The 225,931-nt window shown below is 65.5% G+C and carries 227 protein-coding genes, 2 tRNA genes, 1 pseudogene and 1 riboswitch (1 of these 231 running past the window's edge); of the genes and pseudogenes, 127 read left to right on the top strand and 103 right to left on the bottom strand.

Annotated features, from left to right (window positions below):
* The 4 genes from NV382_RS16855 to NV382_RS16840 form a co-directional block, all read right to left on the bottom strand.
* A protein-coding gene (locus NV382_RS16855; protein ID WP_260597877.1) for a peptidoglycan recognition protein family protein crosses the window boundary here: on the bottom strand, positions 1-346 show its 5' end (the start). Its footprint begins 452 nt before the window's first position; 346 of the gene's 798 nt are visible here — the first part of the coding sequence; its start codon is at positions 344-346; its stop codon lies off the left edge, out of view.
* Positions 343-1,479, bottom strand: coding sequence for a hypothetical protein (locus tag NV382_RS16850; RefSeq protein ID WP_260597876.1), 1,137 nt, complete (start codon positions 1,477-1,479; stop codon positions 343-345). The genes NV382_RS16855 and NV382_RS16850 overlap by 4 nt, the downstream gene beginning before the upstream one ends.
* A gap of 21 nt (positions 1,480-1,500) precedes the next feature.
* Complete coding sequence (locus NV382_RS16845) at positions 1,501-1,887, bottom strand: hypothetical protein (protein WP_260597875.1); 387 nt, start codon at positions 1,885-1,887, stop codon at positions 1,501-1,503.
* 244 nt (positions 1,888-2,131) lie between these two features.
* Positions 2,132-2,208: transfer RNA gene (locus NV382_RS16840), tRNA-Pro, on the bottom strand.
* A 214-nt stretch (positions 2,209-2,422) separates the two neighbouring features.
* Between NV382_RS16840 and yajC the strand changes: the two genes are divergently transcribed.
* From yajC to NV382_RS16820, 4 genes are read left to right on the top strand one after another with little or no spacing between them, the layout of a single operon-like run.
* Positions 2,423-2,761: a preprotein translocase subunit YajC gene (gene yajC / locus NV382_RS16835; protein WP_260597874.1), complete on the top strand. Its 339-nt coding sequence runs from the start codon at positions 2,423-2,425 to the stop codon at positions 2,759-2,761.
* A gap of 8 nt (positions 2,762-2,769) precedes the next feature.
* Positions 2,770-4,365: a protein translocase subunit SecD gene (gene secD / locus NV382_RS16830; protein WP_260597873.1), complete on the top strand. Its 1,596-nt coding sequence runs from the start codon at positions 2,770-2,772 to the stop codon at positions 4,363-4,365.
* A 13-nt stretch (positions 4,366-4,378) separates the two neighbouring features.
* Positions 4,379-5,350: a protein translocase subunit SecF gene (gene secF, locus NV382_RS16825; protein ID WP_260597872.1), complete on the top strand. Its 972-nt coding sequence runs from the start codon at positions 4,379-4,381 to the stop codon at positions 5,348-5,350.
* Between the two features lie 4 nt (positions 5,351-5,354).
* Positions 5,355-5,726 (top strand): Mth938-like domain-containing protein, encoded by a 372-nt coding sequence (locus NV382_RS16820; protein ID WP_260597870.1) that lies wholly within the window; start codon positions 5,355-5,357, stop codon positions 5,724-5,726.
* Between the two features lie 355 nt (positions 5,727-6,081).
* On the opposite strand, the gene NV382_RS16815 is transcribed toward NV382_RS16820, so the two are convergent.
* Positions 6,082-7,254, bottom strand: a complete 1,173-nt coding sequence (locus NV382_RS16815; RefSeq protein WP_260597869.1) for a glycosyltransferase — start codon at positions 7,252-7,254, stop codon at positions 6,082-6,084.
* A 149-nt stretch (positions 7,255-7,403) separates the two neighbouring features.
* The gene (locus NV382_RS16810; protein ID WP_260597868.1) at positions 7,404-8,225 is read right to left on the bottom strand and encodes a class I mannose-6-phosphate isomerase; all 822 of its coding nucleotides are present in this window, start codon (positions 8,223-8,225) and stop codon (positions 7,404-7,406) included.
* A 125-nt stretch (positions 8,226-8,350) separates the two neighbouring features.
* Here NV382_RS16810 and NV382_RS16805 point away from each other — a divergent pair, with 125 nt between their 5' ends.
* From NV382_RS16805 to NV382_RS16780, 6 genes are all read left to right on the top strand, one after another.
* Positions 8,351-9,307 (top strand): outer membrane protein assembly factor BamD, encoded by a 957-nt coding sequence (locus NV382_RS16805; RefSeq protein WP_260597867.1) that lies wholly within the window; start codon positions 8,351-8,353, stop codon positions 9,305-9,307.
* 70 nt (positions 9,308-9,377) lie between these two features.
* A complete protein-coding gene (recN, locus tag NV382_RS16800; protein ID WP_260597866.1) occupies positions 9,378-11,042 on the top strand; it encodes a DNA repair protein RecN in 1,665 nt (554 codons plus the stop codon).
* A 288-nt stretch (positions 11,043-11,330) separates the two neighbouring features.
* The gene (locus tag NV382_RS16795; RefSeq protein WP_034159288.1) at positions 11,331-11,537 is read left to right on the top strand and encodes a cold-shock protein; all 207 of its coding nucleotides are present in this window, start codon (positions 11,331-11,333) and stop codon (positions 11,535-11,537) included.
* A gap of 82 nt (positions 11,538-11,619) precedes the next feature.
* On the top strand, positions 11,620-11,802 hold the full coding sequence (locus NV382_RS16790; protein ID WP_260597862.1) for a hypothetical protein: 183 nt from the start codon (positions 11,620-11,622) through the stop codon (positions 11,800-11,802).
* A 54-nt stretch (positions 11,803-11,856) separates the two neighbouring features.
* Complete coding sequence (ligA, locus tag NV382_RS16785; protein ID WP_260597861.1) at positions 11,857-13,992, top strand: NAD-dependent DNA ligase LigA; 2,136 nt, start codon at positions 11,857-11,859, stop codon at positions 13,990-13,992.
* A gap of 173 nt (positions 13,993-14,165) precedes the next feature.
* Positions 14,166-16,799, top strand: a complete 2,634-nt coding sequence (locus tag NV382_RS16780; protein WP_260597860.1) for a TonB-dependent receptor — start codon at positions 14,166-14,168, stop codon at positions 16,797-16,799.
* A 148-nt stretch (positions 16,800-16,947) separates the two neighbouring features.
* Here the strand turns inward: NV382_RS16780 and gorA are convergent, their stop codons facing one another.
* Together gorA and pgi are read right to left on the bottom strand one after the other, a co-directional pair.
* On the bottom strand, positions 16,948-18,294 hold the full coding sequence (gorA, locus tag NV382_RS16775; protein ID WP_260597859.1) for a glutathione-disulfide reductase: 1,347 nt from the start codon (positions 18,292-18,294) through the stop codon (positions 16,948-16,950).
* 124 nt (positions 18,295-18,418) lie between these two features.
* Positions 18,419-19,912 carry a glucose-6-phosphate isomerase gene (pgi, locus tag NV382_RS16770; protein ID WP_260597857.1) on the bottom strand — a complete coding sequence of 498 codons (1,494 nt, stop codon included), beginning with the start codon at positions 19,910-19,912 and terminating at the stop codon, positions 18,419-18,421.
* 102 nt (positions 19,913-20,014) lie between these two features.
* Here pgi and lepB point away from each other — a divergent pair, with 102 nt between their 5' ends.
* Positions 20,015-20,851, top strand: coding sequence for a signal peptidase I (gene lepB / locus NV382_RS16765; RefSeq protein ID WP_260597856.1), 837 nt, complete (start codon positions 20,015-20,017; stop codon positions 20,849-20,851).
* 8 nt (positions 20,852-20,859) lie between these two features.
* On the top strand, positions 20,860-21,531 hold the full coding sequence (rnc, locus tag NV382_RS16760) for a ribonuclease III (protein ID WP_260597854.1): 672 nt from the start codon (positions 20,860-20,862) through the stop codon (positions 21,529-21,531).
* 469 nt (positions 21,532-22,000) lie between these two features.
* Here rnc and NV382_RS16755 read toward each other — a convergent pair whose 3' ends face one another.
* Complete coding sequence (locus NV382_RS16755; protein ID WP_260597853.1) at positions 22,001-23,095, bottom strand: CaiB/BaiF CoA transferase family protein; 1,095 nt, start codon at positions 23,093-23,095, stop codon at positions 22,001-22,003.
* Positions 23,096-23,220: 125 nt separating this feature from the next.
* On the opposite strand from NV382_RS16755, the gene NV382_RS16750 reads away from it, so the two are divergent.
* The gene (locus tag NV382_RS16750) at positions 23,221-24,486 is read left to right on the top strand and encodes a DUF445 domain-containing protein (RefSeq protein WP_260597852.1); all 1,266 of its coding nucleotides are present in this window, start codon (positions 23,221-23,223) and stop codon (positions 24,484-24,486) included.
* Between the two features lie 4 nt (positions 24,487-24,490).
* On the opposite strand, the gene NV382_RS16745 is transcribed toward NV382_RS16750, so the two are convergent.
* Positions 24,491-25,174 carry an HAD family hydrolase gene (locus NV382_RS16745; RefSeq protein ID WP_260597851.1) on the bottom strand — a complete coding sequence of 228 codons (684 nt, stop codon included), beginning with the start codon at positions 25,172-25,174 and terminating at the stop codon, positions 24,491-24,493.
* A 62-nt stretch (positions 25,175-25,236) separates the two neighbouring features.
* On the opposite strand from NV382_RS16745, the gene NV382_RS16740 reads away from it, so the two are divergent.
* The 4 genes from NV382_RS16740 to NV382_RS16725 are packed head-to-tail and all read left to right on the top strand — an operon-like array spanning position 25,237 to position 28,728.
* Positions 25,237-26,346: an ABC transporter permease gene (locus NV382_RS16740; RefSeq protein WP_260597850.1), complete on the top strand. Its 1,110-nt coding sequence runs from the start codon at positions 25,237-25,239 to the stop codon at positions 26,344-26,346.
* Positions 26,346-27,173: an ABC transporter ATP-binding protein gene (locus tag NV382_RS16735; RefSeq protein WP_260597849.1), complete on the top strand. Its 828-nt coding sequence runs from the start codon at positions 26,346-26,348 to the stop codon at positions 27,171-27,173. Before NV382_RS16740 ends, NV382_RS16735 begins: the two co-directional genes overlap by 1 nt.
* The gene (locus NV382_RS16730; protein WP_260597848.1) at positions 27,173-28,138 is read left to right on the top strand and encodes an MlaD family protein; all 966 of its coding nucleotides are present in this window, start codon (positions 27,173-27,175) and stop codon (positions 28,136-28,138) included. Before NV382_RS16735 ends, NV382_RS16730 begins: the two co-directional genes overlap by 1 nt.
* Positions 28,139-28,149: 11 nt before the next feature.
* The gene (locus NV382_RS16725) at positions 28,150-28,728 is read left to right on the top strand and encodes an ABC-type transport auxiliary lipoprotein family protein (protein ID WP_260597847.1); all 579 of its coding nucleotides are present in this window, start codon (positions 28,150-28,152) and stop codon (positions 28,726-28,728) included.
* Between the two features lie 208 nt (positions 28,729-28,936).
* Here the strand turns inward: NV382_RS16725 and NV382_RS16720 are convergent, their stop codons facing one another.
* Positions 28,937-29,800: a peptidylprolyl isomerase gene (locus NV382_RS16720; RefSeq protein WP_260597845.1), complete on the bottom strand. Its 864-nt coding sequence runs from the start codon at positions 29,798-29,800 to the stop codon at positions 28,937-28,939.
* 99 nt (positions 29,801-29,899) lie between these two features.
* Here NV382_RS16720 and NV382_RS16715 point away from each other — a divergent pair.
* From NV382_RS16715 to NV382_RS16700, 4 genes are all read left to right on the top strand, one after another.
* A tRNA-Ser gene (locus NV382_RS16715) sits at positions 29,900-29,990 on the top strand.
* A 165-nt stretch (positions 29,991-30,155) separates the two neighbouring features.
* Positions 30,156-31,505, top strand: coding sequence for a tyrosine-type recombinase/integrase (locus NV382_RS16710; protein WP_260597844.1), 1,350 nt, complete (start codon positions 30,156-30,158; stop codon positions 31,503-31,505).
* 79 nt (positions 31,506-31,584) lie between these two features.
* Positions 31,585-32,775 (top strand): ImmA/IrrE family metallo-endopeptidase, encoded by a 1,191-nt coding sequence (locus NV382_RS16705; RefSeq protein ID WP_260597843.1) that lies wholly within the window; start codon positions 31,585-31,587, stop codon positions 32,773-32,775.
* Positions 32,775-33,269 (top strand): DUF4411 family protein, encoded by a 495-nt coding sequence (locus NV382_RS16700; protein ID WP_260597842.1) that lies wholly within the window; start codon positions 32,775-32,777, stop codon positions 33,267-33,269. Before NV382_RS16705 ends, NV382_RS16700 begins: the two co-directional genes overlap by 1 nt.
* Before the next feature lie 19 nt (positions 33,270-33,288).
* Here NV382_RS16700 and NV382_RS16695 read toward each other — a convergent pair whose 3' ends face one another.
* Positions 33,289-33,561: a helix-turn-helix transcriptional regulator gene (locus NV382_RS16695; RefSeq protein WP_260600456.1), complete on the bottom strand. Its 273-nt coding sequence runs from the start codon at positions 33,559-33,561 to the stop codon at positions 33,289-33,291.
* Entirely contained in the window at positions 33,558-33,932 is a 375-nt protein-coding gene (locus tag NV382_RS16690) for a thermonuclease family protein (RefSeq protein WP_260600455.1), read from the bottom strand. Before NV382_RS16690 ends, NV382_RS16695 begins: the two co-directional genes overlap by 4 nt.
* A gap of 120 nt (positions 33,933-34,052) precedes the next feature.
* On the opposite strand from NV382_RS16690, the gene NV382_RS16685 reads away from it, so the two are divergent.
* Positions 34,053-34,313: a hypothetical protein gene (locus tag NV382_RS16685; RefSeq protein WP_260597841.1), complete on the top strand. Its 261-nt coding sequence runs from the start codon at positions 34,053-34,055 to the stop codon at positions 34,311-34,313.
* A 190-nt stretch (positions 34,314-34,503) separates the two neighbouring features.
* Here the strand turns inward: NV382_RS16685 and NV382_RS16680 are convergent, their stop codons facing one another.
* The 4 genes from NV382_RS16680 to NV382_RS16665 all read right to left on the bottom strand — a co-directional run bounded on the left by NV382_RS16680 (position 34,504) and on the right by NV382_RS16665 (position 37,391).
* Complete coding sequence (locus NV382_RS16680; RefSeq protein WP_260597840.1) at positions 34,504-34,773, bottom strand: hypothetical protein; 270 nt, start codon at positions 34,771-34,773, stop codon at positions 34,504-34,506.
* A 92-nt stretch (positions 34,774-34,865) separates the two neighbouring features.
* Complete coding sequence (locus tag NV382_RS16675) at positions 34,866-35,153, bottom strand: hypothetical protein (RefSeq protein ID WP_260597839.1); 288 nt, start codon at positions 35,151-35,153, stop codon at positions 34,866-34,868.
* Complete coding sequence (locus NV382_RS16670; RefSeq protein ID WP_260597838.1) at positions 35,153-36,487, bottom strand: hypothetical protein; 1,335 nt, start codon at positions 36,485-36,487, stop codon at positions 35,153-35,155. Before NV382_RS16670 ends, NV382_RS16675 begins: the two co-directional genes overlap by 1 nt.
* 157 nt (positions 36,488-36,644) lie before the next feature.
* Positions 36,645-37,391, bottom strand: coding sequence for a hypothetical protein (locus NV382_RS16665; RefSeq protein WP_260597837.1), 747 nt, complete (start codon positions 37,389-37,391; stop codon positions 36,645-36,647).
* Positions 37,392-37,463: 72 nt separating this feature from the next.
* Here NV382_RS16665 and NV382_RS19735 point away from each other — a divergent pair, with 72 nt between their 5' ends.
* On the top strand, positions 37,464-37,676 hold the full coding sequence (locus NV382_RS19735) for a carph-isopro domain-containing protein (protein WP_418066704.1): 213 nt from the start codon (positions 37,464-37,466) through the stop codon (positions 37,674-37,676).
* A gap of 11 nt (positions 37,677-37,687) precedes the next feature.
* Here NV382_RS19735 and NV382_RS16660 read toward each other — a convergent pair whose 3' ends face one another.
* Positions 37,688-37,921: a hypothetical protein gene (locus NV382_RS16660; protein WP_260597836.1), complete on the bottom strand. Its 234-nt coding sequence runs from the start codon at positions 37,919-37,921 to the stop codon at positions 37,688-37,690.
* A 17-nt stretch (positions 37,922-37,938) separates the two neighbouring features.
* On the opposite strand from NV382_RS16660, the gene NV382_RS16655 reads away from it, so the two are divergent.
* The 5 genes from NV382_RS16655 (at position 37,939) to NV382_RS16635 (ending at position 42,004) form a co-directional block, all read left to right on the top strand.
* A complete protein-coding gene (locus NV382_RS16655; RefSeq protein WP_260597835.1) occupies positions 37,939-38,406 on the top strand; it encodes a hypothetical protein in 468 nt (155 codons plus the stop codon).
* Positions 38,403-39,296, top strand: a complete 894-nt coding sequence (locus NV382_RS16650; protein ID WP_260597833.1) for a YdaU family protein — start codon at positions 38,403-38,405, stop codon at positions 39,294-39,296. Before NV382_RS16655 ends, NV382_RS16650 begins: the two co-directional genes overlap by 4 nt.
* Positions 39,297-39,485: 189 nt before the next feature.
* Positions 39,486-40,964: a DnaB-like helicase C-terminal domain-containing protein gene (locus tag NV382_RS16645; RefSeq protein ID WP_260597832.1), complete on the top strand. Its 1,479-nt coding sequence runs from the start codon at positions 39,486-39,488 to the stop codon at positions 40,962-40,964.
* Entirely contained in the window at positions 40,961-41,539 is a 579-nt protein-coding gene (locus NV382_RS16640) for a hypothetical protein (protein ID WP_260597831.1), read from the top strand. Before NV382_RS16645 ends, NV382_RS16640 begins: the two co-directional genes overlap by 4 nt.
* Before the next feature lie 99 nt (positions 41,540-41,638).
* On the top strand, positions 41,639-42,004 hold the full coding sequence (locus NV382_RS16635; RefSeq protein ID WP_260597829.1) for a hypothetical protein: 366 nt from the start codon (positions 41,639-41,641) through the stop codon (positions 42,002-42,004).
* Between the two features lie 304 nt (positions 42,005-42,308).
* On the opposite strand, the gene NV382_RS16630 is transcribed toward NV382_RS16635, so the two are convergent.
* On the bottom strand, positions 42,309-42,542 hold the full coding sequence (locus NV382_RS16630; RefSeq protein ID WP_260597828.1) for a hypothetical protein: 234 nt from the start codon (positions 42,540-42,542) through the stop codon (positions 42,309-42,311).
* 80 nt (positions 42,543-42,622) lie between these two features.
* Between NV382_RS16630 and NV382_RS16625 the strand changes: the two genes are divergently transcribed.
* The 29 genes and pseudogenes from NV382_RS16625 (at position 42,623) to NV382_RS16485 (ending at position 68,590) form a co-directional block, all read left to right on the top strand.
* Positions 42,623-42,802, top strand: coding sequence for a hypothetical protein (locus NV382_RS16625; RefSeq protein ID WP_260597827.1), 180 nt, complete (start codon positions 42,623-42,625; stop codon positions 42,800-42,802).
* Positions 42,802-43,119, top strand: a complete 318-nt coding sequence (locus NV382_RS16620) for an HNH endonuclease (RefSeq protein ID WP_260597826.1) — start codon at positions 42,802-42,804, stop codon at positions 43,117-43,119. The genes NV382_RS16625 and NV382_RS16620 overlap by 1 nt, the downstream gene beginning before the upstream one ends.
* 323 nt (positions 43,120-43,442) lie before the next feature.
* Complete coding sequence (locus NV382_RS16615) at positions 43,443-43,928, top strand: hypothetical protein (protein ID WP_260597825.1); 486 nt, start codon at positions 43,443-43,445, stop codon at positions 43,926-43,928.
* Positions 43,925-45,508 carry a terminase large subunit gene (locus NV382_RS16610; protein ID WP_260597824.1) on the top strand — a complete coding sequence of 528 codons (1,584 nt, stop codon included), beginning with the start codon at positions 43,925-43,927 and terminating at the stop codon, positions 45,506-45,508. The genes NV382_RS16615 and NV382_RS16610 overlap by 4 nt, the downstream gene beginning before the upstream one ends.
* Positions 45,509-45,534: 26 nt before the next feature.
* Positions 45,535-46,857, top strand: a pseudogene (locus NV382_RS16605) (phage portal protein).
* Positions 46,854-47,486 carry an HK97 family phage prohead protease gene (locus NV382_RS16600; protein ID WP_260597823.1) on the top strand — a complete coding sequence of 211 codons (633 nt, stop codon included), beginning with the start codon at positions 46,854-46,856 and terminating at the stop codon, positions 47,484-47,486. Before NV382_RS16605 ends, NV382_RS16600 begins: the two are co-directional and overlap by 4 nt.
* A gap of 29 nt (positions 47,487-47,515) precedes the next feature.
* A complete protein-coding gene (locus NV382_RS16595; protein WP_260597822.1) occupies positions 47,516-48,829 on the top strand; it encodes a phage major capsid protein in 1,314 nt (437 codons plus the stop codon).
* A gap of 52 nt (positions 48,830-48,881) precedes the next feature.
* On the top strand, positions 48,882-49,199 hold the full coding sequence (locus NV382_RS16590) for a hypothetical protein (protein WP_260597821.1): 318 nt from the start codon (positions 48,882-48,884) through the stop codon (positions 49,197-49,199).
* Positions 49,200-49,202: 3 nt separating this feature from the next.
* On the top strand, positions 49,203-49,769 hold the full coding sequence (locus NV382_RS16585; protein WP_260597820.1) for a head-tail connector protein: 567 nt from the start codon (positions 49,203-49,205) through the stop codon (positions 49,767-49,769).
* Positions 49,769-50,119, top strand: a complete 351-nt coding sequence (locus NV382_RS16580) for a head-tail adaptor protein (protein ID WP_260597818.1) — start codon at positions 49,769-49,771, stop codon at positions 50,117-50,119. Before NV382_RS16585 ends, NV382_RS16580 begins: the two co-directional genes overlap by 1 nt.
* On the top strand, positions 50,119-50,649 hold the full coding sequence (locus NV382_RS16575) for an HK97 gp10 family phage protein (RefSeq protein ID WP_260597817.1): 531 nt from the start codon (positions 50,119-50,121) through the stop codon (positions 50,647-50,649). The genes NV382_RS16580 and NV382_RS16575 overlap by 1 nt, the downstream gene beginning before the upstream one ends.
* On the top strand, positions 50,646-51,086 hold the full coding sequence (locus NV382_RS16570) for a hypothetical protein (RefSeq protein ID WP_260597815.1): 441 nt from the start codon (positions 50,646-50,648) through the stop codon (positions 51,084-51,086). Before NV382_RS16575 ends, NV382_RS16570 begins: the two co-directional genes overlap by 4 nt.
* Positions 51,086-51,355: a hypothetical protein gene (locus tag NV382_RS16565; protein ID WP_260597814.1), complete on the top strand. Its 270-nt coding sequence runs from the start codon at positions 51,086-51,088 to the stop codon at positions 51,353-51,355. The genes NV382_RS16570 and NV382_RS16565 overlap by 1 nt, the downstream gene beginning before the upstream one ends.
* 68 nt (positions 51,356-51,423) lie before the next feature.
* Entirely contained in the window at positions 51,424-51,876 is a 453-nt protein-coding gene (locus NV382_RS16560; RefSeq protein WP_260597813.1) for a hypothetical protein, read from the top strand.
* Between the two features lie 101 nt (positions 51,877-51,977).
* Positions 51,978-52,385 carry a hypothetical protein gene (locus tag NV382_RS16555; RefSeq protein WP_260597812.1) on the top strand — a complete coding sequence of 136 codons (408 nt, stop codon included), beginning with the start codon at positions 51,978-51,980 and terminating at the stop codon, positions 52,383-52,385.
* A gap of 137 nt (positions 52,386-52,522) precedes the next feature.
* Positions 52,523-52,816, top strand: a complete 294-nt coding sequence (locus NV382_RS16550; protein WP_260597811.1) for a phage tail assembly chaperone — start codon at positions 52,523-52,525, stop codon at positions 52,814-52,816.
* A 51-nt stretch (positions 52,817-52,867) separates the two neighbouring features.
* A complete protein-coding gene (locus tag NV382_RS16545; protein ID WP_260597810.1) occupies positions 52,868-53,515 on the top strand; it encodes a hypothetical protein in 648 nt (215 codons plus the stop codon).
* Between the two features lie 83 nt (positions 53,516-53,598).
* The gene (locus NV382_RS16540) at positions 53,599-58,500 is read left to right on the top strand and encodes a phage tail length tape measure family protein (protein ID WP_260597809.1); all 4,902 of its coding nucleotides are present in this window, start codon (positions 53,599-53,601) and stop codon (positions 58,498-58,500) included.
* Positions 58,497-62,339 carry a hypothetical protein gene (locus tag NV382_RS16535; protein ID WP_260597807.1) on the top strand — a complete coding sequence of 1,281 codons (3,843 nt, stop codon included), beginning with the start codon at positions 58,497-58,499 and terminating at the stop codon, positions 62,337-62,339. Before NV382_RS16540 ends, NV382_RS16535 begins: the two co-directional genes overlap by 4 nt.
* Complete coding sequence (locus tag NV382_RS16530; RefSeq protein ID WP_260597806.1) at positions 62,336-62,914, top strand: hypothetical protein; 579 nt, start codon at positions 62,336-62,338, stop codon at positions 62,912-62,914. The genes NV382_RS16535 and NV382_RS16530 overlap by 4 nt, the downstream gene beginning before the upstream one ends.
* 19 nt (positions 62,915-62,933) lie before the next feature.
* Complete coding sequence (locus NV382_RS16525) at positions 62,934-63,071, top strand: hypothetical protein (protein ID WP_260597805.1); 138 nt, start codon at positions 62,934-62,936, stop codon at positions 63,069-63,071.
* A gap of 52 nt (positions 63,072-63,123) precedes the next feature.
* Positions 63,124-63,441: a hypothetical protein gene (locus NV382_RS16520; RefSeq protein ID WP_260597804.1), complete on the top strand. Its 318-nt coding sequence runs from the start codon at positions 63,124-63,126 to the stop codon at positions 63,439-63,441.
* On the top strand, positions 63,438-63,812 hold the full coding sequence (locus NV382_RS16515; RefSeq protein ID WP_260597802.1) for a hypothetical protein: 375 nt from the start codon (positions 63,438-63,440) through the stop codon (positions 63,810-63,812). Before NV382_RS16520 ends, NV382_RS16515 begins: the two co-directional genes overlap by 4 nt.
* Before the next feature lie 154 nt (positions 63,813-63,966).
* Positions 63,967-64,485: a TIGR02594 family protein gene (locus NV382_RS16510; protein WP_260597800.1), complete on the top strand. Its 519-nt coding sequence runs from the start codon at positions 63,967-63,969 to the stop codon at positions 64,483-64,485.
* Positions 64,482-64,949, top strand: a complete 468-nt coding sequence (locus NV382_RS16505) for a hypothetical protein (protein WP_260597799.1) — start codon at positions 64,482-64,484, stop codon at positions 64,947-64,949. The genes NV382_RS16510 and NV382_RS16505 overlap by 4 nt, the downstream gene beginning before the upstream one ends.
* A 121-nt stretch (positions 64,950-65,070) precedes the next feature.
* Entirely contained in the window at positions 65,071-65,385 is a 315-nt protein-coding gene (locus tag NV382_RS16500; RefSeq protein ID WP_260597798.1) for a hypothetical protein, read from the top strand.
* 121 nt (positions 65,386-65,506) lie between these two features.
* The gene (locus NV382_RS16495; protein WP_260597796.1) at positions 65,507-65,986 is read left to right on the top strand and encodes a hypothetical protein; all 480 of its coding nucleotides are present in this window, start codon (positions 65,507-65,509) and stop codon (positions 65,984-65,986) included.
* A complete protein-coding gene (locus NV382_RS16490; RefSeq protein WP_260597795.1) occupies positions 65,986-67,374 on the top strand; it encodes an SGNH/GDSL hydrolase family protein in 1,389 nt (462 codons plus the stop codon). Before NV382_RS16495 ends, NV382_RS16490 begins: the two co-directional genes overlap by 1 nt.
* A gap of 22 nt (positions 67,375-67,396) precedes the next feature.
* On the top strand, positions 67,397-68,590 hold the full coding sequence (locus tag NV382_RS16485; RefSeq protein ID WP_260597794.1) for a DUF1996 domain-containing protein: 1,194 nt from the start codon (positions 67,397-67,399) through the stop codon (positions 68,588-68,590).
* Positions 68,591-68,645: 55 nt separating this feature from the next.
* Here the strand turns inward: NV382_RS16485 and NV382_RS16480 are convergent, their stop codons facing one another.
* The 7 genes from NV382_RS16480 to NV382_RS16450 all read right to left on the bottom strand — a co-directional run bounded on the left by NV382_RS16480 (position 68,646) and on the right by NV382_RS16450 (position 72,973).
* Complete coding sequence (locus tag NV382_RS16480; RefSeq protein ID WP_260597793.1) at positions 68,646-68,798, bottom strand: hypothetical protein; 153 nt, start codon at positions 68,796-68,798, stop codon at positions 68,646-68,648.
* Between the two features lie 77 nt (positions 68,799-68,875).
* On the bottom strand, positions 68,876-69,076 hold the full coding sequence (locus tag NV382_RS16475; RefSeq protein WP_260597792.1) for a hypothetical protein: 201 nt from the start codon (positions 69,074-69,076) through the stop codon (positions 68,876-68,878).
* A 172-nt stretch (positions 69,077-69,248) separates the two neighbouring features.
* On the bottom strand, positions 69,249-69,866 hold the full coding sequence (locus NV382_RS16470) for a PEPxxWA-CTERM sorting domain-containing protein (RefSeq protein ID WP_260597791.1): 618 nt from the start codon (positions 69,864-69,866) through the stop codon (positions 69,249-69,251).
* A 370-nt stretch (positions 69,867-70,236) separates the two neighbouring features.
* The gene (locus NV382_RS16465; protein WP_260597790.1) at positions 70,237-70,914 is read right to left on the bottom strand and encodes a PEPxxWA-CTERM sorting domain-containing protein; all 678 of its coding nucleotides are present in this window, start codon (positions 70,912-70,914) and stop codon (positions 70,237-70,239) included.
* A gap of 388 nt (positions 70,915-71,302) precedes the next feature.
* Positions 71,303-71,545, bottom strand: a complete 243-nt coding sequence (locus NV382_RS16460) for a DUF6894 family protein (protein ID WP_260597789.1) — start codon at positions 71,543-71,545, stop codon at positions 71,303-71,305.
* A 235-nt stretch (positions 71,546-71,780) separates the two neighbouring features.
* Positions 71,781-72,032: a DUF6894 family protein gene (locus tag NV382_RS16455; RefSeq protein WP_260597788.1), complete on the bottom strand. Its 252-nt coding sequence runs from the start codon at positions 72,030-72,032 to the stop codon at positions 71,781-71,783.
* 245 nt (positions 72,033-72,277) lie between these two features.
* Positions 72,278-72,973, bottom strand: coding sequence for a Crp/Fnr family transcriptional regulator (locus NV382_RS16450; protein WP_260597787.1), 696 nt, complete (start codon positions 72,971-72,973; stop codon positions 72,278-72,280).
* A gap of 444 nt (positions 72,974-73,417) precedes the next feature.
* On the opposite strand from NV382_RS16450, the gene NV382_RS16445 reads away from it, so the two are divergent.
* Positions 73,418-73,645, top strand: a complete 228-nt coding sequence (locus NV382_RS16445) for a DUF6894 family protein (protein WP_260597786.1) — start codon at positions 73,418-73,420, stop codon at positions 73,643-73,645.
* A 527-nt stretch (positions 73,646-74,172) separates the two neighbouring features.
* Here NV382_RS16445 and NV382_RS16440 read toward each other — a convergent pair.
* Positions 74,173-74,364, bottom strand: a complete 192-nt coding sequence (locus NV382_RS16440) for a hypothetical protein (RefSeq protein WP_260597785.1) — start codon at positions 74,362-74,364, stop codon at positions 74,173-74,175.
* A gap of 399 nt (positions 74,365-74,763) precedes the next feature.
* Positions 74,764-75,786: an NADP-dependent oxidoreductase gene (locus NV382_RS16435; RefSeq protein ID WP_260597784.1), complete on the bottom strand. Its 1,023-nt coding sequence runs from the start codon at positions 75,784-75,786 to the stop codon at positions 74,764-74,766.
* A 117-nt stretch (positions 75,787-75,903) separates the two neighbouring features.
* Between NV382_RS16435 and NV382_RS16430 the strand changes: the two genes are divergently transcribed.
* Positions 75,904-76,485, top strand: coding sequence for a TetR/AcrR family transcriptional regulator (locus tag NV382_RS16430; protein ID WP_260597783.1), 582 nt, complete (start codon positions 75,904-75,906; stop codon positions 76,483-76,485).
* A 72-nt stretch (positions 76,486-76,557) separates the two neighbouring features.
* On the opposite strand, the gene NV382_RS16425 is transcribed toward NV382_RS16430, so the two are convergent.
* Positions 76,558-76,794: a hypothetical protein gene (locus NV382_RS16425; protein WP_260597782.1), complete on the bottom strand. Its 237-nt coding sequence runs from the start codon at positions 76,792-76,794 to the stop codon at positions 76,558-76,560.
* Positions 76,791-77,852, bottom strand: a complete 1,062-nt coding sequence (locus NV382_RS16420) for a Glu/Leu/Phe/Val family dehydrogenase (protein WP_260597781.1) — start codon at positions 77,850-77,852, stop codon at positions 76,791-76,793. The genes NV382_RS16425 and NV382_RS16420 overlap by 4 nt, the downstream gene beginning before the upstream one ends.
* 127 nt (positions 77,853-77,979) lie before the next feature.
* Here NV382_RS16420 and NV382_RS16415 point away from each other — a divergent pair, with 127 nt between their 5' ends.
* Positions 77,980-78,441, top strand: coding sequence for an Lrp/AsnC family transcriptional regulator (locus NV382_RS16415; protein ID WP_260597780.1), 462 nt, complete (start codon positions 77,980-77,982; stop codon positions 78,439-78,441).
* 180 nt (positions 78,442-78,621) lie between these two features.
* On the opposite strand, the gene NV382_RS16410 is transcribed toward NV382_RS16415, so the two are convergent.
* Positions 78,622-79,869, bottom strand: coding sequence for a dipeptidase (locus NV382_RS16410; RefSeq protein WP_260597779.1), 1,248 nt, complete (start codon positions 79,867-79,869; stop codon positions 78,622-78,624).
* On the bottom strand, positions 79,866-80,609 hold the full coding sequence (locus NV382_RS16405; protein ID WP_418066703.1) for a helix-turn-helix domain-containing protein: 744 nt from the start codon (positions 80,607-80,609) through the stop codon (positions 79,866-79,868). The genes NV382_RS16410 and NV382_RS16405 overlap by 4 nt, the downstream gene beginning before the upstream one ends.
* Positions 80,610-80,680: 71 nt before the next feature.
* Between NV382_RS16405 and NV382_RS16400 the strand changes: the two genes are divergently transcribed.
* From NV382_RS16400 to NV382_RS16360, 9 genes are all read left to right on the top strand, one after another.
* A complete protein-coding gene (locus tag NV382_RS16400) occupies positions 80,681-82,681 on the top strand; it encodes a serine hydrolase domain-containing protein (RefSeq protein ID WP_260597778.1) in 2,001 nt (666 codons plus the stop codon).
* Positions 82,681-83,694, top strand: a complete 1,014-nt coding sequence (locus NV382_RS16395; RefSeq protein WP_260597777.1) for a dipeptide epimerase — start codon at positions 82,681-82,683, stop codon at positions 83,692-83,694. The genes NV382_RS16400 and NV382_RS16395 overlap by 1 nt, the downstream gene beginning before the upstream one ends.
* Positions 83,691-84,980: a peptide MFS transporter gene (locus tag NV382_RS16390; RefSeq protein ID WP_260597776.1), complete on the top strand. Its 1,290-nt coding sequence runs from the start codon at positions 83,691-83,693 to the stop codon at positions 84,978-84,980. The genes NV382_RS16395 and NV382_RS16390 overlap by 4 nt, the downstream gene beginning before the upstream one ends.
* Positions 84,981-85,035: 55 nt before the next feature.
* Positions 85,036-87,294 carry a TonB-dependent receptor gene (locus NV382_RS16385; RefSeq protein WP_260597775.1) on the top strand — a complete coding sequence of 753 codons (2,259 nt, stop codon included), beginning with the start codon at positions 85,036-85,038 and terminating at the stop codon, positions 87,292-87,294.
* A gap of 4 nt (positions 87,295-87,298) precedes the next feature.
* Complete coding sequence (locus NV382_RS16380; RefSeq protein WP_260597774.1) at positions 87,299-88,348, top strand: N-acetyltransferase DgcN family protein; 1,050 nt, start codon at positions 87,299-87,301, stop codon at positions 88,346-88,348.
* Positions 88,345-89,445, top strand: a complete 1,101-nt coding sequence (locus NV382_RS16375; protein ID WP_260597773.1) for a YkvI family membrane protein — start codon at positions 88,345-88,347, stop codon at positions 89,443-89,445. The genes NV382_RS16380 and NV382_RS16375 overlap by 4 nt, the downstream gene beginning before the upstream one ends.
* On the top strand, positions 89,442-91,013 hold the full coding sequence (locus NV382_RS16370) for a serine hydrolase (protein ID WP_260597772.1): 1,572 nt from the start codon (positions 89,442-89,444) through the stop codon (positions 91,011-91,013). Before NV382_RS16375 ends, NV382_RS16370 begins: the two co-directional genes overlap by 4 nt.
* Before the next feature lie 76 nt (positions 91,014-91,089).
* Positions 91,090-93,069 carry a serine hydrolase domain-containing protein gene (locus tag NV382_RS16365; protein WP_260597771.1) on the top strand — a complete coding sequence of 660 codons (1,980 nt, stop codon included), beginning with the start codon at positions 91,090-91,092 and terminating at the stop codon, positions 93,067-93,069.
* Positions 93,070-93,242: 173 nt separating this feature from the next.
* Complete coding sequence (locus NV382_RS16360) at positions 93,243-94,541, top strand: lipopolysaccharide biosynthesis protein (protein WP_260597770.1); 1,299 nt, start codon at positions 93,243-93,245, stop codon at positions 94,539-94,541.
* Here NV382_RS16360 and NV382_RS16355 read toward each other — a convergent pair.
* The gene (locus tag NV382_RS16355; protein ID WP_260597769.1) at positions 94,471-95,607 is read right to left on the bottom strand and encodes a glycosyltransferase; all 1,137 of its coding nucleotides are present in this window, start codon (positions 95,605-95,607) and stop codon (positions 94,471-94,473) included. The genes NV382_RS16360 and NV382_RS16355 overlap by 71 nt on opposite strands.
* Positions 95,608-95,662: 55 nt before the next feature.
* Here NV382_RS16355 and NV382_RS16350 point away from each other — a divergent pair, with 55 nt between their 5' ends.
* The 3 genes from NV382_RS16350 to NV382_RS16340 all read left to right on the top strand — a co-directional run bounded on the left by NV382_RS16350 (position 95,663) and on the right by NV382_RS16340 (position 98,802).
* Positions 95,663-96,811 (top strand): sugar-transfer associated ATP-grasp domain-containing protein, encoded by a 1,149-nt coding sequence (locus NV382_RS16350; RefSeq protein ID WP_260597768.1) that lies wholly within the window; start codon positions 95,663-95,665, stop codon positions 96,809-96,811.
* Positions 96,812-96,880: 69 nt separating this feature from the next.
* Complete coding sequence (locus tag NV382_RS16345) at positions 96,881-97,960, top strand: D-alanine--D-alanine ligase family protein (RefSeq protein WP_260597767.1); 1,080 nt, start codon at positions 96,881-96,883, stop codon at positions 97,958-97,960.
* Positions 97,960-98,802: an NTP transferase domain-containing protein gene (locus NV382_RS16340; RefSeq protein ID WP_260597766.1), complete on the top strand. Its 843-nt coding sequence runs from the start codon at positions 97,960-97,962 to the stop codon at positions 98,800-98,802. Before NV382_RS16345 ends, NV382_RS16340 begins: the two co-directional genes overlap by 1 nt.
* Before the next feature lie 13 nt (positions 98,803-98,815).
* Here the strand turns inward: NV382_RS16340 and NV382_RS16335 are convergent, their stop codons facing one another.
* The 5 genes from NV382_RS16335 to NV382_RS16315 all read right to left on the bottom strand — a co-directional run bounded on the left by NV382_RS16335 (position 98,816) and on the right by NV382_RS16315 (position 104,009).
* The gene (locus NV382_RS16335; protein ID WP_260597765.1) at positions 98,816-100,099 is read right to left on the bottom strand and encodes a sensor domain-containing diguanylate cyclase; all 1,284 of its coding nucleotides are present in this window, start codon (positions 100,097-100,099) and stop codon (positions 98,816-98,818) included.
* 5 nt (positions 100,100-100,104) lie between these two features.
* Positions 100,105-100,419, bottom strand: coding sequence for a phosphonate transporter (locus tag NV382_RS16330; protein ID WP_260597764.1), 315 nt, complete (start codon positions 100,417-100,419; stop codon positions 100,105-100,107).
* Positions 100,420-100,522: 103 nt separating this feature from the next.
* Positions 100,523-102,190, bottom strand: a complete 1,668-nt coding sequence (locus tag NV382_RS16325; RefSeq protein ID WP_260597763.1) for an FAD-dependent oxidoreductase — start codon at positions 102,188-102,190, stop codon at positions 100,523-100,525.
* Complete coding sequence (locus NV382_RS16320; RefSeq protein WP_260597762.1) at positions 102,187-103,557, bottom strand: FAD-containing oxidoreductase; 1,371 nt, start codon at positions 103,555-103,557, stop codon at positions 102,187-102,189. Before NV382_RS16320 ends, NV382_RS16325 begins: the two co-directional genes overlap by 4 nt.
* Positions 103,554-104,009 (bottom strand): DUF4126 domain-containing protein, encoded by a 456-nt coding sequence (locus NV382_RS16315; RefSeq protein ID WP_260597761.1) that lies wholly within the window; start codon positions 104,007-104,009, stop codon positions 103,554-103,556. The genes NV382_RS16320 and NV382_RS16315 overlap by 4 nt, the downstream gene beginning before the upstream one ends.
* A gap of 126 nt (positions 104,010-104,135) precedes the next feature.
* Between NV382_RS16315 and NV382_RS16310 the strand changes: the two genes are divergently transcribed.
* Positions 104,136-104,981: a hypothetical protein gene (locus tag NV382_RS16310; protein ID WP_260597760.1), complete on the top strand. Its 846-nt coding sequence runs from the start codon at positions 104,136-104,138 to the stop codon at positions 104,979-104,981.
* 6 nt (positions 104,982-104,987) lie between these two features.
* Here NV382_RS16310 and NV382_RS16305 read toward each other — a convergent pair whose 3' ends face one another.
* A complete protein-coding gene (locus NV382_RS16305) occupies positions 104,988-105,773 on the bottom strand; it encodes a CatB-related O-acetyltransferase (RefSeq protein WP_260597759.1) in 786 nt (261 codons plus the stop codon).
* A gap of 6 nt (positions 105,774-105,779) precedes the next feature.
* Positions 105,780-106,877, bottom strand: coding sequence for a hypothetical protein (locus NV382_RS16300; RefSeq protein ID WP_260597758.1), 1,098 nt, complete (start codon positions 106,875-106,877; stop codon positions 105,780-105,782).
* 202 nt (positions 106,878-107,079) lie between these two features.
* Here NV382_RS16300 and NV382_RS16295 point away from each other — a divergent pair, with 202 nt between their 5' ends.
* From NV382_RS16295 to arsH, 5 genes are read left to right on the top strand one after another with little or no spacing between them, the layout of a single operon-like run.
* A complete protein-coding gene (locus tag NV382_RS16295; protein ID WP_260597757.1) occupies positions 107,080-108,330 on the top strand; it encodes a YihY/virulence factor BrkB family protein in 1,251 nt (416 codons plus the stop codon).
* Between the two features lie 50 nt (positions 108,331-108,380).
* Positions 108,381-108,713 (top strand): ArsR/SmtB family transcription factor, encoded by a 333-nt coding sequence (locus NV382_RS16290; protein ID WP_260597756.1) that lies wholly within the window; start codon positions 108,381-108,383, stop codon positions 108,711-108,713.
* 11 nt (positions 108,714-108,724) lie between these two features.
* Complete coding sequence (gene arsC, locus NV382_RS16285; RefSeq protein WP_260597755.1) at positions 108,725-109,153, top strand: arsenate reductase (glutaredoxin); 429 nt, start codon at positions 108,725-108,727, stop codon at positions 109,151-109,153.
* A complete protein-coding gene (locus NV382_RS16280) occupies positions 109,153-110,439 on the top strand; it encodes an arsenic transporter (protein ID WP_260597754.1) in 1,287 nt (428 codons plus the stop codon). Before arsC ends, NV382_RS16280 begins: the two co-directional genes overlap by 1 nt.
* Before the next feature lie 28 nt (positions 110,440-110,467).
* The gene (gene arsH, locus NV382_RS16275; RefSeq protein WP_260600453.1) at positions 110,468-111,220 is read left to right on the top strand and encodes an arsenical resistance protein ArsH; all 753 of its coding nucleotides are present in this window, start codon (positions 110,468-110,470) and stop codon (positions 111,218-111,220) included.
* A gap of 46 nt (positions 111,221-111,266) precedes the next feature.
* Here arsH and NV382_RS16270 read toward each other — a convergent pair whose 3' ends face one another.
* Positions 111,267-112,355 carry an SPL family radical SAM protein gene (locus tag NV382_RS16270; RefSeq protein WP_260597753.1) on the bottom strand — a complete coding sequence of 363 codons (1,089 nt, stop codon included), beginning with the start codon at positions 112,353-112,355 and terminating at the stop codon, positions 111,267-111,269.
* Positions 112,356-112,483: 128 nt separating this feature from the next.
* On the opposite strand from NV382_RS16270, the gene NV382_RS16265 reads away from it, so the two are divergent.
* The 9 genes from NV382_RS16265 (at position 112,484) to NV382_RS16225 (ending at position 123,617) form a co-directional block, all read left to right on the top strand.
* Positions 112,484-112,975, top strand: a complete 492-nt coding sequence (locus tag NV382_RS16265) for a DUF2141 domain-containing protein (RefSeq protein ID WP_260597752.1) — start codon at positions 112,484-112,486, stop codon at positions 112,973-112,975.
* 160 nt (positions 112,976-113,135) lie between these two features.
* Positions 113,136-114,497 carry a lipopolysaccharide biosynthesis protein gene (locus NV382_RS16260; RefSeq protein ID WP_260597751.1) on the top strand — a complete coding sequence of 454 codons (1,362 nt, stop codon included), beginning with the start codon at positions 113,136-113,138 and terminating at the stop codon, positions 114,495-114,497.
* Between the two features lie 196 nt (positions 114,498-114,693).
* The gene (locus tag NV382_RS16255; protein ID WP_260597750.1) at positions 114,694-115,743 is read left to right on the top strand and encodes a diacylglycerol/lipid kinase family protein; all 1,050 of its coding nucleotides are present in this window, start codon (positions 114,694-114,696) and stop codon (positions 115,741-115,743) included.
* Entirely contained in the window at positions 115,740-116,651 is a 912-nt protein-coding gene (locus NV382_RS16250) for a hypothetical protein (protein WP_260597749.1), read from the top strand. Before NV382_RS16255 ends, NV382_RS16250 begins: the two co-directional genes overlap by 4 nt.
* The gene (locus NV382_RS16245) at positions 116,648-117,388 is read left to right on the top strand and encodes a nucleotidyltransferase family protein (protein ID WP_260597748.1); all 741 of its coding nucleotides are present in this window, start codon (positions 116,648-116,650) and stop codon (positions 117,386-117,388) included. The genes NV382_RS16250 and NV382_RS16245 overlap by 4 nt, the downstream gene beginning before the upstream one ends.
* A gap of 595 nt (positions 117,389-117,983) precedes the next feature.
* Positions 117,984-119,321, top strand: coding sequence for a phospholipase D-like domain-containing protein (locus NV382_RS16240; protein WP_260600452.1), 1,338 nt, complete (start codon positions 117,984-117,986; stop codon positions 119,319-119,321).
* Between the two features lie 77 nt (positions 119,322-119,398).
* Positions 119,399-121,060: an MFS transporter gene (locus tag NV382_RS16235; protein ID WP_260597747.1), complete on the top strand. Its 1,662-nt coding sequence runs from the start codon at positions 119,399-119,401 to the stop codon at positions 121,058-121,060.
* A complete protein-coding gene (locus NV382_RS16230; protein ID WP_260597746.1) occupies positions 121,057-122,226 on the top strand; it encodes an HlyD family secretion protein in 1,170 nt (389 codons plus the stop codon). The genes NV382_RS16235 and NV382_RS16230 overlap by 4 nt, the downstream gene beginning before the upstream one ends.
* Before the next feature lie 26 nt (positions 122,227-122,252).
* Complete coding sequence (locus NV382_RS16225; RefSeq protein WP_260597745.1) at positions 122,253-123,617, top strand: efflux transporter outer membrane subunit; 1,365 nt, start codon at positions 122,253-122,255, stop codon at positions 123,615-123,617.
* A gap of 147 nt (positions 123,618-123,764) precedes the next feature.
* Here NV382_RS16225 and NV382_RS16220 read toward each other — a convergent pair whose 3' ends face one another.
* The 6 genes from NV382_RS16220 to NV382_RS16195 form a co-directional block, all read right to left on the bottom strand.
* Positions 123,765-124,580, bottom strand: coding sequence for a Cof-type HAD-IIB family hydrolase (locus NV382_RS16220; protein WP_260597744.1), 816 nt, complete (start codon positions 124,578-124,580; stop codon positions 123,765-123,767).
* Positions 124,577-125,563, bottom strand: coding sequence for a phosphogluconate dehydrogenase (NAD(+)-dependent, decarboxylating) (gene gnd / locus NV382_RS16215; protein ID WP_260597743.1), 987 nt, complete (start codon positions 125,561-125,563; stop codon positions 124,577-124,579). Before gnd ends, NV382_RS16220 begins: the two co-directional genes overlap by 4 nt.
* 131 nt (positions 125,564-125,694) lie before the next feature.
* Positions 125,695-126,813, bottom strand: coding sequence for a transaldolase (gene tal / locus NV382_RS16210; RefSeq protein WP_260597742.1), 1,119 nt, complete (start codon positions 126,811-126,813; stop codon positions 125,695-125,697).
* A 3-nt stretch (positions 126,814-126,816) separates the two neighbouring features.
* Positions 126,817-128,898 (bottom strand): transketolase, encoded by a 2,082-nt coding sequence (tkt, locus tag NV382_RS16205; protein ID WP_260597741.1) that lies wholly within the window; start codon positions 128,896-128,898, stop codon positions 126,817-126,819.
* 67 nt (positions 128,899-128,965) lie between these two features.
* Entirely contained in the window at positions 128,966-129,646 is a 681-nt protein-coding gene (gene rpiA / locus NV382_RS16200) for a ribose-5-phosphate isomerase RpiA (protein ID WP_260597740.1), read from the bottom strand.
* Positions 129,643-130,224, bottom strand: coding sequence for a glutathione S-transferase (locus tag NV382_RS16195; protein ID WP_260597739.1), 582 nt, complete (start codon positions 130,222-130,224; stop codon positions 129,643-129,645). Before NV382_RS16195 ends, rpiA begins: the two co-directional genes overlap by 4 nt.
* Before the next feature lie 123 nt (positions 130,225-130,347).
* Here NV382_RS16195 and NV382_RS16190 point away from each other — a divergent pair, with 123 nt between their 5' ends.
* Positions 130,348-131,640, top strand: a complete 1,293-nt coding sequence (locus tag NV382_RS16190; RefSeq protein ID WP_260597738.1) for an Hsp70 family protein — start codon at positions 130,348-130,350, stop codon at positions 131,638-131,640.
* 180 nt (positions 131,641-131,820) lie between these two features.
* Here the strand turns inward: NV382_RS16190 and NV382_RS16185 are convergent, their stop codons facing one another.
* Both NV382_RS16185 and NV382_RS16180 read right to left on the bottom strand, forming a co-directional pair.
* Complete coding sequence (locus tag NV382_RS16185; RefSeq protein WP_260597737.1) at positions 131,821-135,039, bottom strand: efflux RND transporter permease subunit; 3,219 nt, start codon at positions 135,037-135,039, stop codon at positions 131,821-131,823.
* Positions 135,040-135,043: 4 nt separating this feature from the next.
* Complete coding sequence (locus NV382_RS16180) at positions 135,044-136,234, bottom strand: efflux RND transporter periplasmic adaptor subunit (RefSeq protein WP_260597736.1); 1,191 nt, start codon at positions 136,232-136,234, stop codon at positions 135,044-135,046.
* A gap of 279 nt (positions 136,235-136,513) precedes the next feature.
* Between NV382_RS16180 and NV382_RS16175 the strand changes: the two genes are divergently transcribed.
* Both NV382_RS16175 and NV382_RS16170 read left to right on the top strand, forming a co-directional pair.
* On the top strand, positions 136,514-136,777 hold the full coding sequence (locus tag NV382_RS16175) for a GlsB/YeaQ/YmgE family stress response membrane protein (RefSeq protein ID WP_260597735.1): 264 nt from the start codon (positions 136,514-136,516) through the stop codon (positions 136,775-136,777).
* A 79-nt stretch (positions 136,778-136,856) separates the two neighbouring features.
* Complete coding sequence (locus tag NV382_RS16170; protein WP_260597734.1) at positions 136,857-137,594, top strand: SIMPL domain-containing protein; 738 nt, start codon at positions 136,857-136,859, stop codon at positions 137,592-137,594.
* Positions 137,595-137,691: 97 nt separating this feature from the next.
* On the opposite strand, the gene NV382_RS16165 is transcribed toward NV382_RS16170, so the two are convergent.
* The 3 genes from NV382_RS16165 to NV382_RS16155 all read right to left on the bottom strand — a co-directional run bounded on the left by NV382_RS16165 (position 137,692) and on the right by NV382_RS16155 (position 138,724).
* Positions 137,692-137,943 carry a GlsB/YeaQ/YmgE family stress response membrane protein gene (locus NV382_RS16165; RefSeq protein ID WP_260597733.1) on the bottom strand — a complete coding sequence of 84 codons (252 nt, stop codon included), beginning with the start codon at positions 137,941-137,943 and terminating at the stop codon, positions 137,692-137,694.
* Positions 137,944-138,097: 154 nt separating this feature from the next.
* Positions 138,098-138,397: a CtrA inhibitor SciP gene (gene sciP / locus NV382_RS16160; protein ID WP_260597732.1), complete on the bottom strand. Its 300-nt coding sequence runs from the start codon at positions 138,395-138,397 to the stop codon at positions 138,098-138,100.
* Positions 138,398-138,499: 102 nt separating this feature from the next.
* On the bottom strand, positions 138,500-138,724 hold the full coding sequence (locus tag NV382_RS16155; RefSeq protein WP_260597731.1) for a hypothetical protein: 225 nt from the start codon (positions 138,722-138,724) through the stop codon (positions 138,500-138,502).
* A 130-nt stretch (positions 138,725-138,854) separates the two neighbouring features.
* Between NV382_RS16155 and mnmA the strand changes: the two genes are divergently transcribed.
* On the top strand, positions 138,855-139,964 hold the full coding sequence (gene mnmA / locus NV382_RS16150) for a tRNA 2-thiouridine(34) synthase MnmA (RefSeq protein WP_260597730.1): 1,110 nt from the start codon (positions 138,855-138,857) through the stop codon (positions 139,962-139,964).
* Here mnmA and NV382_RS16145 read toward each other — a convergent pair.
* The gene (locus NV382_RS16145) at positions 139,961-140,299 is read right to left on the bottom strand and encodes a hypothetical protein (protein ID WP_260597729.1); all 339 of its coding nucleotides are present in this window, start codon (positions 140,297-140,299) and stop codon (positions 139,961-139,963) included. The two genes, mnmA and NV382_RS16145, sit on opposite strands and share 4 nt — an antisense overlap.
* 28 nt (positions 140,300-140,327) lie before the next feature.
* Between NV382_RS16145 and NV382_RS16140 the strand changes: the two genes are divergently transcribed.
* A complete protein-coding gene (locus NV382_RS16140) occupies positions 140,328-141,425 on the top strand; it encodes a serine hydrolase domain-containing protein (RefSeq protein WP_260597728.1) in 1,098 nt (365 codons plus the stop codon).
* A 234-nt stretch (positions 141,426-141,659) separates the two neighbouring features.
* Here the strand turns inward: NV382_RS16140 and NV382_RS16135 are convergent, their stop codons facing one another.
* Genes NV382_RS16135 through pdxH form a run of 3 tightly spaced genes read right to left on the bottom strand, consistent with a single transcriptional unit; the run spans position 141,660 to position 143,994 of the window.
* Positions 141,660-142,454 carry a PhzF family phenazine biosynthesis protein gene (locus NV382_RS16135; protein ID WP_260597727.1) on the bottom strand — a complete coding sequence of 265 codons (795 nt, stop codon included), beginning with the start codon at positions 142,452-142,454 and terminating at the stop codon, positions 141,660-141,662.
* Between the two features lie 20 nt (positions 142,455-142,474).
* The gene (locus tag NV382_RS16130; protein ID WP_260597726.1) at positions 142,475-143,419 is read right to left on the bottom strand and encodes a cation diffusion facilitator family transporter; all 945 of its coding nucleotides are present in this window, start codon (positions 143,417-143,419) and stop codon (positions 142,475-142,477) included.
* A complete protein-coding gene (pdxH, locus tag NV382_RS16125; RefSeq protein ID WP_260597725.1) occupies positions 143,416-143,994 on the bottom strand; it encodes a pyridoxamine 5'-phosphate oxidase in 579 nt (192 codons plus the stop codon). Before pdxH ends, NV382_RS16130 begins: the two co-directional genes overlap by 4 nt.
* A gap of 197 nt (positions 143,995-144,191) precedes the next feature.
* Between pdxH and ku the strand changes: the two genes are divergently transcribed.
* The 10 genes from ku to NV382_RS16075 all read left to right on the top strand — a co-directional run bounded on the left by ku (position 144,192) and on the right by NV382_RS16075 (position 155,999).
* Positions 144,192-145,085, top strand: coding sequence for a non-homologous end joining protein Ku (gene ku, locus NV382_RS16120; RefSeq protein ID WP_260597724.1), 894 nt, complete (start codon positions 144,192-144,194; stop codon positions 145,083-145,085).
* 37 nt (positions 145,086-145,122) lie between these two features.
* Positions 145,123-147,585, top strand: a complete 2,463-nt coding sequence (gene ligD / locus NV382_RS16115; RefSeq protein ID WP_260597723.1) for a DNA ligase D — start codon at positions 145,123-145,125, stop codon at positions 147,583-147,585.
* Between the two features lie 165 nt (positions 147,586-147,750).
* Complete coding sequence (locus tag NV382_RS16110) at positions 147,751-150,234, top strand: circularly permuted type 2 ATP-grasp protein (protein ID WP_260600451.1); 2,484 nt, start codon at positions 147,751-147,753, stop codon at positions 150,232-150,234.
* The gene (locus tag NV382_RS16105) at positions 150,231-151,115 is read left to right on the top strand and encodes a transglutaminase family protein (protein WP_260597722.1); all 885 of its coding nucleotides are present in this window, start codon (positions 150,231-150,233) and stop codon (positions 151,113-151,115) included. Before NV382_RS16110 ends, NV382_RS16105 begins: the two co-directional genes overlap by 4 nt.
* Before the next feature lie 240 nt (positions 151,116-151,355).
* The gene (locus NV382_RS16100; protein ID WP_260597721.1) at positions 151,356-152,285 is read left to right on the top strand and encodes a J domain-containing protein; all 930 of its coding nucleotides are present in this window, start codon (positions 151,356-151,358) and stop codon (positions 152,283-152,285) included.
* Between the two features lie 5 nt (positions 152,286-152,290).
* On the top strand, positions 152,291-153,250 hold the full coding sequence (locus NV382_RS16095) for a YihY/virulence factor BrkB family protein (protein ID WP_260597720.1): 960 nt from the start codon (positions 152,291-152,293) through the stop codon (positions 153,248-153,250).
* The gene (fabI, locus tag NV382_RS16090) at positions 153,247-154,050 is read left to right on the top strand and encodes an enoyl-ACP reductase FabI (protein WP_312026757.1); all 804 of its coding nucleotides are present in this window, start codon (positions 153,247-153,249) and stop codon (positions 154,048-154,050) included. Before NV382_RS16095 ends, fabI begins: the two co-directional genes overlap by 4 nt.
* Before the next feature lie 68 nt (positions 154,051-154,118).
* Positions 154,119-154,541, top strand: coding sequence for an endonuclease domain-containing protein (locus NV382_RS16085; RefSeq protein WP_260597719.1), 423 nt, complete (start codon positions 154,119-154,121; stop codon positions 154,539-154,541).
* The gene (gene aroC, locus NV382_RS16080; RefSeq protein ID WP_260597718.1) at positions 154,538-155,608 is read left to right on the top strand and encodes a chorismate synthase; all 1,071 of its coding nucleotides are present in this window, start codon (positions 154,538-154,540) and stop codon (positions 155,606-155,608) included. The genes NV382_RS16085 and aroC overlap by 4 nt, the downstream gene beginning before the upstream one ends.
* Before the next feature lie 106 nt (positions 155,609-155,714).
* The gene (locus NV382_RS16075; RefSeq protein ID WP_260597717.1) at positions 155,715-155,999 is read left to right on the top strand and encodes a hypothetical protein; all 285 of its coding nucleotides are present in this window, start codon (positions 155,715-155,717) and stop codon (positions 155,997-155,999) included.
* 36 nt (positions 156,000-156,035) lie between these two features.
* On the opposite strand, the gene NV382_RS16070 is transcribed toward NV382_RS16075, so the two are convergent.
* On the bottom strand, positions 156,036-157,325 hold the full coding sequence (locus NV382_RS16070; RefSeq protein ID WP_260597716.1) for an adenylosuccinate synthase: 1,290 nt from the start codon (positions 157,323-157,325) through the stop codon (positions 156,036-156,038).
* A gap of 38 nt (positions 157,326-157,363) precedes the next feature.
* Between NV382_RS16070 and NV382_RS16065 the strand changes: the two genes are divergently transcribed.
* Entirely contained in the window at positions 157,364-158,056 is a 693-nt protein-coding gene (locus NV382_RS16065; protein ID WP_260597715.1) for a hypothetical protein, read from the top strand.
* Here NV382_RS16065 and NV382_RS16060 read toward each other — a convergent pair.
* From NV382_RS16060 to NV382_RS16045, 4 genes are all read right to left on the bottom strand, one after another.
* Complete coding sequence (locus NV382_RS16060) at positions 158,053-159,156, bottom strand: ATP phosphoribosyltransferase regulatory subunit (protein WP_260597714.1); 1,104 nt, start codon at positions 159,154-159,156, stop codon at positions 158,053-158,055. The genes NV382_RS16065 and NV382_RS16060 overlap by 4 nt on opposite strands.
* Positions 159,153-159,509, bottom strand: coding sequence for an endonuclease domain-containing protein (locus NV382_RS16055; protein WP_260597713.1), 357 nt, complete (start codon positions 159,507-159,509; stop codon positions 159,153-159,155). The genes NV382_RS16060 and NV382_RS16055 overlap by 4 nt, the downstream gene beginning before the upstream one ends.
* A 102-nt stretch (positions 159,510-159,611) precedes the next feature.
* Positions 159,612-161,189, bottom strand: coding sequence for a phosphoglycerate dehydrogenase (serA, locus tag NV382_RS16050; RefSeq protein ID WP_260597712.1), 1,578 nt, complete (start codon positions 161,187-161,189; stop codon positions 159,612-159,614).
* A gap of 102 nt (positions 161,190-161,291) precedes the next feature.
* Positions 161,292-162,434, bottom strand: a complete 1,143-nt coding sequence (locus tag NV382_RS16045) for a phosphoserine transaminase (protein ID WP_260597711.1) — start codon at positions 162,432-162,434, stop codon at positions 161,292-161,294.
* A 131-nt stretch (positions 162,435-162,565) separates the two neighbouring features.
* Between NV382_RS16045 and NV382_RS16040 the strand changes: the two genes are divergently transcribed.
* The 4 genes from NV382_RS16040 to NV382_RS16025 all read left to right on the top strand — a co-directional run bounded on the left by NV382_RS16040 (position 162,566) and on the right by NV382_RS16025 (position 165,241).
* Positions 162,566-162,901 (top strand): PadR family transcriptional regulator, encoded by a 336-nt coding sequence (locus NV382_RS16040; RefSeq protein WP_260597710.1) that lies wholly within the window; start codon positions 162,566-162,568, stop codon positions 162,899-162,901.
* Positions 162,898-163,458, top strand: coding sequence for an HAAS signaling domain-containing protein (locus NV382_RS16035; protein ID WP_260597709.1), 561 nt, complete (start codon positions 162,898-162,900; stop codon positions 163,456-163,458). The genes NV382_RS16040 and NV382_RS16035 overlap by 4 nt, the downstream gene beginning before the upstream one ends.
* Before the next feature lie 45 nt (positions 163,459-163,503).
* Positions 163,504-164,172 carry an extensin family protein gene (locus NV382_RS16030; protein ID WP_260597708.1) on the top strand — a complete coding sequence of 223 codons (669 nt, stop codon included), beginning with the start codon at positions 163,504-163,506 and terminating at the stop codon, positions 164,170-164,172.
* A gap of 175 nt (positions 164,173-164,347) precedes the next feature.
* On the top strand, positions 164,348-165,241 hold the full coding sequence (locus tag NV382_RS16025) for an LOG family protein (protein WP_260597707.1): 894 nt from the start codon (positions 164,348-164,350) through the stop codon (positions 165,239-165,241).
* A gap of 349 nt (positions 165,242-165,590) precedes the next feature.
* Here NV382_RS16025 and NV382_RS16020 read toward each other — a convergent pair whose 3' ends face one another.
* The gene (locus NV382_RS16020) at positions 165,591-166,295 is read right to left on the bottom strand and encodes a c-type cytochrome (RefSeq protein WP_260597706.1); all 705 of its coding nucleotides are present in this window, start codon (positions 166,293-166,295) and stop codon (positions 165,591-165,593) included.
* Between the two features lie 86 nt (positions 166,296-166,381).
* On the opposite strand from NV382_RS16020, the gene NV382_RS16015 reads away from it, so the two are divergent.
* Positions 166,382-167,272 (top strand): prephenate dehydratase, encoded by an 891-nt coding sequence (locus NV382_RS16015; RefSeq protein ID WP_260600449.1) that lies wholly within the window; start codon positions 166,382-166,384, stop codon positions 167,270-167,272.
* Between the two features lie 91 nt (positions 167,273-167,363).
* Here NV382_RS16015 and NV382_RS16010 read toward each other — a convergent pair whose 3' ends face one another.
* Both NV382_RS16010 and NV382_RS16005 read right to left on the bottom strand, forming a co-directional pair.
* The gene (locus tag NV382_RS16010; RefSeq protein ID WP_260597705.1) at positions 167,364-168,653 is read right to left on the bottom strand and encodes an OmpP1/FadL family transporter; all 1,290 of its coding nucleotides are present in this window, start codon (positions 168,651-168,653) and stop codon (positions 167,364-167,366) included.
* A 50-nt stretch (positions 168,654-168,703) separates the two neighbouring features.
* Positions 168,704-169,114 (bottom strand): DUF2147 domain-containing protein, encoded by a 411-nt coding sequence (locus NV382_RS16005; protein ID WP_260597704.1) that lies wholly within the window; start codon positions 169,112-169,114, stop codon positions 168,704-168,706.
* Positions 169,115-169,457: 343 nt separating this feature from the next.
* Here NV382_RS16005 and NV382_RS16000 point away from each other — a divergent pair, with 343 nt between their 5' ends.
* Complete coding sequence (locus tag NV382_RS16000; protein ID WP_260597703.1) at positions 169,458-169,898, top strand: MerR family transcriptional regulator; 441 nt, start codon at positions 169,458-169,460, stop codon at positions 169,896-169,898.
* 72 nt (positions 169,899-169,970) lie between these two features.
* Here the strand turns inward: NV382_RS16000 and nudC are convergent, their stop codons facing one another.
* Genes nudC through NV382_RS15985 form a run of 3 tightly spaced genes read right to left on the bottom strand, consistent with a single transcriptional unit; the run spans position 169,971 to position 173,279 of the window.
* Complete coding sequence (nudC, locus tag NV382_RS15995; RefSeq protein WP_260597702.1) at positions 169,971-170,840, bottom strand: NAD(+) diphosphatase; 870 nt, start codon at positions 170,838-170,840, stop codon at positions 169,971-169,973.
* Positions 170,837-172,261 (bottom strand): serine hydrolase domain-containing protein, encoded by a 1,425-nt coding sequence (locus NV382_RS15990; RefSeq protein ID WP_260597701.1) that lies wholly within the window; start codon positions 172,259-172,261, stop codon positions 170,837-170,839. Before NV382_RS15990 ends, nudC begins: the two co-directional genes overlap by 4 nt.
* Before the next feature lies 1 nt (position 172,262).
* On the bottom strand, positions 172,263-173,279 hold the full coding sequence (locus NV382_RS15985; RefSeq protein ID WP_260600448.1) for an A/G-specific adenine glycosylase: 1,017 nt from the start codon (positions 173,277-173,279) through the stop codon (positions 172,263-172,265).
* A 47-nt stretch (positions 173,280-173,326) separates the two neighbouring features.
* Here NV382_RS15985 and NV382_RS15980 point away from each other — a divergent pair, with 47 nt between their 5' ends.
* Genes NV382_RS15980 through smc form a run of 4 tightly spaced genes read left to right on the top strand, consistent with a single transcriptional unit; the run spans position 173,327 to position 178,738 of the window.
* Positions 173,327-173,881, top strand: coding sequence for a DUF721 domain-containing protein (locus tag NV382_RS15980; RefSeq protein WP_418066800.1), 555 nt, complete (start codon positions 173,327-173,329; stop codon positions 173,879-173,881).
* Positions 173,878-174,573 (top strand): DsbA family protein, encoded by a 696-nt coding sequence (locus NV382_RS15975; RefSeq protein WP_260597699.1) that lies wholly within the window; start codon positions 173,878-173,880, stop codon positions 174,571-174,573. The genes NV382_RS15980 and NV382_RS15975 overlap by 4 nt, the downstream gene beginning before the upstream one ends.
* Positions 174,574-174,594: 21 nt before the next feature.
* A complete protein-coding gene (locus NV382_RS15970; protein ID WP_260597698.1) occupies positions 174,595-175,329 on the top strand; it encodes a DsbA family protein in 735 nt (244 codons plus the stop codon).
* 10 nt (positions 175,330-175,339) lie between these two features.
* The gene (smc, locus tag NV382_RS15965; protein ID WP_260597697.1) at positions 175,340-178,738 is read left to right on the top strand and encodes a chromosome segregation protein SMC; all 3,399 of its coding nucleotides are present in this window, start codon (positions 175,340-175,342) and stop codon (positions 178,736-178,738) included.
* A gap of 233 nt (positions 178,739-178,971) precedes the next feature.
* Here smc and NV382_RS15960 read toward each other — a convergent pair whose 3' ends face one another.
* Positions 178,972-180,165 carry a hypothetical protein gene (locus NV382_RS15960; protein ID WP_260597696.1) on the bottom strand — a complete coding sequence of 398 codons (1,194 nt, stop codon included), beginning with the start codon at positions 180,163-180,165 and terminating at the stop codon, positions 178,972-178,974.
* A 195-nt stretch (positions 180,166-180,360) separates the two neighbouring features.
* On the opposite strand from NV382_RS15960, the gene NV382_RS15955 reads away from it, so the two are divergent.
* From NV382_RS15955 to NV382_RS15940, 4 genes are all read left to right on the top strand, one after another.
* Positions 180,361-180,495, top strand: coding sequence for a hypothetical protein (locus tag NV382_RS15955; protein WP_260597695.1), 135 nt, complete (start codon positions 180,361-180,363; stop codon positions 180,493-180,495).
* A gap of 112 nt (positions 180,496-180,607) precedes the next feature.
* Entirely contained in the window at positions 180,608-181,855 is a 1,248-nt protein-coding gene (locus tag NV382_RS15950) for a putative DNA modification/repair radical SAM protein (protein WP_260597694.1), read from the top strand.
* A 90-nt stretch (positions 181,856-181,945) separates the two neighbouring features.
* Positions 181,946-182,431 (top strand): hemerythrin domain-containing protein, encoded by a 486-nt coding sequence (locus NV382_RS15945; RefSeq protein WP_260597693.1) that lies wholly within the window; start codon positions 181,946-181,948, stop codon positions 182,429-182,431.
* Positions 182,432-182,532: 101 nt separating this feature from the next.
* Positions 182,533-183,936 (top strand): UdgX family uracil-DNA binding protein, encoded by a 1,404-nt coding sequence (locus NV382_RS15940; protein WP_260597692.1) that lies wholly within the window; start codon positions 182,533-182,535, stop codon positions 183,934-183,936.
* Between the two features lie 15 nt (positions 183,937-183,951).
* Here NV382_RS15940 and NV382_RS15935 read toward each other — a convergent pair whose 3' ends face one another.
* Complete coding sequence (locus NV382_RS15935; RefSeq protein ID WP_260597691.1) at positions 183,952-184,710, bottom strand: energy transducer TonB; 759 nt, start codon at positions 184,708-184,710, stop codon at positions 183,952-183,954.
* 106 nt (positions 184,711-184,816) lie between these two features.
* Here NV382_RS15935 and NV382_RS15930 point away from each other — a divergent pair, with 106 nt between their 5' ends.
* Positions 184,817-185,449, top strand: coding sequence for a DedA family protein (locus NV382_RS15930; RefSeq protein ID WP_260597690.1), 633 nt, complete (start codon positions 184,817-184,819; stop codon positions 185,447-185,449).
* Here the strand turns inward: NV382_RS15930 and NV382_RS15925 are convergent.
* The 11 genes from NV382_RS15925 to NV382_RS15875 form a co-directional block, all read right to left on the bottom strand.
* Positions 185,446-186,138 carry a DJ-1/PfpI family protein gene (locus NV382_RS15925; RefSeq protein ID WP_260597689.1) on the bottom strand — a complete coding sequence of 231 codons (693 nt, stop codon included), beginning with the start codon at positions 186,136-186,138 and terminating at the stop codon, positions 185,446-185,448. The two genes, NV382_RS15930 and NV382_RS15925, sit on opposite strands and share 4 nt — an antisense overlap.
* Positions 186,139-186,158: 20 nt before the next feature.
* Positions 186,159-186,239: riboswitch (ZMP/ZTP riboswitch) on the bottom strand.
* The gene (locus NV382_RS15920; RefSeq protein ID WP_260597688.1) at positions 186,226-187,695 is read right to left on the bottom strand and encodes a hypothetical protein; all 1,470 of its coding nucleotides are present in this window, start codon (positions 187,693-187,695) and stop codon (positions 186,226-186,228) included. Its footprint overlaps the riboswitch before it by 14 nt.
* Before the next feature lie 36 nt (positions 187,696-187,731).
* Entirely contained in the window at positions 187,732-188,139 is a 408-nt protein-coding gene (locus NV382_RS15915) for a hypothetical protein (protein WP_260597687.1), read from the bottom strand.
* A 58-nt stretch (positions 188,140-188,197) separates the two neighbouring features.
* A complete protein-coding gene (locus tag NV382_RS15910) occupies positions 188,198-188,734 on the bottom strand; it encodes a demethoxyubiquinone hydroxylase family protein (protein WP_260597686.1) in 537 nt (178 codons plus the stop codon).
* On the bottom strand, positions 188,731-189,213 hold the full coding sequence (locus NV382_RS15905) for a disulfide bond formation protein B (protein WP_260597685.1): 483 nt from the start codon (positions 189,211-189,213) through the stop codon (positions 188,731-188,733). Before NV382_RS15905 ends, NV382_RS15910 begins: the two co-directional genes overlap by 4 nt.
* A 148-nt stretch (positions 189,214-189,361) precedes the next feature.
* Complete coding sequence (locus NV382_RS15900; protein WP_260597684.1) at positions 189,362-190,678, bottom strand: S41 family peptidase; 1,317 nt, start codon at positions 190,676-190,678, stop codon at positions 189,362-189,364.
* Between the two features lie 110 nt (positions 190,679-190,788).
* Complete coding sequence (locus NV382_RS15895) at positions 190,789-191,976, bottom strand: murein hydrolase activator EnvC family protein (protein ID WP_260597683.1); 1,188 nt, start codon at positions 191,974-191,976, stop codon at positions 190,789-190,791.
* 4 nt (positions 191,977-191,980) lie between these two features.
* Complete coding sequence (locus tag NV382_RS15890; protein WP_260597682.1) at positions 191,981-192,403, bottom strand: 23S rRNA (pseudouridine(1915)-N(3))-methyltransferase RlmH; 423 nt, start codon at positions 192,401-192,403, stop codon at positions 191,981-191,983.
* A 3-nt stretch (positions 192,404-192,406) separates the two neighbouring features.
* Positions 192,407-192,838, bottom strand: coding sequence for a ribosome silencing factor (gene rsfS / locus NV382_RS15885; RefSeq protein ID WP_260597681.1), 432 nt, complete (start codon positions 192,836-192,838; stop codon positions 192,407-192,409).
* A gap of 8 nt (positions 192,839-192,846) precedes the next feature.
* Positions 192,847-193,488 carry a nicotinate-nucleotide adenylyltransferase gene (locus tag NV382_RS15880; protein ID WP_260597680.1) on the bottom strand — a complete coding sequence of 214 codons (642 nt, stop codon included), beginning with the start codon at positions 193,486-193,488 and terminating at the stop codon, positions 192,847-192,849.
* Positions 193,452-194,714: a glutamate-5-semialdehyde dehydrogenase gene (locus NV382_RS15875; RefSeq protein ID WP_260597679.1), complete on the bottom strand. Its 1,263-nt coding sequence runs from the start codon at positions 194,712-194,714 to the stop codon at positions 193,452-193,454. Before NV382_RS15875 ends, NV382_RS15880 begins: the two co-directional genes overlap by 37 nt.
* Positions 194,715-194,775: 61 nt before the next feature.
* On the opposite strand from NV382_RS15875, the gene NV382_RS15870 reads away from it, so the two are divergent.
* Positions 194,776-195,870 (top strand): DUF3667 domain-containing protein, encoded by a 1,095-nt coding sequence (locus NV382_RS15870; protein ID WP_312026756.1) that lies wholly within the window; start codon positions 194,776-194,778, stop codon positions 195,868-195,870.
* 12 nt (positions 195,871-195,882) lie between these two features.
* Here NV382_RS15870 and NV382_RS15865 read toward each other — a convergent pair whose 3' ends face one another.
* The 16 genes from NV382_RS15865 to NV382_RS15790 all read right to left on the bottom strand — a co-directional run bounded on the left by NV382_RS15865 (position 195,883) and on the right by NV382_RS15790 (position 210,633).
* A complete protein-coding gene (locus NV382_RS15865; protein WP_260597678.1) occupies positions 195,883-196,248 on the bottom strand; it encodes a hypothetical protein in 366 nt (121 codons plus the stop codon).
* Between the two features lie 89 nt (positions 196,249-196,337).
* Entirely contained in the window at positions 196,338-198,296 is a 1,959-nt protein-coding gene (gene ftsH, locus NV382_RS15860; RefSeq protein ID WP_312026755.1) for an ATP-dependent zinc metalloprotease FtsH, read from the bottom strand.
* 81 nt (positions 198,297-198,377) lie between these two features.
* Positions 198,378-199,313: a tRNA lysidine(34) synthetase TilS gene (gene tilS, locus NV382_RS15855; protein WP_260597677.1), complete on the bottom strand. Its 936-nt coding sequence runs from the start codon at positions 199,311-199,313 to the stop codon at positions 198,378-198,380.
* Positions 199,314-199,440: 127 nt separating this feature from the next.
* On the bottom strand, positions 199,441-200,421 hold the full coding sequence (locus NV382_RS15850; RefSeq protein ID WP_260597676.1) for a tol-pal system YbgF family protein: 981 nt from the start codon (positions 200,419-200,421) through the stop codon (positions 199,441-199,443).
* A gap of 62 nt (positions 200,422-200,483) precedes the next feature.
* Positions 200,484-201,485, bottom strand: a complete 1,002-nt coding sequence (locus NV382_RS15845; protein WP_260597675.1) for a helix-turn-helix domain-containing protein — start codon at positions 201,483-201,485, stop codon at positions 200,484-200,486.
* Positions 201,486-201,594: 109 nt separating this feature from the next.
* Positions 201,595-203,868 carry a phosphoenolpyruvate--protein phosphotransferase gene (ptsP, locus tag NV382_RS15840; protein ID WP_260597674.1) on the bottom strand — a complete coding sequence of 758 codons (2,274 nt, stop codon included), beginning with the start codon at positions 203,866-203,868 and terminating at the stop codon, positions 201,595-201,597.
* Between the two features lie 85 nt (positions 203,869-203,953).
* Positions 203,954-204,979 (bottom strand): Holliday junction branch migration DNA helicase RuvB, encoded by a 1,026-nt coding sequence (gene ruvB / locus NV382_RS15835; protein WP_260597673.1) that lies wholly within the window; start codon positions 204,977-204,979, stop codon positions 203,954-203,956.
* Positions 204,972-205,277, bottom strand: coding sequence for a type II toxin-antitoxin system RelE/ParE family toxin (locus tag NV382_RS15830; protein WP_260597672.1), 306 nt, complete (start codon positions 205,275-205,277; stop codon positions 204,972-204,974). Before NV382_RS15830 ends, ruvB begins: the two co-directional genes overlap by 8 nt.
* A complete protein-coding gene (locus tag NV382_RS15825) occupies positions 205,270-205,521 on the bottom strand; it encodes a ribbon-helix-helix domain-containing protein (RefSeq protein ID WP_260597671.1) in 252 nt (83 codons plus the stop codon). The genes NV382_RS15830 and NV382_RS15825 overlap by 8 nt, the downstream gene beginning before the upstream one ends.
* Before the next feature lie 55 nt (positions 205,522-205,576).
* Positions 205,577-206,167 carry a Holliday junction branch migration protein RuvA gene (ruvA, locus tag NV382_RS15820; RefSeq protein ID WP_260597670.1) on the bottom strand — a complete coding sequence of 197 codons (591 nt, stop codon included), beginning with the start codon at positions 206,165-206,167 and terminating at the stop codon, positions 205,577-205,579.
* 374 nt (positions 206,168-206,541) lie between these two features.
* Positions 206,542-207,027 (bottom strand): crossover junction endodeoxyribonuclease RuvC, encoded by a 486-nt coding sequence (gene ruvC, locus NV382_RS15815; protein WP_260597669.1) that lies wholly within the window; start codon positions 207,025-207,027, stop codon positions 206,542-206,544.
* A 154-nt stretch (positions 207,028-207,181) separates the two neighbouring features.
* Positions 207,182-207,925, bottom strand: coding sequence for a YebC/PmpR family DNA-binding transcriptional regulator (locus NV382_RS15810; protein ID WP_260597668.1), 744 nt, complete (start codon positions 207,923-207,925; stop codon positions 207,182-207,184).
* A gap of 35 nt (positions 207,926-207,960) precedes the next feature.
* Positions 207,961-208,497: a DUF1003 domain-containing protein gene (locus NV382_RS15805; protein ID WP_260597667.1), complete on the bottom strand. Its 537-nt coding sequence runs from the start codon at positions 208,495-208,497 to the stop codon at positions 207,961-207,963.
* Between the two features lie 17 nt (positions 208,498-208,514).
* On the bottom strand, positions 208,515-208,754 hold the full coding sequence (locus NV382_RS15800) for a DUF2312 domain-containing protein (RefSeq protein ID WP_260597666.1): 240 nt from the start codon (positions 208,752-208,754) through the stop codon (positions 208,515-208,517).
* 73 nt (positions 208,755-208,827) lie between these two features.
* The gene (locus NV382_RS15795; protein ID WP_260597665.1) at positions 208,828-210,135 is read right to left on the bottom strand and encodes a metal-dependent hydrolase family protein; all 1,308 of its coding nucleotides are present in this window, start codon (positions 210,133-210,135) and stop codon (positions 208,828-208,830) included.
* Between the two features lie 201 nt (positions 210,136-210,336).
* The gene (locus NV382_RS15790; protein WP_260597664.1) at positions 210,337-210,633 is read right to left on the bottom strand and encodes a DUF1244 domain-containing protein; all 297 of its coding nucleotides are present in this window, start codon (positions 210,631-210,633) and stop codon (positions 210,337-210,339) included.
* A gap of 81 nt (positions 210,634-210,714) precedes the next feature.
* On the opposite strand from NV382_RS15790, the gene pyk reads away from it, so the two are divergent.
* Positions 210,715-212,172, top strand: coding sequence for a pyruvate kinase (gene pyk, locus NV382_RS15785; protein ID WP_260597663.1), 1,458 nt, complete (start codon positions 210,715-210,717; stop codon positions 212,170-212,172).
* Here the strand turns inward: pyk and NV382_RS15780 are convergent.
* Genes NV382_RS15780 through ykgO form a run of 4 tightly spaced genes read right to left on the bottom strand, consistent with a single transcriptional unit; the run spans position 212,169 to position 213,649 of the window.
* On the bottom strand, positions 212,169-212,561 hold the full coding sequence (locus NV382_RS15780) for a type II toxin-antitoxin system VapC family toxin (protein WP_260597662.1): 393 nt from the start codon (positions 212,559-212,561) through the stop codon (positions 212,169-212,171). The genes pyk and NV382_RS15780 overlap by 4 nt on opposite strands.
* Entirely contained in the window at positions 212,558-212,854 is a 297-nt protein-coding gene (locus NV382_RS15775) for a type II toxin-antitoxin system Phd/YefM family antitoxin (RefSeq protein ID WP_260597661.1), read from the bottom strand. The genes NV382_RS15780 and NV382_RS15775 overlap by 4 nt, the downstream gene beginning before the upstream one ends.
* A 52-nt stretch (positions 212,855-212,906) precedes the next feature.
* Positions 212,907-213,521, bottom strand: coding sequence for an HAD family hydrolase (locus NV382_RS15770; RefSeq protein ID WP_260597660.1), 615 nt, complete (start codon positions 213,519-213,521; stop codon positions 212,907-212,909).
* 2 nt (positions 213,522-213,523) lie between these two features.
* Positions 213,524-213,649, bottom strand: coding sequence for a type B 50S ribosomal protein L36 (gene ykgO / locus NV382_RS15765; RefSeq protein WP_003046794.1), 126 nt, complete (start codon positions 213,647-213,649; stop codon positions 213,524-213,526).
* Positions 213,650-213,808: 159 nt separating this feature from the next.
* Here ykgO and NV382_RS15760 point away from each other — a divergent pair, with 159 nt between their 5' ends.
* The 6 genes from NV382_RS15760 (at position 213,809) to NV382_RS15735 (ending at position 218,307) form a co-directional block, all read left to right on the top strand.
* Entirely contained in the window at positions 213,809-214,438 is a 630-nt protein-coding gene (locus NV382_RS15760; RefSeq protein ID WP_260597659.1) for a DUF4136 domain-containing protein, read from the top strand.
* Positions 214,435-215,553, top strand: a complete 1,119-nt coding sequence (locus NV382_RS15755; RefSeq protein ID WP_260597658.1) for a M14 family metallopeptidase — start codon at positions 214,435-214,437, stop codon at positions 215,551-215,553. The genes NV382_RS15760 and NV382_RS15755 overlap by 4 nt, the downstream gene beginning before the upstream one ends.
* 85 nt (positions 215,554-215,638) lie before the next feature.
* Positions 215,639-216,325, top strand: coding sequence for a 2,3-diphosphoglycerate-dependent phosphoglycerate mutase (gene gpmA / locus NV382_RS15750; RefSeq protein WP_260597657.1), 687 nt, complete (start codon positions 215,639-215,641; stop codon positions 216,323-216,325).
* Positions 216,326-216,387: 62 nt separating this feature from the next.
* On the top strand, positions 216,388-216,600 hold the full coding sequence (locus NV382_RS15745; protein ID WP_312026754.1) for a GIY-YIG nuclease family protein: 213 nt from the start codon (positions 216,388-216,390) through the stop codon (positions 216,598-216,600).
* A 163-nt stretch (positions 216,601-216,763) separates the two neighbouring features.
* A complete protein-coding gene (purE, locus tag NV382_RS15740) occupies positions 216,764-217,246 on the top strand; it encodes a 5-(carboxyamino)imidazole ribonucleotide mutase (protein ID WP_260597656.1) in 483 nt (160 codons plus the stop codon).
* Positions 217,243-218,307, top strand: a complete 1,065-nt coding sequence (locus NV382_RS15735) for a 5-(carboxyamino)imidazole ribonucleotide synthase (RefSeq protein WP_260597655.1) — start codon at positions 217,243-217,245, stop codon at positions 218,305-218,307. Before purE ends, NV382_RS15735 begins: the two co-directional genes overlap by 4 nt.
* 192 nt (positions 218,308-218,499) lie before the next feature.
* Here the strand turns inward: NV382_RS15735 and NV382_RS15730 are convergent, their stop codons facing one another.
* Together NV382_RS15730 and NV382_RS15725 are read right to left on the bottom strand one after the other, a co-directional pair.
* Positions 218,500-218,802 (bottom strand): hypothetical protein, encoded by a 303-nt coding sequence (locus NV382_RS15730; RefSeq protein WP_260597654.1) that lies wholly within the window; start codon positions 218,800-218,802, stop codon positions 218,500-218,502.
* Positions 218,802-221,642, bottom strand: a complete 2,841-nt coding sequence (locus NV382_RS15725; RefSeq protein WP_260597653.1) for a M16 family metallopeptidase — start codon at positions 221,640-221,642, stop codon at positions 218,802-218,804. Before NV382_RS15725 ends, NV382_RS15730 begins: the two co-directional genes overlap by 1 nt.
* A 479-nt stretch (positions 221,643-222,121) precedes the next feature.
* On the opposite strand from NV382_RS15725, the gene NV382_RS15720 reads away from it, so the two are divergent.
* Complete coding sequence (locus NV382_RS15720) at positions 222,122-223,579, top strand: hypothetical protein (RefSeq protein ID WP_260597652.1); 1,458 nt, start codon at positions 222,122-222,124, stop codon at positions 223,577-223,579.
* 23 nt (positions 223,580-223,602) lie between these two features.
* Here NV382_RS15720 and NV382_RS15715 read toward each other — a convergent pair whose 3' ends face one another.
* Positions 223,603-225,759, bottom strand: a complete 2,157-nt coding sequence (locus tag NV382_RS15715; RefSeq protein ID WP_260597651.1) for a penicillin acylase family protein — start codon at positions 225,757-225,759, stop codon at positions 223,603-223,605.
* Between the last annotated feature and the right edge of the window lie 172 nt (positions 225,760-225,931).

Genomic DNA, 225,931 nt, shown 5'->3' with positions numbered 1-225,931 from the left:
CCTCGATCCCGATGAAGCTGCCATTGCCGTCGGTAACCCCCTGCCACTCCCCCTTCCCCGCGTGATTGGCTCGCCCCGATGCAATGACGTAGAAAGTACCGTCACGGCCCAGTCCCAGTTGGGCCAACGGCCCCGGCAACGCCCCTGCCCCGGGTCCGGCTGCACGCCCTTCAATCAACAGCCGCAGCGTCGGCATGTTGCCCGCCGTCGCGGTGGCGGTGTGGTGGCACATCACGCCGATCGGACCGACCGTCGGCTTGCCGCGAGTGCGCCAATCAACCGCTTCCGCCACCTTCAATCCGGCGTCGCGCAGTGTGTCGGCGAGCCACAGCAGTCGGCCAGTCATGCTCGCACCGCTGTCAGCGTCGCAACCCCGCCATCGGCGGCCGGCAGTTCGACATCGCGGGTCGCGACAAGGTCGGTCACATCCATGTCGCAGGCGCATCCGTCCGCATCGTCGTGATGATCCCGCGCTGGTTCGGTGGCGTCCCCAGCCATGGCGATTGGCGCGACCGCCCCCGGCAACGGCGCAGCCGCGCTCGCCTCGGCGGGTGCATGCGGTTTGGCATCGGCCGCCGGACTCTGTTCGGCAGGCAAGTGGATCGCGGGCATTCCCGGCGAGGCCTCGGCCTTGGCCAGCAGATCGGGCACGAAGCGCTCCGAAAAACCTGCGACGAAGCCCACGATCAGCACGAACAACCAGCCGTTTTCAGGGGCGCTAAGTCGCGAAGTGTTGCCCAAGCTGATGTCGATCGCATCCGTCGCCACGAAAGCCATGGCCACCGCCGCGGCGATGATGCCGATCATCAGCGGCAACACCGCGTCCATCATGTTGGCGGTGCGCTGCAGATTGGGCAGTACGGTGCGACCGCGAATGGCGAGCGAAATAGAGAAGAACGCGCCGAACCCGCCAGCGATGGAGGCAAAGCACAGGTCCCGCCCGTGCGCGGGAAACGACACCAGCCCCATGATCGCGATGATCAGACCCATCGCTATCAACCCGGCAAGCAACGCGGCGGCCAGGTACTCGAACCGCGCGCGAGCGACCCGCTCGTCGAGGATATCGGCCTTGATGCGGCGCAGAAGCTGTTCCGCATCGCCCGCATACCCTTCGAACGCCAGGATCAGCGCATCGGCCACACGGTGATCGTAGCGGACCGCACGCCGCCACGCGACGCTCTCCTCCGCCGCCAGTCGCCAGCCAGCGATCATGCCGTTGATCTCACCACGCAAGGGGTTAAGCCCGGCCAGAAGCTTCCGTTGTTCGGCGGCCGTCGTCGCATCGTCCGCAAACTGAATACTGACCCGCTCGGGCGTGCGGTAGATCGCGTAATCGGGGCGCTTGCGGCCGTAGATGCCCTGTACGGGCACATCGAGCCCGTCGTTTTGGCCGACGCGAAGATCGGCGATGCAGAACAGGCTCACGCTTATTCCCCTCTGACATCTAATGCTAGGAGAACGAAGCGTCCATGTACCCAAGACAGGTGGTACACATGCCGATCATCGCGTTCGCGAGCGTACGATCCGTCGCACCCAACCCTGATAGTTCTTCCGCTTCAGGTGTATCCAGGATTCACCCCTGATGATCAGCGATGCATCGCTCACCGTCTTCGCACCCTTCTTTGAGCCAACCACCTTCATCGACTCGATGGAGGAGGCGGCTTTCAGGATCGTGGCCATGGCAACGCGCCACCGCTCTTCTTTAAAGCCGATACCTCTGCAATCGACCGCTTCGACCCAGGGGTTCTTCACCTCAGAACAGCGATAGGGAATTTCTCTTGCGGCCAGGGTAGTCTTACGTGGACCATCGGCAGCGAAGGAATGCGTAGTCGGCGCCACCACAGTAAGTAGTGCCGCGACAAATGCCCTATCAATAAACTTGGTCATCTTCTGTGTCGCTTGCCATTTGACATAGCGAAGAAGCACGCTGCACGTTCTTTGTGTCAACAAACGTCCCGTCCATTTTGGCGACGACCGTTAGCGGCGGGCACAAGCTGACAAGCCTCGCCACGCGACTGCGCGGCCGTTCCTTGGGGAACCCACGCGGAGGCTTGAGATGCGGCACAGCACGAAGCAACCAGCCCTGCCAGCTGGCTGAACACGCATAATTAGCTGTAAGGTGCAGAACTCTTGGTCGGGGCGACAGGATTCGAACCTGCGACCCCCACACCCCCAGTGTGATGCGCTACCAGGCTGCGCTACGCCCCGACCGAGGCCGGGCGTGTATGCGCCTGACGCCGACGATGCAAGCTTTGCGCATCGCGTAATCGGCATGTCGTGCAAACGAACGGATTGGACGGTCGGGAAATGCACCCCCTTGTTGCGCCACCGGCAGCTTAATGATAGCGCGCGGCGCTTGTAGCGTGGGGTGTGTCCCGCCCCGCCGTTCCACACATTCGGGCCCGTTTTGTCAATTATGTCGATGATCATCCCCCAAGCTTATGCTCAGACGGCCGGCACCGCGACCAGTGCGGGTTTCGCCCAGTTCATGGGTATCGCGCCGTTGCTGCTCGTCTTCGTGGTCTTCTATTTCCTGATGATCCGCCCGCAGCAGCGCCGCATGAAGATGCTTCAAGCGTCGGTCGCTGCAGTGAAGAAGGGTGATAACGTCGTGACGTCGGGCGGGATCATGGGGAAGGTGACCAAGGTCGAGGACAATGTCGTCGAGGTCGAGATCGCGCCGAACGTCCGGGTGCGCGTGGTGAAGGCCACGCTGACCGACGTGGCCGGCACCGGCACCGCCAAGCCCGCGAACGACTGAGCCACAAGATGCTCGATTTCCCGCGCTGGAAGGTCCTGTCGATCCTCGGCTTCCTGGCAGCATTGATGCTGCTGGCCGTGCCCAGTTTCCTGCCCGAGGCGACCACCGCCAAATGGGGTGCCATTCCGCACCCGCGCATCAACCTGGGGCTCGATCTCGCCGGCGGCTCGTATCTGCTGCTCGAGGCCGACACCAAGGACGTCGCCGCGACACGCCTCGAATCGATGCGCGAGCGCGTCGTCACCGAATTGCGCCGCGGCACGCCGAAGATCGAAACCGGCGACGTATCCGTGCGCGACGGCAAGCTCAGCTTCCTGCTGCGCGACGTGAGCCAAGTCGATGCCGCACGGCAGAAGCTGCTCGAGATCACCGGTGGCGGCGTAGGCCTGACCGGGCAGCGCGAGTGGGACATCCAGGTGGTGGACAGTTCGCGCTTCGTCCTGACGCCGAGTGAGGCCGGACTGAAGGCGGCGATCAAGACCGCCGTCGATGACGCGACCGAAGTCGTCCGCACGCGCATCGATCAACTCGGCACGCGCGAGCCGACCATCGTCCGCCAGGGCGACACGCGCATCGTCGTGCAGGTGCCGGGGCTGCAGAATCCGCAAGCGCTGAAGGACCTGCTCGGCAAGACCGCCAAGCTGGAATTCAAGCTGGTCGACCAGACGGCCGATCCTGCACTGCTCGCCAAAGGACAGGCGCCGATCGGCAGCCAGGTGCTCGCCTATCAGAATGGCGGGCCGCCGATCGCGGTGAAGCGCTCGACGATCATCAGCGGCGATCAGCTGACCGATGCGCGACAGGGCTTCGCACCGCAGACCAACGAGCCGCAGGTGCTGATCACCTTCAACAGCGAAGGCGGGCGCCGTTTCGCGCGCGTGACGCAGGAGAATACCGGCAAGCCGTTCGCGATCATCCTCGACAACAAGGTGATTTCAGCGCCCAATATCAACGAGCCGATCCTGGGCGGCACGGCGAGCATCTCGGGCAGCTTCACGGTCGATTCGGCTAACCAGCTGGCAATCGCGCTACGCTCGGGCAAGCTGCCGGTGCCCTTGAAGGTGATCGAGGAATCGACCGTCGGGCCGGATCTCGGGGCGGATTCGATCCGCGCCGGCATCCTGGCGTCGGTCATCGCTGTCACAGCGGTCGTGATCTTCATGCTGCTGACCTATGGCCGCTTTGGCCTGTATGCGAACCTCGCGGTGGTCATCAACGTGCTGGTCATCATCGGCGTGCTGGCGCTGCTCAACGGTACGCTGACGCTGCCGGGTATCGCCGGCTTCGTGCTGACCATCGGTACTGCGGTCGACGCCAACGTGCTGATCAACGAGCGCATCCGCGAGGAACGTCGGCGCGGTCGCAACGTCGTGCAGGCGGTCGAGCTCGGCTACAAGGAAGCGAGCCGGACGATCTTCGAGGCGAACGTGACCCACGCCATTTCGGGCGTGATCATGCTCGTGCTGGGATCGGGGCCGGTCAAGGGCTTCGCGGTCGTGCTGCTGATCGGCATCGCCACCTCGGTGTTCACCGCCGTCACCTTCACCCGGATGATGGTCGCGCTGTGGCTGCGCAAGAACCGTCCTACCGACATCAACATTTGATCGGCGAAGCACAATGCGCCTGCTGAAACTCGTTCCCGACAACACCAACCTGCCGTTCGTGTCGCTGCGCAAATGGGCGTTCGCGCTCACGATCGCGCTGAGCCTCGCATCGATCGGCCTGGTCTGGGCCAAGGGCCTCAACTTCGGCGTCGATTTCGTCGGCGGCCTGATGATCGAGGAGAAGTTCGTCACGCCCCCGAACGTCGACCTACTGCGCCAGAAGATCGATCAATTGGGCGTCGGCGATGCGCAATTGCAGCCGTTCGGCGATGGCCGCACGATGACGATCCGCCTGCCGGTGGTCGAAAGCGCCGACGAAGGCGCCACCAACGCCGTGGTCAAGCGCGTCGAGACGGCAGTCGCACAGGCATTCCCCGGTGCGACCTTCTCGCGGTATTCGACCGTCTCGGGCAAGGTATCGGACGAGCTGATCCGCAACGGCGTGCTCGCCGTCGTGCTGGCAGTGCTCGGCATCGGGCTGTTCGCGATCTTCCGTTTCGAATGGCAGTTCGGCGTCTCGACCGTGGTGGCGATCGTCCACGATCTGCTGATGACGCTCGGCTTCTTTGCCCTGACTCAGTTCGAATTCGACCTCAACATCGTCGCCGCGGTGCTGACGATCATCGGTTATTCGATCAACGACAAGATCGTCATCGATGACCGTATCCGTGAGAACATGCGCCGCTATCGCAAGATGGACATGGCCGGCATCGTCGATCTGTCGGTCAACGAGACGCTGCCGCGTACGGTGATGACCTCGCTGACCATCCTGCTGGCGCTGTTCGCGTTGCTGTTCCTGGGTGGCCATGTGCTGCGCGGGTTCACCGCGGCGATGATCCTGGGCATCTTCGTCGGCACCTATTCGTCGATCTACGTGTCGTCGTCGCTGCTGATCACCCTGGGCCTGCGCGCCAATCCGGATGCGCCGGACAAGGTGGTGGCGACGCCGAATGCGGAGCGTGTCGCGCCAAAGTCGCGCGGCTGACCGGATGCGGATGGACAAGCCGCGGACCGACGGCCCGATCATCTCGGGCTTTTCCAGCGGTGGGTTCAAGGTCGATGACGGCGTCTATCACGCGCTGCTGATCACGCCGGAGCGCGCCGACGGCTGGTCGCCGCCGCCGCTCGCCGATCTGTCAGCCGACGATCTGGCGCCGCTCTGGGTGCTCGATCCGCCGCCCGAATTCGTGCTGATCGGCACCGGCGCGGCCTTGGTCCGCCCTGCCCCTGCCTTGGTGCGGGCGGTCGAAGCGCGGGGGTACGGCGTCGAGGCAATGGACAGCCGCGCCGCGGCGCGCGCCTGGGCCGTGTTGCGCGGCGAAGGCCGCTGGATCGCCGCTGCGTTGTACCCGTTCGATTGAGCGCCGCCGCGGGGGTGCCGCCTTTATGGGTGCGCCCGCATCGCTAGCCGTCACCCCGGACTAGTTCCGGCGTCCACCAAGCCACTTGCTGTGCGGATAGTGGTTCGATGGCAGAGCGTGCGGCGCGGTGGACCCCGGAACTAGTCGGCGTTGTACCCTTCGAACAAGTAATTCGCCGTCATCCCCGCGTAGGCGGGGATCCATATAGTCGAACGTCTGCATTTCAGCCGCCAAGCCCGCCACTATGGTTCCCCGCCTTCGCGGGGATGACCAACCATGTCTCAAAGGGATAGTTGCCGAACGAGTCCGGGGTGACGGTGCGCGGTGGATGTCGCGTTTCGACCGAAGCGCCGCGTTAGCTGGAAGAAGCGGCGACCAGTCCCGACAAGTGATGGTGGAGCGCTGCGGTATTCGCCTCCCACGTGAAATTCGCCGCGGCCTTGTGCGTCTCGTCGCGGGGGGGCGGCGTGGCGAGCAATTCGCCGATCGCGCGCGCAAATGCCGCCGACTCCCGCGCGACGATTCGGCCGGCGGCCGGGGTGCGGACCACCTCTGCCGCGCCGCCGGCGTCGGTGATGACGATCGGCGTGCCGCAGGCGAGCGCCTCGACCCAGGCATTGGCCAGCCCCTCCGATGACGAGGCGAGCGCCATTATGTCGGCCGCCGCCAGCAGGTCGGGCAGCGCGTCGTGCGGGACCGGGCCGAGTAAGCGGATGCGGTCCGCTACGCCGAGCCTGACGATCTCCGCCTCCAGTGCGGCTCGCTGCGGCCCTTCGCCTGCGATCAGCAGCGATACGCCCGGCAGCGAAGCCACCGCGCGGATGACGATGTCGTGGCCCTTGCGCGGGATCAGCGCGCCGAGCGACATCACCAGCGGCCCCTGCACGCCGAACCTGCGCCGTCCGGCGGGGTTGCCCGGCGTGAACCGTGCGAGATCGACGCCGGTATGGTGCACCCGGATCGAAGCGACCGCCAAGCCGATCGCCGCCATGTCGGCCTTCATCGCCGCGCTCACCGCGAGCAGGCCATCCGCCTTCTGCCCTGCCGCGACGACCTGTCGCGCGGTCGCCTGGGCGCGGCCCCAATGGTGGATGTCGGCCCCGCGTGCCTTGATCGACACCGGCACGCCGAAGTGGCGCCCGAGTGCGACCGCCGCGGGCCCATCGGGGAAGAAGAATTCGGCATCGATGACATCGAACGCGAAGTCGCGGCGGATTTCGGTCAGCAGCGGCTTCAGCTGGCGCACCAATGCCGCGACATGCCAGCGACCCTGCGTGCCGGGCAATGTCGTGAAGCGGGGTCGGTGGGTGTCGAGCCCCTTCCATCGCTCGCGTGTCGGCAGCCCGTTCAGCGCGCGGTAGGGCGACAGCGCGGATAGTGGCCATGGTGGCAGCCCGATCGGCGCGACGAGCCGCAGCTCGACCTCGGCGTGCGCGGCCAACCCCAGGGTCTGCCGCTCGACGAACACGCCGAAATTGGGCCGCGTCGCATCGGGGAACAGGGTGGCGAGGGTGAGGACGCGGAGCATATGCGTCAGCCTAGCGCGGGAAGGTTAAGGGCGGGCGATCATTGGCCGACGGCACCCTAGGCTCCTGCGGACGCAGGAGCCTAGGGTGCGAAGCGCAGCGCTCGTGGTCCTGGACCCCTGCTTTCGCAGGGGCACATCAGAGGTTGAGGTTAAATCCGCGTATCGCCAGGATAGGCCAGCAGCAGGTCGCTGCCGGCGGACGCGCTGATATGCGCCGTGCCTGTCAGTTGCAGGCATTCGCCTGCGCGCCACGCCACGCCGTCTACCACGCCTTCGCCGGTGATCGGCACGAACCAGCCGGGGCGGCCTTCGGGCAGCGTCACCGTGCGCTGGCCGCCCGGCCAGCGTTCCAGCACGAACTTGGGCCCTTCGACCAGGATGATGCGGTCTTCCGCAACGCGCCCCGGTGCCGACGGCGCGACATAGGGGACGGCCTGTGCCACCGCGACGCCGTCATCCAGATGCAGTTCGCGGTTGCTGCCATAATCGTACAGGCGGTAGGTGGTGTCCGAATTCTGCTGCGTCTCGATCACGGTTATGCCCGCGCCGATCGCGTGGATCGTGCCGCTGGGCGAATAATAGAAATCGCCGGCCTTGACCGGCTTCCAGTCGAGCTTGTGCTCGATCGATCCGTCTTCCGAGGCGGTACGCAGTTCCTCGGGCGTCATCGGCGCCAGCGTGCCGATCGCGATCGACGCGCCCGGCTCCGCTGCCAGCACCACCCAGCATTCGTCCTTGCCGCGCGGCAGGCCGCGCGCATGCGCCTCGTCGTCGCCCGGATGCACCTGCACCGACAGCTTTTCCGACGTGAACAGATATTTGATCAGCAGGTCGGCGGCACCGGGATCGACCGTCTGGAACCACACTTCGCCGATCTTTGTGCCGGGCGCCGGATCGGCGAAACCCTGCCAGAGATGATCGCGGCCCCAGGGCTTTTCCACCCGGCGCGTCGTCAGCAAAGTTGCAGTCATCGGATTCCTCACTCGGGCTTCGGCAGTGGTGGCTGCAACGCACCATAAACGGCCCGCGATCCGGGCGCCACGACCTCTTCGAAAAACATTGTTCGCATTCGCTCGGCTGGGCTAAGGACGTGGCCATGCGTACCCCCCCTCTCCGCTTCAATGCGTCCCGCCCGATCGCGCTTGCGGTGCTTGCCGCCCTCGCCTCCACCACCGCCGGCTGCGCGCGGAACACGGGCAAGAACGACGTCCCCTATGTCGCGCGCGATGTGGGCACGTTGTATTCGGCAGCGAAGAAGCGGCTTGACCAGGGCCGGTACAAGGAATCGGCGGCGTTGTTCGATGAGGTCGAGCGCCAGCATCCCTATTCGGTCTGGGCCCGCCGCGCGCAGTTGATGAGCGCGTACAGCAATTATCTCGGGCGCGATTATACCAGCTCGATCGCTTCGGCGCAGCGCTTCCTGCAGGTCCATCCGGGCAACCGCGACGCGCCTTATGCCTATTACCTGATCGCGCTTGGCTATTACGAACAGATCAGCGACGTGACGCGCGACCAGAAGATCACACAGCAGTCGCTGGACGCGCTGGGCGAACTGACGCGCCGCTACCCGAACACGCGCTATGCGTCCGATGCACGGCTGAAGATCGATCTTGTGCGCGATCACCTTGCCGGCAAGGAGATGGAGATCGGCCGCTGGTACGAGACGCGTGGGCAATGGCTGGCCGCAACGATGCGCTTCCGCAAGGTCGTCGACGATTACCAGACGACAACGCACGCGCCCGAGGCCTTGATGCGCCTGACCGAGACGTATTTGGCCCTCGGCGTGCCGGACGAGGCGCGCAAGAGCGCCGCGGTGCTCGGCGCCAATTACCCAAGCAGCGACTGGTACGAACGGTCGTACAAGCTGATCAACGATCACCCCGCCAAAGCGCTGGCCAGCATCGCCCCCGGCGAGCAGATCGTGCCGGTGAACACCGCGCCCAACGCCACGCCGACGCTGCCCGGCACCGATGCCGTCGCGCCGAAGGACGATCGCAGCGCCTCCCCCACCCCGGGCAACCCGGCCAATCCCACTGGCCCGGGCGGCAACTGACGCGCACCGGCCGGCTGCTACGGAAAGAACGATACCAGAACGACGCGAAACCCTCTAAGGGCGTGTCCGCATGCTGACCGCGCTTTCCATCCGGGACGTCGTCCTGATCGAGGCACTCGACCTCGATTTCTCCGCCGGGCTCGGCGTGCTCACCGGCGAGACGGGCGCGGGTAAATCGATCCTGCTCGATGCGCTGGGTCTGACGCTCGGCGCGCGCGGCGACAGCGCGCTGGTGCGGCATGGCCGTCCCCAGGCATTGGTCACCGCGAGCTTCGATACGCCGCATGCCGACGGGCCGATCGCCGCCCTGCTGGCCGATAACGGGCTGGAGGTGGAGCCGGGCGAGCCGCTGATCGTACGCCGCATCGTCAAGGCCGATGGCGGCAGCCGCGCCTTCGTCAATGATCAGCCCGCCTCGGCCGGCCTGTTGCGCGAACTCGGCACGCACCTGGTCGAGATCCACGGCCAGCATGACGATCGCGGCCTGCTCAATGCGCGCGGCCACCGTGCCTTGCTCGACGCCTTCGGCCGGATCGACACCGCAAGCGCGCAGACCGCGTACCGTGCCTGGCGCGCGGCGGAAGACGCGCTCGCGAGCGCGCAGACCGAACTCGACACGCAGGCGCGCGACCAAGAATGGCTCGAACATGCCGTCGCCGAATTGCGCGCGTTCGGCCCGGAGGAAGGCGAGGAGGAGATCCTCGCCACGCGTCGCGCCGGTATGCAGCGCGGCGAGAAGATCGCCGGCGACCTGCAGGCGATCGCCGATCTGCTCGAAGGATCGGATGGCGGTCTCGCCCGCTTGCGCCAGGCGGCGCGCGTGCTGGAGCGGGTAAGCGAGGATCACGAGGCGCTGGGGCAGGCGCTGGAAGCGATCGATCGCGCGATCATCGAGGGGGCGGAGGCGCAGGAGAAGGTCGACGAGGCCGCCGCCGCGCTCGCCTTCGATCCGTCGCAGCTGGAAGCGGACGAGACACGGCTGTTCGATCTGCGCGCGCTCGCCCGCAAGCACCGCGTCCAGCCCGACGGGCTTGCCGCGCTGGCGCAGGAACTCGGCGAGCGGCTGGAGCGACTCGAGAGCGGCGGGGCCGGCATCGCCGCGCTGGAACGGGCGCAGGCCGCCGCCGCCAAGGCCTATGAGACGGCGGCCGACGCGTTGACCAAGGCGCGCACCGCCGCTGCCACCCGACTCGACGCGGCGGTGAAGACCGAGCTTGCGCCATTGAAGCTGGATGCCGCCCGCTTCCGCACGGCGATCGCGCCGCTCGCGCGCGATGCCTGGGGGCCGAGCGGCCGGGACCGGGTCGAGTTCGAGATCTCGACCAACCCCGGCGCACCGTTCGCCGCGCTGACCAAGATCGCCTCGGGCGGTGAGCTTTCGCGCTTCATCCTCGCGTTGAAGGTGGCGTTGGCGGAGGAAGGCGGCGCGGCGACGATGATCTTCGACGAGATCGACCGCGGCGTCGGCGGCGCGGTGGCGAGCGCGATCGGCGAGCGCCTGTCGCGGCTGGCGGGCGGCACGCAATTGCTCGTCGTCACGCACAGCCCGCAAGTGGCCGCGCGCGGGCGGCATCACCTGCTGATCGCCAAGAGCCATGACGGGACCGTTACGCGGACCGGCGTCCACGCGCTGGGCGAAGCCGAACGCCGCGAGGAAATCGCGCGGATGCTGTCGGGTGCCACGGTGACGGACGAGGCGCGCGCGCAGGCGGAGCGGCTGCTCGAAGCGACGTAGCCCCGTGTTATCGTGCCAAACATCGCCCGATTCAAACCATGCGACAAACCCGAAACCACGTGCTATACGGTCGTCATCGCGCGAGATTGCCCACAAGCATCGCACGGCTGAGAGACCTCCGCGCTCCCGCTTGTCAAAGCCCGGAGCCAGCGTTTCACACCGCTCATCCAGCAAAAATTCCCGTCGTCGGCACGCGCCGATGTACGAGTTCGTCATCGAGAGCATCGGCCGGGGTCGGACGATGTTTTCGCTCTTTCTTCTCGGCCCCGTCTACCCAAGGAAATATCTATGCCTATCGGCACCGTAAAGTTTTTCAACGCGGACAAGGGTTATGGCTTCATCGCGCCTGAGGGCGGCGGGAACGACGCCTTTGTGCACATCAGCGCGGTAGAAGCCGCCGGCATGCGCACGCTCGACAAGGAACAGCGCGTTTCTTACGAGCTCGAGCAGGATCGCCGCGGCAAGATGTCGGCAGTGAACCTCGCTTCTGCGTGATTGATGTTGGCGGGCGCCGGTTTCCGGCGCCCGCCACTCTTTCGTTCAGGCCCCGAGGAGACGGATCACGAATACCACCGCAATGTTCTATCGCGATCGTGCCCGTCAGGCCCAGACCGACGCCGATTCCGCGACCCTCGATAACGTCCGCGATCGCTGGACACGTGCCGCCAAGGCATGGGACGAGATGGCCACGCGCGCCGAAAAGACCGCCGACCGCCGCTCCGTCAGCGAAGACGCCAAGGACCCGGACGAGGAAGATTAGTCTCCGTCCGATCAACGCTTGATCGTACCCCTGCCGCTCCGGTAGCGCTGGCGCATGACAGCCCCGCTCCCCGCGACAGACGATGAAGCCGCCGCAGAGCTGGCGCAGCTCGCCGCCGAGATAGCGCGCCATAATGCGCTTTACCACACCGACGACTCGCCCGAGCTGTCAGACGCCGACTATGACGCGCTCGTCCGCCGCAACGCCGCGATCGAGGCCGCCTTCCCGCACCTGATCCGCGCCGATTCGGCCAGCCGCCAGATCGGCGCAGCGCCCGCCGCGCATCTCGCCAAGGTCGCGCATGCCCGGCCGATGTTCAGCCTCGACAATGCGTTCGACGCGCAGGAAGTCGGCGAGTTCGTCGGCCGCGTGCGCCGCTACCTCAGCCTGGGCGACGCCGATGTCGTGGCGCTGACGGCCGAACCCAAGATCGACGGCCTGTCCTGCTCGCTGCGTTACGAAAAGAACCGGTTGGTCCAGGCGCTGACCCGCGGCGACGGGCAGGTCGGCGAGGACGTCACGGCCAACGTCCGGACCATTGCCGACATTCCCGCCGGCTTGCCGGATGGTGCCCCCGACGTGTTCGAGGTGCGCGGCGAGGTCTATATGGCCAAGGCCGATTTCGCGGCGCTCAATGCGCGCCTGCTCGCCGAGGGCGAAGCGACCGGCAAGGAAGCGCGCCAATTCGCCAACCCGCGCAACGCCGCCGCCGGATCGCTGCGTCAGAAGGACTCCGCCGTCACGGCGCAACGCCCCTTGCGCTTCTTCGCCTGGGGCTGGGGCGACGCCAGCGCGCTGCCGGGCGAAACGCAGTCCGCGGTGATCGCCACGATCCGTGATTGGGGCTTTCCCGTCACCCCGCAATTTCAGCCCGCCGGCACGCTCGATCAGGCGCTCGCCACCTATGCGGCGATCGAGCGCGAGCGCGCCGACCTGCCGTTCGACATCGATGGCGTGGTCTACAAGCTCGACCGGCTCGACTGGCAGCAACGTCTGGGTTTCGTCGGCCGCGCGCCACGCTGGGCGTTGGCGCACAAATTCCCGGCCGAACGCGCCGAGACGACGCTCAACGACATCGAGATCCAGGTCGGTCGCACGGGCAAGCTGACGCCGGTCGCCAAGCTCGAGCCGGTGACGGTGGGCGGCGTGGTGGTGCGCAATGCGACGTTGCATAATGCGGACGAGATCGCGCGCCTCGGCGTCCGCCCCGGCGACCGCGTGCGGCTGCAGCGCGCCGGCGACGTCATTCCCCAGATCGTCGAGAACCTGACGCCCGACGCAGACCGGGCCGCCTGGGCCTTCCCGACCCATTGCCCGCGCTGCGGATCGGAGGCTGTGGCGGAGGAAGGCGAGGTCGACGTGCGCTGCACCGGCGGCCTGATCTGCCCCGCGCAACGCCTGGAACGTCTCAAGCATTTTGTCAGCCGTAGCGCGTTGGATATCGACGGGTTGGGCGAGAAGACGCTGGTCGAGCTGCTGGAGCTCGGCTGGATCACCGAACCGGTCGACATATTCGGCCTGTCCGCGCACCGCGACGCGCTGCTCGGGCGCGAAGGGTGGCAGGCCAAGTCGGTCGATGCCCTGCTCGCCGCGATCGAGACCAAGCGCCGCCCCGACGCCGCGCGCTTGCTGTTTGGCCTGGGCATCCGCCACGTCGGCGCGATCACCGCGCGCGACCTGCTCAAGCGCTATGTCACGTTGCCCCAGGTCCGGCAGCTTGCCGAAGAGATTATCGCACTGCGCGACGCGGCCATCCCCACGCCGGGTGAGACCGACCAGAAAGTACGCAACCGGCTCGACAAGGCGATCGCCGACCATATCGGCGTCGAGAATGTCGGCAGCGCCGTCGGCCACGCGCTGGCCGACTTCTTCCACGAGCCGCATAATCGCGCGGTGTGGGACGACCTGCTCGCGCAAGTCTCGCCGCCGGCGTTCGAGGTGAAGGCGCGCGACTCGGCCGTCAACGGCAAGACCATCGTGTTCACCGGCAGCCTGGAAACGCTCAGCCGCGACGAAGCCAAGGCACAGGCCGAATCGCTCGGCGCGCGCGTGGCGGGTTCGGTCTCGGCCAAGACGGATCTGGTCGTGGCCGGGCCGGGCGCCGGTTCGAAGGCCAGCAAGGCCGCGGCGCTTGGGATCGAGGTGATCGACGAGGCGGCTTGGGGGGCGATCGTGGCATCCGCTGGATAGAACCATCGCGGGTCGAAGTGATGCTATTTTGCAACGCAGCAAAACCGACTGCGTTGCTTGCCTGCCGCAGCGGAACTTTGTCATCGAATAGAAACACAAATCGCGCAGGGGCGCTGCGTGGCGTTGGCCACCTAAGTGTTTGAGCCGCCTCGGCTCGCAAGGGGAAAATTTTCATGCGTTCGAGATTTTACGCCGGCGTAGCATTCGCCGCGCTGATCATGCCTGCGGCAGCATTCGCCCAGTCGACCGGCACCTTGGAAGCGGAAGGCGAAGGCGAAGACGTCGTTGTCACCGGCAGCCGTGGTCCGACTACGATCAGCGGCGTCCAAATCCCTGACTCGCCGAAGGCTCGTGCGGTGATCACGCAGGAGTTGATCGAACGCCGCGCTCCCGGTCAAACCATTCTCGACACGATCAATCTGATACCGGGTGTCAGCTTCACCAACAGTGACGCTTACGGTTCGTCGGGTGGCCAGATCCGCATTCGCGGCTTCGACGGCAATCGCATTGCACTGACGTTTGACGGTATCCCGCTCAACGACTCTGGCAACTATGCAATCTATTCCAACCAGCAGCTGGATCCCGAGCTGATCGAGCAGGTCAACGTGAACTTCGGCTCGGCTGATGTCGATTCGCCGACTGCAGCGGCTTCTGGCGGCACGATCAACTATCGCTCGCTGATGCCGACCGACAACCTTGGTGCGATGGTCGTCTATTCGCATGGCACCAACGACATGAACCGCGTACTTGGCATGCTCAACACCGGCGTGTTCACCTCATTTGGCACGAAGGCTTGGCTCTCGGCCTCTTCGCAGCGGTACAACCAGTTCCGTGGCCCTGGCGAGATCTACAAGCAGCAGTATAACGGCAAAATCTATCAGCCGATTGGATCGAACGGCGATTTTGTTTCCCTTGCGGCGCACTACAATCAGAACCGCGCCAATTTCTATTCAAACCCGACATATGCGAACATCCGGACCCGCCTTGGCACACAAGCCGGCGGCACCGATCTGCCGAACACTGCGGCACCCACCACCGGTTCGGCGGCGAACCCGTTCACGCTGGACCTGAACAAGGGCCAGTATGACTATGTCTTCGGCGACACCTCGTCGACATACCTGTACGACGCCACGTGTGATCAGCAGTCGAACCCGGGCGGTCCTGGCTCGCAGACCGACCGCAACACTTGCAACAACGTCTACTCGACTGCCTTCAATCCGTCGAACACCGGCAATGTCCGCCTGAACTCGCGCTTTGGCATCACCGACAAGTTGCTGTTCACCTTGGACGGCGCATATTCGTTCACGCGTGCAAATGGCGGTGGCTCTTCGCTGCTCGCAGAGACAGATAACAACGCTACCAGCGCCAGCGGCGCCTACGCGCAGCAATATCAGCAGGTTCTCGGTCGCCTCGGCGCGGGCATCGCCCCTGGCGTCGATCTCAACAAGGATGGCGACCTCGCCGACTTCGTACGCGTATACTCGCCGTCGAATACGCGGACCCAGCGCTTCACGGCGATCGCTGGCCTGCGTTACCAGCTTGACGAGAATAACCTGGTGCGCATCGCCTATACTTGGGATCGGGCGCGTCATCGCCAGACCGGCGAAGCGCAGTTGCTGAGCAATAACGGCATGCCGCTGACACCATTCAGCGCGCTCGACGGCAAAGGTGAGTCGCCGGTGCTGGATGCCGCCGGCAACGTGTTCAACAAGCGTGACCGCTTATCTTACGCGATCCTGCACCAGATCTCGGGTGAATATCGTGGCCAGTTCTTCGGTGATGCTTTGAAGATTGCCCTCGGCGTTCGCGCACCGTTCTTCCGCCGCAACCTGACCAATAACTGCTACACGATCGGCGGCCAGTCGAGCGACGCATACTGCACCTCGCAAACCGCAGCACAGGTTGCTGCGCTTGATCTGGCCAACACGTCGATCACGCTCGGTGCACCGTACAAGAATCGTATCAAGACCTATAACGCGGTCCTGCCGAACGTCGGCGCTACGTATAACCTGACTTCGGCAATCAGCGCCTTTGCCAGCTACTCGAAAGGCATTTCGGTGCCGCGCACGGACAATCTGTATGGCTTCGACGATGTGACGATCTCGCCGGTCGCCGCACTTAAGCCCGAGAAGACCGATTCCTACGATCTTGGCCTGCGTTATACCTCGGGCATGATCCAGGCACAGATTGCTGCCTGGAAGATCGACTACAAGAACCGTATCATCTCGACGACGACGATCCTCGAGGGCGGCGGCACGATCAGCACCGACCGCAACGTCGGTTCGGTCAAGAGCAAGGGTATCGATGCCAGCTTGGGCATCCGGCCGGATCGCCACGTCTCGCTGTACAGCTTTGCGTCGTACACGAAGGCCGAGTTGCAGAACGATGCGACGAATACGCTGACTGGCGCTGTGATCGTGCCGACCGCAGGCAAGTTCGTTGTCGAAACGCCGAAGTGGCAGTACGGTGGACGGGCGCAGTTCGATCTTCAGCCGGTTTCCGTTGGCATCCAGGCCAAGCATACCGGATCGCGCTGGGTTACCGACATCAACGATCTAAAGGCTGCCGGTTACACGCTGGTGGATCTCGATGCGCGGCTTGACCTAGGCTTTGCCGGCCTCGACCGCACGTTCTTCCAGCTCAACGTGTCGAATTTGCTGAAGGAGCGTTATTTCAGCAACCTGTCGACGGCGAGCAACGCCTTCCCGTACCAGGTAGGAACGGCGACACCTGTTAGCGCGGGTGCGCCGCGCCTCACCTTCGGGGCACCGCGCACGTTCATCGGCTCGATCCACTTCGAGTTCTGATCGCAGCGATCTAACGAGAGCCGCCGTCCCCACCGGGACGGCGGTTTTTCTTTGCCCGACCTTCGATTGGGCATGACACGCAAGACAAAGGCCGCTGCTCCCCCCGGAGCAGCGGCCTTTGTCGTACTGGGACTATCGCGCCGGACGCTTAGCGCATCAGCACCAGTTCCTCCGCCATGGACGGGTGCAGTGCGACCGTCTGGTCGAAGGCGTCCTTGGTTAGGCCGGCTTTCACCGCGATCGCCGCCGCCTGCAGGATTTCGGGTGCATCGGGCCCGATCATGTGCAGCCCGAGCACCTTGCCCGTCTCGCTGTCGCAGACCATCTTGTAGAGCGCGCGCTCGTTGCGGCCGGCGAGTACGTTCTTCATCGGGCGGAAGTCCGACGTGTAGACCTTGCACGAGCCGAGCTTGTTCTTCGCCTCGCTCTCCGTCATGCCGACGCCGGCCATCGGCGGGTGGCTGAACACCGCGGACGGGATGTTGTGGTAATCCACGCGTGTCGGCTTGCCGCCGAACACGCTGTCGGCAAAGGCCTGCCCCTCGCGGATCGCGACGGGGGTTAGCTGCACGCGGTTGGTCACGTCGCCGACCGCGTAGATGCTGGGGCAGGTCGAGCGATTGTCGTCATCGACCATGATCGCGCCCTTCTGCAGCTCGACGCCGGCGCTTTCCAGCCCGAGATCGTCGGTGTTCGGCTCGCGTCCGGTGGCGAACATCACCGCGTCGACGGTCATCGGCTCGTGCCCCGACATGCTGACGGTCAGGCTGCCATCCTCGTTCTTCTCGATCCGCTCGAACGCGGCGTGGAAGCGGAATTCGATCCCCTTCATCAGCGAGATCTGCAGCAGGCGATCGCGGATCGATTCGTCATAGCCGCGCAGGATCACGTCGGTGCGGTTGATCAGCGTGACGTGCGCGCCGAGCTGGTGGAAGATGCCGGCGAATTCGTTGGCGATATAGCCTGCGCCAGCGATCAGCATGCGCTTGGGCACGGCATCCAGGTGGAACGCCTCGTTCGAGGTGATGCCATATTCGTGGCCGGGGCATTGCGGCACGGCCGGCTTCGCGCCTGTCGCGATCAGGATGTACTTCGCCGTTACCTCGCGGCCGCCGGCCAGGCGTACGCCGTGCGGGCCGGTGATCGTGGCGTGTTCGTGGATGATCTCCACGTCATGGCTTTCCAGCGTGCTGGTGTAGGCGCCGTTGATCCGATCGACTTCGGCCATCACGTTGTCGCGCAGCACCTTCCAGTCGAAATCGTAGGTATCCGGCACGTTCCACCCGAAACGCTTGGCGTCCTTCAGATCTTCGGCGAAGTGCGCGCCGTAGATCAGCAGCTTCTTGGGCACGCAGCCGCGGATCACGCAGGTGCCGCCGACGCGGTATTCCTCGGCGACGGCCACCTTGGCGCCATGCGCCGCCGACACGCGTGCGGCGCGGACGCCGCCCGAACCGGCACCGATGACGAACAGGTCGTAGTCGTAGTCGCTCATTACATGTTCCTAGTGCCGTCACCCCGACCAAGGTCAGGATCCATTGCACCCCACGGGCGATCGCCGATGAGGCACGCTGGATCCTGACGTTCGTCAGGATGACGGGTTGTGAAGACTGGTTGGCTCAGCCGAACGCGCGCTTGATCAGGTCGTCGGTCGAGGCATCGAAGCTCTGGCCGCCTTCGACTGCCGCCTTGGCCATTTCCTTGCCGAGCTCGACGCCGAACTGGTCGAAGGAATTGATCCCCAGCAGGACGCCGTTCACGAACACGCGGTGTTCGTAGAAGGCGATCAGGGCGCCGAGCGAGCGTGCATCGAGATCGTCGAGCAGGATCGTCGAGCTCGGCCGGTCGCCCGAATAGCTGCGGGCGGGATCGTCGGTCTGCTTGCCCTTCATCAAGGCGGCGCCTTGCGCGAAGGCGTTCATCAGCAGCTGCCGGTGATGATCCTCAGCCAGCGTATCGCCCGGTTCGATGCAGGCGACGAATTCGACCGGCACCAGGTGCGTGCCCTGGTGCAGCAGCTGAAACACCGCATGCTGCGCCTCGGTGCCGACTCCGCCCCAGGCGATCGCCGCGCTCGGCCGGCCGAGCGGCTCGCCGTCGGTGGTCACGCCCTTGCCGTTCGACTCCATCTCCAATTGCTGCAGATAGGGCGGCAACAGCTTAAGCCGCTGGTCATAGGCGAAGATCGCGCGCGTCTCGGCATGACGCACCTGCGTGTAGTACAGGTCGGCAAAGGCCGCGATCACCGGCGCGTTCTCGTGCAGCGCGGTCAGCCGGAAATGGCGGTCCATCTCGGCTGCACCTTCCAGCAATTCCTGGAAGCAGTCCCAGCCGAGTGCGAGCGCCGCCGGGAAGCCGATCGACGACCACAGCGAATAACGCCCGCCCACGCCTTCGTTGAACGGCAGGATGCGCGTCTCGTCCACGCCCCATTCCAGCGCCTTGTCCGGATCGGCGGTCAGCGCGACGACCTTGCCGTACACGTCCGACACGCCGTGCTCGGTCATCCATTGCAACACGCTCTGCGCATTGGTCATCGTCTCGGTGGTAGTGAAGGTCTTGGAGGCGATCACCAGCAACGTCGCCTCGGGATCGAAGCGGCGGAAGACGTCTTCAAGCGCCACGCCGTCGATATTGGCGACGATCGCGACATCATAGCGGTCGGCATCGCGGCCGAGCGCGTCGATCAGCAGATCGGGGCCAAGCGCCGATCCGCCGATGCCGACGTGCAGCACATGCCGGATCGGGCCCAGCGCCTCGGCCTCGATCGCGTCGATCAGCGCGCGCATCCGGGCATGCAGCGCGCGTGCTTTCGCCACGCTCTCCTCGGCACCTTCGCCACGTTCCGCGGTATGCTCGACCGCGCGGCCTTCGGTGACGTTGACCTTCTCGCCTGCGAACAGCGCCTCGCGCTTCGCGGCCAGCCCCTGACGCTGTGCCAGCGCCTCGAACGCCGCCATCGCATCCTTGGTCAGGTGCGTCTTGGACCAGTCGAAATGGATGCCGGCGACATCCAGCGAAAACGTTTCCAGTCGCTCCCCATCCTGGGCGAACAGGTCGGTCAGCTTCTTCTCGGGCAGCGCCTCGATCGCGGTCCAATCAGCAGTCGGCATGGGTCACCTCGTTAAAATCTGTCGCAGCGTAGATCGCCCTAAAGGCGCCTGGTTACAACCGCCAGCTTGACGCCTCGGTCGCATCGCCCCAAACCAAATTCGATGTCCGACACCAACACGCACCCCGGCAACGCTCCTGCGGATCCCGTGCACGCAAAGCCCAGATCCGAGACGCGTGAGACGCTCGCCTTCCTGCTGAAGCTGGCGATCGTGGTGCTGATCTTCCGCAGCTTCATCTTCTCGCCGTTCAGCATCCCCTCCGAATCGATGCTGCCGCGCCTGCTGATCGGGGATTACCTGTTCATCTCGAAGTGGAATTATGGCTATTCGCGCCATTCCCTGCCGTTCAGCGTGCCGCTGATCCCCGGCCGGATCCTCGCCCATCTGCCCGCGCGCGGCGACGTGGTGGTGTTCAAGGCGCCGCCGACCGACGCACAGGATTACATCAAGCGCGTGATCGGCCTGCCCGGCGACACGATCCAGATGAAGGCGGGCCAGGTGTTCCTGAACGGGGTCGCCATCCCCAAGGAACGCATCGCCGACTTCACCGTGCCGGTGTCCCCCAATTACAATTGCGAGGCGGCCTATCAGGACGTGAATGCCGCCGGCAAACCGATCTGCCGGTACCTGCGCTATCGCGAGACTCTGCCCGGCGGGGTGAGCTACGACGTGCTCGACCGCGGGCAGACCGTTGCCGACGATACCGGCGTGTTCGCGGTGCCGACCGGCCATGTCTTCATGATGGGCGACAATCGCGACGATAGCGCCGACAGCCGCTTCCCGCAGGCCAAGGGTCAGGGCATCGGCATGGTCCCGCTCGAGAATCTCGAGGGCAAAGCCGTGATCGGCTTCTTCTCGACCGACGGCAGTGCCTCCTGGCTGCTGCCCTGGACCTGGTTCACTGCCGCGCGGTGGAGCCGGATCGGGGAAGGCTTTTGAGTTCTCGCGTGGCGACTGCCGGGCTGGAGGACTGGATCGTGACGATCTTCGGGTATCGCCCCGACGATCTGGTGCCGTTCGAGCGCGCCCTGACGCATGGCAGCCAGGCGGCAGCGAACTACGAGCGGCTCGAGTTTCTGGGCGATCGCGTGCTCGGGCTGGTCACGGCGGAGTGGCTGTTCACCTTGTTCCCCAACGAGCCCGAAGGCGCCTTGTCCAAGCGGCTGAACGCGTTGGTGACGGGCGCGGTCTGTGCCGATGTCGCACGCGATCTGGGTGTGCCCGCGCATCTGAAGCTCGGCAAGCAGGCGCGCGACGACGGCGCGACCGATAGCGACAATGTGTTGGGCGATGTGATGGAAGCGCTGATCGGCGCGCTCTACCTGGACGGCGGGCTGGATGTGGCGCGTACCGCCATCCGGTCCGCCTGGGGCGACCGCGTGAAGCGGCAGAGCGCGGCGCCGCAGCATCCCAAATCGGCGTTGCAGGAATGGGCCGCGGCGCACAACCGCCGCACCCCGGCTTACGACATCGTCGATCGTTCCGGCCCTCATCACGCGCCGCGCTTCACCGTCAAGGCGTCGATCGGTTCGCTCGCGGAAGCCACGGCGGAGGGCAGTTCGAAACAGGAAGCGGAGACTGCGGCGGCCACGGCGTTGCTGGCGAAGCTGACGGGTTAGGGTTGGCGGATCGGGGGAGATTCATCCTCCTCTCCGTTCGTGTCGAGCGCAGTCGAGACGCCGGCGCTTGGGAAGGTGTCTCGACTTCGCTCGACACGAACGGGGTAAGGTGAAGTCGTCGTGCTCTAGGGTTGCCTGGTTGGGCTGGGGCGGTTTGCCACAAAGTCACCGTCATCACCCCGGATTTGTTCGGCGGTTGTACCCTTCGAACAAGTAATTCGCCGTCATCCCCGCGTAGGCGGGGATCCATATACTCGAACGTCTGCATTTCAGCCGCTAAGCCCGCCACTATGGATCCCCGCCTTCGCGGGGATGACGAACCATGTCTCAAAGGGATAGTTGCCGACTTGTTCCGGGGTCCACTGTGCAACATAGTCGTGGGCCGCCGATCTGCGGCCCGGTGACCCCCGGAACAAGTTCGGGGTGACGGGATAGGGGCGCTGCACCGGAACAGTACTCCCCTACCCGCTTAGCCCCAGCGGGCCAGCACCGTTGCCACGTCTGTTCCGCCTTCCCTGCTATGATCGACCCCTGCTGGCGTGCGCGAGAAGCGCGGTGCGGGTGCCGGCTGGGCTACCCCGCTTTGGGTGACGAACGTGCCCCGCGCGAAGTTGTGCGGATCGCCCAGCGCCTCGGCGAAGGACAGAACGGGCGTGACGCACGCATCCGTGTCCGCGAACAGCATTGCCCAATCGTCCCGGCTGCGCGCGGCGAACGTTGCGGCGAACAGCGCGCCCATCTCCGTCCAGCACGACCGATCATGCTGCACGAACCGATCCTGCGCGATGCCGAGCCCCGCCAGCAACGCGGCAAAGAATTGCGGCTCCAGCGCGCCGACCGCAAGGAACTTGCCGTCGGCGCAGGCATAGCAACGATAGAATGGCGCGTGCCCGTCGAGCAGGTTCGCCTCGCGTCGATCCTGCCAGAAGCCATCGGCCAGGAAGCCGTGGAACATCGCGCTCAGCACCGCGGTGCCGTCGGTCATCGCCGCATCCACCACCTGCCCCTGCCCCGTCGCCTTGGCGGAGAGCAAGGCCGCCAGCATGCCGGTCACCAGGAACATCGTCCCGCCGCCATAATCGCCGATCAGGTTGAGCGGCGGCGGCGGCGGCGCGTCCCGGCCGCCCATCGCATGGAGCGCGCCGGTGATGGCGATATAGTTGATGTCGTGCCCGGCGCGTTGTGCGCGTGGCCCGCTTTGCCCCCAGCCGGTCATCCGCCCATAAACCAGCCGCGGATTGCGCGCGAGGCAAGTGTCGGGCCCAAGCTTGAGACGCTCCATCACGCCGGGCCGCAGGCCTTCGATCAGGCCGTCGGCCTGCGCGATCAGGTCGAGTGCCGCTTCGCGTTCCGCCGGAATCTTCAGGTCCAGCGCAACATGCGATCGTCCGCGCTGCAGCACGCCGCCGCCGATCATGCGCCCGTCGCCGCGGCCGACGCGCACCACGTCGCAGCCGAGATCGGAGAGGATCATGCCCGCCAACGGCACGGGGCCGATCGCATCGAGTTCGACGATCCGGATACCGGCAAGCGGCCCCCGTGGCGTTCCGTCTCTTGCCGTCATGCCCTCTCCCCGTCGGTCGTCTTGCGCAAACCTGGGGCCATATTCCGCCACGCGGGCGCCCTGCGCAATCGCCTTTGGGCGTTTCCCCCCTTGAACATTCGCCGCTTTCAGGGATTGTCCCGCGCATGAAGCTGTTTGTCCGCGCCCCGCGCCTGTCGGAGGCACCCCCTGAGGGCCTGAGGCGCATGCGCATCATCGCCACCGGGCTGCTCGTGTTCATGGCAGCGACCTTCATTGCAACGCGTGCGCTGGACAATGGGCACCCCGCCTTCGGTTTCGTCCAGGCCTTTGCCGAGGCGGCGATGGTCGGCGGGCTGGCGGACTGGTTCGCGGTGACGGCGCTGTTCCGTCATCCCTTGGGCGTGCCGATCCCGCATACCGCGATCATCCCGCGCAACAAGGATCGCATCGGCGACACGCTCGCCATCTTCCTGCGCGACAATTTCCTCACCCCCGTCGTCATTTCGCGGCGGATGCGGCGGATGGACGTGGCGAGCATCGCCGGCGAGTGGCTGGCCAATCCGGGCACGTCGAGCAAGCGGCTGACGCGCGGCTGCTCGCGGTTGGCGATCGAGATCCTGCAGGCGCTCGACCAGGAGCGGCTGGGCGGCATGGTTCGCGGCGCGATGGTGCAGCAGGTGCGCAACCTGCAACTGGCGCCGTTGCTCGGCCAGGCGCTGGGCGCGGCGATGGCCGACGACCGGCACCTGCCGATCCTCAACGGCATCGTCCGCGCCGCCGGGCAGATCCTGGAGACCAACGAGCATCTAGTCCGTGCGATGGTGCACGAACGCGCGGGCGCGGTGATGCGCTGGACTGGCTTGGACGAGACGCTGTCGAACAAGATCATCGACGGGCTGAAGAAACTCGTGCGCGACATGGCCGAGGATCCCGACCACCCGTTGCGCGGCAAGGCGGAAGAAGCGCTCGCCACGCTCGCCCACGACCTGCAGCACGCGCCGGAGATGGCCGCGCGGGTCGATGCGCTGAAGCTGGCGATGCTGGAGAATCCGGCGATGCAGGGCTGGATCAACGGCCTGTGGGAACAGGCGCGGACCGCGATGCTGCGCGTCGCGCAGAATCCCGAGAAGCTGTTGGCGGGCAAGTTCGGCGACGCGCTGAAGCAATTGGGCGAAACGCTGCAGCGCGATTCGCGACTGCGCGCGACGATCAACCGCTTCGTGCGCCGCGCGGTGGTCGGCACGGCGGCGGATTATGGCGACGGGATCGTGCGGCTGGTGTCGGAGACCGTGCGCGGCTGGGATGCCGAGACGATCACCGGACGGCTGGAAAATGCGGTCGGCAAGGACCTGCAATACATCCGGGTCAACGGCACGCTGGTGGGCGGGCTGGTCGGGCTGGTGATCCACACCATCGATACGTGGCTTTGAGGCGTCAGTTCTCCCAGTCGAGGATCGTCCAGCCCTTCAGGGCAGCCAGAGCGCGCAGCGGCGGGTGCGGGTTGACGGCAAACGGCTCGTCCGCCCAGGCGAGCGTCGGGGCATCCGACACATGATCCGAATAGAAGCGGACATGCGCCTGTTCCCGCGCGATCCCCTGCTCCGCCATCCAGGCCTCGATCATCGCCAGCTTGGCCGGGCCGTAGCAATTCTCGCCGTCGATGCCGGCACGCACGCCGCCGTCGCGCCCTGCGCGCGACTGGGTGGCAATCACCGCGTCGAAGCCCAGTCGGCCGGCGATCGCGCTGACATAAAAGCGGTACGAGGCCGTGGCCATGACCAGCCGGTACCCTGCCGCACGATCCGCCACGATCCGCGCCTGCGCACCCTCGAACAGCACGACGTGCTCGGCGAAGCGCTCGGCAGCGGCGGCAATGGCGGCGGCGCTCATCGTTCGGCCAAGCAGCAGGTTCTGCGTCACCACCTTCAGGCGCCCGCGGCTGATCAGCTTCGTGCCGTAAGCAGCGGTCGCCAGGCCGACCAGCGGCAGCAACGCCAGCCGCCACGGCGCCTGGCGCCCCGCCGACCTGATGACGAAACCGGTCCAGGTCGCCTGGACCGTGATCGTCTTGTCCATGTCGTAGATTGCCAACTTGATCGGCGGGGTAACGTCGTCCATCGCTTCGCCTTACGACGCAACCCGCTTGCCGATCCAGCGCGATTGCAGCATTGGTCGAATCGATGAGCCAGGCCGCCGCCTTTTCCCCCGACAAAACCGGCGACGGCAATGTCATCCGCTTCACCGGCAGCCTGACGCTGCCGCGCATCGGCGATCTTGCCGAACGCCTGCGCGCCTATGACGGGCCGGTCGGGCGAATCGACCTTGCCGGGATCGAGCGGATCGATACCGTCGGCGCGTGGATCGTGCAGCGCTTCGCCGCCGCGAACAATGCCGAGATCGAAGGGTTGGACGAAGACGGGCAGCACCTGCTCACCCAGGTCAAGAATGCCGACCAGGTGGTGGAGATGCGCCCGGCGCATGTCGGCGGTTTCTCGCGGGTGGTCGGCGAGATCGGCGATGCAACCATGGTCGCGCTGCACACGATGTACGGCCTGCTCGGCTTTCTGGGTGCGACCGTGCTGGCGTTCGGCACGCTGATCCGTCATCCGAGCCGCTTCCGCTTCAATGCCACGATCATGCGGTTCGAGGTCGTCGGCGTCTCGGCACTCGGCATCATCGGCCTGATGAGCTTCCTGATCGGCATCGTCATCGCGCAGCAAGGCGCGGTGCAGTTGCGCCAGTTTGGCGCCGAAGTGTTTACGATCAACCTGGTCGGCCGCCTCACCCTGCGCGAACTGGGCGTGCTGATGACCGCGATCATGGTCGCGGGGCGCTCGGGCTCCGCCTTTGCGGCGCAGATCGGCACGATGAAGCTGACCGAAGAGGTCGATGCGATGCGCACGATCGGCGTCTCGCCGATGGAAGCGCTCGTTGTGCCGCGTACGCTGGCGGTGGTGCTGATGATGCCGCTGCTGGCCTTCTATTCCTCGCTGATCGCGATTTGCGGTGGTGCCTTCCTTGCTTGGATCTCGCTCGATATTCCGTTGGTGACCTTCATCCAACGCATCCGCGAAGTCGTGCCGATCACCGATCTGTTCGTCTGCCTGGTCAAGGCGCCGGTGTTCGGGGCGATCATCGCCATTGCCGGCTGCTTCCAGGGCATGATGGTCGAATCGGATTCGGAGCAGGTCGGCATTCGCACCACGGCGGCGGTGGTGCAGGCGATCTTCCTGGTCATCGTGCTCGACGCCTTCTTTGCCGTGTTCTTCACCTGGGTGGGATGGATCTGATGGATCGCAAAAGCGAAAACATCATCACCGTCCGCGGGCTGAAGACCGGTTTCGGCGAGCAGATCGTGCATGACGGGCTCGATCTCGACGTGAAGCGCGGCGAGATCTTTGGCGTGGTCGGCGGTTCGGGCACCGGCAAGTCGGTGCTGATGCGCTCGATCATCGGGCTGCAGACACCGATCGCCGGCGACATCACCGTCTTCGGCGAGGACACGATCGGGCGCGAAGAGACCGACGCGATCGACGTGCGCAAGCGCTGGGGCGTGTTGTTCCAGGGCGGTGCCTTGTTCTCGACGCTGACCGTCGCCGAGAACGTGCAGGTGCCGCTCCGCGAATTCTATCCGGAACTCGATCCGGCGCTGCTCGACGAAATCGCCTCCTACAAGGTGGTGATGTCCGGTCTTCCCGCCGATGCCGGCCCCAAATTCCCGTCCGAACTGTCGGGCGGCATGAAGAAGCGCGCCGGGCTCGCCCGCGCGCTGGCGATGGACCCGGACCTGCTGTTCCTCGACGAACCCACGGCTGGGCTCGATCCGATCGGCGCCGCGGCGTTCGACGAGCTGACCAAGGCGCTGCAGAAGACGCTGGGGCTGACCGTCTTCCTGATCACGCACGATCTGGATACACTCTATGCGATCTGCGACCGGGTCGCGGTGCTCGCCGACAAGAAGGTGATTGCGGTGGGCACGATCCCGGAACTGCTGGCCACGGATCATCCGTGGATCCAGGATTATTTCAATGGCCCGCGCGGCCGCGCGGCCACGGCGTCGATCGAGCGCTATGAAGAACGTACGCACGCGCGGGAAGAAACGAGGGCTGAAGGCTGATGGAAACCCGTTCGAACCATGTCCTGGTCGGTGCCGTGGTACTGATCCTGCTCGCCGTGCTGGCGCTGTTCACGGTGTGGATCGCGCGCCTTAATGGCACGTCGGAGAAGGAATATGACATCTTCTTCAAGCAATCGGTCGACGGCCTCAACAAGGGCTCGCAGGTCGCCTATTCGGGCGTGCCACTGGGCCAGGTGAAGGAGATCGCGCTGTGGAAGAAGGATCCGCAGTTCGTCCGCGTGCGCATCACCGTCAAGGACGAGACGCCGGTGCTAGAAGGCACCACGGCAACCGTCCAGGGCAGCTTCACCGGTACCAGCACGGTCCAGTTGGACGGCGCGCAAAAGGGCGCGGCACCGATCGTCTGCCCCGACCAGAATGCACAGAATCGCTGCCCGTTCGGCGTGCCCGTGATCCCGACCAAGCCTGGCGGCCTGGGCGCCCTGCTCAGTTCCGCGCCGCAATTGCTCGAGCGCATCTCGACTCTGACGGAACGGCTGAGCGACCTGCTGTCGGATCGTAACCAGAATTCGATCGCCGGCATCCTCGCCAATACCAACCGGCTGACCAATGCGCTGGCCGACCGCGGCCCCGAGATCGCGGCGACGCTCGCCGAAACGCGGGTCGCGATCCAGAAGGCGGGCATCGCCTCCGAACAGATTGGTCAGCTGGCTGGCACGACCAACCTGCTGATCGCCGAGGACATCCGCCCCGCCGCCGCCAAGCTCACCCGCGCGGTGGATGCGGCGCAAAGCAGCATGGAGGCGTTCAATGGCGCCATCGGTGACGCGCGGCCAGGCCTGCAGGCGTTCAGCAAGCAGACGGTGCCTGAGGTTGGGCAGTTGGTGCACGATCTCCGCGTGATGTCGGCGGCGCTCACCTCGGTCGCCGAGAAGATCGATCAGGGTGGGGCGGGCGCGTTGGTCGGATCGCCGAAGCTTCCCGACTATAAAGGCAAGAAATGAGGCGCCCGCAGATGAAGAAATTCGCCCTGATCGCATTCCTGCCGCTTGCGGGCTGCATCAGCTTCGGCGCGGAACCCCCGCCCTCGCTGCTGACGCTGACTGCCGCACAGGCCCTGCCCGCGGGTGAGACGCAGAGCTCCGCCCGCACCGCGACGATCACCATCGCCGTGCCCGCCGTACCGCAAGCGCTCGCCACGACGCGCGTGCCGGTGCAATCGAGCGACACCGACGTCGCCTATATTGCCAAGGCGCAGTGGGTGGAGCAGCCCGCCCGCCTATTCGCTCGCCTGATGTCCGACACGGTCGCCGCGCGCACCGGCCGGGTCGTGCTCAGCACGGCGCAGTCGTTGTCAGATCCCGGTGCACGGCTGAGTGGTGAATTGCGCAATTTCGGTGTCGATGCGACGCGTAGCGAAGCGGTCGTCACGTTCGAGGGCTCGCTGATCCGCGTCAATGGCACGATCGTCGAAAAGCGCCGCTTCGAGGCGCGCGTGCCGCTGGCGACGATCGAGCCGAATGCCGCCGGCATCGCGATCAACCAGGCGGCTAACCAGGTGGCGGTCGAAGTGGCGGACTGGGTGGGCCGCTAGAGTGCGCTGACCTTACGTCCCGCCGTTCGTGTCGAGCGGATGGTGGGATGATGCCAACGTCGTCAGATGTCTCGGCGCGGTGACTTCGGATTGGCTCATCCCCTTCCGTTCGTGTCGTGCGAAGTCGAGACACCTGCGCTAGGGAAGGTGTCTCGACTTCGCTCGACACGAACGGGTGAAATCGGGTGAATTGCACCGTCTTTGCCGTCTAAGGGCGCGTGGCTACCCGGCGGGTGGCCAAGGGCACGTCACAGACCGTCAAGCCGGTAGGCACGGTCGGCGGTGCCGGATTGGCCTTTGAAGCGATCAGTGCGGCGAAACGCGATGTATCCGCCGCGCGATATTCGAAACGTGGACGCTCGCCGCTGGGCATATCGCTCGCCAGCCTTGCCGAGACGATCGCCGTTCGCTCGGCTTCGGTCGCGTACATGCCGAGCGGCGCGTCGCTGCGCGGCATAGCGGAGAGATACTGCATCCCCTCGATGATCCGCCCGACCACGGTATAATTGCGGTCGAGCCGCCGCGCCGACTGTCCGATCGGGGTGAACAGTTCCGCGCCGCTGCCCGTGCTCGGCAAGGCATCCCGCGCCACGCCGACCATGCCGTAGCAATGCGTCAGCCACGCCGCCTTGCCGTCTCCCGCGATCGGCCAGCCATCGGCGGTGATGCCGGCGCGGAGCGCGTAGCCGTCCGGGCGCGGCAGCATCTGCGCCGGCGCGAAACCACCGATCTCGAACTCGGCCGGCGGCACGTCGACCACACCCGATGGCAGCGGCTTCCGTTCGGTGGCATCGCCCCATTGCGCCACCCAATTCTCCTGCACCCGGTACACGCTCGCCGCATCCCACCAATGCGCCCGGGCCAGCGTGCGGATATTGGCCACATGCGCCGGCGCAAAGCGGGCCGCCAGCCGGATCACCACCGCCCGATTGCCGCTCAGCGTCATGACCAACAATTCGTCGTCGGGGATCGCTCGCCAATCACCGGCGACGGCGTCGGAGGGCAAAGGTGCGGCAGGCTGCGCGGCCGGCGCTGCCTGTATGGCGAGCAAGGCGAGGAGAAGAGCGATCATGGCAGCGATGTGCCACAGTCGCGCGGCGGCGTGCAAATCCTTCCCCGCTTGCGCAAGGGCCCGACACCCTCTAGGCAGCCGCTTCCGTCCAGGACATGCGGAGCGGTGGCCGAGTGGTCGAAGGCGCTCGCCTGGAAAGTGAGTATACGTCAAAAGCGTATCGTGGGTTCGAATCCCACCCGCTCCGCCAATATACCATGCGCCACAGTTCCCACACGTGCACCAACCCTTGCAAAACTGCCGTTTTTGGCCTTTGATGTGAGGGACGGTGTTCACATCTGTTCTCACGCGTTCACCGATCGACATGGTACATCGCATGGTATGCGATCGCAAAAACATGGTATCGGAGACGGACGTGCTGACCGACGCGCAATGCAAGGCCGCCAAGCCCAGGGAGGCTGCATACAAGCTGGTCGATTCTGCCCAGCTGTTCCTCCACGTCACGCCCGCTGGCGGGCGCCACTGGCGGATGAATTACACCTTCGGGAAGAACGCGGCCGGCAAGCCTGCGCAGAAGACGCTGACGTTCGGCCCCTACCCCGCCCTGACGCTGCTCGCCGCCCGGGCGAAGCGAGATGAGGCCAAGGCGATGATCCGCGACGGCCGCGATCCCGCCGTCGAGAAGAAGATCACCGCAAAGACGCGCGCGATCGAGGGTGGCAACACGTTCGAAATCATCGCGCGCCGGTGGTTCGAGCTCCGCTCACCAACCTGGTCGACGGTACACGCCGCGGACGTGCTGCGCAGCCTGGAGACGGATGTCTTCTCTTCGATCGGTGATCTGCCGCTGGGCAAGATCGAGTCTCCCAAGGTGCTTGAGCTGCTGAATGCGATCGAGCAGCGCGGCGCGATCGAAACCGCGCACCGTGTTCGCCAGCGGATCTCCGACATCTTCGTCTATGCGATCTCGATCGGCGTGGCGAAGACCGACCCGGCCGCCAGTCTCGGCAAGGCGCTGCGCAAGAAGCCTCGTGCGAAGAAGCAGCCGTCGGTGATCGACCGCATCCGTGACTACGACGACCAGGTAAAGGCCGTGCAGACCATGCTGGCGAACTGTGAGGCCGAGCGCTGCCGGGCCGCAACCAAGTTCGCGCTCCGATTGCTGGCGCTTACCGCTGTGCGTCCCAACGAGATCCAGAACGCAGCATGGGTTGAGCTGGAAGGCCTGGACGGGCCTGAGCCGGTCTGGCGCATCCCTGCGACCCGTATGAAGGGCAATCAGGACAAGAAGGCCGAGGAGGACGGTGATCACGTCGTGCCGCTCTCCACGCATGCCGTGGAGGTCATTCAGGCGCTGCGGCCGCTCACGGGTAGCTTCAAGCTGATGTTCCCGAGCGAGCGGCATGTGCACCGCCCGATCTCCGAGAACACGCTACGCGCGTTGTTGATCCGCGCCGGCTACTATCAGCGCCACGTGCCGCACGGCTTTCGCGCTGCCTTCTCGACGATCATGAACCAGCATCCCGATCGGGAGGAAGGTGACCGGGCCGTGATCGATCTAATGTTGGCGCACGTTCCCGGCAACAAGGTGGAGGGAGCCTACAACCGCGCTGCCTACATGCCGCGCCGCCGGGAGATCGCCCAGGCTTGGGGTGACCTCGTTGCTGCCGATCTGCCGGATCCGGTGACGCACATCGGGCAGCCGATCCGGTGGGCGGACACGTCACCGAAGGGGCCGAGGAACGAAATCGAGACGACGGCCTAGCGGGCGCGCCGTAGCGCATATTATTTAAGGTACGCTGCTACCGCGACTGGCGCGTTAACCGGAGGCGGTGCATTACGACATGGTGGCTGGCCTGAATCCAGAGATCCTGACCTGGGCACGAGAGACTGCCGGTCTCGACTTGGAGACGGCTGCCCGCAAAATCGGCCTCAATGCCGCCCGGGGGGTGAGTGGTGCGGACCGCCTAGCAGCGCTTGAGGCTGGAGATGGCACGCCCACAATGGCTCAATTGCGGAATATGAGCCAGAACTACCATCGACCGCTGCTTACATTCTACATGACGAAGGTGCCTGTTCCGGCAGAGCTCGGCCAGGATTTCCGTAGTCTGCCGGACCAAGGCGATCCATCGAATGTGCTGCTTGCGACATTGCTTCGAGACGTGAAGGCAAGGCAGTCCCTCGTACGTGACGCGCTAGAAGATGACGAAGATGTTTCTGAGGTAGCTTTAGTGGGGTCTCAGGCCGGCGTTCGCGATGCAGCTAGACTGTCCAACGCGCTCGTTGAGGCCATTGGCTTTAGCCGCGCTGAATTTCGAGCTAGAGCGTCGGCGGAAGAAGCGTTTGGCTATTTGCGCGCGCTGGCCGAGGCCAGGGGCGTGTTCGTGCTGCTTGCGGGGGATTGCGGCCATTGGTCGACCGCAATCGATGTTGGGATCTTCCGGGGTTTTGCCATTGCGGACGAGGTGGCTCCCTTTATCGTAGTCAACGATCAGGACGCGAAAGCAGCTTGGTCTTTCACCTTGTTGCATGAATTGGCCCACCTGTTGATTGGGGAAAGCGGAGTGAGCGGGGGGCCGCCTCAAGGTGACGTTGAGCAGCTCTGCAACGACACAGCAGCCGCATCCCTGATCACTCAGGCTGAAGTTGCTTCTGTGCCTCTTGTCGGGGGAGCGCGGGACGTCATCCAGATCGACGCGCTCGCGCAACGCGCTCGAGTTAGTCGTTCGATGATCGCGTACCAGCTATTTCGCGCTGGACGATTGACCCGCGGAAGATGGGAAGAACTACGGGACCAGTTTCGCACCGAATGGCTCGCCTTGAAGGCCCGGACTAAGGAGAAGAACCGCGGTAGTACCGGCGGCCCTGACTGGTATGTAGTCCGCCGTCATCGTCTTGGTGCCGCTCTCTTGTCTATCGCCCGGCAGGGTATGGCGGACGGCTCGCTGACGCCGACACGTGCCGCGCGGATGTTGGGTGTCAAGCCGATGGCTGTATATCCCCTGCTGGCTGAGCCCCGGCGAGCGACGGCCTGATGCTGTACCTCTTGGACGCCAACGCGTTGATCAACGCGCACAATGGCTGGTATGCGCTAAATCGGGTTCCCGAATTTTGGCGCTGGTTGCTCCATCACGCGGAGGCGGGCACGGTTATGATGCCCGCCGAGACCTATGGTGAAGTTGAGACTGGCAATGATGATTTGGCCGGCTGGATGAAGCAGGCCGACACCAAGAGGCTACTTCGTTTGACCGAAGAGGCGGACCCAGCCAAGGTTCAGGCGGTGCTGACGAAGTACGGTGACAACCTCACTGAGGACGAGCTGATCACAATCGGACAAGACCCGTTTCTTATAGCCGCCGTCTTTGGCCATGCCGATCGGATCGTTGTCACAGGCGAAGTCTCTCGGTCCAGCAAGACGCGCGCAAAACGAAAAGTGCCAGACATTTGCAACGACCTTGGTGTGCCGTGGAGATCGCCGGTCGAACTAATACGAGAGCTGGACTTTACCACAGGTTGGGATCAGCCCTGACGAGCCACCGCACGGCTCCTCACGCCGCCGGGCGCGCCGCCAATAAGTCATCTCGCCACGTCTTCACCTCGCGCTCGCTCCACCTAGTCGAGCAGCCGCCCGGCTTGCACGGCACAGGGAACGTCCCCTCCCTCACCTTCCGGTAGATCATCGTCTTTCCGATTCCCGCGAGCTGGATCACGGCATCAATCGGCAGCAGGCGATCGTCCAGACCATAGTCGACCTCGCGCTTGGCAATGCGATCAGCCGCGCGGCCAACAGGCACAACGCGGCGCTTCCTGGTGGCCGTCATCGACACTCCCCCATCTTGTACCGACGCCAGTAGCTGTCCCACTTCGTCGCTGCGCCGGCTGCGATCGCAGCGCACGACAGGCTCCGGCCATCCGGCAGCGTGCAGCGCGCCACCACACGGGCGTACGACTTGCCGACAGGCTGGCAGCTAAGCGTCTTCCGAAGCACAAGCCGTTCGACGATCGCGCGGCTACGCTCGGCCTGCGCATCGGAACAGACATAGGCTGCCTTTCCGCGGCGGCAGGGCTCGGCGCTCTCGAAGTCAGGCGCCTGTATGCCGGCAACGCGGACCTTCACCCCATTGGCGCACCAGAGAGGACCGTCACCGTCGTGAACTTGCGTGACGAGGCAGAGGAATGCGGCGGCGATCATCAAATTCTATCTCCAACGGGGAGTGCCCGGGCAAGTTGCAGCCAGCCAATCGGCTCATAGCTTGCAACCCTCGGGCGAAGAGCGCACCATCGCCCCGGGAAATCTGGCGGGACCATCGTCATGAGCAACGCATCCTGGGACAAGAGCGCACGCCTCTTTCGTTTTGACGGCCCGCCCGGGAGCGGGCTGCCCCAGCAGCGACAGGAACCCATCATAGTTTCGACCTTGGGCAACGTGCTGAGGGTTCTGCTCGCAACTTCGAAGGACGATTGGTGGCGGTTTGCCATTGCCGTAGATGACGAGCCCGACATCTCTGACGCAGCGTTGCGCGAGATGCTCTCTCGCGATGACATCCCCGCTGCGGACTTCGGCGAACGCTGACGTACCTCTACTGCACTCCGTTCATCTTGCCACACGTCCGCAAACGCGCACTCGGGTGCCTCGCCAAGATCATCGGCGCTGATGTCGTGCTCTGGCTCAGCGTCGGGATCGCCGTCGAGCTCGTCGAGCAGATCGATCAGCGCCTCTACTGCCCGCTCGATCGTTGCCCGGGCCGGTGTCCCCTGCCCCGTCATCGCGGTGGCTCCCCAACGATCCGGTACAAGCGGATGTTGTTCGCACCGGTCGGCGCCTGGTTGCGCCACCACGCGTCGGGGTACGATCCGGCATAGTCTGACAGGTGGTCGCCGATCACCTCGCCGCTGGCGAGCATCACCTCCACCAGCATCTTCGGAGAAAAGGGGAACGGGCTCGGTACGTGCCTGATCCAGCCGTCGGCGCGAATGCGGACGCGGGGCTTGATGCGGCGAGCTGTCAGCCCTTGGCGGGTCGCGCCGGACATAAGGTGCCGCCCAACCCGGTGCACCCAAGCCACCACCGGGCGCAGCGCTGATCCCACTGCGCCACGCCCTGGCGCTGTTGGATACAAGCCGGTCAGCATATCGGCGGCTCCCCGCGTAAATGGTTGAACTCGCCGCACCAGGACTTCTCATGCGTCACCGGGAAGGCGCTGGCGGCGTAGATGGTCAGCGGCTCGATCGCTTCGTCCAGCTCCACCTGCATGCCGAACGATGGCACGATCATGGAGCGAGAGAGCACGGTCTCGATGATGAGCGGCGGGCGGCGTCGGCAGTCGCCAACCCGACGCTGGCTGTCGAGCAGACCAGCGTCGGTGTAGCGATCCCAAAACCGGCAATCCGCGCAGGTTTCAGGGGCGGGCATCAGGCGCCCTGCTCTGCGAGGTTCAGGCCGGCGATGCGTGCGAGGTCTTCAATCGCAGCCCAGAGCATCTGATGAGACATGTCGCCCATGCGCAGGCCCTCCACGAACTCCGGTGAGGACGGATTGAGCAGCGCCAGATCACCGTACGAGCTTTCCACCGCATGCTGGAAGCCGATCCGCAGCTTCGCCACAACACCTTCGATGGTTTTGCATCGAGCGTCATAGATGACCTTCTCGAGAGCATCGACACGCGCATCAGCCTTGTCATCCTCGATCCGCGGATCTTCGACCGCCGGGCGCGTCTGGTAGTCGATCATCTCGCGCCGCAACCCAGCGAATGCCTTGTTCAGCGCCTCGTCACCGATCGGATGCGAGCCCAACCGTCCGAACCGGCGCGCATCGTGCATCATGTGCTGGGCGACTTCGCCGGCGCGACCGAGATCATGATCGTCGTTTTCTACAAAGAGCTTCATCTTTACGCCCAGCTCAGTGGCGCTAGGCGCGGGGCAGCGATAAAGCTCTAGCCGTGCATCGTAGCATTCGCGCCAGTTGGCATCGCTGATCGCTTCGATCTCATCATAGGAGACGTCGTCGAGCTCTTTCCTCGCGGCAGGATCGCGAGAGAAGTCGTATCTAGTAGGCCACTTGTCTCGAACGAGGTTAAAGGCGGCGTCAGCTGGCGTCAGCACTTCGGCGTAATACGTCTGCGCCTTACGAAGGGCCTCTTGATACCGAGCATAGCCCTTCTGCCACCGGATCAGCGGCCCGCGCATCCAAGGGTTGTGCTCGATGGCAGTGTCCAGCAGCGCCCTGGCGTCGGCATCGATCGCCTCAACCAACGGCGTGTTGTCGGCCGTGTTGAGGTGGAATTCGTCTGCAGCCAATGCGCGGATCTTGTACGCCAGCCCTATAGCCGTGAATGCAGGTGTTAGAGCAAGAGCGTCAGTGGCTGCCGATACGGCACCTACCAGCTCGTCGAACTTGGCGTATTGCTGCCTATAATAAGCATTCAGCGCGGAAGTATCGTGCCCTGCGTCAGCTACCGACTTTAGCATGCCGTCTAGAGGCGTGAGGACATTTTCGTTGAACTCGTCACGGGCCTGGATCGCGTCTTCGAGCGCCTCGCATGCCTTGTCCCACGCTAGCAGTTCGCCGCCGGGCGCCTGCGCTAGATCGTCCAGCGTCGCGCCCTGCGTTTCCTGCGGCAGCTGCGCGGTGGCGGCGGCGACTGCAGCGACCGAGGGGCCCGCGATATAGGCAATCCTGACGTTAAGCTTGGGCGCCGGCGCAATCGGGAACAAGCGAGGCGTAATATCTGCGAACTGAGTAGCCATGACGTATCTCCCACGAGGTGACGCAGGAGTGCGGCGGAGGCTGCTATATGCGAGCGCGCTTTACGGACCTGCGGACAACGTCTTCGGCCCGGAGGCGATCAGCTGACCCACGGATTGATACGGGGTGTATCGGAGCGCGTCAATACAATCTGTATCGCTAAAGAGTTTGGCTTATCCACACGACCTTGCCCACTACCTGGAGGTGAGCCAGATCGTTTGCGCTTTCGACGATGCCTCCCTCCGTGTCGGGGATCAAAAGCGTATCGCCAGCTGTGGTGCGCTGCGCAATTTGCAAGAAAGGACTGTCCTGATCACGAAAGAGATAGAGGTGAGGCTGACGGCCAACCTGGTCAACCGAGCTATCGATCAGGAGCAAATTCCCAATCTCTAGCCGTGAATGAGGAAATCGGCGGCCAACTCGGTATGCAAAGATAAAGCCATCAGCAATGTTTTCGGTCATTACGGAAAGTTCTGAGGGATTGATAAAATGCATCGGCGGCAACCCATCTCCGCCCACGATCCACTCAAAATCATCGACATAAACGTTTAGCTCCGGAAACATGACGAGACCGAGCTTAGAATACATCTGGTTTATCAGCTCGTATAGCTCGCTGCCTTCCCCCAACCTTTGCGCATACACCTCAGTGTAAAAGCGGGCGACAGGAACCCGGTTGTTATCGCGCCTTCCGACCAAAGCTAGAAGCCAACTAGCAGAGACGCGATATGCGGCGGCGTATTGCATTGCTTGCTCTGCACCGAACGCACGCGTGCCGTTCTCATGGTGCCGATAGGCCGCTTCGCCCCATTTAAAATGACGAGCGGCGGCTGCAGCAGAGGCAAATCCGGCTTTTGAACGTGCGGAGCGCAATCGCTCGGCTGCGGTACTATCGTTTTCCTGTTCCATCTTACAGCCCCTTATCAACTCGTCGATACAATTGGTATTGCGAATTTCCGATACGCAACGTATCAGGTGAGGATGGCAACCCAGTCAGACATATTCTCCGCGTTTGCATCCGCCGAAGCCTTGGGAAGAGCGATCGGCGTTCCCGGGGTGACAGTCCGCCAATGGCGAAATCGCGGCGGCAATATCCCAACCAAGTACTGGTCCGCGATCCGTGACGCCGCTGAGAAGCAGGGCCATGTCCTGTCGTTCGAGGCTTTCTTGCCTCTCGATGCGCTCCGTCCGTGAGCAGCCCTGCCTCAATCATTGCACGCGACCGAGCGTCGCAGCACGTTCACTACCAGTTCCATGAACTCCAGGGACTCGCCCCAGAGCTGCATCTGGTTGAGATCGTCCAGCCGGCTCAGGAATCGGTGGATCACCGACGGCGGCAGTTCCGCGTCGCCCATAGCGTCCACAATCGCCGCCAGCAGGTTCGCCAATGCGCAGGCCGTCAGCCGGTTCTGCTCTCGAGCATGTTTGTCTTTTGCCATGACACGGCTTCTGCATCATGACCGCACCGCACATCCACGGGCGCAGACGTACGCTTACCGCGTCAGGCGCGGTCGATGCCCAGAACGCCATCCTCACGTCGAACAAGAACGAGGACGGCGCCACCTGGATCGATATCGGTCGAGTGCTGGGCAAGTCGGACGATCGCGCCGCCGCGTACGCCAACACATCAGCGGCGATCGACCTGCCGACGTTCCTGGCAGCCTGTCACGAGTGGGGCGGACGGTTTGCCGATCCGCTGCTGGCTCTCGTGGGCGGCCGCTGGGCTGACGCGGGCGCCGTCTGCACCGGCGATGACAAGGCTGCCCTGACGCTCGCCACGCTGCTGCCGGCGATCATGGCGATCGAGGCTGACGGCATAACGGAGGCGGACGAACTCGCGCCGCATGAAGTGCTTATCCGCCGCGTTCACTCGCTGACCGCGGTCTGGCTCGAAATGATCGCGGCCGAGCGAGGTGCCAGATGACCGATGCATCCCCTCCCCTCACACCGCCTGAAGCCGATCTGCAGGACTTCCCGTTCATGCCGCTGCATGTCGCCCGACTCCGCGACAGCGACCTGGCAGCCGAGGCTCACCCGGAGGCATGCTGGTATGCCGTACTGCTGTGGTCCGCAGCCTGGCATCAGCTGCCTGCAGGATCGCTGCCGGCGAACGATGCGGTGCTTGCGCGGCTTTGCGGCCTGGGACGCGACACCAAGACGTTCCGGAAACACCGCGCCGATGCCCTGCGCGGCTGGATCGAGTGCGATGATGGCCGCCTGTACCATCCCGTTGTTGCCGAGCAGGTGATCAGCGGATGGCAGAGCAAGCTCAAGCAGCGCCATCGTACATTCTGCGCGACGGTGCGGAAGCACAACGAGCGCAAGCCTGATGACAAGCGTGACAGCCCCGACTTCGAAGCATGGCTGTCGCTCGAACGTCCCTGTGACGTGGCTTCCCTAGTCACGCCGGTGTCACGCGTGACAGACCATGATGTCACGCGTGAAACAGCATCCAAGAGAGAGGGAGAGGGACAGGGAGATTATAGTACCGTAGCTAAAGCTACGGGCACGGCGAGCGTGCCGGGTGCCGATCCACTCGATGTCGAGAAGGCAGCGGAATCCCACCTGTGGGCCGCCGGCAAGCGCTTCCTGCAATCCCGCGGCGTGCCCAAGGCGCAATCCGGCAGCGTCATCGGCAAGTGGAAGGGCACGTACGGCACAGCGCCCGTCATCGAGGCGCTCGGCGTGGCGCAGCGCGAGCCCGACCTGGTCGACCCGATCCCGTTCATCGAGAAGATCCTCAGGCGGCGCTCCGGCACCGACGACCACGGCGCGAACACGATCGGCGGCGTCCGGATGAGCTCGCCGTGCTGACCGCTCGCGATATCCTGGCCGAGTTCCGCATCGTCCTGCGGGATGTCGGGCGTGGCAACCACAAGACGCTTTGCCCGGAATGCTCGCACACCCGGAAGCACAAGCGCGACCCCTGCCTCTCCGTCACGATCGACGACGATGGCGTCCTCTTCAACTGTCACAATTGCCCATGGGCAGGCGGAAAACGATATGAGCAATCTTCACCCCAAGCACGCAGAATGGCTGGCCGGCCGATCGCTGGATCCACTTCTGGCGGAGAAATTCGGCCTGACGTCCACGCAGCAAGGCGGCAACGGGTTCTGGCTGACCGTGCCGTACATCGAGAACGGCCAGGTGGTGAACCACAAGCTCCGGCAGACCGCGGAAAAGCGGCACCGGATGGACGCGGGGGCGCCCCTCACCCTGTGGAACCACGACGCGCTGCTATCGGAGCCGGTGCGCAGCGGACAGGTGCCAGTGGTGATCACGGAGGGCGAGTGGGACGCGCTGGCAGCGATCCAATCCGGGTTTCAGCACACAGTCTCGGTCCCAAACGGCGGCCCGAATGAGCCCAGCCGCGGCGAGCTGACCGAGGAAGGCGACGCCGAGCGGTACCGTTTCCTGTGGCGTGCCAAGGCACATCTTGACGCCGTGAGCAGCTTCATCCTTGCGGTCGACGGCGATCCGGTCGGGCGCATTCTCGCGTCAGAACTCGCGCGACGCTTGGGCCCGGAGCGATGCCGCTTCGTCACCTACCCGGCCGGCTGCAAGGATCTGAACGAGGTGCTCGACGTCTACGGATCGGGTGGTGTCGCGCTCGTGCTCAACGATGCGAAGCCCTACCCGGTGAAGGGGCTCTACCGCTTCTCGGATTTCCCCGATCCTGCCGACACACCCTCGATCCCGCTCTACCTGCCAGGCGCAGTCGACGGCCCTCACCTGCTGCCCGGGACGCTGATGGTGTGGACGGGGTTCGCCGGCTCGGGGAAGACATCGCTGATGGTTTTCATCATCGCGGACCTGCTCCGCCGCGGCATCAACGTGGCGATGGGCAGCTTCGAAACGGCGGTGAAGCCGATCCTGCAACGCAAGCTCCGGGCGGCGATCATGCAGTGCTCGGACAACGACGTGGGCAACGAGAAATACGTCTCGACTGAGCGGGTGGCAGAGGCCGACGAGCTGCTGGAGCAGCGCTTCTCGATCATCTGCCAGGACTTCACCGACGAAGAGCACGAGATGACGCTGGAAGAGATGCTGGAGCTCGCACGCATCGCCGTGCTGCGCGACGGCGCCCGCCTGCTGATCTTCGATCCGTGGAACGAGCTGGAGCACAAGCGCCGACCCGACGAGACCGAGACGGACTACACCGGCCGCGCCATCCGGGCGATCAAGGCCTTTGCCCGCCAGTACATGGTCGCGGTGTGGATCGTCGCGCATCCGAAGAAGCCGATGCAGTGGGGCCAGAAGCCCGACGCGCCGGGGCTCTACGACATCTCCGGCTCGTCGCACTGGGCAAACAAAGCCGATTACGGCGCTGTGATCTACCGCCCGAACAAGGAGAACAACGAGACGCAGTTGATCATCTGCAAGGTCCGCATGGGCCTGCCCGGGAGAGAGCAGACGGTGAAGATGGAATGGCAGTGGACGAACAGCACGTACGTGTCTCGCGAGATCGCGGAGGCGGCGTGAGCAACAACGGAACGACGAACTTCATGCAGTGGGTGATGACGATGGCACGGAAGACAAAGGCAGCGAAGAAGGTGGGGCCACTGGCAGCGCTGCTACAGCGGGAGAGGGCCGAGCAGGCACGCGCGCCGCTGGTAAATGAATTCGCAACCCAGCACGGTGACTATGACCGCAACTTACGCAAGGTGGTGAACCGTGGCGGCACGCCGATCGCACGCTGGCGCACGGCCGGGCACCTGTCGACCAGCCAGGATGCCGCGATCGCTCACTGCATCGCGCTGTGGGACATCATCAGCTCGTCTGGCGGGCTCGTGGCGAACCTGGACCGGACGGTGTTCGGCACCCCAGGCGACGGTCACCCGCGCGAGGTTGAGGCGAGGTCCGACCTGCTCCGGATGAAGAACCATGTCGGCGCGAAGTACTGGGACGTGTTTGAGAACGTCGTGCGGTTTGATGAGCCGGCCGGTCTGGCTGGGTCCAGGCTTGCGGCGCCCGAGGCCAGCAAGGAGTATGCGGCTCGGCTGACGGTGCAGTTTGTGGCGGACATCGTGACGATGAAGGAGCGGCTGAGCTATTGATCGGCTTCAGTGGGCTCGAGCAGGCGCCGATTGACGCGGACACAATTATATCGGCACAACGTGGACCAAAGAAGCGGCAGCTTAGCATGAGGAACGCTGATGAGTTTGCGCGGCTGGTGGAAAGATCAACGAGAACGGGCGCGGCTCACCCGGCAATCTCTTGCTTGGAACAGCGATCAAGCTTTGATCGCCGCTCAGGTGCCAGAGCTTACAGGGATGAGCGACGTTGAAGGAATGGCGTACACTCTCCAGCAGGTTGAATTGTGGAAGGCGACCTGCAGGCCCGAAGAGGCGATCGAGTTTTCACGTCGCGGGAAAGCCTCGATAGAGTCGTTCGAATTCGACGGCCTGACGATGCCCTATTGGGCCACGCTCTGGATCTTGCGCACCTATCAGAGATCGATCGGCCTCAATGTTCCTGATGTCGCGCCCGCGTTCAAGTTGAGCCGGGACGCAAACGCTTGACCATGCGGCAACCCGCATGCTACCTGCGGTCGCAATCATTATAACTCCGCCTAAAGCCCGCTCTCACCGGCGGGCTTTGTTGTTTCGGCAGCCGGCGTTGATAATCGTTAACCGTTCGTAAGCACGTTGGCTGTAGCGCGGCCGCGCAGTGCCGATTTCCCATGGACACTTGCAGCGGACGGGCGCCAATCCACCTCGGACAGCAAATGGCGCCCGTCTGCCATCATCCCTCCGCCTGCGCCGCATCTTCCGAACAGCCGCTGAATAACCGAACCTCCTACCGAGTTGCCCGAAAGCGACGCCTCTACTTTCGTGCTGTGCGGTTTTTGGCCGCGCCATGTTCCTTCTCCGACACTCCCGCATATGGTGCTGCAGGCTGATATCCCATGATGATCGGGCCCGGCCGGTAAATGACCTTGGCAAGGCAGTTGAGCCTTGTTGCACGAGCGCGCAAAGCCTCCGCCTCGTCACTGTCCGGCATCTCTTCGGCGAGGAAGATGCATCGCAGGGTTTCCGTATCCAGGTCGTCTATGTTCATGAATTTGCAATAAATCTGAAATGGTTAAGCGTCCGTTAGCCGTGATCTGATAATTACCCATCGGCACAGAAAGGCATGCGATGGCGCTGCCCGCTCCTCACATCACCAAGGCTCGCCGCATCGAGCAGCTGGCCAGCGACCTGCACAACCTGGCCTTCGACGTTGCCGAACCATCGCGCTGCATCGCTCGATCGGATCGGCTGACCGCCGAGGGGGAGCGCATCGCCGCTGCGGTGCGTGCTGAGTTTCGCGGGCACTGATGGCGTGGCCCACTACCAGCCGCCACGAGCGCGGCTATGGCACCGAGCACGACAAGATGCGGGCACACCTGCTTGCGACCGTGATCCTGTGCGAGGAGTGCACCCGGCACGGCCGCGTCACCGCCGGCACGATCGCCGACCACATCATACCGCTAGCCAAGAACGGCACCTCGGAGCGGTCTAACTACCAGCTGCTGTGCAAGCCCTGCTCCGACGCGAAGTCGCTCGCCGACAAAGGGCAGACTGCCCGCCCACGGGGTTGCGATGCGAACGGCATGCCGACCGATCCGGCCCACCCTTGGAATAGGAGAGCATGATGGCTTCCGACGCGACGGTCAAAATCCCCATGTCGAGCGCCATGCGCGGCATCACGCTCAGCGCAGTGGTGACCGGCATGCGGCTTGCCTCCCTGCGCACGCGCGCTGGTATCCGCCTGATCAGGTTGGCTGCAAGGTCATCGGATGCGACGTCGAGTTCCAGATCAAGCTGGACGGTACGACGCACATCACTGGCGATCTCGACCTCCGGCGCGTCCCCGGCTGACCCTGCCCCCAGGGAGGGGGCGGGTCGAAAGTCAGGGGGGTGCCGCCACCGGTACCGACCCCGTCCCCAACTTGATTGCTAATACAGGATTTGCTTGATGGCCGCTCGACGCCCCCGCGTCGACAGCGCTGCAGGGGCGGTAGCGGTCATGGCTGCCGCGGCCCGCGACCTGTCGCCGCCCGCCCACATCCAGTTGCGCCCCGGTGACATGCCATTTTGGGATGCCGTTATCGCCGAGCGAGCGAAGAGCGAGTGGACCGATGCCGACATGGCGGTTGCTGCTGGGCTGGCGCGTGCAATGGCAGACTCGGAGATGATCTCCGGCATGTCGGTCGGGCAGCGCGGCACGGTGAAGGGAAAGATCAAGCCGAAGTTCGTGATCGCGAGCATCGGAGCCGTCGACAAGCTCGCTAGGCGCATCGTGACGCTCCGTCGGGCGCTAGGGCTCGACAACCGGGCCAAGAATGGCGAGCAACGAGACGTAGAACGTCGCCGCGAGATAGCGAAAGAGACCGAATCCGGTCACAATCCGCTCGCTGACGATGGGGACGATCTCCTCGCGAGGCCGTCTACACTGCAGTGAACACCCCGGCCGGCGGCATTGCGCCGCCGATGTTCGGGCCTAATCGTCGACCAAAGACCCGCGGCGAGCGCGTTATCGCGTTCATTGAGCGCTATTGCGTCGTGCCGGAGGGCAAACTTGTCCGCCAGCCGGTCCGGCTGGAGGCGTTTCAAACCAAATTCCTCCTGGATGTCTACGACAACCCCGAAGGCACGTCCGAAGGCATCCTTTCGATCGCGCGTAAGAACGGCAAGTCGGCGCTGATCGCTTGCGTGCTGCTGGCCCACCTGGTCGGGCCGGAGGCGCGGCTCAATAGCCAAATAGTTTCAGGCGCACGGTCCCGCGACCAAGCCGCGCTCGTGTTCAAGCTTGCCTCCAAGATGGTCAAGCTCAGTCCGGCGCTCGACAAGCTGGTGCGGATCATCCCGTCAGGCAAAACGCTGATTGGGCTCGCGCTGAACGTCGAATTTCGGGCGCTTGCGGCCGATGGACAGACCGCGCACGGCCTTTCGCCTGTTCTGGCAATCCTAGATGAGCTGGGGCAGGTTCGCGGGCCGCAAGACGACTTCGTAGAGGCAATCGAGTCCGCTTCTGGCGCCTACGATGACGCCCTTCGCTTAGTCATTTCCACGCAGGCGCCGACCGACGCCGACATGCTGTCGATCAAGATCGACGACGCGGTGCGGTCGAACGATAAGAAGATTGTCGTTCACGTCTACGAGGCCGCGAAAGGCTGTGAGGTACTCGACCCGGTTGCACATCGAGCGGCCAACCCGGCGCTTGGCAGCTTCCGATCGCAAATCGAACTGCAGGCGGCGGCCGAAAAGGCCGATCGCATGCCATCGGCAGAGAACGGCTTCCGCAACCTCTACCTCAACCAGAGGGTCAACCGCTTCTCGCCGTTCATTTCGCCCTCCGTTTGGGGGGCGACCGCTGGCGAGACGAGCGAGGAAGCCTTTGAGCAAGGCCGTGTCTACGGCGGGCTCGATTTGGCGGAAACGACCGACCTTTGCGCCTTCGTGCTGGGCGCCGACTGGCAGAACGTCTGGCACTACCGAGCGTGGTTCTGGAAGCCGGCAAACACGCTGGTCGATCACCGCAAGCGCGACAAGGTGCCCTATGATGACTGGGCAACAGCCGGGCTCATCAAGACGCCGCCCGGTGTGGCGGTCGATTACGAGTATGTCGCGCACGACCTGGCCGAGATCTGCAAGCCGTATGATGTCGAGCGCATCGGATATGACCGGCACAGATTCAAAACACTCGAAGCGCAGATGCAGAAGATCGGCGTCGAGCTGCCTTTCGAGCCATTTGGGCAAGGCTTTCTCTCAATGGCTCCGGCCATGGACGTCGCCGAGATCGACTTCCTCAACGGCAATGTGCGCCACGGTAACAACCCGGTCCTGACGATGTGCGCCGCGAATGCCGTGGTGAAGAAGGACCCGGCCGGCAACCGGAAGCTCGACAAGTCGAAATCGACAGGCCGCATCGACGGCATGGTGGCGCTGGTCATGGCGAGAGGAGTGGCGGCTATGCACAGCGAGACCGACAACAGCGCAGCGCTGGACGACTTCCTCGCTGCCGGAACGATGCACGCGTGACGGTCACTTCGGTCATCACCGGGTGGATGCAGTCCGTGTTGGGTGCCGCTCCAGCTAAGCTGGACGGCACGCACCCGGACATCCAGCACAATATCGCATTCGGCGGTGGCGGCACCTACGCCAACAAGCGGGTGACGGCGGACACCACGCTGTCGCTGTCGACCGCATGGGCATCCGTCCGTCTTAATGCCCGGACGATCGCCTCCTGCGGCCGCAAGGTTTACCGGCGCACCTCGGCACTACAGCGCGAGGCGGCGGAAGATCACCCTCTCCACCGGGTGCTGGCGATCAGCCCGAACCCCGACCAGACGCCTATGGAGTTCTGGGAGGGGCAAGTCACAGCACTGAACCTGCGCGGGAACGCGTACGCCCGCATCGGTCGCCGCGGTGACAAGCAGGTCGTGGCATTGTGGCCGCTCTCGCCCGACATCGTGAACGTCTACCGCACACCCACGGGGGAACGTCGCTACACCGTGGGCAAGGATGACCTCGGCGCCGATGAGGTGTTCCATTTGCGCGGCTTCGGTGCCGGTGGCGACCTCGGGCTATCTCCGATCGCCTACGGCCGTCAGACAATCGCCACGGCCCTTGCCGCGGAGCAGGTCGCCGGCTCGACTTTCTCCAACGGGCTCCAGCTTTCCGGCTTCGTGGAAGATCAGCCTGGGGCAAAGACGACCAGCGAACAGCGGGAGAGCCTGGTAGCGCTGTTTTAAAAGTTCGCGGGATCTTCCCAGGCAGGCAAGATAATGCCGCTGCCACCCGGCTTTTCGTTCAAGGCGCTCGGCCTCAGCCCTGAAGATGCGCAGCTGCTCGAAACGCGGCGTTTTTCTGTCGAAGAAATCTGCCGGTGGTTCGGCGTGTTCCCGATCCTGATCGGCCACTCTGCTCAAGGCCAGACAATGTGGGGCTCGGGTATCGAGCAGATCGTGCTCGCGTGGCTTACCCTTGGTCTGGGCACCGAGTTCGAGCGCATCGAGCAGGCGATTGAAAAGCAGCTGATACAGCCGGCTGAGCAGGGCCGGCTTTACGTCCAGCACAACGCCGAGAGCTTGCTCCGCGCGGACAGCGCATCGCGCGCCGCGCTGTACGGCGCGCTCGGCCAGAACGGCGTCGCCAGCCGCAACTACATGCGGGCGAAAGAGAACATGGAGCCGTATGCCGGCGAGGGCGGCGACGTGCTGACGGTGCAGTCGAACCTCATCCCGCTGGATCAGCTCGGCAAGGTGCCGCCTACCGCTACCCCGACAGGACCAACCAGCCAGGCCGACATCGAGGCGCTGGTCGATGCGCGCGTGAAGGCGGCGATGATGGGGCACAATGGCGCCCCGCGACTGGAGAGCGGACAATGAGTGAACTTGGTTGGGGCTTCGAGATCAAGACGATCGACGAGGCCGGATACATCGCGGGCATCGCCGCCGGTTATGGCAACATCGACCACGGTGGTGATGTCATCATGCCTGGCGCTCTGACCAAGGCCATCGCAGGCCGTGCCAGCGTTCCGATGCTGCTGTTCCATGACCACAAGCGGCCGGTCGGGTCGTGGTCGAAGTTCGATGAGGCCGAAGCCGGCCTCCATGTCGAGGGCAGGATCGCTATCAAGTCTGAGGGCGGCCGGGAGGCACACGCCTTGGCCGAGGCGCGCGCGCTCAGCGGCCTGTCGATCGGCTACAAGACGCTCCGGCACAAGTTCGAGGGTAAGACCCGCCAGCTGCACGAGCTCGCGCTGCACGAGGTTTCGCTCGTGCCGGTCGGTATGAACGACCGGGCGGTCATCACCCAGCTCAAGTCTCTTGTGGAGGACGGCGGGATACCGTCCGTCCGCGAGTTCGAGGAGTTCCTGCGGGATGCAGGCGGCTTCTCCAAGTCCTTGGCGGCGGCAATCGCAGGCAAGGCAACGCCGCATCTTCGGGGGGAGCCCGAGGTCAAAGCGACCACCGACGACTTCTGGTCCGCGCTCGGCGCGGCGCTGAAGTCCTGACCTTAGAACCCTCCATAGAGAGAACCCCAATGCGAGATCTGATCAAAATCAACGCCGCAACCGCGGCGCTCCTGGGCGTGTCTTCGCTCGGCGCAATGTCCGCTGCCGAGCGCAGCAAGGGCCGTTACATGCGCGACGGCACCGGCCACCCGAACGGCGGTGGAACCATGACGCCCGAGCAGCTCGGCAAGTACGTCAAGGACGCGCTCGACGAGGTGAAGAAGATCGCCGACGGCGCCGAGACCGAGGTCAAGCGCTTCGGCGACCTGACGCAGGAGACGAAGGGCAAGGCCGACCAGGCACTGCTGAAGTTCAACGTCCTCGACGAGCTGAAGGGCCGCGTCGATGACATGGAGCAGCGGATGACGCGGCCGGGCGGCGCCGGCCTTGGTGAAGAGACCAAGAGCTTCGGCCAGCAGGTTGCCGAAGACGACGGCATCAAGGCTCTCGCCAGCAAGGAGCGCCCGTCGGCGCGCATCGAACTGAAGGCGATCACCACCGCCAACAACTCGGCTGGCGGCTTCATCGTTTCGCATCGCGAGACCGAGGCTGTCAGCATGCCGCGCCGTCCCGACATCATCATGCGCGACCTGCTCACGGTGATGCCGATCGATACTGGTTCGGTCGATTATCCGAAGCAGTCGGTTCGCACGAACAACGCGGCGCCCGTCGCGGAAGGCACGGCCAAGCCTTACAGCAACTACGGCTGGACGCGTGCAACCGCGCCGGTGCGTACGATCGCGCATCTCGCCAAGCTGACGCGGCAGGCGCTTGATGACGCTCCGCGGCTCCAGGCAGAGGTCGATAGCGAAATGCGCTATGGTCTGGCACTCGCCGAAGACGGGCAGATCATCCTTGGCGATGGCACCGGCGAGAACCTGCTCGGCCTGTATCCGCAGGCAACCGCTTACGTCGCGCCGGCTGGCATCTCCATCACTGCCCCGAACAAGATGGACAAGCTGCGCCTGGCGATGCTGCAGGCCTCGCTCGGCTTGTACCCGGCCGATGCGATCGTGCTGCACGAAACCGACTGGACGGACATCGAACTGACCAAGGACAGCAACGGTCGTTACATCTTCGCGAACCCGACCGGCGTTGTCGGCCCGATCCTCTGGGGCAAGCGCGTGATGCCGACCGTGTCGATGGCGCAGGGCACGTTCCTGGTAGGCGCGTTCAAGGTCGCGGTGACCCTGTACGATCGGCTCAAGCCGGAGGTGCTCATCTCCAGCGAGAACGCCGACGACTTCGAGAAGAACCTCCTGACCATGCGCTGCGAAGAGCGCCTCGCGCTCGCCGTGAAGCGCCCTGCGGCGCTGATCAAGGGGCCGTTCGCGAACACCTGATCCATCGTGGGGCGGCATGTCGTCGCCCCACAACCTCCAGTGGAGAACAGCCATGACGACCTTCTATGCCCATGAGCCGCATCTTGACGGAACCACGCTCTATCAAACGGGCGACAAGCGCGAAGCCGATGAAAATGACGTGAAGCACCTCGTCGACCTCAAGGTGCTTGGCGACAAGCCGCCCAAGGGCGTGAAGCCGACGAAGGTGCTCGACTATAAGGCGGACAAGCTCGGCGCAAAGCCGCTGACCGAAGCGTCCAAGGACGAATTGCTGGTGATCGCCGCCTACGAGAAGGCGGACGTGCCGCAGGGCGACGCGGCAACCGAAGCCGAGCTGATCGCCGCGATCGAAACGAAGCGGAAGGGCTGATCGATGCGCGTCAGCGTCGTCGTCTCACCCGAGCCGCTAGTGACATGGGAAGACGCTGACGCGCACCTGAAGCTGGATGGCGACACCAGCGAGAAGACGATCGTCGAGGGCATGATAGCTGCCGCGACCGAGCATATAGACGGCCCCAACGGCTGGCTCGGCCGCGCGATCGGCGTCCAGACCTTGGAAGCGTATTTCGACACTTTCGAGACGATGGGCCACGGCTTAGTGCTACCGTATCCGCCTCACATCGAGCTTGTGGGCATCACGTGGCGAGACAGCAACCGTTCTAAGGTCGTCGGTGACCCGCTCGATTACGAGCTTATTGGCGACACGATCTACTCGCTCGGCGAGGCGGCATGGTCCGGGCTGCACATCGGCCGCGAGGCACTGACGGTAAAGTACCGCGCTGGATACGAGACCCTTCCTGCGGCGATCCGCGCTGCCATCCTGCTGATGGTCGGCGATCTGTTCCGCAATCGCACTACCGTGCTGACCGGCCTCACTGCCAGTCCGGTTCCTATGTCGACGACCGTAGAGAACCTTCTCTCCCCGTTTCGGGTGTTCTGATGTCGATCATAGACCCCGGCACGCTCACTCGGCGCTTGCGGATTGAGCAGCCGGTCGCTGACGACAGCCTCGACGGCGCTGGTTCGGGTTCCTGGCAGCTGCTGCGTATGACGTGGGCCAGCGTGCAAGATATGCTTCCCAGTAAGGGCGAGCGCATCGCCGACGGCATCAACGTTCATTCACGCCCCGCGCGCGTCCGGATGTATTTTCGCCCCGATGTCACTTCCGAGATGCGTTTCGTGCTCGGCGATCGGATCATGCAGATCGTCGCGGGTCCGGCTGAGTTGGGCTGGCGCGAAGGCATGGAATTTATGGTCGAGGATTACACCTCGCCCGGGAACCCGGCCTGATGCCGACCGTCCGCGGCAAATCGGAAGTCCGCAGCTTCATCGCCGGCATTCCGGGCGAAATGAAGAAGGTGCTGCGCGGCGCCGGTCGAGCCGGTGCCAAGGTCGTCGCTGACGAGATGAAGGTCCGTTCGATATCGCAGGATGTCGATGACGCGATCGTCACGAAGACCAAGGGCGACGACACCCGCGTGGTGGTGAAGATCTCGATCAAGCCCGGCTGGGCGCGGTCGGTTGCCACCTGGTTGGAATACGGCACCGACCCCCACTTTATCAGCGTGTCCGACGGCGAGCGCCAAGGCATGAGCGTCAAGCGCGTCAATGAGCAGACGAAGACCGGCTCGATGGTGATCGGCGGCAAGTTCGTAGGCGAGACGGTGTTTCACCCCGGCGCGCGGGCGCATCCATTCATGCGCGTCTCGTTGGACGTAAAGGGCGCCGAGGCCGTGGCTGCCGCGCGCAGCTACATCAACTCGCGTGTGAGCCGCTCGGGCATTCTCCCGTCGAACGAGCCGGAAAGTGACGAGGCATGAGCGGCGTGACCATCATCGGCGAGCTGCTGCGCTCCAATGCGCCGATCGCCGCGTTCTTGCTTGAGCGCGACCACCCGCTGCTCGCTGCTGATCAGATCAAGGCCGGCCGCCTGCCTGACGGCGTTGCCCTGCCGGCGCTCCTAGTTCGCACGGTCAGTGTCATCGAACGCCAGTATCTGAAGCGCACCGGCATGGTTCACACGATTGAGCGCGTCTCGGTTGCCGTTCGGGCGGCCAGCTATCGCGACCAGCGCAAAGCCATCCTGCTCGCCCGTCCCGCCTGCACGGGCAAGGTGGGCGCGGTCGCCGGCTTCACCAACGTGTCGATCCTGACCGCGGGCACCGGCCCCGACGTGGCTGGCCCCGGCGACAGCTACGAACAGACCCAGGACTTCCGCGTCACCTTCGACGCGCAAGCGCAACCAGGAGACGATTGATGAGCGACGATAAAAAGAAGCGGGCGCTGATCCTCAGCACCTTCACCGATGCCGGCACCCTGGAGCGTTTCACCGAAGGTGACACGCCTCTGCTTGATGCCGGCGTTTTTGCCAATTACGAGGCGGCTGGCCTCGTCGGTGCCCCAACCCCTACGCCAGCGGCCAAGCCGCGCCGCGCCGCGCCGAAGAACACCAAGCGCCCTACGCCGAAGACGCCGGCCGCCCCCGCGCCGGCCGTCGATCCGGCCCCTGAGGTTCCGACCGCTTAATCCGCTTCGCCCGCACCAACGGGCGCTGAACCGCCGGCGTCGCCGGCTCGCCACCAGAAGGAAAAACCATGACTTCCATGACAGCGGCGGGCTCTGCGCTCGCCATCTCCGCAGCCACCCCGGCCACTGACGACATCGCCGGTCATGCCGCCCTCACTCATACCGAGATCGGCGGCATCGAGAAGCTCGGTGCTTTTGGCGCCAGCTTCGCCAAGGTCGAGTTCCAGCCGCTCAAGGGCGCGAAGCAGAAGTATAAGGGCTCGGCCGACTATGGCGCGCTGCAGCCTTCGATTGCGCTGGACAGCGCGGACGCCGGACAGACCCTGCTTCAGACGTCGGCCGACGACGAGACCCAGAAGCTCTACTCGTTCAAGGTCACCCGGCAGGACGGTACGCTGCGCTACTTCCAGGGCCGCACCTTCGGCATGCCCGAGACGATCGACGGCGCCGACACAGTCGTCACGGCCAATCCTTCGATCGAGATCTGCACGAAGATCATCAAGGCCCCCAAGCCCGTCTAACCCTCTCCCGGCTGAGCAGGCCGGTTCCCTTGCATCGCCCGCCCCGCTCTTCGCGGGTGTCTGGGCGGGCGGTGCACCAACACCCGCGAAGGATAATCAACATGGACGCATCTTCACTGAAAGCCGCACCGACGGCCACCATCCACGTCAAGAACGCCGCTGGCGAGCCGCTGTATGACGGCGAGAACCCGGTGCAGATCGTGCTGCACGGCCCGGGCACCCGCCCCTATGCCACTGTCGAAGCGCGCCAGACTGCGCGCGCCCTCAAGCGCCTCAACGACAACGAAGGCAAGATGACCGCGCCGACGGCAGAAGAGCGCCGCGCCGAGACCGCCCAGGATCTGGCCGAGATCACCGTCGGCTTCAACCACCTGACCTACGGCGACAAGACCGGCAACGAACTGTTCCAGGCTGTCTACGAGGATGCCGAGCTCGGCTATATCACCGCCCAGGTGACCAAGTCGGTCAAGGACTGGGGCAATTTTTTGCCCAAGTCGGTAGCCGCCTAACCCTGGTGGTCCGGCAGATGGCGTGGCTTCATGCCACACCAAAGCCGGACCCTCGATCGAAGCGCGCGGCGGCGGAGCATCAGCCGCCAGCGATCAGTCGCCTCGAGTGGTATAAGAAGAAGAAGATTCCGCCGCCGATGCCGCCAAACCCCATGCCGCACATCATCGCGCGGCTGGTCGAGATCGGGCTGACCGAGTCCAACGGGATGGGGTCGTCGCCGCTCAGCTGGCAGGAGATCAATGCCTGGTGCGATCGCACCTTGATTGATCTCTGCCCTTGGGAGGCGCGATTGATCCGCGCGCTGTCGGTCGCGTACGTTGCCGAGAAGGCTAAATCGGAGAGCGAGACGCACCCGGCGCCTTGGCATTCTGCGGTGACACAGCGTGAGATCGACGCTGACGAGGCCGAGCTGGACACGGTGTTGGGCTGATCTTGGCAGACTGCCAATTGCGCGTGTATCGTGCCCGCGAAGGGGATTGATATGCGCGCGCTAGTTTTGGCTCTTGGGTTGCTCGCCACACCGGCTTTGGCCGTCGAAGCGAACACCCCTCGCGTAGCATCTGCCGGCGACCCTATCTGGAGCTCTGACCCGGCGCCAACTGTCCAGAACGAACTCGTCCTCGTCGACGCCGCAAGGGGGGGCGGCTTCTTCTCGACAGCTGGGACTGTAGAGGTGCTACCCGGAACGATCCTTGATTACATCGAAACCAAAACAGGTCCCCGAGCATGTTCTCGCGATACCAACTATGTGATGGTGTGGCACACGCGAGCCTGCCTAATCGACAGCGATCAGGACGGGCAATTTGATCAATTTTCCTACAACGAAAATGGGAAAATTGCAGCACTTAAGAAGCCGGCTAAGTACACGAAGAGGCCGCGGCTAGTCAGCGACAATCCTTCGTTCGAATCCCGTATCATATATCTGGGCACGACGGGTTCGACGCTGAACTTGTCGTACCGCGAGTTTAAGAATGATCTTGCTCGATCAGCCTTCACCGAAGAGCTCACCATTCCTCTTACGTCTGCATATCCTCAGCGCGTGCGCTTCAAGGGTTTGGAGATGGTGATATTTGGGATCGACGGCCTTGGCCTGCGCTATTCAATAAGCCCGGTTTCTCCGGCGCCTTAAAGGCCGTTCTGTAAGGCGCGAACTGTTTTAAGCATCGAAGAAGGGCGGTCCATTTGGGCCGCCCTTTTGCATGGGAGGCGCACATGGACGAAGGCTCTCCCACGCTCGAAGTCGGCTTCGCGATCGACAGCGGGGGTTCGTTCGACGAACTCCTACGCCTGCAAAGCATGTCGGATTCGACCGAGGCAAAGCTCGTCCGAGATTTTGCCAATATCGAACGCGCCTCGGGCGGCATGGTAAAAACAGCGCCTGCAGTCGCCAGCATCCAAGCCTTCGCTAACGCCGCGACCCGCGCCGAACAGGATGTGCGCCGCGAAAAGGCGCTTACCGAACGGTCGATTGAGGGGCTAATCAAGCAGATGGATCGTGAAACGGCAGCGGTAGGCCGTACCCGGCAAGAGCAGCGTGCCGCCAAGGCCGAAGAACTAGCCATCGCGGCTGCTCGGCAGGGCAATACCGACGCTGCCGATCGCTTGCTCGCCAGCACGCGCCAGCTGAGCGCGGCGCAGGATGCTCTTGCCCAAGACAAGCTCGCCGCGGAAACCAGGGCCGCCGCCGAAGCCCTGCGCGAGCGGGAGCGCGCCGAAGTGGCTCTCATCTCCCAACTGCGCGAACGGTCGCGGCTCGATGAAGCGCTCTCGCGCACGAACGGGACGGACCGCCCCCGTGCGACAGATGCGGGCGCTACCTACAGCGCGCTCGCCGCGAAAGCAGCGGACGACGAAACGCGCGCCAACAACGCAGCCGCCGCAAGTGCGCAGCGCTTGGCGCGAGAGCACGCCGAACTGGTCGCAATGGTGCGCGGTTCGCAGGCGGCGATGGAGGCTGATGCCGCCGCCGCTGAGCGGCTGCGGATGTCGACCGACCCGCTATATGCCGCGACCAAGCGCCTCAATGACGAGATCGCAGAGAGCACCAGGCTGTATCGCACCGGTGCGACTGCGCCGGCTGAATATGCGCGCCAGCAGGAGGTGTTGACCGGGCGCCTTGCCGCTGCTGGCAAGCAGCACGATGCGCTGGCGGGATCGTCGCGTCGCAGCGGCTTTGCCATGCAACAGTTCGCGCTGCAGCTGCCCGATATCATTCAAGGCCTGCTCACCGGGCAGAAGCCCATGACCATCGCCATACAGCAAGGCGGCCAGCTTGCTCAGGTCGCACAGATGGCTGAGGGTGGGATGAAGGGGTTTGCCCGTCAACTGCTCGCTGGCGCGGCAGCATTCGCGCCGTTCATTGCGGTCGCCGCAGTGGCCGTGGCAGGCTTCGCGCTATTCGATCGCGCAGTCTCCAAGGGCATCGACACCAAGGAGATGGTTGCCGGCCTCGGGCTGACCCGCGCCGAGATCAAGCGTCTGAAGGATACCACCGTCGACACCGGCGATGTGGTGAAGGCCACTTTTCAAGTGATGGCGAAACGCGTCGGGTTCGAACTGGGCAACGTCAAAGGCTGGTTTGGCGACGCTATGGACTTCATGACGAAGCTTGGCCGCCTGACGCTGGCTGGCATTTATGCCGAGTTTGTGGGCACGTTCCGGGCAGTGGGCGCTATCGTGAAGGCTGGCTTCGCCGGCAAGGGCATCGACGGGATGCTCGCGGCGGCAGGCGGCGCGTACAAAGGGGCATTCGACGAAGCCAACGGCGCCATGAAGCGGTTCGGTGCCGACGTCAGCAAGCAGATCGGATCGAACAAGCTCAAGGAACTGCAAAAGCAGGCCAAGGAGATCAAGCTTGATCGTCCAGACACGAAGGACAAGCCCGATCGCCATGCAGAGATGCTGGCGCGAAACGCGGAGGCCGTGGAGGCCCAAATCAAGAACCTCTACGCGCTCGCCGAGGCCTACGACATCTCTGGTGCCGCGGCACTGATCGCCGAGGCGCGCGTCAAAGCGGAAACGCAGGCGATAAAGCAGCGCGCCGATATCGAAGCTGCGGTCGATCGTCAGATCAGGCTGTCAATCGCCGAACGCGTATCAAACGCGTCGAAGGGCTCTGCCGCCATGCGTGACCAAGCTGCCGTGCAGGCGGAGGTCAATGGCATGGTTGCGGCCGGTACCGTCACTTCGGAACGTGCCGCCGAGCTGGTGCAGCAGCGGATTGCCGAACTTCCATTGCTGGCGGCGATCGAGGTGGCGCAGCAGCGCGGGCTGAAAGCCGAGGCCGAGGCTGCAACGAAGGCGCTGGAGGGGCAGCGCGACGCGCAGGCCCGGATTGATGCAGCTGCGATCGGGCAGCGATTCACGGCTTCTGATGCTGCGGCCGATCGTCGCTTGGCAGAGCTACGCGAAGAGCTTCGGCTGGTGGGCGCTACCGAGATGGAAAGGGTTCGCGGCCTGGCAACCATCCGTGCGCAAAACCAAGCTCTTGCCATGGGATTCACTGCCGGTACGCCGTTCTTTGACGAGACTGTCCGCAAGCTAATCCAGATTGAGATCGCTACCAAGGAGGTCGCCGACGCCAATCGGGAGCTCAGCGAACAGCTTAGCAATACTGCCAATATCTTCGATGCGATCGATCAGCAGGCGCAGACGGCTGCGCGAAGCATGGCAGATGCGTTCGGCGGCGTCGGCTCGGCAATTGGCGACACGTTGACGATCATGACTGGCTACTATGCCGATCAGGCCCGTCTGCAAGCGATCCACGACGAAGCTCTTAGGAATGCTCAGGGCAGCCAGCGCAGAATTGATCGCGAGAACGCCCTCTACGCCGCCAGGACGTCAGGCCAACAGGTAGCGTTGTACGCTAACATTGCCGGCGCCGCGAAAGGCCTCTTTAAGGAGCACTCGGCTGGCTACAGGGCGATGGCTGCGGCCGAGAAGGCGCTTGCCGCCATGCAGTTGGCGTTGGCGTTGAAGAGCGTGGCGGTTCAGATCGGCCTCATCGGCACGCACGTCGCTGCCAAGGTCACCGGCGACGCCCTAATGGCGACGTCGGACACGGCGCGCGCGGGCGTTGAGCAGAGCAACAGCTTGGCTACCACGGCGGTGAAGGCCGTGGAGGCGGTGATCAACGCTATCCGCAGCCTGCCCTTCCCGGCGAACCTTGCGGCCGGAGCGGCGACCGCGGCGGCGATCGTCGCTATGGGCGTCGGGCTGACTGGCGGATTTGGCGGCGGCAAGAACAATCTACCCAAGGCAAACGACGGCACCGGTACCGTGCTCGGCGATCGCGACGCCAAGTCGGAGTCGATCAAGAACGCGATCGACGCCTTAGCGGACGTCGACACCCTGACGAACACCTATGCGCGCAACATGGCAGCGTCGCTCCGGTCGATCGACAGCCAGATCGGCGGCGTTGCGGCACTGGTCGTACGCGCCGGCAACGTCGACGCCTCGGCCGGCGTGAAGGAAGGCTTCAAGCCCAACGCGATCGGCTCGGTTCTCAGCAAGATCCCGTTGATCGGCGGCATCCTCGGCGGGCTGTTTGGCAGCAAGACGAAGGTGATCGGCAGCGGCCTGTACGGCGGCGCTCAGACCGTCGGCAGCATCGTGAACAACGGCTTCGACGCGTCTTACTATTCGGACGTGGAAAAGAAGAAGAAGTTCCTTGGCCTGACCACCAGCACCAAGTATTCGACGAACTACACCGGGGCCGATGCAGGACTGGAAAGCCAGTTCACGCTGATCCTGCGCGAGTTCAACAGCGCGATCGCCGCGGCGGCTGGGCCGCTAGGCGTCGCCACGGGCGAGGTGCAGTCCCGGCTCAACAGCTTCGTCGTCAACATCGGCAAGATCGACCTGCAGGGGCTGACCGGCGCCGAGATCGAGGAGAAGCTGAACGCGGTGTTCGGTGCGGCCGCGGATGGCATGGCAAATGCCGCCTTCCCAGGGCTCGACCGCCTGCAGAAGGTGGGCGAGGGCGCGTTCGAGACGCTGGTGCGTGTCGCGTCGACCGTAGAAGCGGTGACCAATGCACTCGACGCTCTGGGCGGCGGCGCGCGCGCGCTTGGCATCGAGGCGAAGGTTGGCCTGGCCGATCAGTTCGATAGCATCGGCGACTTCACCAGTGCGACGGAAGGCTATTTCGAGGCCTTCTACACGCAACAGGAGCAGGCCGCGGCGAAGACGGCCCAGCTGACGCGGGTGTTCGGCAGTCTCAACCTGACCATGCCCACGTCGCTCGCCGGGTACCGCCAGCTGGTCGACGCGCAGGATCTGAACACGGCAGCCGGCCGCGAGGTTTACGCCACGCTGCTGAAGCTCGCGCCGGCCTTTGCCGATCTGCAATCGTCGATGGATGGAGCGCGGAGTGCCGCCGACATCCTCAGCGAACGGCAGGATCTGGAACGCCGGCTGCTGGAGCTTCGGGGCGACACCGCAGCGATCCGGGCGCTCGACCTTGCCAAGCTAGATGCGAGCAACCGCGCGCTGCAGGAGCAGATCTATGCGGTGCAGGATGCGCAGGACGCCGCAAAAGCAGCGGCCGATCTGGCAAGCGCATGGTCGTCGGTCGGCGACAGCATCACAGCCGAAATCAACCGCATCCGCGGGCTAAGCGGGACGGACACGGGGGGCGGGTTCGCAACCCTGCTGGGTCGGTTCAATGCCGCCAACACTGCGGCCCGCGGGGGCGACATGGACGCAGCCAAGAACCTGCCCGGTCTATCGCAGGCGCTGCTGACTGCCGCCGCCCAGGCGGCAACCAGCCGGCAGGAGCTCGACCGTATTCAGGGGCAGACGGCGGCCAGCCTGGAAGCGACCAACGCGGCCATCGCCAAGCTGTCCGGCGCGGGTGCCCCGACGGCGGCGAGCACCGCGGCAATGCTCTCCGCTGCAGCCACGGCATCGCAGGCAACAGCGGCTCCGAAGGCCGCCAACGATGACCTTGCCGACGAGATCAGGGGGCTGCGTGAGGACAACGAAACCATGCGCCGCGACCTGACGGCCGCTCTGGTCACGATCGCCAGCAACACCGGGCGCACGGCCCGCAAGCTTGATGACGTGACGGCGGCGAGCGGCGGCGATGCGATCAGCACGGCGAATGCCGCGTGAAGGTTGAGACCGACGCCGGTGAGGTAATCGAGCTCGGCACAACCGAGACCGCGCCGACGATCGGTATCACCGATTTTAGCAGGCGTGTAACCGACGACTTCGGCGTGACCACTGTCGTCGAGCGTGGCTTTGCGCGGCGCATGTCGGTCCGCCTCGCCGTGCCGTTCGATGATGTCGACGAGCTTCAACGGCGACTTGCCGCCCTGCGCGCTACATCGGCGCTGTGGGTAGCCGATGATCGGTACGATAGCCTACAGGTTCGCGGCTTCTATAAGGATTTTCAGGTCGATCTGGCGACCTCGCCTCTCAGTTCCTGCACCCTGACGATCGAAGGGCTGGTGGCGTCTGAAACAACCGCCGAAGTGCCCGGCGATCCCGCCCCGCTCGACAGTCGCTCGACGCTACAGCTGCTCCAGCCGGTGATTGTCACGCCCGCCATGTTGGTGGCAAGCAATGTTGCTGAGGCCGATTATGCGGAATGGTCTGCCAGCACCGCCTATCCCGTAGGTGCGCGCGTCATCAAGGCGGCAACGCACCGGATCTACGAGAGCGCTGGGGGTAGCAACTTCGGCAATGATCCAGCAGGCGTCGCGGGCAAGTGGATCGATGTCGGCCCCACCAAGCGATGGGCGATGTTCGATCAAGCGCTTGGGTCGGCGACGACATCGAGCACGGCTATCGAGGTGACCCTGCAGGCGGGCTCGGCGGTGACGTCGCTGGCGATCCTTGACACCAACGCCGCAACGGTGCGCGTCCGCGCACCGGGCTATGACCGAACGCAGGCATTCGATGAGGCGGGCTCAGCGCTCTTCCTCGACCTGGTCGCAGCAGCAGGAACGAGCGTCACTGTCACCCTCACGCCGGCCGGCGCGACACCTGTCGCGCGTCCATGGGATGATGGCACTATCTGGAGCGACGCCCCCAGCTGGCGCGACGTCATTCCTGCCGGCGACGGGACGGTGTCGGTCGGCACGCTGCTGATCGGCAGCCTGAAAGCGCTGGGCGTCACCGAGGCCGCGCCGACGGCGGGGATCACGGACTACAGCCGCAAGGAAGCCGATGACTTTGGCGCGGTCACGATCGTCGAACGCGCCTGGGCCAAGCGCATGACGACGAAGTCGCTGATCCGCACGGACGCGATCGATGCCGTTTCGCAGCGCATTGCTGCCGTGCGGGCCACGCCCTCGCTGTGGATCGGGCAAGCCGGGCTCGACATCCTGACGATCTACGGGTTTTTCAAGGATTACTCGATCGAGGTCGGCGAGACGCTCAGCAAGCTGTCGCTGTCGATCGAGGGCTTGAGCAAGGCGGCGCCAATCCCGCGTGCGCCGGTCGTGTTAGTGCCTCGCGGCCCGTACGACGCGGCAACGATCTATGGCGAGGGCGATGTCGTCCAGTACCAGGGATCAAGCTGGACTTATATTGCGACAACAGCAAGCAGCGGCAACGCACCGCCGGCGCTTCCGACCGAAGAGAACGAATACTGGCGTGTGTTCGCACGCGCTGGGCTCGATGGCGTGGATGGCCGAGACGGGCTTAATGGCTCGAACGGAACGCCCGGCCAGTCCTCCTACCTGCACATCGCGTATGCCAATTCGGCCAATGGTCAGGTCGACTTTACGACGGGCGCGCCCGGAAGCCGGACCTATCTTGGCACCCTAGTCGATCAAGCCTCTGCCGACAGCACCAACCCCAACGCCTATACATGGTCGCTCATCAAGGGCGCGGACGGCCTGAATGGCGCGAACGGTTCGCCAGGAGCGAATGGCGCCGACGGCCAGCCAACCTACGTGCACATCGCATATTCCAACGCTGCAAACGGCTCGGTCGATTTCAGTGTCGATAACCCGGCGAATCGATCCTATGTCGGCTTCTACGTCGACCAGACGCTTGCCGACAGCACCAACCTCGCGGCGTATACCTGGTCGCTGGTGAAGGGTGCGGACGGGCTCAATGGCACAAACGGCGCACCGGGCGCGCCGGGCGCCAACGGGCAGACCAGCTATTTCCACACCGCATACGCCAACAGCCCGACCGGCTCGATCGACTTCACGACCGGGTCGCCAGCAGGGCGCGCCTTCATTGGAACCTATTCCGACTTCACAGCGGCCGACAGTGCGAACCCGGCGACATACGACTGGACTGCGTATAAGGGTCCTGCGTCGTTCGGATTGACCGCGAGAGGCGACGTAGCCGTCGCGAGTAGCTCGCTGGTGAAGACCGCGACATCGACCTGGGGCGGCGGCGGTGGTTTCTCAACCGAGGGTTGGGGTGGCGGCGCACAGACCTCGTTTAAGCTGTCAACGACTGAGACGTTCGCTGGGCTTAACGCGGACCCGTCGGCGGATGATGGCTATACGACGATCGATTATGCCTTCCACGCCTCGATAGACGGCTTGACCTTTATCTTCGAAAGCGGGGTCGGCACGCTGATCGGACCAACCGATTTCAGCAGCACCTTCCAGATCGTCTACGACAATGCGCAGGTGCGGTACTACATCAATGGCAGCTTGGTCCGCCAGGTCAGCGCGCCTGCGGACAAGGTGTTGTATTTCGACGCAGCGATCGCCGGCCCTGTCGGCAACAGGATCAGCGACATCAATTTCTCTGGCGCTGGCCGGGCTGGCGTTGATGGTCCCGATGGGCTGAATGGCACGAACGGCGCGCCTGGTGGCTCTGGGAGCAACGGTCAGACGAGCTATGTTCACGTCGCCTACGCGGACAGTACTAATGGGGCGACCAGCTTCACGACCGGCGCGCCCGGCACGCGCAAGTATATCGGCATCCTGACGAACTTCACCGCCGCCGATAGCGAGAATTATGCCGATTACACATGGTCAAAGTTGACCGGTGACAACGGCTTGAACGGCGCGGACGGCACTCGCGGTGCTGACGGCGCGGATGGCCAGCCGTCCTACGTCCATTTTGCCTATGCCAATTCACCCAATGGAGGCGTTGACTTCCACGTCTCTGACCCAACCGGCCGGGCCTATGTCGGAATTTACACCGACCAGACGCTCGCTGACAGTACGAACCCGGCCGCGTACACCTGGTCTTTGGTTAAGGGGGCGGACGGCACCAACGGTGCAAACGGCGTCGACGGCTTCACCGTGGACGCTATCGCGCCGTTCATCATTCCGGTCTTCTCGTCCGGAGCCGCCAAGCCCAGCTGGACAGGGGGCAGCGGAGCGATCCGGCTTCGCAAGGGTGCGAACGAGATCACCAGCGGCGTCACCTATACGATCGAGAGCGCGACCGACATGGCGGGCATGGCGATCAGCGGCCAGACGTTCAGCTTCGCTGGCGTTACGGCAGAGAAGGGAAGCTTCGTCGCTGTCGCTACCTATGGCGGCGTTGCTTACCGCACCACGGTCGCGGTCAAGAAGGTCTTCGACGGCTCAGCGGCCTTTCGCGGCTCGGTTGCTTTGGCGGGCGCGAACACCTTCAATGGCGGTTCTGGCGTCGGCGCAGGGCAAACACCGATACCGGGCGGGTCCACTGTGCTGTTGAGCGCGAGCGTGAACTACTCAGCCCCCAACAGCGGCAACACGACATCGTCGTTCACCGGCCGGGTGTACCTTTATTATCAGAACATCACCGACAACGGGCCGCGTACCCTGCTCGGCTCCGTCGTCGGGTCCGCCAGCCTGCGGCGTAACAGGGGCACTGCGCAGGAGCCGGACATGGAAACGCAGAGCGGCACGGTGTCGGCGAGCTTCGCTTTCGCCTCAGCGGCAACTGACAAGATCTATTCCTACGACGCGGTTCTCGCGAGCGAGTTCGGCGGATCGTACAATGTCACCGCGTCGGGAACCTTGAAGATGGAGGTGACAGGGTGATCGATCTTCCGCTCTCCGTCCCCACGATCGCCGTGTACGACGACACGGGCGGCCTCTTGTTCGTCGGCCCCGACGGTACTCAAGGCGCAGGCGCTGGCTGGTCGCTTCTGCCCCCTGGATACGACGATGCTACGCACGCATGGTCTACCGAAGCGAAGGCGATGGTAGAGGATGCAGCCAAGGTCGAAGGGCTGCTCGTCGCGGAGGTGAAGGCCGAGGCTGAGCGTCAGCGGGCGCTTAGCACCAGCCCGGGTGAGTTCAAGCAGGCCGAGTATGCGGCCAAGCGTGCCGAGGTGGTGGCTTGGGACATGCTCGGCACGACGGCAGCGGCCATCCTCACCGCGTTCAACGGGCTCAGTGCTGTGCGACGTGAAACCCGGTTCGCCTACGCCATCGCAGATGCAGCGGCATTTGGCGACAACCCGGCCGCCGCAATTACGCGCTTCCGCGCCGGCATAACGGCCGCCGCCGCAAAGGTTGGCGCGATCGAGGCGCGGGCGTGCGCTCTGATCCGAGCCGCTGACACCGCCGAGGCCAAGCGCGCAGCAGCTGCATCGGCAGCCTGGCCCACTTAACCACAGAAGGAGAATGACCATGAAGACCGCGGCCTTGATGATCGCAGCGCTGCTGCTTGTCTCGTGTGAGAAGAGCGATCCGAAGCCTGCCCCAAGCGACACGTCGGCGAACTACGTCGAGCACGATCGCCGGTACAGCGATGGGAAGCCGATGTAGGTCTGGTGAAGACCGATCCGACGCCTGCGCTGCCCCAATTAGGATGAAGTATATGGGCGATACGCTACTCTACCTCTGCGGCGGCGCGGGAGCGCTGATCTACGGTTTCCCGGTGTTCCTCGCTGCGATCCAGACGGACCCGCCTACCCGCTTCGCCCTGGTCGTGCTGATCTTCTCGGTGTTCGTCGGGATGATAATCGCGCCCGTGCTGGTGCCGATGCTTGGCCACCAGTGGTCGTTTTTGGTCAGTCCGGAGCCGTACCCGCTGGCTGTGGCCATGGGGCTGGCCGCCAACCCGCTGGTGCCAATCTTCGTCCGCAAGATGACCGGGTGGGCGGACGCCTATCAACTCGGAGGCAAGAAGCCATGAACCCCTTGACGAACTCGCTTTGGGCCGGAGGCCTTTACCTGATCGCCGGCCTTTGCGGGCTGGTGAGGCACTTCCTGCTAGAGCCGAACGTGCCGAATTATCCGCAGGCGCCGCGCTGGCTGCTCAACGTCTACTTCATGTTCGCCGCCGTCCTGATCTTTGCCGGCCTGCGCTTCCTGGCCGTCTGGCTCAGCGGTGATGCGGCAACGATCCCGCCCGGCGCGACCGGCATGGGCGTGCTGCTGGCGCTGGCGACGTTCACCTACAAGGTCTCGATGCTCTACAACGTCGCGCGGCAGCGATATTCCGCAGAGACATGGGTGCGGCTTAATCGCATCTCTGAACTCGCACGCTGCTCGCGGCGTAAATAGCCGAGACCTACAGACGGCCCGCCCGGAGAGTCGACACCCGGACGAGCCGTCCCCGTAGTCAGCCGGCCGCTGGCCAGCGGCAGGGTGGATGCGCCCGGCTGATTTGCCTCCTTAGCATTCGCGGACCGACACCGCTTTAACCTGGAGAAACAACATGACGACGGCATCAGAGCCGGCGTGGCTTGGCCATGCCCGGTCGCTTCTTGGCACCCGCGAGGCAGCGGGCGCGGCAAATAGTCCCACGATCCTCGGCTGGGCAAAGCTGCTCGGCACCAAGGTGCTCGGCATGGTCTATAATGCCGACAGCGTGCCGTGGTGCGGCCTGTTCGTGGCCAATTGCCTGCGTGCGGCTGGGATCGATCTTTCGGGCATGAAGGTGGCGGTGCGCGCCAAGGAATGGGCGACTTGGGGCAGTAACCTCAGCCCGCTGGTGCTGGCCCCGGGCGCCATCCTGGTGTTCGATCGCGAGGGCGGCGGGCACGTCGCCTTCTACGTCGGCGAAGATCGCTCGTACTATCATGTGCTCGGCGGCAACCAGGGCGATAAGGTCAGCATCATGCGGCTGGAGAAGTCGCGGTGCATCGCGCGGCGCTGGCCCAGAGGCGTGCCGGTGATCGGCAAGCCGGTGAAGCTCACCGCGGGTGGCGTGCCCGTGTCGAGCAACGAAGCGTGACCTGGGCGGCGGCGCTCGCGCTGCTCAAGCGGTTCTGGTGGTCGGCGCCTATCGCGCTGCTGACCGTGGGGCTGATCGTCACGCGCGGCACGCTGGCCGATGCGCGCTCAGACCTGAAACTCGAACGGGCCGAACGCGCGACGGACAAGGCGATCGGCGAGCGCGACGTGGCCAAGGCCGAGGCCGGGTTCAAGGGCCAGCTGGCCAATGCCGCCACCTCTTACGCCGAACGCCTCGCCACCCGCGAGCCGATCATCCTGCGATCAACCGACACCGTGAGGACTTATGCTGAAACACCTGCTGGCCGCGTGCTGTGCCTTGCCCCTGACCGCGTGTCTGGGATCGACGCATTCGACCGTGAGCTCTTTACCGACCATCCCGCGGCCACCCGCGGCGGCAATGGAGCCGTGCCTCCCGACGCCGACCAGGCGTCAGGCGGACGGGTCGGCCGACAGCGCCGATAGCGAGGGCACGATCCGCGACGGTCGGGCGGATCTGAAGGCCTGCGACGACAAACGGCGGCTGGCGATCGACGCCTGGCCGACGAACACGAAGCCCTAATTCCCTCGCGCTCGGAGAGCATCAATGGCCACAGTCCACGTCACGCTATCGAAGATCGACGATCGCGCCGACACTGGCGGGACGATGCCGGTGATCACCTCGGTGCCGGAGGCGGCTCAGACGCTCACCAGCTCGGACGCCTCGACGGCATCAACCGTCGCATCCACCCCCGACTATGGCCTGTTCTGGACCGTCACCGCGAGGGACGGCGACGTCTATGTCGCGTTCGGTGCGGCGCCTGTTGCTGGCGCGAACGAAGGCCACCTCGTCCTAGCGGGTCAGACGCGAGATTTCGGGATCAGCGCTGACGGCGAAAAGATCGCCGTCAAGGACGCCTGATGCTCGGCCTTGGCCTGTCGATCCTCGGCCTCTCCCTCCGCGGCGCGCGGCCCTCACGAATCCTACGCCGATGGCTCGACACCGACACCTGGCGTGACATCGACAACTGGAGCGAACGCCCATGACCGTGCTTACCACGATCCAGAACGGAGCGTCCTTCAAGGACATCCGAGACACCATAAACAGCTTGCTGACGCGCATCGCTGCGCTGGAAGGCGGCACCGCAACACCGACACCAACACCCACCCCAACCCCAGCCCCCACCTTCACCACGCAGCCCTCGATCACCAGCGACGGCACGCCACAAGTAGGCGAAACCCTCACCGGCAACGATGGCACAATCACCAACGGCACCGTCTCCACGCGGCAATGGCTGCTGGCGGGCTCGGCGATCAGCGGGGCAACGGGGGCGACCTACGTCCCGACGCAGGCTGGCGACCATAGCTACCGTGTGACGGCTACGGACGCTGGCGGCAGCACGCCTGCTACGTCTGCGGCGGTGACTGTGGCGGCTGCTACGCCTGCGCCTACACCCGCAACCTTCGGCTCGACATCCGCCCAATGGGGCGACCCCTCGCTTACCTTCGGAAAGGCAGCATAATGGCTCGCGCACTCATCGATACGACCTCTGGCGCCGGCGACACGCTGAAGGCTGGCGGCGACAAGCTCAACGCCATGACGCGGGAGCTATTCGCCAAGGTCGATAGCCTCCTGGGCGGACGCAAGGCACGCATCGCCACGCTGGGCGAAAGCCACTCCACAAGGCAGGGCATCGTCAGCGCTATCATGTACTCGCTGTGGCGGTATTTTCCGGCTGACGTTTATTTCGACTATCGCACGCAACAGGATCAAGCCGCATTCGATCCGACCCGCGGTGACATCTTCGGAATCGGCGGCACCAACACGACCCATCTGATCAACGTGCAGGTGCCGAAATTCGAGGCGGCAGCAGCAGCGGGACAGATCTACGATCTCGCCTTCATCGCGGCCGGCTACAACGATCAGGTTAATACGTTTCCGAAGGCTGAAACGGCAGCCAACAACATCATCGCCGCGGCCACTCGTTGTCGCGACGCAGGTACCCGGCTGGTGGTGATCTGCGGCCTGTTCCCGAACGGCACCCCAAGCGACACGGACAATTGCAACACGCGCTTGCGAGTGTTCGCTGCGGCCACGCCGGGCATCACGTTCTGCGACCTAACCCGCGTCATGGCGGACCCGACCGCAGCCGCGGGCAATTTCAGGTACAAAGGCACGACGAACACGTATCTCGGCTACACGACTGACGGCACTCACGCGTCGGGGTATGCGCGCCGGATGATCGCCAAGGAATTTGAGCCCTACCTGCGGGCCGTCGCTCGCCGCCGCGTGCCTCGCCGGGGCTTCAACAGCGGGGCGTTCGATCAGGTGGACTCGCCCGGTTCTGACATCACCGGCGACGCCGGCAACATCATGCCTGGCACGGGCGGCCTGCTTAACGAAAGCTCGTGGAATACCAATATTGCGGGCAATCAGCAGAACGGCAGCCTTGGGCTAAAAACCGGCACTGTGACCTGCACGCCCACTATCATAACCGGAACTGATGGCTTCAACCGGCAACGGCTGACGTTTGGCGGCACCAGCGGTGGGGTGGTTGAGCTGAAGTTCGTTCGCAACAGCATCACCAACCTGAACAATGGCGTCCTGACGCGCGCTTACGATTATGAGCTCATGCTCGAAATGACGAACGTCAGCGGCTTGTCGGAGATGTTCCTGCAGCCGAATGGGAGCGCCTCCAACACGCCGTATTTCGGCACGGGCAACTCTGATCTTGCGGACGCATGGCCCGACAATACGACCGAGACGCTGTTCATGTATTCGACGGTGCCGGAGACGTTCCCCGTCAACCAGGGCAACCCGGAGCCCAAGCTGGTCATGATCTTCAACAATCGCCCGCCGACCGGCACGATCGATATCTCGCGGATCTCGAACAAGATGATGGCAGCATAAGACCAAAGACAGGAGAAGCACGATGAAACGAGCCTTACTCGCCGCCGCGCTGATGCTACTCGCCGGCCCTGCCGTGTCGCAGTCTTTGACCCTCACCAACCTGCGGCAGCCGATCGCCAAGGCCGCGGGCAAAGCGCCTGCCAAGACGATCGCCGAACTATGGACGCAGATCGCCAGCCTGCAACCCGCCGCCGCGCCGTCGCTTCCGACCACGCAGCCCATGACGGTCACGCCGATCGCCAGCACCTTCGACACCAAGCCGCTGATCGTGCCGGGGTACGGCATTCCGAAGAGCATGGCTCCGGACGTGGTTGGTGCGTTCCGCTTCATCTGTTCGCCGGGGCAGCTGAACTATGACGATCCAATCCTCTACCCTGGCGTGAAGGGCGGTTCGCCGCACGCGCACCAGTGGTACGGCAACACAGGCGGCAATTGGGCGTCGACCTACGCCACCCTGCGCGCTGGTGGTGACAGCACCTGCTCCAACATCCTCAACCGTTCGGCCTATTGGATCCCGGCGCTGTTCAACGGCGCCGGCAAGGCGGTCGTGCCAGACTACATGTCGATCTATTACAAGCGCCGCCCGGATAGCGACCCGGAGTGCCTCCGCATGGCAGCCAAGGGCTGCGTTGGCCTGCCGACTGGCCTGCGCGTCGTCTCAGGTTATGACATGAAGCGAATGGGGCAGGCTCAGCCGGAAAACGCGACCTTCCACTTCCGGTGCATATCGCCAGGCAAGTCGTCGGATCACCGTGGCACCATTGCCGAGGCGGTCGCCGATTGCGGCGGCTCCGGTCAGGTCATGGCTGCGATCAACTTCGGCTCCTGCTGGAACGGCCAACTCGACAGCGCCGACCATCGATCACACGTGGGGCATACGAGCTACGGCGACTGGGGCTATGAGAAGTGCGCCCAGACCGACCCCTATGTCCTGCCTGAACTGACGCAGGGGATCGTCTACACGATAGAGAAAGGCGATGGTGACCTGTGGTTCTCCTCGGATCGTATGAACGACATGGACATGGCGGGCGGATCGACCTTCCACGCCGACTACATGGAGGCTTGGGACCCGCCCACGCGTGCGATCTGGGAGCGCGAGTGCATCGGTAAGATGCGCGACTGTTCCGACGGCGTGCTCGGCGATGGCAAGATGCTGAAGCGTGGCGCGCTGCCGGTTAAGGCCTCGCCTCGGCTGGTGAGTGCGCCGGTGCGGTGAGGCGCGTTACTGGCGTTCGTGCTTTCGAGTAACAATGCCCGTCACCGCTGGGCTGCTAGAACCCTGCCCCTAGCTCATGCTCTGTAACGTCGAAGTAGACGGCCAGCAGCCGGCGAACGTCGGGGGGAAGACGGTTCGGGATGCCATAGGCGATGAACTGCTGCAGATAGCCATCGCCCATTCTGACCATGCGGGAGAGCGCGGCCAAGCTGTCGCCTCGCGTTTCCACGAGCTCTTTCAGGGTCGCGCGCACCTCGGTGGGCGCCCGGCTTGGCGGAGCGGGCCTCACTCGGCTATCGAATTGCTGTCTGGCTGATCGTCGTCAAGTTCGGAAACTGTGACGCTTACATCAACATCATCGCCGGTGGGGTGCCCGACAGAGGCCGTCGCTTCGTCGCCATCCATTTGGACGTTCAGCTTACCATTAACGCCGATCTCTTCGAGAGCGGCTTGTACTGCTCGCGAAACGTCTTTCACATCGGCCATCGATTTTTCCCTCAACAAAATAGCACCTTAGGCGCGACTGGCTTTTACGTCTCCTCTTGATTTCGGAGCAGCCAAACCCCGCTCCGCCCCAGAGCCCTGACGGGTTCGTGGCGGACAGCAAAAAGCCGCCAGCCTTTCGACCAGCGGCTCTCATTTGTGCTTTAGAAAGCGCTTACGCGCCGGCGATCGCGCGCACCTTGTTGGTGAAGTTCACCTCGGAGGCCTTCACACGGCGACGCATGGCAAAGCCAATAACACCGAAGCCGAGCAGCATCATTGCCCAGGTTGCAGGCTCAGGTACGGCTGCAGCGACAGCGCCGATGTTCAATGTCACTGTGTCAGCGCTCGAACGATAAACGTACTGCCCCGCCGTCAGGCCTAGCGAGGCTAGCGTTGAGTTGAAGTATGTCGAACTGCCGTTCAGCAATGCATTCGACTGGTAGTTCGTCGGAAGATAGACAGCTCCCAAATATTGGCTGAGACCAAAAGTATCTCCAGCAGTCAACGCCGCAAACTTTGGACCCTGCAAGTAACCTAGAACCGGACCACTGAGCCCCGTAAAGATACTAATTGGCGCGGAGTCTCCCACACTTACAATACCAGAGGCGGCGTTAATAAAAGAGCCACCTTGAGCATTTGTCGAGTAGGTCTTCAGGCCAGTGGTATCGAATGAGCCCGATCCAGTCGCCACGATCGACGTTCCGACCTGATTGATATTAATTACAATTGCTGCTTGCGCAGACGTTGGCAATACGGCGGCCGCTAAAGCCGCTGCAAGGATACGCTTCATCTCATGTCTCCCCCCGTCGCACCTCTGCGCGGTCGCTAGCCCGATAATCGATGAAAATTGCTTCGTAAATGGTTTATTAATAATACAATTCTGTGACAAAAAAGCATTGGAGGCGCTCAGATCCTTCAGGTGGTCCGAACCATCTGCAGGCCATAAGAAACTGACACAAATCCTGAACTAGCTTGTGCCAAATCGGGGCATTCGCTCAACAGAAAATATTGCTACGAGCCGCTGATCCAGTTGGCGTACATGTGTTTCCTGAGGCGCATCTCGCCGCGCCGGCCTGGTCTTAAGATCCCGCTTTGTTCGAGCGCGAAAAAGCCGCCAGCCTTTCGGCCAGCGGCTTTCCGTTCGCGTGACGAAGCGAAGCTTATGCGTAGCTAACGGTCGTCTTGACCGCACTACGACGACGCATCGCAAAGCCGACTGCGCCCATGCCGAGGATCATCATTGCCCACGTGGCTGGCTCAGGGACAGCGCCGGTAGCAGCGACGGAGTTGAAGGAGAAGGAGGCCGGGTCAGCGGTGGTGCTGCCGCTGAAGTTAACGCGACCGATCGATCCATCGCTGAACGTGCCCGTCAGCGTATTGGCGCCATTGAACAGAACGTTGCGGAAATCGACGCTGGCACTTGGGTTGGCAGTGGTGCCGAAGTTCACGCGGAATGCAGAGTAGGCGCCTGGATCGAAGTTAGTCGCCCCGTAGGTCAGCGTCGCCGCCTTGGAAGGAAGCAGCGTCTCCGAAGGCGTTCCGACACCTGGTGAATTATCGGTGCCGCCGTTGATGGAGCCACCACCAAAGTTGTCGATGTTCGTGATGTTGTAGATCGAGCCACCATCGAGCGTAAGTGCAAGGCTGGTGAGATACGGCGTCGTGTCAGATCCAGCAGTGGTGTTGGTCACGCGGAACTTGGGCTGATCCACACCGCTGCCTGTGCCATTCGGGCTGCCTAAATTTGTGCCCACCTCGACCAGAAACGTACCCGCATAGGCTGGGGCTGCACTAAGCATCAGAGCGCCGACCACTGCCGTTGCAAACATCTTCTTCATCGAAATATCCTGTTACTATCGTGAGCCAACCCGGCGATTAACCTGCTGTTAATCTTTCCGGTAAGCAGGACCCGATTAGCGGTCAACAAGCTGAGTTGTGACACCGTCTCTTTTTAGAACGATTCGCCAGTACAACGGTAAAAAATGGGCTCAAGTGTCCCGCTTTAGGGCGTTTCTGTTGTTTCTTATTTGCGGCCATATCAGAGGCTGATCAACGCCACACCCGGCGCGCGCGAGGTGTTCGGGCGTTTCCACACAATCGATGTCGAGACGACCTATACGATCGCCACGGCAAGCGGCGGGTCTGGGACGCGCGCGCGGGAGAGTTGATCGTGTCGAACTGGGCGCAGCTTCGCCCTGCTGCGAGCGTAGGAAACCCGGGCAGCGGCTAGTTAGACACCTCGGGCGTCGACACACCGTCCATGAAAATCTCCCATAGGATGCGGCCCGTTGCGTCGGTGACGGTGACGTTCCACGGACGGCTACCCCAAAAGACTTCGGGCGCCTCCTTCATCATCTCGCCGCAAGTCTGTATTGCCTGACGCCGTGCCTCGGAAGGCTCCGCAATCTCAATCCCTTCGTTGTCAGTTTGGCGGACGTCGGTTTGCATGTGGAAGAAGTATCTGGCCATGAGCGCTCAACCCGTCACGCCGCTTTAAGGTCCGCATGTTTGCAGACTACATAATCGCCTAAATCAACCTGTTAGGCTCTGCCAATCCGCCTCGGCATCATCGACCGCCTGGAACACGTCGCCGTCTGCCTGCTGCTTGCGCAGGTGGGCGCGCACGGCTTCCGGGTCGCTCGTGCCTGGCATCCTGTTCCCCGATCCGTTGGCCGTGTGGTGATCTATGGCTTTAAAAATACCGCTAGTGCTTGAGGTTCATCGTGGCGGCCGTGTCGCTGGCGGTGATGTTCATCACGTAGAGAATGAGGCCGGCATCATCGCTAACGTCAACGCGCCAGTCTTCGTCAGTCCAAATCAACTCAGCGTGGTCTCTCAGCAGTTCGCCTACAAAGTGCGCCATTTCGATGCGAAGTGAGGTCAAATCGTCCCGCTCGACCTCCACCGCGGTAGCAATGTGCGACTCAGTCCTGACGTTGATGTGGTAAATCGGCATATGGCGCTCCGCAACGAGGCTGCTAACGCCAGGCTGAGTGCAAAGTCTAAACGCTTTCGGCGGTGTTTTCCACTGGCATCCAGGTTGCGTTGTGGCAGGAGCCGAAGAACGAGTACGATGAGGAGTGGGGAAGCGGTGTTCCAGGCCTGACCGCCACCACCGCATATAGTCGTATCCGGCTCGGCGGCCTCCCAGTTCTGCCCGTGCAGCGACCGCGCCCGCTTACTTCGGGCAGCGACTTGCTGCTACTTAGGAGCGCTCTCTACAGTGAGATAGGCAGCGTCAAAGTCACCGACGCTTGTGAGCCTAGCCCAATCATGGATATGCACGACTCCATCCTTCAATGCGACGACTTCGCGAAGTGCCTTCAAGGTACGATTTACATGTACTCCGGTCAGTGAACAGGCATCACCAAGCTGTTCCTGTGTAACTGGAAAGGCGTATTCCGTTGAGGGTTCCCGATTGCTGCCGGATCGGAGGGCCATCTCGCAAAAGATATGAGCCACCCGGCTTGCTGCGTTGCGACGACCGACGTTTACGACCCATTCCATCATAATTGCCGCATCGAACATACAATCCCGCCAAAGTGCCTCAGCAACCGCCGGGTAGCGGGCGACGACAGCGCGTATCGCAGAATGTGGAACACGCAGAAGCACCGTATCACAGAGAGTAGTCAGGCCGCCTATGCCGGCCGGCCGAACGGCAGAAAGCAGGTCGGCCATGTCGCCCGGGATGTGGAAGGCCGTGATCTGGCGCACCCCATCGGAGGTCTGGCCAAAGCGCCCTAGCATTCCTGACACCACAAGGCAGGCGTACGTCGTACTTTGGTTGCAGCGCAGATAGTCACGCTTCGACGGTATACTGTACTCTTCGGCGGGCATGGCAAGAATCGCGTGCCGCTCTTCCTCCGTAAGGACCGAGCGGTTGGTGAGTCGGTCCACGAGTGGCTGTAGGCTCCCGGTAGATAAACGAGTCAAAACCATTCCTCTCGGCTCGCAATCGGGACCTCAAAGAATTTTTGAGCCATCAACGCCAGCGAGTGCCACCGCATGGAACCGACGTAATAACATAGATCAGGGTTAAGCCATAACTTGGAAGCGCCGGCACGCTGCCCGCTTTTCAAAATTAGAAGGATCAGCCTGCGGCATGCACCGGAAAGTGGATGCCGACCACTGAAGCGGCGCAGATAATTCTCCTCTCGCAAGCCTTTGAAATGTGGCCCGAACATGTCTGATGTTAACAACGGCATGAAATTACGCGTTATAACAAAATCATCGTCAGGCAGGGTTAGGGCGCCGGCGACTGAGAGACAAAGTGCTCCCGCCCGCAGGTAGCGGAGTATGTTCGTGTCCCTATTCTATTTGAATCTTAGAACGACTACCGACTTGATCGGCGACGAGGATGGTTACGAGTTTGCCAGCCTAGCCGCGGCAGAGGCCAACGCCATCGTTTCGGCACGGGACATAATGAGTGAAGCCGTACAAGACGGCGATCTTCAGCTTGGCGAGAGCATTGAGATCCACGATGCGGCCGGTCGCTTCCTATCTGCCGTGCATTTCTGTGATGTGCTGAAGATCCGGTTGGGCGTGCGGGAGATCGTGGCGAGGGCCTGATCAGGCACGCTGCGTTCGACGAAAGTCGCCGGGATGTATCGGCTAACCCTGTGCGGTCACCCGCTCCGCATTAGACGTCAGGACACGTTCGCCGTGCTGCCACTCCGCCAAACAGCGCTGCGGCCCACGGGGTAGGACGATCAGCTTCGGTCCGACTGCGTGGGCATGCGGGGTTTCCGCGCAGCCCCTGTCGTGCGAGGGCGGCGTATGCGCATTATGATCACAGTGGTAGCTGCCCTCGTTCTTTCTGGATGCTCGTCTGAGAGCGGTAAGGGGTGGCATGGTTACGAGTTCAAGGAGAACACGGCACCAACCGATACGCCGATCACGGGGCGCTTCGCCACTGAGCATGCATGCCGAGCCGCAGGTGCAAAGCGTCTAATTGCAGCGCCAGGCACAACCTTCGTATGCGGTCTCGATTGCGACAAGCCGGACGGTGGGAACGTAGCGGGATGTGAAAGCACGTTCATCGTCCAGGCTAAGGAGCAGCAAGCGGCTGCATCGACTCATCCATAGTGGCGGAAGCACTAGTGCTCAGTCCCGCGGTGATGGAGCGCTTTCATGACTTCGACGACGCCCAGCCAGCGAGGAAGTGCCTCTTGACGACGTTCAGCGACTAGCCGCTTCGCGTGGGCGATTGCCTGGTCGGGCCATTGATCGCCGTAGGCTTCCATATAGGCGACACCGTCGGCCCACAGGTCGCTGTCTTCGTCGATCACCGGCACAATCCTGCTTCATTAGGCTGTGGCCTATATGCGCTTCTAGTTAACAAGGGCGCCCTGCCCTACCCCGCCGCGCCGGACGCGCCGACCTTCAGGCGGGATAGAGCATGTCAGAACATCCATGTCGTCAAAACTAAGTGGATTTAGAACCCGTGGTATAATCCGTGGTATGATCTCGGATTCTTGCCTAAAGGTGTTTATTTATCAGGGGTGTAGCACCTTGGTTTAGGGGCCACCCGCTCCGCCAAGTCTTCAAGTAAGTGTATCGTCGGTGAGGACTAAAACCTCCGCGCACGGGCAAAGTCGTCAACCGGGATCTCGGCAGCGAGCCCGAAGTTAGACCTCGGCTCCCGCGCCGGCGACCAACCGGGTTGGTCGTCGACGCGGCGGAGCGGATTAGTCGGCTCTGACGATCAGCTTCTTGCCACTGTGACTGCCGTCAAACAGGGTCAGCAACGTTTCCGGGAGCCTGGCGAAACCGTCCACGAATTCCTCGCGGTACCTGATCTTGCCGCTCGCCACCAACGGCGTCAGCTCGGACAGGAACTCGGGAAAGGTGTCGATGACGTAGGGGGTCGCAAATGCCTTGATGTCGACGAACCTGTAGTGGATCAGGGTGATCAACCTGGGTAGATAGTTTGGTCCGTCGGGCAGCTCGGTCTTGCTGTAATCCGCGATCGTACCGCAGACGACCATCTTGGCGTCCTTGTTGAAATATTCCATCAGCACCGGGAAAATCGGTCCGCCGACATTCTCGAAGAAGGCATCGATACCGTCCGGCAGCGCGCGTTCGACCTGTTCCTTGAAATCGGCCGCCTTGTAATCGATCGCTTCGGCCAGCCCGAGATGATCCCGAAGATACGCGGTCTTGGCAGCCCCACCGGCGACACCGACGACCCGGAGCCCGCGCAACTTGCCCAGTTGCGCGGCAATTGAGCCGACGCCCCCTGCAGCCCCAGTCACCACCAGCGTTCCGCCGGGTTTGAAGGCATGAACCTTGGTCATGCCGTACCAGGCGGTGAAGCCCGGAAGACCGAGCGGCCCGAGCGCCGTCGACAGCGGTGCTTCATCCGCGTCGAGCTTGCGCAGGTCAGTGCCGTCTGAGGTCGCGAAGTCCTGCCAGCCTGACCATGTCTGGACATTGTCGCCAACGGCGAAGTCCGCATTCCGGCTATCCTCGACCACGCCGATCGTCGGGCCACCCATCGGATCGCCAATGTCGATCGCCGGCCATTCGGACGATCCATTGCCCATCAGATTGCGCTGGTAGGGATCGATCGAGAAATGCGTGTTCCGGACAAGCACCTGGCCATCGGTGGGTGCGGGAACCGGCGTTTCGACCTGCTTGAAGTCACTCAGTCTGGCCGGGCCCTGCGGGCGGGCAGCGAGGATGAATTGGCGATTGAGCATCTCTGGCATCTTGGTTCCTCGTAATTTATTTCGTGTAACGTTCGTTACGTAACGCCCGTTATGTAGCTGGACGCTGGCTGTCAACGGGTTTACGAACGAACGTTATGAAATATACTGGATGCAGCGATGGGACGGCCTAGAACCTTCTCCGTGGAGGAAGCGCTGGAAGCGGCGCTCGGCGTTTTCTGGCGCAAGGGCTATGAAGGCACGTCCTACGCCGATCTTGTCGCCGCGACGGGGGTCGAGCGGCCGGCACTCTATTCCGCCTTCGGCAACAAGGAGGGGCTCTTCCTGCAGGCGCTCGAGCGGTACGGCACGCACTACGGCAATTATGTCTGGGAAGCGTTGAACCTCGACACCGCGAAAGAGGTGGCCGAGGCCGTCCTGACCGGGGCGGTCGACCTCAACACCCGCTTTTCGGATCGTCTCGGATGTTTCGGCATCAACGGCGCGCTTGCCGGATCGGACGATTCGGAACCCAGCCGCCAGGCGCTGATCGCGTGGCGCGCGGAGAGCGAGACCGTGCTGCGCGAACGTTTCGAACGAGCGAAGGAGGAAGGCGATCTGCCGGCGGAGGCCGATTGCGCGACGCTGGCGGCGTATGTCTTGACCGTTGCCCATGGCATGGCAGTTCAGGCCAAGGCAGGCATTGCCAAAGAACGGCTGGCCGCGGTGGCGCAGCAGGCGCTGAGCACCTGGCCGGCCTGATCCACGCATAGCGGCATAGCGGCGGCGCTCGGGCGTGTCCGACCAGATGATCGGACGACGCTCGGGTGTCGCTCAAGCGATGGCGTGCATCACCGCGCTTTCCACCAACACCATCATGCGCATCTTTTCCAGGATGATGCTCGCTTTGTCCGCCGACAATCCTTCCTGATCGACCTGCACGTCATAGCCTTCGGCCCGGCGATCGATCGTCACCCGGTCGAAGCAAAGATCCTGCTGGGCAAACATGTTGAGCAGCCGCAGCGGAAGATCGGGCGAGGCCTGTCCCCTAACCAGGAAGCGGTGGGTCACGCGGCCGATCGACTTTCCGCGCTGCCGGCGACGATCAATTGCTGCGCCAGCGCTTCCGCCGCGTCGTGGGTCGACAGGCCTTGCTGCTCGGCCAGAGCGAACACGCGGTTGAGCCGCATCGGCGTCTGCTCGACGCGTTCCGCCGCAGCGGCAGGAGACCAGCCGAAATATTCCGCCGCGACATTGATGATGCCGCCGGCATTCACCGCGAAATCCGGCGCATAGAGGATGCCGCGGTCCGCGAGCATCCCCGCCGCGGCCGGATCGGCCAGTTGATTGTTGGCTGCGCCACACACGACCTTCGCCGACAGCCTGCCGATCGTGTGTGCATTCAGCACCCCGCCCAACGCGCAGGGCGCCAGCACGTCGGCCTTGCACCGCAGGATCGCGTCCGCCGACGCGATCTCCGCACCCAGCGCCACCGCGACACGCGCCGCCGCCGACGAGTCCAGGTCGGCAATGATCAGCTTCGCGCCGGCGGCGTGGAGCATGGCGGCAAGCGCGGCACCGACATGGCCGACACCCTGGATCGCCACGGTGCAATCGCCAAGCTCACGCTCCAGCCGGCGACGGACCGCGAGCTGCATGGCCAGGAAGACGCCGCGTGCGGTAGCGGGCGACGGATCGCCGCCGACCCTGCCCGCCCGTGGCGGCAGGCCGGCGACATAGTGCGTTTCGCGGGCGACGACGTTCATGTCCGCCACGCTGGTGCCGACATCTTCCGCGGTGACGTACGCGCCGTCGAGCGCGCGCACGGCGCGCCCGAACGCGCTGAACCCCGCCTGGCGCAGCGCCGGATCCGACGGTCGTTGCAGCACGGCCTTGCCGCCGCCCATCGGCAGCCCGGCCAGCGCATTCTTGTAGGTCATGCCTTGCGCCAGGCGACAGGCATCGGCGGTCATCGCCGTCCGGTCGCCATAATGCCACAAGCGACACCCGCCGGCGGCCGGCCCGAGAGCAGTGGAATGCAGGACGATGACGCCGTCAAAGCCGTCTCTGGCCTCGTCGAAGACAAGCACCTGCTCGGGCGGTGGTGCCGATATCGTGCTTAAGACCATGGTCGCTGCTCCACATTGAATGTGCCTGCGTTATCGGTTGGGTGCCGGGAGAAATCTCGCCTCTTTCCCCCGATCCGTGCTATTTCCGGGTCACATTTGACCCATTCTTGGCAAGAAGTAGGTTAGAATGACCGATCTTGATCCTTTCGAGCAGAAGATCCTTCGCGAATTGCAGCGCGACGGGAATCAAACCATGGCCGAGCTCGCGGCCAAAGTCGGGCTATCGCCGTCGCCGTGCTGGCGCCGTGTCGATCGGCTGGAACGCGACGGGATCATTCGCGGTCGGGTGGCGATGGTCGATCGCCGCAAGGTCGGGCTCAATGCCCATATCTTTGCGCAAGTCCGCCTCAACGCGCATGGCCGCGCCAATCTCGACGAGTTCAGCAACGCGATCCGCGCCTTTCCCGAGGTGCTGGATGCCTATGTGCTGATGGGCCAGACCGATTTCATGCTGCGCATCGTGGCGCGCGACATCGATGCGTATGAACGCTTCTTCTTCGACAAATTGAGCAAGCTCGCCGGTATTCAGGAAATCACTTCGACGGTTGCGCTGTCAGAGATCAAATCGACCCACGAGCTGCCGATCTGATCTGGCGGATCGCCGTCTCGCTATAAACGTCACCCCGGACGTGTTCCGAGGTCCACCGTGCCGCACGCTCGGCCTTCAAAGCACTATCGTCGTCGCAAGCCGCTGGGTGGACCCCGGAACAAATCCGGGGTGACGCCTCGGTGCTGCAGACGAGCGGCACGACCTAGATATCTTCCCCTCCTACTTCGTGCCGACCGCGGCCATCCGTGCCTTCACCTGTTCCGCCGCGCGCATCACGCGCAGCACGTTGCCGCCGGCCAGTTTCGCGACATCGCCGTCGCTCCAGCCGCGCCGCATCAGTTCGGCGAGCAGGTCGGGATAGGTCGCGACATCCTGCAGGCCATCGGGCAGCGTGTCCCCTACCCCGTCGAAGTCGGAACCGAGACCGACATGATCGACCCCCGCCACCTTGGCGATATGCTCGATATGATCGGCCACTTGCGCCAGCGTCACGCGCGGCGCCGGATTTGCCTTGAGCCAGGCAGCATAATCGGCCGCCGCCTTGTCGGGCTGCCCGATATCCAGCCCGCCGAACGGCGGCGCATTGAGCCGCGTCTTCTCCGCCGCCGAATCCGCCGACCAGTGACGATACGCGTCCGAGACGTAGGGTGGCGCGTAATTGACCATCACCACGCCGCCATTGTCCCGCACCAGTTTCAGCACGGCATCGGAGACGTTGCGCGGATGATCGTCGAGCGCCCGTGCACTGGAATGCGAAAAGATCACCGGGGCCTTGGTCACCGCCAGCGCGTCGCGCATCGTCGTTTCGCTGACATGGCTGAGATCGACCAATACGCCGAGCCGGTTGAGTTCCAGCACCACCTTGCGGCCGAAATCGGTCATGCCCTTATGCTTGGGATCGTCGGTGGCGGAATCCGCCCATTCGATCGTGCGGGAATGGGTGAGCGTCAGATAACCGGCGCCGAGCGCGGCATAGGAGCGCAGGACCGAGAGATTGCCATCGATCTGCCCGCCACCCTCGACCCCGATCATCGATGCGATCCGGCCCGAGGCATGCGCCCGGACGACATCGTCCGCGGTCCGCGCCAGCGCGAAGACCTGCGGATAGCGCGCGACGATCGATTTCACGAGATCGATCTGTTCCAGCGTCTGTTCGACCTGCTCCTTGCCCGGCAGATCCGCCGACACCCAGACCGACCAGAATTGCCCGCCGACCATGCCTTTGCGCAACCGCGCGATATCGGTGTTGTAGCGCTCCGGGCGGCCGGACAGGTCGTTGAGGTTCGTCGTCCAGCGCGCCTCGCCCTCTCGTTCGCGCAGTGCCTCGGGCCAGTCGTTATGCCCGTCGATCAGCGGCGTGGCACGCAGCACGCGCGCCACGCGGGCGGCATAGTCATCGCTCTTTGCCGACGCGGCCGGGGCAACGACCAGCGCCGATGTCGCCAGCAGGACCAGGAGCCGCCTCATTGACCACGCACCGCGCGGCGGCGGGGGAGCACGGGTGGGGCATTCTCATTCACGGCTTTGGCCACTTGGCGTTGCTCCTCATGGATCGTCAGCAGGGATTCCATCAATTCTTCTTCCGCACTCGACATCACGGCGAGCACTTCGGCTTCCTCGCAATCCTCCGCGGCGAGATAGGCGTGGCCCATGTTGGAATCGATATAGAGCACCTCGCCCGGCCCCAATGTGACGGGATCGTAGAATTCGGTCTGCACCACCACCTTGCCGCTCAGCACATAGATGAATTCCTCGCCGCTATGCCGCACCAGTTCGCCGAACTGCTCGGCCGAGCGTGCGCGGATCTTGGTGACGACCGGAATCATGCGCTTGCGACGCAACTCCGTGCAGAGATAATAATAATCGTAATTGGGCGTCTCGACCCGGACCGATCGCGCGACATCACCCAGGCTCCGCCGCGCGGTGATCGGCTGGACCGCCTCATCCTTGGTTTCCGCGAAAAGATCGGCCAGGCGCAGGCCCAGCCGCACCGCGAGCGTCTGCAATTTGTCATAGGTCAGCGTGAGCCGATCATGCTCGATCTTGGACAAGGTCGAGACCGGGATGCCGCTCTTGGCGCTCATCTCCTTCAGGGTCCAACCCTCACGCGATCGCAGGCCGCGTAGCAGGGCGCCTAGGGTAGGCGGCGATGACAAGACGATTATCCTTCCAACTGCATTGACCAATTCTCCAATCCGGATAATCATGTCCCGATCAGATCAGCTGAACCATTTTATAGAAGATCTGACGGCTGGCAATGGCTGAGAGGGGAAGATCGATGCGGGTAGGAAAACTGATCGCGACAGCGATGGCGTTGTTCGGCAGCATGGCGGTGGCGCAGGGGCCGCAGCCACGGCTGCCGCTGACGCCGTCCACGACCATTACCGCACCGACGCCGCCCACGCCCGCTCCTGCGGGCACCCGTGCGCTCACCGCCGCCGACGTGAACGCCTGGCTTGATGGCTTCATGCCTTATGCGCTGCATAACGGCGATATCGCCGGCGCGGTCGTCACCGTGGTCAAGGATGGGCAGGTCATTGCTGCGCGCGGTTACGGCTATGCCAATGTCGCCAAGCGCCAGCCGGTCGATCCGGCGCGCACCCTGTTCCGCCCGGGCTCGACGTCCAAGCTCGTCACCTGGACCGCGGTGATGCAGCAGGTCGAAGCGGGCAAGCTCGATCTCGATCGCGATGTGAACACCTATATCGACTTCAAGATACCGGCGCGGAACGGCAAGCCCGTTACGCTGCGCCAGATCATGACCCATACCGGCGGCTTCGAGGAGGTGTTGAAGAACATCATCTTCTACGATCCCAAGATCAACATGCCACTGGAGGCCTATCTCAAGACGTGGACGCCGACGCGGATCTTCGATGCCGGCACCACGCCCGATTACTCCAACTGGGCCACCGCGCTGGCCGCCTATATCGTGCAGCGGGTCTCGGGCATGCCGTTCGACGATTATGTCGAACAGCGCATCTTCGCGCCGCTGAACATGCGCAATTCGAGTTTCCGCCAGCCGTTGCCCAAACAGCTGCGCGGCGATTCGGCGACCGGGTACGAGCGTGCCTCGCTGCCGGCCAAGGGGTTCGAGTTCGTCGGGCCGGGTCCGGCGGGCGGCCTGTCCTCCTCAGGGCTGGACATGGCGCGCTTCATGATCGCGCATCTCGAACAAGGTCGCGGCATCCTGAAGCCCGAGACGGCGGCAATGATGCACGATAGCCCGCTCGACCGCGTCAACCCGATGTCGCTGATCCCGCCGCTCAACCGCATGGAGCTCGGTTTCTTCGAGACCAACATTAACGGCCGCAAGGTCATCGCGCATCTCGGCGACACAAACGAATTCCATACCTCGCTGCACCTGTTCATGAACGAACATGTCGGCTTCTACGTCTCGTTCAACAGCGCGGGGCGCGAGGGCGCGGCACATGTCGTGCGTGGGCAATTGTTTCAGGATTTCGCCGACCGCTACTTCCCATCCACCGTCCGCGACGGACGCGTCGATGCCAAGACCGCCGCCGAGCATGCCCGGCTGATGGTCGGTCATTGGGAAGTCAGCCGGCGGTCGGTGTCCAACTTCATCAACATCCTCAATCTGGTAGGGCAGGTCGAGGTCAGCGTCGACGACAAGGGCAATCTGGTCGTCCCTTCGCTGCGAGGCGCGAACGGTGCCGCGCAGCAATGGGACGAGATCGCCCCGTTCGTGTGGCGCGACCGCAACGGGCATGATCGCCTCGCCGCCAAGGTGGTGGACGGCAAGCCGGTGCGCTGGAGCTTCGACACGATATCGCCCTTCATGGTCTATGACCGCGTGCCCGCGGCGCGATCGGCCGGGTGGCTGCTGCCGGCGCTGTACGCTAGCCTAGCGGTACTGTTGCTGACATTGCTGTACTGGCCGGCCAGCTGGTACGTCCGCCGCCGTTACCGTGCGCCGATCGCCGCTTCGGGTCCTTCGCTGAAGGCCTACCGCGCGACGCGCATCATGGCCGGCCTGGTGCTGGCGGTGCTCGCCGGCTGGGCGACGCTGATCACCGTCCTGTTCGGCGATATCAGCACGATGACGGCCAGTGCCGACCTGTGGCTGTGGTCGATCCAGATCCTGGGTGCGATCGTGTTCGTCGGGGCCGTCGGCATCGCGGCGTGGAACGCGTGGCTGACCTGGCGCGACGGTCGCCGCTGGACACGCAAGGTGTGGAGCGTGCTCGTGCTGCTGGCGACGGTGATCGTGCTGTACGTCGCCTCGACCTACAGCCTGCTCACGATGACGGTGAACTACTGATGTCGCGCCTGCAGCTCAGCGTCACGACGCAGTCGCTCCGCCTCGCCCAGCCGTTCCGCATCTCGGGCTATGTGTTCGAATCCGCCGATGTGCTGGTCGTCACGCTCGACGACGGGGTGCATCGCGGGCGCGGGGAAGGCGCCGGCGCTTATTATCTCGGCGACGATCTGGCGCATATGCGCAGTGAGATCGACCGCACTCGCGACGCCATCGAAGCCGGGCCGACGCGCGAGGAGTTGCGTGCCATCCTGCCCCCCGGCGGCGCGCGCAATGCCGTCGACGCGGCCCTGTGGGAGTTCGAGGCGGCGCGGGCGGGTCAGCCGGTCTGGGCGCTGGCCGGCTTGGCATCCCCGCCCCCGCCGATCGTCACCACCTTCACGGTCAGCGCCGATACGCCCGAGGCGATGGCGGCAATGGCCCGCGGCTATGTCGGTGCAAAGTCGCTCAAGGTGAAACTGACGGGCGAGCTGGAGCTGGACCTGGCGCGAGTCGCCGCGATCCGCCAGGTGCGGCCCGACGTCTGGCTGGGCGTGGACGGCAACCAGGGCTTTGCCCGCGCCGATCTCGACGCGCTCGTTGCCGGGCTCGTCACGCATAACGTGTCACTGCTCGAACAACCGCTCGCCCGCGGCCGCGAGGCGGAGCTCGACGGTTACCGTTCGGCCATCCCGATCGCGGGCGACGAAAGCCTGTTGTCGCTCGCCGACCTGGCTGATGCCAAGGGCCGGTTCGATGTGGTCAACATCAAGCTCGATAAATGCGGCGGCCTGACCGAAGGGCTGCTGATGGCGGCCGAAGCACGACGGCTGGGGCTGGGCGTGATGGTCGGCACGATGATCGGCACGAGTCTCGCCACCGCGCCCGGTTTCGTGCTCGGGCAGATCGCCGACCTCGTCGATCTCGATGGGCCGACCTTCCTCGCCCAAGATCACACGCCCAGCGTCGTCTATGCCGATGGCACGCTTTACGCCGGGCCGGAGGTCTGGGGATCGGGCATGGCGACCGCGGCATGACCCCGGGCATTACGGCCGAGCCGACCTGGTTCGGCCACCCGCGCGGCCTGACCGTCCTGTTCCTCACCAATATGTGGGAGCAATTCTCTTATTACGGCATGCGCGCGCTGCTGGTCTATTACATGACCAAGCAGTTGATGATGCCGCAGGAATCTGCGTCGCTCGTCTACGGCGCCTATACCGCCTGCGCCTATTTCACCCCGATCGTCGGCGGCGTCATCGCCGACCGTTTCCTCGGCAAGCGCAATGCAATCCTGATCGGCGGATCGGTGATGGCGGCCGGGCACTTCATGATGGCGTTCGAGCCGTTATTCTATCCCGCGCTGGTGACGATCGCGCTCGGCAACGGCCTGTTCCTGCCCAGCCTGCCTAGCCAGATCGGTGACCTCTATGCGCCCGGCGACGCCCGCGCCGGATCGGCCTACAACGTCTATTATGTCGGGGTGAACATCGGCGGGTTCCTGGCGCCGTTGATCTGTGGGACGCTTGGCGAATTGTACGGCTGGCATTGGGGCTTCGGCGCGGCCGGGATCGGCATGCTCGGCGGCCTTGCCTTTTACATCTGGGGCCAGCGCTATCTGCCGAGCCAGTCCCCGAAACAGTTCCCGCGCCAGCCGATCGCGCGCAGCGCTGCACCGCGACTGCGCTTCCCGCGCAAGACCGCGCTGACATTGCTCGCGATCGCGCTGTCGGTCACCGTCTTCCGCGGCGCCTACGAACAGGTCGGCAACACGCTGGCGTTGTGGGCGGATGTCGGGGTCGACCGTCACGTCGGCAGCGCGATCATTCCGATGACCTGGTTCCAGTCGCTCAACCCGTTGCTGGTGATGGCGATGACGCCGCCCCTGCTTGCCTGGTGGCAGCGACGCACGGCAGCAGGCGCGGTGGAACGCCCCGCACGCCGCATGGCGCTGGGCGCGGCGATCGTCGCCGCGGCCTATCTGATGCTGGCGGGGGTGGAGTCGATCGGCGGGCCCGCGCACTGGCTGTGGCTGGTGCTGTTCTTCGTCATCCTGACGCTGGGAGAGTTGCACATCCTGCCGACCGGCCTCGGGCTGTTCGCACGGCTGGCACCCAAGGGGTTGGGCGCCACCACGGTCGCGGCCTGGTTCCTGGCGAGCTTCGCGGGCAGCATCGCGGCGGGCCTTGTCGGGACCCTGTGGAGCCGAACGACACATAGTGGCTTCTTCGTGCTGCTGGCACTGATCGCTGGTCTTGCCGCGGCCATGCTGTTGCTCATCGAACACACTAGCTCAGCTACTGAAAAGCTATCCGAAACAGGTTGACACTTCTCTGATCAGGACAATAGTCTGGCAGATCGGCAAAGCGGGGAGAGCTTCGATGACGGCAATTCGGCAGGCGCTAGCAATATCCAGCGCGATCGTAGCGGTGATGATGGCCAATGCGGCAACCGCCCAGACCGTATCGCAAGACGAGGTGGAGCAAGCTACCACCGAACCGAACCATCAGAGCGACATCATCGTCACCGCGCAAAAGCGCGAACAATTGCTGATCGACGTACCGCAGTCCGTCTCTGTCATCAGCGGCGAGTCGCTGGAGCGCCAGCAGGCGACCAACTTCAAGGATTACCTGAAGCTAGTTCCCGGCCTGCAGCTCAACCAGACATCTCCGGGGTTCGGGAGACTGGTGCTGCGCGGTGTCAACACCGGCGGCGTCGCCTCAACCGTCGCGGTCTATCAGGACGAGACGATCTTCGGATCCTCGACCGGCCTCGTCAATGGCGGCATCCTGGCCGGTGATTTCGACACGTTCGATGTGGCACGGATCGAAGTCCTGCGCGGGCCGCAGGGCACTTTCTACGGCGCCAATGCACTGGGCGGCATCCTGAAATTCGTCACCAACAAGCCCGACACCAGCAAGATCGAGGTACGCGGCCGGGCCAGCGTCGAGACGACAAAGGGTGGCAATGAATCCTACTTGGGCAGCGCGGTGGTCAATCTGCCGCTGGGCGACACGCTCGCTGTGCGCGCATCTGGTTTCTACCGCGACATCGGCGGCTTCATCGATTCCATCGGCACCGACGGCGCGGACGTCGAGCGGAACATCAACAGCTCGAAAAGCTATGGCGGGCGCGGGTCACTGCTGTTTCAGCCGACGACCGACTTTTCGGTCCAGCTTTCCGCCTATGTCCAGAACCTGGATGTAGACGCCCCGGATACCGTGGATGCGGAGCCGTTGACCGGACGCACGCTGTATGGGCGCCCAACCCAATCGCAGTTCGTGCCCAACGCGAGCAAGGTGCGCTACCGCGTGTATAGCGGCGTCATCAATTACGATTTCGGATTTGCCAGCCTTGTCTCGGCGAGCAGCTACAGCACGCTCAAGCAGGATTTCCGCTCCGATCTGACCTATTTCTTCAGCCCGCAACTGGTCGACGTGATCGGCCCCAACGAGTTCTTCCAGGGGCAAACGACGCAGGTGAAGCGGTTCACGCAGGAGGTACGGCTGCAATCCCCGTCGAACGACCGCTTCGAGTGGGTGGTCGGTGGCTTCTACACGCGAGAGAGAGGCCTGATCGATCAGGTCTTTACCGCCGTCACGCCGGGCACGACGACACCGATCGCCGGGCTGCCGGTGCTCGGCATCGCCCAGGTGCCCTCGCGCTACCGCGAGATCGCCGGCTTCGCCAACGCCACGGTCCATCTCGGCCCACGCTTCGACGTGGATTTCGGCGGCCGCTACAGCCACAACAAGCAGCGCGCGAGCCAGTCCGGTGACGGCCTGCTTGCGGGTGGCCCGCTCGCGCTCCCGACCGCGCGGTCGAGCGAGGGCGTGTTCACCTATTCGGTGGCGCCCAAGGTCAAGTTCGGTGACAATGCCTCGCTCTACGCGCGTGTCGCCAAGGGCTTCCGTCCGGGCGGCCCGAACGTCCTCGCCCCCGGCGCGCCGGTTGAGTTTCGGTCGTTCGATTCGGATACCGTGCTCAGCTACGAAATCGGGGTGAAGGCGCAGACCAGCGACCGCAGCTTCTCGATCGATGTCGCCGCCTTCCATGTCGACTGGAAGGACATCCAGGTGTTCGGCCAGACGCTGGCGAACGACATTCCCTATGGTGGCAATTTCAACGGCGGCAAGGCGAAGAGCGAAGGCTTCGAGTTCACCACTACGCTGCGGCCGACCCCAGGGTTCACGACATCGATCAACGGTGCCTACACCATCGCGCGCCTGAAGGACGACACCCCGGCGAACTCAGGCGGCTTCGATGGCGACCGGCTACCCTATGTTCCAAAATACAGCATCAGCGCCGATACGCAGTACGAATGGGCGCTGGCAGGCGAGACGAGGGCGTACGTCGGCGCCTCCTTGCGGCTCCTCTCGCGTCAGGCGGCAGCATTCGACGCCGGGCTGGTGGCGGCAACCGGCCGGCAGCCGGCGATCGCCGGCTATCAGGTGGCCGATGCGCGGGCCGGCCTGCTGTTCGGCAAGTTCTCGATCGAAGTCTATGCCAGGAACCTTGGCAATAGCGAGGGGAAGACCTCGCTCGACTTGCCTGCGGTGCCCACGATCCCGTTCGGCGCCTCGGCGGCCGGCATCATCCGGCCACGCACGATCGGCCTGACGCTTGGTGCTGGCTTCTAATCGGATGTCAGTTGTAACTGCCCTCGACCGACCGACGGGCGCGATCCACGCATTGCCGTCACCTTATCTGCTGTTTCTCGGCGACACGGTGGAGATGGGATTCGCCAAGACGGCATTGGGCTTGCGCGATTGGGCGCCGGATCGTTGCCTCGGCGAATGGAGTTTGCCCAGCGCCAGGGTCACGACCGGATTACCTCGCCTCAGCCCCGCGGAAGCGGCGGCAAAGGGCGCGCGCGCCATGGTCATCGGGGTGGCCAATCCGGGTGGGATCATCCCGGATAGCTGGATGCCCGAACTGCTCGCCGCGATCGATGCCGGGCTGGATATCGTCGCGGGCATGCATGCGCGGCTGTCGAGCATCACGCCACTCGCCGAGGCTGCGGCCAGCCAGGGGCGGCAGCTGATCGATCTGCGCGTGCCACCGGCCGATCTGGCAGTCGCAAGCGGGCTCAAACGCTCCGGCCGTCGCCTGCTGACGGTAGGCACCGATTGCGCGCTCGGCAAGAAATATACCGCGCTCGCCATCGCCCGCGGCCTGGCCGCGCGGGGTGTCGACGCCACCTTCCGCGCAAGCGGGCAGACCGGGATCATGCTTGCCGGACAAGGCATTGCCATCGATGCGGTGATCGCCGATTTCGCCGCCGGGGCGGTTGAATTGCTCAGCCCTGCTGCTGCGCCGGATCATCTCGACGTGGTCGAGGGCCAGGGATCTTTGTTCCATCCCTCCTATGCACCGGTTTCCCTGGCGCTGCTGCACGGCAGCCAACCCGATCTGTTCGTCGTGTGCCACCAGCCCGGGCGCGAGACGATCCTAGGCCATCCCGGCTTTCGCCTGCCGACGATCGAGGCGGTGATCGAGCAGACCGTGATGCTCGGCCGCCTGACCAACCCCGCCATCCGCTGTGCCGGCATCAGTCTCAACACCGGCGACATGACAGCCGAAGCAGCCGGGCGGGTGATCGAGGAGACGGCCGCGCAGCTCGGCCTGCCCGCCGCCGACCCGATCCGCGGCGGCGATGCGTTCGAACGCCTGCTCGACGCGTGCCAGGCATGAGCAGCGCGCGCGACCGCTTCAGGCGCTTCCTGCTCCCCGGCCTTGCGTTCAAGGCCGTCATCATCGGCGGTGGTTATGCTACCGGACGCGAGATCGCGGAATTCTTCCTGCCGGCGGGCCCGTGGGGCGGGCTGGCCGCCATGCTGCTCGCGACCCTGATCTGGGCGGTTGTCGCGGCCGTGACCTTCCATTTCGCGTACAAGATCGGCGCGCGCGATTATCGCCACTTCTTCCAGGCACTGCTCGGCCGCTTCTGGGTCGCGTTCGAGCTGGCTTATGCCGTGTTCATCGTGTTGATCCTGGCCGTGTTCGGCGCCGCGGCGGGCGCGATCGCCGCCGCTACCTTCGGGCTGCCGCCGATCGTCGGTACGCTCGCGTTGATGGTCGGCATCATCGCGTGCGTCGCGTTCGGCAATGCCAGCGTCGAGCGCGTCTTCGTGTGGGTCTCGGCCTTGCTCTACGCGACCTATGCCTTGTTCTTCGTGCTCGCGCTCGCCGGGGTCGGCGACCGGATTGCCACGGCATTCGCCACCCTGCCCTCGGCCGATTGGGCGATGGGTGGCATCACCTATGCCGGGTACAATGTGATCGGTGCGGTGATCGTGCTGCCGGTGACGCGACACTTCCGCAAAGGGAGCGACGCCGTGATCGCCGGTCTGATCGCCGGGCCGCTGGCGATGCTCCCGGCGCTGCTGTTCTTCGTCAGCATGACCGCCTTCCTGCCGGAGATCGCGGGCGCGGTGCTGCCGTCCGACTATATCCTGGTACGGCTCGGCCATCCCGCCTTCCACGTGCTGTTCCAGGTGATGATCTTCGCCGCCTTGCTGGAAAGCGGCACCGGCGCGGTGCACGCGATCAACGAGCGCGTCGCGCGGACCCGCGGCATGACGCTGACCCCCGTCATGCGCGCCGGCGCGGCGCTTGCGCTGCTCGTGCCGTGCATGTTGATTGCGGAACGCGTCGGGCTGGTGACGCTGATCGCCTCGGGCTACCGCGCGCTCGCCTGGGCGCTGATCCTCATCTACGTCCTCCCGCTCCTGGCCATCGTGGCGTTCCGCCGCCTGCGCCCGGCGCGGCTTCAGCCGGAGAGCTTATGAAAAATCTGGCAGTTCTTGCCGCTTTGCCGCTGCTCGCCATTGCCCTTCCCGCGCGCGCCGATCCGCCGGTCGGGATCGACGCCCGGATCGAGGCGCTGCGGACCGCATCGGGCACCCCCGGCATGGCGGTGGCGATCGTCGAGAACGGCAAGGTCGTGCTCGCCAAGGGGTATGGCGTGCGCAAGCTCGGCGCACCGGAGAAGGTGGATGCCGACACGATCTTCATGATCGGATCGACCGCCAAGGCGATGACCACCGCGGCGCTGGCGACGTTGGTCGATGCCGGCAAGCTCGGTTGGGACGACAAGGTGATCGATCGCCTGCCCGGTTTCCAGATGAACGATGCCTGGGTGACGCGCGAGATGACGGTGCGCGACCTGCTGGTACATCGCAGCGGGTTGGGGCTCGGTGCGGGCGACCTGCTGTACATTCCGCGTGGCAGCTATTCGCGCGCGGAGATCGTCCGCCGGCTGCGCTACATCAAGCCGGCGACCAGTTTCCGCAGCGGCTATGCCTATGACAATGTGCTGTACATCGTCGCCGGCCAGTTGATCGAGGCGGTGAGCGGGCAGAGCTGGGAAAGCTATGTCCGCGACCATGTGTTCAAGCCGGCCGGCATGACTCATGCGGCGGACGATTTCACCGCGATCTTCGCCAATCCCAATCGCGCGCATCCGCATGCCCGCTTCGGTGGTTCGGTGCGCGGGACGAACGAGATGCGGCTGATCGACGAGCGCGATCACCTGCCGCAGGCATCGGCCCCGGCCGGGCTGATCGCGGCCAGCGCCAACGACATGGCCCGTTGGCTGCAGGTACAGCTCGCCGACGGCGCCGTGCCAGGCGGCGGGCGCGTCTACAGCGCGGCGCAGGCGCGCGAGATGCATACGCCGGTCACGCCGATCCCGATCACCGACCTGCCCGGCCCGATCGCGGGCACGCAGCCGACGTTCCAATCCTATGCCTTGGGCTGGGAAGTCCGCGACTATCACGGCGCCAAGATCGTGTGGCATGCCGGCGGCCTATACGGCGCGACCACGGTCGTGGTGCTGATCCCCGAGAAGAAGGTCGGTTTCTCGATCACGATCGCCAGCGAGGAGACCGAGCCGCGCCATGGCCTCATGTACGAACTGCTCGATCATTATCTGGGGCTACCGAACCAGGATTGGCCGGCACGGTTCAAGGCATATCGCACGCAGCGCATCGCCGCGGCAGAGGCGGCCGTTTCGCAGAAAGTGAGCACACCGGCCAAGATCGGTCCCTCCCTCCCCCTCGCCCGCTATGCCGGCCGCTATGTCGATCGCTGGTACGGGCCGATCACGGTCGCGGCGGGCGCGGACGGATTGCGGGTGAACTTCCAGCCGACGCCCAACATGGGCGGGCGCCTCGAGCATTATCAATATGACACGTTCATCGCGCGGTTCGACGATCCGGCGATCGAGCCCGCCTATATGACGTTCGCGCTGGATGCGGACGGCAAGGTCTCGCGGATTACCGCCCAGGCCGTGTCGCCGCTCGCCGACTTCAGCTTCGACTATGGCGATCTCGCGTTCGAACCGGAACGGCCATGACGATGCATTGCCCACACACCTTCACGCACGCACCGCACAAGGCGGCGGACCAAATTCGTACACAGGAGCCGGGTTCATGATCAGGAAGTTCGGTCTGGCGGCGCTCGCCTGCGCGCTGTTGGCGATCCCCGCCGCCTCGCAGGTGCAGCCGCCGGCCGCGCCTGCCGCCGCCACGCCCGCCACCCCCGCGCCGGGGACGGAAGCACCGGTCTCCGGATCGACCACGCCGGCACTGACCGCGGCCGATCTCGGTGCCTGGCTCGACGGCTATTTCCCTGGTGCGCTGAAGGCAGGCAAGATCGCCGGCGCGCAGATCGTGGTGGTCAAGGACGGGCAGATCCTGGTCAAGAAGGGCTATGGCTATGCCGATGTCGCCAAGAAGGCGGCAATGGACCCGGACCGCAACCTGATGCGGATCGGCTCTACCTCCAAACTCCTCACCTGGACCGCGGTGATGCAGCAGGTCGAGGCGGGCAAGATCGATCTCAATGCCGACATCAACCGCTATCTCGATTTCAAGATCACGCCCAAATCCGGCCGCGCGATCACCATGAACGACCTGATGATGCACCGCGGCGGCTTCGAGGAGGGCATCAAGGATCTGCTCGATACCGATCCCAAGCGCTTCAAGACGACCGAGCGGTATCTGAAGGAAAATCCCCGCCCGATGCTGTTCCCGGCAGGCACCGTGCCGGCCTATTCCAATTACGGCGTCTCGGTGGCCGGTTATATCGTCCAGCGCGTGTCGGGTGAACCGTTCGCCGACTATGTCGCGCGCCATATCCTTGCCCCGCTCAAGATGAACCGCACGACGTTCGTGCAGCCGCTGCCGCCGGCGCTCGCCGGATCCCAGTCGCAAGGATACCGCCAGAGCGACGAACCGCCCGCCAAGTTCGAACTGGTCACGACGGCACCAGCCGGCAGCGTCAGCACGACCGCCGCCGACATGGCGAACTTCATGATCGCCCAGCTGCAGGACGGCCGCCTTGGCGACGCTCAGATCCTGCAACCCCAGACAGTGCAGTTGATGCACCGTCCCGAAACGCAGCCCCGCGCAGGCTTCGACACGCTGGCGCACGGTTTCTTCTACGGCGATCGCAACGGACGGCTGGTGCTCGGCCATGGTGGCGACACCATCGTGTTCCACACCGATCTCAACATCCTGCCGGCCGAGAAGGTCGGGATCTACGTCAGCTTCAACAGCCGAGGGACCAACGACGCGGTCTACGGCGTGCGCTCGCGCCTGTTCGACCTGTTCATGGACCGCTATTTCCCGGCCACGCCGCGTGCCGACCAACCGGCGATCGCCGGCGCGGCACAGCATGCCGCGGCGCTTGCGGGCAATTACGAAAGCTCACGGCGCGTCGAATCCGGCTTCATCAGCCTGTTCTACCTGCTGCAGCAGGACAAGGTCGTCGCCGATGACGATGGCACGATCAGCGTCAGCTCGATCGAGGACAAGCGCTTCCGCGAGACCGCGCCCAATCTGTGGCACGAGGTCGGCGGCACGCAGCAATTGCAGGTCGCCGATGTCGCCGGCCGCCGGACGATCATCGACAGCGCCAACCCGGTATCCTTCCTGCAGGCGGTGCCCGCGGCGCGGAATGCCGGCCTCAACCTCTGGATCGCCGGTCTGTCGGTACTCGTCCTGCTGGCCACCACCTTGCTATGGCCGATCGCGGCGAGCTTCCGCCGGATCTACGCCCTGCCCATCACCGTCACGGGGCGCGCGGCGCTGGCACGACGGCTGACGCGCATCGCCGCGATCGGCGACCTGCTGTATCTTGCCGGATGGTACACCATCTTGTCGCCGATTTTGGAGAGCAAGGTCGACGTCTACAATTCGGGCCTGGATGGCTGGGTCCGGACGATGCAGGTTGCCGCGATCATCCCGATCGTCGGCGCCGCCATCGGCCTGTGGAATGCCTATCTCCACTTCCAGCCCGGTCGCGGCTGGGCCAGCAAGGTACGCAGCATCGGCGTCGCGCTGGCGCTGCTCGGCATCGCCTGGATCGCGTGGATGGGTGGGCTGATGAGCTTTAACCTGAACTATTGAGGAGGCGCGGCGCGCGGGGGAACGCTCGGGCCGGCGCCCCCCCCGCCCGCGCCACATCGCCGTAACAATTGCACGTCAAAGGAGATCGTGGTCGCGGCGCGTGACTCTGGAAAGACGCTGGTGACACCGAGTTGCGATACGGCTGCGGGCCCCAAGATAAAGAGTGATGCCGCTTGAACGCCGGGCTGCGCCGGATCGGGATCAATGCCGGCTGGTTGCTAGCGGCGCGCGGCTTCCAGGCGGCCCTCAGCGTCGCCTATCTCGCCATCGCCACGCGCACGCTGGGGCTGGCCGATTTCGGTCGCTTCGCGCTCGTCGTCGCGATCGGCCAGGGTATCTCGGCAATCGTAGGATTCCAGACCTGGCAGTTCGTCGTGCGTTTCGGCACCCCGGCGCTGATCGCCGGCGATGACGCCGCCCTGGGCCGGATCATCGGCCTGTCGGCGGTTTTGGACTTCGCCGCGGCGGCGATCGGCAGTCTCGTCGCGCTCGGCACGATCGTATTGCTCGGGCCGCTGCTGAGCATACCGCGCGAACTGTACGGCGCTTCCTTCGGCTTCTGTTTTGCGATGCTGATCGCGGTGCGCTCCACCCCCACCGGGGTCCTGCGACTGGAACAACGCTTTCGCGAGGCGGCGGTTGTGGACTCGGTGCTGCCGAGCGTGCGCGCGGCGGGTGCGGTGCTGGCGGCATTGTTGCTGCCGACGGTCGGCGGCTTCCTCTACGCCTGGGCATTGGCCGAGTTGGCGGCGGCCGTATTCTACTGGCGGGCGGCGCTGCGCGAACGGCGGCCGGCGCTGTCCCCCGCAGACCTGCGACAGGTCGCGCGCGAGGAGCCGTCGCTCTGGCGCTTTCTCTTGCTCACCAACCTGTCCTCGACACTGACGATGACCACCAAGCAGGTCACGTTGATCGTCATCGGTGCCTTTGCCGGCCCGGCGGCGGCCGGCATGTTCCGGGTCGCGTCGCAACTCGCCCAGGCGTTGGTCAAGGCGACGCAAACCTTCTCGCGGGCAGCTTATGCCGAATTGGTGCTGGCCATCACCAAGGGATCGGACCGTGCATTGCTGATCCAGCTGACCGCGGTCGCCGGGCTGGCGGCGATCGCCATGGTCGGTGTGGCGGCAATCTTCGGAGAGCCGCTGCTGAACCTGATCGCGACCGAGCAATTCTCCGGCGCCTATCTGCCGATCGTGATCCTGGTCGCGGCGGCGGGGCTGGATCTGTTCGGCTTCGCGTTCGAGCCGGCGATGACGGCACGCGGCCATACCGGGTCGGCATTCCGCCTGCGGTTGGTCGCCACACTGGTGCAGGGGGCGTTGCTGCTCCTGCTGCTGCCCGCCTTCGGCATCGTCGGCGGAGCCTGGGCGACATTCGGCGGCAGTCTGGCGGCGATATTGCTTACCGGCTGGGGGGTGTTCCGGCCCTCGCCGGACGACCCCCAGCGCCGGCCCGAGCCATCGCCGCTATGAGCGCTGCATGATAGGCGCGCATCATCGCTGCGGCGTCATAATCCCGCACGCGGTCACCGGGGCGGACCGGATCGTCGATCTGGCGCAGCAGCGCGGCCGCGAATGCCGCTGCGTTGCCGGCATCGGCAAGCAGCCCGTAGCGCCCTTCGTCCAAGACTTCGGGCGCGTCGCCGGCCGTCCGGCTCGCCACGATCGGCGTTCCGGCCGCCAGCGCCTCGAGCAAGGCGATCGACGATCCCTCCCAATGCGATGCCAGTGCGAAGACGGCGGCGGCGCGCAACCAGGGATAGACGTTGTCGGTGACGCCGGCGAACAAGACATGATCGGCGATACCCCGCGTCGCCGCATGGGCGATCAGCGCGGTGCGATACTCGTCGCTGCCGGTGCCGAGCACCACCAGGTGCACCGGCCGCTGCAGTCGCGCGATCGCCACGGCGTCGATCAGCCCTTCGAAATTCTTTTGCGGTTGAAGCCGGCCGATCGACAGGATGACGGGATCGGGCCCGGCCATGGCGCCCGGCACCGTCGCCTCGGCGACGGGTATGCTGCCCAGATCTATGCCATTGGAGATCAGCACGGCCTTGCCGCTGGCGACGTGGCGGCTGAACACGGCACTGCGCGCCAGATTGGCACCGACCAGGATCGCGCCGCCCGATCCGCCAACCAGCAGCCCGCTCCAGAAGCGGCGCCAGCGATTGCGCAGCGGCTGCCCTGCGCGCTCCATGGCGTTGCTGAAGACGTAGACGACCGGCAGCGCAAGGCCGCGGGTCGCCGCCCACAGGCTGAAATGGCCGAAATTGCCGCCCGAGAGGATGACGTCCGGGCGCAGCTCGCGCAGTGTCCGGCGCAAGTCGCGGACAACCGTCAATCGTGGGAGGGGGCCGCTTGCCTGCGTCCGGGCGGCGGCGAAGCGCGCGGGCGCAACGTCGTCGGCCCCCAGGATGCCGGCGGCATAGCCCGCCAGCAGCACGACCTCGTCGCTCGCCGCGAAGGACCGCGCCATGGCGATCATCGTGCGCACCACGCCGCTCGCGCGCATGTCTTGAACGTAAATAACTGTCTTCATGCTCGCCTGCCGGGCGCGGCGCCGCATGCCGCAGGGTCGTTCGAAATGGGATGCAATGTCGTCAGCCACTGAGCTCTGGTACCGCGCGAAGAAGCTCTACGCGATCTACCCGGGGATAGTCACGCCGGTTTCGGGGCGCTTCCTGGCCGATCACTATGCCTGGCGCAAACGCACGCGCGGCCCCTTGCGGGCGGCGGTCGATGCGTTCGTCGGCATCGCCTTCCTGCTCTGGGTACCGGTTCGCGCGCGGGCGGTGCAGCGCCGGTTCGGGCTGGATCGTGCGTGGCGCGTCAAGGCGATCCGGATCGCCCGCGCGCGCTTCGCCGACCCCAACGATCTCGCCTTGTTCCGGATCGAGGATGGCGCCGAGCTCGACGGCTATATCCGCCGGTTCGAGGATGCCGGGCTCAACAAACATATCAATCCCAAGGGATGGACGCCCGATTGCGTGCTGACGGACAAGATCGGTTTCTACGACCGTTGTGCGCAGTTCGGGCTGCGCCATCCGCAGGTCTTTGCGACCATCGATCAGGGTGCGATCCGGCTGCTGGCGGCGATCCCCGAGCAACCACTGTTGCTGAAGCCCACGCGCGGCGAGGGCGGTCGCGGCGTGCGCTTCCTCGCCCCGCCTGCTGCCGATCGCGAGGCATGGGTGCGCGGCGTGTGCAGCGCGTTGAAGGGTCCCTGGCTGGTGCAGTCTCGCATCGAAACGCACTGCGCGCTGCGTGATCTGGCGCTGAACGCGCTGCCGACGGCGCGGATCACCACGATCCTGAACGAGACGAACGCGCCGGAAGTCGTCAGCGCCGTGCTGCGCGTCGCTTCGGATCCCGCGGCGCAGGTCGACAATATGAAGGCTGGCGGGCTGCTGTGCCCGATCGATCTTGCAGGTGGCGTGCTCGGCGTGGCGTGTCAGGGTTATGGCGGCACCGACCACCATGTGCATCCGGTGACCGGTGCCACCATCGCAGGCCGCATCCTGCCCGATTGGGAGCAGGCCAAGGCGCTCGTCATCGACGCGCATGCCCGCGCGTTTGGCGACTACACCTTGATCGGCTGGGATGTCGGCTTTGCGCCGGACGGGCCGATCCTGATCGAGGGAAACGGCAAGCCCGGCGTGCTCATGCCACAACGGGCCGGCCGGCGCGGTCTGGGCGGCCAGCGTTATGGCGCGTTGCTCCGCCTGCACCTGCCAAAAAACTGACCCGGTTACGCAATAATTCCGTCGCCGAACCCCGCTAGCGTCCGGCCCATGAAAACAGGCCAAAGCAGCATGAAATACGCAACGCCAAGCGCGCCACTCGTCGTGCCCGAAAGCGTCAAGGATCGGATGCGGCTGCTGTATGTCGCCAAGCATGCTTGTTCCAGCGGCCGCGCCGATGTTCAGGACGGCACGCACGCCGTCTACCACGCCGAGGTCCGCGATGTGCTGGAGAGGATCGGCTTCCGGCTGTCGGTCGCGAACGACTATCGCGTGCTGTTCGAACATCCGGAGGTCGATTTCGTGTTTCCGCTGCTCAACCGCGGCGGATTCCTCAATTCCGAGATGATGTTGCCATTGCTCTGTAACCGGCTCGGCCTGCCCTATTTGGGCAGCGGGCCGATCATCCGCGGCGCATCGGACGACAAGCACCTGACCAAGCTGATCGCCCGGTCGCGCGGCATCGCGACGGCGGACTGGGCGGTGTACCGGCGCGGCAACCACGCCGATGCGGCGCGCTGCCCCAAGGCGGACCGCTACGTCATCAAGCCCAACGCCTCCTCCGCCAGTTGGGGCGTGCGCGCGGCCGAAGATTGGGCCGGCGTGCGCAACGCCGTGGCGGCAATCCACGCAGAGGGGCATGACGCGATCGTCGAGCCGTTCATCACCGGCCACGATATCGAAGTGTCGATCATCACCATGCATGGCCGACCGGTTATCCTGCCGACGATGATCGTCGAGCAGCACGACCCTGCCGACCTGCGCAGCTATGACGAGAAGCGCGATCTCGACGGTGGGGTGAAGACCTATGCGATCAAGCCGTTCCACGATGCCGAGCGGCTGGGCGCGATCCATGCCGCGGCGCTAAATCTGATGGAGGAGTTCGCACCGTTCGATTACGGCCGGTTCGAATGCCGGCTGGATATCGAGACCGGTGAGTTCCAGTTCCTCGAAGTCAATCTCAACTGCAATCTCTGGTCGCGCAAGACGATCAGCCTGGCAGCACGGCTCGCCGGCTGGACGCACGAACAGCTGATCGAGACGATCCTGTGCGAAAGCCTGCGCCGCAACGGCGTGATCGACCAATTCTCCGGCTATCGCCACGGCCACGTATTGGCAGCACAGATCGAGCCGCTCGCGGCCGCACTCTGATGCACCAGGGCAAGACGACCGCCATCGTGATGGCGGGTCGGCGGGCAGGCCATGTCGATCCGCTCGCCGCGGCGGCGGGGCTGGACGACAAGTGCGTCGTCCCGGTCGCGGGGCGGCCGATGATCGGTCATGTCCTCGCCGCACTCGGCCGCACGCCTGAAATCGGACAGATCATCGTCTCGCTCAACGATCCCGCGACGGTGGACGACGTGCCGGAAGTGCAAGACCTGCGCGCGCAGGGGCGGCTGATCGTGACCTCCGCACAGGCAAACCTCGTCGACAGCCTGCTCATGGCGGTGCGCGAAGCGTCGTTTCCGGTGTTGATCACCACGGCCGATAACGTGCTGCTCACGCCCGAGACGGCGAGCGCGTTCCTGACCGGCGCCAGCACCGCTGGTGCCGACGTGGCGGTGGCCTTCGCTCGCCGCCAAGCCGTGCTCGATGCCCATCCCGAGGGCCAGCGCCGCTTCTACCGCTTCGCCGACGACGCCTATTCCAACTGCAACAGCTATTGGCTGGGTACGGCCGATGCGCTGCGGGTAGCGGAGACGTTCCGCAGCGGCGGCCAGTTCGCCAAGCATCCCTTGCGCATCGTCCAGGCCTTCGGGCTGCTCAACCTGATCCGCTTTCGCTATGGCATCGGCACACTGGAGGGCGCGTTCCGCCGCTTCTCGCGCCGCTTCAGGCTCGCCATCCATCCGGTCATCCTGGGCGACGGCGCGGCGGCGATCGACGTCGACAACGCCCGCACGCTCGCTGTGGCCGAAACGATCTTCGCCGCTCGCGGTGCCGGACTCGATGCACCTGCGGCAACCCGCTCGCTACTCGACGTAGCGAATTAACGTCGCCCTCCGCTCACGCCGCCATGTTGGTCTGCCCGGCGGCATGCACCTGATCACGGCCCTTGCGCTTGGCGATGTACAAAGCAGCGTCCGCCGCCGGCAGTAGTTCGTGCGTGTGCTCGACCGTCGAGCAGCCGAAGCTTGCGGTGATGCCGAGCTTGCCGAAGGGCGTGTCGACCCGCATCTTCGCGATCAGCCCGCGCAGGGTCTCGGCCATTTCCACGGCGCCCGCCAGATCGGTTGCGGGCAGGATCACCGCGAACTCCTCGCCCCCCAGACGCGCAAGAAGATCGGCCGGCCGTAGCGCGCCCGCGATCGTTTCCGCAAAACACCGGAGGACAACGTCGCCGATGGGGTGGCCGTAAACATCGTTGACACGTTTGAAGTGGTCGACATCGATCATGATCAGCGACAGCGGCGTGCCGTTTTCGTGCCAGCCATGCTGTTCCCGCTCCAGCACCTGCTGGAACCGTGCGCGGTTGGCGGCGCCGGTCAGATGATCGCGGGTGAGCAGGCGGCGCAGATCGTCCACGTCGCGCGATTGCCGCCGCACGTCGCGCAGGACGAGGGTGTAGCCGATAAGTTCACTATCATCGCGCATACGCGCTGCGAGCAGGCGCTGCGACCAATAGCGCGAGCCGTCGCTGCGATAGTGCCAGCCCTCCTCCAGGTGCCAGCCGTCGCGCTTGGCGATGCGCAATTGCTCGCCCATCGCCAGGCCGCCTTCTGCTGGCACCGGCGGGAAGATCTCGGCCAGGGTCTGGCCGATCACGGCGCTCGGCACACTGCCGGTCTGCCGCTCCCAAGAAGCGTTCACCGAATCCACCGCACCACTGGAGGTGACGGACAACACGGCATAGCCCTTCACGTCGTTCAGCAGCGACGCGAACCAGGTCTCGGCCTGCTTCAGCCGCCGTTCCTGCGCCACCTGCGTGGTGACGTCGGAGATGCAGGCGATGGCACGGGCCGGATCTAGCTTGACGATCGTGCAGGCCAGCACTTTCGAATCGTCGCGGTCGTTCTGACGATCGAGATCGACGATGATCCGCTGGCCCTCGCAGACCGTGCCGCGCGGGGCATCGAAGCGCTCGAGCATGTTGCGCATCTCGGGCGCATAGCTGTCGAGCATGGCGAACAGATTGCTCGCACCATGGCCGCCGGCGAGCGGCAGCAGATGCTTCATCGCGTGCGGATTGATCATCGCGATCTCGCCCGCCATTTCGAACTCCACAAGGCCGACCGGCGCTGCGTAGAGGAATTCGAGCAGCCGTTCTTCCTCGCTGACAGCCTGCGTCATGATGCTCAGCGTTCGATCAGGATGAAGCGCAGCGGCGCAGCGGCAGTGGCGAGCAGACGAAGTTGCACAGGCGTCGGGCGCATGCGCAACGTCAGCACGAACGGTACGATCGCATCCAGTTCGGGCTCATCCTCGAAGCGCTGCGCCACCATGAAATTGTTCATGCATTGCGCGACATTGTCGAAAAAGGCGGTGCCGAGCACCTTGTCGGGGCTCAGCCCGGCCATCTGCGACTCGGTGCGATTGTAGATCTGCGTGACGGTCGCATGGTCGATGCCGATCACGCCAAATGGCAGGGCGTCACGGTCCTCGTCCGACATGGCCAGGAGCTGCGTTACTTGAACGCGATCGAACGATGAATCACTGTTAGTAGACAAGGACTGTCTCCGGGGTTGAGCGCCCGGCATACAGGGACACGATTAACTAACTGTTCGACGTCCGTTTTTCTCCATCGGATCGCAAGGCGATGGCGCGATGAATCTGCGCGACGACCGCCGCCCCCTCGCCCACGGCGGCGGCCACGCGCTTGGTGGAGCCCGCGCGCACGTCGCCGATCGCGAACACGCCCGGCACGCTGGTCTCCAGCGGCAGCGCCCCTGCGCCGGTGACCAGAAAGCCCTTGTCGTCGGTGTCGGCGCAGCCCTGCAGCCAGTCCGCATTGGGATCGGCACCGATGAACAGGAACAGGTGCCGGAGCGAACAATCGCTGGTCGTACCGTCGCTCTGGCGGAACGTGGCACCGGTCAACCCGCCGGGCCGATCGCCCTGCAGGCCGACGACCTCGGTGCCGACATGCAGTTCGACATTGGGCAGCGCCGCGATCCGATCGATCAGATACCGCGACATGGTCAGTTCCAGATCGCGGCGGACGACGAGGTGGAGGCGGCGGACCTGCGGCGCGAGGAACACCACCGCCTGGCCGGCCGAATTGCCGCCACCGACCAAGGCGACATCCTCGCCGGCGCACAGCTTCGCCTCGATGGGAGAGGCCCAATAGGAAATCCCCGCGCCTTCGAACGTGGCGAGATCGGCGATCGCCGGCCGGCGGTACCGTGCGCCCGAGGCGACGATCACCGCCCGGGCGCGGATCTGGCGATCGCCCGACAGATCGAGTCCGAGCGGTTTGTCTGCGTCCTGTTCGTTCGGACAATCGAGACCGAGCACCTTGAGCGGCACGGCGATCTCCGCGCCGAACTTCAGCGCCTGATTGAACGCGCGTCCGGCCAGCGCCTGGCCCGAAATGCCGGTCGGAAAGCCGAGATAATTCTCGATCCGGCTGGATGCCCCCGCCTGCCCGCCGATCGCGCGTTCGTCGAGGACGATCGCCGACAGCCCCTCCGACGCGGCATAGACCGCCGCCGCCAGCCCGGCGGGCCCGGCACCGACGATCGCCACGTCGTAGACGATCTTCGGATCAAGCTCGGGCGTCATGCCGAGACAGGCGGCAAGCTCCGCTTCGCTCGGCTTCTTCAGCAACGTGCCGTTGGGGCAGACGACCAGCGGCAATTCGTCCGGCAACACACCGATCCGCTCGACCAAAGCATGGCCTTCGGCGTCGGACACAGCATCCAGCACCATGTTGGGATAGCCGCTGCGCGTCAGGAAGCCCTGCAGCCGGACGATATCGGGGCTGCCAGGCGTACCGATGAGGATCGTACCCGCGCCGCCTTCCTCGATCAGCCCGACGCGGCGCAGGATCAGCGCGCGCATCACCGTTTCGCCGAGATCGGCCGACCCGACCATCAGCGCGCGCAGGTGCGCGGCATCGAACGGCAAAGCGAGGCAGCCGTCCGGCCCGGCGCGGCCGGCGGCGATGGAGGCGCGGCCGGCCAATTGGTTGACCTCTCCGGTGAATTGGCCGGCACCGTGCGAGGTGATCGGCGCCTCCTGACTGAGCCCGTCGCGGCGCACCACGTCGATGCTCCCCTCCAGCACCAGCCAGGACGGGGCGTCGCGCTCGCCAATCTCGTACACGATCTCAGCCGGGCCGAAACGCCGCGCCGGGCCGCTGGCGAAACGCTTGGCGGTTTCCAATTGTGTCGCATCGAGCACCGGAAACATCTGGTGCTCGCGGGTGGCGATGGTGCTCATCGATGGAGGTCCTGCAGCATTGTCGGGATCAGTTCGGAAACGGTGGGGTGGATCGGCACCGCCCAGCGCAACGTGTCGATCGGCTGATCGGCGTTCATCATGTCGAGGATGCCGTGGATCGCCTCGTCGCCACCGGTGCCGAGAATCGCCGCGCCGAGGATGCGTTTACTTTCGGCATCCGCGACGATCTTCATGAAGCCCTTGGTCTCGCCTTTCTCCACCGCGCGCCCCACGCGCGTCATCGGCCGGGTGGTGACCAGCACCGCGCGTCCGCTGGCGCGCGCCGCCGCCTCCGTCAGGCCGACCCGGCCAAGCGGCGGATCGGTGTAGAGCGCGTAGCCGGGGATGCGCTGCGCGAGCGTACGATGATCGCCGTCGAGCAGGTTGGCGGCGACAATCTCGAAATCATTATAAGCGGTGTGCGTGAAAGCGCCGCGCCCGTTGCAATCGCCCAGCGCCCAGATGCCGGGGACGTTGGTGGCGAGCGTCTCGTCGACAATGATGTAGCCGCGGTCGTCGGTTTCCACGCCGGCGATTTCGAGGCCGAGGTCGTCGGTGTTGGGGTGGCGTCCGACGGCGAGCAGTACGTGGCTGCCGACGACGACCGGGTCGCCCGAGCTACACTGGACCGACACCGACACGCCTTGCTCATGCGGCGCAAAGCCGATGCAATCGGCACCGGTGCGCACGACGATGCCTTCGTCCTCCAGGATCGTGCGGACCGCCGCGGACACATCCTCATCCTCATGCGCGATCAGGCGGTCGCCGCGTTCGACCACGGTGACAGCGGCGCCCAAGCGACGAAAGATCTGCGCGAATTCCAGCCCGACATAGCTGCCGCCGACCACCACGAGGTGCGCGGGCACGGTGTCGAGCGTGACCATGTCGGTATTGTCGAGATGCGGGACGTCGCCGACACCCGGCATGTCCGGCACCAATGCCCGCCCGCCGACGTTGAGGAAGATCCGCGGCGCGGTGAGTTCCTCGCCATCGACCGCAATCGTCTGCGGCGCGGTGAAGCGCGCATGACCACGCAGGAAGGTGAGCCGCGCCATCGTCTCCAATGCCTGTTCGCCACCGCTGCGGGATGCGGCCACCACGGACTGCACGCGGGCGACGACCGCCTTCATGTCGACGCCGACGGCGCCGGTGGCGATGCCATAGTCCCCCGCCCGGCGCGCGAGATGCGCGGCATAGGCGCTCGCCACCAACGTCTTGGTCGGGGTGCAGCCGGTATTGACGCACGTGCCGCCGACCAGCTTGCGCTCGACCAGCGCGACATGCATGCCCGCGGCGGTCAGCCGTGCGGCAAGCGGCGGCCCGGCCTGCCCCGCGCCGACAATGATCGCATCGAACGTGCGCGTCACAGGGCGAGGACGACGGCGATTGCGGCAAGGATCGCGACGGCATCCTCGATCAAGGCGGCCGGACGGTCCCGGCCGAACATCGCCGCCAGCCGGGCGCGTATGGCGGCACCACCCAGCGTGCCGATCACCGCCCCGACCAGCCCGAGCAGCAATCCGGTGAGCAAGGCACCGGCACCAATGCCGATTGCCGCCCCCGACACCCCGCCGGTCAGCAATCGCGCGCCGAACTGCACCGGCACCTTGCGGCTGGGCGTCGCGGGCAGTTGGTCGGTGATCAGTTCACCGATCGCCAGCAGCGACAGGATATAGGGCGTAAAGCGATAGCCGAGAAAGGCGAGCCAGCTGCCATCCAGCCCGAGCCGGCCGCTCGCGGCGGCCCAGGCGACGGCAGCGGGCGCCATCATCGCTCGCAATCCGGCGACGATGCCAAGGACAAGCGCTAGGACAAGCATGGCGAACTCCTGTGCGGACGCCGGCAATCTCTCATGACGTGGGGCGATGGTCAATCGGCCGGGCGGCCTTGCCCGCCGCCGGCAAAGGCGACACAGCGCCGGACGCCACCGCACTGGAACACCGACATGCGCCTGATCGTCCATTGCGGCCTGCACAAGACGGCCTCGACCTATCTGCAGCATCTGCTGCACGATCATCGCACCGTATTGGAGCAGCGCGGGGTGCTGTATCAGGAGGATGCCGAATTCTTCGCGCATCACCGCATCGCCTGGGCCCTGTTGCGTGGCGATGCATCCTTGCTCGACGCGATGCTGGCCGATGCCGTGGCGCGGGGATGCCATGATGCGATCCTGTCGTCCGAGGATCTGGAGGGCGCGCTGTTCCGGCCCGAAGCGGCGACCGCGATCGCGGCCAGCGCCGCCCGCGCCGGCGTGACGGTCGAATGGCACATCGTGCTGCGCGACCCGGCCGATTATTTCGCCAGCCTGTTCGCGCAGCTGCAATGGCACGTCTATGCCGATGCGCTGACGATGTTCGCCGAGGTGATGAACAAAGGCGGGCTGTACATGCACGATCCGGCGCCGAACTGGGGCGGCACGCCATATTGGTTCTACTGCTTCGATCACGCAACCTGGCTGGGGGCGTTTGCCCAAGCGGGCCACGTGCCGCTGGTGCATGATTATGCCGATCGCCTGCCCTTTCCTGGCTGGCGGCTGCTCGAACGGCTCGGCGTGCTGGACGTGATCGAGCGCCTGCCGGATGCGATGGGGCAGAACCGGCGGCATGGCGACGACGACGTGCGGAACGGCTATCGCGCGCGAATCGCCGAAGCGGGCGGCGCGACCTTGCTGCCGCACGTCGACGAAGCGGTCGCGGCCAGCATGGCCGCGGTGCCGGAATGCGCGCGGCTGATCGGGGAGCGCTTTGGCCCGGCATATCGCGAGGCGATTGCGCGGTTCGGCGCCTGGTAGCGCCCGTCAGTCTTCCAGCAGGCGGGCGAACTCGGCGGCGGTGGTGGTCATGTAGGAATGGGGTGCGACCGTGCCTGCCGCATTGGCCTCGGCCAGCCGTTCGCAGAACGCGGCCGGATCGGTGAAGTCGAATGCGTACAGGACGGTCGGCGGATAATCCCACCAGCGGCTGGCGAGCAATGCCGCGCAGACCGGTTCGGCAAAGCGCAGGCGAATGGGCTTGGCCGGCACGCCGCCGACGATCGTGTACGGCGCAACGTCCTTGGTGACGACCGCGCCGGCGGCAATCACCGCGCCGTGGCCGATCGTCACGCCGCGCGCGATCTGCACCCGGCGGCCGATCCACACGTCATGGCCGATCACCACCGGGCCGCCGAAGCGATCGGGGAACTCGGCCGGCGGCGGGAAGCCGCCGCCGAAATCGAGATGCGCGGCGGCAAGGCCGGGATAGTTGAAATCATAGGTGATCATCGACTGCGTCACCCATTCGCTCGGGTGCCGCTCGCCGAAGAACTCGACCCCGCTGGCGATCGAGCAATAGCGGCCGACCTTCACCCGGCCGAAATATTCCGAGGATTCGGCGTAGGAGAAGGCACCGATATCGTAGAATTCGGCCTGGGCGGGGAAGCTGCAATAAGCTTCCACCGCCACATGCTTGGGAAAGATGATGTGGTCGAACGGGCGCTGCCCGGCCGGGCGGATGCCGATCCGCCGGTCGTGCAGCACCGCCTCGACGCGCGGGCTCAGTCGCCAGCCGGTCGACTGGTCGTTATCCCAAAGCGGCTGCTCCATGCCGCGTCAGAGCGCTTCGGGCTTGGCGGGGCCGGCATGGATGAACTTGTGCAGCTTGATCGCCGGGAACACGCGGCGCACGCGCGGCGTGCCGGTGTTGAAGTGATCGACCAGCTCGCGCCATTCCGCGGCCTTGAAGTGGCCGTTCGATTCGGCATCGCTCATCACCAGCGCGCTGCGCGCGCGGAACAGCAACTCCGCGCTCGCCTCGGCGATGATGCCGTCCTGCTTGCTGATTTGGTGCGTGCCCTTCAGCCACGGATTGAGCCGCATCAGGAAGTCGTGCGAATACAGGCCGAGCAGGCAGCGCGCGAGCGGCGATGCCGGCAGGTGATCCCAGTCGAAATGCCGGTTGAAGCTCTCGATGCTGCGGCGGAAGCCGGGGAAGATCACGTTGGTGTCGTGCATCAGGAAGGCGTAGCCGAACTTCCAACGCAGCGGCGCCTCGTAGAGCGCGCTCCATTCCCACCCGTCATGCACGCTGAAGGCATGGTCCACGCCATCGATCGTGCGCAGCTCGTCCCGCTCGCAGCCGTTGACGACGATCTTGATGCGCTCGGCGGGGATGCCCTCGGCGCGCAACTGCACGAGCAGGTCGGGCACTGTCTTGTCGTAGAAGCGCAGGCACGAGGCGACGAGGTAGATGACGTCGTCGGCGGGCACGGGCGGGCCATGGGGGATCAGGCACAGCCGCTGCGCCGCCTGGCTTTCCTCGGGTTCGTCGCAGAAGAAGCCGACCGGCACGTCGCCCATCGACTGCGTCCAGGTCGAGCTCGGGATATAGCCGTTGCCGCCGGAGATGAAGGCAAAGGCGCGGTCCGCCGGCACTTCGCCATGTTCGTACGCGCTCCAGCTGCCCTCGTTGGGATGGCCGTGGCCGGAGATGCGGCCGTCGGGCTGCAGCGTCAGATTGGCGACCGGCTCGACCATGAAGCCGTTGCGCAAGGATTTGATGCGCCCGAACAGCTGCGGCTTGCCGATCACGCGCGCCATGTCGATGCCGTCCGTGACCTCCGGTGCGACGCGGCGCGGCGATGCAGCGCTCGGCGGATCGAGGCGGTCTTCGAACGTGGGGGCAGCGCCCCGATCAGCATCAAGCTTCAAGGAAGTGCCTCATTTTTTTGACGTTTAGATAAGAATCGGGGGCGAACGCAAAGCCGTTCGTTCCCCTACAGGCGCGCGGCGGCCTGACAAGCGGATTCACGGCCAATGGCAGCAGCTCGCCGGACCGGATCGATGCCGCGCGGTGGAACGGGCGACCGCGGCAGCGGTTGAGCGGGTGCCTGCTTATGGGCCGATCAGCGAAATGGAATTGCGTTTGGACGATCAGGGACGCAGCGCCGTCAGCCCGTGGCAGATGCCCTTCCCGGCGTGGATCGCGGTGGCCAAGCGGACCTGGGCGGAGACCAGCCGCGACAATATCGGCCTGATCGCGGCCGGCGTGGCCTTTTACGGCTTCCTGGCGCTCGTGCCGCTGCTCGGCGCGATCGTACTGCTGTACGGCCTGGCCGCGGAACCGGCGACGGTGATGCGCGACATGACGCAATTGACAGCGGTGATGCCGCAGGACATCGCCAAGCTGGTCGGCGAACAGTTGATGAACGTGGTGAAGACCTCCGACGGCAAGAAGGGCCTGGGGCTGCTGCTGGCGCTGGCGCTGGCGTTGTTTGGCGCGCGCAATGGTGCCGGCGCCGTGATCACCGCGCTGAACGTCGTCTATGAAGAGGAGGAGAAGCGCAACTTCATCCGCGTCAACCTGCTGGCGCTCGGCATCACCGCCGCCGGGGTGGTGGTGGCGATCATCGCCCTGGTCGCGGTGGCGGCACTCGGGCATCTCGAGACGTTGTTCCCGAACGCACCAGGCATCGTCGTCGCGGCGGGCAAAATCGCCGCTTATGTGCTGATGACGCTGGCCGGTGCCGGGGCGGCGGCGACATTGTACCGCTACGGCCCGTCGCGCCGGCACGCGCGCTGGGTATGGCTGACGCCCGGATCCCTGTTCGCGGCGTTGATGTGGCTGGCGCTGACGATCGGCTTTGGCATCTACGTCGCCAATTTCGGCAATTACAACGCGACCTACGGCTCGCTGGGCGCGGTCGTCGTGACGCTCACCTGGCTGTATCTCTCGAGCTATATCCTGCTGTTTGGGGCGGAGCTCAATTCGGAACTGGAGCACCAGACCGCGCGCGACACCACCAAGGCGTCGGCACCGCTCGGCGCGCGCGGTGCCTGGGTCGCTGACCATGTCGCGGGCGACGCTAGCGCGCCGGTGCCGGCACCTGTGACTCCGACACCAGCCGCGCCACCGACACCAACGCCCCCCCGGCCCGTCCAGTCCACGCTGAAGACGCTCGCGACCAGCCGCATCAGCGCACGTGGCGCCACCATTGCCGGCCTGCCCAAGATCGGCTGGTCGGCAACGATCGCCGCCACCCTGGGCCTGTCGCTACTCCGCCGCGGCCGCGCTCTGCCGGGTGCGGCGTTGCTGGGAGCGGCCGGGGCTGCGGCATGGTTGACGCGCCAGCGGGAGCAGCAGGGTAACGGGCCGCTGGACTGAGATCGTAGAGACCATCTAGCTGCAATCCATATATCGTTTATGCTGGATATATGAATAGTGATTCGGCAATTGGCGCTTTGGCAGCGCTTGCACAAGGCACCCGCCTTGACGTGTTCCGCCTGCTGGTACGACACGAGCCGGCCGGCCTGGCGGCGGGGGAGATCGCGCGCCACCTCGATGTGCCGCAGAATACCATGTCGGCGCATCTCGGCATCCTGGCACGCGCCGGCATCGTGCGATCCGAGCGGCATAGCAGGTCGATCATCTACCGCGCCGACCTTGATGGCCTGCGGGCGCTGACGCTGTTCCTGGTCAAGGACTGCTGCGCCGGCGCGCCGGAATTGTGCGTGCCGCTTCTCGCCGAACTCACCCCCTGCTGCTGAAAGGACGCGCCGTGGCCGTCGACATCGTGATCTACCACAACCCTGCCTGCGGCACGTCGCGCAACACGCTGGCGATGATCCGCAACGCCGGCATCGAACCGCACGTGGTCGAGTATCTGAAGACCCCGCCGTCGCGCGCGTTGTTGGTCGAACTGATCGACCGTGCCGTCATCACGCCCCGCGACCTGCTACGCGAGAAGGGCACGCCCTACGCCGAACTCGGCCTTGCCGATGGCGCGCTGTCCGACGAGGCGCTGCTCGATGCGATGATGGCGCACCCGGTTCTGATCAACCGACCGCTGGTCGTCTCGCCCCTCGGTGTGAGGCTCTGCCGTCCATCCGAAACCGTTCTCGATCTGCTGCCGGAGCCGCAGCAGGGCGCCTTTGCCAAGGAAGACGGCGAACAGGTCGCCAATGCCTCGGGGCAGCGCATCGCCTGATGCTCCTCGCGCTGGCCATCTTCGTCGTTACAATCACGCTCGTCATCTGGCAGCCCCGAGGCCTCGGCATCGGGTGGAGCGCGCTGGGCGGTGCGGCCGTGGCGCTGCTGCTCGGGGTGGTCTCGCTGTCCGACGTGCCGGCGGTATGGGGCATCGTCTGGAACGCGACCGCCACGTTCGTCGCAATCATCATCGTCAGCCTGCTGCTGGACGAGGCCGGATTCTTCGAATGGGCCGCGCTCCATGTCGCGCGCTGGGGCGGTGGGCATGGCCGACGGCTGTTCGTCCTGATCGTGCTGCTGGGGGCGGCGGTGTCGGCGTTGTTCGCCAATGACGGTGCGGCGCTGATCCTGACACCGATCGTCATCGCGATGCTGCGGGCACTCGGATACAAGGACAAGGCGACGCTGGCGTTCGTCATGGCGGCGGGGTTCGTCGCGGACACCGCCAGCCTGCCGCTGATCGTCTCCAACCTCGTCAATATCGTGTCGGCCGACTTCTTCCGCATCGGCTTTGCGGATTATGCGTCCGTGATGGTGCCGGTCGATCTGGCATCGATCGCTGCCACATTGGTCGTGCTGCTGCTGTTTTTCCGGCGTGACGTACCGGCGAGCTACGACGTGGCGCAGCTCCGCGCCCCGGCAGACGCGATCCGCGATCCTGCCACGTTCAAGGCCGGCTGGGTCGTCCTTGCCGCCCTGCTCGCCGGCTTCTTTTTCCTTGAGCCCATCGGCGTGCCCGTCAGCGCCGTCGCCACCGCCGGCGCGGTCCTGCTGCTCGTCATCGCCGGACGCGGCGACGTCATCGAAACCCGCAAGGTGCTGGCCGGGGCGCCATGGCAGGTCGTCATCTTCTCGCTCGGCATGTACCTGGTCGTCTACGGCCTGCGGAACGCCGACCTGACCGACCACCTCGCCGGCCTTCTCGATCGCGCCGCCCAGGGGGGCGTGTGGGGTGCGGCCTTCGGCACCGGAATCATCGCTGCTTTGCTGTCGTCGGTCATGAACAACATGCCGACCGTTTTGATCGGCGCGCTGTCGATCGACGCGAGCCACGCCACAGGCGTGGTCAAGGACGCCATGATCTATGCCAATGTGATCGGCTGCGACCTCGGCCCCAAGATCACGCCGATCGGCTCGCTCGCGACGTTGCTGTGGCTGCACGTCCTGGGGCAGAAAGGCATCCGGATCGACTGGGGCTATTATTTCAAGGTTGGCGCGACGATGACCGTCCCGGTGTTGCTGGTGACGCTCGCGGCGCTGGCGCTCCGGCTCAGTGCCGTATGATCTCCAACTCGACCAGACACCGCACCTGATGCCGCTGCGCACGCTCCCCGATCCCGATCACCTTCCCGCGCTTGATCGACGCTATGCGCTGGCCCGGCCCGCTACCGGGTTGGGTGCTGGCGACCCGCCCCCGCGCATTCTGCTGCTCCACGGCTCGTTGCGGGAGCGGTCCTATTCCAGGTTGTGCGTCGAGGAGGCCGCGCGGCTGCTCCGATTCTTCGGTGCGGAAACTCGCATCTTCGATCCCTCGACCCTGCCGCTCCCGGACCAAGTGACCGGTGACGACCATCCGGCCGTTCACGAATTGCGTGCGCTGTCGATGTGGTCGGAGGGGCAAGTGTGGTGCAGCCCCGAACGGCACGGCCAGATCAGCGCGATTATGAAGCTCCAGATCGACCACCTGCCGCTGTCGATGGGCGGGATGCGGCCGACACAGGGCCGGACCCTAGCCGTCATGCAGGTGTCGGCGGGATCGCAGTCATTCAACAGCGTGAACACCCTGCGCGTCCTCGGCCGATGGATGCGGATGGTGACGATCCCGAACCAGTCGAGCGTGGCCAAGGCATTCGCGGAGTTCGACGATGCCGGGCGGATGAAGCCGTCCGGCTATTACGACCGGATCGTCGATGTGATGGAAGAGCTGGTCCGCTTCACGGTCCTGCTGCGCCCGCATGCCGCGCAGCTCGTCGACCGTTACTCCGAACGCAAGGATGCCGGCGTGCCGATCGATGCGGCGACCGATCTCTCGAGCATCGCGACAGGGCCTCAATCAGGGAGCTGAGCGGCGGCGGCTGGCAGGCGTCGATCCACGGAACGCGGCCACGCGCTCAGGTCCAATACAGGATCCGCGCCATTGGGAGCAGGCGGCCGATTTCGGTCTCGAAGAAGGTGCGGAGCGCGCGCATCGTGGTGGCGTCGTAGACGAACTTCACCGAGCCGAACTTGGTGCGCTTCTCCGTGCGATTGCCCAGGCCCATGTCGAGGTCCGACCCCGGATACCAGCTTTCCAGCGTCGCCTTCGATCCCGGCGAATAGCGGTGCGTGATCAGCTCGACCGTCAAATCGAGTTGGGGGATGGCGGCGAGCAATTCGGCCACTTGCCCGATCAAGCCGCCATAGGCCCGTTCCCAGCCGGGTGCGGCGATGATCGGGGCGATGGTCAGGCCAATCGGGTAGCCGGCCTGCGCCATGCGGCCGAGCGCCGCGATCCGCGCCGCGACTGGACTGGTACCGCCTTCGAAGCGGGCGAAGGCGGCGGGGTTGAGTGATGCGCGCATGCGCGTACGGCCGCCGTGCTCGAGCTGCAGCAACGGTGCGACGGCATCGAACTTGCTGGTGAAACGCAATTGCGCGTCGGCCTGCCACGCGCCGAACCATGCGATCAGCGCCGATAGCGAGCCGGTGAGATGTTCGAGCGCGAGCGGATCGGTGTAGCAGCTCGCCTCGAACGTCGTGCCTTCGTGCACGCGCGCCGCCGAGCGCGAGGTGATCGTGCCTTGCCCGAGATGCCTGGGTAGTTCGTCGATGATCTCGGGCAAATTGGCATAAGCGCGGGTGATCGGCGGGCCCTTCAGCGAACCCGCCAGGTAGCAGTAGCTGCAATGCGCCGGGCAGCCCTCGGCCAGGTCGACGCGCCAGTCGGCCGAGGGCGCGATCGGTTGCAGGCGGCGTTTGGACGGCGGCGCGACGACGATCGCCAGCGTCTGCTTGGCAGCGGCATAGGCCTGGCGCTCGTCGTCGGGGAAGGCCAGCGACAGCCGGTCCGACGGCAAGGTGCGCACGTCGATGCCCAGACTCGCGCAGCGCTCGGCGATCTCGCGGCCATGATCCCACGAAGCGGCGGACGGCGTGATCAGCACCTGTTTGGGTCGCCACAGCTTCGCTGCCCGCACTTCTGCGGGAAGCGGTGGGTTCATGAGATCCAACATGCGCGACATAACGCGCGAGCGCGTCGTTCGGGTCGCCTCGCCCGCGGGTTTGTGGCACAGGCGCGATGCGAACGGCAGACAGCTTTCGTTCAGGGCACGAGGAATAGGCGGCCGCGATGTTACTTCTCACCCTTGCCGCGCTGCAGATGGCGAGCGCGCCGCTTCGCCTCGACACGGCGCAATGTCGCCCGGGCACCGCCCACCCCGTCATCGTGCGCATCACCGGCTTTGCCAACCGCGCCGGACGCATCCGCGTGCGCCTGTTCGGCGGACCGCCGTCGAGCTATTTCGATAAGCGCAAGGCGCTGGTGCGCACCGAATTCGCCGTGCCGAGAAGCGGCGTGGTGGAGATCTGCGTGCCCGCCCCCCGCGCCGGCACCTATGCGGTGGACGTGCGCCACGATGTGAATGGCGACGGACAGACCGATCGGCAGGATGGCGGTGGCGCATCCGGCAACCCGCGGGTGAGCCTGCTCGACGTGCTGTTGTCGCGCAAGCCCGACACGCGCCGCGTGCAGTTCAGCGTGGGTGACGGCAACACGATCGTGCCGGTGACGTTGATGTATCTGCAAGGCGGGTCCGTTCGCCCGATCAACGGCGCGAACTGATCCGTCGCGGCATCGTTGATCTGGCCCGGCCGGCGCCCTATGCACAGGCGTAACGGCTCGACTTACCAGTACGCGCCGATTTCGTCATTGGAACGCACGTGACCCAACCGATCCTGGCGCCGCTGCCCGCCGTTCCAGGCCATTCGGCGGTGCTGCGCCCATGAGGCACTGGTTCGCCGACGGCGTGTTCCGCACCGTGCTGCGCAATGCGGGCTATCTCGGATCGACTAAGCTGGTCGGCGCGGCGCTGGGGCTGATCGCGCTGGCCTGTGCCGGGCGGGGCCTGACGCCTGCCTTGTTCGGCGTGCTGATGATCATCCACACCTATGCGACGGGCGCGGGCGGGTTGGTGAAGTTCCAGACCTGGCAATATATCGTGCGCTACGCGACCCCTGCGCTGCTGCATGGCGACGAGGTGCGCGCGAAGGACGTAATCCGCTTCGCCTTCGGGCTCGATCTGGCAAGCGGCATGGTCGGCATGGTCGGGGCGATGCTGCTATTGCCGTGGCTGGCCGGCTATTTCGGGATCGGGGGCGACTATCTGTACGTCGCCCTGGCCTATTGCACCTTGGTGCCGACGATGGCCGAGGCGACCGCGACGGGCAGCTTGCGCGTGCTCGATCGGTTCGACCTGATCGCGGCGCAGCAATTGGTGACCCCACTGCTGCGCGGTGCCGGCGCGCTGATCGCCTATTGGGGGGATTTCGGCCTGCCGGGCTTCGTGATCGCCTGGTATGTGGGGGACCTGTCGGGCGATCTGGTGCTGTGGGGCTTTGCCGTGCGCGAATTGAAGCGGCGCGGCATGCTGGATGCGTTGCGCCCCGGCATGTTCGGCGTGGCGCGGCGCCTGCCCGAGGCGTGGAAGTTCGTGTGGACGACGAATGCCGCCCACACCGTCTATGCCGCCTGGGGGCCGCTCAGCAATCTGGTGGTGGCGACGATCCTGGGGCCGGTCGCCGCCGGCCTGTACAAGATCGCCAGCACCCTGCTCGATTCGGCGACCAAGCCCGCCGAATTGCTTCGGCGCGGCTATTATCCCGAGATCATGCGGCTCGACCCGCGTGAGCCGCGGCCCTGGCTGCTGGGGCTGCGCACCGGTCTGCTCGCCGGGATGGCCGGGCTGGTAGTGGTGGGAATCGTGTTGCTCGGCGGCAAGCCGCTGATCGCGCTGGCGTTCGGCGCCAAATATCTCGCCGCGTTCGATCTGCTGCGGCTGATGGTCTTTTCGCTGGCGATCCAGATGGCGACCTTCCCGCTCGAATCCCTGCTCTATATGGCGGGCCGGCAGCGTGCCGCGTTGATCGCGCAGGTCGTCGCGGTCACTGCCTATCTGATGATGCTGGGCGTGCTGACGCACCGCTTCGGCCTGATCGGTGCCGGGCTGGCTTATCTGCTGGGCACGGTGATGATAGCGTTGTGCATGCTGGTGGCGACGCTCGATGCGTACCGCAAACGCGGAACGTTGCCCTGGTCGGGGTCGGGGTCGGGGTCGGGGTCGGGGGCGGGGGCGGTGCCGGCATAAGTATCGGCCGACCGTATCGGCTGCGGCAGGCACGAAAACGTGCGCCGACATGGCATGGCTGCCACATTAAAGTCGAAAAGCACGTACAAGGTGCCAAGGAATGCGATGGATAACCGCTGGTAACAATGAGCGGGCATCCTATTTAGATGCAGATCGTTGCGTTTTCGTGACGGTTGCGACAAGGCCAGGCGAAGCGATGAACACGAGATTACCGGGTGCCGCGAAAAGCGACCAGACGCACGGGCTCGTGGCGTTCGAGGGCGCGCAACTGCAGGAGCGTGCCGCAGCACGGCTGCGGGTGGCAGCACAGCGGGTCGAGCCGGAAGTCCGCATCGGCGTGATCCACAATATCCGCGCGCGTCACAATATCGCCAGCCACCCGCCGCTGGTGGTCGCCGGATGCGAGCATGCCATGCCGCGGTCGCATGCCGAACTGCACGACGTACTGGCGCATTTCGCCTCGCACGGGGTCAACGCGCTGGTCATCGATGGTGGCGACGGCACGGTGCGCGACGTGCTGTCCGCTGCGCCGGGCCATTTCCCCGACGCCTTTCCCCGCATCGCCATCATCCCCTCGGGCAAGACCAACGCCCTGACGCAGGATCTCGGCATTCCGGACGATTGGACGACCGCCGATGCGGTGCGCGCGGTCACCGCTGGCCATACGCAGCAGCGGCATCCGCTCGAGGTGTGGCGCCCGAAAGCACTGCGTGCCGAGTTGCGTGGCTTCATCTTCGGTGCGGGCGCCTTCGTGCGCGCGACCGAGCTGGCCCAGACGACGCATCGGTTCGGGGCGTTCAACGGCCTTGCCGTCGGCCTGTCGATCTTCGGCGCGGTGGCGCAGACATTGTTCGGTGGACGCGACAATTCGTGGCGGCGCGGCGAGCCGATGCGGATCGCGCCGGCCGGCGGCCCACGCGCCGGCGAGGTGCTGGATGGCCCGCAATACATGCTGCTGGGATCGACGCTCAGCCGCATGCCGCTGGGCATCAAGCCGTTCGGGGCGGAGCGGCCGGGATTAAAGACCTTGCGGATCGACGCCTCGCCACGGCGGCTGGTGGCGGCCTTGCCGGCGCTGCTCGGCGGCATGGACCGGCCGTGGCTTGCATCGGCGGGCTATCATCGTGAAGATGCCGAGCGTATCGATGTGACGTTGAACAGTGGCTTCATCCTGGATGGTGAGATGTTCGAAGGCGGCGAGATAAGCCTGCGGCAGGGCGCCGCGATCACGTTCGTGGTCCCATGAACGACGTCCAGCGGTTCATTGCCGATGAGATGACGGTCGAGGTCTCGCCCGCGATCGAGACCGTCGGGCGCACCTTGGCGGCGCGGCTGAACGGCATTGCGGTGCTGTTCTACGGCTCCTCGCTGCGCACCGGGGATCTGGAGGGCGTGCTCGATTTCTACGTCCTGATCGATCGCCCGAGCGGTACGCTGCTGCGTCGTACGGGCATGCGCTGGCTATGGCCGGACGTCAGCTTCCACGAGGTGACCGTGGATAGCCAGGTGCTGCGCGCCAAGGTCGCGACGATGCCGATCGAGACCTTCGAACTCGCCACGCGCGGATCGTTCGTCGACACCACGATCTGGGCGCGCTTCGTACAGCCCGCCGGTTTGCTCTGGGCAGCGACCGCGGCGGTCGAGCGGCGGGTGATCGATGCGGTATCGGAGGCGGTGTTCACCGCGGCGCGCTTTGCCGCCGTGCTGGGGCCCAAGCAGGGCAGCGTACGCGATTACTGGCTGGCGCTGTTCCGAGAGACCTATTGCACCGAGATGCGCGTCGAGCCGCCGGGCCGCGAGCAGCAGATCCTGGTCTATGATCCCGGCCGCTACGATCGCCTGTTGCCGCTCGCCTGGGATTCGGCCGGCATCGATTACACGCTGAGCGACGGCATCATCACGCCGCGGCTGCGCTTCGACATGCTGCGCTCGATCACCCAGGCGTGGCTGGCGCGCGTCCGCGTCGGCAAGGCGCTCAACCTGGCGCGGCTGGTGAAGGCGACCTTCACCTTCGACGGTGCGGCGCGTTACGGTTTGTGGAAGCTCCAGCGCCACACCGGCATCGAGGTTGCGCTGACCCCGTGGCGCGAGCGCCATCCGGTGCTGGCGGCGCCTGGCGTGCTTTGGCGGGTATTGCGTACCCAGACGCCGTGAGCTTCAACGCCTTGGTGCTGGCGGGCTCGCGTGGCGGACGCGATCCCGTGGCCGATTATGCCGGAGTGACCGACAAGGCGCTGATCGTCGTGGGCGGACGGACGATGCTGGCGCGGGTCACAGACGCGCTGCGCGGCGCCGGGGCCGAACGGATCGTGGTCGTGGTATCGTCGACGGCGGTGCGCGATCATGCCCGGGCGCTGGGGCTGGAGACGATCGACGGCGCGGCGGGGCCAAGCGAGAGCGCCGGCCGCGGTTTCGCGCTGCTCGGCGCGCCGTTGCTGGTGACCACTGCCGATCACGCGCTGCTGGAGCCGGACTGGATCATGCAGTTCATCGCCAACGTGCCACCGGGCGCGGATGTCGCCGCCTTGCTGGCCAGGCGAGATACGGTCGAGCGGGCGATGCCCGAGACCAAGCGCACCTATCTGCGCTTCTCGGACGGTGCCTGGTCTGGGTGCAACCTGTTCTACCTGGCGACGCCGCAGGCCGCTGCCGCCGTCAAGCTGTGGCAGCGCGTCGAACGCGATCGCAAACGGCCGTGGCGGATCGTCCGGCGACTGGGGCCGGGATTGCTGCTGCGCTACGTCATCGGACGGCTGCCGCTATCGACCGCGCTCAGCCATCTCGGCAAGACCGCGGGGATCTCGGCGTCGATGGTGGCGTCGCCTTACGGCCTTGCCGCGGTCGACGTCGACAAGCCCTCGGACCTCGATCTGGTGCGGGGGCTGATTTAAGGCGCGATGACTTTACGATGACTCATTCGTGTCGGGCGAAGTCGAGACACCCATCCCTAAGCTAGATGACTTCACTTCTACCGTTCGTGCTGAGTAGAGACCGAGTAGGCCGCAGGCCGTATCGAGGGCTCGTATCGAAGCACCTTGGAGCGCGGTATCGCGTGTCCTTCGATACGCCCTCTCGATACGCGCTTCGCGCTACTCGATGCCTGTCCTGAGCGCCTGCCCTTGCAGGCAGTCGAAGGGGCTACTCAGGACGAACGGGGTGAGACTGCCTGAAGAGAACGATGACGATACGTTAACCCGTTCGTGTCGAACGGAAGGTGATTAGTCATTCTGAAGGCAGAGCGTGCGGTACGGTGGACCTCGGAACAAGTCCTGGGTGACGGGTAGGGGATCGCAGCACGAAGATCGTCCGTCCTGCCGCAACCCCGCAGTCGACTAAACCCCCGCGGCTTTGTAGGGACGGGCCGTGCCCGATCAACAGCCCGATGCGCCGCTCACCCCAGACGTCAATTGCTGGCGGATCGAGCAGGCGGATGCCGCTTCCGTCATCGTCGATGCCGATGATTATTTCCGTTTCGCGCGCTCGGCCATGCTGAAGGCCAGGCGCCGCATCATGCTGATCGGCTGGGACTTCGATGCGCGGATCAATCTCGGCGAAAGCAGCGAGGCGCCCGATGCGCCTGCCAAGGTCGGCGAGTTCATCCTGTGGCTGGTCAACCGCAACCCCGAACTGGAAGTCTATCTGCTGCGCTGGGACATGGGCGCGCTCAAGACCCTGTTCCGGGGATCGACGGTGCTGACGATGCTGAAGTGGATGCGGCACCCGCGCATCCATACCAAGCTGGACGCCAAGCATCCGCCGGCCGCGTCGCATCACCAGAAGATCGTGGTGATCGACGATTGCTTCGCCTTTTGCGGCGGGATCGACATGACCGGCGACCGCTGGGACACACGGCAACACATCGATAACGATCCCGGCCGCCATCGCCCCAACGGCACGCCGTACAAGCCGTGGCACGATGCCACTACGGCGCTGACCGGGCCGGTCGCCGCCGCGCTGGGCGAACATGCGCGCGCGCGCTGGGAACGGGCGGGCGGACCGCCACTCGCCCCGATCACCGGCGCCAACGACTGCTGGCCGGACGATCTGGTCAAGGATTTCGAGCATGTCGCGGTGGCGATCGCCCGCTCGTCGCCCGAAATGGCGGATTGCGCCCCGGTGACCGAGATCGAGCGGCTATACCTCGACCAGATCGCGCGGGCGAAGCGCATGATCTATGCCGAGAGCCAATATTTCGCTTCGCGCCGCATTGCCGAGGCGATCGCCAAGCGGCTCGAGGAGGAAGACGGGCCGGAGATCGTGCTGATCAATCCGGTGTCGGCCCAGGGCTGGCTGGAGCCGGTGGCGATGGATACTGCGCGCGCGCGCCTGTACGAGTCGTTGCGCGGGCGGGACAAGCACCGGCGCTTTCGCATCTATCACGCCTATACCGCCGGCGGCGAGGCGATCTACGTCCATGCCAAAATCATGATCGTGGACGATCGTACGTTGCGCGTAGGCTCCTCGAACATGAACAATCGTTCGCTGCGGCTCGATACCGAATGCGATGTCACGATCGACGCGGCGCAACCGGGCAACGAGCAGGTCGGCCCGACCATCCTGGCGATCCGGGACGGACTGCTGGCCGAGCATCTCGGCCTGCCACGCGACGAGGTGACCGCGCATCTCGCCGGCTCGCAATCGCTGATCGCGACGATCGAGGCACTGCGCGGTGAAGGCAAGACGCTGCGCCCTTATGAGCCCCCGGAACTCTCCGACATGAAGGCGTGGCTGGCGGACAACGAGGTGCTCGATGCCGAAGGGCCTGGGCAGATGTTCGAGGGGATCGGCAAGGGGGGCCTGTTTCGGCGCTTGCGGCCCGCCTGATCGAGCCGTCGGCACGATCGCGCACAGCGCACGCGACGGGACCTGACCTTTCTACCCGATCGTGCGTATAGGGGGCGATGCTCGCCGCCCGCCTTCGCCATTTCCTGACCGAGGAACGCTGGGAATTCGCCCCGCACGAACGCGCGATCATGCCCGGATCGCCAGCGTCGCCCGATCATCCGAAGGAGCGCCGGCTCGCATACGGCGCCATCGCCGTGCTGGTCGGCCTGACCGGCGGGCTCGGGACGGCGCTGATCTCGGTCAACACCGTGCAGTTGCAGGGCTCGCTAGGGCTCGATCCGGCGGAGATCGCCTGGCTGCCGACCGTCTATGTGATGACCAATGCGTCGATCAACCTGCTACTGATCAAGTTTCGCCAGCAATATGGCCTGCGCCCATTCACGCTGATCTTCCTCGGCCTCTACGTGCTGCTGACCTTCGCGCATCTGTTCGTCAGCGACTTCTCGTCCGCCGTCGCGGTGCGCGCGGCCAGCGGCATGGCCGGCGCCGCTTTGTCGTCGCTCAGCCTCTATTACATGATGCAGGCGCTGCCCGCCAAATGGCGGCTGAAGGCGATCGTCGTCGGCATCGGCATCCCGCAATGCGCCATTCCGCTGGCGCGCCTGTTCTCGCCCGAACTGCTCGCCATGTCGCAGTGGCGCGCCTTGTACCTGTTCGAACTCGGCCTGGCCCTGCTGTCGCTGGCCGCGGTCAGCCTGCTCCGCCTGCCGCCGACCGATCGGCGCCCGGCGTTCGAACGGCTCGATTTCGTGACCTTCATCCTGTTTGGCGGCAGCGTCGCGCTGTTCGCGGCGGTGCTCGGCGAAGGACGGATCGTGTGGTGGCGCGACACGCCGTGGATCGGCTGGGCGCTCGCCGCCGCGATCCCGATGTTCGCCGCCGCGCTGATCGTCGAGCATGGCCGCGCCAACCCGCTGCTCAACACGCGCTGGCTGGGCAGTGCCGACATCCTGCGCTTCACCGTGGTCACGATCATGGCGCGGATCGTGCTGTCGGAACAGACCTATGCCGCGGTCGGTCTGCTGACGGTGCTGGGCCAAAACAACGATCAACTCGGCACGCTGTACACGATCATCTTCCTCGCCTCGATCGCTGGCGTCGTGGCGAGTGCGGTGACGCTGAACGTCGAGAAGCTGACCCATCCGGTGATGCTGGCCATCGGGCTGGTTGCCGTGGCCGCCTTCGTCGACTCCTACTCCACCAACCTGACGCGCGCGGCGCAGCTATATTGGACGCAAGGGGTGATCGCCTTTGCCGCGACCTTCTTCCTGGGGCCGGCCTTGCTGTTCGGCATGACCCGCGCGTTGCAGCAGGGGACCGGACACATCATCAGCTTTCTCGCGCTGTTCGGCCTGGTCAACGGCATTGGCGGCCTCGCGGGTTCCGCGCTGCTCGGCACGTATCAGAGCTATGCCGAGAAGGCGCATAGTGCGGCGATCGTGCAGAATATCGATCCGACCGACCCGATCGTGCAGGCGCGCATCACCGCGGGCGGCGCGGGTGTGGCGCGGGTGATGGGCGATGCCACGCTGCGCACTGCCGAGGGTGGCGCGCTGCTATCGCAGACGGCGACGCGCGAGGCGAACGTGCTTGCCTATGACGATACGTTCCGGCTGATCGGCATCCTCGCAACGCTGACGACGCTGTATCTCGGCTTCCTGCTGGCACGTCGTGGGTGGCGCGAGCGGCGCGATGCGGTACGTGGGGTAACGACATGACCGATACCCGCTCCCCCGATGGCCCGATGGCCGACATCAATGTACCGCCGGTCAGCGCCGCCCCGGTGACGGAGGAACGTGCCGCCGAAGCCGCGCCGGTCCCGTCCGGCTGGCGCCCGCCGCGCACCTCGCGCACTGCGATGTGGGTCATCGTGGTGCTTGCCATCGTCGGCATCGCCGCCGTGCTTGCCGCCTGGCGCCTGCCGCCGTTCACCAGCGCCACGCAGTCGACCGACAACGCCTATGTTCGCGGCCGCACTACGGTGATCAGCCCGCAAGTGTCGGGCTATGTCACGCAGGTGCTGGTGCGCGATTTCGATCTGGTCGCGCAGGGGCAGGCGCTGGTCAGGATCGACGACCGCATCTACCGCCAGCGCATCGAGCAAGCCGGCGCAACCGTTGCCGCGCAATCCGCGACGCTCGCCAATGCCGATCAGGCCGCCCGCTCGCGCGCCGCCAGCCTGCAAGCGCAGGATGCCGCCGTCGCCAACGCACAGGCGCAGTTGCTGCGCGCGCAGGCGGACATGGCACGCGTCAACGATCTCGTCACCGATGGCTCGGTATCGCTGCGCGAACGCGACCAGACACTTGCCGCACTCCGCCAGGCGCAGGCCGGCGTGCTGCAGGCGAAGGCCGCGCGCGAGATCGCGCGTCAGGACATCCGCACTGTCGCAGTCGGGCGCGGTGGCCAGCAGGCCGGCGTCTCGGGTGCCGAGGCGGCACGGCGGCTGGCGCAGATCGATCTCGACAATACGATCGTTCGCGCACCCGAGGCCGGTCGGCTGAGCGAGGTCGGGGTGCGGCTCGGCCAATATGTCACCGCCGGATCGCAGTTGATGTTCCTGGTGCCGGCCGACACCTGGGTGATCGCCAATTACAAGGAAGCGCAGACCGCACGGATGGCAGTGGGCCAGCCCGCGAGTTTCACCGTCGACGGCCTGGGCGGCGAGCGGCTGACCGGCCGCGTTGAGAAGATCTCGCCCGCTGCGGGGTCGGAATTCGCCGTTCTGAAGTCCGACAATGCCACCGGCAATTTCACCAAGGTGCCGCAGCGGATCGCGGTGCGCATCCGCATCGATCCGGGCCAGCGGCTGATCGACCGCTTGCGCCCGGGCATGTCGGTGCAGGCGCGCGTCGATACGGCCGGCGGGCCATCGGTCAAGTGAGGCGTGCCGGCTCGATCGGTGTCCTGATGGCGATGCTTCTGGTGTCGGCCTGTATCGGCCCGCGCCCTGCCGCACCGGCCGCAACTGCCATCGTCGCGCCACCCGCCTGGCGCACTGCGCTCGGACCGGGTGCGCCGATCCGGGCCGATTGGTGGTCGGCGTTCGGCGACCCGGTATTGACCGCGCTGGTCGAGCGCGCGCTGGCCAACAATCCCGATCTCGGTTCGGCCGTGGCGCGAATCGAGGAAGCGCGCGCCGCAGAACGCCTGTCGCGCGCCCAGCTCTTGCCGTCGATTGGCGGCACGCTGCCGGCGTCGGATGCCCGGGCGGTCAACGCGTTCGGCGTTCCCGGCACCAATTTCGGCGCGCAGCCGGGCCTCACCGCCAGCTACGATCTCGACCTGTTCGGCCGTCTGCGCCAGGCGCGCGGCGCGGCGCGGGCGCAATTGCTGGCAAGCGAAGGTGCCAGCGACACGGTGCGGCTCGGCATCGCCAGTAGTGTCGCGAGCGGCTACATCACGCTGCGTGCGCTCGATGCCCGCCTGGCGGTCGCCCGCGACACGCTGGCGGCACGTGGCGAAGGGCTGCGCATCGCCCGCCGTCGCGCGCAGACCGGTTATACTTCCAACCTCGAACTGCATCAGGCGGAAGGCGAATATCACGCCACCGAGCAGCTCGTGCCGCAAACCCTGCTGGCCATTGCACGGCAGGAAAACGCGCTCAGCCTGTTGCTCGGGGATGCGCCGGCGGCGAGCGCCCGCGGCGTCGCGCTCGATCGGTTCGCCACGCCGGCGATTCCCGACGGCCTTCCCGCCGACCTGCTGCGCCGCCGCCCGGACCTGTTCCAGGCCGAACAGACTTTGGTCGCCGCCGACCGGACACTGGACAGCGCGCGTGCCGCCTTGCTCCCCAATGTCGGGCTCACCGGATCGGCCGGGCTCGTCCTGTCGACCGCTTTGTCCAACCCGGTCGGCGTCTTCTCCTTGGGTGCGAGCGTGCTGTCGCCCATATTCGATGGCGGACGGTTGCGCAGCCAGGCCGACATCACCGTCGCCCGGCGCGACCAGGCCGCCTTTGCCTATCGCCGCGCCGCGCTCGTCGCCTTCCGCGAGGTGGACGACAGTCTCGCCGGGGCGCGTCGCTTGGGCGAACAGGCGGTGGCGATCACCGCGCAGCGCGATGCGCTCGCCGCTGCGCTACGCAATGCCGCCAACCGCTACCGCGCCGGCTATTCCTCCTATCTCGACCAGCTCGACACACAGCGCGGCTTGCTGACGGCCGAGCTGGCACTGGTTCAGGCGCGGGCCGATCGGCTGACGGCTTATGTCGCGCTGTACCAGGCGTTCGGGGGTGGCTGGTCGGAAGGTGATATTGCGGCGGTGCGCCGGTAGGAGCCCCCATCCCCGGCGAAGCCCGTGGTCCAGTTGTGGAACAGAAGTTGGCATGCGGAGCGCGTCGTTACATCGACCTGTCCGCCTAGGCCCCGGCCTTCGCCGGGGAACTGGCGCTTGGACAGCCAGCAACTCAGGCTGCCCCCGTCACCTTGCCAGGATCATCCCGTCAATCGCTTGCGCGACGCCGTCGGCATCGTTCCCGCCGGTCACCAGATCGGCTTGCTCCCGTACCGCCGCAGGGCCCTGCCCCATCGCGATCGACAGGCCGGCGCGTGCGAACATCGGTACGTCGTTGGCCTGATCGCCGATCGCCGCAATGGCGGACAGGGACACGCCCATCGCGTCGGCCAGCGCGGTGATACCGTCGCCCTTGTTGGCGGCAGGTGCGGTGATATCCAGGTAATAGGCCTGGGACTGCATGATCGTCGCGCGGCTCGACAAGGGCGCGGCGCGCTGCGCGAGATCGATCAGCAAGGCGGCATCGTCGCTGACGAAAGTGATCTTGTCGGCGCGATCGTAGAGCGGGGTAAAATCGGTGGTGATGACCGGCGCCTGGTTCGACGCCAGCCGCTCGCTGCCGACATGCGCGCCCTGATCGGTGCTGGCATACCAGAGATCGTCGGCGAACAGCCAGACATCCACGGCCACGCCCTCGGCCAAGGCCATGATCTGCTCGACCACGTCGCGGTCGACGCGGTGCTGGCACAAGATGCTGCCGTCGCGGCGGAACACCGTGCCGCCGTTGAACGCGCCCATCGGCGCGTCGATCGCCAGCGTCTCGGCGATCGGCATCATGCCCGATCGCGGCCGCGCGCTGATGATCGTGAACGCGACGCCTGCTGCGGTCAGCCGTGCGACCGCCTCCAGCGTCGATGGCGCGAGCTGCTTGCGCTTGTCGACCAGCGTGCCGTCGACATCGGAAACCACCAGCTTGATCGCGCCTGCCGTGCCGTCGCTCACTGCGGCATCTCGACATGCCCGCCAAAGCCGTAGCGCATCGCCGACAGCAACTTGTCGCCGAACGTATGATCCACCCGGCTGCGGTAGCGCGCGAAAAGCGCCGCGGTCAGCACGTTGGCTGGGACTTTCTCCTCCATCGCCGCGTCGATCGTCCACTGCCCCTCGCCCGAATCCGCGACGTTGCCGCTGAACTGTTCGAGGTTCATGTCGTTGGCGAGTGCGATCGCCGAAAGATCGAGCAGCCAGGACGAGATCACGCTGCCGCGCCGCCACACTTCGGCGATGTCGGTCAGGTTGAGATCGAAACGCTCGTCCTCGGGCAGCTTATCGGACGACTTGCCCTTCAGGATGTCGAAGCCCTCGGCATAGGCCTGCATCAGGCCGTATTCGATGCCGTTGTGCACCATCTTGACGAAATGCCCGGCACCCGCCGGGCCGGCATGGATATAGCCCTGCTCGGCGCGGTGATCCTCGCCGTCATTCTCCATCCGGTTCGGCGTGCGCGGGATGGTGCCCACGCCCGGCGCGAGTGCCGCCAGCATCGGATCGATATGGTCGATCGCCGCCTTTTCGCCGCCGACCATCATGCAATAGCCGCGATCCAGACCCCATACGCCGCCCGAGGTGCCGACATCGACGTACCGGATACCGCTTTCCGCCAGATGCTTGGCGCGGCGGATATCGTCCTTGTAGAAGGAATTGCCGCCATCGATGATGATGTCGCCCGCGCTGGCGAAACCGCGGATCGTCTCGATCGTGTCCTCGGTCGGCGCGCCCGCCGGCAGCATCACCCAGTAGATCGCCGGGCTGTCGAGCTTGGTTTTCATGTCCTCCAGCGAGGCTGCGGCGACGGCGCCGTCACCCGCCAGAGCCTCGACTGCCGGCGCATTGCGATCGAACACCACCGTCTCATGCCCTGCGCGCATCAGCCGCCGCGCGATGTTGCCGCCCATCCGGCCGAGGCCGATGATACCGATCTTCATGCTTCTGTCCTTCGAGATAGGTCATCCCCGGCGAACGCCGGGGTCCAGTTGGAAGACGATCGTAACGGCGGGCAGCACTTCGTCACTGCGACCGCCGCGACTGGACCCCGACGTCCGCCGGGGAAGTGCATTCAGGAAGCCGCTTCGACTGCCGGATGCTTGGCCGCGATCGCGCCCAGCAGGTCGTCAAACGCCTTGGAGAAGCTCGCCACGCCTTCGGTCACCAGCGTGTCGGTCACCTCGTCCAGGTCGAGCCCGAGCCGCTTGACCTCCTGCATCACGTGCCGTGCATCCTCGACGTCTGCACCGAGCGTGTTGCCGACCGTGCCGCGCTCGCGGAACGCATCGATCGTCTTGGGCGGCACGGTGTTGACCGTGTCCTTGCCGATCAGCGTATCGAGATAAAGCGTGTCGCGGTAATCGGGGTTCTTGGTGCCGGTCGAGGCCCAGAGCAGCCGTTGGACCATCGCGCCCTTCGCCGCCAGCTTCTGCCAGCGTTCCGAGGCAATGAACTCCTCGTACCAGGCATAGGCCATCTTGGCATTGGCGATGGCGACCTTGCCCTTCAGCGCCTTGGCTTCTTCGCCGCCTACGCCGGCATCGATCTTGTCGTCGATCTTGGAATCGATGCGGCTGACGAAGAAACTGGCCACGCTGGCGATGCGATCGATTGGCAGGTCATGCCGCACGCGCTCCTCCAGCCCCGCGACATAGGCCTCTGCCACCGCCTGATAGGCGGCGAGCGAGAACAACAAGGTCACGTTGACGTTGATCCCGGCGCGGATCGTCTCAGCAATGGCCGGGCAGCCCGCGGCGGTGCCGGGGATCTTGACCATCAGGTTGGGGCGATCGACCATCGCCCACAATTTCTGCGCCTCGGCGATCGTGCCATCGGTATCGTTGGCGAGATAGGGCGATACTTCCAGGCTGACATAGCCGTCCTTGCCGTTCAGCCGATCATAGACCGGGCGCAGCGTGTCGGCCGCGGCCTGGATGTCGAGGATCGCCAGATGTTCGTAGCGATCGATCGTCGCGGCGTCGGGATGGTCCTTGTCGTAAGCGGCGAGTTCCTCGTCATAGGCGTCGCCATGGCCCATCGCCTTTTCGAAGATCGACGGGTTGGAGGTGACGCCGGTCAGCCCATCCTCGTCGACCATCTTCTGCAGGCCGCCTTCGGCCAGGAACTTGCGATCGACGAAGTCGAGCCACAATGCCTGGCCGGCATTGGTGAGATCATTGAGACGGCCCATGGATCAATCCTTTCCGAGCAATTCGCGTGCGACCTTCACCGTGTTCTCGACGGTGAAGCCGTATTTATCCTGCAGCTTGGCCAGCGGTGCGGAGGCGCCGAAGGTCGACATGGTGATGGTCTTGCCTTCCATGCCGACATAGCGCGACCAGCCGATCTCGCCGCCCTGCTCGATCGCCAGCCGCGCCTTGACCGCGGTCGGCAGCACCGATTCCTTGTACGCCTCGTCCTGCATCTCGTACCGCGCCCAGCTCGGCAGCGACACGACGCGCGCGCGGACGCCCTCCGCCTTCAGCTTCTCATAGGCGCCGATCGCCAGCGACACTTCGCTGCCGGTGGCCATCAGGATCACTTCGGGATCTTCGCTGTCGGCCAGCACATAGCCGCCCTTCATCAGCCCCTCGGCCGAGGCGTATTTGGTCCGGTCGAGCGTCGGCAGCGCCTGGCGCGAGAAGATCAACGCCGCGGGGCGGTTGTTCTCGGTCAACGCGGCCTTCCATGCCCAGGCCGTCTCGTTCGCGTCGCAGGGGCGGATCGTGTCGAGCCCGGGGATCGCGCGCAGGGTGGCGAGATGCTCGATCGGCTGGTGCGTCGGCCCGTCCTCGCCCACGCCGATCGAATCGTGCGTGAAGATGAAGATCGTGCCCAGCTCCATGATCGCGGCCAGCCGGATCGGCGGGCGCATGTAATCGGAGAAGACCAGGAAGGTCGCGGAATAGGAGCGCAGGTGGGACAGCGCCATGCCGTTGACCACCGCGCCCATGCCGTGTTCGCGCACGCCGAAATGCAGGTTACGGCCGTCATAGCTCCCCGCCTGGAACGATCCGCCATCGTCGATATAGGTCTTGGTCGATGGCGCCAGATCGGCCGACCCGCCGATCAGCCAGGGCAGCTTGGGCGCGATCGCGTTCAGCACCTTGCCGCCGGCATCGCGCGACGCCATGCCCTTTTCGTCGGCGTCGAACACCGGAATGTCGGCATCCCAGCCCTCGGGCAGCCGATCGGCGAACAGCCCGTCGAGTTCCTTCGCGAGATCCGGTTCCGCCGCATGGTAGCGCTCGAGCGTCGCTTCCCATTCCTCGCGCAGCTTGGTGCCGCGATCGCCGATCGCCTTGTTGAACGCCTCCGCCACGCCTTCCGGCACCAGGAACTGTGCGTCTTCGGGCCAGCCATACGCCTTCTTGGTGCCGCGAATGTCATCCGCGGTCATCGCCTCGCCATGCGCCTTGGCAGTGCCCTGGATCGAGCTGCCATAGCCGATGATGCTCTTGACCACGATGAAGGTCGGCTTGTCGTCGGTCGCCCTGAACGTCTCGATCGCCGCGGCGACTGCTGCCGTGTCGTTGGCATCGTTCACGTGCAGCACGTTCCAGCCATAGGCCTCGAAGCGCTTGCCGACATCCTCGTCGAACGCGAGATCCGTGCCGCCTTCGATCGACACATGGTTCGAATCGTAGATCCAGCACAGGTTGGACAGCTTCAGGTGACCGGCCAGGCTCGCCGCCTCGCTCGCCACGCCCTCCATCATGTCGCCGTCACCGGCCAGCGTGTAGATGTCGTGATCGAACAGGGTGTAGCCCGGCTTGTTGTAGCGCGCCGCCAGCCAGCGCTCGGCGATCGCCATGCCGACCGAATTGCCGCAGCCCGCGCCCAGTGGGCCGGTGGTCGTCTCGACGCCCGTCGTGTGGCGATATTCCGGGTGACCGGGCGTGCGCGAGGACAATTGGCGGAACTGGCGGATGTCCTCCAGGCTCACCGCCGGCTCGCCGCTCGGCTTTCCGTCCTTGTCGATCTCCTTGATCCCCGCCAGGTGCAGCAGCGAATAGAGCAGCATCGAGGCATGGCCGACCGACAGCACGAAGCGATCGCGATTAGGCCAATCGGGGCGATCGGGATCGGTGCGCAGGAATTTTGACCAGAGCGTGTAGCCGACCGGTGCCAGCGCCATTGGCGTGCCGATATGGCCGGACTTGGCCTTGGCCACCGCATCCATCGACAGCGTGCGGATCGTGTCGATCGTCAGCCGATCGAGCGACCCATCCTCATGCAGGCCGGCGGGGGTGTCGGTCGCGGGGGCGTCGCTCATGATCATACTTCCTTGAGGCTGGAGGCACCCTCAACGCGAGGGGCGCGGCGAGGTTGCTTCTGCGTGCTTAACGGGTCCGGTCAAGCCGGGTTATGACACCATCCGACGCTATATAGGCGCTATCGATCTCGCGTAGGAACAATCCATGGCCGAGAACGCCCGGAATCGCCGCGAGTTGCCCGGCGAGCGCGACGGAATCGATCTCAGTGCCGAAAGCGCAGTCGAGCACGACATTATCCTGATCGGTGCGGTACGACCGATCGTCATGCCGCCGCAGAGTCGCCGCGCCGCCGAGCGACTCGATCCGTGCCGCCACGAAGCCGCGCGCGAGCGGCAGCACCTCGACCGGCACCGGTGCAGCACCCAGCCGCTCGACCCGCTTCGATCCATCGGCAATGGCGATCATGCGCCGTGCCGCGCTGGCGACGATCTTCTCGCGCAGCATCGCGCCCCCCGCCCCCTTTATCGCGCGCAGGTCGCCATCGATCTCGTCGACGCCATCGATGGCGAGATCGATGTCCGACAGGTCGTCGAGTGCCACCACCCGGATTCCGGCCGCCCGCGCCACGCGCTCGGTGGCACGCGAGGTCGCCACTGCGGTGATGTCCAATCCCGCCGCGACACGCTCGCCGAGATGCGCGATCAACCAGGCCGCGGTCGATCCGGTGCCCAGTCCGACGATCATGCCGGACACGATCTCCGCCGCCGCCGCCTCGGCCGCCAGCCTCTTGTCGTCGTCGCGGCTCACCGGGCCATCGCCGTCACGAACAAGGGCGAGCCGAGATGGCGGTCGAGCCAGCCGCGCAAGCGTGGCAGCGGCTGGCGCGCGAACCAGTCGCGATCCACGGCCGCGAACTGCCGCACGAACGGCATCACGGCGATATCGGTCAGCCCCCGGGTGGCGCGACACAGATTGTCGTGCGCCGTCAGCCGCTGCTCCAGCACGCCGAGCAACGTTAGTGCGGACTCGCGATGGTGGTGCGGATCGCCGCCTTGCCGATCAGGATATTTATAGCCGTCGAGGTGCCGCTTGAACGCCCCGTCATTCACCTCGATCAGCGCCGGATCGTCGCCGCCCAACCAATCCTCCGGATCGTTCAGCGCCAGCGCATGCCGCATGATCTCCAGGCTCTGCTCGATCACCCGGCCGTCTTCCAGCACCAACACCGGTACCGTGCCTTTCGGCGACGCGGCCAGCAACTCGGCCGGCTTGTCGCGCAGGCTGACCTCGCGCCGCTCGACCGTCATGCCGCTGACCAGCAAGGCCAGTCGCGCGCGGATCGCATAGGGGCAGCGGCGGAAGCTGTAGAGGATCGGCGATGGCATCGGCCCGCTATAGCCGCTCGGCACGCTTGTGCCAAAGCCGCGAGATGCATGGTTGCTATGATCGGTGCTTGCCCTGGCGTGCCGTGCGCCGCAAAGGCTCCCGCCGCCCCAGGAAAGTCCATCATGTATTCCCTTCCCGTGCTCGGATTCGATTTCGGTACGACCAACAGCGTCGTCGCTGCGGCACAGGGCGATGCCGAGCCCGATCTGGTGTCGTTCGACGCGCCGTCGGGCAGTGACGCGGTGTTCCGGTCCGCCTTGTGCTTCTGGCAGGACGAGGGGATATCCGGCGGGCTTGCCGCGGATGCCGGGCCATGGGCTATCGCCGAGTATCTCGACTATCCCGAGGGCAGCCGCTTCGTGCAATCGTTCAAGTCGGTCGCCGCCAGCGCGAGCTTCGAGCATGCCTCGATCTTCGACAAGCGCCTGCGCTTCGAGGATCTCGGCCGCCTGTTCCTCGACAAGTTGCGCGCACGATCGGGCGGCAAGCTCAAGGCGCCGCCTGCGCGGCTGATCGTCGGGCGCCCGGTCGAATATGCCGGCAGCCGTCCGGACGCGGCGCTTGCCAGGCGGCGCTACGATGCGATGTTCGCCGGGCTCGGCACCGAGATCCATTATGTCTACGAGCCGGTCGGCGCAGCCTACAGCTTTGCCGCGCGGCTGAGCGCGCCTGCAACCGTGCTGGTGGCGGATTTCGGCGGCGGGACGAGCGATTTCTCGATCGTGCGGATCGCCGGGCCGGGCGCGCCGCAACGGTGCGTGCCGCTGGGTGCGGCCGGCATCGGCATTGCCGGCGACCGCTTCGACTATCGCATCGTCGACCGGCTCGTCCTGCCGATGCTCGGCAAGGGCGGCACCTACAAGTCGTTCGACAAGCTGCTCGAGATCCCGCGCGGCTATTTCGCCGACTTCGCGGATTGGTCGAAGCTGGCGCTGATGCGCAACCGCCGGACGCTGACGGAGCTGGAGCAATTGCGCCGCAGCGCGACCGAGCCTGCCGCCATCACGCGGATGATCGCGGTGATCGAGCAGGAGTTGGGCTACAAATTATATGACGCCGTAGGGCAGCTGAAGCGCGCTTTGTCGCGCGAGGATGGGGCGCATTTCCACTTTGCCGGCGCCGGGCTGGAGATCGAAGCGGACGTGACCCGCGCCGAGTTCGACCTGTGGATCGCCGACGATATCGCGCGGATCGACCAGACAGTCGACCGGGCGCTGGTCGATGCGGGGACGGATGCAGGAGCGATCGACCGGGTGTTCCTGACCGGCGGCACCTCGCTTACTCCTGCGATCCGGGCGCTGTTCGCGCGCCGCTTCGGCGAGGAGAAGCTTGCCAGCGGTGGTGAGTTGACCTCGATCGCGCATGGCCTCGCGCTGATTGGCCAGGAGGACGATCTCGCCGCCTGGTCGGTGTAGAACGAGCGATGCTGGCAACTGAGTGAACGTCACCCCGGACTTGTTCCGGGGTCCACCGTGCCGCACGCTCTGCTCATGGCACTATGCGCATCGTAAGCCGCGTGGTGGACCCCCGGAACAAGTCCGGGGTGACGAATTGGGGGATGTAAACGCCCCAACCCCGAACACCGCGCCCTTACATCACTCGGCGGGCTGCGGCGCCTCGTCGCCGGGGTTCCCCAGCCGCGGCCGCGCTGGCGGCAGGCCGGGCCGGGGATCATGATCGACCACCGGTTGTCCTTCGTCGCCCGGCTTGTAGGACAGCAGCCGGTGCCCGAGCTTGCGGCCGATCGCGCGCTCGACCCCCAGGGCCAGGCTGAAGCTCGACGGGACGATCAGCAGCGTCAGCACGGTCGACAGGATCAGCCCGCCCATCACGGTGACGCTCATCGGTGCGCGGAACGAGGCGTCGCCGGTCAAGGCGAGCGCCGTCGGGATCATGCCCGCGACCATCGCCACCGTGGTCATCACGATTGGCTGCGCGCGCTTGTGCCCGGCATCCAGGATCGCGTCGAAACGGCGCACGCCCTTGCCCATTTCCTCCAGCGCGAAATCGACCAGCAGGATCGAGTTCTTGGCGACGATGCCGAGCAGCATCAGCAGGCCGATATAGACCGGCAGCGACACCGACATGCCGGCGATCTTGAGCGCGATGCACGCGCCGAGCGGCGCCAGGAACAGCGAGCCCAGATTGACGAACGGCGGCAGGAAACGGCGGTACAACAGCACAAGGACCGCGAACAGCAACAGGAAGCCCGAGGCGACCGCGATGATGATGTTGGTCACCAATTCGGCCTGCGCCTTGGATTGGCCGACCGTCAGCCGCGATACGCCGACCGGCAGTTCCTTGATCGCCGACAGCGCGTTGATCTGCTTCATCGCTTCGCCCTCGACGATCCCCGGCGAAAGATCGGCACCGATCGTCAGCTGACGCTGCTGCGCAATGCGCTCGATCTCGGTCGGCCCAGCGCCGAAACCGATATCGGCGACGACCTTCAGCGGCACCGATCCACCGGTCTGCGTCGGCACGGCGAGGTTCTCGATATTGGCCAGCCGTTCGCGCGACGTCTGGGCGAAGGCGACACGGATCGGAATCTGCCGGTCGGTGAGCGAATAGCGCGCCGAATTCTGATCGATATCGCCCATCGTCGCGACGCGGATCGCGTTGGACAAGGCCGAGGTGGTGATGCCGAGATCGGCGGCTAGATTCATCCGCGGGCGGATGACGATTTCCGGCCGGTTGAGCCCGCCCTCGATCCGCGGCGCCTGCAACACGCGCAGCGTGGACATCTGCGCGACGATCCGGTCTGCGGCCTGCTGCAACAATTCGGGATTGTCGCTGCCCAGGGTAATCGACAGATCGCGGCTCGGCCCGCCCCAGCCATTCTGGTTCTGGAACGACACGCGCGCATCGGGGATCGCCGCGAGTTGCGGCGCGACCGAGCGCTCGAACTGCGTGCTGGTTTGCTTGCGATGTTCGTCGAGCGTCACCGTGACGCGGCCATTGCCGATAAAGGCACGCTGATAGACCGAGACGACCATCGGCTTGTGTGCCGCCAGCATCTGCGCGACCTGGTTCACCACCTGCTCGGTACGCTGCAGCGTCGAGCCCGGCGGCAGCGCGACGGTGACGGTCGAGCGGTCATTGTCGGACTGCGGCTGGAATTCCTGCGGTAGCGTCGCGAAGATCACTACCGTCAGCACCAATGCCATCGCGGCGATGCCCATCACCCACACGCGGTGATCCATGAACCGTGCGAAGATCCGCCAGATGCCGCCCTTGGCCTGCGCCGCGCGCATCCGGGTGAGATCCACCGTCCAGCGCAGCGTCTTCATGTACAGCCGCATGACGACGCCGTCGGGCTTGGTGTTCTCGCCGTGATGACGCAGGAAATAGGCCGCGATCATAGGCGTCACCATGCGCGCAACGGCGAGGCTCATCAGCACCGCGGCGACCACGGTAAGCCCGAAATTCTTGAAGAACTGGCCCGAAATGCCGGGCATGACCGAGACGGGCAGAAACACCGCGACGATCGACATGGTCGTGGCGAGCACCGCCAGGCCGATCTCGTCGGCAGCATCGATCGATGCCTGGTAGGCGGTCTTGCCCATTTTCATATGGCGGACGATGTTCTCGATCTCGACGATCGCGTCATCGACCAGCACGCCCGCCACCAGGCTGAGCGCGAGCAATGTCATCTGGTTGAGGCTGAAGCCCATCAATTCCATGAAGAAGAAGGTCGGGATGGCGGAGAGCGGGATCGCCAGCGCCGAGATCGCGGTCGCGCGCCAATCCCGCAGGAACAGGAACACCACGAACACCGCGAGCACCGACCCCTCGATCATCGCGTCGATCGCACCGTGATAGGCCAGTTCGGTATCGTTGACGCTGGTCGACAGCATCTCGAAATGCACCTTGGGATTGCGCTTTTCGAGCTCCTTCAATTTCTCTTCCGCCGCGCGGTACACGCTCACGTCGGATGCACCCTTCGAGCGCTTGAAGTCGAACGATACAACCTGCTGCCCGTTGTACGCGGCGCGCGAGGTCTGCTCGGCAAAGGCATCGCGCACGTCAGCGATGTCGGCCAGGCGCACGGTGCGCCCGGTACCCAGGTTGATCTGCGTGTCGCCCAGCGTGCGCACATCGATGGCATTGCCCAGCACGCGCACCGATTGTTCGGATCCGCCGATCTGCGCCTTGCCGCCGGTGGCGTTGACGTTCACCTGGCGCAACTGCGCGTTGACCGCCGGTGCGGTCAGCCCCAGCGCCTGCAACTTGACCGGATCGAGGATCACGCGGATCTCGCGGCTGACGCCGCCGTTACGCTCCACCCCGCCCATGCCGGGGATCGACAGCAATTCCTTGGCCACGGTATCGTCGATGTACCAGCTCAATTGCTCGACGGTCATGTCGCTGGTGATCGCTGAGAAATTGGCGATGTCGTTATCCGACGTGTCGACGCGGCCGATCTGCGGCTCCAGGATGCCGTCGGGCAGGTTGCTGCGGATCTGGGTGATCGCGTCGCGCAGATCGTTGACCGCGCGATCGATATTGGCGCCGATCTTCAGCTGCAGCACGGTCTGCGAATTGCCCTCGGACACGGTTGAGCGCAGTTCATCCACGCCCTGCACGTTGCGTGCCGCGGCCTCGACCCGCTTGGTAACCTGCGTTTCGAGCTCGCTCGGGGCAGCGCCCGGCTGGCTGATCGAGACATAGGCGATCGGAAAATCGATATCCGGATTCTGGTTGACGTCGAGCCGCGCAAAACTGACGAGCCCCGCCAGCGTCAGCGCGATGAACAGCACGATCGGCGGCACCGGGTTGCGGATCGACCATGCCGAGATGTTCCGGAAGCTCATGCGCTTAGCCCTTGCTCGCCGCGGACGCAGCCGGCTTGGCGACGACCGGGTTGATCTTCTGGCCCGGGTTCAGGAACGCGCCGGCCGACAGCACCACGCGCTCCGTACCGGCCAGTCCCGAGGCGATCGCCACGCCGGCATCGGAAACCGAGCCGACCTTGACGTTGCGCCGCTCGACCTTGTTGCCGGCGCCGACGATGTAGACGAAATTGCCGCGATCGTCGCTCAGCACTGCAGATTCCGGCAGTTGCGGCGACTGCGCGCCGCCGCTGGTTATGTTGGCCGAGGCGAAGCCGCCCGGACGAAGTGCCTGATTGTAGGATAGAGCGATGCGCGCGATGCCCTGGCGGGTTTGCGGGTCGATCACCGGCGAGACCTGCCAGACTTGCCCGTCATAAGACTGCGTGCTGCCGACCGGTGTCACCGCTGCCCGCGCACCGACGCCGAGACCGGTGAGGTCCGCTTCGCTGAGGGCCGCACGCATCTCCATCTCGCCGCCCTTGGCCATGCGGAACAGCACGCCCGAGCCCGAACTGACGATCTGGCCGGGCTCCACGCCCCGGGTGAGGATCAGGCCCGCGGCGGGTGCGCGGATGTCGAGGCGGCCGTTGCGTGCGTTCTGCTCGGCAGCCGTCGCCTGGCTGACCTTGAGCCGCGCAATGGCGGAGTCACGCGTCGCGATGCGGCGCTGCACGTCGGCCTGGCTGATGAACCCGCGCCCGACGAGCTGCTGCGCGCGTGCGAGTTCCGCTTGCGCCAGCGTCAGGTCGGCACGGGCGACGTTGATCTGCGCGGTCAGGCTCGCCGCGGTCTGCTGCTGGACCGAACGGTCGACCGTCGCCAACACCTGCCCGGCACCGACCCACTGACCGGGTTCGACCAGCACGCGCGTGACCATGCCGCCTTCACCCGCGACACCGACCGGCATCTCGCGTCGTGCCGCCAGCGTGCCCGTGGCGGAGATGACCCGCGCGACCAGCTTGCTGCCGGGCACGGCGACCGTCACGCTGGACAGCGCCTCGCCCTTCTGCGCCACGGTCGGCGCAGCACCGCTGCGCTTGATCAGGAAATAGCCGGCGAGCGCAGCCAGCACGAGGAGTGTGCCGACGATCCACCACAGGCGACGCGACTTCGGTTCCGCTGCGGGAAGCGTTAGGCGTCCGTCATTGTCCAACGTCGCCGATTCGTAGTTCATCTGCGTCACTTTCCCGTCCCCGGCTCCGGCTGTCCGGCCCCTCGCAGACTGTGTTATAGAAATAAGGCACCGATCTCAAGCGCCACTTTCGATTTGGCGGCTGTAATGCCCGTCCCGGCCAGAATCCGCAAGCGCGCCGCCGTTGCGGCTGTCCCGCTCGCAAGGGCGAACGAGACGACAAATCGTTTGCATTGCATCCACAGCGGCGCGATTCGCAGGCGTCGGCAAATTGTCGGCGTGTTCGCTTGAATTTCACCGGAACATTAAGGGAGACGAACGATGCTGGCAGACGGGATTTTGGGGTGGCTGCTGATCGGGCTGGTAGCCGGCATTCTGGCCAAGGTCATCATGCCGGGGCGCGATCCCGGTGGGATCATCGTCACCATCCTGATCGGCATCGCCGGCGCGCTGCTCGGCGGCTATCTGGCGCCGCTGATCGGCTGGCGTGCCGATGCGGCGTGGGAACGCTATGCCGCGGCGACCGCGGGGGCGGTCATCCTGCTGGCGCTCTATCGCATGACCATGCGCCGCCGGGTTCGTTGATCCGTTCAGCCTAGGTTTGCCCATGGCGCGACACAGCCGCGCCATGGGCAGTTCCGCCCGATCCAAGGAGTTTCACGGCATGAGAACGATCGCGACCGCAACGGCGCTGGCCACCCTTTCGCTGGCGATGACCGCGTTTACCGGTGCCGCAGCACAGGTGACGCCGACGGTCGAGCCGCTGATCCCGGCCAGCGGCACCGTGCTGGATGTCAGCGCGACCGGCCGGACGACGCGGGTGCCCGACGTGGCGACGATCCGCGCCGGCGTGGCGACGCAGAATGCGACCGCCGCGGCCGCGCTGGCGGAGAATGCCGATCGCATGGCGCGCGTACTGGCCGCGTTGAAGCGCGCCGGTGTCGCCACCCGGGATGTCGCCACCGCCAATGTCGGGCTCAGCCCGCAATATCGCTATGGCGAGAACGTGCCGCCGGTGATCACCGGGTACCAGGCGAGCAACACCGTATCCGTGCGATTTCGTGATGTCGCCAAATCCGGCGCCATCCTGGATGCGCTGGTGAAGGAAGGCGCCAACCAGATCGACGGGCCGTCGCTGGAGATCGACAATCCCGACGCTGCGCTGGACGAAGCGCGCAACGACGCGGTCGCGCGGGCGCGGGCGCGGGCCGCGCTGTATGCAAAGGCATCGGGGATGACGGTCGCACGGATCGTGTCGATCGCGGAGAGCGGCGAGAATGCTGGTGGACAGCCGCCGGTCATGATGACGTTCGCCCGGGCCAAGGCGGCGCCGTCCACCGCGATTGCGGCTGGCGCAACCGACGTCACGGTAAACCTGTCGGTTCGTTTCCTGCTGAAGTAAGCGCCAGGAGGTGCGTCTCCGCCGAGGTTGAGCGCCAGATACGAAAAGGGCCGCCCGGCATGCCGGGCGGCCCTGATCTTTGTGCTGCTACTGGTTTTTAGCGAACGCTGCCGCGACGCACCAGGTTGACGATCGCGAGCAGGATGATCGCGCCGATCAACGAATAGATGAAGGTCGTGACGGTCACGGCCTGGTTGATCCCGCCGCCGAACAGGAACGATGCAATCACCGAACCGATAATGCCGACGACGATGTTCAGGAAGATGCCCTGCTGTCCATCCGTGCGCATGACCAGGCTGGCCAGCCAGCCTACGACACCACCAACGATAAGCCAGATGATGATACCCATGATTGTCGTCCCTCTGTTGATGCCCGCCTGCCGGGCTACGGGGGAAAGACTCGCAGACGGGTAAATTTGTTCCGGTAGCGGTTTGTTTTTCACCGAACATGAAAACGGCCCGCCCCCGATAAGGAACGAGCCGTATCAGGCCGTATAGACAGGATCAGTATTTCTGCTGGCGATCGTAGAGCGAGCGATAATGCTGGATACGCGTGACGCGCAGGCCGGGCATGCCCGACCGGTCGATTGCGCGCTGCCAGCCGGCAAATTCCTCCACGGTCAGACCATAGCGCTCGCACACTTCGTCAACCGAGAGCAGGCCGCCATTTACTGCCGCGACCACCTCTGCCTTGCGGCGCACGACCCAGCGCGTCGTCTCGGGCGGCGGCAGGCTGTCCAACGTCAGCGGTTCGCCGAGCGGACCGATGACCTTGGCAGGACGGATTTTCTGGTTCTCGATCATTTCAACCTCGAAATCGGGGCGGGGGCCCCCGTTCGTTCACATAGGATTGCACTATACTTGCGGGCTTGAACGCCGGCTAAAGCGGCTCGGTAAACACGGCGTTCATTCTTCATCAACTTGGGCTAACAGGGCCGCAACATCGGCATTGAAGGCGCCATGGGCGGGGGAGAGCAAGTCCTCGGCCACAGGCGGCAGCAGCGCCGATTGCGACAGCGCGGTCGGGCTCGCCGCTTGTCGGGCGACGATCCCGACCATGATCACCGCCAGGTCGGACGGCAGGGTAACCAACGGAGCGTCATGCTCGAAACGGGTAAAACTCAGATCCACTCGGACGCCTTTGACGGTGCAACGAATGATCCGTTTAGGCGGTTAGTCTGAAGGGGACGTAAAGCGGGCGAAAATCCTTTCGCAACCATGTGTTTTGCAATGCGACAGAACGAGGCTTATGGACGCCGGCATGACCGTCATCGGCGATTTCCAGCTCGGCCCCGATCTTTCGGGGAAACGCATCGTCGTCGCGATGTCCGGCGGGGTCGACTCGTCCGTAGTTGCCGGGCTAGCCGCGGCGACCGGTGCGGAGACGATCGGCATCACGCTGCAGCTCTACAATCATGGCGAGGCTGTTGGCCGCGCGGGATCATGCTGTGCAGGACGCGATATCCGTGATGCACGCGCTGTCTGCGATCGGCTCGGCATCGCGCACTATGTCTACGATCACGAAACGAGTTTTCGCGAGACGGTGATCGACACCTTTGCCGACGAATATCTCGCCGGGCGGACGCCGATCCCCTGCGTCCGCTGCAATATGGGGCCGAAATTCACCGATCTGTTCCAGTTGGCACGCGACCTGGGTGCCGATTGCCTGGCCACCGGCCATTACGTCCACCGCGTTATCGGCCCGGCGGGCGCCGAATTGCACCGTGCCGTCGATCCGGCACGCGACCAAAGCTATTTCCTGTTCGCGACGACGCAGCCGCAGCTCGATTACCTGCGTTTCCCGCTCGGCGGAATGCCCAAGGCGCGGGTGCGCGAACTGGCCGCCGAGCTCGGGCTGGGGGTGGCCGGCAAGCCTGACAGCCAGGACATCTGCTTCGTGCCGGATGGCGACTATGCGGGCCTGGTCAAGAAATTGCGGCCCGAGGCACAGGCGGGCGGCGCGATCGTCGATCTGGCCGGGCAGCAGCTGGGCGAGCATTCGGGCATCGTCAACTTCACGGTCGGCCAGCGCCGTGGGCTGGAGATCGGTGGCAGCCCCGAACCGCTTTATGTCGTGCGGCTGGAGCCGGCGCAACGACGCGTGGTGGTGGGCCCGCGCGCCGCGTTGGCGGTCGAGGCGGCACGGCTGACGGAAATCAACTGGATCGGCGGCGACCATGCCGGGCCGCTAAGCGCCAAGGTGCGTTCGATGGCCAAGCCCGTGCCAGCCCGGCTGGAGGGCGGCCGGGTGGTGTTCGACAGCCCGGAATATGGGGTATCGCCAGGGCAAGCGGCGGTGCTCTACGATGGCGAACGCGTGCTGGGCGGCGGCTGGATCGCCGAGACCGAGCGCGCGCTGATCGCCGCCTAGCGCAGCTTGAGCCGCTTGCCGGTGAACGGCGACGGCTGGCAGCCGAGTATGGGATCGAAGCGTGCCGAGCGCCGGGCGATCAGCGGGACGGAGGCAGTGACCGTCCTGGTCTCGGGATCGTCCGACAGGCGGATGACGCTCATGCCCGGTTCGAAATCGGCATAGCAGCTGCCAAGCGCGCGATTGCCGATATAATGACAGGCACAGGCGACGCGCGCGGCATAGCCGGTGCCGAGTTCTAGCTGCGCCGTACGGCTTCTGGCATAAAGGAAGACGCCGATCAGCAACGCGCCGAGCACGGGCAGCGTCCACCATGCGATCCGTCTTGCCTTCATCAAGCCGTGTTCTATCGTTGCCGACATGATGCGCAAGGTCGCCCTCGCCGTGATGCTGCCGCTGCTGATCGGCGCAAGCGAGGCGGCCGACGCGCCCGCTTTCACCGTCAAGGCGTGCACGGGCGCGCGGCTCGGGCCGGCGCTGGAACCGGTGAAGCGCTTGTTCGCCGATCATGCCGAAACGCGCGCGGTACTGATCGTGGCGGACGGCTGCCCGGCGCTGAAGGCCTATGCACCGGGTTATTCCGACTATAACCGCTTCATCAGCTGGTCGATGGCCAAGAGCGTCACTGCCATTCTGGTGGGCGAACTGGTCGCCGACGGTCGGCTGCAGCTCGACGCGCCCGCGCCGATCGCGGAATGGCATGGCGTCGGCGATCCGCGGGCAGCGATCACCCTCAGGCAATTGCTCAACATGTCCTCCGGGCTGCAACATATCGAGGTCGGCAATCCGATCGAGGCATCGGACACCAACCAGACGTTGTTCGTCGCCGATACCGAGGCCATGGCGGCGGCGGCGATCGGGCACCGGCTCGAGGCCAGGCCGGGCTCGCGTTTCAACTACAGCTCGCTGACCTCGATCATCCTGGCCGAGATCATCACCCGCACGCTGACCGACAGCCGTGATCCCAGGACACGCGCGCAGATCTACACCGCTTTTGCGCGCGAGCGGCTGTTCCGACCGGCCGGGGTGCGCAACGCCGTGCTGGAATATGACGGCGCGGGCACGCAGATCGGCGGGTCGCTGATGCACATGACGCTGGACGATTGGGGCCGGATCGGCGGGCTGCTGCTCGATGGCAGGGGAGCGGACGGCGCGCAGGTGATCGCGCCGGAATGGCTGGCCTTTATGAAGACCCCCTCCCCCACCAACGCCCAATATGGCGGCCACATCTGGCTCAATCGGCCGGGCATCGGGCGGGCGGCGCTGTTCTTCGGGAAGGGACCGGCGAGTGCGGTTGGGATGAACGGGCATCTCGGCCAGTTGGTGATCGCCAGCCCGGACAGCGGGCAAGGCCGCGGCGTAGTGATCGTGCGGCTGGGCAATACGCCCAACATGCGCAACCCGGCGATGATGCAGACGCTGGGCGACGTGACCGCGGCGTTCGATCGCGGCCGGCGTTAGGGTGGATGACGTACGAACGCCTCAAACGTTCCGTTCGTCCTGAGTAGCCCCTTCGATTTCCAGCAAGGGCAGGCGCTCAGGAAAGGCATCGCGTAGCGCGAAGCGCGTATCGAGAGGGCGTATCAAAGGATACGCGATACCGCGCTCCGAGGTGCTTCGATACGAGCCCTCGATATGGCCTGCGGCCTACTCGGTCTCTACTCAGCACGAACGGTTAAATGCAGTCATCGCAGCCTAGAGGAAGAACGTGCCCTCGATCACCGTCACGCACGTGCCCCCGAGGACGACGCGGTCGCCGTCCAGTCGGCAGGCCAGGTGCCCACCCCTGCGGCTTGCCTGGTAGGCAGTGAACGTATCGCGCCCCAGCCGCTTCGCCCAATAGGGCACGACGACGGCATGGGCTGAGCCAGTCACCGGGTCCTCGTCGATCCCGGCCCCCGGCGCGAAGGCGCGGCTGACGATATCGGTGTCTTCGCCCGGCGCGGTGACGATGGTCAGCCAGTCGCCGCTTTGCGCCAGGCGGCGGAAGTCGGGATCGACCGCGCGCACCTGATCGGCGGTTTCCAGCACGACCACACCGTAGCGATGTTCGTGCCACAGGGTTTCCACGACGCTGTCGACGCCCAACGCTGCGACGATCTCCGACAGCGGCGCGGGCGTGGGCACCCAGGCGGGCAAGCCCAGTTCATAGCCGTCATCGGCACGGGCGACATGCAGCAATCCGGCCTGCCGTGTCCGAAACGTCACGCGGTCCAGCGCGGTATCGGACGACAGCACGAAATGGCCGCTGGCCAGGGTGGCGTGACCGCACATCACCACTTCGTTCTCCGGCGTGAACCAGCGCAGCTCGAAATCGGCCGCGTCGCTATCGTCGGGCACGATGAACGCGGTTTCGGCAAGGTTGTTCTCCGCGGCGATCGCCTGCAGCACCGAGTCCTCCAGCCATGTGGAGAGCGGCAATACGGCCGCCGGATTGCCGGTGAACGGTGCGCCGGCAAAGGCATCGATCTGGACGAACGGAATTCTCATCTGCGTGCTCCGGATCTACGTTACAGCCGTTTGGCGAACCAATGCGGGGTGACATCCGCCTCGACCAGCGGATTGTCGGTATCGACATGGCCTTCCGGATCGAGATGGATCAGCACCTCGACCTTGGGATAGGCGCGGCGCAGCGCGTGCTCGACGGTCTCGACGATATCGTGCGCGGCAAACATGGTGAGGTTGCGATCGACCTCCATGTGGAATTGCGCGAAATCGTGGCTGCCGGAACGACGCGTGCGGAAATCATGGATGCCCTTGATACCGGGCTGGCGCGCGGCGACCTCGATGAAGCGCGCGCGCTCGCCCTCGGGCCATTCCTTGTCCATCAACTGGTCGATCGCGTTCGACGAGGCGCGAAACGCGCCCCAGGCGAGCCACAGTGCGATGGCGATGCCCATCACGGGATCGGCCCCGCGCCAGCCGACATATTGATCGAGCACCATTGCCAGGATGACCGAGCCGTTGAGCAGCACGTCCGACTGGTAATGCATATTGTCTGCCATGATCGCGACCGAGCCGGTCTGGCGGATGATGCTGCGTTGATAGGCGAGCAAGGCGACCGTCGCGATGATCGCCACGACCGACACGCCGATGCCGAACTCGGCGTCCTGCGTCGGGCGGGTCTCGCCAAAGGCCAGGATCGCGCGCCACGCAATGCCGGCGGCAGATGCGGTGATCAGCATCACCTGGAACAAGGCGGCAAGCGCCTCTGCCTTGCCGTGTCCGAAGCGGTGATCGTGATCGGCGGGTTCGGCAGCGAGCTTCACGCCGTACAGCGTGACGAGGCTGGCGAGCAGATCGAGCGCCGTGTCGGCGAGCGAGCCGAGCATCGCCACCGAGCCGGTGTGCCAGGCGGCAAAGCCTTTGAGCAACAGCAGGAACACCGCCATCGCAACGCTGGCAAGCGCCGCCCGGACGGCAAATGGGATGGCGCGGCGCTGTGCCTCCGTCATGGGTAGAGCATCCCCTCAGCCCAGCCGTCGTCTTCCCGCGTGAACAGGCGGCGTTCGTGCAGGCGGTGTGCACGATCCTGCCAGAATTCGATCGCCAATGGCGTGACGCGGTACCCGCCCCAATGCGGCGGGCGTGGCACATCGCCATCGGCAAAACGCTGCTCCATCTCGGCAAAGCGCGCCTCGAACGTGGCGCGATCGGCCAAGGGGCGGGACTGGTCCGATGCCCAGGCGCCGAGCTGCGAATCGCGGCTGCGGCTGGCGAAATAGGCGTCGGATTCGGCATCCGTGGCCTGGGCGAGCGCACCTTCGATGCGCACCTGGCGGCGCAGCGACTTCCAGTGAAACAGCAAGGCGACGTTCGGATTGGCGGCGATCTCGCCTGCCTTGCGGCTTTCGCGGTTGGTGTAGAAGACGAAGCCGTCCGGGCCGTGCCCCTTCAGCAGCACCATGCGCGACGACGGGCGGCCATCGGCGGCGACGGTGGCGAGTGCCATGGCGTTGGAATCGTTGATCTCGCTGGCGCGGGCTTCGGCGTACCAGCTGTCGAACAAGGCGAAGGGATCGGTGGGCATTGCCGGTGTTTAGCGCGCGCCTTCCCTGCCGTCACCCCGGACTTGTTCCGGGGTCCACCGTGCCGCACGGCTCGCATACGTTGCTGGAAGGCCCGGAGTGGACCCCGGACCAAGTCCGGGGTGACGGGTAGGGAACCGACTCCCCTGCCGATGATTGAATCGGCTTCGTAACGCTTTGCGCATTGGAACACTCGAAAATGGCCGCACGCGCCTATTGGCAGGGACAGATACGGCTCGCGTTGGTGTCGATCCCGGTCGAGATCTATTCGGCGACCAAATCCGGCGCGCAGATCAGCTTCAAGCAGATCCACGAGCCGACCGGCAAGCCGATCCATTACGAGAAGGTCGTTACCGGCGTCGGCCCGGTCGACACCGACGAGATCATGAAGGGCTTCGAATACGAGAAGGGCGAGTTCGTGCTGCTGGAGCAGGACGAGATCGACGCGGTGAAGCTGGAATCGAAGAAGACGCTGGAGCTGACGCAGTTCGTCGATGCCGACGAGATCGACGTGCTGTATTACGAGAAGCCCTATTTCGTCGTGCCGGCGGACGATTTGGCCGAAGAAGCGTTCATCGTGCTGCGCGAGGCGCTGCGCTCGACGCGCAAGGTCGGGCTCGGGCAGTTGGCGATGCGCGGGCGCGAATATGTCGTGTCGTTGAAGCCGTGCGGGCGCGGGATGGTGCTGGAGACGCTGCGCTATGCCGATGAGGTCAACAAGGCGCAGGGCTATTTCCGCGACATTCCCGACGACAAGCCGGACCAGGACTTGATGGACCTGGCCGAGGCGTTGATCGCGAAGAAGACGTCGAAGTTCGATCCGGGCGAGTTCCACGACCGCTATGTCGATGCGCTGAAGGGCCTGGTGGAGCGCAAGCGCGAGGCCAAGGGCGCAAAGGTCATCGAGGAGGATTCGGCAACACCGGCCAAGGGCGGGTCGAACGTCGTCGACCTGATGGCGGCGCTGAAGAAGTCGATGGGACAATCGGGGGCCGCGGCGAAGGAAGCGGCGCCGGCCAAGAAGGCGGCAACGAAGAAGCCTGCGGCGGAGAAGGAGCCGGCCAAGCGTGCGCCGGCGAAGAAGCGTGCGTAACGCCCTTCTGCTCCTTTCCAGGGAGGGGAGCAAGTAGATGGCAACTTCGGACCCACTCGCGCTCTACAACGCCAAGCGCGACTTCGCGAAGACGGCGGAGCCGGCCGGTACGCTCGATCCCGGCCATGGCAACAGCTTCATGGTGCAGAAGCACGATGCGACGCGGCTGCACTGGGATTTCCGGCTGGAGATCGACGGCGTGCTGAAGAGCTGGGCGGTCACGCGCGGGCCGAGCATCGATCCCGACCAGAAGCGCCTGGCGGTCAGGACCGAGGATCATCCCTTGTCCTACGCGACGTTCGAGGGGACGATCCCCAAGGGCGAATATGGCGGCGGCACGGTGATGCTGTGGGATCGCGGCACCTGGTCCCCGATCAAGGGCAAGAGCGCGAAGGATCTGGAAAAGGGCCACCTGCACTTCGTGCTGGATGGCGAGCGGATGAAGGGCGAGTGGCTGCTGATCCGGCTGAAACCGCGCGGCAAGGAGAAGAACGAGAATTGGCTGCTGCGCAAGATCGACGACGCGGAGGCGGGCGGCACGGACACGTTGGTCGAAACCGGGCTGACGAGTGTCGCCACGGGCCGCACGATGGTGGAGATTGCCGAGGGGAAGAAGGGCAGCGTGCTTCGGGCTAAGGCTGAGCCCAAGTCCAAGAACGCGGCGCCGGCGAACTCCGGCGTGCGCCGTAGTACAAGCAAGGCGCCCGTGTTCCGGGAGCCGCAGCTCTGCACCTTGGTGGATGCAGTCCCGTCCGGCAGCCAGTGGCTGCACGAGGTGAAATATGACGGCTATCGCGCGCTGATCTCCATCGCCAAGGGCAAGGCCAAGGTGTTCACCCGCTCCGGGCTCGACTGGACGGACAAGTTTCAGGCGATTGCAGATGCCGCCGCCAAGCTGCCGGTAAAATCCGCGCTGATCGATGGCGAGGTCGTCGCGTTCAAGGACGGCAAGCCCGATTTCTCGACGTTGAAGAACGCGATTTCGGCGGGCGGCGACATGACCTTGTTCGCCTTCGATCTGCTCGAAGTGGATGGCGAAGACACGACCGGGCTGCCCAATATCCAACGCAAGGAACGCCTGCGCCCGCTGATCGACGGGGCGGATGCGCGGCTGCAATATTCCGAGCATATCACCGGGTCAGGCGAGCAATTGTTCGCGACGATGTGCCAGGAAGGCTATGAGGGCGTCGTCTCCAAGCTGGCCAGCGCGCCCTATCGTGGCGATCGCACCAAGAACTGGCTGAAGATAAAATGCACCAGGCGGCAGGAGTTCGTCATCGTCGGGTGGACGCCATCGGAGAAATCGCGCGGTTTCAAGGCATTGCTGCTGGGGGTGAACACGCCCGACGGCTATCGCTACGCCGGCAAGGTCGGCACGGGCTTCTCGGGCGACGTGATGATGGACCTGCTCGATCGCATGACGAAGATCGAGCGCAAGACGGCGACGGTCGAGGCGCCGCGCGCTGCGGTACGCGGCGCGCATTGGGTGGAGCCCAAGCTCGTCGCCGAAGTCGCCTTTGCCGAGACGACGCCCGACGGCGTACTCCGGCATTCGAGCTTCCTGGGGCTGCGCGAGGACAAGGCAGCGGACGAGGTGGTGGCCGAAGTGCCGGCCAAGACGATGCCCGACGCGCCCGAGGTGCATGTCACGGTGAGCAGCCGCGAGCGGCTGGTCTTCCCGGATTCGGACGTCACCAAGGGCGAGCTGGCGGATTATTATGCCGCGGTTTCCACGATCATGCTGCCCTGGGCGGCCAATCGCCCGATCAGCCTGGTGCGCTGTCCGCAGGGGCGCGCCAAGCGCTGCTTTTTCCAGAAACACGATGCCGGCGTGTTCGGCGAGCATGTCCACCAGGTGCCGATCCTGGAGAAGGACGGGCACACCGAGGATTATCTGTATGTCGACGATGCCGATGGGCTGGTGACGTGCGTGCAGATGGGCACGATCGAGTTCCACGGCTGGGGATCGTCCGTCGCGACGCTGGAACAGCCCGACCGCATGGTGTTCGATCTCGATCCCGACGAGGAGCTCGACTTTGCGATCGTCAAGAAAGCGGCCGAGGATCTGAAGGAGCATCTCGCCGAAATGGGCCTGGTCAGCTTCGCGATGTTGTCGGGCGGCAAGGGCGTGCACGTGGTGGTGCCGTTGCAACCGGAGGCGACATGGCCGGCCGTGAAGGATTTCGCCGACCGCTTCGCACGCGCGATGGAGGCAGCCGAGCCGGCGCGGTTCGTCGCCAACATGTCCAAGGCCAAGCGCAAGGGGCGCATCTTCATCGATTACCTGCGCAACCAACGCGGCGCGACCGCGGTACTGCCTTATGTCGCGCGGGCGCGCAGCGGTGCCCCCGTGGCGGCCCCGGTATCGTGGACCGAGTTGCGCGAGATCGAGAATGCGCATCGCTGGGGCGTGCGCGACGCCGCCGAACTGATCGAGCGCGCGGATTCGCGCGAGTTGGCGGGATGGGGATTTGCGGCGCAGGTGCTGCCGGATCTCTGAAACGCGTTGCGCCTGCACAACCTTTGTGGTCGAGTCTGCCGCCAGCGACACAGGATGCGGCGTGACTGAAATGGACGGACATTGCGGCACGCAGTTCCCCGGCGAAGGCTGGGGCCCAGTCGCGACGTCCCTCGACTGGGACCTGACCTTCGCCGGGGAACTGCGATAGCGACCATGCCGGCCCCGTCCCTGCTCGACGCAGGCATTCATGCGCAGCGCTGGATCGCGGAATATTGCCAGCAGTCGGTGCACGGCGACGTGCTCTGTTCGAATGTGGACGATCCCGCCTGGGCCGCGATGTTCGAGGAACTCGCCGCGGTCGCCGGCGACGATCTCGGCCATGCGCGCGAGCGCGTGCAGCGGCATGCCGAGGATATCGGCACCGGCTTTCGCATCATCGGTGAGAGCGACGAGCGGCCCTGGCCGGTCTCGCCCGTGCCGCTGCTGATCGGCGCTGCGGAATGGGCCGGGATAGAGGCGGGGGTGCGGCAGCGTGTCGAGCTGATGGAAGCGATCCTGGCCGATCTGTACGGCCAGGCGACATTGGTGACCGGCGGGTTGATCCCGGCGGCGTTGGTCGGCGGCAGCCCCTATTTCCTGCGCCCGATGGTCGGGCTGGTGCCGCCGGGCGGACACCACCTGCAATTCATCGCGGTGGATCTCGGGCGCGGGCCGACCGGCGAGTGGCGCGTGCTGGGCGATCACCTGCGCGGGCCGGTCGGCGCCGGCTATGCGCTGGAGAACCGGCTGGCGGTGTCGCGCACGCTGGGCGGGCTGCAATCGCGGCTGAACGCGCAGCGCCATGCGCCGTTCTTTGCCGCCTTCCGCGACGGGCTGGCCGCGGCGTGCCGGCGCGTCGAGCCGCGCATCGGGCTGCTGACGCCCGGCCGCTACAGCGCGAGCTATGCCGAACAGGCGCACCTCGCACGGTATCTGGGGCTGCTGCTGGTCGAGGGCGACGATCTGGCGGTGCTGGAGGACCGGCTGTACGTCCGCACGATCGGCGGGTTGAAGCGCATAGATGCGCTGTGGCGGCGCACCGACCCCCGGATGCTCGACCCGCTAGCGTTCGATTCGCATTCGCGCATCGGCGTGCCGGGGCTGGTGGACGCGATGGCCGCGGGCGAAGTGGTGATCGCCAATACGCCGGGCGCAGGCGTGCTGGAATCCGCCGCGTTCGGCGCGTTCCTACCACGGCTGGCCATGCGGCTGACCGGGCGCGACCTGTTGCTGCCCAACATCGCCACCTGGTGGTGCGGCCAGGAAGCGGAGCGCGCGCGCGTGATCGAGGATTTCGACGCCTTGCTGATCGGCCCTGCATTCGGCGTGGCGCCGCTCGGCCTGCCTGACGGCGTGGCGCGGCATGGCGCGGACATGGTCGGCGCGGTGCGCGAGCAGCTGATCGCCGACATGGTCCGCCGGCCGGAGGATTATGTCGGGCAGGAAGTGGTGCGGCTCTCGACCATGCCGGTGGTGGCGGGCGATACGCTGGTCGCGCGCCCGTTCACCCTGCGCGTGTTCGCGGCGCGCGATGCCAATGGCGGGTGGACGATCATGCCGGGCGGGTTCGCGCGGATCGGCGACGACAGCGATCCGCGCGCCAATGTGATGGGCGAAGGCAGTTGGTCGGCCGATGTCGTGGTGCACGGCGCCGAAGCGGTCGAACCGGTGTCGCTGCTGCCGGCGACGGATTCGGTGCATATCAGGCGCAATCCGGGCACGCTGCCGAGCCGCGTGGCGGACAATTTCTTCTGGCTCGGCCGTTATCTCGAACGTGGCGAGGCGCTGCTCGGCGTGATCCGCGTGATGCTGGGCAATTCGATCGATGCCGATGCGGGCGCGGCTTTGTCACCGGCGACGGTGGGCAAGCTGGTCGGCCTGGTGGTGAATGCGGGTGCCGCGCCGCATCCCCCGACCCTGCGTCGCAGCGACCTGACGCAGTTAGCGCGCACCGCGATGGAGGCGGAGACGGAGTGGAACAGCGTGCGCTGGCTGAACGGCATGGCGCGCGGCATCGGGCAGGGATCGCGCGACCGGCTGTCGGCGGACGTCACGCGACTGCTGGATGCGCCGTCCCCCGCCAAGGGCGGGATGCTGGACCGTGCGGGATCGCTGCAGCGCCGCTATGCCGCTTTGTCGGGGTTGGCGGCGGAGCATATGGGGCGCACCGCGGCGTGGCGTTTCCACGATCTCGGCCGGCGGATCGAGCGCGCGCTGAGCGTGACGCGCGCAGTGTGGGCGTTCGGGCTGAGCGGAGCGAGCGCGGACGATCTGTCCACCTTGCTCGATTTGGCCAACAGCCAGATCAGCTATCGCCAGCGTTACCTGACCGGCATTGCGCGCGTGCCGGTGGTCGATCTGGTTGCGCTCGACCCCGGCAACCCCCGCGCGCTGGCGTTCCAGATCGAGGCGATCTGCGCGCACATGAAGGCGCTGCCGGTGCTGGGCGATGACGGCATGAACGAAGTGCAGCAGGCCGAGGCGGCCGGGCTGGTGGCGATCGTCTCGACCGCCACCGCGGCCGGGCTGGATGCCGAGATGCTGGGCGATATCGAGCGGCGCCTGTTCGCACTGTCTGATGCGGTGGCGCGGCGCTATTTCCTGCAGGGCGCGACGCCGTTTCGCGCGGCCGGGATGACGCTGGCATGATCTACGATATCCGCCACGTCACCCGTTTCGATTATGGTCGCCGCGTGAATTTCGCGCGCTGCAACCTGCGCCTGAAGCCGATCCACTGGTCGGGCCAAGTGCTGGAGGACTATCAGCTGACGGTGTCGCCGTCGGGCCGCACATCGCCCGCGCGCGCGGAGGCGGGACTCGCTAATGTCACGCGGTTGGTGATCGAGGAGCCGGTGCGGCACCTGACGATCGAAAGCGTGTCACGCATCGTGGTCGATCGCCCGGTGCCGATGCCGTCGCCGCGCGACCCCACGCTGGCGGAGATCGCGGCACAGGCGCGCGTCAGCCGTGATCCGTCGGCGGCGGGGCCGGCAGGCTATCTCTTCCCCTCCCCGCTCATCCCGCTCGACCGCGACATCGCCGAATGGTGCGCGCAGGAGCTGGATCCGGCGCGGCCGTGCCTGGAGGCAGCGATCGGCCTGGCGCTGCGCATCCAGCGCGAGTTCGATTTCGACACCGAGGCGACGTTGGTCGACACGCCGCCGCACGAGGCCTTCGTCAAGCGCGGCGGCGTGTGCCAGGATTTCGCGCAGATCATGATCACCGGCCTGCGCGCGGCAGGCCTGCCCGCGGCTTATGCCTCGGGCTATATCCGCACGCTGCCGCCAGAGGGACAGGAACGGCTGGTCGGCGCGGATGCGACGCATGCCTGGGTGCTGTTATGGTGTGGCGAGGCGCTCGGCTGGGTCGGGGTCGATCCCACCAACGGCATCTGGATGGCAGGCGACCATATCGTGATGGCGATCGGCCGCGATTATGCCGAGATCGCGCCGATCGACGGCATCGTGCTGGGATCGGGCGCGCAGAAGATGGACGTGAGTGTCGACGTGGCGCCAGTGGTGGCGGGCTGACTTTTCGCGAACTGCGCGTCCCGCTGCCTCGTCATCCTCGCACAGGCGGGGATCCATAGTCTCCCTCGGTCGCTCGAACGAACCGGCGTCAGCCAGTATGGATCCCCGCCTGCGCGGGAATGACGCATCGGAGCGGGTGGATGAGCACCAAGCATCCGACACCATGGCAACGGAGCAAGCGTTGCACTCCCCTAACCGATCCCCCAAATAGGCGGCAAATCCATCTACCAGAGGAACATCGTGGCCGATCCCTATAAAACGCTTGGCGTCGAACGCACCGCCAGCGAGGCCGACATCAAGAAGGCGTATCGCAAGCTCGCCAAGGAGCTGCATCCGGACCGCAACAAGGACAATCCCAAGGCGACCGAGCGGTTCAGCCAGGCGACGCAGGCGTACGACCTGCTGAACGACAAGGACAAGCGCGCGCGCTTCGACCGCGGCGAGATCGACGGCGACGGCAACCCGGCCGCGCCGTTCGGCTTCGGGCAAGGCGGCGGCGGAACGCCGGGCGGCTTTCGTGGCAGCGATTTCGGCGAGAGCGGCGATGCGAGCGATCTGTTCGAGGGGCTGTTCGGCGGTGCGCAGCGCGGCGGCTTTGCCAGTGGTCTCGGCGGCGCGTTCGGCGGCTTCGGGCGGCGGCAGGCGGCGGCCAAGGGCGCGAATATCGGGTACAGCCTGGCGGTGCCGTTCATCGATGCCGCGACACTCGCCCCGCAGCGCGTGACGCTTGCGGACGGCAAGACGATCGACCTCAAACTGCCTGCCGGGTTCGACGACGGCATGCAGATGCGCCTGACCGGCAAGGGCCAGCAGGGGCCGGGCGGCGCCGGCGACGGCATGGTGACGATCAACGTCCAGCCGCACCGTTTCTTCGTGCGCGATGGCGACAATGTCCGGATCGACCTGCCGGTCACGCTCGGCGAAGCGGTGCTAGGTGCCAGCGTGCGCGTGCCGACCGTCGAGGGTGCGGTGATGCTGAGCGTGCCGGCCGGATCCACGTCGGGCAAGACGCTGCGGTTGCGCGGGCGCGGCTTCCACCGCAAGGATGGCACGCGCGGCGATCAGCTGGTGACGTTGATGGTCGATCTTCCGACACAGGATGCCGCGCTTGCCGAATTCTTGGCCGGCTGGAGCGACACGCGGAACCCGCGCGCCAATCTGGGCGTCTGAACCGTGTGACCGATATTTCCCCCGCTTCGCCCGAACATCGTGCCCAACATGGCGAGGACGGCCCCGATCCCGAACAGGCGCCGCCGGTGGTGAAGCCGTTCGCTTATGCCTGGCGGACGTTCAAGCGCGCCGGGATCGGCGTGTACACCGACGGCTTCATGTATGCCGGCAACTTGGCCTACCTAACCCTGATGACGGTGTTCCCGTTCTTCATCGTCGCGGCCGCCGTCTTGTCGCTGTTCGGGCAGAGCGAGGAGACGCAGCGCGCGGTGAGTTCCTTCCTGCACGTACTGCCGGCAGACGTGAGCGAGTTGCTGCGCAAGCCGATCAGCGACGTGCTGGCGGCGCGCACCGGATCACTGCTGTGGCTGGGCGCGCTGGTCGGGCTGTGGACAGTGGGCAGCTTCGTCGAGACGATCCGCGATATCTTCCGCAAGGCTTACGGCACCGTTGCCAGTGCACCGATGTGGCGCGCACGCTTGGGGCTGAGCCTGGCGATTGTCGCCTCGGTGATCCTGGCCCTGATCTCGTTCCTGATCCAGGGCATCCTGACCGCCGCCGAGCAGTTCATCTATCGCCTGCTGCCCTTTGCCGAGGATGCCGCCGGCTGGATCGGCCTGTCGCGCATCATCCCCGGGCTGGTGATGTTCGGCGCGCTGTACATGCTGTTCTACTCGGTCACGCCGTCCAAATATCGCTATACCGATTCGCGCAAATGGCCGGGCGCGCTGTTCACCACCGTCTGGTGGGTGAGCATGACCGCGGCGTTGCCGCTCGTCCTGGCGCAGCTCGGCGGCTATGACATGACTTATGGCAGCCTGGCCGGCGTGGTCGTGATGCTGTTGTTCTTCTATCTCATCGGTCTGGGGCTGGTGTTCGGCGCGCATCTCAACGCAGCACTGGCGGAACCCCCCGAACCCGTCGTACAGACGCCGGACAAGAGTGTGGAGGCGGCGACGGCGTGAATGGATTGATGCAAGGCAAGCGCGGGCTCATCATGGGGCTTGCGAACGACAAGTCGCTGGCCTGGGGGATCGCGCAGAAGCTGGCCGAACATGGGGCGGAATTGGCGTTCAGCTATCAGGGCGAGGCGCTGGAGAAGCGGGTGCGGCCGCTGGCGGCATCGCTGGGACAGGATTTCCTGATCCCGTGCGACGTTTCGGACATGGCGGATCTCGATACGTGCTTCGCGACGCTTGCCGAGCGGTGGCCGACGATCGACTTCGTCGTGCATGCGATCGGCTTTTCCGACAAGAACGAGCTACGCGGCGGCTATGTCGATACCAGTCTCGACAATTTCCTGATGACGATGAACATCTCGGTCTATTCGTTCGTCGCAGTGGCCAAGCGTGCATCGGCGATGATGCCGAATGGCGGTGCGTTGCTGACGCTCAGCTATTATGGCGCCGAGAAGGTCATCCCGCATTACAACGTGATGGGCGTGGCCAAGGCAGCGCTCGAGACCAGCGTGCAATATCTGTCGGTCGATCTTGGCGGCGACAATATTCGCGTAAATGCGATCTCCGCCGGGCCGATCAAGACGCTGGCCGCCAGCGGCATCGGCGATTTCCGGCTGATCCTGAAGTGGAACGAGTTCAACTCGCCGCTCAAGCGCAACGTGACGATCGAGGATGTCGGCGGCGCCGGCCTGTACCTGCTGAGCGACCTGGCGAGCGGCGTGACGGGCGAGACCCATCATGTCGACGCCGGGTACAATGTGATCGGCATGAAGGCCGAGGACGCACCGGATATCGCGTTGGTCTGAGGACTCCCTCTCCCCTTCGGGGGAGAGGGAAGGGGCCCGCCGCGCAGCGGTGGGAAGGGTGAGGGCTGGTGACGCGATCCCGGTACACAGTCGACGATGGTAGCATCGCCCGCGCGCGCGAACTCCGGCGCAACTCCACCCTCGCCGAAGCCAAGCTCTGGTCTGCCCTGCGCGGCGGCTCGCTTGACGGTCACAAGTTCCGCCGTCAGCAACGCATAGGGCCATTCTATGGAGATCTTGTTTGCCAGGCCCAGCGACTGGTGATCGAGATCGATGGCGATACGCACGCTCAAACCGAATTGTACGATGCCCAGCGGACGGCATTTCTGGAACGTGAGGGCTACAGGGTGCTTCGTTTTACCAATGGCGATGTGATGGGCAATGTCGACGGCGTGGCGGAGGTAATTCGAGCCGCACTCGCCCCCTCACCCTCCCACTCGGCTGCGCCGAGCGGGCCCCTCCCTCTCCCCCATTGGGGAGAGGGATTTTGAGCTTCAACACGTTCGGGCGCGTTTTCCGGTTCACTACCTGGGGTGAAAGCCATGGGCCTGCGTTGGGCGCCGTGGTCGATGGATGCCCGCCGGGGCTGTCGCTCGGCGAGGCCGACATCCAGCCGTTCCTCGACAAGCGCCGCCCGGGCACCTCGCGCTTCACCACGCAGCGCCAGGAGCCGGATCAGGTGCGCATCCTCTCGGGCACGTTCGAGGGGCGCAGCACGGGCACGCCGATCAGCCTGATGATCGAGAATGTCGACCAGCGATCAAAGGATTATTCCGAGGTCGCCCATGCCTATCGCCCCGGCCATGCCGATTTTGCCTATGACGCGAAGTATGGCTTTCGCGATTATCGCGGTGGAGGCCGATCCTCGGCGCGCGAGACGGCGGCGCGGGTGGCGGCGGGCGCGGTGGCGCGGCTGGTGATCCCCGAGGTGCGCGTCCGCGCATGGGTCGAGGCGATTGGTGGCGATGCCATCGATCCGGCCAATTTCGATGCCGAACAGATCGACCTGAACCCGTTCTTCTGCCCCGACGCGGAAGCTGCGCGACGCTGGGAGACGATGATCGATGCCGCGCGCAAGAACGGCTCGTCGCTCGGCGCCGCGATCGCGTGCGAGGCGACCGGCGTGCCCGCCGGCTGGGGCGCGCCGCTTTATGCCAAGCTGGACAGCGAACTGGCCGCTGCGTGCATGAGCATCAATGCGGTGAAAGGGGTCGAGATCGGCGACGGCTTCTCCGCAGCAGCGCTGCGCGGGGAAGACAATGCCGATGCGATGCGTCCGGGTGGCGCGGGGGGGCCGGAGTTCCTCGCCAACCATGCGGGCGGGATCGCGGGGGGCATTTCCACCGGCCAGCCGGTCACCATCCGCGTGGCGTTCAAGCCGACCAGCTCGATCCTGACACCGGTCGAAACGATCACGCGTGATGGAGCGGCGACCGAGATCATGACCAAGGGACGCCATGATCCGTGCGTCGGCATCCGCGGCGCTCCGGTAGTAGAGGCGATGATGGCTCTAGTATTGGCCGATCAGAAGCTGCTTCATCGGGCACAATGTGGCTGAACAAAGGCAAGGCGTTCGATTGAAGGGACAGGTTGAGCGTCCTTTTGCGGACGACGGCGTTCTTATCCCTGACCTGATTATACAGGACAGGAGAACGAGAATGTATATGAAGACTCTCATCGGCGTCGCCGCACTTGGCCTCTCGACCGCTGCGCTGGCCCAGACCGCGCCAACGACCGGCCAGACGTCGCCATCGACGCCCACCCCCGGTCAGTCGACCACCGGCCCGACCATCCCGGATTCGACCACGGCCAATCCGGGCGTCGATCCGGCAAGTCCCTCGACGACTACGACGACGGACAGCACGACCACAACGACGACGCCCGACACCGCGACCGATGCGGCAGCAACAACGGGCGAAAAATCAAAGAAGCACCGTAAACCGAAGTAAGACGGTCAGGCCGCGACGCCAGTCGCGGCCTTTTTGTCAGTCGGCGAACGGATCCCGCACCAGGATCGTGTCGTCGCGCTCTGGGCTGGTCGATACCAACGCCACCGGGCAACGGATCAGTTCTTCGATGCGACGGATATATTTGATCGCCTGACCGGGCAGATCGGCCCAGCTACGTGCCCCCGCGGTAGATTCCTGCCACCCCGGCATGGTTTCGTACACCGGCACAACCCGCGCCTGATCCGCCGCATGCGCCGGGAAATAATCCAGCTCCGCTCCATCCAGCGTATAGCCGGTGCAGATGTTGACCTGCTCGAACCCGTCGAGCACGTCGATCTTGGTCAGCGCGATGCCGGTAATCCCGCCAACGGCCGCCGACTGCCGCACCAACACGGCATCGAACCAGCCGCAGCGCCGCTTGCGCCCGGTGACCGTACCGAATTCATGCCCGCGCTGCCCGAGCCGCTCGCCGGTCTCGTCGTCCAGCTCGGTCGGGAACGGCCCCGAGCCGACCCGCGTAGTATAGGCTTTGGTGATACCCAGCACGAAGCCGACCGCGCTCGGCCCTAGGCCGGAGCCGCCCGCCGCCGTGCCGGCGATCGTGTTGGACGAGGTAACGAACGGATAGGTGCCGTGATCGACATCGAGCAGCACGCCCTGCGCACCTTCGAACAGGATGCGCTTGCCCGCTGCGCGCTGCGCGTTGAGATCGCGCCAGACGGGCTTGGCGAATTGCAGCACGAAGCCCGCAATCTCGCGCAGCTCCGCAACCAGCCGCGCGCGGTCGATCGGCGGCTCGCCGAATCCTGCACGCAAGGCATCGTGATGCGCGGTCAGCCGGTCGAGTTGCGCGTCGAGCGCGTCGAGATGCGCCAGATCGCACACGCGGATCGCGCGCCGGCCGACCTTGTCCTCATAAGCCGGCCCGATGCCCCGCCGCGTCGTGCCGATCTTGCCTGCGCCGCTCGCATCCTCGCGCAGCGAATCGAGATCGCGGTGGAACGGCAGGATCAGAGCGCAGTTGTCGGCGATAATCAGCGTGTCCGGCGTGATATGCACGCCCTGCCCGGCCAGCTTCTCGACCTCGGCCTTCAAATGCCACGGATCGAGCACCACGCCATTGCCGATCACCGACGGCGTACCGCGCACGATGCCCGACGGCAGCAGCGAGAGCTTGTAGACCTTCTCGCCCACGACAAGGGTATGGCCGGCATTGTGCCCACCCTGGAAGCGCACCACGACATCGGCGCGCTCGGCGAGCCAGTCGACGATCTTGCCCTTGCCCTCATCACCCCATTGGGCGCCGATCACTGCTACGTTCGCCAAGGCATATTCCCGAATTCCTGAAGGGCGCTCCTGTAGACATGGGCAGCCCGATCGTCCAATTCTTTGGCGCGCCAGAAGGAGACGTAAGTGTCGCCGAGACTCGCCATCGCCGCGTTGCTCCTTCAGTTGCCACGCCGGTCTACGCATCAGATCGCGACGCGGCGCCGGCCGACGACCTTCTGCACGCAGACCTGCCGCTGTTCAAGGAAACCGCCGATAAATGGCCGCAGTCCATGGGCGGCGACGCAATCGGTTGCAGTACTCGGGTAGCGTTCGGGAACTGGATATATCGCTCGAGCAGTAAGGATGAAGACCCGCTCTGGTACGGCTTTTCCAATCATGGCGCATTCCATTGCTGGGCGCTGGTCGGGACGGCAAACGACAAAGCCGGGCTCGATACGAGCGATCAAAGACCGTCCTTCTTCGTGCTGCTCAGCAAAGACCCGAAGATCGAATTATGGACGCTTCAGATCGGCGTCAGACCCGGCAGCGACTATCTGCTTATGAGCCGCAAGCCCGGCAGCGGGATCATTCGGCGTTTCGACGTGCTGCAACGGGATTGTCCCAAATCCATGCTGCGTGGGGGGCGTTCGGTCGACATCCTGCTGACGGACTATTGCGCGATCGATTCCCCAACATCGCTGATTGCCTTGGCTAAAGCGATGTCAGAGCGGCCACCACTGGGCCATCTCACGCTCATCCAAGACTCAAGTGAAAAACCCGCCGATTAAAGGCTCCGCACCGCGCCATCAGCCAGCACGTGGGTGCAGAGCTGCGCCTCGGGCGTATCGCCCGCTTCCAGCGCGGCGACGGTGACCCAGCCTTCCGCCCGCATCCGCGCCGCCACCGCAGCATCCGTGCCGAGCGGCACGAACAACCGCCGGCGCTCGATCGTGCCTGCGCCCCCCGCAACGATCGCGTCGGCGTAGAGCGAGAAGCCCATTGCGGCTTCCTCCGCGCCGCTTTCGTGCACGATCGTGTAGCTGCCGCCGCGCCCGATTTCGCCGCGCACACCCTCTGCAAAGATCGAGAAGCCGAGCCAGCTTTGATACTCGAAGCCGTGGCGTTCGGTCGGGTCGAGCGTCAGCTGCGCATGGCCGCGGACGCTTTCGGCGATCTTCCACAGGCCGTCGAGCCGCGAGGTCAGTGCGCCGCCCGCGTCCAGCGCGCAGAGCCGGTCATGCGCCATGTCGAACGGGCCGGCCGCCTCGATCAGCGGCAGATAGGCGGGCGCAAGCTCCGCTACGCCGCCGGCATCCTTGGCGTCGAGGCGGTCGCGCACCGCCGGCACCAGCGCGTCGTCGAGCGGCAACGGTCCGGCAGCCAGCGTGGCGACCAGATCGGGCAAGGTGAAATCGATCGACAGACCGGTCACGCCAGCCGCCGCCAAGGCCTCGACCGCGACCTGTACGATCTCGATCGCTGCCGCGACGGTATCCAGCCCGATCAACTCGCAGCCGATCTGCCGGCGTTCGCGCTCGGGGCTCAGTTGCGAGGCGCGCAGCTTGAGGATCGGGCCGGCATAAGACAGGCGCACCGGGCGCGGGTGATGCCCCATGCGGGTCGCGGCGATGCGGCCGATCTGCGCGGTCATGTCCGGGCGGATGGCGAGCGTCGCCTGGCTGACCGGATCGACGAAACGCACCGCATCCTGCGCGCGCGCCGCCTTCAGGCGCCCGGCAAGGCCGGCTTCGAACTCGGCAAGCGCAGGGTCGGCGCGCTCATAGCCATGCGCATAGGCCGCACCCAGGATCGCCGCCTCCAGCCGGGCGGCGGCATCGGCGAAGGGCGGCAGGCGGTCTCGAAAGCCTTGGGGGAGGAGAGCGGTCATTCGTCGTCCTTCTCCCTCTCCCCTTTGGGGAGAGGGCCGGGGAGAGGGGCAGTGCCGAGCGCATCGAGAATGATCTGCAGCACCGCGGGTTCGTTCCCCATCACGTCGGCGTTGGAAAAACGGAGCACGCGAAATCCTTGAGCCTCTAGCCAAGCAGTGCGCGCGGCGTCGTAGCGCTCGTTCCCGGCATGGCTGTCGCCGTCAAGCTCAATCACCAGCTTTTGCGAGCGCGCGGCGAAATCGACGGTGTAGCGGCCGATCAGAACTTGCTGGCTGAACTTGACCCCGCCGAGCCGCTTAGCGCGTAGGTGATACCATAAACGCGCTTCGGGGCCGGTCGGCTCGCTGCGCATCGCTTTGGCACGCTGTAGCTGAAGCTCGTCTTTCTTGGGCACGGCCCCTCTACCCGACCCTCTCCCCCGAGGGGAGAGGGAGGAAAATTAGCGCCGGTTACCTTAGAACGACAACCCCATCGCCGTGCGCACGCCAGCCAGCGAACGCACCTTGCCCAGCAGGTCCTGCGTCACCGGCTCGTCGACCGACAGCAGCAGCACCGCCTCGCCGCCGGCCGAGCGGCGGCCGAGGTGGAAGGTGCCGATATTGACGCCCTGTTCGCCGAGCAGCGAGCCCAGCCGGCCAATGAAGCCCGGCGCGTCTTCGTTCACGACGTACAGCATGTGGCCGGCAAGATCGGCCTCGACCTTGATCCCGAACAGTTCGACCAGGCGCGGTGCCTGATCGCCGAACAGGGTGCCCGCGACCGAGCGGTCGCCGGCATCGGTCTTCACCGTGATGCGCAGCAACGTGTGGTAATCGCTTTCGCGCTCGTGGCGCGTCTCGCGGACGTCGATACCGCGTTCCTTGGCGAGGAACGGCGCGTTGACCATGTTCACCGTGTCGGTGTGCACGCGCATCAGGCCGGCGAGCACCGCGCTGGTGATCGGCTTCTGGTTGAGTGCGGCCGCCGCACCGCCGACCTCGATGTTGATCCCCGTCAACGCGCCATGCGCCAGCTGCCCGACGAGCGAGCCGAGCTTTTCGGCCAGCGCCATGTACGGCTTCAGCTTGGGCGCTTCCTCGGCCGAGAGCGACGGCACGTTGAGCGCGTTGGTGACGCCACCGGTCATCAGATAGTCGGCCATCTGCTCGGCGACCTGGATCGCGACATTGACCTGCGCCTCGTTGGTCGAGGCGCCGAGATGCGGGGTGGAAACGAAGTTCGGGGTGCCGAACAACGGCGATTCCTTGGCTGGTTCGGTCACGAAGACGTCGAGCGCCGCGCCGCCGATATGGCCCGAATCGAGCCCCGCCTTCAGCGCCGCCTCGTCGATCAGCCCGCCGCGTGCGCAGTTGATGATGCGCACGCCGGGCTTGGTTTTGGCGAGGTTCTCGGCCGACAGGATGTTGCGGGTCTGGTCGGTCAGCGGCGTGTGCAGCGTGATGAAATCGGCGCGCGCGAGCAGCTCGTCGAGCGTCACCTTCTCCACGCCCATCTCGACCGCGCGTTCGGGGGTGAGGAACGGATCGAACGCCACGACCTTCATCTTCAGGCCCAGCGCGCGATCGGCGACGATCGAGCCGATATTGCCCGCGCCGATGAGACCCAGCGTCTTCGACGTCAGCTCGACACCCATGAAGCGGTTCTTCTCCCACTTGCCGGCCTGCGTGCTGGCATCCGCCTCGGGCAATTGCCGCGCGAGCGCGAACATCAGCGCGATGGCGTGTTCGGCGGTAGTGATCGAATTGCCGAACGGCGTGTTCATTACGACGACGCCCTGCGCCGAGGCGGAGGGGATATCGACATTGTCGACCCCTATGCCTGCGCGGCCGATGACCTTCAGGTTGGTCGCGGCGGCGAGGATTGCCTTGGTCACCTTGGTGGAGGAGCGGATCGCCAGGCCATCATAATCGCCGATGATCGCGATCAGTTCGTCGGGTGTCTTGCCGGTGATCTCGTCGACCTCGACACCGCGTTCGCGGAAGATCTGCGCGGCTTTGGGATCCATCTGGTCGCTGATGAGGACTTTTGGCATGATATTGTCTTTCGAAACAGCCGTCATCCCCGCGCAGGCGGGGATCCATAATCGCTGACGGCAGTGGGTATGGATCCCCGCCTTCGCGGGGATGACGATAGATTAAGCGGCGGCAGGCGCCATGACCGAGGCATAGGCCCAGTCCAGCCACGGCCCCAGCGCCTCGATATCCGCCGTATCGACGGTCGCGCCGCACCAGATGCGCAGACCCGCCGGCGCATCGCGATACCCGGCGATATCATAGGCCGCGTCCGCCTTCTCCAGCAGTGCCGCGAACGCTTTGATCGCTCCCTCGTCCGCACCCTCGACCGTCAAACACACGCTGGTCTTCGAGCGCGTCGCTGGATCAGCGGCGAGATGCCCCAGCCACGAGCGCTCCTCGACGATCTTGTCGAGCGCCGCGGCGTTGGCGTCACTGCGCGCGATCAGCCCGTCCGCGCCGCCGACCGATTTCGCCCATTCCAGCGCCAGGATCGCGTCCTCGACCGCCAGCATCGACGGCGTGTTGATCGTCTCGCCCTTGAACACGCCCTCGGTCAGCTTGCCCTTCGAGACCAGGCGGAACACCTTGGGCAGCGGCCAGGCCGGCGTATAGCTTTCCAGTCGCTCGACCGCGCGCGGCCCCAGGATCAGCACGCCGTGGCCGCCCTCGCCGCCCAGCACCTTCTGCCAGCTGAACGTGGCGACATCGATCTTGTCCCAGTCGATATCATAGGCGAACACGCCCGAGGTTGCATCGGCGAAGCTCAGCCCCTCGCGGTTGGCCGGGATCCAGTCAGCATTCGGCACGCGCACGCCCGAGGTGGTGCCGTTCCAGGTGAACAGCACGTCGTTCGACCAGTCGACGGCGGTGAGATCGGGCAGCTGGCCATAATCGGCGCGAATCACGGTCGGATCGATCTTGAGCTGCTTGACCGCATCGGTCACCCAGCCTTCGCCGAAGCTTTCCCAGGCGAGCGTGGTGACGGGCTTGGCGCCCAGCATCGTCCACATCGCCATCTCGAACGCGCCAGTGTCGGAGCCGGGGACGATGCCGATGCGATGCGTATCCGGCAGCTTGAGCAATTCGCGCATCAGGTCGATCGAGTACGCCAGACGCGTTTTGCCGATCTTCGAGCGATGCGACCGGCCGAGCACGTCGGTGGCAAATTTCTCGGGGGTCCAGCCGGGCGGTTTCGCGCAAGGGCCGGAAGAAAAGTAGGGACGCGCCGGTTTACGGGCCGGGGCGGCAGGTAGATCAGTCATGTAGTCTCTCCTCACAGAGAGCACGCGCGGCGTTGGGACCGCGTGGCCCGTCGCCGCCTCTAGAGGCGTTCAGACATCTGTCAATCGCCATAGTACTTGCATAACAAGATACCCTGCTATACCCATATGTCATGGAGATCGAGTCGTGGCAGTCGCAATTACGCAAGGGCGCGGCCGAACTCGTCGTCCTCTCCGCGCTGGCCGATGGCGAGGCCTATGGGCTGCAGATACTCCGCAAGGCCAATGCCGGCGGTGATCTGGTCAGCGACGGCGCATTGTATCCGATGCTCGCCCGGCTGGAGAAAGGCGGCCGTATCGTCGCACGCTGGTCGACAGGGAGCGACGGCGTGGCGCCGCGAAAATTCTACACTCTAACGCCACAAGGTCGTGCGCTCGCCGACGAGATGCGCGCCCGCTGGTCCGAGTTCCGCAAGATGGTTTCTGCTGCCGTGGAGAAAGAGACATGACCGAACCGACCGAAGCCGACGCTTATGTCCGCAAGCTGCTCTGGGCGCTGCAGAGCCTGCCGCACGAAGATCGGCTGAACATCGCAGCGGAGATACACAGCCATCTGAGCGAGAGCGCGACCGCAGGACGCGATGCTGCGGCCCGCGCTTACGAGAAACTCGGGCCGCCGCATCTGCTGGCACGGCGCTTCGTCGAGGAATATGAACTGGCCGGCGCGCTGCACCGCGCAGCGCCGGGCCGGCTGTTGCTCGCCATACTCAGCCGTGGGTCGCGCAACGTGGCGGCGCTTGGCGCGGGTTTCGGTGCGGTCCTGTGCTACGTCTTCGCGCTCACCTTTCTGGTAGTGGCTGCGGCAAAGCCGGTCATGCCCGCCAATGTCGGGCTTTGGCGAACAGGCGATGGCGCCACCCTGGCCGGACTGGTGGCAGTTCCGCCCACCGGTGCGGATCTGCTCGGCCTGTGGATCATCCCCGTCGCACTGGCGGCAGCGATTGGCTGCTATCTGTTCGGTACGCAGGTGCTTCGCCACCGCGCACGCCATCTCCTTGGCCGTTAGATGCCGGTCGGCTTATATTCACCAGCGCGCTGACATCATGCGGCCATGACACTTAAGAAATTCATTCCGGTACTTCTTCTGCCATTGTCACTCGCCGCCTGCGGTGGCGACGATCGCCGCGTGCCGCCGCGCCCGGTGGGCGCTCGCCCGATCACCCTCAACATCCCGACGTCCAAAGAAACGCAGGCCTGCTTTGCCGATCTGTCGCGGGTCGGCATCCGCTATTCCCCCCTGCCCGACCGTGATTATGGCGGCAGATGCAGCCTGATCGGGGCGGTGCAGCTGGTCGACATCGGCCTGCCCGTGACCGGCATCAAGGGCATGCGCTGCGGCGTCGCACGCGCGTTCGTCGGCTGGGCGCGCAATGCGATCGCGCCGGCCGCGCACCAGATGCTGGGCAGCGACGTGGTGCGCGTGGAGACGATGGGCACCTATGCCTGCCGTAACGTTGTCGGCCGTTCGGGAAGCCCTGCGCGATTGTCCGGCCATGCCACGGGCAATGCGGTAGACGTGTCGGCCTTCATCCTGCGCGATGGGCGGCGGATCAGCATCGAAAAGGATTGGCGCTCGGGCGACGAACAGGTGCGCGCGTTCCTGCAGACGATCCACGGCTCGGCCTGCAAGCGGTTCGGCACGGTGCTCAGCCCCGACTATAACGCCGCGCATTACAACCACCTGCATCTGGAAGACGATCGGGCACGATTCTGTCGCTGAACAGCCCCCCAAAGCCACCGTCATCTGACGAAAGTCAGGATCCAGTTCGGCCCAGTCGCCTTCGCCCCTGAGGCACGCTGGATCCTGACCTTCGTCAGCATGACGGCAATCGGGTGAGGCGCCACCCGCCCGACCAGGGCTTCAAACGCTGCGTGAAATCCCCTACGCGCCGCTGATGACCGATACACACGTACCCTCGCGCGTCTTTCCGCGCGCTCGCCAGGATGCCGAGACCGCCAGTGCCGGCGTCCACACCCCGCAGACCGAAAGCCCCAGCTTCCGTCTTGCCTTCCAGGACATGGATTTCCTGCTGCGCGAGGATCTGCGGCCGATCCGCTTCCAGCTCGAATTGCTGAAGCCCGAACTGATCCTGAAGGAAGCGAACATCGCCTCCACCTTCGTGATGTACGGGTCGGCGCGCATTCCCGAACCATCCAAGGCGCAGGGGATGCTCGATTTCGCGCGCAATGCCGAGGGCGGCAGCGAACAGGCGATCCGCATCGCCGAGAGCCTGGTCGCCAAGTCGAAATATTACGATGTCGCGCGCGAGCTGGCCTTCAAGGTCAGCGAATGCCCGCTGGACGAGGAAGGCAAACGCCACTTCGTGGTCTGCTCGGGCGGTGGCCCGTCGATCATGGAGGCCGCCAATCGCGGCGCCTATGACGCGGGGCAGGAATCGATCGGCCTCAACATCGTGCTGCCGCACGAACAGGCGCCCAACCCCTATGTCACCCCGTCGCTGTCGATGCAGTTCCACTATTTCGCGCTGCGCAAGATGCACTTCCTGCTCCACGCGCGTGCGCTGGCGGCGTTTCCGGGCGGGTTCGGCACGTTCGACGAACTGTTCGAGCTGCTGACGCTGATCCAGACCGGCAAGATCAAGCCGATCCCCGTGTTGCTGTTCGGCCGCGAATTCTGGAACCGGGTGGTGAATTTCGAGGCGTTGGTCGAGGAAGGCGTGATCTCGCCGCAGGATCTTGGCCTGTTCACCTTCGTCGAAACGGCGGATGAAGCGTGGAACGTGGTGCAGGAGTTTTACCGCGAGCCATCGGAGGCGGTGAAGGGGTGAGACGGCGCGCCCGGCGCGGGCCGGGGCTGCATGCGCTACAGCCTGAAGACGTCACTTCCACCCGTTCGTGCTGAGTAGAGACCGAGTAGCCCGCAGGGCGTATCGAGGGCTCGTATCGAAGCACATTTGGAGCGCGGTATCGCGTATCCTTCGATACGCCTTCTCGATCCGCTTCGCGCTACTCGATGCCTGTCCTGAGCGCCTGCCCTTGCAGGCAGTCGAAGGGGCTACTCAGGACGAACGGGGGTTCATGACGCCCCAGAGCACTGCCGTCTAGGCGTTGCGCTTCGTACCGCCACCTTCCCAACCAAGCCGGCCTTGGCCGGGGAACGGCAAGGCCGCGGCATTCCTACTTGGAGCCGCGAACCTTCGCCGCCGGATCGATCGACGGTGCGCCGGTGGCCGGTGTCGCCTTATTCGACAGATCGTCGGTCGAGGGTTCGGCCTTGCCACCCGGATCGGCGTCGCCGCTCGCCTTGCCCTCGTTGCCACCGGCTGGAACGGCCGGTGCACCGTTCGTCGCGGCAGGTGCGGTCGGCAGCGGCAGGTTCGATCCCATCGAATTCAGATACGCGATCACGTTGGCACGGTCCTGCCCGTTGCCGATGCCGGCAAAGGTCATCTTGGTGCCCGGCGCGAACTTGCGCGGGCTGGTCAGCCACGCGCTCATCGTGTCGAAATCCCACTTGCCGCCCTTGGACTTCAGCGCATCGGAGAAGGCGAAGCCCGCCTTGCCTTGCGCGATGCCTTCGCCCAGCGTCGCGTACAGGTTCGGGCCGATACCGTTCGGTGCGCCCTGCGCGATCGTGTGGCAGGCGGCGCATTTCTTGAACACGTCGGCGCCCTTGGCCGGATCGGCGGTCGCCAGCAGCGTGGCGATCGGCACCTCGGCCGCGCCGCCCTCGCCGCCTGCCTCTTCGACGCCCTCGATTGGGTAGCCCATCTTTTCCGGACGATCGTCGTGGAACATCATGCCGCCGACGATCGACAGCCCCAGCGCCGCGCCGCAACCAGCCAGCACCCAGCCCGCGATCGTGTTCGTCCGATTGTCCATCCTCAGCCCCAACCTGTTCGCAAAAGTCGGCTTCCTTTAGATTCGCGTTGCCCGCACCGCAAGCGGCGCTTAAGCGCTCGCCCTTCATGGAGAATTTCGCCGCCCCCGCGCGCCCGATCGTCGCACGCATGACCGAGGCCGCCGCGGCCGAGCCAAATCGGGCAGTGGCGTTCCAGGGAGCGCCCGGCGCCAATTCGCATGTCGCCGCACTCGGGGCGTTTCCCGACGGCCTGCCGCTGCCCTGTTTCGATTTCGCCGATGCGATCGATGCGGTGCGCGATGGCCGCGCCGATTGCGCGATCATCCCGATCGAGAATTCGCTGCATGGCCGCGTCGCCGACATGCATTTCCTGCTACCCGAATCGGGCCTGGTGATCACCGGCGAGCATTTCCTGGGTATCAAGCACGCCTTGATGGGCGTCGGCACGCGCGATGACGTACGCGAGGCGATGAGCCATCCGCAGGCGCTAGGCCAATGCCGGCACTGGTTGCGCGAGCACGGAATCACCTCAATCGCTTATCCCGATACGGCCGGCGCGGCGGCTGTCGTGGCGGAGCTCGGCGACGCCAAGGTGGCGGCATTGGCGCCCCCGGGCGCGGCGGCGATCTACGGCCTCAACCTGCTGGCCGAGGGGCTGGCGGATGCCGACCACAATACCACCCGCTTCGTGGTGCTGGCGCGCGCCGGGCATGCGCCGGTCGGCGATGGCCCGTGGATGACGACCTTGATCTTCGAGGTGAAGAACGTGCCCGCCGCGCTCTACAAGGCGATGGGCGGCTTCGCCACGAACGGCGTCAACATGACCAAGCTGGAAAGCTATCAGCGCGGCGGCACGTTTGCGGCGACGGAATTCTATGCCGATGTCGAGGGGCGGCCGGGCGAAGCCGGGCTGGACCGCGCGCTGGAAGAGCTGGGCTTCCACTCGAAATGGGTGCGCGTGCTGGGCACGTATCGCCAGGCGCGCGCGCGGGGCTGAGATTTACCCCGCGGTATAAACGTCACCCCGGACTTGGTCCGGGATGACGGTGTGCTGTGGGGGGCGAAGCAACGCTCCGCCCCCCAATTTCTCAGAAGCTGAACCGGCCGCCAAGCGACAACACCACGGCGTGCGCATTCTCGAGCCGACCGTTGGTGATGATCGTCGATCCGGCGGCGATCGTCGGGCGATCGATCGTCTCGTCGGAGAAGTCGACATAGTTCACGCCGGCGTCGATGCCGAAGCGGGGGCTTAGCTGATAGCTGCCACCGGCGGCATAGACCCAGCGGTTGGCATCCGGCACGCGCGCGTCGCGCTGGGTGTCCTGGGTCGGCGTCACGGCGCGCTTCACACCGGCGCGGAACGTCGCCTTGGGGGTGACGGCGTAATCGAAGCCGCCCGCCAGGCTCCAGCTCTCGCGGTAGTTCTCCGGGATCTGCTGGTTGACCGGTGCGCCGAGATCGATGGTGTCGAACTTGTTCCAGCTATAGGCCACGACCTGCGCGTTGAGCGTCAGCGCCTGCGTCGCGCGGAAACGGCCGGCGACGATCACCTGGCCCGGCGTGTTGAACCGCGCCTTGACGCCCGAGAGCGATTCGTTGCCCGCCGCAAGCGGACCGACCAGCCCGGTGACGTTGAGATCGCCCTTCAGCGTGTGCTCGATGCTCGACTTGTAGCTGATGCCGACCGTGGCGAAATCGTTGTGCAGTTGCACGCCCGCGGTCCAGCCGAAGTCCCAGCCGTCGCCCTTCAGTTCCTGGCGGCCATCGGCCTGGCTGGCCAGGATGTTGGGCAGCGCGTTGCTGAGCGTCGCATCGGTATATTCGACGTTCAGCGCACCACCGACACGCAGCCAATCGGTCACCACCACGCCGATCGACGGCTGCACGTCGATCGTGCGCAGCCGCGTCTTGTCCGCGCTGTAGCGGGTCCAGCTGTCGGCGTCATAGTTGGTCGTGAAGCTGAACGGCGAGGTCACCGCCATGCCAACGGCGACACGGTCGCCCAGGCGGAAGGCGAACGAGCCGCTCGGCACCACGCCATTGTTGATCGGATCGCGTGCTAGGCGGTTGCCGGTGATCGGCACGAAGTTCTGGCCCGGACGGCGGATCACGGTGCCATTGTCGACCACGTCGCCCTTGGGCAGGATCGCAGACGCAGCGATCGACACGCTATTCTCTTCGATGCCGGCGATCGCCGCCGGGTTCCACCACAGGGAATCGGGGCCGGTATCGGCGCCCTCACCGGAGAAGGCACGGCCCGCGCCACGTGCGGACTGCTCCTCGAGGTAGAACGCATTGGCATGGGCGGTGCCCTGCAGGCCGAAAGCGGAGACGAGCGCAGCGGTGGCCAGCAACGGGGCCTTGGTACGGAACGACATGACGTAATCTTTCTGGATATTGGGGTTAGGTAAAATGGAACGGCGGACGATCAGCGCACGCGCGTCCAGGTCTGGGTCTTGCACAGCGGGAAGAACACGCAGCCGCGCAGCTTGAGCTGGTTCGCGCCCAGCGGCGTGATCTTGCCGCTATAGGTTTTGCCGTCCTCGGCATTGTAGACCTGGCCCGAGCTCCACACGCCGGCGCCGTCATGCTTGAAGCCGTTCAGCATCAGCATGCCCTGCACGGGGCGGTTGCGCAGTGCGGCATTGGCGTTCTTGCTGTCCTTCATCGCCGGGTTGGCGCGGATCGCATCGGAGGTGACGACCTTGCCGCATATCGAGGCGCCGCAGCGGCTGATCTCGACGATGGCGTTGTGCGTTTCGGTCTTCCAGCGGCCGAGCACCGTGTCGGCAGAAGCGGGGGCGCCGGCAAGCAATGCGGCGACGATCATTATCGACATCTATATCCTCTCCCGCCCGGCTATGCGGGCATATCGGCCACCAATCGTGCCTATGCCGTGTGACGGTACGGTCTTGTTCTACGCCGGAACTCACGGCTCAAAGCGCGAGTTAGTTGACGTATACGGCATCTAACGCTCGCCGTAGAAACGTTGGCGTACAAGTCAACACTCCTGTCCGATCCACAGCACTTTTTGCGGTGAATAACGGCGCAAGAAGGTGCTTCCCGGCGCCTGCGAAATGCGCGACACTTGTAGCCGAACGATGATTGGCCAAGCGATCCAAAAGGACGATGGCCGACACTTGCCGTAAGATCGGCGACGCGCATCGCTCGAAGGGGGACGGATGACCGAGCAAGAGGATATGACCGGTATCAACGAGGCGGCGCGGATGCTGGACATCACGCCGCGCACCTTGCGCTTCTACGAGGATAAGGGGCTGATCACGCCCTGCCGCGTCGGCGCGATCCGCGTCTACACCAAGCGGCAGATCGCGCGCATGCAATTAATCCTGCGCGGCAAGCGGCTGGGCTTTTCACTGCGCGACATCGAGGAGTTCCTCGACCTCTACGACGCCGATCCGCAGCATGTGGAGCAGATGCGCGCGCTTGCCGAACGCTGCCGCGAGCGGATCGAGCTGCTCGAGAGCCAACGCACGGCGATCGCCGAGACGCTGGCGGAGCTGGAAACGATCGAACGCCAGGCACTCGCGCGGGTGCCGGCACGGCGGCGACGGGAGCCGCGCCCGCAAGAGGCCGCGGGGCTGCACGCCAACGGCAGGCACTAGCGACCCGCTCTCCGTGGAGCCTCCGCCCCACTCAATCCTCCCGCGCCAGGGGGAGGATTCAGGCCGCCGGCGCTACCCCTTCGCCCACTCCGTCAGCAGCGTGTACGCGATCGCGTAAGGCGGCGGCGCGAGAAACGGTCCCTCTTCCCCCGCCAGCACCGCGCGGACCATCTCGCGCGGCACCCACATCGCATCTTCCAGTTCGTTGGTGTCGAGCGTGATCGCATCGTCCTCTGCCACCGCCACGCAGGCCATCATCAGCGAGGACGGGAACGGCCAGGGCTGGCTGGCGATGTAGCGCACCTGCGCCACGCGCACGCCGGCCTCCTCGTGGATCTCGCGCGCCACCGCTTCTTCGATCGACTCGCCGGGCTCCAGGAAACCGGCCAAGGCCGAGTATCGCCCCGCGGGCCAGTTCTTGCCGCGGCCGAGCAGCGCACGGCCGTCATGTTCGGCGATCATGATCACCACCGGGTCGACGCGCGGGAAATGCTCGGCGGCGCAATTGGGGCATTTGCGGCCCCAGCCGGCGCGGAAGACGTCGGTCGGCGTGCCGCAATTGGCGCAGAAACCATGCCGCGCATGCCAGTCGATCAGGCTGCGCGCGGCGGCATAGATCGCCGCCTCGCCCGGGGCGAGGCTGGCGAGCATCGCCATCAGCGCCGGGCTGCGCATCGCCGGTGCGCTGCTCGGCTGGAAACCCGGCAAGAAGGCGGTGAAATGCGGCCGCCCCTCATCCAGCCCGAGCAGGATCGGCACGGCATCGTCGGGCAGGTCGGCAAGCGAAGTCCAGGCCAGCCGTCCTTCGTCCGATACGTCCGGCATCAACCCGTCAAGCTTGAGCAGCCGCGCCCGCCAGTCGCTCGCCGCGGCGGCAAAGGCCGCGGCGTCGTGACGCAGGGTATCGGCGCGGTCGAGCGTGTTGCCGGTGAAGCCGATCACTGACGGTGCAGCGACAGATCGGCAAGCAGGGCCGGCAACACCTCCGCGCGCAGCGGATAGGTTTCGCCGGGGAAGTAATTGACCATGATCGTGCCGCGCGCGCGGCGGCCGGGATCGACGAAGGCGACCGTGCCCGCGGCCCCGCCCCAGCCGTACGTGCCCTTGCCCGCGCCACCCGGGAAATCCTCGAGGTACACCGAGCCACCCGCGCCAAACCCCATCTTCGGCCCCGCCGTGTTGCCGCCGGTGCTGGCTACCGTGCCGGAGAAGGTCACGCCCGCCGGCAGCAGGTTCGACATGGCAAGCTTGGCGGTTTCTTCCTTCATCACGCGGCGGCCGTTCAACTCGCCGTAATTCTGCAGCATGTGCAGGAAGGTGTCGTAATCGCGCGCCGACATGACGAGGCCCGCGCCGCCATAAGGAAAGCTCGGCGGCTTGAGCCAGACCGAGGTCGCCGCCGCATCGAGCGGCATGCGCGCCTTGGCGTCCATCTTCGACGTGTCGAACGCCGGGTTGATCTGCGCCATGCTCGCCTTGGTGAAGGCATAGTTGGTGGCGAAGCGCGGGATCTCGCTCTGCGGCACCGTCCAATAGCTCGATTTCATGCCGAGCGGGTTGAAGATGCGGGCTTGCACGAAGCCGTCGAAGCTCATGCCCGATGCCACCTCGATCACGCGGCCCATCACGTCGAGCCCGATCGAATAGCTCCATTTGGTGCCGGGTTCGTAGACCAAAGGCACGCTGGCGACGGCGTTGGCGAACGCCTCCAGCGTGGCCGGGCGCACTTTGCGTGCTTCGGCCTCGAATTGGTTGTTGACCTGCGCCGGGTTGATACCGAGCCGGTTATATTCGCCCAGCAGCGCGCCCTTGGTGATGATGTTGTAGCCGAGGCCCGAACTGTGCGTCAGCAGCATGCGGATCGTGATCGGCCGCGCCGCCGGGTGGCTCTTCAGGCTGTCGGGGCCATCGACCACCGTCATGTTCTTGAACGCCGGGATGAACTTGCTCACCGGATCGTCGAGTTTGATCTTGCCATCCTCGACCAGCATCATCGCCGCCATGCCGGTGATCGGCTTGGTCATCGAATAGACGCGCCACAGGCTGTCCGGTCCTGCTCTGGCCGCGCCGGCATCGTCGGCGATCTTGCCGGCCGAGAGGAAGATCGTCGGCATGTCGGCCACGCCGAAGGCGCCGACGATGCCGGGCATCTTGTTGTCGCGCACATAGCCGTCGAGCACTGCCTGCGTCCTGGGCAGCAACGACGGCACGGCGGTGATCGGATCGCGCTGCGGCTTGAGCCCGGCTTGCGGCGCGGGACGGGGCATCGCCTGGCTGCGCGGCGCGGCCTGCTGCGCAAGGCCGGCGCCCGCGATCACCATGGCCAGTGCTCCGCCCGATACCAACAGCTTGAAGGACTTCATGTCACTCTCCTGATCCCAGCCCCCGAATGGCGGCCCCGGCCTTGGCGAAAACGGTCGGCAGCCCCGCCGATTCGAGATCGGCGATCGGCCACCATTCGCCGGCGTTCGAATGCCTGTCTACCGCGCCCACGGCAAGCGCCAGTTCGAGCCGGAAGTGCGTAAAAACGTGGGAGGCCGTGCCCTCCAGCAAGCGCCAGTCGGCCTCCATCGGCGGGTCGGCCAACCCTGGCGCAACGTCCGTCCACGGACCCGTCGGCAGCGCGCGCATCCCACCGAGCAGCCCCTGCGGCGGGCGGCGGACGAGCATCACCTGACCCCCGCGCTCGGCCCAGAAGATCGTGCCGTAGCGTTGCGGCTTGGCGGGCTTGGCTGCTTTCACCGGATAGGCTTCGGGTGCGCCGCTGGCGAAGCCGTCGCAATCGCGGTTGAGCGGGCAGGCCAGGCATTTGGGCGCGCGCGGCGTGCAGATGCCGGAGCCCAGATCCATCATCGCCTGCGCAAAATCTCCGGAGCGCACGTCCGGCACGATCGGGTCGGCGGCGGCGCGGATCGCCGGCCGTGCCGCCGGCAGCGGCCGGTCGATCGCGAACAGCCGCGCCACGACGCGCTCGACGTTCGCATCCACCACCACCGCGCGCTCGCCGAACGCGATGCTGGCGATCGCAGCGGCGGTATAGTCGCCAATGCCGGGCAACGCGCGCAGCTCGGCTTCGGTGTCGGGAAAGCGGCCGCCATGGCTGGCCGTGACCACCTTGGCGCAGGCGATCAGATTGCGCGCCCGCGCATAATAGCCGAGCCCTGCCCAGGCGGTCATCACCTCGGCCTCGTCCGCCGCGGCCAGCGCGGCGAAGTCGGGCCAGCGGGCGGTGAACATCTCGAACTTCGGGCGCACCGTGGCGACCGTGGTCTGCTGCAGCATGATCTCGGACAGCCATACCCGGTACGGGTCCGGCGCCGCCTCGCCCGGTGGCGCGCGCCACGGCAGGATGCGGGCGTGCGCATCGTACCAGGCCAACAATGCAGCAGAGATGGATCGGGGCTTTGCGGGCACGGCGCCGCTATGGCATGGGTACCGCGATGAGCAAGCGCGCCGTTCCTCCCCCCCAGCCCGAGCATGTGCGCGGCGGCCGTGCGCGCAGCGTGGCCGAGCTGCTGCCCGATGCCGGCCGCGCGGCGTTCCGGCGATTCGGCTTCGTGCAGAGCGCGGTCGTCACGCGCTGGGGCGAGATCGTGGGCGAGCGCTATGCGGGTGTCTCGGCGCCCGAATCGATCCGCTTCCCGCAAGGCAAGCGCGCAGAGGGCACGCTGAACCTGGTGGTGCGCGGCGCGCACGGCACGATGATGCAGCATATCGCGCCCGAGATCATCGACCGCGTCAATCGCTTCTTCGGTTATGCGGCAATCGCGCGCGTACAGATGCGGCAAGGCGATGTGCCGGCCCCGCGCCCGCGCGCCGCGCCGCCGTCGCTCAAACCCGTGCCTGTCGATCTCGGCGCCAGCCTGCGCACGATCGCCGATCCCGAACTCAAGGCCGTGCTGGAAGCGCTGGCCGCTGGCGTCGCCGCCTCGCGCGGCACGCCCGTAATTGTAAGCCCCCCCGCCATCGGAACCGACGAATGATCCGCCAGTTGCTCGCCTGCCTGATCCTGCCGCTGCTGATCGGCGCCGCGCCTGCGCCCCGCGATTGGACCAGGACGGTCAACCGCACGGCGGCGGGCGCCTATGTCATCGGCAACCCGGCGGCCAAGGTGAAGCTGGTCGAATATCTGAGCTACACGTGCAGCCATTGCGCGCATTATTCCGCCGCCTCCGCCGCCACGCTCAAGGGCAAGTTCATCCGCTCGGGCTCGACCCGCGTCGAACTGCGCCACGCCACGCGCGACAAGGTCGATCTCGCCGCCACCGCCATCGCGCGCTGCGGCGGCCCCGCCGCCTTTCCCGCGATCAGCGAGCAATTGTTCGCCACGCAGGAGGATTGGTATCCGCGCGGCCTGCGCTTCGAACAGGTCAATGGCCAGCGCATGACGATCTATTCGAACAATGCCCGGTTGCGGGCGATTGCCGAAGGATCGGGCCTCAGCGACATCGCCCATGCCCGCGGCATCGGCGATGCGGCGCTCAAGGCCTGTTTCGACGATGATGCCGCATTGCTGCAGCTGGCGGTGATGAGCGACGCATCCTGGAAGGCGATCAGCGCCGCGGCCGCACCGGCACCCGGCGGAACGCCGAGCTTCGTCGTCAACAACAAGCCCTATGCCGGCCTCGACTGGGCCGGTCTCGAAAAGATCCTGCGTGCCGCCGGCGCCAAATAATCCCCCTGGAGTAAGCCCGACATGAAGCTTCGTATTGCCTGCGCCATCCTGCCGCTGATCGCGCTCGTCGCCTGTGGCGATGGCACCGCCACCAACAACGGCACCGCCGCCGCGCCGGTCGCCGCCGCCCCTGCGCCTGCCGGTCAGGACTGGACCCAGACGGTGTCGCAGACGGAGGAAGGCGGCTTCGTGATGGGCAATCCCGCCGCCGCGCTCAAGCTCGTCGAATATGGCTCGCGCCTGTGCCCGACCTGCGGCGCGTTCGCCAATACCGGCATGAAGCCGCTGATCGACACCTATGTGAAGAGCGGCAAGGTATCGTACGAGTTCCGCGAATATCTGGTCCACGGCGCGCCCGATTTCGCGCCGGCGCTGCTCGGCCGCTGCGCCGGCACCGCGGTGTTCTTCCCGTTGCTTGAACAGATGTTCGCCGCCCAGCCCCAGATCCTGACGAAGATGGAGGATGCCGGCCAGTTCCAGCAATCCATGGCGGGCAAATCGCCGGCCATCGTCTCCGTCGCCTGGGCCGAGAAGCTCGGCTATATCGATTTCGTCAAGCAGCGCGGTATTCCCGAGGCCAAGGCACGCGCCTGCCTGTCCGACCAGAAGCAGATCGAGGCTCTGGTCAAATATATGGACGCCGGCTCGCAGATGGGCGTCAGCGGCACGCCGACCTTCTTCCTCAACGGCAAGGTCCTGCAGGGCGCGGTCAGCTGGCCGCAGGTCGAACAGGCGCTGAAGGGCGGCGGGGCGTAACCCCTAGACTGTGCAGATCAAGCGGCTTCGCCTGTCGGGCTTCAAGAGCTTCGTCGACGCCGCCGATCTGCGCATCGAACCCGGGCTGACGGGGATCGTCGGCCCGAACGGGTGCGGCAAATCGAACCTGCTGGAGGCGCTGCGCTGGACGATGGGCGAGACGTCCGCCCGGTCGCTGCGCGGCGCCGGCATGGACGACGTGATCTTCGCCGGCACCGCGACCCGGCCCGCGCGCGAGTTCGCCGAAGTCTCGATGCTGATCGAGGACGACCAGGCGGAGGAGACCGAGATCGTCCGCCGGATCGAGCGCGGCGCGGGATCGGCCTACCGCATTGATGGCCGCGACGTGCGCGCCAAGGATGTCGCCTTGCTGTTCGCGGATGCCGCGACCGGCGCGCATAGCCCGGCCCTGGTCAGCCAGGGCCGGATCAGCGCGGTGATCGCCGCCAAGCCCGCCGAGCGCCGCGCGATGCTGGAGGAAGCGGCGGGCATTGCCGGGCTGCACGTGCGGCGCCGCGATGCCGAGCAGAAACTCCGCGCGACCGAGGCGAACCTCACGCGGCTCGACGAGGTCATCACCGATCAGGATGCGCGCGCCGCCGCGCTCAAGCGGCAGGCACGACAGGCGGAGCGCTACCGCACCTTGTCCGATCAGATCCGCGTTGCGGAGGCGCGGATGATCTTCGCGCGTTGGCGCGATGCGGCCGCCGCCGCGGACGTCGCCAAGATCGAAGCCGCGGCGGCCGAGACCCGCGTCGGCGAGACTGCGGAGGCACAGCGTGCGGCGGCGGCTTACCAGCAGCAGGCGATCGACCGACTCGCCGATGCGCGGGCGGCGGCACTCGCCGCACGCGATACAACGAGCGAGGCGGGGCATCGGCTGACCACCTTGCGGGCCGAGCGCACCGATATGGATCGGCAGTTGCGCACGCTCGCCGACAGCATCGCGCGGCTGGCCGACGATCGCGACCGCGAGGGTGCACTGGCGCATGACGCCGCCGACGCGCTGGCGCGGCTGGCGGCGGACGCGAAGACGCTGGAGCTGCGCATCGCCGACGCGGCCGGGCAGATGCCGACGATGGATGCCGCCTTGGCCACCGCGGAGCGCGAAGGGCGCGATGCCGAGGTCGCGCTGGCACAGGGACTGACGGCACAAGCGAGCGAAGCCGCCGAAGCGCGTGTCGCGGCGGCAGCGGTGGCGGCGGCGCACACGCGGCTGGAGCGCAGCACGCGCGATCTGGCGCGTCTCGAAGCGGAAGCGGCGGCGATCGGCGACACCGCACCGCTGCTGGCCGAGCGCGCGCGGGCGGTGGCGGCGCGCGTCGAGGCGCTGGCCGAGGCGGACGCGGCCCGCACCGCGCTGGCGGCGGCGGATGCAGCGGAACGCCGCGGCGGCGAAGCCCGCGACACCGCGCAATCGGCGCGCGCCGCCGCCCGCGCCGATCTGTCCGCACTCGACAGCGAGGCCGCAGCCTTGCGCCGCGCGACGCAGAGTTCCGGTCGCGACCGGGTGCTCGATCGCCTGCGTGCAGAGCCCGGCTACGAACGCGCGCTTGCCGCCGCCTTGGGCGACGACCTGGAGGCCGGCCTCGATGCCGGCGCCGACCGCTTCTGGGGCGGTGCCGAGGCCGCGGCGGCCGATCCGCCCGCTCCGTCCGATGCGACCATTCTGGCCGGGCATGTCGCAGCACCCGAGGCTCTCGCGCGGCGGTTGCGCCAGGTCTTCGTCGTCGACACCGATCGCGGCCAGCAACTGGCCGTCGGCCAGCGCCTGGTGACTCGCGACGGCGTGATGCGCCGCTGGGACGGCTTCATCGCCAGATCGGGTGGTGCCGCGGCGGCGGAGCGGCTCGAGCGGCTCAATCGCCTGCGCGAGATCGATGCGATGCGGCCTGCGATGATCAGCGCGGTCGAGCAGGCGGAGGCGGAGCTCGGCCGGATCGATGGCACGATCGCCGAGGCCAAGCGGCTCGCGGCCGAAGCGCGGCGATCGCTGGAGCGGGCGGAGAGCGCCATGCGCGAGGCCGCCCGGGCGGAAGATCGCGCCGCCACCGCGCTGGAGCGGATCGAGCGCCTGCGCGCCGATCTCGATGTACGGCGCGACCGCACCACCGCCGAGTTGACCGAAGCGCGCGGCGATGCCAATCGCGCCGCTGCAGCGCAAGCCGCGCTTCCCGCCGGCGATGCGACGTGCGACCGCGTCGTCTTGCTATCTACCCAGGCCGAGGCGCGGCGGAGGATGATCGCCACCGCGCGTGCCGATCGTGCGGCGCTGGAGCATCGCCTGGCGCAGGACCGCGATCGCCTGGCCAGCGGATCGGGCGAGGCAAAAGGCTGGCGTGCCCGCGCCGGGGAAGCCGCGCGGCGGATCGCCGACATGGACAAGCGCGCAGCGGGCCTCAAGCGCGATGCGGAAGCGCTGGCCGACCGGCCCGCCGCGCTCGATGCGGCGATCGCCGCGCTGGAAGCGACGCACGAGGCGGCTCGCGTCGAGGCGGACCGCACGCGGGAGGCTGAACGTGCCGTGGAAGATCTCGTGCGCGAGACCGAGGCGGTCGCACGCACCGCCGGCGAAGCGCTGTCGCAAGCGCGCGAGGTCCGCGCCGGTGCCTTGGCCCGCGCCGAAAACCAGGAATCGCGGCGCGTCGAAATGGGCCGCCTGTCGGGCGAACGCTTCGCCTGCCCCGCCCCGGTGCTGCCCGAACGGCTGAACTTCGCCGCCGAAACGGTGCGCGGCCCGGTCGACGAGTCGAGCGTGCATGAGCGCCTGACCGCGGAACGCGAACGGATCGGGCCGGTCAATCTGGTCGCCGAACGCGAACTGGCCGAGCTGGAAGCGGCCAGCAGCGGCAACGCCGCCGAGCGCGCGGAACTGGGCCTTGCGGTGCATCGGCTGCGCGGCTCGATCGGCACGCTCAACCGCGAGGGGCGGCAGCGGCTGCTCGCCGCGTTCGAGGCAGTGAACGGGCATTTCGGACGGCTGTTCACCAAATTGTTCGACGGCGGGCAGGCGCATCTCGAACTGATCGATTCAGACGATCCGCTGGAGGCGGGGCTGGAGATCATGGCCCAGCCGCCGGGCAAGCGGCTACAGTCGCTCACCTTGCTGTCGGGCGGCGAACAGGCGCTGACGGCGGTCGCGCTGATCTTCGGCCTGTTCCTCACCAACCCCGCCCCGATCTGCGTGCTGGACGAGGTCGATGCACCGCTCGACGACGCCAATATCGAGCGCTTCTGCGGCCTGCTCGACGCGATGACGCACGAGACGAAGACGCGCTACCTGATCGTCACGCACAATGCAGTGACGATGAGCCGCATGCACCGCCTGTTCGGCGTGACGATGATCGAACAGGGTATTAGCCGGCTGGTCTCGGTCGACCTGCAGCGCGCACAGGATCTGGCGGCATAGAGCATGATGCTCTCTCTCTTGATCCGTTCGTGACTTCTACCCGTTCGTGCTGAGTAGAGACCGAGTAGCCCGCAGGGCGTATCGAGGGCTCGTATCGAAGCACCTTGGAGCGCGGTATCGCCTGCCCTCTCGATACGCGCTTCGCGCTACGCGATGCCTGTCCTGAGCGCCTGCCCTTGCAGGCAGTCGGAGGGGCTACTCAGGACGAACGGGGATTAGTTGGCCCAACATCATCACACTCTAGCCACCCAGGCCGGCGCCGGCTGGCGCAGCGCGGCGACGATGATCCACAACATTGCCGCGCCCCGCAAAGCCGCCGCGATGGCGATGTCGGTGGTCGTTGCCGATGGCGTGCGCCCCTCCATCCCGGCGAACATCCAGAACTCGGCGAAATAGGCCGCCACATCGCCCAATGCGAACCACAGCAACGGCCATAGCCGATAGCTGGTCAACACGAGCATGGGGTACAGCCACAGATCGAATTGCGGCGAGTAGACCTTGTTGGTGAGCAGGAACCACGCGAGCACCGGCGTGAACAGCAGCCACAGATGGTCGCGGTGCCGCCGCCAGCCAAAGCCGACGATCGCCGCTGCCCCGATCGCAAAGGCGGCGAAGCTCGCCATGTTGCGGAGCGGGATCGGCGTGTTCCGCACCCCGAACGTGGCGAGCAGTTCCCAGACCGATGCGGCCGTGCCGCTGCGTGTGCCGGAGAAAGCGTAGAATTCCGACCAATTGGCAAAGGCCAGCCACGCGACCGGCAGGTTGACCACCCCCCAGGCGAGGATCGCGGCGAGCGCCAACGACGCGCTGGCGAGCAAGCGGTCGCGCCACGCCGCATCGCGCCGGAACAGCGCGGCCAGACCGATCAGCGGCAACATCAGCACCGGGAACAGCTTGGCCGCCGTGCCGATCGCGGCGAGTTGCACCGCCCTCGTCGCGGCGCCGCGCCGCGCCGCGAGCATTGCCGCCACTGCCAGCGCCACCGCCAGCATGTCCCAATTATGCCCCAGATACAGGATCAGCGGGGGCGCGGCGGCCCAAGCGTACCGCCGCAGGCGCTCGACCCCGGCGCGTTCCATGAACCACAAGACGAGGAAGGCGATCGCGGCGTTGACGGCGCTGACCACGAACAGGAAGTCGGCGGCATCGGCAGCAGAGCCGCGCACCAGCCGCGTGATCGCGCCTTCGATCCAGATCAGGGCGCCGGTCAGCACCGGATATTCCATCCGTGCCTCGAAATAGGGCATCTGCCCTGCCGCCACGCCGCGCAACCCCCAGAACGGCACCGCATCGCTGTAGCACCCGCTGGTATATTGGATGCCGTTCACCCAGGCTTCGCCGCAATGCGCCTTGAAGATATAGCCGAGCAGGCAGGTGATCCCGAGGACGATGTACGGCACGCGCCGGCTATGGTCGGTCTCGTTCATCGCCATCCCCAATCATTCGGTTCGTCACTCCGGCGGCTTCCGCTGCCCCGCCCATCTTCGTACTCCCCTTGCGGCACGGCAGACCCCGGAACAAGTCCGGGGTGACGGCTGGAGGCGACCCGAGCCTTATTCATTTCCCACACGGAACAACCTTTCCGGCTGCCGGTTGATCCTCGCACAACCAGGGAGACCATCATGTCCGAGATCAACAGCGACGAACGCGTCGTCGTCGCCAAGAGCAGCTTCAACATCGCCAACATCATCCTCGCCATCACTGTGCTGATCGTGGCGCTGGGCGTGCTCAAATATTTCGGCATGCTGCCGTTCTGAAGGTGACCGACCCTGCCGGTAAGCCGGCGGGGTCGATCGGCTGGCGCGGTCCAAAGCCGATGTAAAACAAAGATTATTCGACTTTGCCCGCGTTGGAACATATACCGAACGCATGGCTCAACTCGACGTACAGCAAAAGCTCGCAATCCTGGCCGACGCGGCCAAATACGATGCGTCTTGCGCCTCGTCGGGGACGGCGAAACGTACCTCGCGCGACGGCAAGGGAATCGGCTCGACCGATGGCGGCATGGGCATCTGCCACGCTTACGCCCCTGATGGACGATGCATCAGCCTGCTCAAGATCCTGCTGACCAATTCCTGCATCTTCGACTGCCATTTCTGCATCAACCGCAAGAGCAGCAACGTGCGCCGCGCGCGCTTTACCGCGCAGGAGGTCGTCAACCTCACGCTAGCATTCTATCGCCGCAACTATATCGAGGGCCTGTTCCTCTCCTCCGGCATCATCGCCTCGTCCAACTATACGATGGAACAGATCGTCGAGGTCGCACGCAGCTTGCGCGAGGATCATCAATTTCGCGGCTACATCCACCTGAAGACCATCCCGGATGCCGATCCGGAACTGGTGCATCAGGCCGGCCTGTATGCCGATCGCGTGTCGATCAACGTGGAACTCCCCACCGCCACCGGATTGAAGCGGCTCGCTCCCGAAAAGTCCGAAGTGCGGATCGAAGACGCGATGAAGGACATGAAGACCGCGATCACCGATACCGGCGACGCCAGCAAGCGCTACAAATCCGCGCCGCGCTTCGCACCTGCCGGGCAATCGACGCAGATGATCGTCGGCGCCGATGCGGCAACCGACGGCGATATCGTGACGAAGGCATCGTCGCTGTACGACCGATTCGGGTTGCGCCGCGTCTATTACTCGGCCTTTTCGCCGATCCCCGATGCCAGCGCGATCCTGCCGCTCCAGCGCCCGCCATTGATGCGCGAACATCGGCTGTACCAGTCGGACTGGCTGATGCGCTTCTACGATTACAAGCCGGCGGAAGTGGTCGCTGCGGCCGACGAATCGACCGGCATGCTGCCGCTGGATATCGACCCGAAACTTGCTTGGGCGCTTAAGTTTCGCGGCAACTTTCCGGTCGACGTCAATCGCTCGCCGCGCGAGATGCTGCTGCGGGTGCCCGGGCTGGGTGTGAAGGCGGTCGGCAATATCCTTGCGGCGCGGCGCTGGCGCCGGCTGAGCCTGGCCGATGTCGGACGGCTCACTGCCTCGATCACGAAGGTCCGCCCTTTCCTGATCGCGGACGATTGGCGGCCCGTGGCGCTTTCCGATCGCGCCGACCTGCGGCCGGTCGTGGCGCCCAAGAAGGAGCAATTGGAGCTGTTCGGGTGAGCTGCGCCGTCGCCTACAGGTGAAAGCGATTCGCAACAGAAACAACCTGGCGGATGAGCGGTTCAAACCGATACTTCACAGGAGCTCAATATGGCCGACGCCCGCATCTTCGCCGACCTCAAGGCCGATCACGACCGCCACCGCGAACTGCTCGCGCAGATCGCCAGCACTGCCGCCGGCGACGCCGAACGCGACCGGATGTTCGACGTGTTCCGCGTCGAAGTGTCGGCTCATGCCGCTGCCGAGGAAGAATCCCTGTACGCAATGATGCTCGGCAAGCCCGATCTGCGCGACGATGCTCGCCACTCGGTTTCCGAACACAAGGAAATCGACGATTTTCTGGGCGAATTGAGCGATCTAGATTCGTCCAGCGACACGTGGCGCAAGACGTTCGACAAGATGCGCCACCGCTACGAACACCATATCGGCGAGGAAGAGGAAGAGATGTTCCCCGCCGCCGCCGAGGAATTGTCGGACGCGGAAGAGGCGAAACTTGCCGAGGTGTTCGAGGAGCGCAAGCCCAAGGAACTGGAACGCGCCGAGGCCGAACCCGCCGGTAGCGACGAGCGCGAGTGAGCGTTATCCGACAGCGTCATCCCAGCGCAGGCTGGGATCGCGACGGGTATGCGCCGCGCCTACCCCACGAAGCCCCCAACCAAGGCTGTGGTAACGGCTAGGTGCGGCTAGTAACGCTCACCGAAGACGACGATTTCGACGGCTGGCGCGACGCCGCCCGCGAAATGGTGGCTGCGGCCGTCCCGCCATCGGACGTGGTGTGGCAAGTCGGCGAAGGTCCCGGCGATCTATTCGCGGGCAACGACAGCGACGATACGCCCGCTGCCCCAGCCGCAAGCGGCGGCTTTTCCGTCCCCCGTGCCTTCCTCGATCTCGCGCGCAGCGTCGTGCTGCACAGCGATCCGACGCGCTTCAGCTTGCTCTACACATTGCTCACGCGGCTACGTACCGAACCCAAGTTGATGGAGGATCGCGCGGATCCGTTGCTCCGCCGGCTGGACCTGCTGGCCAAGGATGTACGCCGCGACATCCACAAGATGCGGGCGTTCCTGCGCTTCCGCGAACTGGACGAGGGCGGCACGCCACGCTTTGTCGCCTGGTTCGAGCCCGATCATCATATCGTGCGCGCCAATGCCGGCTTCTTCATCGATCGTTTCGCCAGCATGCGCTGGTCGATCCTGACGCCGGCCATCTCGATCCACTGGGACGGCAAGAAACTGGAGCAAGGACCGGGGGCGGCGAAGAGCGATGCACCGGGCGGCGATCCGATCGAGGATGTGTGGAAGACCTATTATGCATCGATCTTCAATCCGGCGCGCGTGAAGGTCGGCGCGATGCTGAAGGAGATGCCGCGCAAATATTGGAAGAACATGCCCGAGACCGCGTTGGTACCGGGCCTGATTGCCGGCGCACAGGCACGGGAGAGCGGCATGATCACGACCGCACGCGAGGCAGTGGGCGGCAATATCGAACTGGCCTGGGAAGCGCTGCGCGACGAAGCCGCTGGCTGTACCCGCTGCCCGTTGTACAAGGACGCGACGCAAACCGTGTTCGGCGAGGGTCCGGTCGATGCGCGGCTGATGTTCGTGGGCGAACAGCCCGGCGATCAGGAGGATCTGGCCGGCAAGCCGTTCGTCGGGCCGGCAGGCCAAGTGTTCGACCGGGCGATCGCCGAGGCGGGGATCGATCGCGCACGGGTCTACGTCACCAATGCGGTGAAGCATTTCAAGTTCGAACAACGCGGCAAGCGACGCATCCATTCCAAGCCCGGCGCGGGCGAGATCGAGGCATGCCGCTGGTGGATCGACCAGGAACGGATGCTGGTGAAGCCGCAGGTAACGGTGGCGCTGGGCGCGACAGCGGCGCGATCGCTGCTCGGGCGGGTGGTGACGATCGGGCGCGAGCGCGGCCGCGCGATCGAATTGCCCGATGGCGGTGGGGAAGCGTGGATCACGGTGCATCCGAGCTTCCTGTTGCGGCTGCCCGATGAAGCGGCACGCGCGCAGGAATATGCGCGCTTCGTCGAGGATCTGCGCATGGCGGCGGGGCGCGTGAGCGCGGCCTGACGTCCATCGAGCGCTTCAAGGAGCCTCCTCGTCGTCGTCGATCACCCAGACATGGTCTTCCTCCACCACCGAACTGATCGGCCGGCCGCCAGCATCGGTGCCTGGCTGATAGCGGAAGCGTTTCGTGACGAGGAGGCAAGTGACCGCGTCGAGATCGACATTGCCGCTGGAGCGCGTCACGCGACAATCCTGCGCGCGGCCCTTCACCGTCACGACATAGCGCACCCAGACGGTGCCGCCGATCCCTGCGCGCGCCGCCGAGCGCGGATAGTCGCGATCGTAGATCCGCCCGGATACCTTGCGCGCGAAGGTGCCCCGGCCGCCGCCGCCCTGCCCGGTGCCGAAGCCACCGCTGCCGGTACCCTGCCCGACCCCGCCGCCGCCGGTGCCCGGACCGACGATCGGTGCGGCACCGGCCGATGCCGCGCTGCCCAATCCGGCGATCGGCGCGGCGAGGACCGGCGGCGGGTCGGGCGGTGGCGGTAGCGTCGGTGCGACGATCTCCGTGGGAACCGCCTGCTTGCCGGCCGGCGCAGCCGCACCGCTCCTGCGCGGATCGGCCGCTTTCGGCGCCGGTTTCGGTACACGCAGCGGCGGGGGGGGTGGCGGCAGGGTCACGTCGAACACCTGCAGCGCTTCGCTCGCTTGCGCCACGAGCGCAGGTGCCAGCCCGGTGACCAGGACATAGCCGATCGCGAGATGCACCAGCACCACGCCGCCTGCGGCGGTCATCCGGTCGCGGCGTGGACCGGCGGGGGCATATCGATCGCTCACCTTGCCGTTATTGCTCCGTCATGCTGAACATCGCATGGCCCGCCCCAAAGGGCACACGACGTTTTCGCCTTCCCTTCGGCGAGCGCATCGCGCATCCACCGCGCCCATGATCGAACATATCCTGGGCATCCTGGCCGGCTTCACCATCTGGGTCATCTCGAGCGGCGGCTATCTTGGCATCGCGCTGCTGATGGCGATCGAATCGGCGTGCATCCCGCTGCCGTCCGAGATCATCATGCCGTTTGCCGGGTATCTGGTCTCGACCGGCCATTTCGATCTGTACCTGGCGGCAACCGCCGGCGCGATCGGCTGCAACCTGGGGTCGATCCCGGCCTATGAACTGGGCAAGCGCGGCGGCCGGCCGGCGATCCTGAAATGGGGCCGCTACGTGCTGATCGGCCCGGGCGAGCTGGACGCGGCCGATCGCTTCTTTGCGCGGTTCGGCAATTCCGCGATCCTGATCGGACGGCTGCTGCCGGTGATCCGCTCGTTCATCGCCTTTCCGGCCGGCGTCGCGCGCATGAAGCTGGTGCCGTTCCACGTCTATACGTTCGTCGGTTCCTGGCCATGGTGCTTCGGCCTCGCCTGGGTCGGCATGGTGCTGGGCAACAAATGGAACAGCGACCCGCGCGTCAAAGCGGCCTTCCACAGCGCGGACGCGATCATCGGCGTGGTGCTGGTGGCCGCCATCGGCTTCTACATCTGGCACCGCGTGCACGGCATGAAGGCGCGCCCCTAGGTCATTCGGCGTAGCGCTTCGGCCATCCGCTCGGCGCGCCGAGCAGACGCCGTGGCGCTCATCTCGGCATGGCGCTCCAGAGTCGCTGCGTCGGCGCGCTCGGGCGAACCGCTGTCGAACGGCGGTTGTGGATCATATTCCAGGCTGAGCTGTACCAGCCGGGCATGCGCTTCGCCGCGGATCGCCGCCGTAAGCGCCAGTGCGAAGTCGATGCCCGCCGTCACGCCGCCGCCGGTGACTCGGTTGCGGTCGAACACGATCCGCTGCTTGACCGGCACGGCACCGAACCCGGCGAGATACTGATGCGCCGCCCAGTGCGTCGTCGCCTGGTAGCCGCGAAGCAACCCGCCGGCGCCCAAGAGCAGCGCGCCCGTGCAGACGCTGGTAATCCACGTCGCGCCCGGCGCGACCCGGGCAACCCAGGCCATCGTCGCCGCATCCAGCAGCGCATCATCGACACCCTGCCCGCCCGGCACGCACAGAATGTCGGGCTGCACCGCATCCGCGAACGTTGCGGTGGGCAGCAAAGCGAAACCGGCATCGCTCATCACCGGCTCCCGCGTCGCGGCGACCAGATCGATCGTCGTATTGCCAAGCCGTGCGAGCACCTGCGCCGGGGCCGTCAGGTCGAGTTGCGTGACATTGGGGAACAGCAGGAAAGCCACGCGGATCGGGGATAGTTCAGGCATGCGAACACTCCTTCGTCATCGAGGGGTGCCCAGGCGAACGGCGCTGCTCAGGGTCGGCGCTTCCTTGTGGTGATCCACGTTCGCCAGTCACGCGACCGGCTTTATCGTATCCCCGAGCGCACGCTCCGACAAGCTCGTCGCGCGGAACAGGAACCACAAAGCGGGCACCGCCAATGTCAGGTACAGCGCCAGGCCGCGCCAGGCCGGCCAGCCCCACCAGTCGCTGGGCAAGGTGCGGATATCCAGCTGGAAGAAGCGGGTGAGGATCGGATCGTAGATCGGAAAGCGCGCGCCTGCCGGTGCGGCGATTTCCGTCGCCGCGATCACTAGGTTCAGGAAGATGCTGATGACGAGCAGCACGGTCAGCGCCCGGCGGCCGTTCCTGCCCCATTGCGCCCATAATGGTGCCAGCCCCAGCGCCAGGAACCCCATCGCCGGCATGGAGTGCCGCGGGCCGGTGGAATAGCCGCCGTTCCAGTAGAAATAGGACGCATTGTACAGCAGGACCACCAGCACCAATGCTGCCGCCATGATGCCCAGGTCACGGGTCGTCCGCGCGCGGATCAGCAGCCACAGGCCGATCGGCGCCAGCACCAGCACCGGCGCCACGAACAGCAGCCCGCGCTCCGGCCCGGCAATGATCTTCGCCAGCACGTCGGGGTGCGGATAGGTCAGGCCGAACAGCCCCTGCTGCATGCCGTCGAACCCGACCACGCCCTGATAGCCGACCCTGAACCAATCGCCGAACGCGAGGTGATTGTAGAGCGCGAACGGCAGCAGCGCGACGACGAACGGTACTGCAGCCTGGGCCACCAGGTGCAGACGCTGCGGCATCGCGACCGCTCTCGTGCGCCAGATCGCCCATAAGCCGATCACCGCACCCGGCAGGAGGGCAGGCAGTTCGACCACGATCGCCCAGCCGAGACTGGCACCGAGCATCAGCGGGTAGCGCCAGCGCGCCAGATCCTGCGCGCTGCTCGTGCCGCGCCATACCGCCCAGGTGGCGATCAGCAGCAGCGCACCGACCGGTGCATGGCCGAACAAGGTCGTCGACCATCCCCAGGCCGGGGTGCCGAGCGCATAGCCGAGTGCGGCGACCAGCCCGGCACGCGGACTGCCCGTGATCCCGGTCGCGAGATCGAGCAGCAACACGCTGGCCAGAGCGATCAGCACCGCCACGCTGGTCGCTACGGCCAATTGCTGGCGTTCGCGCAGGAAGCGGCCGAAACGCGGGTCGAAGATGCTGTACGGGTAGCGGCTGGCCTTGTCGCCGGTCAGCCGGTCGAGCGCCCAGACCGATGGCAGCGCCATCAGCGTCATGCCCGGCGTCTTGTCCATGTATAGGTGATTGCCGAACTGCGCCTTGTCGACCGTCATGGTCTCGAACTCGTCGATCGTGGCATCGCCATTTTCGACCAGCGAGACCGCCGCGAACATCCGCGTCGCATTGTTGGGGTTAAGCTCGTTCGAACCGAACCAGATGCACGATAGCCAGACGAGCATGAACAGCCCGATCGCTACGCCGTGCGGGCCGCGTACGACGGAGCTTCCAGTCATCGGTTCAAGCGATCGCCTTGCATCACCGCCGCCACGTCAGGGCAGCGATTCCTCGACCTGCTTGGTATCGGCCGCGCGCTTCTTGTTCTCGCGCCGCGTCTGGTTGGCCTGTTGCAAGAAGCAGCCGCTCGCGCCGCCGGGCCCGACCGTGGAACAGCTGCCGATACCCGACGCGCCAGCATTGTCGTTGGCGGTGGCGCGCACGGCCCAGCTCTCATTTTCGGGGGTGATCTCCAGCTCGCGCAATTCCTTGGGAATGCGGAACTGCTCGCTCGCCTTGCGCCGCACGCAGACGACCACTTCGTCGCCGTCGGGGTTGGTCGGGCATTTCTGCGTACCGTAGATCACCAGCACACCGCCCTGCGCGGCATTCTGCGCCGTCGCCGGCGTAAAGGCGGCCAGACCGATATATCCCAGCGCCGCGGCCGCGATGGCAAACTTCATGTCATTCACTCCTGTCCGCAGCACGGCATCGGCCGGCTGCCCTGATCGTCGACCATGTTCAGATCCGCTGCGCGGTGGCGATCGCCACGCGGCATCCCAGCCGGATAAAGGCGCTGAGCACCGGATAGGCGAACGCGGTTTCCGCGCCCGCCGCCAGCGCCGCTTCGCGATGCTCGACCTCTTCGGCCTGGAAATCGAGAATCGCCACCGATAGCTCGGGGTCGCTGTCCCCCAAAGTGACGAGTTGATCGGCATAATGCTTGTCGATCTCCGTCTCGACCGCGACGGTGCAGGCCATCGCCGCTGCCGGGCCGATCGCCGCGGTGACGGCGCCCAGTGCAAAGCCAGCGACGTTCCAGATCGGCGCGAGCAATGTCGGGCGCACCCCGCGCCGCGCCATCATCGCATCGAAGAACGCGCGGTGGCGCTCCTCCTGCCCGGCCATGCCGGCAATCTGCCGTGCCGCCGGCGTGCGATCGCCCATTACCGCCAGCTGCCCGGCATAGATGCGCACCGCGCCGAATTCACCTGCCTGGTCGACGCGGACCATCGGCCCACTGGCGCGTTTCGGATCACCCGGTTTCCAGCCCGTCATGCGCGTCGTCCCAGCAGATAAAGGATTGTCGCCGAGCCACCCAGCGATAGGATCGCGTTGAACCCGGCAAGCGAGATGCCGAACAACGTCCATTGCGCGACGTCGCAGCGGATGATCGGCGCACCCATGATCCGCGCCAGCATTTCCTCCGGCGTACCGCCCGATCCTCCCATCGTCGAGGTGCAGGCGGTAATCCCCTGCCACCAATGATATTCGACCCCGGCGTGAAAGGCGCCGATCGCCCCGCTCAGCGCGATGGCAAGGGCGGCAAGCAGCACGAGCATCCGCTTGGCGTCCCTGCCCGGCACCACGAAGGCCAAGGCGGCGATCACCACCGCGGCATAATGCGGCCAGCGTTGCCAGTGGCACATCTCGCACGGGTAGAGATGACCGATCAGCTGCGACCCCCAGGCCCCGGCGAGCAGCGCCAAGGGCAGGAGAAGCGCAATCAAGCGGGCAGTGTTGAAAGTGCTGCGCATCAGGCTGCCATCCTGCCAAGCCCTTGTTCCCCGGCGAAGGCCGGGGTCCAGTCGCGGCACGGCCGGTCATGGGCGCTGCGCATTCCTACATCGACCTTTCCGACTGGACCCCGACCTTCGCCGGGGAACAGAGCCTCGACATCTCTCATCACTTCGCCGCCGTCTTCGTCGCCGCGCCAAGCCGCCCCAGCGTCTTCAGCGCGTAATCGAGCTGGAAATCCTCGATGCCCTTGGCCTTCAACTGCTCGGGCGTGCCGGCATAACGCGGATCGTCCTTGGTGTCTTCCTCCAGCACGGCATTGTCCGCCTTCACCTCGTTGATCAGGTGGCGGCGCAGATCGGCCTCGCGGAACACGGGTCGCGTCTTGAAATCGGGATCGGTGATCTGCGGCACGCGGATGTCGGGTTCGATCCCGCCTTCCTGCACGGATCGGCCGGAGGGCGTGTAATAGCGCGAGGTGGTGAGTCGCAGCGCGGTGTTGTTGCCGAGATCGAGCACGGTCTGCACCGACCCCTTGCCGAACGATTTGATGCCCATCACCAGCGCGCGGTGATGATCCTGCAGCGCACCGGCGACGATCTCGGATGCCGAGGCGGAGCCGGAATTGACCAGCACGATCGTCGGCAGCCCGCGCGAGGGATCGCCGCTCTTGGCGTAGAAACGCTCGATATCGCCCTTCTCGCGCCCGCGCTCCGATACGATCTCGCCATAATTCAGGAAATTGTCCGCCACGTTGATCGCCTCGTCGCGCAGGCCACCGCCATTGTCGCGCAGGTCGACGATCCAGCCGAGCGGCGGATGGCCCAGCGACTTCTCGATGCTCATCATCCCCGCCGCCACGGCCGCGCCGGTATTCTCGGAAAAGGTGTTGATGTTGAGGATGCCGATGCCGTTCTTGACTTCCCACTTGACCGGTTTCTGCACGATCTTCTCGCGCACCATGGCAAGCTCGATCGGCTTGTCGCGGCCGGGGCGAACGATGGTGATGGCGATCTTGCTGCCGGGGGGACCGCGCATCTGCGTGATCGCCTCGTCCAGCGTCAGGCCGTAGATCAGCTTGCCGTCGATATGCGTGATATAGTCGCCCGACTTGATCCCGGCGCGATACCCCGGCGAATCCTCCTGCGGCGAGATCACCTTCACCGCGCCGTCCTCCGCCGTGACGGTCAGGCCCAGGCCGCCATAGCTGCCCTGTGTCTGAATGCGCAGATTGTCATAGTCGAGCCCGCTCTCGAACGCGCTGTGCGGGTCGAGCGCGGCCAGCATGCCGTCGATCGCGCCCTTGATCAGCGTCTTGTCGTCTACCTTGTCGACATAGGTCGCCTTGACGCGGGCGAACACGTCCATGAACTGATCGAGCTCGCGGTACGCATTACTGTCGACCTGCGCCATCGCCGCAGTGCCCGCGGGGACGAGGGCGAGGACCGCGGCGATCGCAGTGGCCTGGATAAAGGGACGAGCCATTTCGGTGTTCCACGCAAACGAGACTGAAGGTTGTAGAGCTGTTGCGCCAACTCTAGCGGGTTATCGGGCGCGATCAAAGCGCGCACCGCGTGAACCGGAGATGAGCATGATCAGCCGATGAGCGGGGTCATGTCGACCGCCCGGCCATGGCGGCGCAATTCCACCGTGATACGGGGATCTTCACCCCCCCCCGCGCGCCCGATCACCGCGCCCTGACGCACGCTCATGCCAACCTTGGCCGACGTCGCGGCAAGCCCGATCACCAACGATGTCCATCCCTGACCATGATCGATGATCAGGATGTTGCCGTAGCCGCGGAACGGCCCGGCATAGGCAATCCGGCCTGCCGCCGGGGCGACGATCGCCACACCCGCGCCGGTCGCCAGCGTCAGCCCACGCGAGCGCACGCCGGCGCTCGACAGTTCGCCTAGCCCCGTGACGACCCGCCCGCCCACCGGCAGCCGATAGGGCGGTGACGCCGCGGTCCACGATACCGTGTCGCCGGGCGCGGCAAGCTCCCCCAATTGCGCGGGACGGGGCCGCGGACCGGCGAGCGATTGCAGCGACTGCCTGGTGGCCGACTGGTCGCCCAGGTCGTCCATCAGGTCCACGATGTCGCGGGCGCGTTCGCCAAGCGCGATCGCCCGGTCGGATTCGAACAATGCGTTCCGCCCCAGCATGCGGGAGCGCTCGCGGTGCTCAGCCTCGAGCCGGGTGAGCGCCAGACGCTGTGCGCCAAGATCGTCCCGCGCCGCGGCGAGCGTTCGCGCCGCCAGCGCCGCATCGGCCTGCAGCGCACGCGCGCGGGCGAGGTCGGCGCGAACGTCGGCGGTGCGTGCGCGGATCAACGGCAGCGTGTTGGCGAGCACGGCGCGAACATGGACGATGTCGGTGACCGATCCCGGTTGGACGATGCTAATCAGCGCAGGACGGCGCGCCAGCGATTGCAACGCCGCGACCAGGCGCACGACCGGCCCCTGGCGCTGATCGAGCATGGTGCGCTGCCGCTCGATCAGCTGCCGGATGATGTCGAGCCGGGCCTGCGCCGCAGCGATATCCGCCGCCGCACCCTGGATACGCGCGGCGATCGCCGCCTCCTGCGCCCGCGCCTGACGCGCCTGGTCGCGTTCGCCCGCCGCTTGCCGTTCGAGCGCCGCGGAGCGGGCGGCGGCGGCGGCCGACTGCGCCTTGGCGGCGGCCAGCCGCTGCCGTTGGTCCTGGGCGGGGGCGGATGCGCCGACGCATGTCAGGCCAAGCGCCGCGGCGGCTACAGCCCAGCGTCGTACCCGCCCAGCCAAGCGCCTAGCCCTCCCGGTGGTAGGGATGGTTCGACAGGATGCTGGCCGCGCGCCACAATTGTTCGGCGAGCATCGCCCGCGCCAGCATGTGCGGCCAGGTCGCCCGTCCGAAGGACAGCAGCAGGTCCGCACCCTGCCGATCCGCGTCGTCGAAGCCATCGGCTGCGCCGATCATGAACCTTGTCTCGCGCACGCCATCGTCACGCCAGCGGCCGAGCTTTTCGGCAAACGCCTTGGACGGCAACATCTCGCCGGTTTCGTCGAGCATGACGATACGGATGTTCGGCGCGAGATCCGGCATCTTGCCGCCGGTGTCGGGCAATTCCGTCACCCGCGTGGGCCAGGTGACCCGCTTCAAATATCGCTCGACCAGGTCGGCCTCGGGACTGCGCCCGATCCGCCCCCGCGCAACGATGTGGAGCAGCAAGGCTCAGTCGTCGGAATCGTCAGAGTCGTCGGCCGGGTGCGCCATGCGTGGCTCCTGCGGTGCCTCGGGCGCATCGCCGAACGCCCACATCCGCTCCAGATTGTAGAAGCTGCGCACCTCGGGCCGGAACAGGTGGACGATGACGTCGCCGGCATCGATCAGCACCCAATCCGCCGTCGGCAACCCCTCGACGCGCGTAAAACGGCCGAGCTCGCCTTTGATCCGCTCCTGCAGCTTCTGCGCCATCGATGCCACCTGGCGGGTCGATCGCCCACTGGCGATGACCATGAAATCGGCGATGCTGGATTTGCCCGCGAGCGGGATCGAGATCGTCTGGACTGCCTGATCGTCGTCCAGCGAGGACAGGATCAGCTTGTGCAGCGCGTCCACTTCCTCGGGATCGGTTGCGCGGATGACGGGGGAAGATGAGGCCAAGACTATTCCTATGGACGGGGTGGATGCAGGCGAAACCGCTTTGCCCAAGCGGGGTCGGCCTTGCGCGCGGCAGTCGCGGAGGTCGGGTCGGGGCGGAACCGCAACAGCACGAGTGCCGGCACTCTCCACATCGTCCAGCTCTTTGCCTGGTTCGGCGGTCGCTGCCAGCGCCGGAACCAACCCATCGCGGGAGCCGCGCGGGCAGCATGCTCATAGCCCGGACGCGCGATAACCGCAATCGGCATCGTGCGCGCGATCCCGCGCCAGTCGCGCCAGCGGTGCAACTGGGCGAGATTGTCCCCGCCCATCAACCAGATGAAGCGCGCATCGGGATAGCGGCGGACGAGCTTGCGGAGCGTATCCACGGTGTAGCGCGTGCCGAGCCGCGCTTCGATATCGGTGGGACGGATCGGCGCACGCCGGCTCATCGCCCGCGCCGAGGAAAGTCGGACGGCGTATGGCGCCATGTCCGCCACGCCTTCCTTCAGCGGATTGCCCGGCGACACCAGCCACCACACTTCGTCCAGCCCCAGTGCGCGGATCGCCGCCAGGCTGATCGCCCGGTGGCCGTCATGTGCGGGATTGAACGAGCCGCCGAGCAGGCCGATTCGTTTCAGGGTCGCACCTGGCCGGTGCCTCGCCCGACCCATTTGTAGGTCGTCAGCCCTTCCAACGCGACCGGTCCGCGCGCATGCAGGCGGCCGGTGGCGATGCCGATCTCGCCGCCCAGCCCGAACTCGCCGCCATCGGCGAACTGGGTCGAGGCGTTCCACAACACGATCGCACTGTCGACCGCCGCCAGGAAGCGTTCCGCCACGCGCTCGTCGCTGGCGATGATGGCGTCGGTGTGGTGCGATCCGTGCGCCGCGATGTGCGCCATTGCGGCCTCCACGCCATCGACGATGGCGACCGAGGCAATCGCGTCGAGATATTCGGTATCCCAATCGCGGTCGTCGGCCGGTCCGACATCGGGAGAGATAGCGCGCACTGCGGCATCGCCGCGGATCTCGCACCCGGCCGCCGCCAGTGCCGCCACCAATGCCGCTGCATGAGGATAATCGCGGTCGATCAGCAACGTTTCCATCGCGCCGCATACGCCCGTGCGACGCAGCTTTGCATTAACGACGATCGCCTCAGCCATGCTCGCGTCTGCCGAGCGATCGACATAGACGTGGTTGATGCCGTCGAGATGCGCGAGCACGGGCACACGCGCTTCGGCCTGGACGCGGGCGACCAGGCTCTTGCCGCCGCGCGGCACGATGAGGTCGATCATCCCATCCGCCGCCAGCAATGCGCCCACCGCGGCACGATCGGTGGTCGGCACCAATTGCGTGATGTCGGCGGGCAGGCCTGCTTCGACAAGTCCAGCGGCCAACGCGGCATGAATCGCGCGATTGCTGTGCTGTGCTTCCGATCCACCGCGCAGGATCACTGCATTGCCCGCCTTCACGCACAAGGCCGCGGCATCGGCCGTCACGTTGGGACGGCTCTCGTAGATGATACCGATCACTCCGATCGGCACACGCACACGCGACAGCAGCAAGCCGTTCGGACGCGCGCTACCGTCGATGATTGTGCCGACAGGGTCGGGCAGCGCGGCAATCGCCGCAACCCCGGCCGCCATGTTCTCGATCCTACCTTCGTCCAGCATCAGCCGATCGAGCATGGCACGCGACAGCCCGATCTCTGCGCCATGCGCCATGTCCCGCCGGTTCGCGTCCAGAATGTCAGGCGCGGCCCGGCGCAGGGCGTCTGCACCGGCGGCCAGGCCACTGCTCCGCGCCATCGGCGACAGCGCCGCAACCGCAGCACAGGCGGCGCGGGCGCGCCCGCCCATATCGGCGATCAGGGCTGACGGATCGATCGGCGCGCTCATGCCGCATCTGCTATCACGCACGCTGGCATCGCCAAAGACCCTATCGCTTTCTGGCGGGGCGATGATAATCGTCACACCGATGACGGGGGAAATCGACGCAGCCGGCGACGTCGCCACGGGGATCCTGCTTGGCCGTGCGGTCGAGCCGCACGGCGGCGTTCGCTCGGCGCATGGCCATGGCCATGGCTTGTGCCTCAATTGCGGGACGGCGTTGATCGGCGATTATTGTCACGCTTGCGGGCAGAGCGAGCACGTACATCGCACGCTGGGCTCGATCGGGCACGATCTGCTGCACGGCGTATTTCACTTCGAGGGCAAGATCTGGCGCACCTTGCCGATGCTGGTGCTGCACCCGGGCGCCCTCACCCGCCGCTACATTGCCGGCGAGCGCGCACGCTTCGTCTCGCCGCTCGCCTTGTTCCTGTTCACCGTGTTCCTGATGTTCGCCACGCTGCACACTTTCAGCGGGGATATCGATAGGGGCATGCCGCCGCTGGTGCGTGCTGCCGCGCTCAAGAACATCGACCAGAATCTTGCTGAGACCCGCGCAAAGCTTGCCGCGGCCGAAGCGATCCCGCGGCCATCCACGTCGGACGGCGCGCCCGACACTATCGCCAAACTCCGATCCGAGGTGAAGGGCCTGCAAACGGCACGGCATGCCATGTCGTCATCCTCGATCGGCGACCAGGAATTTACCTTTACCAACATGAAGACCGGCTGGGCAAAGCTCGACCATGGCATTGCCAAAGCCAACGCCAATCCGGGGCTGATGCTCTACAAGCTGCAGTCCAGCGCCTACAAATACAGTTGGGCGCTTATCCCGATATCGACGCCATTCGTCGCGCTGCTGTTCCTGTGGCGGCGGAGCTATCGGATGTACGATCACGCGATCTTCGTCACCTATTCCCTGGCATTCATGATGGGGCTGGTCGTGGTGCTCAACCTGCTGGCGACGATCGGCGCGCCCGGTTGGCTGTTCGGCTGGCTGATCGCCCTGGTGCCGCCGGTACACATGTTCGCGCAGTTGCGTGGTGCCTATCGCTTGCGCAAGCGATCTGCCCTGTGGCGAATGATCGCCTTGCTGGTCTTCGCCTGGCTGGCGCTGATCGCGTTCGTGGTGCTGCTACTCGCGCTGGGACTGGGGCTTACCGGCTGAACTGCCGCCAACTCAGCGACGGCAGGGATATTTGGCCACGATCACCCGCGACAGCCCATCCTTGAAGCTCATCCCGCGTTCCGCTACCGGGATCGTCTCCATCGCTTTAACGAATTCGGTGCTGCTCATCTTGTTCTGACCGCCTTTGGGCGGGCAGGCGATCGGCGGCTTACCGGCTGCCTCCCGCGCCTTCGCTTCGGCCTTGAGCTCGACGGTCGCGGTCTTCGCCTCCGCCTTGATCAAGCTGACGTCGGGCGAGAACAGCGCCATCATGCCCTTCTGCTTCAGTGCCGCGACCTTGGTGAGGAAGGTCTGCACCGTCATGCGCGGAGCTGCCGCTATCGCGGGCGACGCAGTCAGCGCCAGCATTGCGGCCATCAAGATACTTGTCCGCTTCATAAGCAAAACCCTCCCGCAATCATCTGGCGGGAGAGTTATTGCTGCCGGGCTGAACCGGTGATGAGCGATCAGGCGCCGAGCGGACTAGGTGTGCCAAACGGCCCCTTGGGGCGCCGTGTCTTTGGGATGGACGTGCCACCGGTCGGCACCGTCGGGGTCTTCGTACCGGTGTTACGGTCGATCTGATCGCCTGCAATCAGCGACTTGATCTCGTCACCCGATAGCGTCTCATACTCGAGCAAAGCCTCGGCCAGCAGATGCAACTGGTCGAGATGCGTCGACAGCAGATCCTTGGCCCGGTTGAGCCCGCCCTCGACGATACGCTTGATCTCGCCGTCGATCAGCTCGGCGGTCTGGTTCGACATCCGCGCCTGCGGGCCCGAGGAATAACCCAGGAAGCTCTCGCCTTGTGGCTCGCCATATTCGACCGGGCCGACCGCATCCGACATGCCCCAGCGGGTGACCATGTCGCGTGCCAGGCTCGTGGCATACTGGATGTCCGATGAGGCGCCGCTCGATACCTTGTCGTAGCCGAAGATCACCTCTTCCGCCACGCGGCCACCCATCGCCACCGCCAGGTTCGCGTACATCTTGTCGCGATGATAGCTGTACGAGTCGCGCTCAGGCAAACGCATCACCATGCCCAGTGCGCGACCGCGCGGGATGATCGTCGCCTTGTGGATCGGATCCGATGCCTGTTCGTGGATCGAGACGATCGCATGGCCGGCCTCGTGATAGGCAGTCATGCGCTTCTCTTCCTCGGTCATGACCATCGACCGGCGCTCGGCGCCCATCATGACCTTGTCCTTGGCTTCCTCGAACTCAGCCATCGCCACCAGCCGCTTGCCCTTACGAGCGGCGGTAAGCGCGGCCTCGTTGACCAGGTTTGCGAGATCCGCACCCGAGAAGCCAGGCGTACCGCGAGCGATGACGCGCGAGTCGACATCGGGGGCCAACGGCGTCTTCTTCATGTGCACTTCGAGGATCTTGATCCGGCCCTCGATGTCGGGCCGCGGCACCACGACCTGACGATCGAAGCGACCCGGGCGCAGCAAGGCAGGATCGAGCACGTCGGGGCGGTTGGTCGCGGCGATGATGATGATGCCTTCGTTCGCCTCGAACCCGTCCATCTCGACCAGCAGCTGGTTCAGCGTCTGCTCGCGCTCGTCATTGCCGTTGCCGAGACCGGCACCACGATGGCGGCCGACCGCGTCGATTTCGTCGATGAAGACGATGCACGGTGCCGACTTCTTGGCCTGTTCGAACATGTCGCGCACGCGGCTCGCGCCGACGCCGACGAACATCTCGACGAAATCCGAACCCGAAATGGTGAAGAACGGCACGCCCGCTTCGCCGGCAATGGCACGAGCGAGCAAGGTCTTGCCGGTACCGGGCGAGCCCACCAGCAACGCACCCTTGGGGATCTTGCCGCCCAGTCGCGCGAACTTGGTCGGATCCTTCAGGAACTCGACGATCTCCTCCAGCTCCTCACGCGCCTCGTCGATGCCCGCCACATCGGCAAAGGTCACACGACCTTCCTTCTGCGTCAGCATCTTCGCGCGGCTCTTGCCGAACCCCATCGCACCCGAACCGGAATTTTTCTGCATCTGCCGCAACACGAAGAAGGCGATGCCAAGGAAGAGCAGGAACGGCAGCGCCTGAACCAGCATATATTGCCAGATCGACGGGCCTTCCTCGGGCTTGGCCGTGATCACCACGCTTTTCGCGCGCAACCTGTCGGTCAGCTGCGGGTCGGGCATGGCATAGGTCTTGAACTTGGTATCGTTGGTGAGCGTACCCGAAATCACTTCACCCGCGACGTTCACCTCCTTAACGCTGCCTTCCTCGACCTTGTCCAGGAACGTGGAATAGGCGATCGCGCTGCCTGCCGCCTGGCGGTTGGGCGCATCGAACATCGTCACGAACAGCGCCAATGCGAGGAGGATGCCAACCCAGATGAGGAGGCTCTTCATCCAAGGGTTGGGGCCGCTGCCGTCCTGGCCAGGCTGCTTCTCGTTGTCGTTCATGGGTGTGATCGTACCTTTCGTCTCCACCAAGATAGGCAAGCGCAGGTTAATGGCAATGGAACAGAATGGAGATTGCGCTGCTCAGGTCGGCCGGCGGGGCGGAGCGGGCCTGAAAAGCCAGATATTCCCTGTCGCAGAGACCATTACGCCGGCCTGGGTCGCGGATTTGCCGACAGCCAGCGCGTCGAGCAGCGGCTCAATATTGCCGGCAGGGTGTCCGGGAGAATCGATGCACAGCCCCGCATCGCGAACCATTGCGATGCCGCTCTTTGCCAGCCGCCGGCACAGGTCGCGCGGCAGGCCGCTGACATCTATCGCCAACTCGCCGGTCTTCGCGGCCACCGATCTCTCCTGCAGCAGCCATGCCTCGATCGCCCGCAGATCGCCATCGGCTTCGAGAAGGTAACCTGCCGAACGGGCGAGTTGCGCGGGATCGAGCCAGGGCGTCTGATCGAGCAGCGCGCGGAAGCGCGTGCGGTCATGGCGATCGCTGCTGTTGCTGGGATCATCGACGAACGGCAGCCGCCACTCCGTCGCTAGTTGGCGCAACTCGATGCCGCGCCAGCCGAGCAGCGGCCGGAGGAGGGTGATACCGTGGTCGAGCGGCCGCCGCGGGCGGATCGCTGCCAGGCCCGACAGCCCGGAGCCGCGCGCCGCGCGCATCAGGAATGTTTCGGCCTGGTCATCGGCATGATGCGCCGTGGCAAGGATGGTAGCACCATGTCGGCGCGCCCATTTGGTGAGAAGGGTGTAGCGGGCCTCCCGTGCCACCGCCTGCAGATTGGCTGTGCCGAGCGGCGTGGCCGGTTTCAGCGTAGCATGGGGAACACCGGCCTCCGCTTCGTCAGCAACCCGTTCCGACGGGACTTCGGCCGCCGCCGGCGAACGCGGAAGGGCGCTGCAGAATGCGGCGACCATCGCCGCTTCGTCGGCGGCTTCAGGCCGGAGGCCGTGATCGACCGTTGCGGCAATCACTTGGCCAGGCCATGCCGCCGCGGCAAGCGTGAGCAGGGCCATGCTGTCCGACCCGCCTGATACCGCGATGCCGATGCGGTCCGCCGTCACGACCGGCCGGCCGAGGGACGCGGTCAAGTCGGCCCGGAACCGATCGACGGTCAAGGCATCCGTCACGCCGTCCGCGGCGTCACTTCCCGCACTTCTGTGCGGCACGGCCGCGCGCCACGCCGGTCTTCATCGCGTCCGACAATTTGTCCGGATAGACGTCGGTCAGCTCGTCATACACCTTGCAGATCTCGCTTGCCGGCTTCTTCAGCTGCGTCAGCGCCTGTGCGAGATAATAGAGGCTCTCATGCGCGCGGTCGCCCTTGGGCAGCGTGCGGTAGTTATCGTAGAAGGCGAGCACCGCGAGGTTCGGCTTGCCGCTGTCGAGCAGCGCCCGGCCAAGCATGTTCTGCGCACGGCTGACGCGGCGATGGTTGGGAAAATCCTTGGGTATGGATCGGAACTGCGCCTCTGCCTCGGGATACAACTTTGCTTCCCACAGGCGGTAGCCGTAATTGTACGCATCCTCGCCATCGTCACCGGTCGAGGGTTTCTCGATTGCCGCCACCTGCTGCGCACGGGCCGGGTCGCGCGTCGAGGATACCGGCGGCGGCGTAGCACGGCTGGGCACCGTGCCGGAGGGCGTCGGCCGTGTCGTGGGCCTGGCCGTGCTGGGGCGCGACGATGCGATCGGCGCGGGTTCGTCGCCGCCGCCAAAGCTCGTTCCGCCCGTCGACCTGCCGTCTTCCAGCGCCTTCAGCCGTGCGTCGGTGCTGCGCTTATAGGCAGTGAAGCCCTCGTCCATTTGGCGGAGCTTGAATTGGTTCTGTTCGATCTGCCCGGTCAGCGAACTCAGCTGCGATTCGAGCGCATCGACCCTGGCGGTCAGGTCGGTCACGGCGCTGCCCGATGGTGTGCCGCGGGTATCGCCGACGGCCTCCTGGCCGGAAATGTCGGGCTCGATCAGCTTGCCGTTAGCGCCCGGGAACACTTTGCGCTGTACCGCACGCATCTGCCCCTCGAGCCGATCGACGCGGACCTCGACGTTGCCTTGGGCGTGCGCCAGATGAGGCACCGCCGCGGTGCCGAGCAGGATAAAGAACATGGTCGGACAGATACGCATCACACCCCCCCCGGTGACAGGAATAGGATGCTATAGCTGACATGGTCATCCTGTCGCCAGCCTTAAGGAGCGGTCGCCGGCGCGGCGCCTGGCGCGGGTACCGGGGCGACCTCTGCCGGCGAACCGCCACCTGGGCGCGTGACGACGGGCGCACTGTCGCTTGGCGCCGTCGTGGTCGATTGACCATTGCGAAATGCCGCCGGCACCGTGCTGCGACTGTCGGAGGACGTGCGGGCGCCCTGCTGCGCCGTCGTTGCCGCAGGGACAATTGGCGCCGCAGCTGGAGCGCCCGTTGCACTCCGCGCCTGCAATGCCGTCGCGCTGATGCCGACATCCTTGATCGCCACGCGCCCGCTGCCGAGCGGCGGTACGGCCGAGCCGTTGATCGTCACCTGTAATTTGTCCGGTCGTCCGACATTGATCAGCGGGCCATTGGCATCGGCCGGCACTTCGTAACGATCGCCCGATTTCAGCGTGTTCTGGAACAGCGTCTTGCCCGTCGCATCATAGACGCGCAGCCACACCTCGTCGGTTGCGGTCAGCACCACTTGCCCGCCCTGCGGCGCCACCGGTGCTGGCGCAGCACTCTGCTCGGGTGGCGCGAACTCGTTGGTGGTGACCGCGGTAGGGGCCGCTTCCTCCTGGCCACGGAACAGGTTGGTGCCGAACCACAGCGCCATGGCGATCAACAGCACCGCCAGCACCGCCAACGTTGCCAGCACGACACCGCCGGACGGAGTCCGCGACGGCTCCTTGATCTCGTATTGCTCATATTCGGTGCGCTGCACGCCGAGATCGTTTTGCGAACGCACTTCGCGGGCGATCGCCACTTCGTCCATGCCGACCGCGCGGGCATAGGCCTTGGCGAAGCCGACCGCATAGGTCACCGATGGCAGTCCGGTGAAATTGTTGGTCTCGATCGCTTCCAGCTGGCGCAGCGGCACGCGGGTGCGCGCGGCAATCTCGGAAAGTGACAGGCCTTGCGCCTCGCGAGCCTCGCGCAGGCGTTCACCCGCCGTCTTGGGGAACAAGGTCGCATCCTCTGCCGGGACGGGATCGGTCATGTCAGTCTCCGGCAGGAATGTTACGGCCGTTTTTGCCTGCGTATCTCAAGCGTGTCTCACAAAGCGGCCGCCTTGTGTCAACGCCCGAGCAGCGCCAATCATCACGCGCCTACGCCAGTTCGACGCCTTGGTCGCCTGCCCAGGCGGTCAGGCTGGCGCGCATGTCGCGCGGCGGGTCTGCCAGCAGCGTGCGCATATGCGCGACGATCGCGCCATGATCCAACGAGCGGACCATAGCCTTGATCGGCCCGACCGCCGCCGGCGTGATCGACAGGCGATCGATGCCCAGACCGATCAGAGCCATCGCCTCCAGCGGACGGCCACCCATTTCACCGCACACCGCAAGCTGCTTGCCGGCCGCATGTACCGGCGTGACGACGCGCGCGAGAAAGCGCAGGATCGACGGGCTCAGCCAGTCGTAGCGCTCGGCGAGGCGCGGGTTGGCACGGTCTGCGGCGAACAGGAACTGCGTCAGATCGTTGGTGCCGATCGACAGGAAGTCAAGCCGCGGCAGCAGCACGTCGAGCATTTCGGCGAGCGCCGGCACTTCCAACATCGCGCCGTAGCGGATCTCGGCCGGCAATCGCTTGGCGCGCACACGCATCCACTCGCGCTGCGCCTCGAACAAAGCATGCGCCTCGTCGAATTCCCAGGGTTCGGAAACCATCGGGAACATGACGTTCAGCGTGCGACCCGCCGCCGCCTCCAACAAGGCGCGCGCCTGCACCTTCATCAGACCGTCGCGGTCGAGCGCAACGCGCAGCGCGCGCCAGCCCATCGCCGGGTTCTCCTCCTCGTCCCCGTCATGCTTGTTGAGATAGGGCAAGGCCTTGTCGCCGCCGATATCGACGGTGCGGAAGATCACCGGGCGGTCGCCGGCCGCATCCAGGACTTCGCGGTAGAGGCGCTGCTGCTGCGCCTTGGCCGGCAAGGTGGCGGAGACGAGGAACTGGAATTCGGTGCGGAACAGCCCGATGCCGTCGGCGCCGGTAACGTCGAGCGCGGCGACATCGTCGCGCAGGCCGGCATTGACCATCACGGTCACGCGGTGGCCGTCCTTGGTGACCGGCAGTTCGTTCTTTAGCGCCGCGAACACCGCCCGGCGCTGCTGGCGCAGCTGCAGCTTGGTCTCGAACGCCTCTTCCATCGCCGGCGAGGGCCGCGCGAAGACATTGCCCGCGGTCACGTCGAGCAGCAGCAGATCGCCCTCGGCGATCGCCCGGCGTACGCCCTTCAGACGCCCCAGCACCGGCACGCCCATTGCCCGCGCCACGATCGTGACGTGCGCGGTCAGCGATCCTTCCTCCAGCACGACGCCCTTCAACCGGCGACGATCATATTCGAGCAACTCGGCCGGCCCGAGATTGCGGGCGATCAGGATCGTGTCCTGACGCAAGCCGCCTTGCGCCGCGGTACCCATCTGCCCGGAGACGATGCGCAGCAAGCGGTTCGCCAGATCCTCCAGATCGTGCATGCGGTCGGCGAGCAACGGATCGTCGATCTGGCGCATGCGGGCGCGGGTGCGCTGCTGGACGCGCTCGATCGCGGCTTCGGCGGTCAGGCCGGAATCGATCGCCTCGTTGATCCGTCGTGCCCAGCCCTCGTCATAGGCGAACATCTTGTAGGTCTGCAGCACCTCGTCATGCTCGCCGCCGACGCCGAATTCCGCCTGGGAGGCGATCCGCTCGATCTGCTCGCGCATCTTGTCGAATGCGGCATAGACGCGGTGGCGCTCGGCCTCGGTATCCTCGGCGACAGTATGCTCGATCGTCACGCGCGGCTGGTGATAGACGGCATAGCCGCTGGCCATGCCCTCGACGAGCTTCAACCCCGGGATGCGCGTGGGCGCGGTCGATTGCGGGCGGAGCGAGGCGGCGGCACTGGCATCGACCAGATCGGCGTTGGCGATCAGTTCGGACAGCACCATCGCCACGGTCTGCAGCGCCTCGATCTCGACATCGGCATATTTGTGGGGCTCGGCATGCTGTACGCAGAGCACGCCGACCGAACGCTCGCGCCGGATGATCGGCACGCCGGCGAAGCTGTGGAACTTCTCCTCGCCGGTCTCAGGCTTATAGGCGAAATCGGGGTGGCTCGCCGCCTCGTCTAGGTTGAGCGTCTCGCCGGCTTGCGCGATCGTGCCGACGAGCCCCTCGCCCAAGGCCAAGGTGGTGACGTGCACCGCTTCCTGCGCCAGCCCGCGCGTGGCGTAGAGTTCGAGCACGCCGTCGCGCAGCAGGTAAATCGAGCAGACCTCGCTCGACATCGCCTCGCCGACGATGCCGACGACGGCGTTCAGTTTGGCCTGCGCTTGCGTGCGCGACGCCATCACGTCGTGCAGGCGGACGAGGATTTCACGGGCGGAGGCGACGGCGGATGGCATGGGCGCTGGCTAGCAGGTTGAACGAAGTCGGGCCATAACATAGCCCCAAAAGCAATTCTGTTCCGCGGCCAAGGCGCGCCCGTGATCAGACATCGAATAGTCCTTCCTGGCTGCCCGCGGGGGGGTTGAGCCCGAGATGCTTCCAACCGACCGCGTTGAGGCAGCGCCCGCGCGCCGTCCGCGCGACCAGGCCGAGCTGGATCAAATAGGGCTCGATCACTTCCTCGATCGTGTCGCGCGGCTCGCTCAGCCCCGCCGCCATCGTCTCCACGCCGACCGGGCCGCCGCGATAGATATCGGCGATCATCATGAGATAGCGCCGATCCATCGCGTCGAGCCCAAGCGAATCGACCTCCAGCCGGTTGAGCGCGCTATCCGCCGCCTTGGCATCGACCAGATCATGGCCCGCTGCGTGCGCAAAATCGCGCACCCGGCGCAGCAGCCGGCCGGCGATGCGCGGCGTACCGCGGGAGCGGCGGGCGATTTCATGCGCCCCGTCGCGCGAAATGGCGAGGCCGAGCAGGCTGGCTGCGCGCGTTACCACGCGTTCCAGTTCGTCGACGGTGTAGAAATGCAGCCGCACGGGGATGCCGAAGCGGTCGCGCAGCGGTGTAGTCAGCAGCCCCTGCCGTGTCGTCGCGCCGACGAGCGTGAAGCGCGGCAGATCGATCCGCACGCTGCGTGCCGACGGCCCTTCGCCGATCATCAGATCCAGCGCGCGGTCCTCCATCGCCGGGTACAGCACTTCCTCGACCGCCGGTGCGAGGCGGTGGATCTCATCGATGAACAGCACGTCGCCATCCTCGAGATTGGTGAGCAACGCGGCGAGATCGCCCGACTTGGCGATCACCGGGCCGGAGGTGGCACGGAAGCCGACGCCCATCTCGCGGGCGACGATCTGCGCCAGCGTGGTCTTGCCGAGACCGGGCGGGCCGAAGAACAGCACGTGATCCAGCGCATCGCCCCGCGCCTTGGCGGCGGCAATGAACACGCGCAGGTTTTCACGCGCCGCCTTTTGCCCGACGAAATCGTCGAGGTTCTTGGGACGGAGCGCGGCATCCACGTCTTCGGGCGTGCGGGCGGGTGTGATGATGCGGTCGGTGTCAGTCACGAAGAGTACTCATGGCACGTGGCACGTCTCTGGCGTAATGCAGGATACGAACGACCAAAACGCCCGCTTGGTCGAGACGATAATAGATGCGGTGCGATCGGTAGGCGAAACTGCGCACGCCCTCGCCCAAGTCGCCCTCGGAAGTGCCGATCAGCGGGCGCTCGGTAATTGCCGCAAAGGCATCGCGCAATCCCAGCAAGTAGCCGCGGGCGGCTGCCGCGCCGAAGGCCGATTTGCTGTAGATACGAATATTCCGGAGGTCGTTCTGCGCCGATGGTGCAACCCGTGCGCTAGGCACGAAGGTCGGGGTCCTCGTCGATGATCTCGTCGAGCACATCTCGAGGGTCCCGATCAATAACGCCGGATGCCATCCCCTCGTCGATCATCGCCTTGAGCCACTGCCGGTCGCCAGATGCCTCCGCCTGATCGCGGCGTACGAGATCACGCAGATAATCGGCGGCATCGGCATAGCTGCCCTCCGACAAACGCGTGTCCACCCAGGTCTGCAATGCGGGCGGCATGGAGATCGAGAGCTGGGTCATGGACGCAATATATCCTTTGCAACTTCGCAGGCCAGCGCCTTCAAGATGATCGACCTCACTTCGCCGCCTTCCTGAGCGCCAGTCGCACCAACGCGTCGAGGGTGACGCCGGCGCCCAGTTCCTCTTCTGCCGCGGCGACGGCGGCGTTTGCCTCGGCCGGGCGGAAGCCTAGGTTGAGCATGGCCGAGACGGCGTCAGCGCCGGCACCGCTTGGCGCCACGGCACCGGGGGTGCCGATCGACACTGCGCCTATCCTGTCCTTCAATTCGCGCACGATACGTTCGGCGAGCTTGGGGCCGACGCCATTGGCGCGCGCGACCATGGCCTTGTCCTGCGCGGCGATCGCGCGACTGAGATCGGCGGGTTCGAGCGCGGAAAGGATTGCGAGCGCCACGCGAGCGCCGACGCCCTGCACGCCGGTGAGCAAGCGGAACCAGTCGCGCTCGGCGGCGGTGGCGAAGCCGACCAGGCGGATGAAATCCTCCGCCACCAACATCTCGGTATGCACCATGCACGCCTCGCCCACCGGCCCGATCGCCGACAGCGTGCGCGACGAGGCGCCGACGAGATAGCCGACGCCACCGACATCGATTACCGCATGATCGATATCGGTCGCGCTGAGGATGCCCTTGAGGTGCGCGATCATCGCCGGCACCCCGCGCCCATGTTGGGTAACTTCAGGCACGAACGCGTTTGGTGGGGCATCCAAACGCTGCGCGAATGTTGAGTAGGTTGCGGCGCGCGCAAGGTTGGCGCTGGCCGGAGGGACGCTAATCCGCCCTTTTCCGGCACACCGTCAACCGAGCGGTTGAATGACGGACACAAATGATCACCCGACCGGTTGAATGATGAACGCCGTTTTTCAACCGGCCGGTTGAATGACGAACGCCAATGTCGAGCCAGCCTCGTGCCGCCGACCGGCGGCGGGCGGCGGTGTGGCAACGGGCGATCGGCGATGTTCGGCGCATGGGTCGACATGCCTGGTACGTAACAGGAACAACGCGCAGTAGGAAAGCGAATTCAGGGAATGCGCCGCGCACTCGCCATGTGGTGCGCGTGACAGATCGCCACAGCCAGCGCATCGGCGGCATCCGCGCCGTCGATCTTCACGCCAGGCAGCAGCCGCGCGACCATGGCGTGGACCTGCGCCTTTTCGGCAGCCCCCGTGCCGACGACCGCCTTCTTGACCAGTCGCGGGGCATATTCGCCCGGCTCGATCCCGCCGCGCGCCACCGCGCACAAGGCGACGCCGCGGGCGTGCGCCAGCTTGAGCGTGGATTGCGGGTTGGCGTTGACGAACACCTCCTCAACCGCTGCGCCCTGCGGATCGTGATCCGCGATCAGCGCGGCGATCATCGTGTCGAGATGGGCCAGGCGACGGGCAAGCGGAGCGGTGGTGTCGGTCTTCAGCTTGCCATTGGCGAGGTGCGACAGGCGGTTGCCCTCGGCGCGGATCAGGCCCCAGCCGGTGGTGCCGAGCCCGGGGTCGAGCCCGAGGATGATCATCGCGATCCCCCCCGGAACAGGAAGGTGGCAGCCTGCAAGGCTGACGGAGGGGGTGGGCCGGCAACGCGACGGTTGCGCTTCGGGAGGCCCCCCTCCACCATTCGGCTGAAGAAGCCGAATGGTTCCCCTCCCCGTTCCGGGGAGGAGTTAAGGTTCAACCCAGTTTCTCCATCACCTCGTCGGAGATTTCGTAATTGCCCCAGACGGTCTGGACGTCGTCGTCGTCGTCGAGCGTGTCGAGCAGCTTGAACAAGGTCGCGGCATCGCCTTCCGCCACATCGACCATGATCTGCGGGCGCCAGGCGAGCTTCGCGCCGTCGGGTTCGCCCAGCACGGGCGTGAGCGCCTTGACGACTTCGTGCAGCGATTCGTTGGAGGTCCAGATTTCATGGCCATCCTCGCTCGACGTTACATCGTCGGCACCAGCCTCCAGCGCCGCTTCGAACACGGCATCGGCATCCCCTGCGCCGATCGGATAGTTGATCAAGCCCAGGCGATCAAAGGCATGGCTGACCGAGCCGCCGGCGCCGAGATTGCCACCATTCTTGGCAACGGCGGTGCGCACGTTGGTCGCGGTGCGGTTGCGGTTGTCGGTCAGTGCCTCGATGATCAGCGACACGCCGCCCGGGCCGAAGCCCTCGTAGCGGATCTCCTCATAGGTCTCGGCATCGCCGCGCGATGCCTTGTCGATCGAGCGCTGGATATTGTCCTTGGGCAGCGACGCCGCCTTGGCCGCGTTGACCGCCATGCGCAGCCGCGGGTTCATGTCCGGATCGGGCAGGCCCATTTTGGCGGCAACGGTGATTTCGCGGCTGAGCTTGGAAAAGAGCGACGAGCGCTTCTTATCCTGCGCACCCTTGCGGTGCATGATGTTCTTGAACTTGGAATGGCCTGCCATGATGCTCTCTTCGGGGAGTTTTGTGCTGGCCGCTCTTAGCCCTGTGGCGGGGCGGATGCCAACCCGTCGAGCTTTGCCTCCAGCCGGGCGAGGCGCGCGATGACCTCGGCGTCCATTTTCTGGTGCAACCGCAGGATGTCGAGCTCGGCGCGCAGGTTGGTCTCATAGTCCAGGCTGGCGGCGACGCGATCCTTGGCCGACGCGCGGTTCTGGCTCATCATGATGATCGGCGCCTGCACCGCCGCCAGCGTCGAGAGCATCAGGTTGAGGAAGATGTACGGGTAAGGATCGAACGCGGCGCCGATCTTCGCGAGCACGTTCGAGTTAAGCAGCATCCAGCCGAACAGCACGATCGTGAACGCGGTGATGAAGCCCCACGACCCGCCGATCGCGGCGACACGATCGGACAGGCGTTCGCCGAAGCTGGCGCGCTCGTCCGCCACGTCCGCCGCGTCGCGCGCGCCCACCGTGCCCGTTTCGATGCCGAGCAGGACGCGGCGTTCCTCCTCGTCCAGCGCATGGCCGGGTTTGCCGAGCAGATGCTGGGCGAGATCGGCGATGCGATGGTCCATGCGCGCGGCTCCGTGGTTCAGGCCAGCCCGAGTGCCGCCTTGTAGGTCTCGAGCAACGCCTCGGCCTCGTCGCGGTGATGCTTCTCCATGCGCCGCAGGCGGACGATCGCACGCATCGTCTTGGTATCGTAGCCGTTCGATTTCGATTCGGCGTAGACGTCCTTGATGTCGTCGGCGATGCCCTTCTTCTCTTCTTCCAGGCGCTCGATCCGCTCGATCAGAAGGCGCAACTGCTCCGCGCCGATAACGTCACTCATCATGGTCTCCGAATTGGGGTTGGGCAGAGCCTCTAGGCGGTTCGGGCCGCGCGCTCAACCGCACGATGGCGTCTTATCGCGACAGCGCGACCGCACCCTTGTGCATCACGAAATCGACATGCTCCAGCGCTCGCACATCGCTGAGCGGCGATGTGCCGACGGCGATGATGTCTGCGCTCTTGCCGGCCGCGAGCGTGCCGACATCGTCGCGTCCGAGCAGGTCGGCGCCGCCGACGGTGGCAGCGCGGATCGCCTGCATCGGGGTCATCCCGGCCGCCACCATCAGCGCGAATTCCTGGGCATTGTCGCCATGCCTGGAGACGCCGGTATCGGTGCCGAAGGCGATCTTCACCCCGGCGGCAATGGCGCGGCGGTGGCTGGCGAGCATCGCCGCGGCGGCCGCTTCGGCCTTGGGAATGGTCGCGGCCGGCAGCGCGCCGCTGCGCGCCTGGGCGAGCGCCGCGAGCGGCGCCATCATCGTCGGGACGAGATAGGCGCCATGCGCCTTGAAGGAGGCGATCGCGGGATCATCCAGGAAGGTGCCGTGCTCGATCGAGTCGACGCCGGCCTCCAATGCGGCGCGCGTGCCGTCGGCGGCGTGGCTGTGCGCGGCGACCTTGCGGCCCATTGCGTGCGCGGTCTCGACGATCGCCTTCATCTCCTCCAGCGTCATCGCCTTGCCGAGGCCGCCGGCGACGTTGGACAGGACGCCGCCCGTCGCGGCGAACTTGATCACCTTGGCGCCCAGGCCGATCTGTGCGCGCACGGCGCGGCGGCAATCGTCCGGCCCATCGCACAGGTTGATCTCGGTCGCGTGCACCGCATCGGCATAGGCTTCGGCCAGACCGTTGCCTTCGTCGCCATGCCCGCCGGTGACCGAGATCATCTGCCCGGCATTAGTGATCGACGGGCCTTCCACATCGCCGCGGTCGATCGCGTCGCGCAGCGATCGCACGCCGCGCGGATCGCCGCCGAGATCGCGGACCGAGGTGAAGCCGGCATCCAGCGTGACCTTGGCGTTGGCAACCGCGGTCATCATGTCGTCGAACCGATCGCGGTTCAGCGCCTCGAGCCGCGCCCGCTTGGGATCGCCGCCGATCCCGAACAGATGGACGTGCGCATCGATCAGCCCGGGCAGGACGAACTTGCGCGAGAGATCGACCAGGGTGGCGCCTGCCTCGGGCGGGGCGAAACCGTCGCGGATCTCGGCAATGGTGCCGTCGCGGACGATGATCGTGCTGTTACCGCGCGGCTTGTCACCCGGGCGATCGAGCAGCGTGCCGGCGTGGATGTAGGTGATGGTCGATTTTTGGGTGGTTGGCGCCGGTGTGGTCTGTGCGCCGGCGGCGGTTCCCGTGAGCAGCGCGATGGCTGCGAGCATGCCGAATTTCATGTGTGTTGCTCCCCTGTTGGCGTCGGTGTCGCGCGGTCGGAGGAGTGGGTCAAGCGCGCCGCTGTACGGCAGTTCCCCGACGGAGGCTGGGGTCCAGTCGCGCGGCGGCATTTGGCTAGCGCCGCGCGTCGTTACATCTACCTTCGCTACTGGGCCCCGGCCTTCGCCGGGGAACAGCCTTGCGCAAGGTCAGACCGGGTTCTTCTTCATGCTCTCCGCCATGCGCGCGAGTTGTTCGGGGGTCGCGTCGGCCTGGTGCTGCGCCTTCCACTGCGCATACGGCATGCCGTAGATCGCCTCGCGCGCTTCTTCCCGGCTGAGCGATCCGTCCGCCTGCTCGACCCATTCGGACAGGCAATTGCGGCAGAAGCCGGCCAGCCCCATCAGGTCGATATTCTCGGCATCGTCGCGGTGGCGCAGGTGCGTGACCAGTCGGCGGAACGCAGCGGCGGCAACCTTGTCGTCGATCATGTCCAGCGTTGCCATTTTATCGTCTCCAAGGTTGATCGAGCGGAGATAGCCTTTAGAGCCGGGGCTGCAAGACGCCTCTGCAGGATGAAAACGACGATGACCAAGGCGATCAGCCCCCGTTCGCGGAAAGTGCGCATTCTCGCGACGTTGGGCCCGGCAAGCAGCACGCCCGAGATGATCGGCAAATTGTTCGAGGCAGGCGCCGATGCCTTCCGCGTTAACATGAGCCATGGCGACCAGGAATCGAAGGTCGCGGTGATCCAGGCGATCCGCGGCCTGGAGAAGATCTATGGCCGGCCGACCACGATCCTGGCCGATCTGCAGGGCCCGAAACTGCGCGTCGGCAAGTTCGACGGCGGCAAGGTGGAGCTGGTCACCGGCAGCACCTTCACGCTCGATCGCGACCCGACGCCGGGCGACGCGACGCGTGTCGAGCTGCCGCACAAGGAGATCTTCGCGGCGATCGAGCCCCATGCCCGGCTGCTGCTCGACGACGGCAAATTGGTGTTGCGGGTGACCGAGCATGACGTCGACCGGATCGTCACGCGCGTCGAAGTCGGCGGGCCGCTGTCGAACAACAAGGGGCTGAACGTGCCCGACGTGGTCATCCCGATGGCCGCGCTGACGCCCAAGGATCGCAGCGATCTCGCCTTTGCGGTCGATCAGGGGGTCGACTGGATTGCCCTCAGCTTCGTGCAACGGCCGGAGGATCTGGCCGAGGCGCGTACGCTCATCCGCGGCGAGGCGGCGTTGCTGGCCAAGATCGAGAAGCCCTCGGCGATCGACCGGCTGGAAGAGATTATCGAGCAATGCGACGGCGTGATGGTCGCGCGTGGCGATCTCGGTGTCGAGCTGCCACCAGAGACGGTGCCGCCGCTGCAGAAGCGCATCGTCGAGGTGTCGCGCCGGCTCGGCCGCCCGGTGGTGGTGGCGACGCAGATGCTGGAATCCATGATCGTCTCCCCATCGCCGACGCGCGCGGAAGTGTCCGACGTGGCGACCGCGATCTATGATGGTGCGGACGCGATCATGCTGTCGGCGGAAAGCGCCGCTGGTGCGTGGCCGATCGAATCGGTCGCGATGATGAACTCGATCGGCAATTCGGTGGAGGGCGATCCGACGCATGGCGACCGGGTGCATTTCACCATCACCCGCGCCGACCCGACCACTGCTGACGCGCTGGCCGAGGCGGCCAAGAACATCGCCATGACGGTCGCCGCCAAGGCGATCGTGTGCTTCACGTCGTCGGGCTCGACCGCCAGGCGCGTGGCGCGTGAGCGGCCGGGCGTTCCGCTGATGGTGCTGACGCCGCGCATCGAGACCGCGCGCCGCCTGGGGCTGCTCTGGGGCACGCATGCGGTGCACACCAAGGATGTCGAATCGTTCGAGGAAATGGTCGCCAAGGCCAAGCGCATGGCACTACGGCACAATATCGTGAAGGCGGGCGACAGCCTGATCGTCATCGCCGGCGTGCCGTTCCGCACGCCCGGATCGACCAACGTTCTGCACGTCGTGCGCATCATCGGCGACGAGCTGAAAGGTTATTCGGCCTAGGCGGCGATCGCCAGCGGGTGATCGATTAGTTTTTCATCTCGCGTCAGCAGCTTCACGCCGAGGCACTGCGCGTGGATTAGCAGCAGTTCGTCGAACGGATCACTGTGCCGCATCGGCGTGTCGAGTGCTGCGGCACAGACATCGCCGGTCAGCGGGACGAGTTCTAGGCCGTAGCCTCTGATGTAATCCAGCGCCTCTGCTGGATCGAGCAGATCCTTGAGCCGATGCCGGCTAAGGGCAAATTTCTCGCGTTTGATGCGCAGTTCCAGGATCGACGCCGCTGACACGATAAGTTCGCTCCGCGCCATCAGCGCCATCTCGCGGCGATGGATCTTCTTCGGCGCCAGCACCAGCCATGACAGAAAATGTGTGTCGAGGAGTAGCCTCACGCCGGATCGGCGTCTTTATCGGACCGCTCGAAATACTCACCCCAGAACGCGCGGCTTGCGGAATCGTCATCGATGTCGCCGAGACGTTCATCGCCATCCGACATGACATCGTATCTATCGAGCCCGAGTTCCTTGCGGACTCGCGCCGCGCGCTCCCAGTCGAAGCCGGTTTTCTTCGGTGGGGGCCCCAGTTCGGCGACCGTCTTGCCGTTGCGGGTGATCGACACCTGTTCACCGCGCTCCGCGGCGTCCAGCGCATGGGCGAAATTGGCGCGGGCTTCGCGGACCGACATCTTCATGTGATCGACTCCAGATTGTGTACGCGTTGTACACAATTGCCGTCACTCAGACAAGGATACCCAGGTCGCGCAGATCGCGGCGCAGTGTCTCGGCGTCGATAAAGGGCAAGCCGATCATGCCGACCGCCGTCGCGCCTTCGACATTCTCCTGGCGATCATCGACGAAGATCGCCTCTTCCGCCGCCAGACCGAACCGCTCCAATGCCAGCCGGTAGATCGCCGAATCGGGCTTGGTCAGTTTCTCGTCGCCCGACACCACGATGCCGCGGAAGCGATCGAACATCGGCGCTTCGCGCGCGCGGAACGGCGCCCAGAACTCACCGGAAAAGTTGGTAATGGCGTACAGCGGCACGCCCGCCGCATCGAGATCGTCGACCAGATCGCCCATGCCGGGGATCATGCCGGTGATGCTGTCGCCAAAATGCGATCCCCAGCGCGCGATCAGCTCGGCATGCTGCGGGAAGTCCGCGACCAGCTCGGCCGAAGTCTCGGCGAACGGGCGGCCGGCATCGTGCTGGAAATGCCAGTCCAAACTGGTCACGTCGCGCAGGAACGCGTCGAGCGCCCGATCCTCGGGGATCAGGCGCTCGTAGAGAACCCGCGGGTTCCACGCATACAGGACGTTGCCGACGTCGAAGACGAGCGCCAACGGCCGGGGCAAAATCAGCCCTGGCGTGCCTTGAAGCGGCGGTTGGTCTTGTTGATCACGTACGTGCGGCCGCGACGACGGATCACGCGGTTGTCGCGATGACGGTCCTTGAGGGACTTCAGGCTGTTACGAATCTTCATGATCTGAATCGCTTCTTGATTCTGGTGTTCGGAAATGACGTGTGCGCCTATAGTCGCCCCCATCCCAAGTCAAGCCGCGCCGCCCCTGGGGGAGCACGGATCGTCGCGGGAGATCGGGCGTTACAGACACGCAACCATTCGGTTCTCGGAGATACGGCAGTGAAGAACAAGTCGGCATTTGGTTTGACGATCGCCGCGGCTTTGTTGGCGGGGGCCACCCTGTCGGGTTGCACCACGACGACGGCCAGCGGCCCGGTCGACGTGACACGCTTCCATCTCGGTGCCCCGCTCGAACGCGGATCAGTCACGGTCGAGCCGCTGCCCGGTGGCGCCCCGGCAAGCCTGGAATTCCAGACCTATGCCGATGCCGTGCGTGGCCAATTGCTCTCCAACGGCTTCACCACCCCCGCAACCGGCGCGCCGGCACAGTATCTTGCGGTGGTGAGCTTCGCCCGCACGACGCAGGAGATCGAACCGCGCCGTTCGCCGGTATCGATCGGCCTTGGTGGCGGCGGGTTCAGCGGCGGGCGGCGTGGTGGGGGTGTCGGGCTTGGCGGTGGCCTCTCCTTCCCGATTGGCAAGGCCAAGGCACGCTCGGCGATCACCTCCGAACTCGGCGTGCAGATCCGCCGCCGCAGCGATGGCACGGTGATCTGGGAAGGCCGCGCGCAGACATCCGCCGACGAACGCGCGCCCGAGGCGCAGGCCAATGCCGCAGCGGGCAAATTGTCGCGCGCGCTGTTCCAGGGCTTCCCCGGAGAATCGGGCCGCACTATCTCGGTGAAATGAGCATCACCATCAACGCCGCTTTCGACAGCGGCAATATCGACGTCGTGGCAATCGAAGGGGATCGGATCGACCTTCGCATTCGCCATGACAAGGATTCGGAATTCTTCCAGTGGTTCTACTTCCGCGTTTCCGGCGCGGAAGGCAGGACGCTGACGTTCCGCATCCTGAACGCCGGAGAATCGGCCTATCCGGATGGCTGGCCGGGCTACAAGACACGCGTGTCGACCGATCGGCTGGCGTGGCGCATGGCCGACACGCATTATGCCGATGGCGTCTTGGAATGGACCTGGTCCGGCGACAGCCAGCTTGCCTGGTTCGCCTATTTCGCGCCGTATACGATGGAGCAGCATGAGGCGCTGGTCGCGCGCACTGCGGCGCTGCCCGGTGTCACGCACCGCGAGCTCGGCCAGTCGCTCGATCGACAGGCGATCGACTGCCTGACGATCGGCAGCGGCCCCAAGCCGGTGTGGCTCTACGCCCGCCAGCACCCCGGCGAATCGATGTGCGAATGGTGGATGGAAGGGGCGCTCGAGCGGCTGACCGATACCAACGACGCGGTGACCCAGGCCTTGCTCGCCAAGGCGACCTTCCATGTCGTGCCAAACATGAATCCGGACGGCACCCGGCGCGGGCATCTGCGCACCAATTCCGCAGGCGTGAACCTCAACCGCGAATGGCACGAGCCGAGCGCCGAGCGCAGCCCGGAAGTGTTGTGCGTGCGGGATGCGATGGACGAGACCGGCGTGGCGTTTGCGATCGACGTGCATGGCGACGAGGCGATCCCGGCCAATTTCTTTGCCGGGTTCGAGGGCATCCCCAACTGGACCGACGCGCATGGCGCGAAGTTCTACGATTTTGCCCGGCGCCTGGCGGCGCACACGCCCGATTTCCAGACGGAGCGCGGTTATGGCAAGTCGGCGCCCGGCAAGGCCAATCTGACCATGTCGACCAACCAGCTGGCGCAGCGTTTCGGCGCCGTGTCGATGACGCTGGAAATGCCGTTCAAGGATCACGATCCCAATCCGGATGCCGAGTTCGGCTGGTCGCCGGCACGATCCAAGCAGCTGGCGCATAGCTGCCTGGAAGTGCTCGCCGACGTGATCGATACGCTTTAGCCTAAATGTTCCCCGGCGAAGGCCGGGTCCAGTCGCGACGTCCTCCGACTGGGCCCCGGCCTTCGTCGGGAACCAAGGAGATACAATGCCGACCCTAGTCCTGATCCGCCATGGCCAGTCCGCCTGGAACCTCGAAAACCGCTTCACCGGCTGGTGGGACGTCGACGTGACCGAAAAAGGCGTGGAGGAAGCGCGCGCCGCGGGGCGGCTGATGGCGCAAAAGGGGCTGGATTTCGACCTGACCTTCACCTCGCTCCAGACGCGCGCGATCAAGACGCTGGATCTGGCGCTGGAGGAAATGGGGCGGTTGTGGCTGCCGGTGGAGAAGGATTGGCGGCTCAACGAACGCCATTATGGCGGGCTGACCGGCCTCAACAAGGCCGAGACCGCAGCACGCCATGGCGACGAACAAGTGCATATCTGGCGCCGCAGCTTCGACATTCCGCCGCCCGTGCTCGAGGCCGGCAGCGCCTATGATCTGTCGCAGGACCGCCGCTATGCCGGCATCGCCATCCCGAACACGGAAAGCCTGAAGGACACGATCGCCCGTGTGCTGCCGTACTGGGAAAGCCGCATCGCACCGGCGTTGAAGGAGGGGCAGCGGGTGTTGATCTCGGCGCACGGCAATTCGCTGCGGGCGTTGGTGAAGCATCTGTCGGGCATCCCCGACGACGAGATCACCTCGCTCGAAATCCCGACCGGGCAGCCGATCGTGTACGATCTGGATGCAGCGCTGAATGCGACGGACCGGTATTATTTGAGCGAGCGGTAAGCTCCCCACTTCTCATTGTCATGCCAGCGAAAGCTGGCATCTCTCAGAAGAGTAGATACCGTATGCCCCATGGCGCGAGGTGGCTGGTATATATCGTGGCGAGCCGCCGACGCGGCATGGTGTATATTGGCGTCACCAGCCACATCGCGCCACGGATCGACCAACATCGTCGTGACGTCGGTTCAGGCTATTGCCGTCGATATGGCATCAAGACGCTCGTTTATGCCGAGCATCACGACGATATCCGCGATGCCATCATTCGCGAAAGCAGCTGAAAGCTTGGAAACGCGCGTGGAAAGACCAACTGATCGAAGCGGGCAATCCGGACTGGCGGGACTTGTACGACACGCTCGCTTAAATCGGCTGAGACCCCAGCTTTCGCTGGGGTGACGACGGAGGGATGTTGCCCCCGCCCCCCTCCCCCGCTAACCGCAGATCATGACGCATCCCCTTGTCGGCATCATCATGGGCAGCACTTCCGATTGGGAGACGATGCGCCATGCCGCCGAGGCACTCGATGCACTGCACGTGCCGTACGAGACCCGCGTGGTTTCCGCGCACCGCACGCCGCACCGCTTGTACGATTATGCCGAGCAAGCCGGTGTGCGCGGGCTGAAGGTGATCGTGGCCGGCGCCGGTGGCGCGGCGCACCTGCCGGGCATGGTGGCAGCGATGACCCACCTGCCGGTGCTCGGCGTGCCCGTCGAGAGCAAGGCGCTGAGCGGCATGGATAGCCTGTTGTCGATCGTGCAGATGCCGGGCGGCATTCCGGTGGGGACGCTGGCGATCGGATCGGCGGGCGCCAAGAATGCCGGGCTGCTGGCGGCTGCCATCCTCGCCACCTCGGATGCGGTGCTCGCCGAACGGCTCAAGGCATGGCGTCAGGCGCAGACCGATAGCGTGGCGATCGATCCGGCATGATCACGCTGCCGCCGGGCGCGACGATCGGGATTCTGGGCGGCGGGCAGCTTGGCCGCATGCTGGCGAGTGCGGCCGCCGAGCTTGGCTACCGCACGCACATCCTGGCCCCCGACCGCGAAAGCGTCGCCGCGCAGACCGCCTCCAGCCTGACGCGCGCCGATTACCATAATCGCATCGTGCTGAAGGATTTCGCCGCCGCCTGCGACGTGGTGACGTACGAATTCGAGAATATCGCGGTGGCGCCGGTCGAATGGCTGGGCGCGCACGTGCCGGTCTATCCCGGCCCCAAGGCGCTCCGTGTCTCGCAGGAGCGTTCAGCGGAGAAAGGTTTCGTCGAGGGCCTCGGTGGCCGCCCGGCGCGCTGGGCAGCGGTCGAGAGCCGCGCCGATCTGGACGCGGGGCTCGCCCTTACGGGCACGCCCGCGGTGCTGAAGACCGCGCGCTTCGGCTATGACGGCAAGGGGCAGACGGTGATCGCCACGCCGGCGGATGCCGATGCGGCATGGGAGCTGATCGGTGGGCCCGCCGTGCTCGAGGCGTTCGTCGACTTCACCCACGAATTTTCGGTGCTGATCGCGCGCCGTGCGGACGGCCAGGTCGCGCGGTACCCGGTACCGCACAACGTCCATCAGGAGGCGATCCTGCGCAGCTCCACCCTGCCCGCGCCCGCGCTCGTGCTCGATCAGGCGGAGGAAGCGACCGCGCTAGCCGTGCGCATCGCCGAGGCGCTCGATTATGTCGGCGTGCTGGCGTGCGAGTTCTTCGTCGGGCCCGATGGCCCGGTGTTCAACGAGATGGCGCCGCGCGTGCACAATTCGGGGCATTGGACGATCGAGGGTGCGGTGACATCGCAGTTCGAGAACCATATCCGCGCGATCTGCGGGCTACCGCTCGGCGATACGGCACTGACTGCGCCGCGCGTGGCGATGGAGAATCTGATCGGCGAGGATGCCGAGCGGTGGCGCGAGATCATGGCCGAGCCCGGCGCGCATCTGCACCTGTATGGCAAGTCGATCCGCCCCGGCCGCAAGATGGGCCATGTCACCCGGCTGGCGCGCTAACCCTCCCCGGCACGGGGAGGGGGACCGTTCGCGTTCTTCACGCGAATGGTGGAGGGGGACCACCACGAGCGCTGCGCTGCTGGACCGCCTCCTCCACCACTTCGTGGTCCCCCTCCCCGTACCGGGGAAGACAATAAAAAGCCCGCGCCCTTATCGGACGCGGGCTTTTTAGATTGCACAGTCGGAGCAGGCTCAGCCTGCGCGCGTGCCCGTCATCGGGAAGCTGCCGAACGCGCCTGCGCCGACGCTGCCGGTGATCGTGTCGCCATCGACCGTCGCGGTGCAATCCAGCGTCATCGGCATCGGCACCGTCATGTTCATCTTCCAGCTGATCGTGTCACCATCGACCGTGCCGTCGGTGATGTCGACCGAGCCCATCGCGCCGGAATTGCTGCCGGTGAAGGTGTTGCCGTCGCTCTTCACGGTCAGCGTCGACTTCTGATCGCCCAGCGGCGACTTGACCACGGTATCCCAAACGCCATCAACATTGGCCATCATTTTTCTCCAGAAACTGCGCCGCCGCCCGCTACGGACGCGGCTGACACCACCTCGACGGGCAGGCCGACACTGTCAAGCTGCGGGCGGACCGTCTTGGCATCGCCCACCACGACCCAGACGATCTTCTTGGGGTCGATCGCCCCGCGTGCCGCAGCGTCAAGCTGGGGCAGGGTCAGCGCACGATATTTTTGCGTGATCGTCGCATAATAATCGTCCGGCCGCTTGTAGAGGTCGTTCTGCTGCATCGCGTTCAGCACATCGCCCGACGTCTCGAAATTGCCCGATAGCGAGCGCGTGGCACCGGCGATCGAGCGGTCGAACTCCTGCTGCGACAGGGGCTTGGTCGAGACGAACTCGGTGATGTCGGCGCGCAATGCCTTGATCGATTCGCCCGTCTTGTCGGACTGGACGGGCGCACTGATGATGTAGGGCGCCTCCTTCTCGCTGCGCTGGAAATAGCCGTTCACGCCGTACGACCAATGCTTGCCTTCGCGCAGATCCATGTTGATCCGGCTGAGGAAGCTGCCGCCGAGCGCATCGTTGGCGGTGATCACCGGCAGCAGATCGTCACTGCCGTTGAGCCCGGTGACGAGGCCGGCCGAGATCTGCGATTGCGGCGAATCCGGACGATCGACCAGGATGATCTTGGCCGCCGAAGTGCCGGCGGTCACGCCGAACGTCTTGCTGCCAGCAGGGCCGGTGCCGGTCCAGTCGCCGAAGCGCTGGTCGAGCGCCGCCTTGACGGTGGCCAGCGGCAGATCGCTGACGACGAAGATCTTGGCCTTGTCCGGCCGCAGCCAGGCTTGCTGGAACGCGACGAGATCCGCGCGGGTCAGCGTCGCCACGGCCTTGGGATCACCGCCGCCCGACGACTTGGCGTAAGGCGAGCTCGGGCCGTAGATCAGCTTGGGCAGCACGCGCGCGGCCAGGCCACCGGGGCTGGTGAGTTCCTGCGCGATGCCGGCGAGCTGCTGGTTCTTGACGCGGGCGACCTCGGCCGGGGCGAAGGCGGGGTTGCGCGTGACGTCGGCGAACAGATCGGTGGCGGGCCCGAGATTGGCGCTCGGCGCCGACATCGACACGAAGGTGCGATCGAGGCTCGCGCCGGTGCCGATATCCACGCCCAGCCGCTCGCGCGCCTCGGCCAGCTGGTTGGCGTCGAGATGCGTCGTGCCTTCGTCCATCATGCTAAGCGTCAATTGCTGCGTGCCGAGCTTGCCCGCCACGTCGGCGGCGACACCCGCATCGAAGCTGATCACGGCCTGCGTGATCGGCACTGCGGCGCGCTGTGCATAGACCAGTTCGATGCCGTTCTTCAGCCGCGCACGCTCGACCGCAGGGAAGGTGAGCCCGGCGACGTCGCCGACCGCCGGCAGGGGCCCGCGCGTACCCTTCGGCCGCGCGGTCAGCGCGGCGGCGACGACCTTTGCCTCGGGAGGCACCTGCGCCTCGGCATAGGCATCGCGCGGGCCGTTGACGACCGCCAGATTGTAGGACGGCTTGGTCAGCCACCGCGCGGTCGCGGCCTTCACGCTGGCCGGCGTCTGCGCGGCAAGCTGTGCCAGTTGCTTTTTGTAGAAGCCGGGATCGTTGGAATACAGCGCGCCCTCGGCCAGCGCGACCGCCTTGCCGCCGAACCCACCGACCGATTCCAGCCCCTCGATGCGATCGACCGTGGTCTTGGTGACATAGCGCTGCACTTCATCCGCGGTCGGGCCGTTCTTGATGAAGTCGGCGACGATCTCGTCGATGCGCTTGGCCACGGTCGCTGCATCCACGCCGGGGCGAACCACGGTATAGATGTCGAACGTGCCGACCTGCGAAAAGGTCGAATTGCCGACATTGACCTGCACCGCGAGCTTCTCCTGGCGCACCAGGATGTTCTGCAAGCGCGAACTGGACAGGCCGCCAAGTGCGCCCGCCGCCACGTCGAGCGCGGTCGAATCCTTGTCGTTCAACCCCGGCACCGGCCAGGAGCGGACCAGCAGCGTCGCGGCAACCCGGTCCTTCATCTCCTCCGACTTGGGCGCGGCGAGCACCGGCACGGCGACGGTCGGCAGCACCGATTGCGGCCCGCGAGGAATGGCGGCGAAGTTCTTCCCCACCAGCCGGCGCGCGGTCGCCAGATCGACATCGCCGGCCAGCACCAGCACCGCATTGTTTGGGCCGTAATGGTCCTTGAACCAGCGCTTCACGTCGTCGAGCTTGGCATTGTCGAGATCGGCCATCGATCCGATCGTGGTGTGGCCATAGGGATGATCCGCCGGGAACAGCCCCTCGTTCAATTTGTACTCGATCAGGCCGTAGGGCTGGTTGTCGCCCGAGCGCTTCTCGTTCTGCACCACGCCACGCTGCTCATCGAGCACGCCTTGCGTGATCGCGCCGGTCAGATAGCCCATGCGATCGGATTCCAGGAACAGCGCACGGTCGAGCGCCGCGGTCGGCACCGTCTCGAAATAGTTGGTGCGATCGAAGTAGGTCGTGCCGTTGAAATCGGTCGCGCCGACCTGCTTCAATGGCTCGAAGAAATCGTCCGGCGCGTTCTCGGACCCGTTGAACATCAGATGTTCGAACAGATGGGCAAAGCCCGACTTGCCCTTGGGTTCGTGCTTGGAGCCGACATCATACCATACCGACACCGCGACGACCGGCGCCTTGCGATCGGTGTGCACGATGACGCGCAGGCCATTGGGCAGCGTGAACGTCTGGTAGGGGATGTCGACCTGCTTGACGAGCGCGGCGACCGGGGCGGGCTTGGCAGCCTGGGGTGCAGCGGTCGCGGGGGTTGCGAGGGCAAACAGCGCCACGCCGGACAGGGCGATCATCTTCGATGTCATAGGCTTGGATTATCCTTCAGGGGCAATGCTCTGCACGAGCCTAGCACCGGAATTGAAGCGCGCAACGGGATAGAGATCGGCGTGATGTTGGCGTTGGTCACCTCCCCGGCGGAGGCCGGGGTCCAGTTGCGCAGGTCCGATTGGCAAAGCGCAGCATCAGCCAAAGCCCGCTCCACGCCGGGACCCCGGCCTCCGCCGGGGAACATTGCTACGGCCGGTACACCGCTCGACGTTCCGGCGCACGTCCGCCGGCCAGAAGATCACCGTCTCGGTTCGGTACTGCGCAAAATACGGCGCCCGATTCGGATAATGCAGCGATCCCGGCCGCGTCGTTGCCGCGCCGTACGGGTGGATCGGAGTAGACGACACCCGCCCTGCTTTGTCCCGGGTCATGAACATGATGAAGCTGCGCCGGACTTCATCTCCGAGCCTTCGTCGCGTTAAGCACATTGCAACCGCCCCCCACTACCCTCGCCGACATGGTAGCCGCCACCGCAAGCTTCGCGCCGTCCCTGCGGGTGCGCCAGGGCGCGTGGGTCGTGCCAGTCGCGGTGCTTGCGATCCTGCTGCAATCCTGGTCATCGCTCGATTGCGATGTGTCCTGGCTGATCACGGTCGCAGAGCGCGTGAGCGATGGCGCAATGCTCTATCGCGACGTCGAAGAAGTTAACCCGCCGGCCTCGATCCTGCTCTACATGCCGTTCGTTGCCGTGGCGCGTGCGGTGGGGATGCGCGTCGAACCGGTGACCGTCGGGCTATGCATTCTCCTGGTGGCGTTATCTCTGATCCAGGCCGGGCGGTTGCTCGATCGCTCGGTGAGGATGAGCGGCGGACTGGTCGCCTATGCGGCCTTCGTGCTTCTCGTCCTCCCGGCCGACCTCTTCGCGCAGCGCGAGCATATCGCGCTCGCCGCCGGCCTACCGATGTTGGCGCTGATGGTCGCGCGTGCGGACGGGCGATCGATCTCCCGTGCCGATGCCTGCATCGCGGGTTGCAGTGCGGGCCTGATGATTGCGATCAAACCGCACCTTGCGCTCTCACTATTGCCGGTTGCGGCCTGGCTGGTTGTTCAGCGAAGTTCGTTCAAAAACGCGCTGGGCGTGGAATGGACCGCGCTAGCGCTGACATGTGTCGGATATGCGGCGGTCGTGCTCTTTGCATTTCCACAATATCTCCAGCACATGCTGCCCCTGCTGCGGCTCGTCTATCTGCCCGCTCGCAACACATGGGCGAACCTGCTGACAGGACCTGTCGTCGTGATCCCGGCGGCAGCCGCAATAATCACATTCTGGCTTTCGCGCGGATCGCCGTCGAAGCCCTCTACGGTCGCGCTGCTCGCGGCGGGCGGGTTCGTGCTGGCCGCGCTGGTGCAGGGCAAGGGCTATCTCAATCACGGTTACCCGGGAGTGGCGATGGCGCTGCTCGCGGTTGCGCTGGAACTGACGCGACCGGGCAAGGCGCGAGCATTGGGCTGGTCGTGCGGCTGCATATTGGCGCTGACGTCGACCTACGGCTATGCGCGCGTGCCCGAACTCCATGCGCTGCGGGACGCGGTCGTACGCGTGGGGCCGCCGCATCCGCGATTGATCGGCGTGTCATTCAATTTCGCGCTCGGCCATCCGTTGACGCGTTGGATCGATGGCCGATGGGTGGGCCGTCGCGGAAGCCTGTGGGCGACCGGCGGCGCGCGTCAGCAGCTCGAACAACGCTCGCTCCCGCCCGAACGGTGCGCCGCCTTTCGGCAGGTGGAGGAGGACGACGCCAGGATGCTCGCCGCCGACATCGTGGCCCAGACGCCGGACATCGTGCTGGTCGACGACCATCCAGGCCTTGCCTTCATCACGGCGCATCCCGCGCTTGCGGCGGCGATGGCCGCCTATCACCCGGCGGCCCGGGTCGAGTCCGTTACGCTATGGACCCGGCACGCCGCGCCTTAGCGAGGATCGCCGCGGTAGATACATCACGGCCGGTACACCCGCTCGACGTTCCGCCGCAGATCCGTGGGCCAGAAGTTCACCGGCTTCGTCTTGTGCGCGACGAATAGCGGCGCCTGATCCGCATAATGCGGCGATTGCGGCCGCGTCGTTGCCGCGCCGTAGGGTTGGATCGAGGTCGACGACACCCGCCCTGCTTTGTCCCATGTCATGAACATGATGAAGCTGTCGCCGTGATTGACCACCAGCCGCCCGTCCTCCGCCTCGTCCCAGGTCGAGGCGGCACGCAGCACGTCGGGCGCGCCGTCGAGCGGTAGGTCCACCTGGCCGTGCCGCAGCCTGAGCACCGTGCCGAGCGGCGGATCGATGCGGCCGAAATGCTGGGTGAGATACGCCGCCGCCTTGGCCAGTTCCGTGCGCGGGTCCTTCTTCGCCTTGCGCGGATAATGCCAGGATTGGCCGGCGCGCAGCAGGATCGCCGCCAGTGCCTCGGCCGGGTTGTTGCCATCGAAGCGCCAGTGCCACGTCGCCATCAGCGCCTTCGCCGCGACCAGCGCCGGATCGCCCTGCGGATCGACGCGCGCGATATCGTCATACCAGCGAGCCGTCCAGCTCAGCTTGCTCACCCCCGTGTCGTATTTGATGCGCTCGAGATCGGCCGCACTGATCGACCCATCCTTGCCCATCAGCTCCACTGCGCGCGTGCCGCGATTGGTGGTGTCGGTCTCGATCCCCAGCAGCGGCGAATAGTCGCCGGGCTTCATCTCCGAGCCTTCGCCTGCCGCCTGGAACGGCGTGTTGTTGGCGTTGGCGAGGAAGCCCGATGCTGGGTTCACGTTCCGCGGAACTTGCCCCCACGGCACCGTCCCCGCGGCGAGATCACCCGATGTGTCGCCGGGCAGGACGTTGCGGTAATCGAACCCCGGCTTGCGATTGGGAAAGGCCGCATTGTAGAAATAGGCGATGTTGCCCGCCGCATCGCCGTACAGGAAGTTGGTCGCCGACACGCCCTGAATGGCGAGAGCCCGCTGCCACTCGGCAAAGTTGCCCGCACGCGTCAGGCGGTGATATTCCTCCACCATGCGCAGCTGGTCGGCACCGCCATAATGCAGCGCGAAGGCGCCGCTTTTGTTGACGATCACCGGCCCATGCACCGACCGGTACACCGTCTTGGGGATCGGCAGCACGAACGGCCCGATCTTGACGTGCAGCCACACGCGCGTCGCCTGCAGCGGTACCTGCTTGCCGTCGAACAGATAGGTGTCGCCGCCTTGCCCCAGCGTCAGCTTGTAGACGTCGACCAGATCGGGCCGGTTGACCGTGTTGGTCCACCCCAGATGCTCGTTATGCCCGAGCACCGGATAGGGCACGCCGGGGAAGGTGGCTCCCGCGAAGTTCCAGCCGGTGCCCGAATGCACCACCAGTTCGTACCACGCGACCGGGCCCTTCCACGGCTGATGCGAATTGGAGACCACGCGGGTAAAGCCATCGGCCGAGCGCTTGGGCGCGACAACGAAGGCGTTGGAGCCGTTCATGTTGCCCTCGCCAGCCGCATCCTGCGCCGCCGGTAGTGCGCGCGGATCGGGCGCATCGGGTGTCGCGCCGGCCGCTTCGCGCGGCAGCGGCGTGTCGCCCGATAACGCGCCGAGATATTGGTCGAGCCCGAAGAAGAAGGGCGTGCGCAGCACGAAGCCGGTGGCGATATCCTGCCCGTTGACCGGGAACAGCCTGGCCAGCCGCACCTCGCCTGGATGCCGAGCGGCATAGGTGTTGAGCCCGGTGGCATAGCCATCGAGCAGCGCGCGCACGTCGGCCGGCTGCTTCATGTAATCGCGGCTCACCGTGGCACGCGCGCCGAGCAGATGCAGCGCGTAAACCACCTTTGCGCCGTCCGCCCCGGTCATCGCGCCAAGCCGACCGCGCGACATGGCGACCGCCTCCTGCAGGGTGGCGAAGTCATCCTCGGCATGGGCATAGGCGACGCCGTACGCGACGTCCGGATCGGTCCGCCCGAAGATATGCGGCACGCCGAATGTGTCGCGGGCGATCACGCTGTCATACCGATGCGGCGGCGGCGGGGTGGCGACGGCGACCGACAGCGGCTCCCACACCATCAGCCCGATCGCGACCACAGCGACCAGAACAAGCAACGCGATCAATGCCTTGCCGAGCTTGCGCATCATCCTCCCCTGCTTTTATTTTCTCCTGTCCTACACGAAGCCTGCCGGGTTACCATCCTGTGCTGCCCGGCCGTGTCGCAGGCCGGTGAATGTTGAGACGGTCGAAAAACGCGCTCGCGTCTCAACGTTCTCAACATTCAAGCCGCTCTCAACCTTGTGTTGCCTAAATACCACA

Source organism: Sphingomonas endolithica, from assembly GCF_025231525.1.
In the GTDB taxonomy this organism is placed as follows: Bacteria; Pseudomonadota; Alphaproteobacteria; order Sphingomonadales; family Sphingomonadaceae; genus Sphingomonas; species Sphingomonas endolithica.
Note: the sequence above shows the minus strand (reverse complement) of the source record. Positions and strands in the feature narration are given on the sequence as shown.

Excerpts from the sequence above, each read along its gene's own strand:
- NV382_RS16750 (WP_260597852.1), top strand. The coding sequence starts at position 23,221 with ATGAAGCTGTTTGTCCGCGCCCCGCGCCTGTCGGAGGCACCCCCTGAG.
- NV382_RS16280 (WP_260597754.1), top strand. The coding sequence starts at position 109,153 with ATGCTCCTCGCGCTGGCCATCTTCGTCGTTACAATCACGCTCGTCATC.
- ftsH (WP_312026755.1), bottom strand. The coding sequence starts at position 198,296 with ATGAACGACAACGAGAAGCAGCCTGGCCAGGACGGCAGCGGCCCCAAC.
- tal (WP_260597742.1), bottom strand. The coding sequence starts at position 126,813 with ATGGGCCGTCTCAATGATCTCACCAATGCCGGCCAGGCATTGTGGCTC.
- NV382_RS16435 (WP_260597784.1), bottom strand. The coding sequence starts at position 75,786 with ATGCCAGAGATGCTCAATCGCCAATTCATCCTCGCTGCCCGCCCGCAG.
- NV382_RS16730 (WP_260597848.1), top strand. The coding sequence starts at position 27,173 with ATGGAAACCCGTTCGAACCATGTCCTGGTCGGTGCCGTGGTACTGATC.
- NV382_RS16600 (WP_260597823.1), top strand. The coding sequence starts at position 46,854 with ATGAGTGAACTTGGTTGGGGCTTCGAGATCAAGACGATCGACGAGGCC.
- NV382_RS16845 (WP_260597875.1), bottom strand. The coding sequence starts at position 1,887 with ATGACCAAGTTTATTGATAGGGCATTTGTCGCGGCACTACTTACTGTG.
- NV382_RS16545 (WP_260597810.1), top strand. The coding sequence starts at position 52,868 with ATGCGCGCGCTAGTTTTGGCTCTTGGGTTGCTCGCCACACCGGCTTTG.
- NV382_RS16165 (WP_260597733.1), bottom strand. The coding sequence starts at position 137,943 with ATGGGTATCATCATCTGGCTTATCGTTGGTGGTGTCGTAGGCTGGCTG.
- NV382_RS16325 (WP_260597763.1), bottom strand. The coding sequence starts at position 102,190 with ATGAGCACCATCGCCACCCGCGAGCACCAGATGTTTCCGGTGCTCGAT.
- NV382_RS16490 (WP_260597795.1), top strand. The coding sequence starts at position 65,986 with ATGGCTCGCGCACTCATCGATACGACCTCTGGCGCCGGCGACACGCTG.
- NV382_RS16030 (WP_260597708.1), top strand. The coding sequence starts at position 163,504 with ATGACACTTAAGAAATTCATTCCGGTACTTCTTCTGCCATTGTCACTC.
- NV382_RS16460 (WP_260597789.1), bottom strand. The coding sequence starts at position 71,545 with ATGGCCAGATACTTCTTCCACATGCAAACCGACGTCCGCCAAACTGAC.
- pdxH (WP_260597725.1), bottom strand. The coding sequence starts at position 143,994 with ATGCCCACCGATCCCTTCGCCTTGTTCGACAGCTGGTACGCCGAAGCC.
- NV382_RS16130 (WP_260597726.1), bottom strand. The coding sequence starts at position 143,419 with ATGACGGAGGCACAGCGCCGCGCCATCCCATTTGCCGTCCGGGCGGCG.
- NV382_RS16550 (WP_260597811.1), top strand. The coding sequence starts at position 52,523 with ATGCCGCCAAACCCCATGCCGCACATCATCGCGCGGCTGGTCGAGATC.
- NV382_RS16650 (WP_260597833.1), top strand. The coding sequence starts at position 38,403 with ATGACCGATGCATCCCCTCCCCTCACACCGCCTGAAGCCGATCTGCAG.
- NV382_RS16185 (WP_260597737.1), bottom strand. The coding sequence starts at position 135,039 with ATGAGCTTCCGGAACATCTCGGCATGGTCGATCCGCAACCCGGTGCCG.
- NV382_RS15930 (WP_260597690.1), top strand. The coding sequence starts at position 184,817 with ATGATCGAACATATCCTGGGCATCCTGGCCGGCTTCACCATCTGGGTC.
- lepB (WP_260597856.1), top strand. The coding sequence starts at position 20,015 with ATGTCCGACACCAACACGCACCCCGGCAACGCTCCTGCGGATCCCGTG.
- gpmA (WP_260597657.1), top strand. The coding sequence starts at position 215,639 with ATGCCGACCCTAGTCCTGATCCGCCATGGCCAGTCCGCCTGGAACCTC.
- NV382_RS16305 (WP_260597759.1), bottom strand. The coding sequence starts at position 105,773 with ATGGAGCAGCCGCTTTGGGATAACGACCAGTCGACCGGCTGGCGACTG.
- NV382_RS15925 (WP_260597689.1), bottom strand. The coding sequence starts at position 186,138 with ATGCCTGAACTATCCCCGATCCGCGTGGCTTTCCTGCTGTTCCCCAAT.
- NV382_RS16180 (WP_260597736.1), bottom strand. The coding sequence starts at position 136,234 with ATGAACTACGAATCGGCGACGTTGGACAATGACGGACGCCTAACGCTT.
- NV382_RS16700 (WP_260597842.1), top strand. The coding sequence starts at position 32,775 with ATGCTGTACCTCTTGGACGCCAACGCGTTGATCAACGCGCACAATGGC.
- mnmA (WP_260597730.1), top strand. The coding sequence starts at position 138,855 with ATGACCGTCATCGGCGATTTCCAGCTCGGCCCCGATCTTTCGGGGAAA.
- NV382_RS16755 (WP_260597853.1), bottom strand. The coding sequence starts at position 23,095 with ATGACGGCAAGAGACGGAACGCCACGGGGGCCGCTTGCCGGTATCCGG.
- purE (WP_260597656.1), top strand. The coding sequence starts at position 216,764 with ATGACGCATCCCCTTGTCGGCATCATCATGGGCAGCACTTCCGATTGG.
- NV382_RS15845 (WP_260597675.1), bottom strand. The coding sequence starts at position 201,485 with ATGACCGATCCCGTCCCGGCAGAGGATGCGACCTTGTTCCCCAAGACG.
- NV382_RS16040 (WP_260597710.1), top strand. The coding sequence starts at position 162,566 with ATGGAGATCGAGTCGTGGCAGTCGCAATTACGCAAGGGCGCGGCCGAA.
- NV382_RS16035 (WP_260597709.1), top strand. The coding sequence starts at position 162,898 with ATGACCGAACCGACCGAAGCCGACGCTTATGTCCGCAAGCTGCTCTGG.
- NV382_RS16680 (WP_260597840.1), bottom strand. The coding sequence starts at position 34,773 with ATGTCCGGCGCGACCCGCCAAGGGCTGACAGCTCGCCGCATCAAGCCC.
- NV382_RS16430 (WP_260597783.1), top strand. The coding sequence starts at position 75,904 with ATGGGACGGCCTAGAACCTTCTCCGTGGAGGAAGCGCTGGAAGCGGCG.
- NV382_RS16815 (WP_260597869.1), bottom strand. The coding sequence starts at position 7,254 with ATGCTCCGCGTCCTCACCCTCGCCACCCTGTTCCCCGATGCGACGCGG.
- NV382_RS15735 (WP_260597655.1), top strand. The coding sequence starts at position 217,243 with ATGATCACGCTGCCGCCGGGCGCGACGATCGGGATTCTGGGCGGCGGG.
- tilS (WP_260597677.1), bottom strand. The coding sequence starts at position 199,313 with ATGGCCCTGCTCACGCTTGCCGCGGCGGCATGGCCTGGCCAAGTGATT.
- ku (WP_260597724.1), top strand. The coding sequence starts at position 144,192 with ATGGCCGCACGCGCCTATTGGCAGGGACAGATACGGCTCGCGTTGGTG.
- NV382_RS16145 (WP_260597729.1), bottom strand. The coding sequence starts at position 140,299 with ATGAAGGCAAGACGGATCGCATGGTGGACGCTGCCCGTGCTCGGCGCG.
- NV382_RS16470 (WP_260597791.1), bottom strand. The coding sequence starts at position 69,866 with ATGAAGCGTATCCTTGCAGCGGCTTTAGCGGCCGCCGTATTGCCAACG.
- NV382_RS16690 (WP_260600455.1), bottom strand. The coding sequence starts at position 33,932 with ATGATCGCCGCCGCATTCCTCTGCCTCGTCACGCAAGTTCACGACGGT.
- NV382_RS16625 (WP_260597827.1), top strand. The coding sequence starts at position 42,623 with ATGGCGCTGCCCGCTCCTCACATCACCAAGGCTCGCCGCATCGAGCAG.
- NV382_RS16385 (WP_260597775.1), top strand. The coding sequence starts at position 85,036 with ATGACGGCAATTCGGCAGGCGCTAGCAATATCCAGCGCGATCGTAGCG.
- NV382_RS16390 (WP_260597776.1), top strand. The coding sequence starts at position 83,691 with ATGACCCCGGGCATTACGGCCGAGCCGACCTGGTTCGGCCACCCGCGC.
- NV382_RS16485 (WP_260597794.1), top strand. The coding sequence starts at position 67,397 with ATGAAACGAGCCTTACTCGCCGCCGCGCTGATGCTACTCGCCGGCCCT.
- NV382_RS16465 (WP_260597790.1), bottom strand. The coding sequence starts at position 70,914 with ATGAAGAAGATGTTTGCAACGGCAGTGGTCGGCGCTCTGATGCTTAGT.
- ykgO (WP_003046794.1), bottom strand. The coding sequence starts at position 213,649 with ATGAAGATTCGTAACAGCCTGAAGTCCCTCAAGGACCGTCATCGCGAC.
- NV382_RS15920 (WP_260597688.1), bottom strand. The coding sequence starts at position 187,695 with ATGACTGGAAGCTCCGTCGTACGCGGCCCGCACGGCGTAGCGATCGGG.
- NV382_RS16375 (WP_260597773.1), top strand. The coding sequence starts at position 88,345 with ATGAGCAGCGCGCGCGACCGCTTCAGGCGCTTCCTGCTCCCCGGCCTT.
- NV382_RS16745 (WP_260597851.1), bottom strand. The coding sequence starts at position 25,174 with ATGGACGACGTTACCCCGCCGATCAAGTTGGCAATCTACGACATGGAC.
- NV382_RS16415 (WP_260597780.1), top strand. The coding sequence starts at position 77,980 with ATGACCGATCTTGATCCTTTCGAGCAGAAGATCCTTCGCGAATTGCAG.
- NV382_RS16045 (WP_260597711.1), bottom strand. The coding sequence starts at position 162,434 with ATGACTGATCTACCTGCCGCCCCGGCCCGTAAACCGGCGCGTCCCTAC.
- NV382_RS16740 (WP_260597850.1), top strand. The coding sequence starts at position 25,237 with ATGAGCCAGGCCGCCGCCTTTTCCCCCGACAAAACCGGCGACGGCAAT.
- secD (WP_260597873.1), top strand. The coding sequence starts at position 2,770 with ATGCTCGATTTCCCGCGCTGGAAGGTCCTGTCGATCCTCGGCTTCCTG.
- NV382_RS16645 (WP_260597832.1), top strand. The coding sequence starts at position 39,486 with ATGAGCAATCTTCACCCCAAGCACGCAGAATGGCTGGCCGGCCGATCG.
- NV382_RS16105 (WP_260597722.1), top strand. The coding sequence starts at position 150,231 with ATGATCTACGATATCCGCCACGTCACCCGTTTCGATTATGGTCGCCGC.
- gorA (WP_260597859.1), bottom strand. The coding sequence starts at position 18,294 with ATGAGCGACTACGACTACGACCTGTTCGTCATCGGTGCCGGTTCGGGC.
- NV382_RS15900 (WP_260597684.1), bottom strand. The coding sequence starts at position 190,678 with ATGGCTCGTCCCTTTATCCAGGCCACTGCGATCGCCGCGGTCCTCGCC.
- NV382_RS16135 (WP_260597727.1), bottom strand. The coding sequence starts at position 142,454 with ATGAGAATTCCGTTCGTCCAGATCGATGCCTTTGCCGGCGCACCGTTC.
- NV382_RS15730 (WP_260597654.1), bottom strand. The coding sequence starts at position 218,802 with ATGGCCAATGTTGATGGCGTTTGGGATACCGTGGTCAAGTCGCCGCTG.
- NV382_RS16250 (WP_260597749.1), top strand. The coding sequence starts at position 115,740 with ATGAACGACGTCCAGCGGTTCATTGCCGATGAGATGACGGTCGAGGTC.
- NV382_RS16660 (WP_260597836.1), bottom strand. The coding sequence starts at position 37,921 with ATGGCAAAAGACAAACATGCTCGAGAGCAGAACCGGCTGACGGCCTGC.
- NV382_RS16230 (WP_260597746.1), top strand. The coding sequence starts at position 121,057 with ATGACCGATACCCGCTCCCCCGATGGCCCGATGGCCGACATCAATGTA.
- gnd (WP_260597743.1), bottom strand. The coding sequence starts at position 125,563 with ATGAAGATCGGTATCATCGGCCTCGGCCGGATGGGCGGCAACATCGCG.
- NV382_RS16820 (WP_260597870.1), top strand. The coding sequence starts at position 5,355 with ATGCGGATGGACAAGCCGCGGACCGACGGCCCGATCATCTCGGGCTTT.
- NV382_RS16350 (WP_260597768.1), top strand. The coding sequence starts at position 95,663 with ATGTCGTCAGCCACTGAGCTCTGGTACCGCGCGAAGAAGCTCTACGCG.
- NV382_RS16315 (WP_260597761.1), bottom strand. The coding sequence starts at position 104,009 with ATGCTTGTCCTAGCGCTTGTCCTTGGCATCGTCGCCGGATTGCGAGCG.
- NV382_RS16685 (WP_260597841.1), top strand. The coding sequence starts at position 34,053 with ATGAGCAACGCATCCTGGGACAAGAGCGCACGCCTCTTTCGTTTTGAC.
- NV382_RS16720 (WP_260597845.1), bottom strand. The coding sequence starts at position 29,800 with ATGATCGCTCTTCTCCTCGCCTTGCTCGCCATACAGGCAGCGCCGGCC.
- NV382_RS16055 (WP_260597713.1), bottom strand. The coding sequence starts at position 159,509 with ATGCGCAGCGAGCCGACCGGCCCCGAAGCGCGTTTATGGTATCACCTA.
- ruvC (WP_260597669.1), bottom strand. The coding sequence starts at position 207,027 with ATGATCATCCTCGGGCTCGACCCCGGGCTCGGCACCACCGGCTGGGGC.
- NV382_RS16060 (WP_260597714.1), bottom strand. The coding sequence starts at position 159,156 with ATGACCGCTCTCCTCCCCCAAGGCTTTCGAGACCGCCTGCCGCCCTTC.
- NV382_RS16495 (WP_260597796.1), top strand. The coding sequence starts at position 65,507 with ATGACCGTGCTTACCACGATCCAGAACGGAGCGTCCTTCAAGGACATC.
- NV382_RS16310 (WP_260597760.1), top strand. The coding sequence starts at position 104,136 with ATGCGCCTGATCGTCCATTGCGGCCTGCACAAGACGGCCTCGACCTAT.
- NV382_RS15725 (WP_260597653.1), bottom strand. The coding sequence starts at position 221,642 with ATGACATCGAAGATGATCGCCCTGTCCGGCGTGGCGCTGTTTGCCCTC.
- ruvA (WP_260597670.1), bottom strand. The coding sequence starts at position 206,167 with ATGATCGCGCACCTCAAGGGCATCCTCAGCGCGACCGATATCGATCAT.
- NV382_RS15970 (WP_260597698.1), top strand. The coding sequence starts at position 174,595 with ATGAAGCTTCGTATTGCCTGCGCCATCCTGCCGCTGATCGCGCTCGTC.
- NV382_RS16790 (WP_260597862.1), top strand. The coding sequence starts at position 11,620 with ATGTTCTATCGCGATCGTGCCCGTCAGGCCCAGACCGACGCCGATTCC.
- NV382_RS15870 (WP_312026756.1), top strand. The coding sequence starts at position 194,776 with ATGATAATCGTCACACCGATGACGGGGGAAATCGACGCAGCCGGCGAC.
- NV382_RS15910 (WP_260597686.1), bottom strand. The coding sequence starts at position 188,734 with ATGACGGGCTGGAAACCGGGTGATCCGAAACGCGCCAGTGGGCCGATG.
- NV382_RS16420 (WP_260597781.1), bottom strand. The coding sequence starts at position 77,852 with ATGGTCTTAAGCACGATATCGGCACCACCGCCCGAGCAGGTGCTTGTC.
- NV382_RS16365 (WP_260597771.1), top strand. The coding sequence starts at position 91,090 with ATGATCAGGAAGTTCGGTCTGGCGGCGCTCGCCTGCGCGCTGTTGGCG.
- NV382_RS16170 (WP_260597734.1), top strand. The coding sequence starts at position 136,857 with ATGAGAACGATCGCGACCGCAACGGCGCTGGCCACCCTTTCGCTGGCG.
- NV382_RS16240 (WP_260600452.1), top strand. The coding sequence starts at position 117,984 with ATGCTGAAGGCCAGGCGCCGCATCATGCTGATCGGCTGGGACTTCGAT.
- NV382_RS19735 (WP_418066704.1), top strand. The coding sequence starts at position 37,464 with ATGGCAACCCAGTCAGACATATTCTCCGCGTTTGCATCCGCCGAAGCC.
- NV382_RS16260 (WP_260597751.1), top strand. The coding sequence starts at position 113,136 with ATGAGGCACTGGTTCGCCGACGGCGTGTTCCGCACCGTGCTGCGCAAT.
- NV382_RS16270 (WP_260597753.1), bottom strand. The coding sequence starts at position 112,355 with ATGAACCCACCGCTTCCCGCAGAAGTGCGGGCAGCGAAGCTGTGGCGA.
- recN (WP_260597866.1), top strand. The coding sequence starts at position 9,378 with ATGCTGACCGCGCTTTCCATCCGGGACGTCGTCCTGATCGAGGCACTC.
- NV382_RS16810 (WP_260597868.1), bottom strand. The coding sequence starts at position 8,225 with ATGACTGCAACTTTGCTGACGACGCGCCGGGTGGAAAAGCCCTGGGGC.
- ligD (WP_260597723.1), top strand. The coding sequence starts at position 145,123 with ATGGCAACTTCGGACCCACTCGCGCTCTACAACGCCAAGCGCGACTTC.
- NV382_RS15720 (WP_260597652.1), top strand. The coding sequence starts at position 222,122 with ATGGTAGCCGCCACCGCAAGCTTCGCGCCGTCCCTGCGGGTGCGCCAG.
- NV382_RS16735 (WP_260597849.1), top strand. The coding sequence starts at position 26,346 with ATGGATCGCAAAAGCGAAAACATCATCACCGTCCGCGGGCTGAAGACC.
- sciP (WP_260597732.1), bottom strand. The coding sequence starts at position 138,397 with ATGATCGAGAACCAGAAAATCCGTCCTGCCAAGGTCATCGGTCCGCTC.
- yajC (WP_260597874.1), top strand. The coding sequence starts at position 2,423 with ATGATCATCCCCCAAGCTTATGCTCAGACGGCCGGCACCGCGACCAGT.
- NV382_RS16655 (WP_260597835.1), top strand. The coding sequence starts at position 37,939 with ATGACCGCACCGCACATCCACGGGCGCAGACGTACGCTTACCGCGTCA.
- NV382_RS16140 (WP_260597728.1), top strand. The coding sequence starts at position 140,328 with ATGCGCAAGGTCGCCCTCGCCGTGATGCTGCCGCTGCTGATCGGCGCA.
- NV382_RS16580 (WP_260597818.1), top strand. The coding sequence starts at position 49,769 with ATGTCGATCATAGACCCCGGCACGCTCACTCGGCGCTTGCGGATTGAG.
- NV382_RS16065 (WP_260597715.1), top strand. The coding sequence starts at position 157,364 with ATGGGCAGCCCGATCGTCCAATTCTTTGGCGCGCCAGAAGGAGACGTA.
- ptsP (WP_260597674.1), bottom strand. The coding sequence starts at position 203,868 with ATGCCATCCGCCGTCGCCTCCGCCCGTGAAATCCTCGTCCGCCTGCAC.
- NV382_RS16620 (WP_260597826.1), top strand. The coding sequence starts at position 42,802 with ATGGCGTGGCCCACTACCAGCCGCCACGAGCGCGGCTATGGCACCGAG.
- NV382_RS16555 (WP_260597812.1), top strand. The coding sequence starts at position 51,978 with ATGGACGCATCTTCACTGAAAGCCGCACCGACGGCCACCATCCACGTC.
- NV382_RS16290 (WP_260597756.1), top strand. The coding sequence starts at position 108,381 with ATGAATAGTGATTCGGCAATTGGCGCTTTGGCAGCGCTTGCACAAGGC.
- NV382_RS16010 (WP_260597705.1), bottom strand. The coding sequence starts at position 168,653 with ATGTCGTTCCGTACCAAGGCCCCGTTGCTGGCCACCGCTGCGCTCGTC.
- NV382_RS16395 (WP_260597777.1), top strand. The coding sequence starts at position 82,681 with ATGTCGCGCCTGCAGCTCAGCGTCACGACGCAGTCGCTCCGCCTCGCC.
- NV382_RS16520 (WP_260597804.1), top strand. The coding sequence starts at position 63,124 with ATGGGCGATACGCTACTCTACCTCTGCGGCGGCGCGGGAGCGCTGATC.
- NV382_RS16330 (WP_260597764.1), bottom strand. The coding sequence starts at position 100,419 with ATGTCGGACGAGGACCGTGACGCCCTGCCATTTGGCGTGATCGGCATC.
- NV382_RS16175 (WP_260597735.1), top strand. The coding sequence starts at position 136,514 with ATGCTGGCAGACGGGATTTTGGGGTGGCTGCTGATCGGGCTGGTAGCC.
- NV382_RS15905 (WP_260597685.1), bottom strand. The coding sequence starts at position 189,213 with ATGCGCAGCACTTTCAACACTGCCCGCTTGATTGCGCTTCTCCTGCCC.
- NV382_RS16500 (WP_260597798.1), top strand. The coding sequence starts at position 65,071 with ATGGCCACAGTCCACGTCACGCTATCGAAGATCGACGATCGCGCCGAC.
- NV382_RS16525 (WP_260597805.1), top strand. The coding sequence starts at position 62,934 with ATGAAGACCGCGGCCTTGATGATCGCAGCGCTGCTGCTTGTCTCGTGT.
- NV382_RS15875 (WP_260597679.1), bottom strand. The coding sequence starts at position 194,714 with ATGAGCGCGCCGATCGATCCGTCAGCCCTGATCGCCGATATGGGCGGG.
- pyk (WP_260597663.1), top strand. The coding sequence starts at position 210,715 with ATGACCAAGGCGATCAGCCCCCGTTCGCGGAAAGTGCGCATTCTCGCG.
- NV382_RS16670 (WP_260597838.1), bottom strand. The coding sequence starts at position 36,487 with ATGGCTACTCAGTTCGCAGATATTACGCCTCGCTTGTTCCCGATTGCG.
- NV382_RS16000 (WP_260597703.1), top strand. The coding sequence starts at position 169,458 with ATGACCGAGCAAGAGGATATGACCGGTATCAACGAGGCGGCGCGGATG.
- NV382_RS16705 (WP_260597843.1), top strand. The coding sequence starts at position 31,585 with ATGGTGGCTGGCCTGAATCCAGAGATCCTGACCTGGGCACGAGAGACT.
- NV382_RS16005 (WP_260597704.1), bottom strand. The coding sequence starts at position 169,114 with ATGTCGATAATGATCGTCGCCGCATTGCTTGCCGGCGCCCCCGCTTCT.
- NV382_RS16780 (WP_260597860.1), top strand. The coding sequence starts at position 14,166 with ATGCGTTCGAGATTTTACGCCGGCGTAGCATTCGCCGCGCTGATCATG.
- NV382_RS16560 (WP_260597813.1), top strand. The coding sequence starts at position 51,424 with ATGACTTCCATGACAGCGGCGGGCTCTGCGCTCGCCATCTCCGCAGCC.
- NV382_RS15990 (WP_260597701.1), bottom strand. The coding sequence starts at position 172,261 with ATGAAGTCCTTCAAGCTGTTGGTATCGGGCGGAGCACTGGCCATGGTG.
- NV382_RS16025 (WP_260597707.1), top strand. The coding sequence starts at position 164,348 with ATGACCGATACACACGTACCCTCGCGCGTCTTTCCGCGCGCTCGCCAG.
- NV382_RS15950 (WP_260597694.1), top strand. The coding sequence starts at position 180,608 with ATGGCTCAACTCGACGTACAGCAAAAGCTCGCAATCCTGGCCGACGCG.
- NV382_RS15715 (WP_260597651.1), bottom strand. The coding sequence starts at position 225,759 with ATGATGCGCAAGCTCGGCAAGGCATTGATCGCGTTGCTTGTTCTGGTC.
- NV382_RS15825 (WP_260597671.1), bottom strand. The coding sequence starts at position 205,521 with ATGACCCAGCTCTCGATCTCCATGCCGCCCGCATTGCAGACCTGGGTG.
- NV382_RS16630 (WP_260597828.1), bottom strand. The coding sequence starts at position 42,542 with ATGAACATAGACGACCTGGATACGGAAACCCTGCGATGCATCTTCCTC.
- NV382_RS16335 (WP_260597765.1), bottom strand. The coding sequence starts at position 100,099 with ATGACGCAGGCTGTCAGCGAGGAAGAACGGCTGCTCGAATTCCTCTAC.
- NV382_RS15880 (WP_260597680.1), bottom strand. The coding sequence starts at position 193,488 with ATGGGTCGGGCGAGGCACCGGCCAGGTGCGACCCTGAAACGAATCGGC.
- NV382_RS16400 (WP_260597778.1), top strand. The coding sequence starts at position 80,681 with ATGCGGGTAGGAAAACTGATCGCGACAGCGATGGCGTTGTTCGGCAGC.
- NV382_RS16595 (WP_260597822.1), top strand. The coding sequence starts at position 47,516 with ATGCGAGATCTGATCAAAATCAACGCCGCAACCGCGGCGCTCCTGGGC.
- NV382_RS16410 (WP_260597779.1), bottom strand. The coding sequence starts at position 79,869 with ATGAGGCGGCTCCTGGTCCTGCTGGCGACATCGGCGCTGGTCGTTGCC.
- NV382_RS16345 (WP_260597767.1), top strand. The coding sequence starts at position 96,881 with ATGAAATACGCAACGCCAAGCGCGCCACTCGTCGTGCCCGAAAGCGTC.
- NV382_RS16565 (WP_260597814.1), top strand. The coding sequence starts at position 51,086 with ATGAGCGACGATAAAAAGAAGCGGGCGCTGATCCTCAGCACCTTCACC.
- NV382_RS16455 (WP_260597788.1), bottom strand. The coding sequence starts at position 72,032 with ATGCCGATTTACCACATCAACGTCAGGACTGAGTCGCACATTGCTACC.
- NV382_RS15795 (WP_260597665.1), bottom strand. The coding sequence starts at position 210,135 with ATGCTCGCAGCCATCGCGCTGCTCACGGGAACCGCCGCCGGCGCACAG.
- NV382_RS16725 (WP_260597847.1), top strand. The coding sequence starts at position 28,150 with ATGAAGAAATTCGCCCTGATCGCATTCCTGCCGCTTGCGGGCTGCATC.
- NV382_RS16340 (WP_260597766.1), top strand. The coding sequence starts at position 97,960 with ATGCACCAGGGCAAGACGACCGCCATCGTGATGGCGGGTCGGCGGGCA.
- NV382_RS16570 (WP_260597815.1), top strand. The coding sequence starts at position 50,646 with ATGAGCGGCGTGACCATCATCGGCGAGCTGCTGCGCTCCAATGCGCCG.
- NV382_RS16380 (WP_260597774.1), top strand. The coding sequence starts at position 87,299 with ATGTCAGTTGTAACTGCCCTCGACCGACCGACGGGCGCGATCCACGCA.
- NV382_RS16585 (WP_260597820.1), top strand. The coding sequence starts at position 49,203 with ATGCGCGTCAGCGTCGTCGTCTCACCCGAGCCGCTAGTGACATGGGAA.
- NV382_RS16370 (WP_260597772.1), top strand. The coding sequence starts at position 89,442 with ATGAAAAATCTGGCAGTTCTTGCCGCTTTGCCGCTGCTCGCCATTGCC.
- NV382_RS16675 (WP_260597839.1), bottom strand. The coding sequence starts at position 35,153 with ATGCCCGCCCCTGAAACCTGCGCGGATTGCCGGTTTTGGGATCGCTAC.
- NV382_RS15810 (WP_260597668.1), bottom strand. The coding sequence starts at position 207,925 with ATGGCAGGCCATTCCAAGTTCAAGAACATCATGCACCGCAAGGGTGCG.
- NV382_RS16805 (WP_260597867.1), top strand. The coding sequence starts at position 8,351 with ATGCGTACCCCCCCTCTCCGCTTCAATGCGTCCCGCCCGATCGCGCTT.
- arsH (WP_260600453.1), top strand. The coding sequence starts at position 110,468 with ATGCCGCTGCGCACGCTCCCCGATCCCGATCACCTTCCCGCGCTTGAT.
- NV382_RS16235 (WP_260597747.1), top strand. The coding sequence starts at position 119,399 with ATGCTCGCCGCCCGCCTTCGCCATTTCCTGACCGAGGAACGCTGGGAA.
- NV382_RS15755 (WP_260597658.1), top strand. The coding sequence starts at position 214,435 with ATGAGCATCACCATCAACGCCGCTTTCGACAGCGGCAATATCGACGTC.
- NV382_RS15915 (WP_260597687.1), bottom strand. The coding sequence starts at position 188,139 with ATGAAGTTTGCCATCGCGGCCGCGGCGCTGGGATATATCGGTCTGGCC.
- NV382_RS16405 (WP_418066703.1), bottom strand. The coding sequence starts at position 80,609 with ATGATTATCCGGATTGGAGAATTGGTCAATGCAGTTGGAAGGATAATC.
- serA (WP_260597712.1), bottom strand. The coding sequence starts at position 161,189 with ATGCCAAAAGTCCTCATCAGCGACCAGATGGATCCCAAAGCCGCGCAG.
- NV382_RS15805 (WP_260597667.1), bottom strand. The coding sequence starts at position 208,497 with ATGGACCATCGCATCGCCGATCTCGCCCAGCATCTGCTCGGCAAACCC.
- secF (WP_260597872.1), top strand. The coding sequence starts at position 4,379 with ATGCGCCTGCTGAAACTCGTTCCCGACAACACCAACCTGCCGTTCGTG.
- NV382_RS15800 (WP_260597666.1), bottom strand. The coding sequence starts at position 208,754 with ATGAGTGACGTTATCGGCGCGGAGCAGTTGCGCCTTCTGATCGAGCGG.
- NV382_RS16665 (WP_260597837.1), bottom strand. The coding sequence starts at position 37,391 with ATGGAACAGGAAAACGATAGTACCGCAGCCGAGCGATTGCGCTCCGCA.
- NV382_RS16795 (WP_034159288.1), top strand. The coding sequence starts at position 11,331 with ATGCCTATCGGCACCGTAAAGTTTTTCAACGCGGACAAGGGTTATGGC.
- NV382_RS16015 (WP_260600449.1), top strand. The coding sequence starts at position 166,382 with ATGGAGAATTTCGCCGCCCCCGCGCGCCCGATCGTCGCACGCATGACC.
- NV382_RS16355 (WP_260597769.1), bottom strand. The coding sequence starts at position 95,607 with ATGAAGACAGTTATTTACGTTCAAGACATGCGCGCGAGCGGCGTGGTG.
- NV382_RS15960 (WP_260597696.1), bottom strand. The coding sequence starts at position 180,165 with ATGAACGAGACCGACCATAGCCGGCGCGTGCCGTACATCGTCCTCGGG.
- NV382_RS15850 (WP_260597676.1), bottom strand. The coding sequence starts at position 200,421 with ATGCGTATCTGTCCGACCATGTTCTTTATCCTGCTCGGCACCGCGGCG.
- NV382_RS15955 (WP_260597695.1), top strand. The coding sequence starts at position 180,361 with ATGTCCGAGATCAACAGCGACGAACGCGTCGTCGTCGCCAAGAGCAGC.
- NV382_RS15975 (WP_260597699.1), top strand. The coding sequence starts at position 173,878 with ATGATCCGCCAGTTGCTCGCCTGCCTGATCCTGCCGCTGCTGATCGGC.
- NV382_RS16475 (WP_260597792.1), bottom strand. The coding sequence starts at position 69,076 with ATGGCCGATGTGAAAGACGTTTCGCGAGCAGTACAAGCCGCTCTCGAA.
- NV382_RS16190 (WP_260597738.1), top strand. The coding sequence starts at position 130,348 with ATGTATTCCCTTCCCGTGCTCGGATTCGATTTCGGTACGACCAACAGC.
- NV382_RS15945 (WP_260597693.1), top strand. The coding sequence starts at position 181,946 with ATGGCCGACGCCCGCATCTTCGCCGACCTCAAGGCCGATCACGACCGC.
- NV382_RS16540 (WP_260597809.1), top strand. The coding sequence starts at position 53,599 with ATGGACGAAGGCTCTCCCACGCTCGAAGTCGGCTTCGCGATCGACAGC.
- NV382_RS15775 (WP_260597661.1), bottom strand. The coding sequence starts at position 212,854 with ATGTCGGTCCGCGAAGCCCGCGCCAATTTCGCCCATGCGCTGGACGCC.
- NV382_RS16195 (WP_260597739.1), bottom strand. The coding sequence starts at position 130,224 with ATGCCATCGCCGATCCTCTACAGCTTCCGCCGCTGCCCCTATGCGATC.
- ligA (WP_260597861.1), top strand. The coding sequence starts at position 11,857 with ATGACAGCCCCGCTCCCCGCGACAGACGATGAAGCCGCCGCAGAGCTG.
- NV382_RS16515 (WP_260597802.1), top strand. The coding sequence starts at position 63,438 with ATGAACCCCTTGACGAACTCGCTTTGGGCCGGAGGCCTTTACCTGATC.
- NV382_RS16295 (WP_260597757.1), top strand. The coding sequence starts at position 107,080 with ATGGAATTGCGTTTGGACGATCAGGGACGCAGCGCCGTCAGCCCGTGG.
- NV382_RS16225 (WP_260597745.1), top strand. The coding sequence starts at position 122,253 with ATGGCGATGCTTCTGGTGTCGGCCTGTATCGGCCCGCGCCCTGCCGCA.
- NV382_RS16615 (WP_260597825.1), top strand. The coding sequence starts at position 43,443 with ATGGCCGCTCGACGCCCCCGCGTCGACAGCGCTGCAGGGGCGGTAGCG.
- NV382_RS16575 (WP_260597817.1), top strand. The coding sequence starts at position 50,119 with ATGCCGACCGTCCGCGGCAAATCGGAAGTCCGCAGCTTCATCGCCGGC.
- NV382_RS15745 (WP_312026754.1), top strand. The coding sequence starts at position 216,388 with ATGCCCCATGGCGCGAGGTGGCTGGTATATATCGTGGCGAGCCGCCGA.
- NV382_RS16635 (WP_260597829.1), top strand. The coding sequence starts at position 41,639 with ATGAGTTTGCGCGGCTGGTGGAAAGATCAACGAGAACGGGCGCGGCTC.
- NV382_RS16590 (WP_260597821.1), top strand. The coding sequence starts at position 48,882 with ATGACGACCTTCTATGCCCATGAGCCGCATCTTGACGGAACCACGCTC.
- NV382_RS15865 (WP_260597678.1), bottom strand. The coding sequence starts at position 196,248 with ATGGCCGCAATGCTGGCGCTGACTGCGTCGCCCGCGATAGCGGCAGCT.
- NV382_RS16510 (WP_260597800.1), top strand. The coding sequence starts at position 63,967 with ATGACGACGGCATCAGAGCCGGCGTGGCTTGGCCATGCCCGGTCGCTT.
- NV382_RS15790 (WP_260597664.1), bottom strand. The coding sequence starts at position 210,633 with ATGGCAACGCTGGACATGATCGACGACAAGGTTGCCGCCGCTGCGTTC.
- NV382_RS16075 (WP_260597717.1), top strand. The coding sequence starts at position 155,715 with ATGAAGACTCTCATCGGCGTCGCCGCACTTGGCCTCTCGACCGCTGCG.
- NV382_RS16265 (WP_260597752.1), top strand. The coding sequence starts at position 112,484 with ATGTTACTTCTCACCCTTGCCGCGCTGCAGATGGCGAGCGCGCCGCTT.
- NV382_RS15980 (WP_418066800.1), top strand. The coding sequence starts at position 173,327 with ATGGGTACCGCGATGAGCAAGCGCGCCGTTCCTCCCCCCCAGCCCGAG.
- tkt (WP_260597741.1), bottom strand. The coding sequence starts at position 128,898 with ATGAGCGACGCCCCCGCGACCGACACCCCCGCCGGCCTGCATGAGGAT.
- NV382_RS16695 (WP_260600456.1), bottom strand. The coding sequence starts at position 33,561 with ATGACGGCCACCAGGAAGCGCCGCGTTGTGCCTGTTGGCCGCGCGGCT.
- NV382_RS16020 (WP_260597706.1), bottom strand. The coding sequence starts at position 166,295 with ATGGACAATCGGACGAACACGATCGCGGGCTGGGTGCTGGCTGGTTGC.
- NV382_RS16255 (WP_260597750.1), top strand. The coding sequence starts at position 114,694 with ATGAACACGAGATTACCGGGTGCCGCGAAAAGCGACCAGACGCACGGG.
- pgi (WP_260597857.1), bottom strand. The coding sequence starts at position 19,912 with ATGCCGACTGCTGATTGGACCGCGATCGAGGCGCTGCCCGAGAAGAAG.